This is a genomic window from Kitasatospora sp. NPDC089509, from assembly GCF_044749365.1.
Classification (GTDB): domain Bacteria; phylum Actinomycetota; class Actinomycetes; order Streptomycetales; family Streptomycetaceae; genus Kitasatospora.
The window spans coordinates 1-190834 of sequence record NZ_JBIVHS010000017.1 but is presented as its reverse complement, the minus strand read 5'-3'; the positions used below and the strand labels follow the sequence as shown (position 1 = coordinate 190834).

Below are 190834 nucleotides of genomic sequence, written 5' to 3'. Positions count from 1 at the left end.
ACGCCGGTTAACTTACCCACCCCGTAAGATACCCCACACTCCGCGGATGGTACTGCAGGGGGGACCCTGTGGGAGAGTAGGACGCCGCCGAACAATTATTCAAGGCCGCGGCCCCAGCGATTCGCGGGGGCCGCGGCCTTTTTGTGTTTTGCGAACTTGTACGAGGCCGGCAGGCCGGGACTTCCGCCCAGGCGCGGACGCTTCCGACATGCCGGACAATGGAGATGGTGCGCGGCCAGGAGGCCGGCGCCGATACCGCGTGACGGCACTGGTGTTGCTCGGTCCGCGGTGGAGCTGAAGCAGCAGAAGGAGTCACCAGGATGTCGAACCAGCCCGAGGGCCGTCCCGAGCGTCGATCGGACGACGGCCGAGGCTACGAGCCCCGGTCCCGTGGGGGCTGGTCCAACGACCGTGGCGGTTCCCGTCGTGACGATCGTGATGACCGTCCGCGTCGTGACGACCGTCCGTCCTACCGCGACCGTGACGACCGTGGCGGTGACCGCGGTGGTTTCCGTCGCGATGACCGTCCGCAGGGTGGTGGCTTCCGTCGGGACGACCGTCCCTCCGGTGGCTTCAACCGTGACGACCGCGGTGGCGACCGTGGCGGCTTCCGCCGTGACGACCGTGGCGGCGAGCGCGGTGGTTTCCGTCGCGATGACCGTCCGCAGGGTGGTGGCTTCCGTCGGGACGACCGTCCCTCCGGCGGGTTCAACCGCGACCGTGACGACCGTGGTGGCGACCGCGGTGGTTTCCGCCGTGACGACCGCCCGCAGGGCGGGTTCAACCGCGACCGCGACGACCGTGGCGGCTTCCGTCGCGATGACCGTCCGCAGGGTGGTGGCTTCCGTCGGGACGACCGTCCCTCCGGTGGCTTCAACCGCGATGACCGCGGTGGCGACCGTGGCGGCTTCCGCCGTGACGACCGTCCGCAGGGTGGCGGTTTCCGTCGGGACGACCGTCCCTCCGGCGGGTTCAACCGCGACCGTGACGACCGTGGCGGCTTCCGTCGCGACGACCGTCCGCAGGGCGGGTTCAACCGCGACCGCGACGACCGTGGCGGCTTCCGCCGTGACGACCGTCCGCAGGGTGGTGGCTTCCGTCGGGACGACCGTCCCTCCGGCGGCTTCAACCGCGATGACCGCGGTGGCGACCGTGGCGGCTTCCGCCGTGACGACCGCCCGCAGGGTGGCGGTTTCCGTCGGGACGACCGTCCCACCGGTGGCTTCAACCGTGACGACCGCGGTGGCGACCGCGGTGGCTTCCGCCGTGACGACCGTCCGCAGGGCGGGTTCAACCGCGACCGCGATGACCGCGGTGGCGACCGTGGCGGCTTCCGTCGCGATGACCGTCCGCAGGGTGGCGGTTTCCGTCGGGACGACCGTCCCTCCGGCGGCTTCAACCGCGACCGTGACGACCGCGGTGGCGACCGTGGCGGCTTCCGCCGCGATGACCGCCCGCAGGGCTTCAACCGCGACCGCGATGACCGCGGTGGCGACCGCGGTGGCTTCCGCCGTGACGACCGTCCCTCCGGCGGCTTCAACCGCGACCGCGGCGACCGCGGTGGCGACCGTGGCGGCTTCCGCCGCGATGACCGTCCGCAGGGCGGTGGCTTCCGCCGTGACGACCGTGGCGGCGAGCGCGGTGGCTTCCGTCGCGACGACCGTCCGTCGTACCGCGACCGTGACGACCGCGGCGGCGACCGTGGCCGTCGGGACTACGACGACCGCCGTGGCAACTACGAGCCCGTCAAGCGCCTGCCGATCCCGGAGGACGTCACCGGCTTCGAGCTGGACGCGGACGTGCGCCAGGAGCTCAAGAGCCTGCCCAAGACCCTCGCGGACGACGTCGCCCGCAACCTGGTGATGGTGGCCCGACTGCTCGACACCGAGCCGGAGGAGGCCTACCACTACTCGCGTGTCGCGCTGCGGCTGGCCTCCCGCGTGGCCGCCGTCCGCGAGGCGGCCGGCTTCGCCTCGTACATCACGCAGCGCTACTCCGAGGCGCTGACCGAGTTCCGTGCCGCCCGTCGGATGACCGGCCGTGCGGACCTGTGGCCCGTGATGGCCGACTGCGAGCGCGGTCTGGGCCGCCCGGAGCGGGCGCTGGCGATGGCCGGTGAGCCCGAGGTGAAGCAGCTGGACAAGGCCGGTCAGGTCGAGATGCGTCTGGTCGCGGCCGGTGCCCGTGGCGACATGGAGCAGTTCGACGCGGCCGTCGTCACCCTGCAGAGCCCGGAGCTGGCCTCCAGCGCCGTGCACCCGTGGACCGCGCGCCTGCGCTACGCCTACGCCGAGGCGCTGATCGCGGCCGGCCGTGGCGACGAGGCCCGTGACTGGTTCGCCAAGGCGGCCGAGGCCGACACCGACGGCACGACCAACGCCTCGGAGCGCCTGGCCGAGATCGACGGCGTGGAGTTCATCGACGTCCTCGACCCGGAGCTGGCCGAGGACGATGCCGAGCAGGACGAGGCCCCGGCGAAGAAGCGCGGCGCCGACAACTCCGAGGACCGCGTGATCTTCGAGGACGAGGAGGACGTCGAGGAGTACTACGACGAGGACGACCTCGAGATCGACGAGGAGTTCGACGGCGTGGTGCCCGAGCGTGCCGAGGCCCCCGAGGCCGGTCGCGCCGACGTGACCGAGAAGGCCGAGAAGGCCGACAAGGTCGAGGCCGAGGGCGACGCCCGCGGCTGAGCGTCCTGAAACGCCGTGAGGCCCTGCCGAACCCCTGAGGGGGTCTTCGGCAGGGCCTCACGGCGTCCGGGGCCCGACTACCCCAGCGGAAGGCTGCGCAGCACCAGACCGGTGGCCGGTTTCGGCCCGAACGAGGTGGACTTGCGCGGCATGGTGACGCCCTGTTCGGCCAGTCGGCGCACCACGCTCTCCCGGACCGGGTGCAGCAGGACGGCGGTGCCGCCGCTGCGGGCGGCCTCGCGCTCGGCGGCCACGGCGGTGTGCAGGTAGCCGATGTCGTCGGGGCCGTCGGGGACGTGCCAGGTGCGGTCCAGCAGGGTGGCGTGCAGCACGGTGGCGTCCAGGTGGCGCCACTCCTCGGGCCGGTCGTGCGGGACGGTCGCGTCCAGCAGGGCCTCGTCGGGCTCGCCGAGCAGCCAGAAGACGCCGTCGCCGCCGGTGAGGACGAAGCCGTTGCCGCCGTGCCGCTTCTGCTCGGCGAGGGCCTGGAGCGCGGCGGGCAGCGGGCCGGGGACCTCCTTGACCTTCCACTGGTCGCCGAGCTTCTCCAGCGCCTCGGCGACCGGCAGCCGGTACAGCACCCGGTGGATGGCCCGGACCCGCAGCGGGTAGCGGGCGGTGTCCACCAGCAGCACCATGCCGCGGTCCCACGGGCTGCGCGGCAGGTGGCGGTGTTCGCGCTGGAGCCGCAGGTACATCTCCCAGCGGTGGTGCCCGTCGGCGATCAGGGCCCGGCAGGTGGCCAGGTCGCGGCTGATCTCGGCGAGGTCGGCCGGGTCGGTGACGGCCCACAGCCGGTGGTGGGTGCCGTCGCTGGTGGCGGTGGAGAGCAGCGGCTCGGCCCGGACGGTCCGCTCGATGACGCCGGAGGCGCCGCCGTTGCCCCGGTAGGTGAGCAGCAGCGGTTCCAGGTTGGCCCGGGTGGTGCGCATCAGCCCGACCCGGTCGGCGACCGGCCGGGGCATCACGTCCTCGTGCGGGAGGACCACGCCGGCCTCGGGGCCGCTCACCGCGAGGGCGCCGATCAGCCCGCGCTGGAGCAGTTCGGGTGCGTCGGCGGTGCCGGGCACGCGCTGCTCGTAGACGTAGATCGCCGGCTCCGGGTCGGCGGCGAGGATGCCCTCGCGCTGCCAGGCGGTCAGCAGCCGGGCGGCGTGCCGGTACTTGGTGTCCCGGTCCGGGCGGTCGCCGGCGTCCTCGGGCTCGGGCCGGGGCAGGATCAGCCGGACCACGTTGTGCGGGTCGGCGGTCTCCAGGTCGAGCCGGCGTCCGGGGTCGACGACGTCGTAGGGCGGGGACATCACCGCGGCCAGTGCGCCGACCCGGTCGGGGACGTAGCGCAGGCCACGGAAGGGGGACAGGGACAGGCCTGCGGTGGCGACGTGTCCGGGATCACCGGGGCCGCCCACGGGAGTCTCGACTCCGTCTTCTGCACTGGGTGTGCTCATTCTGGGCATCGTAACCGGGTACGCGTTGTTGAGAGATCGGAATGCCCGTCCGAATATCGCCGGACGGGTGTGCGACCGAGGGCGAGGGACGGCATGGAGGACGGGCAGGAACGGCTGGACGGCGGTGCACCGGGTGGGCAGCTGCCCCCGGGGGCCGTCCCGGCCCAGGGGCGGCCCGGGGAGCCCACCGGGGACGTCTACGACTGGTTCCGCCGGGGTGCGCAGCTGCTCGCCCAGGGGCATCCGGCGGCGGCCGAACAACTGCTGGCCAGGGCGGCGGAGGCCGAGCCGCACTCGCGCAGCATCCGGGAGGCGCTGGCCCGGGCGCAGTTCGACGCCGGTTCGTACGCGGCGGCGCTGGAGAACTTCCGGGCCGTGGCGCTGGCCGACCCCTCGGACGACTACGCTCAGTTCGGGTGGGGCGTCGCGGCGGCCCGGCTGGGCGACTTCGAGACGTCCGCCGAACACCTGGCGCTGGCCGTGGCCATGCGGCCGGAGACCGACCACTACCGGGCGGCGCTGCGGCAGACCCGGGCGACCCTGGCGGCCCGGGCCGGGGCGTACGGCCCGCTGCTGCCGGGGGTGCCGGCCGGCCGGCAGGACCCGGACCGTGAACCGGGGACGGCCCTGCCGGGGCAGTGCGGGGGAGAGCCCGAGGGCGTCAACGACGACGTCTGAGCGGGCGGGCAAGGACGAGCAGACGGACCAGCAGTGAATGAGGTAGGGCACCCATGACCGACACGACCGCCCCCGCGCGACGGACCGCCCCCGGCGGCAGCGAGCGCCCGCTGACCGAGGCCTACGACACCGCACTGCTCGACCTGGACGGCGTGGTCTACGCCGGCCCGCACGCGATCGAGCACGCGGTGGACTCGCTGGCGGCGGCCCGTACCGCCGGGATGCGGCTCGCGTACGTGACCAACAACGCCTCCCGGCCGCCGCGGGTGGTCGCCGAGCACCTGACCGAGCTGGGCGTGCCCGCCGAGCCCGCGGACGTGATCAATTCGGCCCAGGCGGCCGCCCGGGTGGTCGCCGAGAAGGTGCCGGCCGGGGCGAAGGTGCTGGTCGTGGGCGGTCCGGGGCTGGAGGAGGCGCTGGCCGAGCGCGGGCTGGTCGCGGTCCGTTCGCTGGCCGAGGAGCCGCTCGCGGTGGTGCAGGGCTTCGACCCGTCGGTGGGCTGGCCGCAGCTGGCGGAGGCCGCGTACGCGGTGCGCGCCGGGCTGCCGTGGGTCGCCTCGAACACCGACATGACGGTTCCGACGGCGCGCGGCATCGCACCCGGCAACGGGACGCTGGTGGCGGCGGTGCGGGCGGCGGCCGGGGTGGAGCCGGAGGTGGCGGGGAAGCCGCTGCCGCCGATGCACCGGGAGACCGTGCTGCGGACCGGGGCCCGGCGGCCGCTGGTGGTCGGTGACCGGCTGGACACCGACATCGAGGGCGCGTTCAACGGCGGGGTGGACAGCCTGCTGGTGTTCACCGGCGTCACCACGCCGGCCCAGCTGCTGGCCGCGCCGGTCGAGCACCGGCCGACGTACCTGGCGGCCGATCTGCGCGGTCTGCTGGTCCCGCAGCCGGCGGTGACGGCGGTGGACGGCGGTTTCGGCTGCGGCGGCTGGACGGCCGTGGCGGAGGGCGGCGTGCTGCGGCTGGCCGGTGCCGGGGACCGCTGGGACGGCCTGCGGGCGCTGTGTGCGGCGGCCTGGACGGCGCTGGACGCGGACGGCGGCGCGGTGGACGGGCGGAAGGCGCTGGCCGAGCTCGGGTTCTGAGACGTCCGTCTCGGACGGACGTCCTGAGCGTCTGTCCTGGTCAGGCGTTCAGGACAGCCGTCCAGGACAGGCGTTCAGGACAGATGTTCAGGACAGCCGTCCGGAGCGGACGTGCGACCCGGCGTCAGAGCAGCGTGCGCAGCCGCATCAGGTCGCGGAAGCCGGCCTCCAGCCGGATCCGGCCGCCGGCCCAGGCGGCGGCGAAGTTGAGTCGGCCGCCGACCAGGGCGAGCAGGTCGTCGCTGGCCATGGTGAGCCGGATGGCCGCCTTCTCGGTGGGTTCGCCGGGGGTGGCGACGACGTCCTGGATCCGGCCGTCGCGCAGCTGTCCGGTGAAGGTCAGGTCGAGGTCGGTGATCCGGCAGCTGAGCGAGCGGTCGAGGGCGGCGGCCTTGCGGACGTCCCCGGTGGATTTCGCCATGTTCCGGCTGAGCTGCTCCAGTGCCTCGCGGCACTCCTCGGCGTTCGCCATGGCGCTCGCTCCATCCCCAGGTCACTACGGTGCGGACTGCCGGGCCACGGTACCTCAGGAGGGTTTTGGCGGTAGCGTCGTCAGTGGGGTGCCCGGATTCGCCCGGGTGCCGAGGGCCACGGAGCGAGGCGCGCGCAGGCGCGGAGGAGGCACCCGGATGCTGCCGAGGACGGTGCGGGGAGCGGTGGCGGCCGCCGCCGTGGTGGTCGAGGAGGTCGGCAAGCGGGTCGTCGACACGGCGGCCGCGATCCTGGAGAGGACCGGCGTCGACGTGGCCGAGGTCGAGCGTCGGCTGGGCGGGCAGTTCCCGCCGTCGGCGCAGACGCTGCAGACCCTGGCGGAGGAGGCGGTCACCGCCGGCCGGGCCGGGGTGGACCTGGCGGTCGGGGTGGCGCGCAACGAGGTGGAGAAGGCCTTCGAGAAGGTCGGCGACCAGGTGACCAAGGTCGGCGTGGTGCTGGCGTACCTGGAGAGCAAGCTGCGCGAGGTCGAGGAGGAGCCGGTCGTGGCGGGGTCCGCGGCGGAGCCGTACCCGGGGGAGGAGCCGGTGCCGGCGCCCCGGGCGGGTGACCTGTTCGGGCGCGGCTGGGAGTTCGAGGACGAGCGGGTGGCGGCCGAGCCGGTAGTGGCCGAGCGGGTGGAGGTGGACGAGCCGGTCGAGTTCGATCCGCCGGTGTCCCCGGTCTCCCCGGTACCGCCCGTGGCGGTGGTCGAGCCGGCCGTGAACGGGACGACGGCGAGGAAGAGCGCGCCGAGGAAGACCGCGCCGAAGAAGAGCGCGCCGAGGAAGAGCGTGCCGAAGAAGGCGGCCACCGACAAGGCGGGCACCGACAAGCCGGCCACCGAGAAGGCGACCGGCAAGAAGGCCGCCGCGAAGAAGACCACCGTCGCCAAGAAGTCGTCCGCGCGGAAGACCGCGCAGCGGAAGCCGAACGGTGCCGAGCCCACGGCGGCCGCCAAGCGCACCGCGACGAAGAAGACCACTGTCCGCAAGGCCACCAGCACCAGGGCCACCGCCACCGGGGAGCCCGATGTCCGGGACGAGTGAGCCGGGCCCGGCGCCGGCGGTGGAGCCGGTCGTGACCGTCGGGCGGGCCGAGCCGCTCGGCGTCGAACTGCTGCCCACCGGGCACCCGGAGGTGGACGCCGGGCTGGCTCGCCTGGAGGGTCTGGACGGGGTCCCGGCCGAAGCACACGTCGCGGTGTACGAAGATGTTCACCAGCGGCTCGCCGACACGCTGGCCGCGCTCGACCAGGAATGATCCGCAGGACCCGTAGGAGCTGAAACACCAGTGGCAGTGGCACGACGCCGACTCGACGCGGAGCTGGTCCGCCGCAAGCTGGCCCGGTCGCGTGAGCACGCGTCCGAGCTGATCGCAGCCGGCCGGGTGACGGTCGGCGGCACCACCGCGACCAAGCCGGCCACCCAGGTGGAGACCGCGGCGGCGGTCGTGGTGGCCAAGGACGACAACGACCCCGACTACGTCTCGCGCGGCGGGCACAAGCTCGCCGGGGCGTTCGCGGCCTTCGTGCCGCAGGGCCTGGTGGTCGAGGGCCGCCGGGCGCTGGACGCGGGCGCGTCCACTGGCGGGTTCACCGACGTGCTGCTGCGGTCCGGGGCCGCCCATGTGCTGGCGGTGGACGTCGGCTACGGGCAGCTCGCCTGGTCGCTGCAGAGCGACGAGCGGGTGACGGTGATGGACCGCACCAACGTGCGTGAGCTGACCCCGGAGGCGATCGGCGGCACCCTCGTCGACCTGGTGGTCGGCGACCTGTCGTTCATCTCGCTGGGCCTGGTGCTGCCGGCCCTGGCGGCCTGCGCGGCCGAGGACGCGGACCTGGTGCTGATGGTCAAGCCCCAGTTCGAGATCGGCAAGGAGCGCCTCGGCAGCGGCGGGGTGGTGCGCAGCCCGCAGCTGCGGGCCGAGATGGTGCGGCAGGTGGCCGGGCAGGCCTGGGAGCTCGGGCTGGGCGTGCGGGCGGTCACCGCGAGCCCGCTGCCGGGGCCGTCCGGGAACGTCGAGTACTTCCTCTGGATGCGCCGGGACGCCCCGCAGCTGGACCCCGCGGAGGCGGACCGGGCCGTGGCGGAAGGGCCCAGATAGGGTGCTCTGCGAGTGTCCGGCCCGTCATGCTGGACGGCGCGGACGCACCGGGCCAAGGGCGACCCGGCGGGCGTAGGGAGAGGGCAGCGGCATGAGCGATGAAGAACGTACGGTCTTCCTGATCGCGCACACCGGCCGGGAGACGGCGCTGCGCAGCGTCGAGAGCCTGGTGCACGGGCTGCTGAAGGCGGGGCTCCGGATCAGGCTGCTGGAGGCCGAGGCGGTGGACCTCGACCTGCCGGACGGGGTCGAGAAGGTGGCCGAGGGGCCCGGCGCGGCGGACGGCTGCGAGCTGATCCTGGTCGCCGGCGGCGACGGGACGCTGCTGCGCGGCGCGGAGCTGGCGCGCTCGCACGGGCTGCCGATGCTGGGGATCAACCTCGGCCGGGTCGGCTTCCTCGCCGAGGCCGAGCGGGACGACCTGGCCGTGGTGGTCGAGCGGGTGGTGGACGCCGACTACGAGGTCGAGGAGCGGATGACGATCGACGTCATCGTCCGGACCAACGGCGATGTGGTGCACCAGGACTGGGCGTTGAACGAGGCGTCGATCGAGAAGGCCTCCCGGGAACGGATGCTGGAGGTGGTGACCGAGGTGGACGGCCGTCCGGTCTCCAACTTCGGCTGCGACGGGGTGGTCTGCGCGACGCCGACCGGTTCGACCGCGTACGCCTTCTCGGGCGGTGGGCCGGTGGTGTGGCCGGAGGTGGAGGCGCTGTTGATGGTGCCGATCTCCGCGCACGCGCTGTTCGCCCGGCCGCTGGTGACCTCTCCGGACTCGGTGCTGGCCGTCGAGGTGCAGCCCAAGACCCCGCACGGGGTGCTCTGGTGCGACGGGCGGCGTTCGGTCGAACTGCCCGCCGGTGCACGGGTGGAGGTGCGCCGGGGGCAGACGCCGGTGCGGCTGGCGAGGCTGCACCGGGCGCCGTTCACCGACCGGCTGGTGGCCAAGTTCGCGCTCCCGGTGAAGGGTTGGCGCGGCCGCTCGAACACCGACTGCTGACGGTCCGTCAGGCGGTCCGTCGGTCGGGGCTGCTCAGACGGCCAGTGCCTGGCTCTCGTCGGCCGGGCCGAGCCGACCGCCCGCCGTCGCGCGGGCGGCCAGCTCGGCCAGCCGCTCGACGGCGGCGGGGACGGCCGCGGCGGGCACCGTGAGCGGTATCCGGATGTGGTGCTCGAAGGCGCCGTCCGAGCCGAACCGGTTGCCCGCGGCGATCCGGATCCCGGCGGGCTCCCCGGCCCGGGCCAGCGCCGCACCGGACAGTCCGCCGGTGGCGACCCAGAGCGCGAGGCCGCCGGGCGGCAGGGTGACCTGCCAGTCGGGCAGCCGTTGCGGTAGTGCGGCGGCGAAGGCGTGCGCGCAGGCCCGCAGTCGGTCCAGCTGGTGGGTGCGGACGGCCGGCAGCGGCTCGCCCAGCAGCTCGGCGGCGATCAGCTGGTCGAGCACCGGCGTGCCGACGTCGCTGTAGACCCGCTCGGTGGCCAGCCGCCGGACCAGCGCGGGCGCGGCCCGCACCCAGCCGATCCGCAGTCCGCCCCAGAACAGCTTGCCGGCCGAGCCGACCGTGACCACCTGGGCGGCCCGGTCCAGCGCCGCCACCGGGCGCGGCAGCGGCGTGGACTCCGGTACGCCCCAGCCGAGTTCGGCCGTGGTCTCGTCCACCACCAGGACGCTCCCGACGGCCCGGGCGGCGGCCAGCAGCCGGCGGCGCTGCTCCTCGTCGATCAGCGCGCCGGTCGGGTTGTGGAAGTCCGGGATGACGTACGCGACCTTGGGGGCGGCCCCGCGCAGCACCCGCTGCCACTCCTCCAGGTCCCAGACGGGCTGCGGGGCGTACGTGTACGGGACGGGCACCAGGCGGGCCCCGGTGAGGCGCAGTGCCTGGAGCGTGTGGGCGTAGCTGGGGGCCTCGACGGCGACCCGGTCGCCGCGGCCGACCAGCACCCGCTGGACCAGGTGGAGCCCGCCCATCGCGCCGGTGGTGATCAGGATCTGGTCGGGGGTGGTGGGCAGTCCGCGCTCGGTGTAGCGGCGGGCGACGGCCTCGCGCAGCACCGGGACGCCGGTGGGGTAGTGGCCGTGGCCGGCGGCGTAGTGCGGCAGCAGTTCGACGGCCCGGGCGGCGGCCCGGCCGAGCCAGGGCTGCGGGGCGGGCAGGGCGGCGACGCCGAGGTCCAGGATCCGGCCCTGTTCGTCCGGCGGGACGGGGTGCAGCGCGTCGCCCGGCGGCTGGGCGCCCTCGGGCAGCGCGGTCCAGCTGCCGGCGCCGCGGCGGCTGAGCAGGTAGCCGTCGCCGCGCAGGGTCTCGTAGGCGGTGGCGACGGTGGTGCGGCTGAGGTCCAGGGTGGTGGCGAGTTCGCGTTCGGCGGGGAGCCGGGCGCCGACCGGCAGGCGGCCCTCGGTGACCAGCAGCCGGATCTGCCCGGCCAGGGTGCGGTAGGCGGGCCGGCGGGTGGTGGCCGGTTCGGGGAGCCGGGCGGTGGCGAGCAGCCGGGCCAGTGCGGGCGGGGTGACGGTGGTGTGCCAGTCGGCCATGGCGCTGATGCGCCCTCCTCGCTTCGCTCGGCAGGCGCTTCGCGCAACCCGCACTTCCTTGACGGTGAGCTCGCTTCGCTCACTCAGCAGTCCACTTGCTCGGGATTGGCCCTGTCGGGGGCTCCATTGGCCCGCTCATCATGACAGTGCGGCCGTCGAGTCCGCCACCGCCGGGTCCGATCCAGCGGTGCAGCACCACCCGCAGGAGCACCAGTGGCCACCACGACCGCACCCACGACCGCCGCCGTCCCGTCCGCCGCCGGGCCCTCCGCCGTCGGGCCCCGGCCCGGCCTGGCCGTCCGGATCCTCGGCGACACCCACGCGCTGGGCCGCCGGCTCCCGCAGCTCGCCGTCGGCCTCGCCCTGTACGGGGCGAGCATGGCGCTGATGCTCCGCTCCGGCCTCGGCCTGGACCCCTGGGACGTCTTCCACCAGGGCCTGCAGCGGGTGTTCGGCCTCAGCGTGGGCGCCTGGGTGACCGTCTGCGGCGCCCTGGTCCTGCTGCTGTGGATCCCGCTGCGCCAGCGCCCCGGGGTCGGCACCGTCGCCAATGTGCTGGTGATCGGCGCGGCGATGGACCTCACCCTGCGGCTGGTCGACGGCCCGCACGGCCCGGTCGCGCGGATCGCGCTGATGGCCGCCGCGGTGCTGCTCAACGGTCTGGCCACCGGCCTCTACATCGGTGCCCGGCTCGGCCCCGGCCCGCGCGACGGCCTGATGACCGCCCTGCACCGGCGCACCGGGCGCTCGCTGCGGTTGATCCGCACCGGGATCGAGGTCACCGTACTGGCGGTCGGATTCGTGCTCGGCGGCACCGCCGGGGTCGGCACGGTGGTGTACGCGCTGGTCATCGGCCCGCTGGTACAGCTCTTCCTGCCCTGGTTCACCGTGCCCACCGCCGCCCAAACCTCCCGGAACGGATGAACTTGACGGCATCGAGTTGCCGCGCGCCGTTGCCGCTCGTCGCGCTCCGGGGGCGGAACCTCGTAAGGTCGTCTCCGTGTTGGACGAGATGCGGATACGGGATCTTGGGGTCATCGACGACGCGGTGGTCGAGCTCGCCCCCGGCTTCACCGCCGTGACCGGGGAGACCGGCGCCGGCAAGACCATGGTGGTGACCAGCCTCGGCCTGCTGCTCGGCGGACGCGCCGACCCCGGCCTGGTGCGCCACGGCGCCGGACGCGCCGTGGTGGAGGGCCGGCTGGAACTGCCCGCGGACTCCCCGGTGGCGGCCCGCGCGGCCGAGGCCGGGGCGGAACTGGACGACGGCGCCCTGCTGGTCAGCCGGACCGTCTCCGCCGAGGGCCGGTCCCGGGCGTACGTCGGCGGGCGGGCCGTCCCGGTCGGGCTGCTCACCGAGCTCGGCGAGGACCTGATCGCCGTGCACGGCCAGACCGACCAGCAGCGGCTGCTGCGCCCGGCCCGCCAGCGCGGCGCGCTGGACCGCTACGCGGGCGAGGCGGTGGCCGAGCCGCTGGCCCGCTACCGGGAGACCTACCGCGCCCTGCGCGAGGTCGCGGCCACCCTGGAGGAGCTGACCACCCGGGCCCGCGAGCGCGCCCAGGAGGCCGACCTGCTGCGCTTCGGCCTGGACGAGATCGCCGCCGCCGAGCCGGTGGCCGGGGAGGACGTCGAGCTGGCCGCCGAGGCCGAGCGGCTCGGGCACGCCGACGCGCTGTCCTCCGCGGCGACCCTCGCCCACGCGGCGCTGGCCGGCGACCCGGCCGACCCGGAGGCGCTGGACGCGGGCACCCTGCTCGCCCAGTCCCGGCGCGCCCTGGACGCGGTGCGCCACCACGACGAGCGCCTCGCCGCGCTCGCCGACCGGCTGAACGAGGTCGGCTACCTGCTGGCCGACGTCGCCGGGGACCTGGCCGGCTACGCCGACGACCTGGACGCCGACCCGGTCCGGCTGGCCGCCGTCGAGGACCGCCGGGCCGTGCTGGCCCAGCTGCTGCGCAAGTACGGCGGCGGGGAGAACACCCTCGCCGAGGTGATCGCCTGGGCCGAGGCCGGCTCCGCCCGGCTCGCCGAACTCGACGGCGACGACGACCGGATCGACCAGCTCGGCGCCCAGGAGACCGAACTGCGGGCCGAGTTGGCCGAGCTGGCGGCCGAGGTCTCGGCCGCCCGGCAGGCCGCCGCCGGGCGCTTCGCCGAGGCCGTCTCCGCCGAGCTCGCCGAACTCGCCATGCCGCACGCCCGGGTGACCTTCGCGATCAGCCGGGTCGACGACCTGGCCGGCATCGAGCTGGACGGCCGCACCGTCGGGTACGGGCCGCACGGCGTGGACGAGGTCGAGGTGCTGCTCGCCCCGCACCCGGGCGCCCAGCCGCGCCCGATCGCCAAGGGCGCCTCGGGCGGTGAGCTGTCCCGGGTGATGCTCGCCGTCGAGGTGGTCTTCGCGGGCGCCGACCCCGTCCCCACCTACCTGTTCGACGAGGTGGACGCGGGCGTCGGCGGCAAGGCCGCGGTCGAGATCGGTCGCCGACTGGCCAAACTGGCGGAATCCGCCCAGGTCGTGGTGGTCACCCACCTTCCGCAGGTCGCCGCGTTCGCGGACCGGCACCTGGTGGTGGAGAAGACCAACGACGGCACCGTGACCCGCTCGGGCGTCAAGGTGTTGAACGACGAGGAGCGGGTGCGCGAACTCTCCCGGATGCTGGCCGGCCTGGAGGACTCGGAGCTGGGCCGCGCCCACGCCGAGGAGCTGCTGGCCGCCGCCCGGGCCCCCCGCCACCGGTAGTCGGAACCGGCGGCCCTCCCCGGCAGGACGGCGACGCGCCCCCGTGGCGCCGACTGTCCAAGAGGGCCGCCGACCTGGCATGGTGGCCGCTGGACACTGGCTTTCCAGTCCCGAGCGCCGCCCGGCGGGCAATCCTCGCGAAGCGGTGCGCGAACCCGATCGAGTCGGATGCGAGACGACGTGGACCATTCCGCCGCCCGGGCCACCGCGGCCACCCCGGAACCGGGGCAGCTGCACGTGGTGCTCGTCCTGGCCGCCAGCACCGGCGGCATCGGTGCGCACGTGCGTTCGCTGGCCCAGGGCCTGGTCGCGCACGGGGTGACCGTCACGGTCTGCGCGCCGGCGGGTACGGACGCGCTGTTCGGCTTCTCCCGGACGGGCGCGCGGTTCCACACCGTCGACATCACCCCCACCGCGGGCGCCCGCAGCGACGCCACCGCGATCGGCGAGCTGCGCCGGGCCTTCACCGGCGCCGACGTGGTGCACGCCCACGGGCTGCGCGCCGGGCTGCTGTCCGACCTCGCGCTGCGCACCGCCGGCCGCTTCCCGGGCCTGCGCCCGGAGACCCCGCTGGTGGTCACCTCGCACCACGCGCTGCTGGCCACCGGGATGGAGCGGCGGCTGCAGCGGCTGATGGAGCGCCGGGTGGCGCGCGCCGCCGACCTGGTCCTCGGCGCCTCCTCCGACCTGGTCGCCCGGGCCCGTGAACTGGGCGCCACCGACGCCCGGTTGGGCCCGGTGGCGGCCCCGCCGATGCCCGAGGGCCGACTCGACCGCGGCGCGGCGCGGGCCGCGCTGCTCGGCGACGGCCCGGACCGCCCGCTGGTGCTGGCGGTCGGCCGGCTCGTCCCGCAGAAGGCCTTCGGGCTGCTGCTGGACGCCACCGCCGAGCTGTCCGGGCTGGACCCGGAGCCGCTGCTGCTGCTCGCCGGGGACGGTCCGGAGGCGGGCCCGCTGCGCGAGCGGGTGGCCGCCGAGAAGCTGCCGGCGCTCCTGCTCGGCTACCGCACCGACGTGCCCGACCTGCTGGCCGCCGCCGACCTGGTGGTGGTCTCCAGCCGCTGGGAGGCCCGCTCGCTGGTGGTGCAGGAGGCGATGCGGGCCGGCGTGCCGGTGGTCGCCACCGCCGTCGGCGGCATCCCTGAACTGGTCGGTGACGCCGCCGTGCTTGTGCCCTCCGGCGATCCGGCGGCGATCGGCCGCGCGGTGCGCGGGCTGCTCGCCGACCCGGCCCGCCGGGAGCGGCTGGCGGCGGCCGGCCGGCAGCAGGCCGAGACCTGGCCGGACGAGGCCGCCACCGTCGCCCAGGTGCTCAGCACCTACGACGAGTTGGTGCAGCGCGGTTAGGGCCTGACCGGCGGATCTTGCCGGACAGGCCCAGGCCCGGGCCCCGTCCCGGACCCTCTCCTAGACCGTCGCGCGCTCGGCCCGGTCGGCGGCGGGGCCGTCCGGCTGGGCCGACAGGTAGGCGGCGCCGCAGGCGGTCAGCCGCAGGGCGGTGTCGATCAGCGGGACGTGGCTGAAGGCCTGCGGGAAGTTGCCGACCTGGCGCTTGAGCCGCGGGTCCCACTCCTCGGCGAGCAGGCCGAGGTCGTTGCGCAGCGACAGCAGCCGGTCGAACAGCTCGCGGGCCTCCTGCACCCGGCCGATCATGGCGAGGTCGTCGGCCAGCCAGAACGAGCAGGCCAGGAAGGCGCCCTCGTGGCCGGACAGGCCGTCGACGTTGTTGCCGGACTCGTCGTGGGTCGGGTAGCGCAGCACGAAGCCGTCCTCGGTGGACAGTTCGCGCTGGATCGCCTCGATGGTGCCGATCACCCGCTTGTCGTCCGGCGGGAGGAAGCCGACCTGGGGGATGAGCAGCAGCGAGGCGTCCAGTTCCTTGCCGCCGTAGTACTGGGTGAAGGTGTTGCGCTCCGGGTCGTAGCCCTTCTCGCAGACGTCCCGGTGGATGGTCTCGCGCAGTTCGCGCCAGCGCTCCAGGTGGCCGCCGGAGGGGGCGTCCTCGGGGGTCTGCTCCAGCAGCTTGATGGTGCGGTCGACGGCGACCCAGGCCATCACCTTGGAGTGGACGAAGTGCCGGCGCGGGCCGCGGACCTCCCAGATACCCTCGTCCGGGTTCTGCCAGTGGTCCTCCAGGTACTCGATCAGCCGCAGCTGGAGGTGGTGGGCGTGGTCGTTGCGGACCAGGCCGGTCATGTGGGCCAGGTGCAGGGCCTCCACCACCTCGCCGTAGACGTCGAGTTGGAGCTGTCCGGCGGCGCCGTTGCCGACCCGGACGGGCAGCGAGCCCTCGTAGCCGGGCAGCCAGTCCAGCGAGGACTCGGTGAGCTCGCGCTCGCCCGCGATGCCGTACATGATCTGCAGGTTCTCCGGGTCGCCGGCGACCGCGCGCAGCAGCCACTCGCGCCAGGCCTTGGCCTCCTCGCGGTAGCCGGTGCGCAGCAGCGAGGAGAGGGTGATCGCGGCGTCGCGCAGCCAGGTGTAGCGGTAGTCCCAGTTGCGCTCGCCGCCGATGTCCTCCGGCAGGGAGGTGGTGGGGGCGGCGACGATGCCGCCGGTGGGGGCGTAGGTGAGGCCCTTGAGGGTGATCAGCGAGCGGATCACGGCCTCCCGGTAGGGGCCCTGGTAGGTGCACTGGTCGGCCCAGTCGTGCCAGAAGTCGGCGGTGGCGTCGAGCATCGCCTCGGCGTCCGGGACGTCCGGGGGCTCCAGGTGGGAGGCCTGCCAGGTGAGGGCGAAGGCGATCCGCTCGCCGGCCCGGACGGTGAAGTCGGCGTAGGTGGTGAGGTCGCGCCCGTAGGTCTCGGCCTCGCCGTCCAGCCAGACCGAGTCGGGCCCGGCGACGGCGACGGTGCGGTGGCCGCCGTCGGCCTGCTCGACCCGGTGCACCCAGGGGACGACCCGGCCGTACGAGAAGCGCATCCGCAGTGCCGAGCGCATCCGGACGGTCCCGGCCACGCCCTCGACGATCCGGATCACCTGGGGGACGGCGTCCCGGCCGGCCAGCGGGCGCGGCGGCATGAAGTCGATCACCCGGACGGTCCCGCCCTGGGCGTCCCACTCCTGCTCCAGGATCAGTGAGTCGCCCCGGTAGCGGCGCCGGTCGGCGGGCAGGGCGGGTGCGGCGGCGGTGGGCGGGGGGACGCGCAGGTCGGCGGTGTCGGCGAGGCGGGGCCGGCCGGCCGTGGCGGGCTCGGCGGTGGGGGAGGGGACCTCGGTCGCGACGGCCTCGGCCGGGCCGATCCGCCAGAAGCCGTGTTCATCGGTGCCCAGCAGGCCGGCGAACACCGCCGGCGAGTCGAAGCGGGGGAGGCAGAGCCAGTCCACCGCCCCGTCCCTGCTGACCAGGGCAGCGGTCTGCATGTCCCCGATGAGTGCGTAGTCCTCGATACGGCCGGCCACGTGGATCTCCAGTTCGCAATGTGGTCAGGGCATCGGCGAACCAGGGAGCGAGCGGTCTGCGGGGCCGGAGGTTCACCCCGGGACGTCCGGCCCGCCGGGGGGTGGTGGCGGGCCTTGCTGGAGTGTCCGCGTGGGGCTCTGTCGAGCCCCTGGGGGTGGGTGGGGAGGAGCTGTTTGACGGGGAGGTCCGGTCGCGCATCGGGGACCGGGAGTGTCCTGACGCTCCCACGCCCTCCGCGTGCTCGTGCTGTCGCGATGCGTCCGTGCAGCTTACGACGGACGAAAGGGGCGAAGCACGCGGACGCAGCCCCGTGTGGCGCCGCAATTCGGCGGAAATGCCGTGCATCGCGGGGACGCGGCGCAGGATGGTCCGGAAGGATCAGCTCCGGGTGGCCGTATCGGAGGGGTCGGTATGGCCCGGTCGGAGTACCCGGGCTGACCCGGTCCGGTGGGTGGTGCGACCGGTGTGACGCGTGCGGCGCATGATGCGCCGGTGGTGCGCCCGGCGCACGCTCCCCGGAGTGCCCTGCGCGGCCCGAAAGGCATCCGGCTCCGGTCACTGTTACCCTGGTATCCCGTGGACCGGCGGGATAAAACGCCCCGGACCAGCCGAACCGACGACCCCACGAGTGCCGAGCACCTGCCGGCCTCCCGTCGCCCGGCGACCCGAGAGCCTCCCGCCCACGTCACCTTCGACACGCGACCCACGGGAGCCCCCTCTTGGCACAGCCCCATTCCGGCAAGGCAGCGAACGGCCGCGCCGTGACGACCAAGCACCTCTTCGTCACCGGGGGTGTCGCCTCTTCGCTCGGCAAGGGGTTGACCGCCTCCAGCCTCGGCGCGCTGCTCAAGGCCCGCGGCCTGCGCGTGACGATGCAGAAGCTCGACCCCTACCTCAACGTGGACCCGGGCACCATGAACCCGTTCCAGCACGGTGAGGTGTTCGTCACGGACGACGGCGCCGAGACCGACCTGGACATCGGTCACTACGAGCGTTTCCTCGACACCAACCTGCACGGCTCGGCGAACGTCACCACCGGCCAGGTGTACTCGACGGTCATCGCCAAGGAGCGCCGCGGCGAGTACCTGGGCGACACCGTCCAGGTCATCCCGCACATCACCAACGAGATCAAGTCCCGGATCCGCCGGATGGCGACCGAGGACGTCGACGTGGTGATCACCGAGGTCGGCGGGACCGTCGGCGACATCGAGTCGCTGCCGTTCCTGGAGGCCGTCCGCCAGGTCCGCCACGAGGTCGGCCGGGACAACGTCTTCTTCGTGCACGTCTCCCTGCTGCCGTACATCGGCCCCTCGGGCGAGCTCAAGACCAAGCCCACCCAGCACTCCGTCGCCGCGCTGCGCAACATCGGCATCCAGCCCGACGCCATCGTGCTGCGCGCCGACCGCGAGGTCCCGCAGGCGATCAAGCGCAAGATCTCGATGATGTGCGACGTGGACGAGGAGGCCGTGGTCGCGGCCATCGACGCCAAGTCGATCTACGACATCCCCAAGGTGCTGCACGGCGAGGGCCTGGACGCCTACGTGGTGCGCCGCCTGGACCTGCCGTTCCGCGACGTGGACTGGACCACCTGGGACGACCTGCTGCGCCGCGTGCACGAGCCGCAGCACATCGTCAAGGTCGCCCTGGTCGGCAAGTACATCGACCTGCCCGACGCCTACCTGTCGGTGACCGAGGCGCTGCGCGCCGGCGGCTTCGCCAACAACGCCCGGGTCGAGATCAAGTGGGTCACCTCGGACGACTGCGAGACCCCCGAGGGCGCCCAGGCGCAGCTCGGCGACGTCGACGCGATCTGCATCCCCGGCGGGTTCGGTGACCGCGGCGTGAACGGCAAGGTCGGCGCCATCACTTACGCCCGCGAGAACAAGGTCCCGCTGCTGGGCCTGTGCCTGGGCCTGCAGTGCGTGGTCATCGAGGCCGCCCGCAACCTGGCCGGCCTGCCCGAGGCCAACTCCACCGAGTTCGACGCCGCGGCCAAGCACCCGGTCGTCTCGACCATGGCCGAGCAGCTGGCGATCGTCGACGGCAAGGGCGACCTGGGCGGCACCATGCGCCTGGGCCTCTACCCGGCCAAGCTCGCCGAGGGCTCGATCGTCCGCGAGGTCTACAGCGGCGAGCAGTACGTCGAGGAGCGCCACCGCCACCGCTACGAGGTCAACAACGCCTACCGCGCGGACCTGGAGAAGACCGGCCTGCAGTTCTCCGGCCTCTCGCCCAAGGGCGACCTGGTCGAGTACGTCGAGTACCCGCGCGAGGTGCACCCGTACCTGGTGGCCACCCAGGCCCACCCGGAGCTGAAGTCCCGCCCGACCCGCCCGCACCCGCTGTTCGCGGGCCTGGTCAAGGCCGCGATCGAGATCAAGACGGCCGCGTCCGAGTAGTCCCTGCCTCCTCGGCCCGGCCCGTTCACCGGACGGCGGCTCCGCGATTCCCGCGGGGCCGCCGTTCGGCGTTAGATTGTGTCGTACTGACGAAAAGGGGAGAGCGATGGACGAGCAGAGCGACCTGGCGATCGCCGACGCGGCCGAGGAGTGGGAGGTCCGGAGCAGCACGACGCCGTTCCAGGGCAGGGTCACCGGCGTGCGCAGCGAGGAGGTCCGGATGCCCGACGGCAGCTGGGCCCGGCGCGACTACCAGACCCACCCCGGCTCGGTCTCGGTGCTCGCCCTGGACGACAAGCAGCGGGTGCTGGTGCTGCGGCAGTACCGCCACCCCGTCCGCCAGCGGCTCTGGGAGCTGCCGGCCGGCCTGCTGGACGTGCCGGGCGAGAACCCCTGGCACGCCGCGCAGCGCGAGCTCTACGAGGAGGCGCACTGCAAGGCCGACACCTGGCGGATCCTCGCCGACTACTACACCTCCCCGGGCGGCACCGACGAGGCGCTGCGGATGTTCCTGGCCACCGACCTCTCGGACGCCGGGCGCGAGCGCTACCTCGCGGAGGGGGAGGAGCAGGAGATCGAGGTTGCCTGGGTGCCGGTGCCCGAGCTGATCCGGCTGATCCACGCCGGGCGGCTGCACAACCCGACCCTGATCACCGGCACCCTCGCCGTGCACGCCGCGTTGACCTCCCCGGAGGGTCCGGAGGGGCTGCGCCGCCCGGACGCGCCGTGGCCGGCCCGTCCCTTCGAGGCGTGACCCGGTTGATTCCTTGGGGTGATTTGCCGGTTCGTACGACCGGATGTCACCTCGGCTCAGCCGGACGGTCGAACTACGCTTCGCAGACAGGGCGTCCGTCGGTCGCCCGCTTTTGCGCCGGGCGCTGAGCGCGGGACGACGTCGGGAGTGGCACGGGTGGCGAGGAAGACGGCGACGATGGACCCCGGCCCCGACGCGCCCGCCGGCGCCGTCCCCGGGCTCGACCGCTTGCCCGCCGGGCCCGCGCTGTTCGCCGGCCGGCGTGCCGAGCTGGCCGCGCTGCGGGCCGGTGCCGCCCGCCGGGTGAACGGGCGCTGCCCGGTCCTGGTGCTGGCCGGGCGGCCCGGTTCGGGCCGCACCGCGCTGGCCGCCCGGTTCGCCCGGACCGTGGCCGCCGACTACCCCGACGGGGTGCTGTTCGCCCGGCTCTCCGCCCCCGACGGCGGCCGGGTGCCGCCCGGCCGGGCGGCCCGGCTGCTGTTGGAGCAGCTCGACCCGCAGGCCGCCGTGCCGCTGCCCGGGACGGTCGAGGACGGGCGCGACGAGCCGGGCGGCGTGGCACTGCGCGAGGCGCTGGCGGGGCGGCGGGTGCTGCTGGTGCTGGACGACGTGCGGGACGCCGGGCAGGTGTGGCCGCTGCTCGCCGACGAGCCCGGCTGCCTGGTGCTCGCGACCACGGCCGGGCCGCTCACCGGGATCGAGGACATCGACCCGGTGATCCTCGGCGGGCTGGACCGGCAGGCCTCCGGAGAACTGCTGGCCGACCTGGTGGGCGGCACCCGGATCTCCTGCGACCCGGTCGGCGGGGCCGACCTCGCCGAGGCCTGCGCCGCCCGGCCGGCCACGCTGCGACTGATGGCGGGCTGGCTGCGCGCCGACCCGAAGATCGCGGTCACGGACGCGGCGCGCGAGCTCAACCGGGTGGTGGGGGAGCAGTCGCCGGCCGCGGTCGACGACGGTGACGAGGGCGGCCCGGCCACCAAGGGCGGCAAGGGTGGCAAGGGCGCCAAGGGCGGCGGCAGGGCGGCGAAGGCCGGGAAGGGCGGGCGGCCGCCGGGCGCCGCGGGGGCCCCCGCGCAGAAGGAGGGCCCGCGGACGGCGGAGGACGGGGCCGCGGAGCCCGTGGCCGCACCCGAGCCGGCCGGCGACCCGTCGACCTGGGTCAAGCCGGGGCCCGAGCCGGCCGAGCCGGTGCCCGTCCCCGACAACGACCCGCTGCTGGGCGCCTTCACCCTGCTGTACCGGGGGCTGCCGGCCGCCCAGGCCCGGATGCTGCGCATCCTCACCCTGGCCCCGGCGCAGACCGCCGACCCGCGCACCGCCTCCGCCCTGGTCGGCTGCCCGGCGCCGGAGGCGGCCGCGACGCTGGCCGCGCTGGCCGAGCGGGAGCTGCTCGGGGTGGAGGCGCCGGCCGCCGACGGCACCGCGCGCTACCGGGTGCCGGGGCGGCTCTACCCCCGGCTGACCCGGCTGCGGGAGCAGGAGGACCGGCCGGCCGAGACCGAACTCGCCCGGGCCCGGCTGCTGGAACGGCTGGTCCGGCTCACCGAGTCGGCCCGCGCCCTGCTCGACCCGGCCGCCGGGCCGGGCCCCGAGCCGCTGCCGGCCGCGCTGCGGCTGGGCTCGGCCGAGCAGGCCCGGGACTGGCTGCTCGGCGAGCGGGAGCTGCTGCTCGGCGCGGTGGCCGACGCGATCGGCCAGGGCGACCTGGACGGCTCGGCCGGCCGGCTGGTCACCGCGCTGCTGCGGGCGCTGCCGCTGACCGGTGCGGCCGCCCCGGCCGACCTCTACCGGCTGCACGAGCTGGTGCTCACCGTCGCCGAGCGCAACGGCCGCCCCCGTCGGGCCTCGGCCGCCCTGCTCAACCTGGGCGACCTCCAGGTGGCGGCGGGCCGCTGGGAGCAGGCCGCCGCGCACTACCGGACGGCCCTGGAGCACGCCCGTGCGGTCGGCGACGAGCCGCTCTGCGCCCGGGCCCTGGAGGGCGCGGCGGGCTGCCACCGGGCGCTCGGCGACGCGGTGCGCGCCGCCGACTGGTACGGGCGGGCGCTCGGTCTGCGGCAGTCGCTGGGCGACCACGCGGCGGAGGCCCGGCTGCTGGCCCGGGTCGCCGAGGCGCACACCGCGCAGCGCCGTTTCGAGGAGGCCGACCGGGAGTACCGGGCCGCGCTGGCGGTGCTGCGGCGGATCGGCGACGAACGGGGCCGGGAGGCCGTCGGCACCGCCCTCGCGGACCTGCGGGAACGCGTCGACGGCGGGTGGTGAGGGCGGTTTCGGGGGTATCGTCGAAAGTGCCCGGTTACGACACCTATGACAGGTAAGTTCCCGCGGAAGCCTACGAACCTGCCAATGTGTCCGGCGAAATTATTCGATTTGGAAGGCTGACAGGCCGCCTGGGCTTCATTACACTCGAACTCAGTCGCGCAGCGATCCCCGGCCCCGGCATGTCCGGAGGCTTCCCCACGTGCGCGTCGCCCACCGGTCTTCTCCGGTCGGGACCCCCATGGCAAGAGGACGTGTTCAGTCGTGAAGGTCGGCATCCCCCGCGAGGTCAAGAACCACGAGTACCGCGTGGCCATCACGCCCGCCGGCGTGCATGAGCTGGTCCGCAACGGACACGAGGTCTACATCGAGGACAACGCCGGTCTCGGCTCCTCGATCCCCAACGAGGAGTACGTGGCCGCCGGCGCCACCATCCTCCCCACCGCCGACGAGGTGTGGGCCACCGCCGACCTGCTGCTCAAGGTCAAGGAGCCCATCGCCTCCGAGTACCACCGGCTGCGGAAGGACCAGACCCTCTTCACCTACCTGCACCTGGCGGCCGACCGGGCCGGCACCGACGCGCTGATCGCCTCGGGCACCACCGCCATCGCGTACGAGACCGTGCAGCTGGGCAACGGCGCGCTGCCGCTGCTCGCCCCGATGTCCGAGGTCGCGGGCCGGCTGGCCCCGCAGGTCGGCTCGTACCACCTGATGCGTCCGGCCGGCGGCCGCGGCGTGCTGCCCGGTGGCGTGCCCGGCACCCACCCGGCCAAGGCCGTCGTCATCGGCGGTGGCGTCTCCGGCTGGCACGCGGCCACCATCGCCATCGGCATGGGCTACGACGTGACCCTGCTGGACCGCGACATCAACAAGCTGCGCGAGGCCGACCGCATCTTCGGCACCAAGATCAAGGCCATCATGTCCAACTCCTTCGAGCTGGAGAAGGCCGTCCTGGAGGCCGACCTGGTCATCGGCGCCGTGCTGATCCCGGGCGCCAAGGCCCCGAAGCTGGTCACCAACGAGCTGGTCTCCCGGATGAAGCCGGGCTCCGTGCTGGTCGACATCGCCATCGACCAGGGCGGCTGCTTCGAGGACTCGCACGCGACCACGCACGACGACCCGACCTTCACGGTCCACAACTCGGTCTTCTACTGCGTGGCCAACATGCCGGGCGCCGTCCCGAACACCTCCACCTACGCGCTGACCAACGCCACCATGCCGTACGTGCTGGAGCTGGCCAACCGCGGTTGGAAGGAGGCGCTGCGCCGTGACGAGGCCCTCGCCAAGGGCCTGAACGTGCACGAGGGCCAGATCACCTTCCCGGCCGTCGCCGAGGCCTTCGGCCTGGAGTCGGTCACCGTGGAGAGCGTGCTCGCCTGAACTCCCTGACCGCACGGCGGTCGTTCGCCCCCGACCCGATCCGTTCGGGTCGGGGGCTTCGCCGTGCCCGTGAACGGTGGTCGGGGTGGTCCGGTCGCTCTGTCGTCAATTTCCGACGGTCGCCTCACTCGACCCCGGCCGTCCGCAGAAACGTTAGGGTCATGGGCCTGCTCATCCCTTGACAGGAGCCCGCCCGATAGTCGACACATCGTGCCCACTACCGTGGATTGTGTTGCTGCGAACGCCTTGAACGGCCTAGAGTCGCAAACCGTCGGCATGCTGCCACGCTGACGAATCGACATAGAGTCCTGGATGCCCAAGGAGGTAAGACGACTTGTGAATGAGTCGACAATTGCTCCCGGGGGTGGTCAGCCAGGACTGGCGGAGCTCACCGCCGGCCAGCCGAGTGAGGAGCCCGGGGCCCGGCAGCCCTCCGTGGGCTCGGCCGAGGTCGGCTCGGTCGCACTCCGTACCTTCGAAGCACGCCAGAACACAGCACAGGTGACCACGGTGACCGATCACGACGCCGATTTGGCGGCCTACGGCCTGGCCTACGGCGAGTTCGCCTACGGCGCCTACGACGACCCGGACGCCGAGTACGAGCCGGACCCGGAGTACGCCGCCACGCTGGCCCCCGACGCCGCGCGCCAGCGCCGCGAGCGGGTCGGCCCGACCGGCCGGCCGCTGCCGTACTTCCCGATCCCGGCGCCGGTCGCCGAGCACGGACCCGCCCAGATCATCGCCATGTGCAACCAGAAGGGCGGCGTCGGCAAGACCACGTCGACCATCAACCTGGGCGCGGCACTGGCCGAGTACGGCCGCCGGGTGCTGCTCGTCGACTTCGACCCGCAGGGCGCGCTCTCGGTCGGCCTCGGCGTCAACCCGATGGAGCTCGACGTCACCGTCTACAACCTGCTCATGGAGCGGGGACTGACGGCCGATGAGGTGCTGCTGAAGACGGCGGTCCCGGGCATGGACCTGCTGCCCTCCAACATCGACCTCTCGGCCGCCGAGGTGCAGCTGGTCAGCGAGGTGGCCCGGGAGTCCGCGCTGGCGCGCGCCCTGAAGCCGCTGCTGCCGGACTACGACTACGTCATCATCGACTGCCAGCCCTCGCTGGGCCTGCTGACGGTCAATGCGCTGACGGCCGCTCACAGCGTGATCGTCCCGCTGGAGTGCGAGTTCTTCGCGCTGCGCGGTGTCGCGCTGCTGACCGAGACCATCGAGAAGGTGTGCGAGCGGCTCAACCCCGAGCTGCGCCTGGACGGCATCCTCGCGACCATGTACGACTCGCGCACCGTGCACAGCCGTGAGGTGCTGGCGCGGGTCGTCGAGGCGTTCGGCGAGCACGTCTTCCACACCGTCATCGGGCGGACCGTGCGCTTCCCGGAGACCACCGTCGCCGGCGAGCCGATCACGACGTACGCGACCAACTCGGTCGGTGCCGCCGCCTACCGCCAGCTCGCCAGGGAGGTGCTCGACCGGTGCCGCCCCGCCGAGTGAGTCTCCCGGGTGCCGACGAGCTGTTCCGGACCACCGGCGGGATGGCGCTGTCGCCGTCCCTCGCGCCGCGTCCGGCCGCCGAGGCATCCAGACCGGAGACCGCGCGGACCGTCAACGGCACGGACGGCGCCGAGGGCGCCGAGGCCCCCCGGGGCGGCCAGGACGACCGGCAGGTGCCGCAGGAGCAGCAGTCCACCGCCGCGGTGCCCGCGCCCGCGCAGCCGCCCCTCCAGCGGGCGGCCGGGGCCCAGGGGGCCGCGCCGGGCGCCGCCCCGGCGGGCCGCACCCACACGGGGGCCGCCGAGGAGCAGGCCGGAGCCGCCGGGCGCGCCCGGCCGCGCGGCCGCGCGCCGCGCCGCCCGAGCGGGCGCGAGCGGCACGACGAGAAGATCACCGTGTACGTGTCCGCCGAGGAGCTCATGGACCTGGAGCACACCCGGCTGGTGCTGCGCGGTGAGCACGGCCTGGCCGTGGACCGCGGGCGGATCGTCCGGGAGGCCATCGCGGTCGTCCTGGCCGACCTGGAGCAGCGCGGTGAGGCCTCGATCCTGGTCCGGCGGCTGCGCGGCCGGTAGGACGGCCCCGCGGGGGCCGTGGCGGCCGGGGAGGCCGCTGCCGGGCTCCGGGGCGGGGAAGGGCCGGTTCCCGTCGGCCGGGGGGCCTTCCGGGGTGCCGGGGACGCCGGCCGGGCCGGGCGGCGTGTCGGCGGCCCCCGGACGGGACGGCCGGTGCGGGCGGGTGAAGATGGAACGTCATGCCGAGCACCGTGAAACCCGCCGCCAGCGCCGCGAAACCAGCCGTCAGCGCCGTGAACGCCCCCGTGAACGCCCCCGAGGAGGAGTCCCGGGGCGGCTTCCGGGTACGGCTGGACAACTTCGAAGGTCCCTTCGACCTGCTGCTCGGCCTGATCGCCAAGCACAAGCTGGACGTCACCGAAGTGGCGCTGGCCACCGTGACGGACGAGTTCCTGGCGCACATCCGGGCGATGGGCCCGGACTGGGACCTGGACGCGGCGACCGAGTTCCTGGTGGTGGCCGCCACCCTGCTCGACCTCAAGGCCGCCCGGCTGCTGCCGGTGGCGGAAGTGGAGGACGAGGCCGACCTGGCCCTGCTGGAGGCGCGTGACCTGCTGTTCGCGCGGTTGTTGCAGTACCGGGCCTACAAGCGGGCGGCGGCGCTGTTCGGCGAGCGCTGGGCGGCCGAGCTGCTGCGCCGGCCCCGGGCCGTCGGGCTGGAACCGCGGCACGCGGAGCTGCTGCCCGAGGTGGTCATCACCGTCGGGGCGGAGCGGCTGGCGCAGCTGGCGGCCAAGGCGATGGAGCCCAGGCCGAAACCGGTGGTGTACGTGGACCACATCCACACCCCGCCGGTGAGCGTGCGGGAGCAGGCCGCGCTGGTGGTCGGGCTGCTCGGCGGACTCGGCGAGGCCTCGTTCCAGCAGCTGGTCGCGGACGCGCCGGACACCCTGGTGGTGGTCGCCCGCTTCCTGGCGCTGCTGGAGCTGTACCGCGAGCGGGTGCTCGCCTTCGACCAGCCGGAGGCGCTCGGCGAGCTGCGGGTGCGCTGGGTGGCCGAGGAGGGCCGCGGCGCGGTCGAGGTGACGGACGAGTTCGACCGGCCGGCGGGAGAGACCGGGCGGCCCCAGGAGGAGGACGGGCGGCGATGAGTGGCGGGAACGACGGCGGGCGCCCGGTGCGGCGCCCGCTCGGGCTGCCGGGGCGGCCGCGGGCCGAGGAGTGGCTGGAGCCGGTCTTCGCGCTGCTGCCGGAGCCGGAGCCGGAGCCGGAGCCGGAGCAGGTGGCGGTGCCGGCGGTGCCGGAGCCGGGGGACGGCGGGCCGCGGGTGGTGCACCAGAAGTCGGCCCCGTCGACGTCCGGTGCGCCGGAGCCCGTCGGGCCGGGGCTGAAGGCCGAGCTGGAGGCGGTCCTGATGGTCGTCGACGAGCCGGTCGGCGAGGAGCGGCTGGCCGCGGTGCTGGAGCGGCCGCGGGCCGAGGTGGCCGGGGCGCTGCGCGAGCTGGCCGCCGAGTACGCCGCCCAGGGGCGCGGTTTCGACCTGCGGCTGGTGGCCGGCGGCTGGCGGTTCTACAGCCGGGAGACCTGCTCCGGGGCCGTCGACCGCTTCCTGCTGGACGGCCAGCAGGCCCGGCTGACCCAGGCCGCGCTGGAGACCCTGGCGGTGGTCGCCTACCGGCAGCCGGTGTCCAGATCGCGGGTCTCCGCCGTCCGCGGTGTGAACTGTGACGGCGTGATGCGTACCCTGGTACAGCGAGGACTGGTGGAAGAGGCCGGATCCGAGCCCGAAACAGGTGCGATCCTGTATCGGACGACGAACTACTTCCTGGAACGGATGGGGCTCCGCGGCTTGGACGAGCTGCCGGAGCTCGCTCCCTTCCTGCCCGAGGTCGACGACGTGGAAGCGGAGTCCCTGGAGGGCACGATGATCGCGGAGGCGGTCGCCGCCGCTGCCGCGCAGGCCGCGGACGGCAGTGGCGAGGCCGACCGGGCAACGCCCGATCGGTAGGGGGAGGTGAGGTCGGCCGAAACGACCGCACATCCCAGACGGAACGACGTACGGACACTTTGATGCGTAGCAGTGGCAACGGCAGGAACAGCAGCGGCGGCGGCAGCGGGCGCGGCGGACAGGGCGGGGGCCGGGGCGGCTCCTACGGCGGTTCGGGCTCCGGCTCGCGCGGCCGCTCGTACGGCGGCGGCAGCGGCAGCGGTGGCGGCCGTGGTGGTTCGTACGGCGGCGGTTCGGGCTCCGGCTCGCGCGGTGGTTCGTACGGCGGCGGCAGCGGCAGTGGCGGCGGTCGCGGTGGTTCGTACGGCGGCGGCAGCGGGAGCGGTGGCGGTCGCGGTGGTTCGTACGGCGGCGGTTCGGGCTCCGGCTCGCGCGGCGGCTCCTACGGGCGGGACGGCGGTTCGTACGGCCGTGACGGCGGCCGCCGGGACGACCGGCGCGACGACCGCCGCTTCCCGGACCGCCCGCTGCGGCCCGAGGAGCGCAAGTACGACCGCCCCGAGTTCGGCGGCGGTCCGAACGCCACCCCGGCCCGCGGCGGCTTCGCCGGTCGGCGCCCCGGCCCGGCCCCGCGTCCGCGCCGGGAGGGCCAGGGTGCCCCGGGCGACCCGCGCCGCCAGCCGCAGCGCTCGCGCGAGCTGCAGGCCAAGATCGAGGACGCCGTGCTGGCCCGGCACGACAAGCCGGCCGTCAAGCTGCCCAAGACCTTCGGCGAGCCCGAGGGCGAGCGCCTGCAGAAGGTGCTGGCCCGGGCCGGTGTCGGCAGCCGGCGCGCCTGCGAGGAGCTGATCGAGCAGGGTCGGGTCTCGGTCAACGGCAAGCAGGTCACCGAGCAGGGCAAGCGGGTCGACCCGGAGAAGGACGAGATCAAGGTGGACGGCCTGACCGTCGCCACCCAGTCCTACCTGTTCTTCGCGCTCAACAAGCCGGCCGGCGTGGTCTCCACCATGGAGGACCCGGACGGGCGCCAGTGCCTGGGCGACTACGTGACCAACCGGGAGACCCGGCTGTTCCACGTCGGTCGGCTGGACACCGAGACCGAGGGCATCATCCTGCTCACCAACCACGGCGAGCTGGCCCACCGCCTCACCCACCCCAAGTACGGCGTGACCAAGACCTACCTGGCCGCCATCCAGGGCCCGATCCCGCGGGACCTGGGCAAGCAGCTGGCCCAGGGCGTGGAGCTGGAGGACGGCTACGCGCGCGCTGACAGCTTCAAGGTGATCTCCAACGTCGGCAAGAACTACCTGGTCGAGGTGACCCTGCACGAGGGTCGCAAGCACATCGTCCGCCGGATGCTGTCCGAGGTCGGCTTCCCGGTCGAGAAGCTGGTGCGCACCCACTTCGGTCCGATCGCGCTCGGCGACCAGAAGTCCGGCTGGCTGCGCCGGCTGACCAACCCCGAGGTCGGCCAGCTGATGCGTGAGGTCGGCCTGTAGGACCCGGGTCCACACCGGTCGTTCGTCGGAGGGTCCCCCGCCCGTGGTGGCGGGGGACCCTTTCGCGTGGGTGTGAGCCGGGACGCAAGCGCTGGTCACGGCCTTGTCAGCGCCATGATCCGTGGCCGAGGATGGCCACCGGACCACCGCCCCGCCGGATGGCGGGACTGCGCCAGGACGGGCGCCGGAGTGGTGGTCCGCGGCGAACAGGGGGAGACGGCGTCGTGTCCGATGCAGCACTGGGGCGGTCCGCCGGACACGCGCTCGGCCCGTTGGGACTGGCCGAGCCGGACGGGCAGGTGTACGCGGCGCTGGTCGCCAGTCCGCAGTCCACCGCGCAGGAACTGGCGGAGAGCTGCGGCCTGACGTTCCAGCAGAGCGTGCGCGCGCTGGACCGGCTGGCGCAGCAGGGGATGGCGACCCGGGCGCCGGTGGACCGGGAGCGCTACCTGCCGGTCGCCCCGGACGTGGCGATCGGGACCCTGATCGGCCACCGGGAGTCCGAACTGCGGCACGCCCGGGCCGAGATGCACCGGCTGATGGACGCCTTCCGGGAGGCCTCGCGCTACACCGACCCGGCGCACTCGGTGGAGGTGCTGACCGGCGGCGAGGCGATCGCCCAGCGGCTGGAGCACATCACCGAGTCCAGCCAGTACCAGGTGCGCGGCTTCGACCGCCCGCCGTACATCCAGGACCCGGTGGCGGGGATGCCGCTGCAGCGGCGGCGGCTGCGGGAGGGGCTGAGGTTCCGGACCGTCTACGACCGGGAGGCGGTGGCCTGGCCCGGACGGCTGGAGAAGAACATCCTGGTCGGCGTGGCGGACGGCGAGGAGGCGCGGGTGAGGCCGACGCTGCCGATGAAGATGATCATCTCGGACGACCGGATGGCGATCATTCCGATCAGCGTCGGCGACAGCGTGCTGGACGCGGCCTACGTGATCCACCCCTCGGCGCTGCTCCAGGCGCTGGACACGCTGTTCGAGGCGGAGTGGGAACGGGCCGTGCAGCTGCAGGCCGCGATCGGCACCGGGGACGCGTCGCCGGAGCCGGAGGCCGACCACCGCAAGCTGCTCGGCCTGCTGGCGGCCGGGCTGACCGACGAGTCGATCGCCCGCTCGCTGGGCTGGAGTGCCCGGACCACCCAGCGGCGGCTGCAGGCCCTGATGCGCTCGTTGGGCGCCACCACCCGCTTCCAGGCCGGGATGGCGGCCCGGGAGCGGGGGTGGCTGTAGCGGAGGCGGCTGTAGCGGGGACGGCTGCGGCGCGGACGGCTGCGAGCGCTCGGCACCGGGGACGGTGCCGGGCGCTCAGCTCCAGGGGCTGAGTGAGACCCAGCGGCCGTCCGGGCCGCGCTCGACCTTCTCCAGGCCGACCACGGCGGTGCGGTTCAGCCGCCCGTAGATGTGCGGGAACAGCACGCCGGGGGTGGCGCCGGCCGGCGGGGCGCCGTGGGCGGCCTCCCACTTGACCATCGGCTCCACCAGTGACTCCTCGATCAGCAGCACCATCAGCGGGTCCGGGGTGTCGGCGAAGAAGGCGTTGGCCACCGCGAGCGCCGTCTGCTCGTCCGCGGAGCAGTGGATGAACCCGTCGGTGAGCAGCGACGCGGTGGCGTACGGGCGGCCCGGGTCGGCCAGCCAGTCGTCCAGGGGGGCGAGGTGGAGGATCATGTTCCTTTTGTACCCGCTTTCCGGTCCTGAGCGGTCGTCACGAGCCCTGCTGCGTCACAGCCCGGCCACCTTGGCCGAGGCGGCGACCTCGTACACCAGGGTGAGGCTGCGCCGGGCGCCCGGGCCGAGCGGCACGTCCCAGCGGACGATGCCCTCGGCGTCGAAGGAGTCCGGCGCCGGGGAGCACTGCTCCTTGCGCAGCCGCACCTCGACCGCCGCGACCTCGGAGACCGGCACCCGCTCGCGCACCGTGACCAGCTGCTCGTCGTGCTCCTCCGGGCCGGAGAAGCGGGACAGGTGCAGCCGGACGGTGCGGGTGGTGGTCTGCCGACCGCTCAGCGCGGCGGTGCTCCGCTGCTCCTCGGCCTCGCGGACCACCCGGTAGTCGTCCGTACTGCCGAAGGACAGCTCGGCGTCGGCGCCCGCCGCGGTGAACCGCAGCTCGCCGCGGCCGGTGAAGCCGCTGCCGCGCACCAGCTCGACCGGGCCGGCCAGCAGCGGGTGCCCGGCCGCGTTGCGGAACCGGACCACCCGGGTGACCAGCGGGGACAGCTCGGGGGCGCAGGCGTACTCGCTGCTCGCCGGGCCGGTGAAGGCGCCCAGCGGGACCCGGTGCGCCCGGCCGTCGGACGGGACGGTGGCCGGGACGGGGGCGGACAGCACCCGCACCTCGCCGCCGTCGTCCAGGCCGGGGACGGCGGCGTCCGGGCCGAGGGTGCCGATCCGCTCCTCGCGCAGCTCGACCTCGACCGTGCGGCGTTCCTCGTCGGTGCGCTCGCGCAGGGTCAGCCGGTCCTCGGTGAGCGCCGGCGGGTCGGTGGCGAGGGCCGAGCGGGCGGTGGAGAAGGTCAGCCGGGTGCCGGTCCAGTCCTCGCCGGTGCGCTGCCAGACCACCGCCTCGGACTCCAGCCGCAGGCTGCCGCCGTCCAGGACGGCGCGGTAGGAGGGGCGCCACAGGGCGCAGGGCACCAGGTGGTGGACGGTCAGGCCGACCGGGCCGGGCCGCTCGGCCTCGACCGTGAGCTCCAGGTGGGCGAGCAGCTCGGCGGGCTCCTCCTCGGCCCGGTCCAGGGCCAGCAGGGCCTGGGAGCGCTCCTGCTCCAGGCGGCGCAGCCGGGAGTGGGTGGTGCGCAGCTCCTCGCCGTGGCGCTCGCGTTCGGCGTCCACCCGGTCCAGCTCGCGGGCCCAGCGGGTGCGCTCGATCTCGCCGACGCCGGCGCCCTCGCCGACCTCGCGGAGCAGGTCCGCGGAGAGCTGGGCGAGCAGGGCGAGGCGGGCCTCCAGCCGGGCCCGGGTCTGCTCCGTCAGGCGCGACTCGACCTCCAGGCCGTGCAGCCGGTGGCGCAGCGCGGAGTCCTCCGGGCCGGGCGGCAGCGGGGCGCGCGGGGCCCAGGTGCGCACCAGCCGGGCCTCCAGCACCCGGGTGCCGGGGGCGGTGGCCTCGGCGCGCAGGGTGCGGTCGACGGCCAGGGCGGTGAGCGGACCGAGCCGCAGCCGCTGGACGCCCGCGGCGAGTTCGACGGTCACCGTGCGTTCGACGTGGGCGCGGTCCTCCAGGCAGGTGACGGCGGTGACGGGAAGGGGGAGGGTCGTATCGGTCATCTGTCAGTTCCTCCGGTTTCCGCCGACGATGGCCTTTCCGGCCGGGATCTTGATCTGGAAGCCGCCGTCCAGCTCGGCCCGGCCGCCCGGCGGCAGTTCGACCCGCCAGAGCCGGGTGCCGGCGGGGTGCTCCGGGTGGGCCGGGCCTCCCTGGTGGGTCGGGTCTCCAGGGCCTCCCGGGCCTCCCGGGCCTTCCGGGCCGGTGGTGGCGGGGGCGTGCCAGTCGGCGTGTTCCTCGATCCGGATCTCGGCGTCGGAGGCGACCGGCACGCGCTCGCGGACCTCGACCGTGACGGCGCGGCCGAGCCGGTTCGCCAACCGGACGTGCACCCGGTGGTCGAGCACGGTGCTGTTGCCCTTCAGCATGCCGGTGGTGGACTCCCGCAGCTCGGTGCGGCGCGCCACCTCGACGCTCTCGGTGACGCCGATGCCCAGGCTCCGGGTGCCGCCCGGGGCGAGCGTCGGCAGGGCCGCGGTGAGCAGGAACTCGTCGTCCACGGTGACCTCGACCGGGCCGGCCAGCACGGCGCGGTCGGTGCGGTTGGCGAGCACCAGGGTCGCGTACACCTTCTCCTCGACGGCGGGGACGGTGACGTACTCGGGGCTGACGGCGAGCGGGACCTCGTCCACCGTGACGGTGTGCCAGGTGCCGTCGGAGGGGACGTCGGCGCGGGCGGCGGCGTCGAAGCGGTGGTCGAAGGAGCCGGCCGACTCGCGGGGCGGGACGGCGTGGCGGGGGAGGGTGAGCCGGGCCAGGCGGGAGCCGTCGTCGCCGCCGGGCTGGAACCGCTGGTGTTCGTCGCGCTCGATCCGCTCGATCCGCTCGATCCGTTCGGGGCTGGGGCGCAGGGTGCCGCGGTAGCCGGTCGGGTCGTCGGGGCCGGCCAGCCGGAGGTCGGGGTAGTCGAGCAGGACGGCCTCGGGGACGGGGCCGGTGGTGGGCGGCGGGGGCGCGTGGTGGCTGCGGCGCAGGGCCCGGTGCGGCTCCTCCGGTGCGAAGCCGCCGAAGGCCTGCGGCATCGGGGCCGCCGCGGTGACGGGGGCCGGGGTGGGGGCGGGGGCGCCGGGCGCGAGGGGGGCGCCGTAGCCGGCGAAGCCGGGCGGCGGGGGTGTGGGGGACGGCCCGTGGGCGCCCGGTTCGACGCTCGGCTCGTGGAGGTCGAGCGTGCCGCCGCCGTACGGGCCGGCGGGCGGTGCCTCGTCCGGGAGGAACTCGGGGCGGGCGCCCCTCGCTCTGGCCGCGAGACGGTGCGGGGCCTTCGGTGCCGGGGGCGGGACGGCGGCGCCGACGGGTACCGGGTGCCCGGGGTGACGGGGGGCGGGGCGGTCGGCGGCGGCCGTGTCGTAGGCCGTGTCGTAGCCGGTGAAGAGGTCGGCCAGGCCGGCCGGGGGTTCGCGCCAGCCGGAGGGCGGCGGGGCGGGCTGGCTGCGGCCGATCCGCAGCGAGGCGAGCCGGGGCAGGTCGGTGCGGCGGTCGAGGTCGGCGGTGGACAGGGCGAGCCGTACGCCCGTCCAGTCCTCGCCGGTGTGCTGGGCGACGGCGGCGCGCAGGACCAGGTGGGCGGTGTCGGAGCCGGTGCGGTGGCTGAGGCGGTAGGTGGGCACCCAGCGGGCGGTGGGGACGCCGTACTCCAGCTCCAGCTCGACCTGTTCGGCCGGCTCGGCGTGGTCCTCGGTGTGGTCCTGGGCGCGGTCCCCGGTGTGGTTCTCGGTGTGGTCCTCGGTGGTCAGGGTGAGCAGGACGGTTTCGGTGGTCCCGACCGGCTCGGTCCGTCCGGCGGTGGACGCCCGGTCCAGCCGGTCGGCGGCCAACTCGCGCTCGTGGTCGGCGAGTTCGATCTCGCGGGTGAGCTGCTCGGCGCGCTCCTGGAGGCGGGACAGCCGTTCGTCGACGAAGTCGGCGAGCTCCAGCCAGGCGTCGGCCGGGGTGCGGCGCAGCGGCTCGTCCCGACGGCGCTGCGGTGGGACGGCACGCAGGGCGGCGGTCTCGGCGATCGCCGACCGGACCAGCCGGTGGCGTTCGTTCAGCGCGCCCTGGCGCTCCATGGCCTCCTCCAACTCCCTCCGCAGCTCCGGGAGTTCGTCGGGCTCATGGAGTTCGACCAGGGTTTCCAGGCGGGCTTCGACGACCGCCGTCCCGGTCGGCCCGGAGAGCACCCGGGCGCGCAGCGAGTCGGCGCGCAGGGAGTCGGGCAGGCCGGTCAGCCGCAGCCGTCCGTCGGGCGGGAGCGGCACGGTGGCCCGGCGCCGGCACACCGCGCCCTCGGCGTACACCACGACGGCGTCCAGGACCGACGGGTGGGCCGGTACGGCCGGTGGTTCGGTCGGCCCGGTGTGACCGTGGTGCCGGTCCGCCAGCTGATCGTCCATGCGCATCCCCTTCGTTCGCGTCCCGCTTGTTCGTGTCCGGCTTGTTCGCGTCCGGTGTGCCGCGGCTCGCCCCGCCGTCCGCCCGGGCGGCCAGTCTGCCCCGCCCGGGTGCGGGCGTCGCCGGATTTCCCGGGGCGCGGCGTGTGAACCACGGGCCGGGCGCGGCCCGTGCACTGTGGGGGACGGGAGGACGGGGTGCCGTGGTTGCCGGAGGGTGCCGGGCGGCCGGCCGGGGCCGGCGGGTGCCGGTGGGAGCAGCCGGGACGGCGGGGGCTGACGGGCTTGCCGGGGGCGGGGGTTTCGGGGGCCCGTCGGGTGGGAGGATGGGCGCGGGTGCTCCCGGTCGACTCCGGTACCCGTCGCGCTCCCGGCACCTGGCGCGGCACCGGCACCCGTCGAGCACCGCCAGCGGGACCCAGTGGGACCCGGTGGGACACCGTCCAGTCGAGAACCGTGATCGAGGAGAGCCACCCGTCATGCGCACTGCCGTCGTCGTCGGCACCGGACTGATCGGCACCTCCGCCGCCCTGGCCCTGGCGGCCCGCGGGCTGACCGTCCATCTGGAGGACGCGGACCCGGACGCCGCCCGCACCGCCGAGTCGCTCGGGGCCGGCATCACCGAACCGGCCGAGGGCCCGGTCGACCTGGCGATCATCGCCGTCCCGCCGGCCCTGGTCGGCAAGGTGCTCGCGGACTGCCAGCGCCGCAACCTGGCGCACTGGTACACCGACGTGGCCAGTGTGAAGTCCGGTCCGGGCAGCGAGATCGCCGCGCTCGGCCTGGACACCGTGCACTACATCGGCAGTCACCCGATGGCGGGCCGCGAGCGGTCCGGGCCGCTGGCCGCCCGCGCCGACCTGTTCGAGGGCCGTCCCTGGGTGCTCACCCCGACCGCCGACACCGACACCGACACCCTCAACGCCGCGCTGGAGCTGGTCGCGCTGTGCGGGGCGGTGCCGATCGTGATGGACGCGGCCGCGCACGACCGGGCCGTGGCCCTGGTCTCGCACGCCCCGCAGCTTGTCTCCTCACTGGTCGCCGCCCGGCTGGAGCACGCCGACGAGACGGCCATAAGGCTCTCCGGCCAGGGTGTGCGCGACGTGACCCGGATCGCCGCCTCCAACCCCGGGATGTGGGTCGACATCCTCTCCGCCAACGCGGGCGCGGTCGCCGACGTGCTGGAGGACGTCGCCAACGACCTCGGCGACACCGTCACCGCGCTGCGCGCCTTGGCCGCGGAGGGCGAGGGCGAGCGCCGCTCCGGCGCCAAGGGCATCGAGGCGGTGATGCGGCGTGGCAACACCGGCCAGGCCCGGATCCCCGGCAAGCACGGCGCCCCGCCGACCCGGTACGAGACGGTCGCGGTGGTGCTCGGCGACCAGCCGGGCGAGCTGGGCCGGCTGTTCGGGGAGGTCGGCGAGGCCGGGGTCAACATCGAGGACGTCCTGATCGAGCACTCGGACGGGCAGCAGGTCGGCTTCGTCCAGCTGTCGGTGGCGCCGATGTCGGTCAAGCGGCTCACGGCGGCGCTGCGCGCGAGCGGGTGGAGCGTCCGGGACTGATCGCCCGGCGTCGGGGATTCACCGCTCGTCGGGCGGTGCCGGAGGGGGAGTGGGCGTGATCATCGAGTTGCCGCTGGGGGAGACCCGGCGCGGGGTCGACGGTGAGCCGGTCGACCTCGGGAACGAGCGGTTCCTGCGGGCGGTGGTGGGCGGGGGGTTCCGGATCCGCCACCGCAGTGTGGCGGCGATGGTCGAGCGGCCACGGCCTGCCCGGCCGGACTTCGCCGGTGTCGGCGGTGTCGGCGGTGTCGATGATGCGGGCGGTGTCGGCGCGGACGTCGAGTCCGAGCCGACCTGCAGCCTGCTGCTGCGCGGCACCCACGCGGCCTTCGCCGACCACCTGCCGCTGAGCCTGTCGCCGGACGTGCTCTGGTACGCGGTCGTGCACGAGATCGCGGTGCACGTCCGGATGTACCCACCGCGCTACCGGGCGCTGTTCGGCGGGGCGGACCGGTCGCGGACGCTGGTGGTGCGGGACGACTCGCTGGCGGGACCGGACCCGACGGCTTCGGGGCCGGAGTGGGCGCCGGAGTGGGCTCCGGACTGGGCGCGGTCGATCCGGCTGGTCCGGGGGCCGCTGACGGCGGCGCTGGGCCCGGAGCCGGTCGAGCTGTTCCGGCCCTCGTTCTCGACCACCACGGCGGACGACGAGGCCTCGGTGCTGGTCACGCTGATGGACGTGGTCAGCCCGTACTACGACTTCCGCTGGGAGACCCGCTGCGGCATCCCGCGGGTGCGGCTGGAGGGCACGGCCGCGGACTGGGCGCTGCTGGCGGACCGGGTCGGCGCGCTGGCCGAGCGCTTCGACTGGCTGGCGCCCTGGTTCGCCGAGCTGCGCCCCGTGCTGGCGGAGATCGCGGCGACGGCGGCGGGCGGGCCGGTGGACGAACGCTTCTGGCGCTCGCTGTACAAGTGGGAGTCGGTGTCCGGCGGCCCCCGGGTGACCGGCTGGCTGACCGCCTTCTTCGCCCACACCCAGACCCCGGACGGCCCCCGGCTGCGGCAGACCTTCGGCTGGCGGGAGGCGGCGGAGTCGGCGTACCACCGGGACGCCTTCGCGGTGAACGACTTCCCCTCGCACCTTTCCGTGGTGCCCTTCGTGTGGGATCGTCTGGGCTTTGAGCGGTCGATGATCTTCGTCGCCGGGGTGCTCGGGATCGAACGGGACGGCGAGTTCCTGCGGCCCCGGCTCGGCCACGCGGTACTGGAGAACGGGGGTGGGCTGTGATCGTCGAGGTCGAGCTCGGGGACGGGCGGGAGCCGGGCGACGCGGCGGAGCTGGAGGTCGCCGGGAACGACGCCTTCCTGGCGGCGGTGGTCGGCGGGGAGTTCACCGTCCTCCACCGCAGTGCGGGGACGCTGCTGGTGGCCCCGAAGGAGTACGAGCCGCCGGTGGCGGAGGCGGAGCCGACCTGGAGCCTGCTGCTGCGCGCCGCGCACATCGCCTTCGCGCGGCACCTGCCGCTGAGCCTGTCGCCGGACGTGCTCTGGTACGCGGTCGTGCACGAGGTCGCGGTGCACGTACGGCTTGACGCGGAGCGGTACGAGGGGCTGTTCAGCGCCACCCCCGGGCGGAAGCGGACCATCCAGGTCAGGGACGACAGCCTGCTGAGCGCCGACGCGGACTGGGCGCGGTCGATCCGGCTGGTCCGCGAACCGCTGGCGAAGGAGATCGGGCCGGAGCTGGTGGAGCTGTTCCAGCCCGCGTTCTCGACCACCACGCCGGACGACGTGTCCTCGGTGCTGGTCGCGCTGATGGACGTGGTCAGCCCGTACTACGAATTCCTCTGGATCACGATGTGCGGCATCCCGCGGGTCCGACTGGAGGGCACGGCCGCGGACTGGGCGTTGCTGGCGGAGCGGGTCGGGGAACTGGCGGAGTGGTTCGAGCCGCTCGGGCCGTGGTTCGCCGCGCTGCGGACGGTGCTGGACGAGATCGCGGCGACGGCGGCGGGCGGGCCGGTGGACCAGGAGTTCTGGCGCTCGCTGTACAAGTGGGAGTCGGAGTCGGGCGGGGACTTCGTCTCCGGCTGGATCACCGCCTTCTTCGCCCACACCCAGACGCTCGCGGGGCCGGTGCCGCGGACGGACTTCCGGTGGCTGGACGGGCGGGCGCGGTTCACCGAGAACGCCTTCCCGTCGCACGTCTCCAAGGTTCCCTTCCAGTGGGAGACGGTCGGAGGGATTCGGTCGATGGCCTTCCTCGGCGGGGTGCTCGGGATCGAGCGGGACGGTGAGTACGTGCGGCCCCGGCTCGGGAACGCGGTGCTGGCGGTGGAGCGGGAGCCCGTGGGCCCGGAGGCCGAGCAGGCCGCACTGGCGGCGGAGCAACTGCCGCAGGGGTGGACGATCGAGCGGGTGCGGGAGGTCAGCGGGGCCGCGTGGGCCGAACTGGTGCCGACGGACGGCGTCACCGTCGCGAACGTGGCGGGCGAGCCCGTGGGCCCGGCCGTCGCACTCATCCGCTTCGGCCTCTTCTGCCTGGTCCGCTGCGCGGGCGACGACGACTGGTACTTCGGCCTGCGGCTGCGGGACGGCACGGTGCACTTGGAGGGCTCGCGCGGGCCGGACCTGGCGGGCGCATTGGCCGGGGCAGAGCACTGGTGACCCGGCCGGGGCGGGGTTCGGCGGCGGTCCATTAACCTTGAGGGAGACAATCCCCGGCCGTCCGCCCGCGCAGGCGTCCGGCTCCCATGCTCTCAGCATGCTCAGAGAGAGGTTCGCCCCCGTGGACACTGCCGACCGAGCGCACGCCCCGGTCGTCGTCGCCATCGACGGACCCTCCGGCTCCGGCAAGTCGACCGTCTCGCGGGCGGTCGCCGCCCGGCTGGGCCTGAGCTTCCTGGACACCGGCGCCATGTACCGGGCCATGACCTGGTGGATGCTGGCCAACGACGTGGACGTGGACGACCCGGAGGCGGTGGCCGTCGCGTGCGGCAAGCCCGTCATCGTGTCGGGTACGGACGCCGACGGGCCGACCATCACCGTGGACGGGCAGGACGTCTCCGGCCCGATCCGCGGTCCCGAGGTGACGGCGCAGGTCAGCGCCGTCTCCGCGGTGCCGGCGGTGCGGACCCGGCTGGTGGAGCTGCAGCGCGGCTGCGCCGAGGTCGCCGAGCGCGGCATCGTCGCCGAGGGCCGGGACATGGGGACCGTGGTGTTCCCGCGGGCCACCGTCAAGGTGTTCCTGACCGCCTCCGAGGCGGCCCGGGCCGAGCGCCGGGCGGCCGAGCTGCGGGCCAAGGGCGTGGACGAGGCGACCATCACCGCGATGGCCGCCGACCTCGCGCGCCGCGACGCCGCCGACTCCTCCCGGGAGACGGCGCCGCTGACCCAGGCCGCGGACGCGGTGCTGGTGGACACCAGTGAGCTCACCCTGGAGCAGGTGATCGACCGGATCACCGCCCTGGTGGAGGAGCGGGCCGGACTGTCCTCGGTCTGACCTTCCGGTCGGACCCTTCGGTCGGACCTTCTGGTTGGACCCTTCGGTCTGACCTTTCGGTCTGATCAACTGATCAACTGATCAATGCACGATCCGCAGGCCGTCGAGGCGTTGCGGAGGAAACCATCGCGCTGCCCCAGCGGGGCAGGTACGCACGGCACGCCCCTGGGAAGGGCCGGGCCGGGAAACGGAACAGACGAACATGACCGCAGAGCACTCCGCCACCGGCCCCGGTGAGCTGGACGCCGCAGACTACGCCGAGTACATGGCCCTCGCGGCCGAAGAGGGCTTCGACCTCGACGGCTTCGACGACGAGGACGGCGCCGCGCACGTCCGACTGCCGGTGCTGGCCGTCGTCGGCCGCCCGAACGTCGGCAAGTCGACCCTGGTGAACCGCATCATCGGCCGCCGTGAGGCCGTCGTCGAGGACAAGCCCGGCGTCACCCGCGACCGGGTCACCTACGAGGCCAGCTGGAACGGCCGCCGCTTCAAGGTCGTCGACACCGGCGGCTGGGAGATCGACGTCCTCGGCATCGACGCCATGGTCGCCGCCCAGGCCGAGCTGGGCATCGAGCAGGCCGACGCGGTGCTGTTCGTGGTGGACGCCAAGGTCGGTGCCACCGACACCGACGAGGCCCTGATCAAGCTCATCCGCCGGGCGGGCAAGCCGACCGTCCTGTGCGCCAACAAGGTCGACGGCCCGGCCACCGAGGCCGAGGCCGCCTACCTGTGGTCGCTGGGCCTGGGCGAGCCGTTCCCGGTCTCCGCCCTGCACGGCCGCGGCTCCGGCGACCTGCTGGACGCCGTCATGGACGCGCTGCCCGAGGCCCCGCCGCAGACCTTCGGCGACGCCGCCCCCGGCGGCCCGCGCCGGATCGCGCTGATCGGCCGACCCAACGTCGGCAAGTCCAGCCTGCTGAACAAGGTCGCCGGCGAGGAGCGGGTGGTCGTCAACGAGCTGGCCGGCACCACCCGTGACCCGGTCGACGAGATGATCGAACTCGGCGGCAAGACCTGGAAGTTCGTGGACACCGCCGGTATCCGCCGCCGCGTCCACCTGACCGCCGGCGCCGACTTCTACGCCTCGCTGCGCACCTCCGCCGCCCTGGAGAAGGCCGAGGTCGCGGTCGTCCTGGTCGACGCCAGCGAGACCCTCGCCGAGCAGGACACCCGGATCATCTCGATGGCCGTCGAGGCCGGGCGCGCCGTCGTCATCGCCTACAACAAGTGGGACCAGCTCGACGAGGAGCGCCGCTACTACCTGGAGCGCGAGATCGAGCGCGACCTCGTCCAGGTGCAGTGGGCCCCGCGCGTCAACGTCTCGGCCAAGACCGGCCGGCACATGGAGAAGCTCGTCCCGGCGATCGAGACCGCGCTGGCGGGCTGGGAGACCCGCGTCACCACCGCGCGCCTGAACGCCTTCCTCGGTGAGCTGGTCGCCGCCCACCCGCACCCGATCCGGGGCGGCAAGCAGCCGCGCATCCTGTTCGGCACCCAGGCGGGCATCCGGCCGCCGCGCTTCGTGCTGTTCGCCTCGGGCTTCCTGGAGGCGGGCTACCGGCGCTTCATCGAGCGTCGGCTGCGCGAGGAGTTCGGCTTCACGGGGACGCCGATCTCGATCTCGGTGCGGGTCCGGGAGAAGCGGAAGAGGAAGTAGTGGTCGCGGTCGCGATAGCGACAGGTGGGACCAGGTAGTACGAGCTGAGGGCTCCGTCACGGTGGTGGCGGGGCCCTCGGGCGTTTCCGGGGGCGTGGGGGTGGCGCATGTGGGTCAGTGGCTGCCGGTGCGGCCCGGGGGGAGCGAGAGCATCTGGCGGTGCCGGCCGCCGGTGGACGGCGGGGCGGTGGCGAGGCCGGTGGCGGTGCCCAGCACGGGGGACGGGGCCGGCGGCGGTGCGGGCACCGCGTGCGGGGCGGCGCCGAGGTAGCCGGCGGCGACCCAGCCCTGGCCGTTGGTGAACTGGGGGGAGGGGGGTGCGGCCTGGCCGTGGCCGTCGCTGGTGGCGGCGGTGGGCTCGGGGTGGCCGGTGTGGTGGGCGGCGGCGTGGTGTCCGGTGGTGTGGTGTCCGATGGTGTGATGGCCGGTGTGGTGACCGGGCGGGGAGTGCTGCGACTGCGCCGGCATGAACTGGGGGAGGCCGGAGGGCTGGCCCCCGTAGGAGTGGAAGGCCTGGTGCTGCGGTGGGTACTGGCGCTGCTCGCCGAGCAGGGGGTAGCCACCGAGGATGCCGTCGCGAACACCGTCCCGAAGGCCGTCGCGTACGCCGTCGCGGATCGCGAAGCCGGTGAACCTCAGGTCCTCCTCGCCCGAGCGGTCGCCGGGCAGGGCGCGGAACAGTCGTCGGTACTCGGAGTACAGCTCGTCGTAGATCGGGGTCGTCGAGTGCGGGTGCTCCGCGTCGTACGACGGGCGCATGCCCGGGATCGAGCGGGGGGCGGTGGCCGACCGTCCGGCGGGTGCGGAGACGTCGTAGCTGTACACGTAGGGGCCAACGAGTGAGAGGCGACGGGGATGCGGGGCGTTCGGGCGCGCAGGGCGCTCACGCGTGCGCGGTGCTCGGGCGCGGTGCTCGGGTGCGGTGCTCAGGGGAGTGAGGCTCCTCGGCGGTCGACGCGCGGGGCGGCCGCGCACCGGACGGTGGCCGCTGCCCGGGGCGACAGTGGCCACCGTCCGGTGCGCCGGGGCGGCGGATCAGGTGCCGGCCAGCGGGAGGGAGGCGGCGACGACCTGACCGAGTGCGACGGCCCGCTCCAGCGCCTGGCGCAGCAGGTCCTCGCGGGGCTGGCGGCCGACCATCCCGGCCGGGACCGCGTACATGGTCACCTCGGAGAGCTGGCTGGCCGCCATCCGCCAGGCGTCGGTGACCTGGAGCGGCTGGTGGGCCTGCCACCAGCCGGTGCTGCCGCCGACCGCGGCGGGCTGCAGGATCGCGTGCAGCTTGCCCATCGCGACCAGGACCGACCAGCCGGGCAGCTGCTCCGGCGTCTCGTCGAGGTCGGCGACCGGCTGGAAGCCGGCGTCCTGGAGCAGGTCGAGGAACTCGTCCTCGCCGGAGGTGCTGCCGGGGCGGCCGACCGGCCCGGTGGGCTCGACCACCAGGGAGGCGTGGCCGACCTTGCCGTGCAGGACGAGCCCACAGGTGATGCCGAGGATGGCGGCCTGGCCGGGGGCGGTGGGCTGGCCCGGCGCGTCGGCGGGGGAGGCCGGGGCGGGGAGGGTGAGGTTCGGGGCGGGAACGGTGGCGTCCGGGGCGGCGGGCCGGGTCTGGTTGATGCTGCGGACGGCGCCGACCAGCTGCTCCTCGGCGACCGGCACCACCTGGGACGGGATGCAGCGGGCGTGGGCGAAGGCCAGCACGGCGGTCTCGTCGCCGACGAACAGCACGGTGCTGGTGGGCTCCACGTGGGTGTCACCGGGGGTGCGGCAGGAGGTGCATTCGTAGCTGTCGGGGGCGCGGTCGCCGCCGAGCAGGCGGTCGGCCTCGTCGTCGCCGATCTCGGACCGGACCTCGTCGCTGACGTCGAGCATGCGCGGCACAGGGTCTCCTCGGATGGGTGCGGGTGGGTCATGGGGGCGGACTAGGGGAGGTCGGCATGCCCAACGGGCCCTTGTGTCAGGCGTCACGGGTGCCCGGCGAGGGTGACGGGAATTGCTCCGGATCCGACCGCGCAACGTGTTCTCGTGGTCGCAATCTGTCGATGTCGGTGCCGGGACTGCCGGATTGAAACTGTGGGGTGGGTCACGTCGCCGCGATGTTTGATCTAGGAATCGATGGTCAAATCAGACATTTCGGGCATGAATCCACGGCCATTACCGGCGGTAACCCGTCGCTGAGCTGGGCAGACCGGTGGAGTTTTGGTTTCACCGCCTACCGGCTCGTAGCTTCTGTGGCGGCGCAACGAGCGCCACCCGGGCTCACCCCCGACGCACCGCCCCTCGGCCCCGGCCGGACGCGGCAGGTGCCCGCCGACACGATCGCTCGAACAGGTCGTCGGCGAGCGGCTGGGTGGCCAGGGCGGCAAGCGGCACGTCCGACACGTGCACGGCCGTCCGACGGACGCGGCAAGCGAACGCGGCCCTCTTGAGGGTCTGGTTCCGCATGCCCGCCCGGGGCTGTCGAGAGGAACCCCATGACCTTCCGTAACGAGAACGCCGCTGCCACCACCACCGCCGCCACCAAGCGCAACCGCGTTCGGATGGCCGTCGTGGCGGGCGCCGCTGTCGCGGCCCTGCCGGTGGCCGGCCTCGTCACGGCCACCTCGGCCTCCGCTGCCCCGGTCTCCACCTGGGACTCCGTCGCCCAGTGCGAGAGCGGCGGCAACTGGGCCATCAACACCGGCAACGGTTTCTACGGCGGTCTGCAGTTCACCTCCAGCACCTGGGCCGCCTTCGGCGGCACCGCCTACGCCTCGCAGGCCAACCAGGCCACCAAGGCGCAGCAGATCGCCGTCGCCGAGAAGGTCCTCGCCTCCCAGGGCCCCGGCGCCTGGCCGGTCTGCTCCGTCAAGGCGGGCCTGACCAAGGGCGGCGCCCCGGCCGCCGTCGACACCTCGGCCGGCACCTCCGCCGCCAAGCCGGCGCAGACCCCCGCGCCGAAGACCGCCACCCCGAAGGCCGCCGCCCCCAAGGCCGCTGCCGCGCCGAAGGCTGACGCCGCGCCGAAGGCCGCTGCGCCCAAGGCCGACGCCGCGAAGCCCGACGCCGCGTCGAAGAAGGACGCCGCCAAGTCCTGGAACGGCGCCAAGTCCTGGACCGGCTCCAACGACGCCAAGCCGGCCAAGGGCAACTACACCGTCAAGTCCGGTGACACCCTGAGCTCCATCGCCGCCGCGCAGGGCCTGGACTGGCACGACCTGTACAAGAACAACGCCAAGGTCATCGGTGGCAACCCCGACCTGATCTTCCCGGGTCAGACCCTGAGCGTCTGAGCTCCTGCGTTCTTGAGCTCTTGAGCTCTTGAGCTCCTGAACAGCTGGGCGCCTGAGGCCCGATGAGCTGACCCCTGGTCGCTCGGGCCGGCGCCGCCGCTCCCCGGCCACGGCCGCTCCTCCGCCACGCGGGGGAGCGGCCGTCGGCGTTTCCGGTGTGTCGGGGGCGGAGCGGCCCGATAGGGACCCGGAGTCCCTAGGGTCGGCTGCCGTGCCGTACCCGTATGACGAGCGGACAGGTCGGGCCGTGGCCCGGGCGGGTGTGGCCGTGGCGGCGGCGGTACTGGCGGCGGCGGTGCCGGCCGTGGTCCCGGGAGGCGCGCGGGTCGGGGCGTCGGTGCGGGTCGCGGATCTCGTCTGGGACGAACTCGCCGACTGCGAGAGCGGCGGCGACTGGCGGGCCGACACCGGCAACGGCTACTACGGCGGCCTGCAGATCCACCCGACCACCTGGGCGGAGACCGGCGGCCTGCACTTCGCCGACCGGCCGGACCACGCGAGCCGGCGCGAGCAGACCACCGTCGGGGAGGAGATCCTGCGGCGGCAGGGCTGGGAGGCCTGGCCGTCCTGCGCCCGGGAGCTGGGGATGATCGGCCAAGACGCCGAGGACCGGCTCCCCGGCCCGTCGGCGGGGGCGGTGGGGGAGGGCGCGGTGCGGGAGGGCTTGGTGGAGGCGGGCTGGTGGGGGAGGGCGCGGTACGGGAGGGCTCGGTGCGGGAGGATGGTGGGGTGATCCAGGGCGAGCTGTTCGACGACCTGCCCGGGGACCGGTCCGGCCGCGCCCGGGTGCCGACCGAACCCGCTCCCGGCGCCGTCCTGCTGCCCGACTGGCTGGACCGGGCCGCGCAGCGGCGCCTGGTCGCGGCCTGCCGGGAGTGGGCCCTGCCCCCGGCCGGGCTGCACAGCGTGCGGATGCCCACCGGCGGGCTGATGTCGGTGCGGATGGTGAGCCTCGGCTGGCACTGGTACCCGTACGGCTACGCGCGGGTCGCCGAGGACGGCGCCCCCGTCAAGCCGTTCCCGCCGCTGCTCGGGGAGCTCGCCCGGCGGGCGGTGGCGGACGCCTACGGGGAGCACGCCGGGGGGATCGCGGGCGCGGTCGGCTACGAACCGGACACCGCGATCGTGAACCACTACCCCCACGGCGCGAAGATGGGCCTGCACCAGGACCGCGACGAGCGCGTGGACGCGCCGGTGGTCTCGCTCTCGTTGGGTGACGACTGCGTCTTCCGGCTCGGGAACACCGAGACCAGGACCCGGCCGTGGACCGACCTGGAACTGCACAGCGGGGACCTCCTGGTGTTCGGCGGGCCGTCCCGGTTCGCGTACCACGGGGTGGTGCGGACGCTGCCGGGGACGGCGGACCGGGCGTTCGAACCGGAGCTGGAGGGGCGGCTCAACATCACGGTGCGGCAGTCGGGGCTGGGGGCGTAGCGGGGGAGGGACGGTCGGCCCGGTGAGGGGGAGGGGCGGTCGGCCCGGTGAGCGGGAATGTCCCGGGTCGCCGGAGAATTCGAGTGAGCTGGAGAACTCGACCGAAATCACGAGAACTCGACCGGAACCACGAGAGGGAGGCGCGCCCATGGGTACCCCCGTCGACGACCTCGTCGATCTGCTCGACCTGGAGCAGATCGAACTGAACATCTTCCGCGGGCGCAGTCCCGAGGAGGCACTGCAGCGCACCTTCGGCGGCCAGGTCGCCGGACAGGCGCTGGTCGCGGCGGGGCGCACGGTCGAGGGCGAGCGCCCCGTCCACTCGCTGCACGCGTACTTCCTGCGCCCCGGCGTCCCCGGCCTGCCGATCGTCTACCAGGTCGACCGGATCCGCGACGGCCGTTCCTTCACCACCCGCCGGGTGCTCGCCATCCAGGGCGGCCGGTCGATCTTCTCGCTCACCGCCGACTTCCACAGACCGGAGGAGGGCAGCATCGAGCACCAGTACCCGATGCCGGAGGTCCCGGCGCCCGAGGAACTGCCCAGCGCGCTGGACGAGGTCGGCTCCCGGCTCGGCGAACTGCCCCCGTTCATCAGCCGCCGCCAGCCCTTCGACATCCGCTACGTCGAGCGGCTGCGCTGGCACAAGCACGAGCTGGTCGACGTCGAGGCGCGCAGCGGCGTGTGGCTGCGCACCAACGGTCCGCTGCCGGACGATCCGCTGATCCACGTCTGCGCGCTCACCTACGCCAGCGACATGACGCTGCTGGACGCCGTGCGCGCCCCCGTCGAGCCGCTGTGGGGCCGTCGGCACTTCGACATGGCCTCGCTCGACCACGCGATGTGGTTCCACCGGCCGTTCCGCGCCGACGACTGGCTGCTCTACCAGCAGGAGTCCCCGATCGCCCACGGCGCGCGCGGCCTGGCCCGCGGGCAGATCTACGACCGGAGCGGGCAGCTGGTGGTGTCGGTGGTGCAGGAGGGCCTCTTCCGCCCGCTGCAGGACTGACCACCGCGTCCCGGTTGCGGTCCCCGCTGCCGTGTGTTGCCGCCGCATTGCAGTCTCCTTACGGGGCGGCGGCTTGCCGGGGTCGGGGAATGATCCGTACCGACGGACGACGTTGTGCAGGATGACCGATACGGACGGCTCGAACGGCGGGCCGTCCGCGGGACCGGACCGGGAGGGTTGACCGATGACGGCGACGGCCGCGGAGGACTGGAAGCACTGGAGTGACGGGCGGGCGGCGTCGGTGAGCGCGCCGCACGGCCAGCTCGCACTCACCGGCACGCACTGGCTGGCGCCCGAGCCGGCCGAGGTCCCGGGCCTGCCCGGGCTCTGGTGGGCCGACGCCGAGGGCGTCCGGGTGCGGGCCGCCGCGGCCGACGGCATCACGGTCGACGGCGCCGACCGCGCCGACGGACCGGTGGACGGCGAGGTACTGCTGCGCCCGGACACCGATCCGGCCGCCGACACCGCCACCCAGGGCGAGCTGCTGCTCGTCCCGATCGAGCGGGAGGGCGAGCTCGCCCTGCGGGTCTTCGACCCGGCCGCGCCCCGCCGGGTCGGCTTCGCGGGCATCTCCGCGTACCCGTACGCGCCGGAGTGGGCGGTGCCCGCCGTCTACACCCCCTTCGAGGAGGAGGGGCAGTCGGTCGTCGTCCCGAACGCGGACGGCAAGGACCGCCCGCTGGCCGTCACCGGACGGATCGAGTTCACGGTGGCCGGCGAGCACCGCACCCTGACCGTCGGCCGTTCCGGCCGGCGCCTCACCGGTGTCATCGCGGACGCCACCAGCGGTGTCGACACCTACCGCTTCCGCTTCATCACCCTGCCCGCACCGGACGCGGACGGCCGGACGGTCCTCGACCTCAACCGGGCCTACCTGCCGCCCTGCGCCTTCGCGGACCACTTCATCTGCCCGTTCCCGCCGCCGGGCAACCGGCTGGACTTCGCGGTGGAGGCGGGCGAGAAGCAGGTGCTCACCCGGTAGTCGGCGGGGCGCGCCGCACCGGCTGTCGGGGGCGACTCCGGCGGTCGGTGCGGGGCGGTGCGGGGCGGGAGGGAGCCCCCCGGTGTCGGGAGCGGCGCGGGCCGGGGCAACCATGGACGGTTGTGACGACCAAGCAACCCCCTGATACCTCGACCGCCGCCGCCCCCACCGTGGTCCCCGCCGTGGTCCCAGCCGACGCGGACTCACCCGCCACCCCCTCCGAGACCCCGGACCCTCCCGGGACATCGGGCGGGATACCGGCCCTCCCCTGGTACCGCAGGGCCTTCGCCGACCTCAGCCCGCTGCGCGAGCACCCCGACTACCGCCGGGTCTGGTCCGGTCAGGCGGTGTCCTCGATCGGCCAGCAGATGACCGCCGTGGCCGTCTCCGTCCAGGTCTACGACCTGACCGGCTCCGCCTTCGCGACCGGCCTGGTGGGTCTGTTCTCCCTCGTCCCGCTGGTCGCCTTCGGCCTGTACGGCGGCGCCATCGCCGACACCGTGGACCGCCGCAAGCTCGGCCTGATCGGCTCGGCCGGCCTGGCCGCCGTCTCCGCCCTGCTCGCCGCCCAGGCCCTCGCCGGGTTCCACGCGGTCGCCGTCCTCTACGCCGCCGTCGCCGTCCAGGCGGGGTTCTTCGCGCTCAGCTCGCCCGCCCGCTCGGCGATGATCCCCCGACTGGTCCCCGCCCACCGGCTCCCGGCGGCGAACGCCCTGAACACCGTCAGCATGAACCTCGGCCTCACCGTCGGCCCGATGCTCGGCGGCGTCCTGATCGGCGCCTTCGGCGTCCAGTCCGCCTACCTGGTCGACACCGTCGCCTTCACCGCCACCCTGTACGCCATGTGGCGACTGCCCGCCATGCGGCCACTGGGCGAGCGCAAGGGCCGCGCCTCCGTCCTCGACGGCCTGCGCTTCCTGCGGGAGCAGCCCAACCTGCGCACCAGCTTCCTCGCCGACCTGGCCGCGATGATCTTCGGGATGCCCCGCGCCCTCTTCCCCGCGATCGCCGTCACCTTCTACGCCGGCGACGCCCGCACCGTCGGCCTGCTGGTCTCCGCCCCGGCCGTCGGCGCCCTGATCGGCGCGCTCTTCTCCGGCTGGGTCGGCCGGGTCCACCGCCAGGGCGTCGCGATCCTCGCCGCCGTCTCCGCCTGGGGCCTCGCCATCGCCGCCTTCGGCGCCCTCCACAACCTCTGGCTCGGCCTCCTGCTGCTCGCGGTGGCCGGCTGCGCGGACACCGTCAGCATGATCTTCCGCAACACGATGATGCAGGTCGCCGCCCCCGACGAGATGCGTGGCCGCCTCCAGGGGATCTTCATCGTCGTCGTGGCCGGCGGCCCCCGCCTCGGCGACTTCGAGTCCGGCGCCGTCGCCGCCCTCAGCAACCCCGCCACCTCCGTCATCACCGGCGGCCTCGCCTGCGTCGCCTGCGTCCTCCTCCTCGCCGCCCGCCGCCCCGCCTTCCTCCGCTACGACGCCCGCCACCCGACCCCCTGAACCCACCGACCCCACCCGCTCCCGGAATCTGGCAGCGAGCACCCCCCGACGTGCTGTATTGTTTTCCACGTCGCCGGGACAACCGGAGACAAGGTCGAAAAGCCAACCGGCAAAGCCCCCCAGGCCCCGCCGCACGGCACGAGACCACGGGACGTGGCGCAGCTTGGTAGCGCACTTGACTGGGGGTCAAGGGGTCGCAGGTTCAAATCCTGTCGTCCCGACATTGTGTCGGAAGGCCGTTGGCCGGGAGAAATCCCAGGTCAGCGGCCTTTTTGTTGATGGCCCGACAGGTGTTTCACGGCGTTGGAGCGGCCGGTCCGTGATCCTGCCAGGGACCAGCCGGGGACCAGGCAGTCGGCGGAGCCAGGAACCTGCCACGGCTTACCGCAGTCCTGAGAACGCGTGAGTACTAGGACCTCTCTTTCGGATCTTGCAGATGCAGCGCGCGGCGTTGGGCGCCTTGCGGGCGTGCCGCCGAAACTCCCTAGGCCACCACGGAAGCAGCCATCTAACTCCCGCATCAGTGGCGCCGAACAGCGACACATCAGCTGGACTTCTCCTCAGCAGCGACCGGGACCGTCCGGCGGGAGCCCCGCCGACGCACGCCCCAGGCCGCCAGCGCAGTGATCAGCGCCACCGCGAGTCCGCCGAGGAACTCCGGCACTGCGGCCACCAGCAGCTCCGGAACGCTGCCCAGATGGCTGGCGCATCCCTCGCCGATTGCCCGGGCTGCCTCGTTGATCTTTATTGCCATCGCAGTACGCCCCCACTGTTCGGAACACTTCACGGTCGCCGTCGACCGCGCAGCCAGCTTGCTCGGCGCGGACGGTGCCCCCAACCCGCGCTGGGACAGGCTGGGACACCCCGGGACCGCCCGGGGCATTCGCCCGCTGGCCGAAGGCCCGATCTGGGAGGATGGCGGGTGTCCCGGGCCACTCCCAGGGACGCGTCTGAGGCGCCCCGGGGCAGGAGTTCGAGGAAAACCAGCGATGAGTGCACCAACGGGAGACGAGGCCGATGCGGCGTTCGCACTCGGTGCCTTTCTTCGGACCCGGGCGCAGGAGGCGGGCCTGAGTGCGCGTGAGATCGCCTTCGCTTTCCAGCAGCGGGCGGACCAGGAGCAGGCGCAAATCGCGGCGGGGGCGGGCGGGTCGGCCGCCCCCGTGGGTGGGATGAGCTTCTCAAAGTCGCACCTCGACCGCCTTTTCAAGGGCGGCACCGCGCTGCCGTCGGTCCGGTTCCTCGGGGTCTTCCTGGAGATCACCAGCGCCGCCATCGGCCTGCCTCAGCATCGCCACCAGGCTCTGTGTCGGGAGGCGACGGAACTGCTGACCAAGGCCCGGCGGCTGAAGTCCCGCCCAGCTGCGTCGCCGCAGCCACAACCGGATCCGCCCACCACGGCGGCGGCCATCGCCACGCTGCAGGCGCAGCTCGACCTCGAACGGGCGCATCGCACCGGGGACCGCCTCCGCCGGGAGCTGAGCGACACCCAGGCGCTGATGGGCACGCTGCTGCAAATCATCGACACGCTGCGGGACATCATCACCGAGCTTGATCTCGACTTGTTCGGCGCACCACGCACCGCCGGGCGGGCAGTTCCGCACTCGCTGGCCGAGCGGCAGCGCACCGAGGCGGTCGAGTACAAGGCGGCGGCAGAGGCGGAGTTCGACCGGGTTGACCACCGGCGGCGGGTGCTGGAGCTGCTGTGGGACCAGGCGCAGGGCAGCTTGCGGCGGCTGGCCGCGCACACCGACGTCGGTCACCTGCGGCCGCTGCCCGACCCTCCGCCGCTGCCGACCCGGAGCGTCCTCTCTCATGGCCTCCACGCCGAGTCCGCGCTGGCGGACATCGCGACCGCCCTCGGCCGGGTCCAGGAGTACAACGACGCGGAAGAGCAGAAGATTGCCGAGCTGCGGCGCGCCCTCGCAGACGACGCGCCGCTGGCCCCCGACGACGAACTGTCGATCCTGGTGGCCGCCACCCGGCTGAGCGACCCGCTCGCCCGCAGCGCCGCCCTGCGGACCGTCTTGGCGAGCTGGGCCGACCACCCGAGCACCCACGACACCCTCCTGCGACTCGTCCATGACGACCAGTCGGCCATCCGCCACCGCGCGGCCTGGGGCCTGGCAGCCGCCTGGGCCGGGAACCCCAAGGCCCGGGACGCCGTCGCGGCTCTGGCCGGCGACCCCGAGCACCACGTCCGGCAAACGGCGGCGCTGGGGCTGGCGCACGGCTGGGCGGGCGACCACGCCGCGCGGGACGCGCTTGCCCGGCTCACCCAGCACGAGAATCCGGGAGTCCGGGAGACGGTGGTGCAGGCGCTGGTTCAGGGGTGGGCGGATGATCCTGTAGTCCGCGACTGCCTGATCACCCTGGTCGGCGACAGCGAGGTACCGGTCCGGGCGGTTGCCGCAGAGTTCCTTACTGAGGGCTGGCCCCACGACGGCGTCGCACTCGCCGCACGCCGCTCCCTCTGCGACGACCCTGCGGAGTCCATTCGCTGGATCGCCAAGCAGGGGCTCACACGCCAGGGCTACGCCTCGGCCACCTCGCCGGTGACGGCCAACCCCATCCTCCAGGCTGCCGAACTGCCACCTTCCTATAAGGAACTCGGCACCCTGCCGGTCGCCGCTGCGCTACGCCAGGGAATCAGCTTCCACGAGGGGATCACTGTGCTCGTGGGCGCCAACGCCAGCGGGAAAACTATCCTGCTGGAAGCCCTGGCCCTATCGATGAACTCAGTGCTTTCCGCTCGCCTGGTCGGGCAGCCGCGACCAGCGAGCCAGGACCTAGCGAAGCACCTCCGGATCACCTGGAACAGCCAACGGACTCCGTATAGTTGCTACTACCTCAATGACGACGCTGTCCAGGCTTTCGACAGCCGGGCCTCCGGGCTGGAGAACTGGCAGGCGTGCCTGCGCTCCCTGGTCGACTCGGACGGTGCGTCGAACAGGATTGTCCTAATCGACGAGCCCTTCGGATTCCTGCCTGCCGTGGCGGAACACAGGCTCTTCGACGCACTCTCGGAACTCGTCGACCAGGGCTTCCAGCTGATCGTCACCTCGGTGCGAACCACCTGGACCGCCCTCCCTGCGGCCCGGGTCATCAAGATCGACCGAAGCGCCCACCGCGCCGCATCCTTCGATCCAACGAAATTCCCTGACGGCCCGATGCTGTTGGTCTAGGCCGCTTCTTACTGATCAACGGATCGTTGATCCGGCTGTGCCGTTGACTTACGCGCAGTGGGCCTACTCGTGCGCTCTGTGGGACGGGCGGCTCGGGGGCCAGAGAAGGTCCCTGGCCGACTTCACACGAGGTCGCCGGCCTGCCAGCCCGGGGGGACCTTGGGCAGTCCGATCAGGGCGTCGATGTTCAGGTGCTCGGCGAGCAGGGCCTTGAGGTTGCGGCCGTCGATGAGGCGCAGGCGGCCGTTGCGGTGGGCGAAGTCGTAGCTGTCCTTGCCGAACCACGAGGTGGTGACGACGATGCCGTAGCCGGCGTCCTTGTCCTGGATGACCCCGGACATGGCGCGGACGGTGTTCACCGGGACGATGTTCTTGGAGCGCTTGGCCTGGATGGCGAAGATGGTGGACCCGGTTGGGTCGGTCAGTGTCGCGACGGCGTCCACGCCGTCGTCGCGGGAGCCCTGGGTGCGCCAGGTCTCGTAGCCCATGGCTTCGAAGAGTTCGCGGACCAGGCGTTCGAAGTCGTAGGGGTTCATCTGGAGCAGGTCGGGCCGGCTGTCCAGGGTGGCGACCACGGCGGTGTCGGTGGTGATGCGGTAGCGGGACAGGTCGGCCTCGACGATGGGTGTGACCGGTTCCAGGTCGTGGGGGTGCTTGGAGACGGTGGCACCGAGCCGGTGGAGGCACTGCTGCGGGTCGAGCCGGGGCTCGTCCAGGACCAGTTCGGCGAAGTCCTTGCGCTGGGCGACGACACTGACGACGCAGGCCCGGATCGCCTGACCGGTCGCCGTATCGGTGGCGTTGACACGGCCGTTGAGGATGACGGTCTCCACGAACGCGGCCGGTGTGGCGGAGAACGCCTCGTCCAGCGCGCGCAGTGCCAGGCGGGCCACCAGCCTGGCGTAGGCCTCGTTGAGCTCGGCCGGCTTGGCGGGCTGGGGGACGACCTGGGCGCGCTGTGCGACGTAGCGGTAAGAGGCCACCGCCGGGACGATCTCGTGGTTCGGCAGCTCGACGTCGACCAGGAGCTGCTGGGCCTCGGGGACGTAGACAGCCTGGGCCGCGGCCCGGCAGCCAGAGGGGACGGGGGAGCGCTGCAGCAGGTCCTCGATCAGCTCCGCGACACCCTGAGGGCCATCGTGGGCGAACGCTTCTTCGACGTGCGGGTGCCAGGCCTCCAGGCCCTCGGGGCGCAGCAGCAGGACCGATTCCAGCTCCTCGCGGCGCCGATTGCACTTGGCGGTGCCCTCCTCGGCCTGGGCCTTGAGCCGGGTCGTCTCGGCTTGCCGAGCTTGCCGTTGGGCTTCCTTCTCGGCCAGGGCGTCCGCGCGTTTCCTCGCCTCCTCCTCCCGGCGCCGGGCCGTCAGGCGCTTGGCCAACTCGGCTTCCACCCGGGCGGCTTCCTTGGCACGGGCGGCTTCCTCGCGCTGGAGGTGCTTCTCGCCGGCGGCCAGGAGCCGGGCGTGTTCGACGGCGGGGTCCACCTTCCGCTTCCTGGGACGGGGTTGAGCCGCCGGAGCGGCAGGCCGGCCGGCCGCCTGTTGGGCCCCGCCCTGTGCCTGCGCGGCTCGCGCCTGCTGCTTCAAGCGGTACGCCTCGGCAAGGATCTCCGCCACCGTCTTTCGGCGTGCCACCCGGTCCACCCCCTGGTCCACGACAGCGCGGCCCCACGCGGGGCCGCGCTGCCTGCGCGATATGCCAGCAGCACTACCCGGCTGGGGCCGCCGAGAATCAGCGGCTCCGAGCCGAGCAGGGGAGCGGAAGCCGGTACGGGGGCACAACGTGCCTCCGCCGCTGGGGAGATGAAGCGCTCACTCACGCGGGAGCGGAAAAGGGCCTGCGTCGTACATCTCGACCGGGTTGCACAGGTCGCGTACGGCCTCTAGCGGCGCGGCGATTCCAGATGCTCGGAGGCTGCCGTGGATGTTGCGCGCGGTCTGCTCGCGGAGCAGCAACCGGACCCAGGGCGGCGCGCTTTCTTCATCGTCTGCCACAGGCCACTTCTACAGCAGGGTGGTTGACGATGAACGTGACCTCGCAGAAGTCTGAACCAAGGGTGTGAGGGAGAAGGCGATCGCTGGATCACGCGACCTCCTGCCCGTCGTGCGCGCCTCCAGGCCTTGCCGACAGGGCCCGGTGGGCACACGCCACTCGGCACCCCCAGCTCCTGGGAGTGCCGGACGACCATCAGCCAAGATCCAAATAGAGCGTTAGTTGGTGACCAGCCGGAGCGCCGGGCGGATGGGGGCGCTCAACTCGCCTCCACCGTCGACTGGAGTGATGGGTACGAGGCCGAAGACGTAGTCGTTCAGCTCCTCATGGAAGATGTTCATCTGTGTGGCCACGTCGCTGGGCGACATGCTCAGAGGTGGCTTGCGCAAGGCGTCGAAGACCTTTGCGAGCAGTTGACTGCTCTCGCGGACCAACAATGAGCCGGGTTCGGATGTGCGGTACCCCATGCTTGCCAACTGCTTCATCGCCTGGTTGTAGCGCCACTCTGAGAGCAACTCGAGTTTGCGCAGGCGGTATGTCAGCGCCATTGCTGACACGCCCCAGCGGCGCTTGGCGCTGAGGATGCGCTCCACCGAGGCGTTGCCAAGCTTCTGGGTGGTGATGCCAGCTGCGGGCATCAGGAAAGCGGACGCGAAGTCGTTCGCCTCACCCTCGGAGTCCCGGCCGTGGGGGATGCGGTGCTCGCAGTGTAGGACGAGGTGGCCGAGCTCGTGGGCGGCGTCGAAGCGGCCCCGCTCGCCTGTCTTGCGGGTGTTCAGGAAGACGAACGGAGTGCCGGACTTGATGGTGGAGAAGGCATCCGCGTCCAGACAGTCCGGCGCCAGCGAGAACACCCGCACGCCGTTGGCCTCCATCAGGTGAACCAGGTTCGGTACTGGCGCCTCCCCCAGTCCCCAGAACGCTCTGAGCTGTTCGGCGGCTTCCTCCGCGTTCAGATGAGGGTAGGTTGGCAGATTGGGCTTCGGAAGCCTGAAACGTTCCTCCAGCCAGGTGTTCAGTGTGGTTGCCACGGCGCCCGAACTCAGGGCGCTGTCGCGCTCCAGGGCGCTCATCTTCGACGGTGCCCTGAAACTCACCATGTCGGGCAGCATCTCTCCGGGCGCGGGCGCTTCGAAGAACGACACCGGGTATCGCAGGGCCGTAGCGAGTGAGGAAAGCGACTCCTCCGACGGCAGCTTGCGGTTGTTCTCGAACGCCGTGATGCTTTGCGACGAGACTCCCGATTCCCGCGCCAGGGCCGCCAGCGTCATCCGCCGGCGCTTGCGCGCGAGAACCAGCCGTTCAGGGGTGAACACTTTCCTCAACTCCCATGTCGTACCAGGTGATGCCTTGTCAGCCCCCCAGCAGCTCTACGATGACCTCGGTGCCGCCGTTGTCGCCTTCGGGGGCGTCGAGCAGGTTGACATCCACGCCGATCTCTCCCAGGTCGGGCAGGTCCAGCGGGATCCGCTCCAGCCACTCGTCGACGAACTTGCCGTTCATCTTGATCGGCAGGGAGAGTTCAGCCAGGAGCCGGTCCTTCTCCCACTTGTAGAGCAGGCACCAGGTCGGAATCTCGTCGAGCTCCCGGCCATAGAGAACCGCGTCGCGCGACATGAATGCGAACTGCCCGTTGCGCTCCACGATCCGGGCCATCTTTGGCCCCTTCGGGTTCCTGGAGCGAACCTTCTTCTTCAGGTCACCGACTCCGCCAGCAGCACTGACTGCGGTGACCGCGTGGCTGCGGGACGGGTGGATCGTGCGCAGGATGCTGTCCCGCGTTGTGTAGTCCCACCCTTCCTTCGCCTTCTTCTCGCCGATGAAGCGGTTTGTGCGGCTCCAGAAGGTGGTGCCCCGCATCGCTGGCGCGTCGTAGTCGGTGCAGCGACGAACCTCGTCGCCGGCTGCATCGAGCGACTCGTGGAACAGGTCGATCGTGAAATCGAGCTGGGCGAGACGCTCCTCGCGCCAGTCGCCGCTGAGGTTCTGCAAGGACCCCTCCAGACAACCGTAGGTTTCATAAACCATACCTCAAATGAGGGACGATTTTTGAAACCCAGATCATCATCGCACACCAGTTCGCATCTGTCACGCTGGCACGACTGGTAATTGAAGGGCACAGGTGGCGGTTGACCTGGGGATCTTTTCGGCGTGTCGGCTGTCCCGTGTTTGTGGGTCGCCCGTTCGGATCTGGTGGAGCTTTGGGGTTCCACGTCCGCGAGCGCCCAACTCCGGGACTTGGTTGCTGGCGGGGCCGCACGAGAGCTCCCCTTGCTTCTGACTCGATTGCCACGGCTCGTGGGTCTCGCGGCAGATCCGCCCCGAACGGCCGCCCTTACGGCCGTTCACTGGACGAGGCGTAGATGACGCGCCGGAACCTCTGCTGACGCTGGACAGGCGGATGTTGCAACTTGCGTGGTGCTTCGGCCTGCTGACAGGTGCCTGCTGAGGGTCTGGCCGGCCTTCTCGATGGAGCTCTTGTCCGGGTGGAGGTATCGCTGGGTGGTGGTGATGTGGCCGTGTCCGGCGATCTTCTGGAGGACGTGGATGGGGACGCCGGCGTCGGCGAGCCAGGTGAGGCCGGTGTGCCGGAGGTCGTGTCGGCGCAGGTACTCGTAGCCGAGGCTGACGACGACTTCGTCCCAGTGGGTGGCGTCGCGCAGGATGGCGGTGGTGACGCGGCCGCCGCGTGGTCCGGTGAAGAGGCGCGCCATGGGGTCGTTTCCGACAACGTTCATGCGCCAGTTCACGAGGTCGCGGATCTCTTCGATGATGGGGACGGTGCGGCGCCGCTTGCCCTTGGTGCCTTTGTCGATGAGGCCGCCGGGGCCGGTGGTGGTCTGGCGGCACAGGTCCCAGGTCCAGTCGAAGCGGTTGATGTCCTTGACGCGGACGCCGGAGACCTCGCCGATACGGGCGGCGGTGCAGGCAGCGAAGCGGACGATGTCGCCCCAGCCGCGGTAGTGATTGTGGGAGCGCTCGACCAAGGCGTTGGCGAGTTCGTCGAGGGTGTCCCAGTCGGCGAGGGCGAGGGAGCGGGGGTCGTCGAGTTCGTCTTCGGCTTTCTTGTAGAGGCGTTGCCAGCCGCTCATGCGGGAGGGGTTGAAGTCGATGAGGCCGTCGCGGACGGCTTGCTCCATGATGCGCACGAGCGGGGCGAGGCTGTTCTTGACGGAGGAGATGCTGAGTCCTTCGGCGATCCAGGAGTGGAGGGCCCGGTCGGTGATGCCGTTGGTGATGCTGGTGACGGGTATGTGGCCGAGGACTGGGGTGACGCGCAGCTTCCAGCCGGCGGTGTAGGGGTCGAGGGTGGTGGTCTCCAGGCCGCGCATCGCCAGGTCCCAGTTCTCGTCGCCGTACTCGGCGAGGGTCATGGTGAGGGTCTTGGGGGTGATGCCACGTGCTGCGGCCCGCTGCATGCGGGCGATCCAGGCCTTGGCTTCCTCCTCTGTGGGGACGGAGGAGGAAGCCGACTTGCGGCCGCCGCCGTTGGGGTCCGTCCAGCGCACGCGGGCGCGGTAGCGGAACTGCGGGCGGCGGTCGGGGCGGTGCTCGATGTCGTCGGTGAGGTCGACACCCATGGGGATGAGCGGGGTGTGGTCGGGCATTCAGGCTGCCTCGGATGGGTCGGTGCGCTTCTGGGCGAGCCACAGCTGGGTGTCGGGGATGCTGTACAGGTAGAGCCTGGGCGCGATTTGGACGAAGGGCGGGCCCTGAGGGGGAGTGGCGGAGCGCCAGCGCCGCAGGGTCGAGGGGTCGACCTTCAACAGCAAGGCGAGTTCCTCGGTCGAGTACCAGCCGCTGTGCAGCAGGTCGAATTCCGGCGCCGGGTCGACCTCGTAGGTGGGGGCCGCGGCGACGGACGAGGTCGGAAGCGAAAGCCGGCTTGCGGTGGGAACGTGGGGTCGAATGCGCATGGTCTCCCTCTGATGGGGCGGTGGAGCCGCTCGGGCTCGGCTGGGCACGCCCACACTCACCTGTCCGCCTGGACGGGCGGAACAGGGCTTGGCGTGCTGAACGGGGCAGACCGTACGCACGGGTCGTTCTTCGAAGCGCGTCGAGCCTCTGCAGGCATGCCGGGTGGAAGGCGGCCTGACGTCTGCGACCGCTGACGAGGGCCTGCTGCCACGGGAGTCCGCGCAGGTCACGCCGGGCAGAGGGGGCGGTTTGTGGCGCTGGCAGCGAGGCAGGCCGTAAATGGCGTTCTTGCCTGGTGGGTCGCGGCCGGAGCACCACGGAGATGGCCCGGAGCACGCTGAATGTGACGGTAGACGCGGGACGGCAGCTACGGTCTGTGACGAATGTAAGGAGTCCGGGGCCGCTTTATCCCCACGCGGGGATGGAGCGGGGATAGCGCCCCCGAAGCGCCCCCTCCGGGCCCTTGCCACCCATGTCCGGGGCGGTCCAACAAGGTCCACGTTCGGACCGACTCCTCACTCCCCGTGTGCACCTGCGGTGTTGGCGGCCAGGAGCACTGCCTGCCCGTCGTGCACCAGCCAGCCGACCTGCTTGTCCTCCCCCAGTACGCGATCCACGGCATCGTCGGAGCCGGCCTGCGGACGGCAGTTACAAGCCCGGACCGCCACGCACCGGCGACCCTGATCCAGGCCAACTGTCAATGCTCCTGATCGCCCAGATCCGCGCCGGAAGCGGTGCGAGTTCGCGTGGCACGGCTACGGCGTCGCGCCACCGGCCGAAGAGCGGGGCGCCTGCCGGCGCCGCATCGCCGGGATCGGGAACAGGACGGATCGTCGCGTCCGAGAACACGAACCACCCCCACCCGCCGTCGGGGTCGGAGCTTCACATCACGTGGACCACCCAGAGCGGACTGCCTGGCGGCCGCCGCCAAATGGTCAGCATCGCCGGCTGCCAGCACCCCCGCCGCCGGATCTCGACCAGCCGCCATTGCCTGTGGTCGCGGCTGACTCCCGGCAGCGTCATCAGGGCTGCGGGGGCGACCGCGGCGTCACGTTGCTGCTCCCCGGTAGTTGGGGCAGGGAGCGCGTGGTCGACATAGGGCCATTATTCGATTACCTGTTCGACTGGCCAGCCGTCAAGAGATCTGAACTGGTGATTTCTGTAACGATATGATCTCGACTGATTTGGGTCCTCCGTTGGCGATTCGAGATATATGCAGGTCAGGGCCACGTAGATGCTTCAGGCGTCCTGGCGGTTGGGTAAAAGCGTGCCGGATTAGCGTCATGCTTCTATGGCAAGGTTGCTCTATGGTCGAGAGGAGGCGTAGATGAGCAAGCGACCTGGGCCCGGCGAGGTGATGCTTCGGTCTGAGCTTCACGAGGCGTACGGAGGCAACCGGCAGAGCGGGATTTCGATCGCTGCGCAGGCCGGCATGATCCACGTCTTCTCCGACCCTGCCCACATCGCGAAGTTCGGGATGCCGGACGGATTCGACGAGGCCGGCGTCTACCTCTACACCGGCATGGGCCGGAAGGGCGACCAGTCGCTCACTCAAGGCAATCGGGCCCTCCTGACGCACAAAGAGGCTGGCCGAGACGTCTTCGTGTGGCGGCGGGAGATGTCGAGCTCCGCTGCCTACCGGTGTCTTGGCCAGTTCGAGGTCGACCCGAAAGAGCCCTTCATCTCCGCGGACGCGCCCGATGACGATGGCTACCTTCGTACGGTGATCGTCTTCCGGTTGCGACCGGTGGGCGAGACGGCAGCGGGCGCCCCGGTTGCCGTGGTGACGCCACACCTGGACCCCTTGATCGTCGAAGAGGACTCGGCGATCGTGCGCCTGCTCCCCAGCGAGCGCGTTCACCGGTCCATCCAGATCGCCGAAGGAGAGCTGTCCGACCGGTACCGCGTACACCTTAAGGGCCTTGGTCATGAGGTACGGCGATACCAGATCCAGCCGCCCGGCGAAGTGCGGCTGTTCAGCACCGACCTCTATGACCGGACCGACAACGTGCTGATCGAGTGCAAGCCGAGCCCGACGCGGCAGGCCATGCGACTGGCGATCGGCCAGCTCCTCGACTTCCGTCGGTTCCTATCTCCCACACCGCGGCTCGCCGTCCTCACCGGGGCCAAGCCCCGCCAGGACCTCATCGACCTGTGCGGCTCGATCATGGTCGAGGTCATCTGGCTGGAGGAGGACGGCGCCTTCACCTCAAGCTTCGACTGAGGTCGGGGCGCTGGCCGTGCCTGGCCGAGCCCCGACCTCGTCGTAGAACGTCGCCCGCAGAGTTCATCAGGCGCTGCGGGCGATGACTGTCCTGCCCTCACGTGAACAGGAGCCCTTCCAGTATGGCTGAACCCCCGGATCAGCGGGACAACGCCGTTTCCACCACTGCGGCCGGACCGGGCGACAGCCCGGTGCGCGCCGGCGTGTACGGCGCCGCGCTTGCGGCCGGCGTACTTCTGGTGATCGTCGGCCACACCACACCGGTGGAGGCGAGCGGGTTCGTCACCCCGTTCCTCGTCTTCTTCGAACGCCGTCGAGCCTGAGCGCCGAGGGCCGGGGTCCCGTGGCGGACCCCGGCCCTCACCGGTGCTGCCTGCAGTCCGGATCGGGCGGTGCTGTACGTCTGCAAGGGTGCGCCTGCCCGTCGGTGCAGGGCATCGGGAAGGGCCTTCCGCCAGCTCTGACCGTCCGGGGTGGGCTGACGAAGGTGTGGCTGTGGAGTGAGTCGGGGCGAATTCGGGTCCGGCAGGCGCGGCGGTGAATTGTGAGGCGCTCACGCCATTTCGGGCGGATGGCGGCGCATATCACAGAAATCCTGAGCGGGGGCAGGAATCGGCATTTATTAAGCCGAAGGATGCATGGGAGTGACTCGACTGGACCTCAGTCGTTCTCAGGGAGAACGACGCTTGTCTGTCATTCCTTAAATCCGCTCGAATGACCCCAGCGGCCTGGGCAAAGTTTTGCCGGCCTCGTCCAGGCCGCCGGGGCATGAATGCACAGGTGAATCACATGAGTGACATCCCTGCACGTTGCCCGAACATCAATTCGGGCGAGCCGCAGTGTCCTGCGGCCCGTTCTTGGGAGTGCCCGCATGGGTGCACGCGTACGCCGGAGTCGCCCGAGCAGCTCGACCCGGCGCTAGCCGCCATGGTGGCCCACCTGGAACACGGGGCCTCCATGGAGGACGCAGCGACCGCTGCGGCCGCCCGCCTGGTCAGGCGCGACTGGCCGGTGATCAATACACGAATCGTGCGTCCGGTACGACGGGCCGTCGGCAAGGTCCTCCGCGCGACTGGCCTGCACCGGGTCGTGTCGGTGAAGCGCGGGCCAGCGCAGGCCGACGAGTCCGGGGTCGAGCGAGGCGGGACAGAAGGAGGAGAGACAGGTCGCCAATGCAAGTAGGTGGGCACTGTCTCTCCTCCTTGGTGAAGCGTGCGAGCCCGCTGCTGGTCGAGCAGCGGGCTTCATGCAGTAGCTGGCCACTCGATATCCATCGGGTGGCCAGGCCGTCGAAGGGGAACCATTTCTTACGCGGCGCCCTTCGACAAACGCAGCGCAGCATGCCGGTGTGAACAGGCGGAAAGTGGCGTTTCCCGCTACTGGCACCGGTTGGTCGTGGCTCGTTCGGACTAACTGCAACGCTACGAACCTGGAAACGGCGCTGCCTGCAGGCCAAAGAACTGTTCACTCGATAAGGTGACAGCTTATCGTACTTATTGGCATGTGGAGCTGGTTCCACTTTTGAAATTGATCGCCCCTGTCAATTAGTGATCACTATTGACAGGGGCGTCATGCCGCGAGTGCGCAGAATCATCAGGCATTTGCCGCCGCCCACAACTGCAGGATTCGTGTCAGGCTTTGGTGGCCCGGGCAGAGGGTGCCTCGACGGCGGCCAGCTTGAGGAGGAACCGCGGGGCGAGGCGGCGCAGCGTCTCGTGCCCGTCCGAGTCCGTTGCGGCGAGCACACTGTTGATCGCGTCGAAGGAGAAGACCAGCTCCAGCGCCGTCAGCGCCTGTTGGCCGGCGGTGGGGGAGGGCTCAGCCAGTCCCTTGATCAGGTACATCCTGCCGATGCCGAAGAGCTGGCCGAAGATCCATTCGAGGCATGCGTCGCCACCTGGTGGCTCAACCGACAGTTCGGCCTCGACAGCCTGGCAGAGTGCCTCAGCCCAGGCGGCCATCTCCCCAGCTGCAGCCCAGCCGGCCCGCAGCCGCTCCAGCGGTGCTTCCTGGGCCACCGAGGCGACGTGGTTCACGACGCTTTCGGAAGGTAGTCCCGGCAATCGGTGAGCCGGGGTGGTTCGGATGGCGGCAAGAGGGTCGAGGGGGTCGGTCTCCAGAAGGCGGGCGGTGTACTGCGGCACGTCTCGGCCCGCCTGGGCGCGGGCGACCCGCGCGATCACCTCCGGGGTTATCCCGTCGGCCCCGCCGACGGCCGCCGCCAGACCGTGGAACAGAACGCCGGTGTTGTCCAAGGGCTCGATGTCGGAGCGGTCCGGGTCGAAGCCGTCGGCGAACTTCCACAACTCGGCGACCGCGGGCAGCTGCCGCAGCTGCCTGTCGACCGCCCTGATCCGGCGGTTCACCCCGGACATCCGGCGCGCACTCCGCTGCGCGATCTCGTCGGCCCGGTCGCTCACCCACTCCTGGATGTCACCGGCCTCAGGCGCTGGTCCGGCCTGGTCGGTGATCCGTTCCGCAAGACGGACGACCTGCCGCGCGAACGCCTTGCGGACGGTCGCCTCCGGGACAGGAAGTCCGGCCCCGAAGGCGCCAAGCGCGAGGTGCAAGGGGTCGGCGCCGGGACGGCTGTGCTGGCCGAGCCACACGACGAGGTCCACCAGAACCGGGTCGGCTGTAGAAGCGCTTCCGCCGGCGGGGCGGCCTGGGCGGGTGCGGGCGTTGGCCGGCAGCAGCGGGTTGGGCTGGGCACGCCAGCGTTCGAGCTGGCGGCCGGACACCTTCGTGCCGCGCTCGGCGGCGAGCTGGAGCAGTAACTGGTCGGCCGCGCTGGGTGGGGTTCTCACCATGAGTTCACGCTACTGGCAGGGAAGTTGGGCGCGCCGTGGCCTCAGCTCGGCGCCACCCGATGCAGCTACGCGCTGAGGCAGAGGTAGAACCCCCCGAGGTCTCCCGGAATCCGCGGGCGGGGCACCTGGTCTGCTGGCTTCAGCGGCCCGCGCAGGGCGGCCGCGATCCCAAACGGACGAAACAAGGAGGCCCAATGATGGGCAAGTTGAAGGTCTCGCGCCAGGTCCCGATGGCAGGGGAAGACCAGCGCAGGGCGGCGGTCCGGCTCGGCCTTCGGCGGTTCTGGTGGGGTGTGCTGGGCGGTTCCGGCCACGCGCTGGGCAGCGCCGCCATCGTGTGGCTGGGGTGGTGGGTGCGCAGCAGGTAGTGGGCTGGAGCGAATCGTTCCGGCCCCATGGGATCCGGCCAGATGGCCGTTATGCCGCGTCGACCACGCCTGGAGGTTGCTCGCCGTCGGCAAGCGGCCCATGCACGGGTGAACTGGCATACGCACGTGGTTGGTTGTGAAATGCTTCGGCGATGACGCCCATGTCTGTGTCACAGTACGCCGCCCAACTTGTGGAGTACGAGATCGATCCCGAGGTGCTCTCGGGTCATCCCGCTGAGGACCAGGTCCGCGCGGTGCTGCTAAGCAAACTCCGCGCAGGCAGTACGGACCGCGAGTCCGAAGAAGTCGCCGACCTGGTGGCCTTGGTAGAGATGCTCGCGCTGTGGCGGTTGGGTCCCGCCGCTGAACAGCCTGGGATTCCAGGCACGGACCAGCTCTACGTGTTGTCGTTCGCCAGCGCGACGACGTCCTTCGTGAAGGTCGGGCGAACCTCCAGCTTTGCGACTCGGCTGCGCCAGCATCGCGCGATGGCAGAACGCGGCGACTACGTGCTGTTCGACGCCCGAGTCTCCGAGTTGGTCGCCGATGCCTACCCCTGGGAGCAGGCGGTGCTTAGAGAACTCCGCCGCCGGCACTCGGGCCAGAGAAAGGGCGAGTTCTTCTACAGCCTCGACTACGACGAAGCGTGCAGCGTTGTGGACCAGCAGCGAATACGGGTCATACCCCGCTCGGTCGGGCTCGCGGTGCCCAATGGCGGTCTGCGGCTGACGTGACCGGTGCGGAGCAAACCTCATGGGGCCGGAGCAGTTTGCTCCGGCCCCATGAGGTTTGGCCAGATGGCCATTGCGCTGCGACGATCGCTTTCCGGGGAGTGGCCGCCGCCGGTCTCGGGAGCGGTGGTGTGCAGCTGCGCCGCCTGCTCTAGGGCTTGCTCGAAGGCGGCCCGGACCACCTTCCCATCGGTGCCGCGGGCTACGACTTCGATGGGGCCGCGCAGGCCGTGGCGCAGCTGCACGGTGCTGACGGCGGCCTGGTCGGTGTACAGGTCGCCCTCGAACTCGAAGCAGGGCTGTTCGACGAGCGGGAGTTGGTAGATCACCGCGCCGGTGCGCCGGTCGACGCCGGCTGTGACGGAGTGAACTGTGCTGCTCAGGGCACAGGCCGGTGCGGTTGCGGGGAGTTGGCCGCGACCGTACGGGCGGCAGTGGCGTTGGGTCACGCCGAAGCTAGACGGGGTCCGCTGCGCGGCCGCCGACATGGACGGACGTGGACCGGGGCAGACGAGAAGAACACCGGTACGCCGACGCCGCACGGTCGTGTGCCTTGTTCGACGCGGTCGCGGACGGCCGGCCTGACCGGCGAGGAATCCCGCACCAAGGCCGCCATTCGCGGCTCGCATGGGCGCTGACCTGCACCGATGTGGCCTTCGGTGTACCGGCGCAGTTGGTGTGGCACGCACTGGAACTGCCCGCACCGGTCGTGGACGGCGGGACGGTAGGGCCCGGCGCGGGCCACAGTGCGGGCATGACGACGAGCCCTGTTCCCGCCCTTCCCGACCCGCAGGTCCAGCCGACGATGACCGTGCCCGAAGCTGGCCGCGTCCTCGGTCTTGAGCGCGCCGCAAGCTACAACGCCGCCCGGCGCGGCGACATCCCGACGATCGCCGTCGGCCGTCGCCTCCTGGTCCCGACCGCGAAGCTGCGTGTCCTGCTGGGCCTCGACCAGGCCGCCGACACCGCCGCCTGAGCGCTGGCCTCACCCTCGACCGCCATGCCGGACTGCGGACCCGGCACCCCACCTTGGTAGGAGAACACCGGCATGCCCTGGTTCGCCGTCGGCGACAGCACGGACGACCACCCCAAGATCCTCTCGGCGGGCAACGCGGCCGTTGGCCTGTGGGTGCGCTGCGGTGCCTACGCGAGCGCCCACCTGACCGACGGGGTGATCCCCGGGGCGGTCGCGGTGAAGAACGGCACCACCACGCAGATCGCCAAGCTGCTGGCCTCCGGGCTGTGGCACGAGGCCGGGCACGCGTGCGCGCGCTGTCCCCAGCCCCGGCGCGGCGACTACGTGATGCACGGCTACCTGGACGCGAACCCGAGCCGCCGCCAGGTCCAGGAGCGGCGTCGGCGCGCGGCGGAGAAGAAGCGCCAGCAGCGCAACCCGCCGCCGAACGGCGACGGCTCCGCCGACGATCCGGCACCAAACCGTGCCCCGTCCGGCGAGGACAGCCCAGGCCAGATGCCCGTGTCCCCCAGGGATACCTCGGGTCCTCGTACGCGCCCGGCCCCTCCCCGCCCCTCCCGCAGGGAGGGGGCTGGTGTGGGTGGGGAAGGTGCGGGTGGGTGGGAGCCGGCAGCGCGTCGGCACCCCTTGCCCGACGGCTTCTCGCCGGACGCTGCGGCGCTGGCGTGGGCGGCGGCCGACGGCCATCTGGACCGCCTCGGCGGCCCGGTCGGGCTGGCGGCCGTGACGGCGGCTTTTGCGGACTGGCACCACGGCCGTGGCACGCTCGGAGCAGACTGGCAAGCCCTGTGGTGCAAGTGGGTGCGCGAGCAGCGGGAGCAGCCCGGACGTCCTGCACCCGAGCGACCGGCCCGGCCCGGTCGCCGAACGGCAGCACGCCAAAGGCCAGATCCTGCGGCGCAGGTGAGCGTCGCGGACCGGTTCGCCTCGATCGAGACCACGATCGCCCGCGACCAGGAAGCCGCCCCTGTCGCCGAGCGGCCGCTGACGCTGGTTCCTGAGGTGCCGGGCGGTGTGGCCCGGCCGGCCAGTGCGGCATCGATGCCGGGACAACGGCCGCTGATGGCCGCGCTGCCCGGAGGACGCGCGGCGGACCCCGACCCAGGGGAGGTACTGGAAGCGATCGCCGACCACGGCCAGGCGCAGGCCGTTGCCCTGTTCGGCTGGCGGGCGGTGGCGGCCCTTCTTGTGGGCGACACGGCGGCGGCCGGAGAGGCGTGAGCGTGCTGCCGACGCGAGGCCTCGCGCGGTGCCGCCGGTGCGGGACGGCCGTGCACTGGACCATCACCGCCGCCGGCGCGCGGCTGGCCGTCGACGCGGCCCCGTGCGTGCTCGGCAACATCGCGGTCTACCGCGACGGCACCGGCACCATCCGCTCGCGCAGGCCGCACGCGGAATTGCCGTTGCTGCCGTACGAGCGGCTGCACCTGCCGCACGCGGCCTCCTGCATTGCGCGGCCCCAGGAGAGCAACCCATCGCGCCGTCGGGCGTCTTGATGGTGTGAGGACGAACCGGCCCGCCGGTGGAGTTGGCCAGTTGAGACCTGATCGACGGAGGAAGGGCGCGTGGCACAGGAGTACGAGACGGTACTGGCGGCGCTGCGCCGGTGGGGGAACGTCCGGTCGACCGAAGGTGGCTGGCTGGCCCGCTGCCCGGCGCACGACGACCGGCAGGGCTCCCTGCTGGTGCTGGCCGCCGGGGAAGGCCGGGTGGAACTGGACTGCCTGGCTGGCGGATGCGAGATGCAGGACGTCGCGGCGGCGCTGAGGCTGGGGCCGGAGTACGTCGTGGTAGCGCCGCCGGCCTTCGACGACGGCCCCGGCTGGATCTGGCCCGGCTATGTGCCATCGGCGGGCCTGAGTCTGATCGACGGCGAGGACGGCGTGAGCGCCATGGCGGTGGCCTTGGACGTCGCGGTGAGGGTGGCGGTGGCGGTGGCCCTGCCGGACGGGCAGCAGCCGCAGGAGGCGCGCACCGTGCTGGTGCTCGCATCGCCGCAGACGGCCGACCGGACGGCGGAGCTGCTGGCGGCCTACGGGCCGGGCAGCGAGCGGCTGGAAGTGGCGGCCGTTCTTGGCGGGCGAGGCGGCGGGCAGAGCGGGCTGCGCCTGCCCGGCGACGTCGACCGGATGGAGCGCTTTCTGCGGGAGCACCGGCCAGACCTCGTGGTGGTGGACCTGATGACGATCTGTCCGTACCGCGTGCCCGTCGAGAGCGCGGTGCGGGCACTCGCGGAACTCGCGCGCCGTGTCGACACGGCGGTCTTGGCGGTCCGGGACGCCTCGAAGCGCGCGGGCTGGTCGTCCTCACGGCGGGCGCGGGTGGCGTCCCGATCGGCCCATACGGCTGCGGTGCACATGGCTGTCCACGGCGCGGACGGGGCGATGGCGTTGGTGCCGGTGGCCAGCCACGGGTGGACGGTCATGGGCGGCTTGCAGTTCCACCAAGCGGGCCGCACCCGGCCCGTGGTGTGGAGCACCCGTTCCGCGCGCGGCCGGGATGAGGCGATGACCGGCGCGGACCTGGCGCGTCGGCGCCCGGCGAGCACCAGTGCTCACAGGCTCCTGAGCCGCATGCTGGAGGCCGGCCCGGTGCCGGCCCGGGACGTGCTGGCAGCGGCTGCGGCCGTCGGGCTGGCCCCGCGAACGGTGCAGCGGGCACGGCGTCAGCTCGGGGTGGTGGCGTCGAAGACGGGGAGCGGCTGGGTGCTGTCCCTGCCGGACCGGGGCTCCTCGGTCGGAGGAGCCCCGGTCTGCGATCAGTGACTCGGCTGGGGGGTACGCGGGGTGTTCGGGGCTGGAGAGGGGGCCGAGGTCGGGAACGGGGTGGTGCTGGTGGTCGGGGCGGGGGCTGTGACGGTCGGGGCGGTCACGATCTGCGTGGCCGTGATGGTGACGGTGACCGTCGGTGCGGGCTCGGTGATCGTGACCGGCGGGGCGGTGACGGTGACCGTGGCGGGCGTCTCGGGCAGGGTGACGGCGGCCGGGTTCGGGGCGTCGGCGGGGGCGGGGCAGAGCGCCGCCGGGGACAGGGCGGTCTGCGGGGCCACGGTGGGGGCCGCCGGGGCTGTGACGGGAAGGGGCTGTGACGGGGCGGGGCTGGCTGTCACGGTCGCCGGGCTGGCCGGGGCGGTGGTCGGGTGGGTGCTGATGACCATGCCGGTGGTGAAGGCAGTGGTGAGGGCGAAGGCGACTGCCGCGTGTCGGGCGGTGAAGGGGTTGGTCGGGGCCATGGTTGGTCTCCTTGAGGTTGGGGCCGGGGGTCGCGGTCCCCGGCTGGCGGTACCAGCCTCGCAGAGAAATTGACTCAGGTCTATAAAAGAGAGCAAGGTAAATTCTTTGCGGATCCCTCGGCGCGACACCCGGCCCCAGCTCCGGCACCGTGGCCTGCCGACCGGCACGGACAGGAGGGCCACGTGACCAAGCCGCTGCCCGCGGTGCCAGCGCCGCGCCCCGGCAGGCTCGGCCGTCGCCTCTACGGAGAACTCGCCGCCTCGGCGCCCGCGGTCCGCCGGCGCTTCTACGCCACCCTCGACACCGGCGACTGGGCGCAGGTCCTCGCCGCAGCAGACGCCGAGGCTGGCACCCCCTACGCCCTGTGGGCCGACGATCCGGTCGGATTCGTGGAGGACGTGCTCGGCGAATCCCAGTGGAGCCGCCAGCGGGACATCCTCGAAGCGCTGGTCGACAACCGCCGCGTCGCGGTGCCCTCGTGCTTCGGCTCCGGCAAGACTCACATTGCGGCGAGGGCCGCGACATGGTCCGCCGTCGTGCACCCGCCCGGCACCGCCCTCACGGTCACTACTGCCACCCGGGCACGCCAGGTCCAGCGCCAGATGTGGCCTCACATCCGCCAGATCGTTGCCCGGGCCGGCCTGCCCGGAGAAGTCGGCGTCGCCCAGTGGAAGATGCCCGACCGTCACGGCTCGGACGTCGTGGTCGCCTACGGCTTCAGCGCCCCGCCGCACGACGAGTCGGCCGTCCAGGGCATCCACGCGCCCCGCCTGATGGTCATCGTGGACGAAGCCGGCGGCATCGGCCGGATCATCGGCGCCGCGATGCGCGGCCTGCTCACCGGCGAGCACACCCGTGCCCTGTTGATCGGCAACCCGCCCACCGACGACGAAGGCAGCTGGTTCGAGCAGACCTGCGCCGACCCCGCAGTGCGGGTGTTGCCGATCAGCGTCTACGACACCCCTCTGCTGTCCGGCGAACGCACCCGCCGCTGCCGCGCCTGCCCGCCCCAGGCCCCCGCGCACCTGCTCGCCACCCACCTCGTGGACCCCCAGTGGGTGGACGAGGCCATCCGTGACCACGGAGACGACGCGCCCTTCGTCCAGGCGAAAGTGCACGCGAGGTTTCCCCGCGGTGGCCAGGCCCGCGCTATCCCCTCCTCCTGGATCGAGCGCGCCAGCGACAGCCCCGAACCGGACGGCCCGGACTACGTCGCCCTCAACGCCCTCGGTCTGGACGGCGAGACCAGCGCCCACCGGGTGCGGCGCGGAGCCTGGGTCAGGCTCGGAGTGGACGTCGCCGCCGACGGAGGAGACGAGTTCGCCATCGCCCGCTCCGTCGGCGACCTGATCGAACTGCGCCACGCCACCGCCGGGCAGGACAACGCGGACCCCGTAGTCGTCGCCGGAGTCGTGCTGCGGGAGATCAAGGCCGCCCAGGACCTCGCCTCCGCGCTCGGCAGCACAACCCCCGTGCGCGTCAAGATCGACGGCGTCGGCATCGGCTGGGGTGTCGCCGGCCTGCTGGACGCCTGGCGGCGCGAAGGCCTCCACCACGCGCAGATCGTCACCGTGCTCGCCAGCGAGGCCACAGGCCGGGACGACGAGGCCGCCACGCTGCGCCCCTCCAACAAGCGGGACGAGATGTGGCTGGCCATGCGATCGCTGCTGTCCCCCCATAGCCAGGGCTCGCTACGGCTGCGCGTCGACCGCCGCACCCAGGCCCAGCTATCCGCCCCGAAGCTGGAAACCAACTCGGGGGGCCGAACCGTCATCGAGTCCAAGAGGTCGATGCGGCGGCGCGGCGTCAGCTCGCCAGACCGCGGGGAGGCGGTCCTGCTGGCCCCCTACGAGCCGCACACCGGGCGGCGCCGCGTCCGCGTGATCGCCTGACCGGCGGGCAGGCTAAATCATGTCTACGACACCCGAAATATCTGGCAATCAGTCAGTAATGAGTGATCCAACTATTCCCGTTGACAGGGGAGATGAGTCGAGTTTTGATGGCTTGTCTTCGGGGGCGCGAACAGTCAGATCCTGCGGAGGGGGAGTCGCAGATTTGGCATGCGCGCGTTCCATGGAGCGTGGTGATTAAGCAGAGGGGGGACCATGCCATCACTGGAACGTCTCATCGAGATGGACGAATTCGGCCTGACGGAATTCCCAGGAACACAGCCGCGCACCCTGGAGCGCGCCATCACGGCCGTGTGGCCGGCCTGTCCCAACGACCGGGCCCGAGTACGCAACAGCCTCACGGAAACTCTCGCCATCGCCGACCTGGACGACTGGGCCCCGGTCGACACCGGCTTCGAACGTCTCGTAAGCCGCACCGCCGGCGCCGGCGCCGCAGCGCTGGCCATCGTCTCCACGACCGGCCACGTGCCCGCCGAACTCGTCAACGCCATGGCCCACCTGCGTGTGCCGCTGCTCACGATCCCCGCCCGTACCTCCTGGGTCGATGTCGCCGACGCGGTGACCCGCGAGCGGATGGACAGCCTGCGCCAGGCCATCGAGTGGCGCGACCGCCTGCTCGGACATGCGCGCGTCGCCTCCGACGCCCGGCACGCCGGCCGGATCGTGCGCTGGCTCGCCTCCGAGACCTCCGGCCGGGCCGTGCTGATCGGCCGGGACGGGGCGCTCATCGCCGCCGCCCCACAGCGTTCGGCCGACGGGCTCACCGCCGTCGCCGACAAGATCGCGCAGGTCGCCGTCGGCGCCCTCGAGTCGGCAGCCTTCGAGTACGACGGCCGCGAGATCCGCCTGGTCGCTGTCGGCAGCTCCCGGCCGCGTGCCGTTCTCGCCGTGGCCCGGCAAGCCCCCTTCGACCGCGGGCTCACCCAGATCACCAACCGGGCGGCCGACCTGATCTCCCTCCACCTCGCCGTGGAAGATGCCGACACCGCTGTCCACAACCACCAGGCCACGGCGATCGCGCTGCGCGTTGCGATCCTGCAGCTCCTGATGACCGGCGAGGTCTTCAAGGCCCAGCGGACCTCGGCCAGCCTCTACCCGGGGCTCCTCGACCGGGACACCGCCCGCGTCTACATCCTGGAAAGCCGCCCGCTTGAGCGCGCGCAGCTCGACGAGGAGTGCCGGCGTATCCTCGCTGGCCGCGCCATCGTGGTGCAGTGCCCGGTCTACGACGAGCACCTGATCATCGTCGCCCCTCGGTCGTGCCCCGCCGAAGCAGGCGACGACGAAGTAGGTGCCGCCCTGTGCCGTCTGGTCGCCGGCCAGCGCCACCGCTACCTAGGCGGGAGCTCCATCAAGCCCCTGACCGAGACGGGGCAGTCCTACCGGCACGCCCTGCGGGCCCTGGCCAACGCCAAGCTCGCCAGCGGCCGGTCCGCGCTCTACAACGAACAGGGCCGACTGCCCGAACTGCTCAACCAGCTTCACCCCGGCTGGGCCAGCGCGGTTCTGCACCCGCTTCTCGGGCAGCGAGCAGCGGACCGGGACGTGCTGATCCAGGCGCTCAACCTCACGCTCCAGTCGTCGGTGCGCGCGACTGCCGAACTCACCGGTGCCCACCGCAACACCGTTGCCAACCGCGTCCGGTCCGCGGCCGGCATCCTCGGGGTCGACCTCGACAGCCTTCGCGACAGGGCGCTCACCGCGGTTGCGCTGGAGGCCCTCATCGCGGACGGCCACGCTGGCGAGACTGCCCATGTCGGACCGGCTGACCTGCGGGAGTACCTGGCCAGCTCCGACGTACGGGCGTGGAGGGATGAGTTCCTGCGCCCGCTCTCGCAGGAGCTGGCGTGCACTCTCAAGGAGTGGGTGGTGGCCAACGGCGACACCGCCCGTACGGCCCAGGCGCTCGGCATCCACACGCAGACCGCCCGCAAGCGGCTGCGGCAGGCGACGAAGCACCTCCAGCGTGACCTACTCAATCAGTCCGCCGACGCCTACGACGTCGTGCTCGCGATCTCCAGCCGGTACAACCTCCCCCTGCCGCTGCCCTGTTCGTGAGTTTCGCACCCGGGCAGAATCTGCTACGCACAGCGATGCTGCGGGTACTGTTCGTGCCGATGTGCAACGGTGATAACCCAACTGTGCACTGAGGAGATTCCCTTCAACATCGATCACCAACTACGGTCGATCGTGGGGGGAAGCCCGAATCCGCAACTTCGAGAATGGAGGGGGCAGTTGCTTACTCTTGCCGTGCTGGGATCAAGCCAGCACGCAAATCAAACCGCGAACCGACTCTCAGCAGCGCGCTACCCAGTTCACACCTGGGGCATGAAGGGGGCCACCAACAGCCACACGCGCTGGACGGCGCACCCTACCCCGCGCGAGGCCGCTACAGGGGCAGGAATGCTCCTCACCTTCATCGAGGAACTCGATGAACTCCACGACGTGCTCACCCACCCGGCTGCCGGGGCACTCGAAGCCCTCGACGCCGGGGCATGGTGGCTCAACCTCTCTCCCATGTCCGCTGACGCCGATCGCGAACTGCGTGACTTGGCGCGTCTGAACAGCGTCCCCTACCAGCACACGCCGGTCTTCGGCGTGAACGGCAACCTGCTCGTCATCGGCCCCTCCAGCGACGACCGCTGCAGTCGCGCCGCCTGTGACACGATCCTGGGCACGATCGGCCCGGTGATCCCCAACGGTGCCGAGGCCGCGCACCTGGCCGCCATCGCCCTGCCTCGCGCGGCGGCAGCCGAGCCGGCACTCGCGGCCCTCGGCAGACAGATGTGGGACATAGAGGCATCCATGCTGGAAGACCACGGGCTCATCGCCTACTGACGACACCGCCCCTTCGAGTCATCTCGAAGGCCACCCGCGGACGATGCCGCGTGCGACGAACGAGCCGGGACCCCGCGCTACGGGCCCGGGCAGAACAGGACGCCGAACAACCGCTGCTTGCCAGCCGGCCCCACCCACAGGGCGCCCGCTGGCGAGGGGAGTGCAGCATGACCACCGACACGACCAAGGCCGACGATGCCACCGGCGCCGACATCCACGAGTGGGTGATCGCCGCGTACGTCCCTGTCGACACGCAGGGCGCCGCCTACGCCCGCCGCCGGGGGATCTACCGGGTTCCCGCCACGACCAAGATTCAGAGCGCGGACGTGATGTGCATCCGCTGCCGCCGGCACTACGACGAGGTCCACGACCGGCCCTGCGCCGGCGCCGACCCGATGCTCCATGGAGGCCCGATCGGCACCCGCAAGCGCCGTCCCGCACCCGAACACCGCCACCAGGCCGCCGCAGCGGACAACTTCCGCAAGCCGGACCCCGGCGAGCCGGGCACCAGGATGCGCCAGCAGCCACCGGGACGCTAGGCCACACGACGCCTAGCCTGCCTGCCGTGACCACACCCAGCAGGCATCAGCCCCATCTGACGGACGACGTCGCCCACCTGAGCTCCCGCCGGGTGCGCGACGTCGCCGCCGTCGTCCTGCTCGTACTCGGCGTCGTCGGCCTCAACACGGCCGCCTACACCGCCGACCCCCGTCTCGGCCTCGCCTGCACCAGCCTGCTCGCGCTCGCGGTCGCCGCCGTCCTCGGCCACCACACCGAGCAGTAGGAGGAACGGATGCCCCGCCGCTGGTTCCCCACCCTGCGCCGCCCCGCGCCGGCCATCAAGGCCGGACCGGAGTACAACATCGGCTGGACGCCCGCAGGCGTGGACCGGGCCCGCCCCTGGTCGGTCGAACGCGCGGTGCGCGACGGCATGGAACGGGCCGTATGGATCTACAAGGCGGTCGACACGATCTCCAACCACGCCGCGGACCGGCCGCTTCGGGTCCGCCCGCGCAGCGGCACCTCCGATGAGCCGCTGCCTCCCCACGACGTTCACCCGCTCTACCGCGCGATGAACATCAGGGCCAACCCGGCCGAGGGCGCGTGGACCTTCAAGAAGCGCGTCAGCATGCAGCTCCTGTTGTCCAAGCGCGGGGTGTTCCTCGAGCCGACGTTCTCACGTGGCGGCGACCTGCTGCGGATCGACCTGCTGCCCCCGGGCCGCACCAGGCCGGTACCGTCCACCGGTGCCGACGTGATCTCGCACTTCGAGACCGTCACGATCACCGGCGAGCTGCGCACCCTCGGCGTCGAGCAGGTGAGGTGGATCCGAACCCCCCACCCGCTTGACCCCTACTCCGGCATCACCCCGCTGGAGGCCGCCGGCCTGTCCGCCGACCTCGACTTCTTCACCCGCCACTACAACCTGTCGTTCGTCAACAACGACGCCAGGCCCGGCGGCGTGATCGGCATCGACGGCGACATGGACGGCGACGAACTGCGCCTTCTGCGCGCCCGGTTCGGCACCGGGCCATCCGCGGCCGGCGGCTGGACCGTGCTGAACGGCGGCAACGTCACCGTCACGGACACCTCCGTCACACCCCGGGACATGGCCTACGAGACCGTCGCCGCCCTCTCCAAGATCGAACTGCTCGCAGCGTTCGGCGTCCCGGAGTCCCAGCTGGGCAACGCCTCCGGCAGGACGTTCGACAACGCCCGCGCCGAGAAGACCACGTTCTGGGAGATCACCATGCCGCCGCACCTGCGGCTGATCGCCGACGCCTTCCAGGACGACGCCGGGGAAGACGCCGAGGTCTACTTCGACACCTCCGACATCGACGTGCTGCGGGAACCCCGCACCAAACGCCTGAGCGAAGCCCGGGAGGAAGTCGCCGCCGGCGTCCGCTCGATCCGCTCCTACGCCGAACTCGCCGGATACGCCGACGAGATCGACGACACCCCCGCCACCAGGGCCCTGTGGCTGCCCTCCGGCCGGACCTCCCTCCCCACCCGCACCGCAGACGCCCCGGCCCTCGACACGACCACGCCGTCGGCGCCGGCCGCGGGCAAGACCCTGACGCCCGCCTCCGGCCTCGCCCTGGACGACACCGCGGCCGACTCCCTCCGAGATCGCCTGGACGACGCCCTCCAGGCGCTCACCACCCGCTGGACGGAGCGTACTGTCGCCCGGCTCAACTCCCCCCGGCACCGCAAGGGCACCCGGCACTGGGACGACCGAGGCGACACCACCGCCCGCACCGGCCTCAAGGACCTGCCCGTCGACCAGGTGATCGACATCGCCACCTGGCAGCAGGAGGCCGCCCAGGCCCTCCAGCCCCTCATCGAACAAGCCGCCGCCACGGCCGCGACCGAACTGCACGCCGCCCTCGGCTCGACCAGCACCGCCACCATCGCTGTCTGGCCCACAATCGCACCGCTGCTCACCACATCGCTCGCCCAGCAGGCCCAGGCCCTCGCCGACGACGTCGCCGGCACCGACCGGGAGGGCAAGAGCCTCGCGGGCATCGTCGAGGCCACCCGCGCCTGGGGCCGCTCCCTCGCGAACTGGGCCAGTGCCAAGGCGAACCATCTCGCCACCGCCACGGTCGAAAGCGCCCGCGACCAAGCCGCCGCCGCCAGCCCTCGCACCGGCCTCGTCCGCCGCTGGGTCGCCCACGACGACGGCCGCACCCGACCCGATCACGAAGCGGCCGACGGTCAGACCCAGCCCTATGGCCAGCCCTTCGCCGTCGGCGAGGACCTGCTGCGCCACCCTGGCGACACCACCGCGCCGCCCCGACAGTCCGTCAACTGCCGCTGCCGCCTGGCCTGGCGACTCGACTACTGACCACCCGGCCGCACCCCCCGTGTGAGGATGAAGCATGACCACCGGAACACCGAGCGACCGCCAGCAGCTCAACGAGGACTGGCTGCGCAGCCGGCGCTGGGACATCCGCTACGCGAACGGCGAGCCCGTCACCACGCTCGACGGACTCGCCCAGGTGCTCCGCATCGACAGGCAGGAGGCCGCCCGCCGGGTCCTGGCCCAGCCGTTCGGCAAGGCGGCGCCCGAGGGGTTGCTCGAGGAAGCTGAGACGCTGGTGGCGAAGCAGGACTCGGTCTAACCGCCACGATCCTCGGCTACGTCAGCTTGTAGGCCATCTCTGCGAGTTCGAGTGCCTGGCGAAGCGTGCTCTCATCCGTGATCTGCACGCTCACCCGGTAGGCGCGATGGCCCTTGGGGACGATGTAGGCATCCGGCGCGAAGCTATGGAGGATCCCGGCGTCGCTGTCATAGTTGAGTCGCAGGTTGACCACGCCAGTGTCGGCGTAGACGTAGGCGAAGCCACCAAGCTGGCTGCCCTGCCGTCGCAGCCGCAGGTAGTCGCTGTAGTCGAGTGGCTCACCCTCCTGGTGCGTCTTCCGCTTGACCCCGTGCAGGGTTGCGTTGGGCCAAGAAGTCGTCCTCTTGAGGAACGAGATGAACTGCTCCGCAGCCGGATTCCGAGTCAGGAGCTTCTTCACCTCTGCCTGACCCTCAGCTGCGAGGCCAGGAATCGGCAGGGACTGCCAGCTGTTGTTGGCCGGCGCATCGTCCTCCACGGTGAGACGGCTGACGGGTGCCGGGCCCACCCCCATCGCAGCAATGAGCTGTTTTCCCACCTCGGATGCGTCCAGTTCGTCCGCAGTGCCCTCGACCTGGATGAACGTAACCTTCACTTCGACCCCTCCCTGAGTTGCATCTATACATTGACAGTAACATCAACTCTCGATGTATGGAATGTATTCTTGGGTTTCGGCTAAGCGCGCAGTTGGTGTTGATCACCGAGACCCCGATCTGAACGCGACGCAAGACCGCCCTCGTTGGCAGCCTCGGCAAGCAAGCCGCAGCTGAACCAGGGGGCACAGAGTGCTGGAACAGGTCCTTGTCGTGCGCCTGAAGCTTCGTGTCAAACAGCGTCTGTTCAACGAGAGCCTGCATCCGCGGGACGGCCGAGGCCGGTTCGCGCACGGCCCCGGCGCGGGGCTCACCCCGTTGCTGGAGCGCATCCGAGCGGCCGCAGGCCGGCCGTCCAGGGCGCCGCGCTCCGAACCTCGCTTCGACGAGGAGCAGCACGGCCTGGTCTTTCGCGACGGGCACAGCGAGCGCGTCGCCAAGGCGTACAAGGCCAACGTGGTGGAGGGGATCACCCGCGACGTGCGGGACATGCCGGACGAGACGCTGTTGCGGGAGCCCGACCGGGCCTGGCTCGACCAGGTGCGCTCGGGGAAGGTGCACGCGTACGAGGACCCGGCGGCTGGCATCGCCAACGCTGTCCAGCTGGGCGACTCCCCGGCGGACGCCTCCTGGGTGCACGTCGACGCCGACCGGGCACGCGACCTCTTGCGGCGCGACGCCGTCAACCAGGTGGTCGCCACCTGGGCGATGACGTCCAACGACGAAGACGCCGGAGCCCTCGCCCTCCAGGAGACAGCGCAGGACGCCTTCGGGCTGCACCCAGCCGCCGACTGGCCCAGCACCGACCAGATCGCGCGGGAGACCGCCGAACAGCGGGCCGCCCTTGGAACCGGCCACGCGGCGATGCTGGCGGCCATGTGGGAGCGCACCCAGAACCACCTGGCCGAAGCCCAGCTCGGTTCCCTGACCGTGTGGCGCGGTGTGGCCACCCCCGACGGGCGGCCACCCGCAGGCTGGACGGCCGCCGGCAGTACCCTCTCCGACCCGCCGCTGCGCCCTCTCTCTGCGTTCTCCCTCGACCCGGACGTGGCCCACGGCTTCGCCACGGACGAGGGGCCCGGCTTCGTGATGAGCGCGATCGTGCCCGCCGAGCGGGTGATCGCGACGCCGGCCACGGGGCTCGGCTGCCTGGACGAGTCGGAGGTCGTCATCCTGGCCGGCCCCGGCACCTGGCACTGGCAGACCGGGGAGTAACCCTGTACCGCTCGGCGCGACACCACCCCGCGGCCGGTGCCACGCTGCCGCCGTCCTGATCCCCGGCGGAAGGCGGTGCGGTGCACGACCTCCCTGCCGTCACCCTGCGGCTGCGCCGCAAGAACCGGCTCTGGGACGAAGCCCGGCACGCGCGCGACCTCCAAGGCCGCTTCGCCCACCACCCGGGCGCTGGCCGCGTCGGCCTCCCAGGCACCCTCGCGGACGACCACGCCGTAAGCCAGGACGACCTGCTCGGGAAACGGGGAAGGTCCCCCGGCAAAGTCAAGGCCGCCATGTGCGACTCGCTCGCCCGGCGGATGGACAGCATCCCCGACGAGCAGCTGCTGGACGAGCGCCAACGCGACCGCCTCGCCCGGGTACGCTCCGGACACCTCGCCGCGTACCGCCCGGAGTCCGGGGCCAACGGCTACGCCGACTACGTCGAACAAGCCGACCTCGACAGCGGCGCCCGCCGCGAGCCCTGGGGCTATGTGAGGATGAACGCCGAGGAGTACCGGGACTTCGCGCGCGCCGAGGCCGTCTCCTCCCACGTCGCCGGATGGGCGGCGACCTCCAACGACCACGACCCTGACGCCCTCACCCTCCAGGAGAGCGCCCGCCAAGCCTTTCACCTCACCGACACCATGGCCTGGGAGCACGGGGACGCCGACCTCGACGCCGAAACCGCCCAGGCCCTGGCCGACGACGGGCCCGTGCTGCACGCCTTCCTCACCGCCATGTGGGAGAGCACCCAGGCGCACTTCGCCGGCCTCGGCGTAACCCACGTCACCGTCCACCGGGGCTTCACCGGAGGCTACGACGACACCTGCGTCAGCGGCCTCGACAGCCCGGGCACGGTCACTGACCTGCCCCTGCGCCCGCTGTCGTCCTTCACCACCGAAGAACACGTCGCCGCCGACTTCGCCACGCACGGCGGCGAGGTCCCCGTCGGCTACACAATCAGCGGCGACGTGCCGGTCACCCGTATCCTGGCCGTGCCCGGGACCGGCATCGGCTGCCTGGACGAATCCGAGATCGTCATCCTCGTGGGCCCCGGCGACTGGCACGTCCAGCAGGTTCACGCCGAGACCGACGGCGACAACTGGTACGACGAGTAGAACGAGACCCAAGCCCGCCGCCCGCCTACCGTGACCGCCACCAACCCAGCGAACCGGGAGCGACACGGTGGCACCGACCCCCAGCAGCACGCTGGACCACAAGCAGGCGACCCTCGGCGTCCTGGAGACCGACGACGACCAGGGCACCTTCACCACCCTCGTGTCGATCACCGGGCTCCGCGACCACGACGGCGACGTGATCGAGCCCGGCGCCTACACCCGCACCCTCACGCAGATCACGCCGAAGGGCGTCTGGTCGCACGACTGGAACGTGTGGACCGCCCGCACCGAGCACACCGAGGAGCTGCTCCCCGGCGACCCGCGGCTGCCCGCCACCTTGCCGACCGGGCAGCCCTGGCCCGCCGAGGCCGGCGCGCTCCTCGTCAAGGGCCGCTGCAACCTTGCGACCCAGGCCGGGAAGGACATGTACGCCAACCTGCTGTTCTTCGGCGACCAGGTGCAGTGGTCGATCGGCTACCAGGTCCGAACGGCCAAACGCGCCAGAGGAGTTCGCCTCATCACCGACCTCGACCTGTACGAGTACAGCCCGGTGCTGTTCGGCGCGAACCCCTATACCTCGACCCTCGACCTCAAACAGCTCAAGGCCCGGGGGCTCCTGACCGACACCCAAGTAGAACTAGCGCCGCTGGCCGGCACACTGGAGGAGCGGATCGACGCCATCGCCTCCGCCGTGGAGCAGCGCCTGCGTCCCACCGAAGGCGACCGCCTCGACGGCACAGTGCAGATCATCGGCACCTACCCAGATCGGGTCATCGCCACCATCTGGAAGTACACCCAGGACGGCTTCGGCTCGACCAGCTGGGAAGTCCCCTACACGCTCTCCGGCGATGGCGCCCCAACCATCGGCCAGCCCGCCCCCGTGCGCCTGGTCCTCGACGTCGAAGCAACCGGTCCCGACGCGGCGCTGGCGGCCCTCACACCCGACGTCGAGCGGGTGGCCTCCCAGATGAAGACCCTCGCGGACCTCCAGCGTAAAGCGGGGCGGGTCCTCTCCGGGGAGAACGCCGACCGCCTCGCCCTCGCCGTTCAGCACCTGGTCGCCGTGCTCACCGCCGCCGGCATCGACTGGCAGCCACCCGAGCCTCCGGCCGACGAGAGCAAGACCCTGGCCACGGCGGTGATCGAGCCAGGCGAGATCAGCGCGGCGCTCTCCCTGTTCGCGGACGCGCGGACCGGCACCAGCACCAGCCACGTGCAGGAACCCGGTTTGTGATCGCCAGCGCGTGCCGTAGAGTCAGGGGCACCGACGCGGGGTGGAGCAGCTCGGTAGCTCGCTGGGCTCATAACCCAGAGGTCGCAGGTTCAAATCCTGTCCCCGCTACCACGTACGTCGAAGGGGCGGACACGCAGCGCGTGTCCGCCCCTTCGACGTCCCAGTCGTTGGTCAGACCGTCCTCACGGCGTCCAGGCGCCGTCGCACCTCGGCTTCTCCGAGCGTCGCCGCCACCAGGTGCAGAGCGGGGCTGCGGGTCGATCCGGTGAGTAGCACGCGGATGGCCTGCGACGCCTCCTTGATCGAGCCCACGTACTTGTCGGGGTTCTGCTTGTAAGTCCTGGCGCTGTCGGCGAAGTTCAGCTCAGCGGAGACGGCACGGATCTGGTTGAACCAGGCGTCGCCGTCCTCGATGGCCTGGTAGCGGTCGAGCAGACGCCGGCTGAGTTCCTGGACCACGTCCGGGGCCAGGCCACCGAACCGCGGGTCGGCGGGGTCGGCGACGGGGACGAAGAGCTGCTGGAAGAAGAAGCCGTAGTGGGTACGGAAGTTGCTCCACATGCGGAGGTCCTTGCGCGGGTTGTCGAAGCCGTCGCGCTCCACAGCGATGGCCCGCAGAGCCAGACCCTCCTCGGCCTGCAACACCTCGGCGAGCGGCAGGTCGTAGGCCTTCGCCCACTCCTTGACGCGCTCCAGGACGGTGGTGCCGGGCAGGGTTGCCACGTGGTTGGCGCAGATGTCCTCCAGCTTCGCGAGGTCGACCAGTGCGCCGGTCACGCCGCACTCCTCCAGGCGCACGGGTTCGCGCAGGGCCTGGTCGAGGGGCATCTCAGCGAGCCGGCCGTTGGCCAGGCCGCGCAGGTAGTACAGGACGGCCTCGGTCGGGTAGCCAGCCTGGGCGTAGAACTCGACGTCGGCCTCGGGATCCTTGCGCTTGCTGAGCTTGCGGCGGGTTTTGCCCTCCTGCTTCATCAACGGGGCGATGTGGGCGTAGGGGATGCGGGGGAACCCGAGGGCGTCGAAGAGCTGGTGGTGGACCGGGACGGAGGACAGCCACTCGTCACCGCGGATCACGACGGTGACGCCCATCAGGTGATCGTCCACGGCGTGGGCGAGGTGGTAGGTGGGCAGGCGCAGCGGCCTGTCGGAGGTCTTGAGGATGACGGTGTCGGCGCGGTTGTCGTCCATCTCGATGCTGCCGCGGATACGGTCGGTGAAGACGATACGGCCCGCGTCAGTGCCGGGGGAGCGGAACCGCACGACGTACGGGACACTGGCGGCGAGCTGGTCGCGGACCGCGTCGTCGTCGGCGTCACGCCAGGGCGCCCACTGGCCGTAGTAGCCGCTCGGCAGCTTCTTGGCGAGCTGGTCGGCGCGCAGCGCCTCGAGTTCGTCCTTCGTGGCGAAGCACGGGTAGGCGCGGCCCTGGCGCATGAGTTCGCGGACGTAGGTCTGGTAGATGCGGGCGCGCCGGGACTGGGTGTAGGGCCCGTAGAGGCCGGTGGCGTCGGTCTCGTCGGAGGCGACGTCGAAGTGGCGGAAGGCGCGGTCGAAGCGGTCGACGGCGCCTTCGACTTCGCGGGCCTGATCGGTGTCCTCGATGCGCACGAAGTACAGGCCGCCGCTCTGGTGGGCGATGGCCGAGTCGATCGCGGCGACGTGGATGCCGCCGATGTGCGCGTGACCGGTCGGGGACGGACAGAACCGGGTGACCTCGGCACCGGCGGGCATCTGGCGGGCGGGGTACTGCTGCTCCCAGTGGGCCGGCGCGGGCAGGTCCGGGTCGAAGAGCGCGTCGATCTCGCTGGGGTTGAGCACGGGGGTCCTCCGGGTGCGGTGTTTGCTCGCCGTGACGGCGGCCTGGCGGTTCGGTCGGTACCGGCGGGCCGGGCCGCTGGCCCGCATGGTACGCGAGCGAGCGGCCCGGCCTGCCCTAACGCCTGCTGGCCGGACGGGAGTTCGACGAGTGAAGGCTCGTCACATCCGAGGGCTGGGTGAGGGGGGTTTCCGCGCCGTGGACGTCCAGGTGGGCCGTGGCGGTCTCCACCCAGTACCGGGGCCCGGGGCATCCTTCCTGGACGCCGTAGACGGCCGCCGCGCTGCGTCCTCGGAGCCGCAGGAAGTGCGCGAGGGCCTGGCTCATGGGCTGGGAGGCGCCGTTGACGAGCGGGAAAGCGCAGGCCCGGCGCGCCAGGTCGGTGAGCGTCTCGCCGAGTACCGGATCGGCGGCGGTCGCCCGGGCGGGCGGAACGGGTATGCCGGGGTGCAGCTGGTGGGCGATGTTGAGCGCGGCCAGGGCAACGACGTGCCTGCGGGCAGGACGGCGTCGGTGCCGGGCGGCGGGCAGCTGCGGGCGCTCCAGGGCGGGCGGCGCCGAGGGGCTGCTCACGGTCACGGACGGCCGGTGCGGGGGACGTGGAGCGGCCTGGTCGAGCCACGCGGTCAGGGCGGCGGGGCGGATCCACTCCTCGCTGTGCCAGAGCGGGTGGTCGGGGTGTTCGGTATCGGACGGCAGACGCAGCCCGATGCGCTGCGCGGTGGTCGAGCCGAGCAGGTCCAGCAGGTCACCGTGCTCGTCGGTGCGTACGGCGTGGAGGATCGTGCCGTCGGCGCTGCCGATCTTCGGGTGGAGCGCGATCTGCGGGTCCAGCCAGGCCAAGGCCGCCTGCCGTAGAAGCCACTTCGGCTGGAAGCCGACGACCGAGGGTTGGAGGGCTGCGCGGTGCAGCGCGAGGGCGGGGGCGATGATCTGGGCGTCCACGAGGGGGCTGAGGACGGCTATGCCCGGGGCCTGCGTGCTGGCGGGCTCCCACTCCGGGACGGCCGCCGCTCGGCGCGCCGAGCCCAGCGCGGACCATGTCCAGCCCTGGAGCCATCGCTCGCGGTCCGCATGCAGGGCTTTGGCCCGGGCGGAGGCGACCTGTTCGGTGAGCGCGTCACCGAGCAGCGTGTCGAGGGCGGTGGCTGTGTGGCCGGGTGCCGGGGCGTGTCCGCGAAGGTGGCGCAGGGTGCGGTGTGCGCGCAGGAGCGGTTCCACGCCGCGCTGCTGGGTTCGCAGCGCGTGGTGGCCGAGCGCGGCCGGCAGGGCGCGCGGGTGGCGGGCGAGGAGGTCGACCAGGAGCTCGTCACGTTCGGCGAAGACCTCGTCGCCGCCGTCGCCGGTGGCGATGGCGTCGCAGTCGAAGTCGGTGTGGGCGACGGCGAGGATCTCCTCGAAGGCGGCCGCGAAGGGTGAGCCGGTGGGCAGGGCGGTCACGGCGTTGACGTCGCGCAGGGAGGCGACCAGGCCGGGCTTGGCGGGGAGGTCGACCGGCTCGCTCGTGGCCCCGTACTGGCGCAGGAACCGGGCGCGCAGCCGCTCTTCGGCCGGCGTTCCGAGGCCGCTGCCGACGTTGAGCAGCACCACGCGGTCGGGGGCGCGGCGCAGCAGGGCGGCTGCGATGAGGGTGGAGTCCAGGCCGCCGCTGAACAGGCAGGCCACACGGCGATGCCGGGTGAGGATACGGTCGGCGAGGTCATCGAGGCGGTCGCGCAGCTGGACGGTGCTGGTCCCCAGCGCCTGGGAGGCATGCTCGGGGTTGCGGTGCGGCGTCCAGATCGCCTCGGCGCGGATCGTTCGGTCGGGCCGGATCACGGCGGCGTGGCCGGGTTGCAGGGTGAGGATGCCCCGGTAGAGGGAGGGCAGAAGACCGCGGGTCCAGCGGGCGCCGGTCAGGAACGCGGCGGCGCCGTCCGGGTCGGGTGTGCGGGCGCCGACGGCCCAGGCGAGGGTGCGTAGGTCGGAGGAGAGCAGCAGGCTGGCGCCGTCCCAGGCCAGGTGGATCTCGGCGCGCCAGACGGGGGGCAGCTCGATGCGCAGCTCGCGGGTGGTGGCGATGAGCACGATCGGGGTGCTGTCGAGGGCGGCCTGCCAGGCGGAGTCGGACCAGTAGGCGACGGTGGGGCCGTCGTGGTGGCGGGCGGCGAGGTCGGCGTTGAGGAGCAGCGGGGCGGTTTCGTCGGCGTGACCCGTGGTGAGCAGGTCGTTCCAGCCGGCCGTGCGGGCCGCGGTGGAGGCGCTGTCGGGCGCCCAGACGGCTCGGAGCGTCATGTCGAAGGTCCTTCCGGACGGGCGTTGCGGTGGACGATGTCGGCCACGCTCGGGTGCTGGAGCAGCGTGGTGTGGTGGGCGTCGAGGACGTGGACGGCGTGGCCGTGCTGGGCGAGGGCGGCCCAGCCCCACGAGGGGTCGTCGACGGGGGCGGGCAGCACGCCCACGAGCAGGTCGTCGTACTCGGGCTCGGCGGCGCGCACCACCACGATGCGGCCCGGATAGGGACGGGGCCGGTAGCGCTCGGCGGCCGCAAGGCGGTGCCGGTAGCCGACGGCGAGGCGTGTGGCCAGGTCGGTGGTGAAGGCCCTGGGCACGATCTGCTGGGCGCGCAGCTCGTCCAGCAGGTGGGCCAAGGCCTGCTCGGGAGGGTCGTGGCGTAGGTGATCGGGGTCGATGGCGAGGCGCCGACCGGCTTCGCGGGCGCGGTGGCTGGTGATGGCAGCCACGATCTCGGCGGCGGGGACCTGGGCGATGCTGCGGGGGCCAGGGCCTGCGGGCGCGGGCATGTCGAGGACGACCACGGTCGGGGCGTGCCCAGTGGTGTCGTGCACGAGTTGTGCGACGGCCAGGGCCAGATGGCTGCCGAAGGAGAAGCCGAGGACGACGTCGGGGCTCGGCGCGCTGGCGGAGAGCCGCTCGTGGTGGTGGCGTGCCAGGTCCTCGATCGGGATCTCACCGGTGACGTCGGCCAGAGGCGGGCCGGTCAGCGCGTGGACGTGGTGGCTGCCGCCGAGCCGGTCGGCCAGGGCGGCGAAGACGTCGGCGGATCCGCTGATCGGATGCATGCACCACAGCGTCGACCGGCCGCCCTCGCCCCAGCTTCGGACCGCTGCGGTGCGCGGCCGCTGGCCGGTGGCCGGGGTCGCGTCGATCGCGGCGGCGAGGCCGCGGACAGAGGAGGCGGCGAAGTACAGCTCGGTGGGCAGGACGCGGCCGGTCTGAGCGCCGACCCGGGCGAGGACGTCGATCGCGGTGAGGGAGTCGGCGCCGCGCGCGGCAAGGTCGTCGTCCGGGCCCAGGCCGGGGTCGGCCAGGCCGCTGCGCCACGCATCCAGCAGGGTCGTGAGCAGGTCGCTGCGGGGCCCGGTGGCCGGCACCGGTGGCTCGGTGGAGTGGGTGGTGCTCAACGGGGCCCGCACGTAACGCTCGTAGCGGCCGGAGAAGCTCTCTCCCATGGCGACGAGGATGTGGCCGCTCTGATCGGACAGCAGCAGGCGGGTCAGGGCCTGCTCGGCTTCCCGGGGAGTCAGGCCATCCTGGACCATGCGCTGCTCGTGGGCCGAGGCGGTGGCGTCCTGGTGCTGCCAGGCGTCCCAGCCGATGCTGAGCCAGCGGGTGCGGGCGTGCTCGGCGTGCAGGGCGTAGCTGTCGGTCGCCGCCGAGGCCGCGCTGTAGGCCGGCAGTCCGATCGCGCCGAGCACCCCGGCGAGGGAGGACATCAGCACGACGCGCCGCACGTTGTGGCTGGCGGCTGCGGCGCGCAGCGTCGCGGCGGCGTCGATTTTGAGGACGAAGTGCTGCTCGTCGTCCCACAGCGGCAGGTGGGTGCTGTCCTGGTAGGCGGCCTCGCCGGAGATCCCAGCAGCCATGACGACCCGGTCGATCCGGCCCAGCTCGCGGGTGACCTGCGCGATGAGGGCCGTGAGGGCGAGAGGGTCGGCGGCGTCACACTCCCGCACGACGATGCGGGCCGGCAGCGCGGCGAGGTCGTCGGCTAGGCGGTGGGCGTTGTGCAGGCCGAGGCCGGGGCGGGCCGCGAGCACCAGCGTGCCGCCGGTGGCGGCGAGGACGCGGGCGGCGACGGTGCCGATCTGCCCGACACCCACGACGACCGACACACCGCCGACCGGGTTCGGCTCGGGTTCGGGCACGCGCGTGTAGGTGGGGCTCCACCAACGTCGGCCGCGCAGGGCGAGCACGGGCTCGGCGGCCCAGTCCACGCTGCGGCGCACCGCTTCGGCCAGCGCCCAGGGCTGAGTGCCGTCCAGATCGAGGGTGCGGGCGCGGACCGCAGGCACGTCCATCGACAGCGCCCGGGCCAGGCCCGTGAGCGTGGCCGCCCGGGGGTCGCCGCCCTCGGTGCCGAGCACCGGGTGCGCCCGCCGGGTCAGCAGCACGACATCCACGCCGCAGGCGGACGACCAGCCCGCGGTACTGGCGGCCACCGCCGCCAGCGCGTCGTACGCGCGCCGCGCGGGCTGGGAGCCGGCGCCAAGCGCGTACCCGCACACCACCAGGGTCCTGCCGGGCTGTTCCTCGGCGAGGCCGTTCGGTGCCCATGTCACCGGGGTGCCCTCGGGGACCGTCGTGGACAGCAGGTCGAACAGCCTGCGGCCCGTGTGGTCCTGCTCGGCCATCAGGACGACGCGCGCCCAGCTGGGGGCCTCGGCGCCGGGGTGCCCAGCCCACTGGCTCCAGCTGCTGCACCGGAACTCCACCTGGTCTCGGGCGGGCTCGGCCGTGCTGATGCTCTCGGCGGTGACAGGGTCAGGCCAGATTCGGCGAGGCCGGTAGCCCGCGTCCCGGAGCGTTGCCGGGCACGGTTCGGGAGCGCTGCCCGACGGCGGGGGCTCCTCCAGGACGATGTGGGCATTGGTGCCGCCGACACCGAAGCTGCTCACCCCCGCCCGGCGCACCCCTTCGGCTGACGCCCAGGGCTCGGGACGGGTCAGAACCCGCAGGGGTGCGGCGCCGGAGGTCAGGGCGGGGGAGGGCGTGGTGTGGTTGACCGTGCCCAGCAGCACGGCGTGGTGCAGGGCCAGGCTGGCACGGATCAGCCCGATCACGCCGGCCGCGATGTCCAGGTGCCCGACCGCGCCCTTCGCGGACCCCAGCGTCACGCCACCCGGATCGGGGTGGGAAGCGAACACCTCCGCGAGCGCCTGGAGTTCGACCTGATCGCCGAGAGCGGTCCCGGTGCCGTGCGTCTCGACGTAGCCGATCTGCCCGCCGTCGAGGCCCGCGCGGGCCAGCGCCGCACGGATCACCTCCGCCTGTCCGCTCCCGCTCGGCGCGGTGAACCCGTTCGAACGCCCGCCGTCGTTGGTGACGGCCGAGCCGCGGATCACCGCGTAGATGCGCGCCCCGTCGGCCACGGCGTCCTCCAGGCGGCGCAGCGCCACCAGGGCCGCGCCGTCGCCCATCACCGTGCCGTCGGCGGCGGCGTCGAAGGGCCGGCAGACGCCGGAGGCGCTGTGGATCGACGCGCTCTCGTACTGCCAGCCCGGGGATTGGGGCAAGACGATGGACGCTCCGCCGGCCAGCGCCTGGTCGGCCTCGCGCAGCAGCAGGGCCTGACAGGCCAGGTGGACCGCCACCAGGGAGGACGAACAGGCGGTCTGCACGGCAACGCACGGTCCCCGCAGTCCGAGCCGGTAGGCGAGCCTGGTGGCGGCGAAGTCCTGGGCGGTGCCGGCCTCGAACTCCAGAGCGCTGACCGGGCCGGAGCGGGCCAGCAGGTCGCGGTAGCCGCTGTGGTTGGTGCCGCAGAACACCGCGGTCCGCTCGCGGACGGCGGTGTTCTGCGGGCGGCCGGCGTCCGCGTCGGCCAAGGCCTTCCAGGCGCACTCCAGTAGGAGGCGCTGCTGCGGGTCGCAGGTCAGGGCTTCGCGCGGCGACATGCCGAAGAACGCGGGGTCGAAGAGGTCGACGTCGTCCAGCTGTCCCCGGGCGTAGAGGTGGGGGCCGTCCGTGGAGCGGGTGACGCTGGCGCGGTGGGCGAGGACGTTGTCCCACAGCTCCTGGACGGTGTCGGCGCCGGGCACGCGGGCGGCCATACCGACGACCGCGACCGCGTCCTCGGGAAGCGGCGTCATGACCGGCCCTCCGCCCCGTTGCGGCGTCGGCGTAGGACGCCCCGCGCCGCGTTGCGCAGTGAGCCGTGGTCGTGCTGAGCGGGCGTCTCGTCCGTCCGGCCGTCGACGTGGGCGGCGAGCGCGCGCACGCTCGGGTGGTCCAGGCAGTCGGCCGCCGAGACGTTGATGCCCAGCTCGCCCAGGCGAACCACCCACGTGAGCAGATCGAGCGAGGTCCCGCCCGCGTCCGCGAACCGCTTATCGGGGCCGGTCGGCGGGCAGCCCAGCGCCCCCTGCCACGCCTGGGCGACGGCGCGCTGCGTCGCCGTCGCCCAGACCGTGTCCGGCACGTCGGGCCCAGCGGCGGGCAGGAGATCGGCCAGGAGGTGCCGGTCGACCTTGCCGTGCGCGGTCGCCGGAAGCGCGTACAGGGGCACGACGTGGTGCGGGACGAGGTGCGCGGGCACGCGCCCCGCCAGCCAGGTCCGCACCCTGGCATCGAAGCCGGCCAGGTCCGCTCCGGTCGCGGGGACCACGAACGCCACCAGGCGCGCCCCCTCACCGGCCGTGCTGGGAACGGCCACGGCCGCCGCTTCGGCCACAGCCTCGCTCGCCACCAGGTGGCGTTCCAACTCGGTCAGGTCCACACGCACACCGCCGACCTTGACCTGCGCGTCCATGCGGCCCAGCACCCGCAGCTGCCCCGACGAGTCCAGCACGCCCAGGTCACCGGTGCGGTAGTACCGTCCGGAGGCCAGCGGACCCGTGCCCGGCACCTCCACGAACCGGGCGGCCGTCGCGTCGGGGGAGTCGAGGTAGCCGTCGGCCAGGCTCTCGCCGCCGATCCACACCTCCCCGACCTCTCCCGCACCGAGCGGTCCGCCGTCCTCACCGACCACCTGCACGGTGCTGTTGCCCAGCGCGGTACCGACCGTGTCGGTGGCCACCGGCTCCCGCGGGTCGAAGATCCGCAGGGTCGAGGTGATACCGGCCTCCGTCACCCCGTAGACATGCGCCAGCGGCAGACCCCGCTCCAAGGACTCCTCGATCAGCGCGGGCGGCGCCTGCTCGCCTCCCATGAGCAGCAGCCGCAGCGACCCCGGGAGCGGCCCGGGGCTGGAGCGCAGATGCCGCACGAGTAACTGCCAGTAGACGGTGGTCAGTTCCGCGACGGTGACGCCCCGCAGCTCCATTTCGCACAGCAACTGGGCGGGGTCATCAGGCTGCGCCCCGGTCAGAACCGCGGTGCCGCCCGCGCACCACACGGGCAGCAGCTCCTCGAACACCACATCGAAGGACGGCGGCGCCACCTGGAGGAATCGGTCCTCCGCGCCCAGGCCGATGGCGGAGCCGAACGCCCGGCAGTAGGCACCCAGCGCCCGGTGGGAGAGCACGACCGGCTTGGGCCGCCCGGTCGACCCGGAGGTGTGCATGACGTAGGCCGCGCCCGGCACGGTCCGGGCCCCCGAGGACGGTGGTTCCAGAAGGCGGACAGCGCCCGGCGCTTCGCCATCCACCAGGACGCCGGCCACACCGGCCCGCTCGCAGACCTCCCGCGTCCACGCCGGCGGGGCGGCGGCGTTGAGCGGCACCGCGACCGCGCCGGCCAGCCACACTGCCAGCAGGCTGCGGCAGAACGCGTGCCGGTCCGAGGTCTTGATGCCCACCAGGACGCCGGGCGCGATGCCGGTGGCACGCAGCCGCGCCGCCGTGGACTCGGCCTGCCGGTGCATCTCGGCGAAGGTGTGGATCCCGGTCACCGGGCTGTCGATCGCCACACCACCGGGGTTGGCGGCCACGCTGCGCCGCCACATGTCCGGGAAGCTGTCGTCGTGGTTCACTCGGCCTCCTCGGCCATGGTGTCCAGCAGGTGGGAGAGGGCGTCCAGGCCGGCTGCGAGGTCAGCGGTCGTACCGCCGAAGCCGAGCCGCACACGGCCGGGCACGCCGAAGGCTTCGCCGGGTACGAGCAGCACCCGGTACTCGCGCATCAGCCGCTCGCACAGCGCCATCGTGTCCGGGACGCGGGTGAGGTGCGGGAAGACGACGACGCCCGCCCCCGCGGTGGCGGACACTGCGTCTGGGCGCACGGACAGCCACTCGCGCACGAGGCGCCTGTTGGCGGCCGCGGTCGCCATGCGTGGACCGATCAGGTGCTCGGCCCCGTTCAGCGCCCGCTGCGCGACCCACTCGACCATCGGCGAGAGCGCGAGGGTGGTGTAGTCGCGTACCCCCACGGCGGCGTGCACGATCTCCGGGGCCGCGATGCCCCAGCCCACCCGTAGCCCCGGTAGACCGAACGCCTTCGACATGGTCCCGAAGCACAGGGCCCGCTCGTAGTGCGTCGGGGCCGGCAGCGCCGGTGCGTCGAACACCAAGTCCTCGAACGCACCGTCCCACAGCAGGTAGCAGCCGTGCTGCTCCACGATCGAGACGAGGTCGGTCAGCTCCGCCGAGGTGAGGGTGGCGCCGGTGGGGTTGTGCGGGAAGTTCACGATCACCGCCCGCGTGCTGCTGGTGACAAGGCGCCGCAACTCCTCAAGGTTCGGGCGGAACCCGTTCTGCGGCCGCAGCCGCCACCGGCGCACCCGGCAGCCGCGCGCCCGCACCGGAGCGAGCAGCGAGTGGTACGCCGGCTCCACGATGACCACCTCGTCCCCCGGCTCCAGCAGGGCCGCCAGGAACAGCAGCTGGGCCTCCGTCGAGCCGTTGCCCACCAGCACCCGCCCGGGGTCGCCGAGGCCGTAGCGCGCGGCGATCAGTGCCCGCAGCTCGTCGCCGCCAGCGGACTGCGAGTCCCGCAGGGACACCGCGGCCAGCTCCTCCATGTCGAAGCCGAGCAGGCCTCGAAGATCCGCCACCGTGTAGGGCTCGACACCGCTGGAGCTGATGTCGATGTCAGCCTCGTGGTACCGATCGCGCAGGAAGTCCTCCAAGAGGGCGCGCTCTACCAGCGGTCGCATCAGCCCACCACCTGGGCGAGCAGGCTCGGGCGGGCGGCGCGGGACTTGCGCAGGTCCCGGGTGACCAGCACGCGCTTGAGCCAGCGGTCCGTGCCGTCGTAGCGGGCCTCGAACGGCACCCGGCCGTGGACGGCCCGGAAGTTGTCGACGATCAGGATGTCGCCCGGCTCCAGCACGACGTTGCGCAGCCGACGGTCGATCTCGCGCGTCAGGCGCTCCAGCGCGGCCAGCGCCTCGGTGTCGGACGGGTCGATCGTCCCCCAGAACGAGCGGTCCGCCCGCAGGTAACCGCCCTCCAGCAGCGCGACCGCCGGCGGAGCGGCGAACATCGCCTCGATCCCCTCAAAATCGGCTCCGCCGGAGGCCGAGTTGTTCGACGCCAGGTGCGAGTTGTCCGGCAGGATGCGGAACCTGGGCTCGCCCAGAACCCGCCGGTCCGCCGCGCTCAACCGCAGGTCGTCCACGACGGCGACGGTCGTAGCGGTGGCGGTGGGGTTGCGCACGCACGCCAGGGCGAGCCAGTCGGGGCGCAGCGGGTGAAACGCATCCTCGGTGTGCCAGTCGAGCAGGACATCGGCCGCCGTCCCGAGCTGCTGGCCCTCGTTCTCCTTGATCGGCAGGACGTCGTGGATCACCCTGCCGTCCTGCTGCGTGGCCCAGCCGAACGCGTCGCCGAGCAGCCCCGCGTAGAGCACGAGCGTCAGGTCCAGCGCCAGCGTCGGGGAGGGGTCGGGCAACGTGTTCCAGTGCGCGGGGGTGGGGCCGGCCTCGGCGTCATCGACGTGGTGGCCGTGGATCACGGTGTAGCCGGGCTCGCGGCGCCGCAGTTCGTTCAGGTGCTCCTGGACCCGGTGCGGCAGCGCCCGGGCGAGCACCGGGGCGTGCTCCAGCAGCTCGGGGTCCTCCGCGCTGCCGTACTGGTCGCTCAGGGCCGCGACCAGCGAGGAGGTCTCCTCGCGCTCGGAATCGGTCAGGGACAGGTCCATGCGTGGCTCCTTCGGGTCTTCGCGCCCACAGCCGCTCGGCAGGGGCCGGCGGCCGGGAAAGGGGGTTGCAGTGCGGCGTCGGCCGGCGCCTTCGGATTGCGGGCAGGGGCCGTGCAGATGGGTCTCGGGCTGAACGAGATCGACTGGACCGGCGAGAGGACCGGGCTTAGGCCGAGGTGGAGAGGCGCGCATCCGGGCTGCTGTGCACGGGATCGCGGCAGGGCGCGACGCCATAAGGAGTGACCTTTCGCTCACTCCTCGTTGTCGCCCCCACAGCATGCCCCTGCGAAAGCCAGTTGGGCAATATGCCCATCTGAGATTGCCTCAGATCCGTTGCCCCGCAGTGGCGCACCCGCCAGACTGTGATCCATGGCGAAGAGGCCCCCAGCACCCCAGTCCGTTTACCGGCGTCAACTGGCGCCCCGGCTCAAGGCGTTACGCGAAGCCACCCCCGGAATGACCCTGACCGCGGTTGCCGAAGCCGTGGAGATCACGCAGGGCAGCCTCAGCCGTATCGAGACCGGCCAGCGCGGCACAACGCCCGTCCTCGTCAAGGCGCTCCTCGACCACTACGGCGTCACCGACCCCGAGGTCCGCGAAGACCTGCTGGACCTGGTGCGCGCCGACATCGCTCAGCGCAACTCGTGGTGGCGCAAGTACTCGGCTCTGATGGCCCCGACCCAGTACTCGGGCTACGTCGCCCTGGAGTCCAGCGCCTCCAGCCTCCACTCCTACGAGGCCCAGATCATCCCGGGGCTGCTGCAGACCAGGGACTACGCCCGCGCCGTCATCAGTGCCATGCGGGTCGACCTCGACGCCAAGAGCATCGAAGACCTCGTAGAGGTCCGCATGCGGCGCCAAGACCTGCTCACCTCGGACGAGCCCCCGAAGCTATGGGCCGTGATCGACGAGGCGGCAATCCGCCGCCTGCGCGGCACACCGGCGATCCTGGAGGGCCAGCTTCGTCACCTGCTGGACATGTCGCTGCGGCCGAACATCGTGATCCAGCTTCTCCCGTTCAGCATCGGTCTCCACCCCGCCGGTTACGGCCACTTCATGCGGATGGGCTTCCCCAGTCCGGCCGAAGATGTCGTCTGGGTGGAGAACCTGACCGTATCCGCGTGCCTCTCGGCGGCCGAGGACGTGGAACGCTACGACGAGGTCTTCGACCACCTGCGGGCCCGAGCCCTCGGCCCGCCGGAGACTCGCACCCGAATCACCGAAATGATCAAGGAGTTCCGTCCCAGTGACCAGCGCGAAGCCTGACCCTGCCGACCTCGACTTCTCCGACGTGACGTGGGAGAAGAGCCCTTACAGCGGCGGCAACAACAACTGCGTGGAGTTCGGAGACCTCGGAGATCATGTCGCAGTCCGCGACTCGCAGCGGACCGGACAGACTCCGCTCGTCTTCACCCGCGATGAGATCCGCGCCATGATCCTCGGCGCGAAGGCCGGCCACTTCGACCACCTCGCCTGATCCTGCCGACTGCTCCAGCAGGGCCGACCCCAGACGAAATGGGGTCGGCCTCGGGCCATCCTCCCAGACCGTGCAACCGCGACGCGTCGGGCACACGAGCCCCATCGACAGGTTCACCGCCCGGCGGGCCCGGTGAGAGCATCACCGCCTCGCCAGAACACCAACTGCCTTGTTGATGATGGGATCCCAGGCCCGCCCCGCAGCAGCGGCGGCGATCATCGCGTGCGAGATGCCGAGCCGCTCGGCAAGGTCCGTCGGCGAGTAGTTGCCACGCCCCAACTCATGGTTGCGGTAGGCAGCCCGAGTGATCGCCCCAAGGTCGGCCGTAGCCCACGTAGTCAACGCCCGGTAGCCCTCCCGGACCCAGAACTGCGTCTCGATGGCCCGGACCCCAGGCGGCAGGTTGGCATCGCCCCCGGTAGACCACTCAGCTGGGGCGATCAGGTGGGCGGCCGTGTGCACCTCGGCGTCCTGTACGCCGAGGTGCACACGCACAGTCGGGGGCAGGGCCATGCGTGCCAGCGCGGTCATCCAGCCCTCCGTAGCCAGGGCGAGGCAGCCCCATTGCCCGCGCGCGCGGGCCAGCGGCCACAAGCGCCAAGCTGCGTACTGGTGCAGCCACTCTTGAACCTGCGTGCAGGTGGGCGAAGGCCCGTACAGCTCGACTCGGGAGGACGTGCTGATTCGCAGCGCCCACCCGTCGGAGGCCCGGACTACCCGCAACTCCTCTCCGTCGACGGTCAGGAGCGGGTTCACGCCCTGGCTGGCTTCGGCGAGCTGGCCCGAAGGGGCCTCCAAGGGTGGGAGTTGGGGTCGTGGGAAGGGGTACATGAATCTCCAGCGCACAGGCCGGCGGATCACCGGCTGCCCGGCCCTCTGCCGGACAGCGCCACACTCACCTGCACCGCACCGGGATGGGCACAGCCAAATGCACTGTCATGTTGGCGACTTGGTGACGCCGGTCGGTGCGTCCCGCAGCGCTGGAGCGAGCCGTGATCCTCGACGCGACACTAGCGATCAGCTCTTCCTACGGTGTGCCGATCGCCGTGGCGATCCGGTGCTGACCGGTCGCACGGCTGGACCTCTTCCGTCCCGCGCTGGCGGGGTGGCCCGGCACCATCCCAAGGAGCGCCACACCGTGCCTACCACCATCGACAAGAGCCGGCTCAAGGAGCTGAACAGCGCGCTGCGCGCCAAGGCCGCCGACCTCGACACCATCAGCGCGTCCTTCGCCGTCGAGGACGGCGGAGTGACCGTCTCGGCGGAGAAGGCTGCCGCCTTCCGCAAGGCCCTTGGGGAGGCGCAGGAGATCAAGCAGCTCATCACCGACCTGGAAGGCGCGGTGACCGTCCACGCCTTCCTCAACGAGCCCACCTCGCAGCCCTTCGCCCCGCAGGACGCCGCTCTCGCGGCCCACCTGGCCAACCAAGGGAAGTCCCTCGGCCAGCAGTTCCTCGACAGCGAGGAGTTCAAGGGCCTCAAGGTCGCGGGCTTCCGAGGATCCTTCGACCAGATGGTGACCATCGACGGCAGCGCCCTGGACCAGCTCGGCCGAAAGGACGTGTTCAGCCGGAGCGCCGGCACCTCCGGCGTCCTCGGCTTCGGCACCCCCGAACACCTGGACATCGTGCCGCGCGCCGTACGGCCCGGCCGCATCCGGGACCTGTTCCCCTCCCAGACCACCACCGCGAACCTGCTCTACGGGGTGCGCGTCACCGGCTTTACCAACGCGGCGGCGATCGTGCCCGAGCGGGCCATGGAGGTGCCGCCCGGCGGCACGGCCGCCGTCGAGGTGTACGCGCGCGCTCCCCAGTCGAACCTGACCTTCAAGACCGTCACCTACCCGGTCGCAGAGATCGCGCACACCATCCCGGTCCACAAGAACACGCTCGCCGACGAGCCGCGGCTGCGCGACATCATCGACAGCGAACTCGTCGACGGCGTCAAGATGACTGAGGACAACGAGATCCTCTATGGCGCGGGCGGCGACGAGAAGATCACCGGCATCGTCAACACCCAGGGCGTGCAGACCTACGCCCAGGCCGACACCGACAAGCAGAGCGCGGCGATCCGGCGAGCGGCCACCCGCGCCGTGCTCGCCTACTACCCGCCGAGCGGCATCGTCCTCCACCCCTTCGACTTCGAGGACCTGGAACTGGAGACCGACCTCCAGGGCGCGTACCGGGTCGCCGTCAACGTCGCCATCGGCGCGCAGAAGATCGTCTGGCGGCTCGCCGTGGTGGACTCCATGGCGATCACCCAGGGCAAGTTCCTCGTCGGATCCTTCGGCCTGGGCGCCCGCTTGTACGACCGTGAGCAGGTCTCGGTCCAGGTATCGACCGAGAACCGCGACAACTTCGAGCGCGGCGTCGTCACGATGCGCGGCTCCGAGCGCATCGGCCTCGAGGTGCCGCGCCCCGAGAGCTTCGTCTACGGCACTCTCAAGGCCCACTGATGGCTGCCAGCGAGCCGGCCGAGCCCGCCACCACGCCCCCGACGGAAGCCTCCGACACAGGCGGCCCGGAACTGGAGACCCCGCCCGCCGAGCTTTCGGCGGCAGCGCCGCTCGACCCGCCGCCCAGCCCTACGGCCGCACCGCAGCCGCACCAGGCGGAGCCGACGACCCCGGGGATCACCGCTCACCAGCCCCTGGCCTCCGGGCACGTCGACCTGGTGGACGAGGACGGCAACCCGCTGACCCACGACCTGGAGCAGCTGTTCGACCTCACCCACCCCGAGCAGACCGTCGTCTTCCCCCGGCTGCGGATCTACCAGAGCCGGACCTACCCCGGCACCCACCGGACCGTCACGCAACTGCTCTACGTGCCGACGCAGGCGATCCCCCGAGACGAGTTCGAGGGCCTGCGGCTGGCACTCAGCGGGGAGTAGCCGCCGCAACAATCCACGGAGCCCGCCCCTGCCACCGGGGCGGGCTTCCCGGCGTTCTCCCGGAGGAAGAGCGGGAGCGCAACCACGGTCAGGGCTGCGGGTGGAGCCGGCGGCTGGAAGGATCAGCCGCATGAGGATTCTCGTCCTGGGTGGCGGCTGGTTCCTGGGGCCAGCCGTCGTGGCCGGCGCGGTGGCACGCGACTGGGAAGTCACCACCTTCACACGTGGCCGCTCTGGACGCGTTACGCCCGGAGCAACCGCAGTCCACGGTGATCGAGAACGGCCCGGCGACCTCGCCCGGCTGGCCGAGGAACACGGGCCCTGGGACGCTGTGATCGACACGTCCGCCTCGGCACTCAGCTCACGCGACGTCCTCGCCGGCGCCCGCGCCTTGGAACCGGTCGCCAACCGATACGTGTACGTGTCCACGGTGGCGGTGTACGAGGGCTGGCCCACCGCCCCCCTGAGCCCCGACTCGGCGGTGTGGGAGGGCTTGGCGGGCACGGACCAGGAACTTGAGCAGCCACCCGCGGGGGCGTCGGGCATCAACCCCGTCTACGGTCGGCGGAAGGCTGCCACCGAACGCGCGGTGGTCGACACGTTCGGGCTCGCCCGGACGAGCCTCCTGCGGCCAGGTGTGCTGCTCGGGCCCGGGGAGTACGTCGGGCGGTTGCCGTGGTGGCTGGACAGGGCCAGGCGGGGCGGGCGAATCCTGGCGCCTGGGGACCCGTCGCGGAGCATCCAGCCGGTCGACGTCCGGGACGGCGCTGTCTTCGCGCTCGACCAAGCACTACGTGTCGGCCACCAGGTCCACAACCTCGCCGCGCCGACCGGACGGGAGACGATGGGCGGTCTCCTCCAGGCGTGCGTAGACACCACTGGAAGCAACGGAACGCTGGTGTGGGTGCAGGACGACGTCCTGCTCCGCCACGGGCTGCGGCAGTGGACCGAGCTGCCGCTGTGGTGGCCCCACCCGGGTACGTCCGCCATCGACACATCTTCGGCGTCACAGGCTGGCTTCGTCAGCCGGCCTCTGACGGAGACGGTGACCGACACCTGGGCCTGGCTGAGGGACGGGAACAGGCCGGTGCCGCACAGACGCTGGGCGAAGCACGGACTTGACCCGGAGAAGGAATCAGCCGTCCTGGCGGGTATGAGCTACTGATCCAGGCGAGGTTTTGCCGGGCCTCGCCTTTGCTGGTGCCCGCCACGCGGTCAGGCTGGAGCTTCCCCTGTGGCCTCATCCTCTGGCGAGGCTCCCGAGCCCCCATCAACCCACGTGGTGCCGGGGGCGAGGTCGTCTCCTGTCCGCGCCTTGTACTCCGCTCTCTTCTCTTCGCTGGCGTTCCGGCCTGGCGCAAGCCTCCGCAGGTGCGGGGTTGGGGACTGCCGAGGCTCACCCGTGCCCCCACGGCCGGAGACCGGTTCGGAATGCGCGGCTTCGTCGGGCTCGTACCTATCGGCGTCGTGCGCTTCTAGCAGATAGGCGATCACGACCAGGGCCGCGCCCAAGGTGACACCGCCGATGACGTCGATCTTCGGTTTGTGCTTCTGGTACCACTTCTTCGCCGTCTGGACGCTGGAGGTGGGCTCGCCGTCCTCGGAAGGCGTGGAGTGGTTCACGGGCACACATCTATCGGACCCATCCCCTGCCTGTCAGGCGATCAGCCGACTTCGCCCAACCAAGTTCAGGAACTGCTGGTCCCGCCGAGAGCAAGCCGCGCCGTCCCGGCTCCCAGGACCTGCGGGGGCGCAACGACGGTGAAGTCCTCGATCTGCTCCGCAAGATCCTGGGCGAGTTGGGCGTCGCGGAAGGCTGACGTTGCCAGCGCGGCCTGGATCGTATGGACCCTTGCTGTGAGTCCGGCCCCGCGCCACTCGCGGGGAATGCCGAGCACCGGGCTGAGAGCGTCAGCGGCCCCGTCCAGGTCGCCGCGCATCAGCAGGGCGGCGGTCAGATCGGCTCGGGCCTGCGGTGCCACGACGAGCGGGCTGGAACCGGTCGAGCGGGCCGCGATCAGCTCCAGCGACCGGCGGGCGGATGCCTCGGCTCCCGGGCCGTCGTGGAGCAGCAGCAGGGTGGAGCTGTTGCTCATGGCAACCCGCTCCAGGTCGAAGTCGAACTCGCCCCCGATGGCATGGAGATCGTCTTCGAACTGGCCCCGTTCGGCGAGGCTCTCCGCGATAGCCGACTGCGCGTTCTCGACCAGACCGCGGTGGGCGTAGGCGCGGGCCGCGATCGCCGCCAGCCGGGCCTTGCCCGTGGCGCCCACGCCGGGGAACGACCTCGCTTCCTCGATCTTGCGGACCGCTTGGGCGGGCTTGCCCGTCCAGTAGTACAGCACCGCCAAGTAGCCGTGCGCGTAGGCCTGAAGGGGCCCGTCCTCCGCGACCTGTCCATACAGCGCAGCTGCTCGGGCCAGCTCGAACGCGTGGGGTATCGCGCCGAGGTCGAAGGCGCACGCGGACAGAAGAGCGCTCGACTGGCCGGCCACGAGGTACAGGCGCCGGCACTGCGAGGGCACCTGGGTGCGGTCCAGCAGCACCTTTGAGACGCCGAGTACCTCCTTCGCCTCCGCGAAGACCACGTGCGGTGGCTTCGTGCTGGTGTCCTGGACCAGGCTCACGAGATCGTCTTCGAGCTGGTCGAGAGTGAGGTCGGGCAGCAACTGGGCGGCCGCATCCGAGGCATGGGCGCTGGCGTCTCGTGCAGTCATGGAGAGGTCACTTTCATCGAGCACTGGAGCAGAGGCCCGCAGCACCTGGGCCTGCTCGCCGGTGTAGGGCGCGAAGAGCTCGTCCACGGTCCTGCCGAAGAGCCCCTTGAGGACTGCGGGCGCCGGGTGGTGAGGCCGGACAACGCGCCCGGAGCGCCACCGCGCGAAGGTCTTCTCCGTCAGGTCGATATTCCTGAAAGAGGGATCGCGGGTCTTCTCGTGGAGGTGGGCGGCAACCTGCCGGTACTCGGACAGGAACTCGCGAAAGTCCATGCCGGACTGGCTGATTAAGGCGTCGAGCAGGTTCATCACGGTCCCTTCGTCGCAGCCCGTGCGAACCGCGTCGTTCTCTGCCTACCACCGCAAGCCTGGAGATCACACGGGCAGGGGCGAAGTGTCCGCGAACTGTCCATGGTTTGTCCCTCGGCTCGCCCGAATGGGGAGCAAGTGTCCTTGTCTCGGCAGTAGTTATGTCCGCCGGCCCGGTCCAGTGTTGATCACCGCAAGCGAACCAAGAACGGGGCGCCCAGGTGCTCCTGCTGACGGGAGCGATGCACATGGTGGCCGTCGAGCACCCGACCGCACGCCGCTGGAAGGGGCGCTACAGGGCGCACGTCGACCTGGTCCCGATGGTGCGTCACCGTGTGCGGGCGGAGCTGGGGAAATGGGGGTGGGACGTGAAAGGCGACCGCGCGGGTGACGTGCTGCTCATCCTCACGGAGCTGCTGACGAACGCCATCCGGCACGGAAGCGGCCCGGGCGACGTCGTCGTGGTGCGGGTCGATGAGCAGGGCGGCATCTGCCAGGTCGAGGTCGAGGACTCCCGGCCCGACCGGCTGCTGCCCGACGACTTCATGGCCTGCGGGGAACACGGCCGCGGGCTGATCCTCGTCGACGACCTGGCTCTCGCCGTGGGAGTGGCGGCGACGGCCACCACGAAGAAGGTATGGGCGAGCGTTCTCGCCGACGACAAGCCAGGAGCCACGCGGTGAAACTCAGCAAGCTTGCCCAGGTCTTCGGCTGGCAGCCCGCGACCGGCCACCGGCGCAGGACCGCGCCGAACCGGTCGAAGCTCGCCGTCCAGCAGCACCACGCGACCGACCAGGATGTCTTCGCCCGGACCCGCCCCTGGGCGCCACCCGAGCCGTACTGGTGCACGATGACCGCCTACTACCGGTTCGGACAACCGATCACGCTCTGGAGCGGCGGGACGGGCAGTGTTCGCTTGGCAGTCAGGGCTCTGCGCGACCGAGTCGACGCCCTCGCTGCCGAACTTCGACTTCCCGAGGACGATGATCAGCTGCTGTCGCTGGACGTGCCGTCCGCCGAGGGCCGGGCCGCCGACGATCTCACCAAGGGCCGGTCTCACGCCATCGCGATCACCTACGGCGACGTCGTCTACATCATCAGCGCCACCCCGACCCTGCACTCCGCCACCGGGCCCCGCCCTCCCCAGTCTGCTCTGCTCGGTCTGACGGGAATGACGCCATGACGTACAAGCGACCCGGCCGACTCCGACAGGTCCCGAACTTCAACCTCGGTGCGAACTGGCTCGCCTCCGCCAACCAGCACCCTGCTGGGGCGATCAGCCAGTGGCGTGCCGGCCAGCTCGCCGCCGTCGAGACCGGCCACCTCTTCAACGTCGTCCGAGTCGACGGCGTGCAACGAGGCCGGGCCGCGCTCGCGGACCTGTACCAGGCGGACGTGCCGGTCGGCCCGGTCCTGCACAACCACGCCGACCAGTGCATCGAGTTCCTGGTGACGACGCGGGTGGCCAGCGCCTGGGCCATGCCGCACACGCACCTGGTCGGGCGCCCCGCGGACGGAGACCCGCCCCTGACCGTCGCGATGCCGGCCCCCGGCATGCAGAGACTTTCCGGCCGCACCTGGCTGGTCCTCCCGGACGGCGAACGAAGACCGACCGATCTCGGCGACCTGGCAGTGGCCCTGCGACGTGCCGACGCCCGCCTGCGCCACGAAACCCCCTGACCCCGCTACGTCCAGCTGCTCAGGCGTAGCGGGCCTGGCCCGGCCGGTTGACTTCCAGCAGCCCGGCGGGGCCACCACGGATCGGCGACGGCCGATCCCATGCTGATCGTCCCCAGGCGCGGGCGCGCGCAAGGTGGTGCCGCTGCGCCCCCTGGGGACGGTCAGCGCCAGCCCGCCAGCGAGCGAGCGCGAAGACCTGAACGGCGGCGGGCGCGAGCGGCCCACCCCGATACACCCGTCCGCCGCGCACCAGCCGAAGCCGTCCTCCAGCCCAACGGCCGATTCCTTCCCGGCACTGGCGAGTCTCCCGCCGACGTCCCAGGACCTTGCGTCGCCACTGGTCCTGGAGCGGGTGGACCACATACGTCGGCAGGCCCAACACGCCGCCTGCCGCAGCTCACCGGGGCCGCGCCCCGATGAGCGACACCGCGCCCGCGCGCGGGCGCACCCCTGCGCGACCCATGGCGGCCTCCGGGTTAGGGCCGTGATCCACCAACTGTCGACCTCAAAGGAGGAGTTCAACCATGCGCGAACCGTCGATTGAGGAACTTGCCTTCCTCAGCAACACGCGCGCCGCAGCGCTCACCCAGTCCGACGGCACGATGACCTGGCTGTGCCTGCCGGGCTTCGCCTCGCCCGCCGTCTTCGCGAACCTCCTCGGCACTTCCTCGAATGGCTTCTGGCGCCTCGGCCCCGCCCCGTACACCACCACGTCGCTCGAGAGCCGGCGCCGCTACATCGGAGACAGCCTCGCGGTCGAGTACACCTGGGACACTGGCAGCGGCGTGCTGGAGGTGACCGACTTCCTGCCTGCCCCGGACGCCACCGGGTACGCGCCCGCGACGGTCGTACGCGTGGCCACGTGCCGCAGCGGCGTGGTCCGCCTGGCCTCCTCGTTCCGGCCCCGACCCGGCTACGGCTCCCTCACGCCCACGATGCGGTACATCGGCCACGGCACACCCAGGCTGCGCGTGACGGGCGGCGACGAAACCTACTGGCTGGACGCGCCCCGGCACACCGTGAAGCCCGACGGCAGCGCCTCCTGCGACGTGCCGTTGAAGGCCGGGCAGAGCCTGGTCTTCGCACTGACATTTACGCGCACCGGCACCCCGGCGCCCGACCAACTGGCGGGCACCACCGTGCTGGAGGAAACCCAGCGGTACTGGACGCGCTGGGCGTCCACCTGCACCTACACCGGCGCGCACCGGGAGGCCGTCCTCCGGTCCGCGCTCACTCTCAAAGGGCTGTGCGACCTCGATGGCGCTGCCATCGCGGCCCCGACCACCTCGCTGCCCGCGCCCGTCGGAGGTGTACGCAACTGGGACTACCGCTACACCTGGCCGCGCGACACCGCGTGGATGATGCAGGCGCTGCTGTCGCTGGGGTACACCGAGGAGCCCACCGCCTACCGGGCCTGGCTGACCACCCACGTCGACCCCGACGCCCTGCGCCCCCTGTACGGCCTCGGCGGCGGCCCGGTGCCGGCCGAAGAGCCGCAACCCCATCTGCGGGGCTACCGCAACTCCAAGCCGGTCCGGATCGGCAACGCCGCCACCGAGCAACACCAGCTGGACGTGTACGGCGAACTGGCCGACCTGCTCGCGCAGATGGACGACGCGGGAATCCCGCCCTGCCCCGCCGCCGACGACCTGCTGCTCGGCCTCGCCCTCAAAGCCGAGCAGCTGTGGGAGCAGCCCGACGACGGAATGTGGGAGAGCAGGGGCACCCCGCGCCGGTACGTCTCCTCCCTGGTGTGGGCCTGGGTAGCCCTCGACCGCGCAGCGAGTGTGCTGGGACGCCACGGCGCCGCCGACCAGAAGACTTTGCTACGGCTGGCCGCGACCGCCGAGACCATCCACGCCGAGGTGTGCGCCCGGGGCTACGACGAGGAGCGCAACACCTTCACCCAGTACCTCGACGGCCGGGACCTGGACGCCTCCCTTCTGCACATCGTCCGAGTCGGGTTCCTTCCGCCGGACGACAAGAGGGTGATCGGCACCATCGAGGCGATCGAACGTGAACTCGGCGCCGGAGGCGGCATGCTCCTGCGCTACCCGACCCGCCCGGACGCGGCCGACAACGTGGACGGGCTGTCCGGCCACGAGGGAGCGTTCCTCGCCACCGCATTCTGGATGGTCGAAGCCCTCGCGCAGATCGGCAGGAACGCCGACGCAGGAGAGCTGTTCGACCGACTGCTCGCAGTGCGCAGCGACCTCGGCCTCCTCGCCGAGCAGTACGACCCCGCCGAGGGCACCCACCTCGGCAACTACCCGCAGGGCCTGTCGCACGACGGCCTGATCCGGGCCGCCCTGGCCATCGCCGCCGCGAGCACAGGCCCCGCCGCCGACGGGCAGGCCGCGCTCGCCGCCGCAGAAAGGTAGGGCCACGGCGCTGCCGCGCGCTTTCCGGCGGCGGGTCCGCCACCTCCACGGACCGCCGCCCCACGGCCGGCCCTCGCGCTGCTGCGCCGACCGATCGGCGAGCAGCGCCTTCCGAACCTCCGGACGCCAGCCCGCCCGACATCCTCTGCGGCAGCCTGCCGTCTCCATCGACCCAGCCACAGTGCCGACTAACTATCCCTACGAGGAACGCAGTTCATGACGATCACCGACACCATTGACCGCCTGCCCCCGCGAGAGCGGCGGCTACTCGCCCAGATCGCCGACCTTCCCGCACCAGACCTGGACGTCTACGCCGTCGCCACCGCCACCGAGACACCCACCAGCCAGACCAGGCAGTTGCTCGGGGAACTCACGGTCAAGAACCTGCTGGAGAACACCGGAGACGTCGCAACCCGCGGCCCGGTGTACACGATCCGGCCCGATGTGGCCGGCTACGCCCTCGAACTCGCTGACGGACCTGCCGCCCGTACGGCTGTCCTCCAGCGATACCTGGACTACCTGATCACCACCGCCTACGAAGCCGGTCTGATCCTCACCCCTCATCACCGCGTGCTGAGGCGCACCAGGAGCTCCGAGCCCGCCGAGCCCGTCCGGTTCGCCGTTGGCCATGTGGCCCTCGCCTGGCTGGAATCGATGGCTGATGCGCTGCTCCCGGCGATCATCGTCGCCACTCGACACGGTGACTACCAAGCCGCGACCTGCGTGACCCACGCGGCACGACCCCTGTTCCTCTACACCCGCCGCTACGAACTGTGGATTCCGACCCACCGCCAAGGCCTCGCCGCCGCCGAGCGCTGGGGTGACACCTTGGCCATCCGCGAAATGCTGAGTGCGCTCGCCACAGGCTTGCGCGGCACCGGCGAGTACGACGAAGCGATCTCCTGCCTCCAACGCGCCCGTTCCCTCGCGGAAGGCGACCTCGAGGGAACCGCCAAGTGCAGCAGCGGCATCGGAGCGTGCCTGCACGCCGATGCGCGCTACGTAGAGGCCATACCGCAGCTGACTGCGGCTGCCACCCGCTACGAGCGGCTCGGCCACGCACGCGGCCAGGCCCTCGCCTTGATCCTCATCGGGTCGGCGCACGCGAGGCAAGGTCACCCCGCCACCGGTGTACCGGTACTCCATGAGGCCTGCACACTCCTCTCTGGCCTGACCGATCCGGACCCGCTCAACATCACCCGGGCGCTGGCCTACCTCGGTGAGGCCCACTCGCTGGCAGGCGCCCACGATCTGGCCGCCAGCGTGCTCGTGAAGGCCCTGGAACGGTTCCGCTCCCACCACGTGCCCCACTGGACCGCGCACACCATGGAGTTCCTAGGCCAAGCCGCCCTGCGCGCTGGCCAACGCCACGCCGCCAAGGACTGGTACGCCACCAGCCTCGCCCAGTACACCGATCTCGCCAGCAGCCACGACGCCGATCGTCTCCAGCGCCGCATCAAGGCCGTCAGCCACCAGTGACCGGGAAGACCGTCCTGCGGTTCCGCCCCGTCTCGCTCGTTCCCAGCACCACCGCCACGGCCGCTGCACCGCAGGAGCTGCTGCCGCGTACCAACCGCCCAACCACCGAAAGATCCACGATGTTCACCATCCACAACGACGCCGACGCTACTGCCGACGACCAGCGCCGATACGAACGGCTGATGGAAGCCGCCATCCCGCTGGCAGCCGACCTCTCGCAGCTGCCGCTTCCCACCCACATCACCGTGCGAATAGCGACCCCGGAGCAGTTCGTCGACTGGCAGACCGAGCACAACCAGCTGATGGTCGACCGGGGCATTGAATCCCTCGAACTGGGCCGCGTGAAGAGCCGGTTGATCAGGACGACGACGATGCTGGCGATCAAGACCAAGGCCAAGGCCATGGCAGAGAAGTTCGCCCCCACCGTCCAGGGCGCCATCATCTACCGCGCCGGCGCCCCGACCCTGGTGGTCATGCCCACCGCTCATGCGGAGTCCCGCGGCACTGACCGCCTTCTGACGTGCTGCCTGGCCCACGAGGTCGTCCACCTTGGGCAGTTCGAGCTCAACCCGGCGCTCCCTTACGCCATGGTGCGCCTCGGCCTCCAGGACCAGCAGGCAGGCCGGCCCCGCGATGAATACCGCTTCCCGTCTGCCGTTCTGGAGGGTCACGCCGGATGGGTCCAGGCAAGGGCATCCGAGAGGCTGTGCGGCATCGCCACCCGCGGGCGCCTGGACGACGAGCCCGAGCCGACCGAGCTCTTCACCCGGCTCGTCGCCGAGTCCCCCCGGACGGACGCTTACGAGCTCGGCGAGACGTTCGTCGCGGCCGTCTACGCCTACGGCGGGTACCCCGCGATCGAGCGCCTCCTCAAGGACGAGGAATGGATGCCGACCAACCGGGAGATCCAGGACCCGACCCTGTGGCTGGAACGCCGCCAGGACGCCTGAGTGCCAGCCTGCCAGGGGGAGCGGGTGAGCACCGGCGGCTGCTCGTGAGAAACCTGCCGTGATCCCGGCGGCGCGCTAGGACACCCGGGACGACACAAGAACGGACGCCACCTACCGTCCCTCCTCGCCACCCAGGAGCGAGGAGGACGACGGTGGAGTTGATCGTGACAGCCGAGGACGTCGCCCGCCGCCTCGGGTACCCCACCCCCCTCGGCGACCCGGTGCGGCAGCGCATCGAGATCGCCGTCGAGGACGCCCAGGACACGCTCGTCGGGCATCTTGGCCGGCCGCTGCTCCCCGCGCAGTACACCCAGAGCGGCGTCCGTGCCGGGACGGACGGCTGGGTGCTCGCCCATGGCCCCCTCATCGCGGTGATCTCCGCCGTCCTGGACACGGGCACGACATCGGGCCCCTTCGGCGCCCCCACGTACACCGTCACCTACACCGCCGGCATCGACGCCCGCGCGGACCCGCAGACCGCCCCGCTGCGCCTGTGGGTCCGCGCGACGGCGTGCCACCACCCGCTGCTGGCGGACGCGCCCGCGCGCCAGCGCCGCATCGCCTCCGCCTCCGTGGAGGGCCAGTCGGTTACCTACGACACCGCGTCCGAGCCGCCGGTGGTGCTCGCGCCGCCGGACCTTGCCACGACCGACCGGTGGAGGCTTCGCGGCCGCAGGGTCTACCAGGCCGCGACGAGGCCGAACCCGCCCGGGCTCACGGTGCCCGGACACCTCGGCCCGGGCAGGTTGCGATGACGGTCCTACTGGCTGACCGGCAGCTCGGGGTCCGTACCCGAGGCGTGCCGGTCCTGGACGCACACGGCGCGGAGATGACGGGACCGCTCGGCCCGCTGCGCGGACCTTGGCCGGGCAGGGCCGTGCCGCAGCCCGACGGCACATGGCACCTGGCCCTGGACGCACAGGCCGGCACCCTGCTGGTCGGCGACATCGTGGTGGAGCCAGCCGTCGGAGCAGAATGGACGGTCCTGGCCGCTGACCAGCTGGCGAGCACCGTCGACCCGGCGCTGGCCTACGTGCGGGTCAGGGCCCGCTCCCGGACGGCGAACGGCACCCGGCCCGAAGGGCACCCGTGATGGCGCGCCTCGAACTGCCCTCGGACGTCGCTCGCCGCCTGGCGCCGCTGATGCTGCGGCACACCCAGCGTCTGACCGAGGAGGTCGCCGAGGAAGCCCGGAGGCGAGCCCCAGCGGCCAAGACCTGGCACACCCAGGAAGACGGGCATGCCCGGCCCAGCCACCAGGCCGCCGACGGCCAGACCGTACCCGTCCCGCTTCCCTTCTCCGTCGGAAACACCACGCTCTCCGAACCCCGCGACCCCGAAGGCCCGGCCGAGGAGACCGCCGGGTGCCGGTGCACGGTCACCGAGGACCCGGAAGCCGTCGCCGCGACGATCTCGGCAGGCAAGGCCGCCATCGACGGCACGCATACCCGGGCGGAAGTCACCTGTGACTTCCCGCGCGCCGCCGAAGCGGAGTACGCGCACGGCGACGGCACGCACTTCATGAGCGGCGCCGCCTCCCAGGTCGCCGCCCGGCACCGCTGACCCGCTCACCGTGCACTGGCCGGCACCGGGGCCCGGAGCGGCGGGGCGGACGGTAGCGGTCTCGCCCTGCTTTCCTTCGCCGGTCACCGACCACCGTACGAAGGAGCCGACATGCCCCAGCCCGACCACGTCCGGATCGTCCTCGCCCACCACCTCACCCGGGACGGCGAGCAGCTGCTGCCCGGCGACGAGATCGAGATCCCGCACAACGAGGCCCAGCAACTGATCGGCGCCGGGTACGTCGCCGACGTGGACCCCGCCGACTCGGCCGCGGTCTCCAAGGCCCTGACGTTCACGGGCGAGAGCAAGCCGGCCGTGGCCATGGCGCCGGCGAACAAGGCGGCAGGGCAGGCGAGTGGGTGACCTGACGGCTCTCGACCCCGAGGAACTGGTTGTCGCCTGGCTGTCCGGGCATGCCGAGCTGACGAAGGCGCTCGGCGGGCCCGGACGGGTCGGGGCCCGCAACGGCCCGCCCTACCCCCGCATCCGCGTCACGCAAGTTCCCGGGGGATCTGTCCCGGGCTGGCGCTGGACCGCGACCTTCCATCTCCAGGTCGAAGGGCTTGGCGACCTGGACCGGTCGACTCCCCGCCCGCTGCTGCGCCGGGCTTTCGCCACCGCGATCAAGGCGCTGCACGAGCTGGCCGAGCAGGCGGCCGTCCCAGGACGGCCGGTGGTGACGGCGGTGCGGGCGCTGTCGGCCGGAGGGTGGCTGCCGGAGCCGACCGGCCAGGCCAGGTACGTCGCGGTGCTTGCCGTCACCGTGCACCCGCCGACCGCGTGATCGGGGACATTGCGCGAGTTGTGCGACAGCCCCACGCGCGGTGCCGGCGCGACGCTACTGCTTGGCGAGGCCTACGGTCCGGCTCGGCCCTGGCGCCCACGTCTAGGAGGATCGGTGCCCGCGGAGAGCATGTTCGTTGCCCAGATGGCCCGTCTGTACCTGGCCGTGCCGGGTACGGTCGCGCCCACGGACCCGGTGGCGGCGATGCCGACCGGATGGAAGGAAGCCGGCCTGTTCAAGCCGGGCAGCCTGGAGTGGAACACCGACCCGAAGTTCGAGGACCTCAAGAGCCATCAGCTGAGGTACGCGGCCCGCACCATCCAGACCGAGGACGCCGCGTCCATCAAGGTCGAGCTCCAGGAGTGGAACGCGGCCAACATCGTCGCGGTGTACGGCGGTGGCGAGGTCACGAGCGTCACCCAGAGTGGCAAGACGTTCTACCGCTACAGCCCCCCGAAGGTGGGCGGCCGCCGGCAGTTCGCGGCGGTGGTCGAGCTGATCGACGGCGCGAAGCACTACCGCCGGGTCGTGCCGCTGTGCGACCAGGTCGCGTCGGTGAACCAGAAGTACCCCAACGACGCGGAGTCCACGCTGCCGCTGGAGTTGAAGGTGGTCGGCGGGTCCGCCGGCGACCCGTGGTACGACCTGACCGACGACCCCGGATTCGCGCCCGCCGCGCCCTGAAATCCAGCTCACAGTAGGCACATTGAGGCTGTGCCCATGCGCAGCCGGTGCGCCTACTGTGGATCACGTCGGGCAGCCCTCACCCCCCTGGGGCTGCCCGACCCCCGCGATGCCCCGGCTACCCCTTCGGTCGGGGCATCGCCATGCTCACATCGGGGGTGGCGGCGCCGCGCGCAGGCACACTGGTGGGCCCTCGATGACAGATGGCGCTGGGCTTTCGAAGCCAGGCAGCGGGAGGTCATCGAAGAGGGACGGCCCGCTCGTTGACCGAGGTGTCAGCCCCTGCTCGAAGCCAGGCAGGTCATCCCAGAAGGATGACGTGGTGCTTTTCGGTACTGACGCAGCTAAGCCGGGCGGTTTCGCCCGGTCTTCATCATCGGCCTGCATCCACAGTTGACTGAGCGTCAGCGCGTAGGAGTCGATCTGGTCGTGTGGCAGACCCTTGATTCGACTGAGGAGCTCGACCACGAGGGCATCTACCAGGCTGGCCATCGGTAGCCGCGAGTGGGTGAAGGCGTTGTAGATGGTCGTCCTGCTCGCGTCGGGCACGCTATGTGTCGCCAGAGCCTTCGCCATCGCTCCGACGGACGGGGAGTTCGCGCGCCTGTGTAGGTCATGGAGCCAGTCGTTCAACTCCTTGTGCGGTCCCTCGGGAAGATCTGGCCGCTTGAGTCGTCCAGCACGTCCCATGGCCGCCCCCACCACCGTTCACAACCGTTCAACTGTGTTCCACCGTCTCTAACGTTAGCAACTTGCAGTCAGACTCGGTCGCCGATGTTCTTGTCTGTTCGGCGAGTTGGAATGGGTATCCACCGTGGTTCTTCCCTGAGAGGAAGGACACGTGCATGGCTGGAAAGCAGCTCCGAACGATCCGCCGGCTTGGCCAGGCGGCTCTGTTTCAAGCTCTGCGTGGGGCGGCGTACGCGACCGGTGGTGGACTTGTCACCTGGCTGATCCACCGCCAGTAGCGGCCAGACGACCGCGGTCCTGGCGGCCCGGCGCGACGCTAACTGCCTTCGACTCCTACGGTCTGCGGCGTTCCGTTGCCGACAGACCGAGGAGCCGACATGGTCGGGATCGACCTGGATGCCGCCCGTGAGCGCCGTCTGGCCGCTGCTGCCGAGAAGGCCCGCGCCGCCAAGGCCGAGTACACCGTCGGCGAGGAGCCGCTGATCTTCGGCGGCACCACCGTGGCGGTGCTGCCGGCTGAGCTGCCGCTTGCGGTGTGGGAGCCGCTGGTCGGCATCCCGTATCTGCCGTTGCTGCTGCGTTCCCTTGTGGAGGCCGCGCAGGCGCAGGGCGACCAGCAGAGCGAGGCCGCGAGCCTGATCGTGGACGTGCTCGGCTCGGAGCCGACGCTGCCGTCAGACCTGCTCGCGGCGGCCGCGGAGATGGGTCGACGTCTGCTCGGGGAAGACGGGTACGCCCGGCTGATGGAGCAGCGTCCCAGCCACCCGGACATCTTCGAGCTGATGCGTGCCGTCTGGGCGAAGTACTTCCCGGGCGGTGTGGGCCTGGGGGAACTCATGGGGCCGTCCGAGTCGCTTTCGAGCGCTGGGACGACCTCGAAGCCGATCTCCAGCGCTTCTACGGCCTCGACGCCCGACGTGTCTGGCGACGGCCCGGTGACGCGGGGTTCGTCGGCACCCGACGCCTCCTGACCCTGATGCGGGGGCTGCCCGCCGATGCCCTGCTGCGCCGGGACGGGGCGGAGATCGGCGCGGACCGCTGGGGGCTGACGCAGGAGTTGCTGGCTCAGCTGGTCGAGCTGGTGTCGGTGCTGGCAGCGGATCACCGGCTGCGCCGACCGGTGGAGCTTCCGCGTCCAGCCCACCTGGGCACCGGCCGCGCCCAGGGGCAGGGCGGGCAGGGCATGGCCCGTGCGGTTGCCGTGCTGCGCCGCAGTGGGAAGGCGCGTCGTGGCTGAGGAGATCGACTCCGGCCGCCTCGTCGTCGAGGTCGTCGCCGACTCGTCGGGGTTCGCGACGGATGCGAAGGCCCGCGTCGACGCGGCAGTGCGCAACCTGCGGGCCAAGGTCCGGCTGGACCCGGACGCCTCCGGGCTGCGGGAACGAGTCGACGCCGCCGCGCAGGCCACCCGCGCCCGCATCAAGGTCGCGCTCGACATCGACACGGCCGGGCTGCGCCAGCGCGTGCAGGCCGTGACCACCGCCGCCCGCGCCCGCATCAAGGTCGCCGTCGACGCCGACACCTCCGGCCTAGCGGAGAAGGTGCGGGAGGCGACCGCCCGCGCCGCGTACGTGCGCGTTGGTGTCGGCCTGGACACCGGCAACCTGCGTCAGCGCGTCCGCATCGCCGCCGAGGCCGCGGCCGCCACGGTCAAGGTCGACCTCGACGTGGAGACGGCCGGACTGCGCGCCCGTGTCAAGGAGGCGCTGGCCGGCCTGTCGGTGCGCGTGCGGGTCGACATCGACACCGCCGCCGCGACCACCCGCCTGGCGGCGTTCCGCACGCTGGCGTCCCGGCCGGTCGACGTCCCGCTCAACGCCCGAGGCTCGGCCAGCGGCGGCGAGTCCGGGGGGCTGCTCCAGGCCGCCGAGGGCCTCGGGTCCACCGTCGCCGGGCTGGTCCGCCTGCCCGCGATGGCCTCCGGGGCGCTGGCGCTGGGCCAGGCTCTCACCCAGGTCGCCGCCGGCCTGTTCGCAATGGGCGCGGCAGCCGCGCCCGCGGTCGGACTGCTCGGCGCCCTCCCCGGGGCGGCGGGGGCCGCCGCTCAGGGCGTGGGCACCTTGCTGGCCGCGTTCTCGGGCATCGGCGCTGCCGTCAAGGCGCTCGGCCAGGCGGACAAGCAGTCCGCCGGGGCGGCCAGCGCCTCCGCGCAGGCCCGGCAGGCCGCCGCCGACCGGGTGGCGGACGCGCAGCGCCGTCTCGGCACCGCCCAGCGCGACAGCGACGAGCAGGCCCTTCGAGGCGCCGAGCAGGTCGCGCAGTCCCGGCGCCGGCTGGCCGACGTCCAGGAGCGGGCGGCGGCGCAGGTCACGGCCGCCGACCGGCAGCTGGCGGCTGCGGAGGTGACGGTCACCCGCGCGCATCAGGCCGCCGCGCAGGCGCAGCAGGCGCTCAACGACGCCCGGCAGGCCGCGCAGCGCACCCTGGAGGACCTGAACCGGGACGCGGCCCGAGGGCCGCTGGAGGAGCAGAAAGCGCTGCTCTCTCTGGAGCAGGCCCGCTACCGGCTCAACCAGGTCAACGTCTCCCCGTTCTCGTCGGAGACGGACCGGCGTGAGGCCCAGATCTCTTACCAGGAGGCGGTCAACCAGCTAGAGGACGTTCGCACCCGCAACAAGCGGCTTGCCGAGGACGTCAAGAAGGCCAACCAGCAGGGCGTCGAGGGCAGCGACCAGGTCGCCTCCGCCAAGGAACAGCTGGTCCGCGCCCAGGAAGCTGAGCAGGACGCGGTCCGGGGCGTCCAGGAAGCCGAGCAGCAGGCCGCCCGCGCCCGTGTCGCGACGGTGCGCGAGATCCAGGACGCGCACAACGCTCTCGACAAGTCCGTTCGCGAAGCGGAGCGCCAGCAGAAACGTTCCGCCGAGCAGGTGGCGGACGCCCAGCGGGACGTCGCCCGCGCCGTACGGGATCAGACGCAAGCGCTGACCTCCGCCGCCGGCGCCGCCAACGCCGCCGAGGAAGCACTCAATGCCCTCTCCCCGGCCGGGCAGCGCTTCGCCCGGTTCATCTCCGGCACGGTGCAGCCCGCCCTGCGCGGCCTGCGGGACACCGCACAGGAAGCGCTGCTGCCCCCGCTGGAAAGGGGCATCGGCCGGGCCCTGAGCCTGCTGCCGATCTTCAACCGGGCTATCGGCGACACCGGGCAGGTGCTCGGCCAGGCCGCCGAGCGCGGCGCGGAGATGGCCACCTCCGGGCCATGGCGGGCGGACCTGGCGCAGGTCGCCTCGACCAACACGCGGGTCATCGGATCGCTGGCCAACGCCGGCCTGAGCGCGGCCGACAGCCTGCGCAACATCACGGTCGCCGCCGCGCCGCTGCTGGAGCGCCTCGCCAACGGCACCGAACGCGGCCTCGCGCTGGCGGCCGCGTTCATCCAGGCCCGCCGCGACGGCGGCCAGCTCAGCGCGTACTTCCAGCGAGCCGGCGACACCGGCGCGCAGCTGTGGGGCATCCTGCGGGACATCGGCCTCGGCGTCCTCAACATCGGGCGCGCCGCAGCCCCCGCCGGACAGCAGCTCCTCAACTCCCTCGCCAACGCCGCAAGTGCCTTCCGCACACTCACCGGCGAAGGCGAGACGCAGGCCAAGCTCGCCGGGTACTTCGCCAACACCGTCCCCGTCCTCCAGGAGGTCGGACGGCTGGTCCTCGCCGTTGGCACCGCCTGGTTCAACTTCACCAACAACCCGGCACTCGCGCTGCTGATCGCCCGGCTGCGCACCGAAGTGCTGCCCGCGGTCATGCAACTGGCCGGATCCCTCGGCAACGGCCAGCTGTGGGACCAGCTGCTCGGGTTGCTCAACTCCATCGTCGGCATCGCCGCCCAACTCGGCGGCCTCGGCAACACCCTGTCCGGGTTCCTGTTCGTCATCCAGGCCGTCGCCTCCGCCGTGCAGGTGCTGCTGTCGATCCCCGGCATGGCGCCGTTCGTGTCCGCGCTGCTGACGATGGCCGGCGTCGCGGGCGGCATCATGTTCGTCGCCAACGCGATCGGCGCCGTGCGAGGCGCTCTGACCTTGCTGTCCGCCAACCCGGTCATGCTGATCGTGGCAGCCGCCGCCGCTCTCGTCCTCGGCCTCGTGACGGCCTACCAGAAGGTCGACTGGTTCCGTAACGCCGTCAACGGCGCGTTCAGCGGCCTCTACGATGGCGTGCGCTACGCCCTCGACAGCATGGTGTCCTTCGCGGCCTGGTCCTGGGGCAAGCTGTCGGGGATCTTCGCCCCACCCATCCGCTTCCTGGTCAACACCGTGTACGACGGCGGTATCCGCAAGGCGTGGAACTGGATCGCGGACAGCTTCGGCCTCGGCAAACTGCCCTCGTTCACCGTCGGCTTCGCCCGCGGAGGTGTCGTGCCCGGCTATGCGCCCGGCCGCGACACCGTGCCCGCGATGCTCTCCCCCGGGGAAGGCGTACTGGTGCCGCAGGCCGTGCGTCAGCTCGGCGGAGAAGGCGGCATCAGCGCCCTCAACGACGCGGCCCGAGCTGGCCGCCTCGCCGACGCCGGCGCGCCCGTACAGGGCTTCTTCCTCGGAGGCTTCGTCGACGGCGCGGTCGACAAGCTGCGCGGCTGGGCTGCGGGCGCCCTCGGCAAGGCGCTCAACCCGGTGAGGGGCTGGTTCAACTGGATGCCCGACAACACCTGGGGCCACATGCTGCGCGGCATGGTCAACCGGGCCGTCGACGGGGTGCTGGCCTTCGTCCGCGGCTACGCCACTGGGGGAGTGGTACCCGGCTACGCGCCCGGCCAGGACACCGCCCTGGCCCGGCTCAGCCCCGGCGAAGGCGTCCTGATTCCGCAGGCCGTGCGCGGCCTCGGCGGCGGCGCAGCCGTCAGCGCGATCAACGCCGCCCGCGGGCAACTCGCCGACGGCGGGCCCGGCGAACGCATCGGAACCGTCATCTCGCCCGGCGCGATCGTGCAGTACATCACCAACCCACTGCCCGAGACCCCGGGAGAGACCGTCAACAACCGGTTGCGGGCCCTCGCCAGCTTCGGCCTGTTCGACAAGGAGGGAGTCTGATGGCCCGCGAGCGTTGGCTGGTGGACGGCTACGACCTCACCGACGGCCTGGTGCGCGACGTCGAGTACCGGGCCGGTCTGACCGGTACCCCCGCTGTGGTCGGGGCGAACGCCATCGTGCCCAACCGCATCGGGGAGCTGTGGCGGCCCAAGCACCACGGCCCCGGCAAGTTCACCCTCGCCCTGTGGTTGTCCCCCGCCACGGGTGGCTGGCAGGACGTTGAAGCAGCGTGGGAGGACCTGCTGCGTGCCGTCGCTCGCCCGCACCGGATGCTCACCTTCGAGCGTTACACCGCCGCCGGCCAGGCGCGCCGCTGCGAGGGCGAGGTGCTCTCCGCACTCACCCCGACACCGCTGGGCCAGAGCGGCATGCGCATCAGCCTGGAGGTCAACGTGCCCGCCGGATACTGGGTGTCCGCCGACACCAGCACCCAGGCGACCCCTCCTGGCCAAGCAGTCCCGCAGGACCTGCCGCTGACCGCGTTCTCCGACGCCACCGCGCCCATGGAACAGCTCGCCTATCTGATCACCGGGCCGATCACCGCCCCGACCGTCACCGACACCACCGACGGGCCCGGCCGAGACGGCGACTCCTTCACCTACACCGGGCAGATCGGCGCCGGGCAGACCCTCACCGTCGACGCCGCCACCTGGCAGCTGACCGGCGGGGGTGGCCTCGTCCCCGACCCCGGGCGGCTGACCAACACCGGGCCTGCCTTCCTTCGCTTGGCCCCCGGCCGTCCCCACCAGGCGCCAAGCGTGCGCCTGACCGGCACCAACACCGGACCCACCACCCAGCTCGCTGTCACCGGCCGACGCGCCTACCTCACCTGACCGGAGAACCATCGTGGCCGTCCACCTGCGCGTCTCCAGTCCGAGCGGCACCCTGCTTGGGCTGCTGCCCTACCCCGCCGACCTCAGGACACAAGCCGAGCACAACGGCCCAGGCGCACTGACCTTCACCTACCCGCGCAATGCCCCGGGCGCCGGCCTGCTGACCGGAGACGACCCGCGGATCTCCCTCGTCATCGACGGCGTCGAGCAGCCCGAGCGGTACCTGCTGGAAGACGACGGCGACGACCCAGCCGACGGCGCGGGCGAAGCCCGACCGGTCCAGGTCGGCTGCCGCGGCGCCCTCGCCCTGCTGGAACGCGCCGTGATCTACCCGGTCGGACACACCCCCGGCAAGGCCGTGCAGGGCCTCGACGCCCACTTCCCGTTCGTCAACGCCACCCCCGGGGCCGTCCTTGCCACCCTCCTGCAACGCGCCCAGGCCCGCGGAGCCCTGCCCGAAGTCAGCTGGGACTTCACCACCGCCACCGACAGCGCCGGACGGCCCTGGCCGACCACGTACACCGTCCAGTACGACGCCGGCGGGGACCTGCTCAAGACCGTCACCTCGATCACCAGCGCAGGGTGGGCCGACGTGCGGATGGAGGGCTACCGGCTGCGCGCCTACGTGCCCGACACCGTGTGCGCCACCGACCACCCCGGCACCGTGCTGTACCTGGGCCGAGACGTCCTCAAAGGCCCCCGGCAGCGCTCCCGCCGCTCGGTGCGCTCCCACCTGCTCGCCTCCGGCGACTCCGGCAACCTCGCCGAAGTCGCTAACCCGACCGCGGCCGCCCGCTACGGACGCCGGGAGGCCTTCGACGGCCGGGGCGGCATCACCGACGCCACCACCCTCGCCGAACTCGCCCGCGTCACCCTCGGCAGCATGGGCGCCGCCTCCGAGGGCTTCACCATCGAACTCGACCCAGCCGCCACCCAGCACCGGCCCGGTATCGACTACCGGGCCGGGGACTACATCCGCTACGACCAGCGGCGCACCGGCCCGACCACGCTGGAGCCGCTGCGGGTGCGCACCATCGCCACCACGTACGACGACGCCGGCCAGCCCAGCAGCAGCCTGGAGCTCAACGACCTGTTCGTTGAGCAGCGCATCCGGGTACAGCGGCAGCTGGAGGCCCTCACCAACGGCTCGGCGACCGCCTCCCGCACGCCGCTGCCGCCACTCGGCGACCGCAACGACACCGTCGCCCCCAAGGCCCCGGACGCGGTGTCGCTCGGATCCTGGGCCTACCTGGACCGGGACGGACTGCAGCATGCCGCACTGGCGGTGTCGTGGCCAGCGGTGACACAGAACGCCGACGGCACCGTCTACGACGACGCCGGCAACTACTACGTCTCCTACCTGCTGCCCGGGCTGCGGATCGCCGGGAAGGACCCGCAGTGGTCCCCGGAGCAGGCCGTTCACGGCACCATCGCCCACTACGACCAGCTCCCGGCCGGGCAGCGCGTCCAGGCCCGGGTGCGCACCGTGGACGCCTCCGGTAACTCCTCCACCTGGCGGTTGTCCGAGGAGATCATCCTCGCCAGCGACACCACGCCGCCGCCGGTGCCGTCGAAGCCGGTTGTCACCTCCCTGATCGGCGCGCTTCGGGCCGTATGGGACGGGCGCGGGGCGCAGGGCGAGGAGATGCCCGCAGACTTCGCCGAGCTGGAGGTCCACGCGTCCACGGCGGCCGGGTTCACCCCCAGCGCGGCGACGATCGTCGACCGGCTCGCCGGAGCGGCGGGCGCCCCGATCACCGGCCTGTCCTACGGCACTACCTACTACGTCAAGTTCGTCGCCCGAGACCGAGCGGGCAACGCCTCGCAGGCCTCCGCCGAGGCCTCCGCTGCTCCGACCGTCGTCATCAGGTCTGACCTCGCCGACCAGATCATCGGGACCGCCCAGCTCGCTGACGCCACGATCATCGGCGCGAAGATCGCGCTCGCTACCATCCAGGATGCCAACATCGGCACCGTCTCCGCGGGCAAACTGACCGTCGGCAAGCTCAACGCGGACATCACGGTGTCCGCGCGCATCAAGACCGCTGACACCGGCGCGCGGGTCGAGCTCAACTCCGCCGGCATCGAGGCGTGGAACGCCAACGGGGTGAGGACCGTCTCCGTCTCCGCTACCACCGGCGACGTGAGGATCGTCGGCGGCCTCTCCAGCGGAACGACCGGGCAGCGCATCGAGATCAATCCCGGCGGAGGCCTCCCCGAGATCCGCTTCTTCCCCACCAACGGCAACAACTACGCCTTCATCAACGCGGTCGGCGGGAACAACGGTGCGGCGTACATCGGACTGAACAGCGGCACCTTCCAGCACAACGGGCAGTCGACGGCCTACAGGCTCTATCTGACCGACTACATCTCGGCGTTCGAAACCATCCGCACCGACACCCAGCGGCCCTGGGGCGGCACCGTCCGGATGAACGCGAACGACGGCGCCGCGCTCGCCTACATGGTCGAGGACACCGTGAAGGGCTACGTGGCCGCCAACCAGGGAGGCGTCCAGATCGGCCGGAACAACGACAAGGGCGGCACCACCGAACTGTGGATCGACGCCACGAGCCTCCAGTACAAGGGCACCTTCCCGAACTACTGGTACGCCGAGCCGGACCGCGGGCTGTTCACCGGCAGGGTGGAACAGCGCAACTGGATCTCGATGTCACTCGTCTACGGACCGACGATGCAGTCCGAGATGGTGCCAATCGTCACCCTGTGGGACTGGCAAGCCGTACGGGCCTGGCAGGTCACCGCTTCCTCCACCACCGGCTTCACCACCACCCTCTACTCCGCCAGCGCCGACGGCTCCATCAACTTCTGGTGCTTCCGCATCTGACACGAAAGGGCGTCCACCATGCCCGAGCAGTACCGCGTACTCGACGCGGCCCGGATCAACGTGGGGCCGACGCCGTGCTGGGCCGTGCGCCAGCAACGGCCAGACGGAGACCACCACATCACCGTCTTCCCGGTCTCCTCACTTGAGTGGCGAGCCGCCGAGTACAACATCGACCACACCACCCCAGAGGGCATCGACACCATTCTCGACATGCTGCTCCACGAGCCCTGGATCCCGGACCCGCGCAAGAACCAGCACGCCGATCCGGCAGCCGCGCAAGGCCTCACTGCCCCCGCCACCGAGGCTGCCCCTGGCCTTGAAGCCTGGGAGCCGGCGCCCGTCAACCTGCTCACCGCGCCGGACCGGGCCACCGCCCGCCAGGCCCACCTCGAACGGATCGCCCACGCCAAGCGGACCCGCGTCACCGTGACGGCCGGACCGGCCCCAGGCACGCGACGTTCGGCAGCAGCGAAAGCCGCGCCGGACCCGCTCGACGCAATCCGCCGCCACCACGGCATCACCTCCGAAGGCGTGGCCGCGAAGACGGAGATCGTGGAACAGGCCCGCCAGCGCCTCGCCCTGCCCCAACAACCCGCCGAGAACGCGGAAACCCGCGTCAGCCTGGACAGCTTCACCACCTCGGTGTGGGACGCGGCAATACGCCGACGCGACGAGGCGCAACACAACGGGCAGGACACGGCATGACCGACAGTCCCACCCCCGAACAGGTCGATCGCCTGCTCAGCACCGCAGACCGGCGCCGGCTCACCCCGTCCGAAGCCGCTCTGCTTCGAATCGGCGTCCAGCACCTGCGGACGGCGGCCGCCCGTGCCACGCCGGCCACCAGCGACACCACCAACCCGACAACGTGAACGGAGCCACCGCCCCCATGGAGCACAACGCCGAGTCCATCACCGTAGACGCCGAGCCGTACATCGCCCGTTTGAGCGCCCAGATGGCCGAGGCCTGGGGCCAGACGCAGGCGCAACTCGCCCTTGCCCGCGAGGAGATCGCCGTACGTGCTGCGCGAGAAGCCGACCTGGAGCAGCGGATCGCCAAGCTCGAGGCCACCATCGCCGAACTGCGCGGCACCTCGACGCGACCGTAGGCACCGCTTCGCCCTACCGTCCCCCGCTGTGGAACGGGACCCGGACGATCAGCAGCAGCCCGCTGGTCGGCGACACCGACGGAGGACCAGATGGAGCGAGATCACCGGATGGAAGTCGATCCGGGACCTGGTCCTGTTCCTGCTCGGAGCAGCGGTGATCGTGCGGGAGGCCTGGACGCCACCGGCCGACCCGAGCGTGATCATCACGGGCCTGACCCTCGCGGGGTTGCCCGCCGCGCTGTCAAGGGACGAACGGCCGCCGCGCGAGTAGCCCCGGACGCCGGCCTTCTGGCCCGGTACCGGTTCACCGTCGGCTACCTGGCCGCCGCCAGCGTCGCGTTCGCCGCTACCTGGCCGCTCTGAGCGCCAAGCCCGCCCATCACCAGCACCAGGAGACGACCGTGAACATCCTGAACGACACCGAGGCGTGGGGCCTGCTGCTCGGCGCCGTCACGCCCTGGGCGACCGCGCTCGTCCAGCAGCCGCACTGGACCAAGCCGGTCCGCGCCGTCGTTGGGGCTGCGGCCTCCGCCGTCGTCGGCATCCTCACCGTCCTCGCCCGCGGGGACATCGCCCACGCGCAGACCGCCCTGACCACCGTCGCCCTCGCCGTCGTGGCCTCCAAGACGTTCTACGACGGCCTGTGGCAGCACGCCGGCGCCGGAGCACTGGAGCGCGCGACCGCCCCCGACCGCCGGGCCGGTTGGTAGCCGACCCTGTGTCTGCGGCCGGCGCTACCCTAGAGTGATGATGTGGCCGCCGGGCCGACCGGCCGTGTGCTCTGGCAACAAGCCCTTCGGGGCTGTCTCCTATCAAGGGGAGCACGCGAACCCGGGCGGCTTCGCAACCCGCGGGCCCGGCGGCCACACTTCCTAATCTCCCTTCTCCGCAGCCGATTTGGCCACGTGGTGGGTGTTCCCACGCTGGCCGGGCTGACGGGAGGGTTAAGGCAGGCAGCCACACCGGGCCTGCGAACCCCGGTGCCGCCACGGAGACAAGGAAGGCACCCTGAGGTGACAGCACCAGCTCAGCACGTACCCCCCGCCTTGACCGAGCAGGTCACCCCGCTGACGGACAACCGCGCGGAGATGACCATCGAGACGGCCGACCAGGTCCTGGAGATCACCGGCGCGCAGCGGTTCTGGACTAAGGCCCAGCGGGCCGCCCTCGCTGCCATCGGCCTCGCCCAGGCCCCGACGCACGACCTCGTCGCGTTCTTCCACATCTGCAAGTCCACCGGCTTGGACCCCTTCCGCCGCGAGATCTACTACATCCAGCGCAAGCGCAAGGTGGGCAAGCAGGAGGAGCTGTACTACACCGCTCAGACCGGCATCGATGGGTTCCGGCACATCGGGCAGCGCACCGGCCGGTTCATCCGGCGCGTCGGCCCGTTCTGGACCGGACCCGAAGACGACCCGAAGTGGTGGATCCTGGGCGAGGACGGCATCAACCGCCGCCGCTGGGTCGACGTATGGCTCCACGACAGCCCGCCCGCCGCCGCGATGTGCCGGATCGAACACCGCAGCATCGCCGGAGACGAGACGGTCACCCAAGCGGTCGCCCTCTTCTCCGAGTTCGCCGTCGGCCGGGACGAGTGGCAGGACGACCCGCGCACGGGCAAAGGCGTCAAGACGGGACGGCGCATCCTGTCGGGCCTGTGGCCGGCCATGGGCGCCCACATGATCGGCAAGGTGGCCGAAGCGCAGGCCTGGCGCATCGCCTTCCCCCGTGAGCTGGTGAACATCTACGAGCACACGGAGATGGAGCAGGCTGACGCCGCTCAGCGTGAGCTGGAGCGCGAGACGGCGGCAGCGCGCCGACGCGACGCCCGGTCCCAGGACCAAGCCAGCGACGTCATCCCCGGCACGGTGGTCAGTGCCTCCACCGCCGAGACGACCGACGGAGACACCGGGCAGGGCGCGCCTGAGAGGGGGGCGGACGCGACCTCGGCGGAACCGGCCGACGACGCCCCCACCGCCGACGAGTTGCGCCAGGAGCTGCGCGCCTACGCCTCCGCGATGGGCAGCACCGTCACGAAGATCACCGACCGGTGGCGGAAGGCGACCGGCATCGGCGTCAACAAGGCGAACGCGGCGCAGCTCACCGGCTTGCTCGGCGAACTGCGCCCCTACGTCGTGTCCGCACTGGGATCCCACCCTGAGGCGGCCGAGCACGTCGAGGCCGGCGGCCTGCTGATCCGGCTCAACACCGACGCCACCGCGTGGAGGCGAGAGGACGCCCGCGAGGACTAGCCCGCGTCCCTGCCCACCCACCCCCAGGGCCGCGCCCTGGCCGCGCGGCCCTGGGTCCTGCCCACACGGACAGCTCATGCAACCCCTCATCGAGCAAGCCCGCACGATCGCCCGCGCCCGTCTCATCGGGCCCAGCCCTCTCCCGTGCCGCTGCGGCGCTCCCCGTCACACGCACCGGGGACAGAAACGCTCCGGCGGCCACCCCTCCACCAACTGCGCCCGCTACCACCGCGACCCCGCCGACGTCCTGCTCGAACGGGCCCAGACGGCAGCCCACGCCCGCCTCGGCGACGACCTCGCAGCGTCCGAGCGCACCGGCCGCCGTCGCCGCCCTCGCCGCCCCAAGAAGCCCGGCCAGTGGTCGATCGGCGCATCCGACACCAGCTCCTGCCGCCGCGCGATCTGGTACCGGGAGAATCCGCCCCCCGGCTACGCCCCGGCTCCTGTCGACCGGCGCGCGGCCCGCGCCGGAACCCTGATCCACGACTCGGTGTCCCGCCGCCGGCGCGCCCTGTACCCGTGGCGGCTGTACGAGCAGTCCGTCACCCTGCCTGGCCTGGACCGGCCGAGCCGCTACGACGAGTACGACCCGGTCACCGGTGTCCTGTACGACTACAAGACCGCCGGGGACTGGAAGTGGGGGCTGGTCGGCAACGATGGCCCGCCCGAGACCGAGTGGGACCAGACGCAGCTGTACGGCCTCGCACTGAACCTCGCTGGCGACGTGGTGACCGAGGTGAGGATCATCTACTTCGAGCGCAAGAGCGGCGAGGACGAGGAGTTCACCCGCCCGTTCGACGAGCAGGCCGCCCGGCGGGCACTCGGCCGGTTGACCGCGATCGCCACGGCCCTCGACCTGGGCACCGCCCCGCCCCGGGACCGGTCCGGGCCGAGCACCGACGTGATCTGCCGCCGCTTCTGCCCGGCCCGCATCCACTGCTGGAGCATGGCTGAGGCCCAGGCCGCCGGCCGCTCCCCGGAGTCGTACACCCTCGTCACCGACAAGGCCGACATCGAATGGGCCCTCGGCGAGTACGACCGGCACCGCGCCGCGAAGTCCACCGCCGAGAAGGCGCAGAACGTCGCCAAGGCGCTGCTGGACGGGGTTCCACCCGACACCTACGGCGAGTACGAGTACGTGCGCACCGCCGGGCGACTCAAGGACCCCGAACCGGACCATCAAGCACGCGTCCGGCAGCTCGAAGCGTTCTGGGACAGCCCTCTGAACGAGCGACCGGCACTGCACGAACTCGACTACCCGACCAAGCGGTCCCGCACCTCCGGCAACACCCAGGTCCGCCGAGTGCGCGCCTCCAAGCGCGGAGCCCCGCCGGTACGTGGAAGCCAGTAAGACCGCCAAATCCTGCACGCGTCGCATCCCTGGCCAGGCGCTCCCCGCCCGCGCCTGGCCAGGCCGACCCGGGACGCTGAAACGGCCCCGGTGTCCTTCCCCTGATCTAACATCCGCCCACCGCAGGCAAGTTGAGAGGAACACCGTGACCAGCCCGTACGACCCCGTGTCCGACGTGCCTCGCTCGCCCTGGTTCACCGAGCGGCCGTCCGCCCCCCAACCCGCCGCAGCCCCCGCGCCAGCGCGCCCCGCCGGGGACGCCGGCACACCGATCTACGAGCAGCTGGTCGCCGACTTCGGAGACCCGTTCAGCCTGATCGGCCCCATCCACGCCAGGTACCCGCACCGGCCTCTCGCTGGCCCGGCCAGGGACTGAACCCCCACCCCAGCATCGGAAGTTGCTCGACGCGACCTAAGAGGCGACGGCGGCCTAGGTTCCCCGCCCATGGCAGCAGCTCCCCGCTACATCGACTACATGCCGCTGGACGAGATCCGGCCCGCCGCCCGAAACCCGAAGGGGCACGACGACGACGGGCTGGATCGCTCCGTCGAGCAGTTCGACTTCACCGAGCCCGGCCTGCTGGATGAACGCACCGACCGGCTGGTAGCCGGCCACGGCCGCTACGAGACCCTCGCGCGCCGTCGCGACGCGGGCAAGAGCGCCCCGGAGGGCGTAGTCGTCACCGCCGACGGCACATGGACCGTCCCCGTCGTACGGGGATGGGCCTCCCGCGACGACGCCCACGCCGAGGCCTACCTGATCGCCTCCAACCACCTGACCACCGTCGGCGGCTGGGACGGCGAGGGCCTGGCCGCGATGCTGTCCGACCTGGAACAGGTCGACCCGGCGCTGTTCGCCGCCACCGGATTCGACCACACCCAGATCGACGCCATGCTCGCCGACCTCACCCCGGGCGGCCAGGCCGACGAAGCGGAGGACGCGGACAGCGACGGCTCTGCCGAGCCCGAGCAGCTCACCCGCGGCGACCTCCTGGCCCTGGCCGGCGTCACCGTCGGGGAGCCCGAGCACCAGGTCGAGACAGGGCAGGTGTGGGAGCTCGGCGACCACCGCCTCGTCGTCGCCGAGGTCTTCGACGGATGGCCGCTGTGGACCCCGCTTCTCATCGAGAACAGCCTCTTCCTGCCCTACCCCACCCCGCTCGCCCCGTTCGCGGACCGGGCCGCCGGCCGGCGCCTGGTAATGGTGCAGCCCGAGCGCTACCTGGCCGGTCACCTCCTGGACAAATGGGCGCGAATCAGCGGCGAGGCGCCCACGCTCCGGGAGGAGTCGTGACGACCGTCCTGCCGACCGCCGGGGGAAGCTTCGACCAGTCGGAGCGGCCCATCTACTTCACCGCGGGCGGAGGCGAGTTCAACGCGGGCCCGCACGTGCTGACGGCGGTCAACGAGCTGATGGGCGATGCTGAGGAACGGCGGCTGCGCGACCTGCTGGACGCCGGCTGCCGGGTGCTGCTGGACAGCGGCATCTTCTGGCTCACCAACCGGCACAGCCGGGCCCACAGCGTCTCGATGGACGAGGCCCTGGCGCTCCCCCCGGAACAGATCGACGGGTTCGAGGAACTGCGCGAGCGGTACATCTACCTGGCCCGCACCTACGGCGACTGGCTGTGGGGCTACATCGAGCTGGACCAGGGCGGCCTGCTGCACAAGCGGGCACAGCGCGCGGCCCTCCACGACCTCGGCCTGACACCGATCCCGGTCTACCACCCGCTGGTGGACGGCTGGGACTACTTCGATGAGCTGGCCGAAGGATACGACCGGATGTGCGTGGGCAACATCGTCCAGGCTTCGGGCCCGGTACGGCTTCGGCTGCTGCACACGATCTGGGAGCGCCGCCAGAGGTACCCGCACCTGTGGATTCACGCGCTCGGCCTTACCGCCAACGAGTGGTGCCTGCCGCTGGCCCCGGACTCCTGCGACTCCTCGTCCTGGCTGGCGCCGCTGCGCTGGAACCACCAGCGAGTCGAGACCGCACTGCTGCGCCGCGTCGGCAACCTGCCCGCCGGCTTCCGCTACGCCCCCGGCGACAGCGACTCCTACCAAGCCGCCGCCCGGCTGTGCGCGGACGCCGCGACGGCGCTGGGCACCTGCTGGAGGCACGCCGCCCACCGCATCCAGGAGCTGACCACCACCCCTGCCAGCACCGCACTGGAAGGGGCACAGCGATGAACCCGGTGAAGCGCACCGGCGGCGGCACGTTCGACCCGGCCGACCGGCACCTGTACTTCGCCGCCGGCGACTCCGAGCACTACCCCCACCACGTGCTGCTCGCCACCAACGACCTGCTGACCGCCGGCCACGAGCGGAGGCTGCTCAAGCTGCTGGACGCCGGGCACCGCGTCCTGCTCGACTCGGGGATCTTCTGGCTGACCAACCAGTACAAGCGGGCCCACCCCGGCGTCTCCATGGACGAGGCCCTGCGCTTGGCCCCGGAGGAGATCGACGGCTTCGATGACCTGTACGCCCGCTACGTCGAACTGGTGCAGCGCCACGGCGACCGGCTGTGGGGCTACATCGAGCTGGACCAGGGCGGCCGGGACAACAAGATCCGCACCCGCGCCCGCCTCGAGGGCGAAGGCCTCACGCCGATCCCCGTCTACCACCCGCTGGTGGACGGCTGGGACTACTTCGACGAGCTTGCGCAGCACTACGACCGGATCTGCTTCGGCAACGTTGTCCAAGCACCGGCGCCGGTGCGGCTGCGCCTGCTGCACACCCTGTGGGAACGGCATCGCCAGTACCCCGACCTGTGGGTGCACGTCCTTGGCCTGACGGTCAACGAATGGTGCCTGGCCGTTCCGCCGGACTCCTGCGACTCCTCCACCTGGCTCGGCCCGCTGCGGTGGCCGGACGTACGGGTCGACTCCGCCCTGCTGCGCAAGGTGGGCGTGATCGACCGCGGCTTCGCGTACGACCTCGACCAGCCGGCCCATCCCACCCGTGGCCGCACCGCCTGCTGCCTGATGTGCGCCCAGACCGTCGACGCCACCACCACGGTGTGGCGCCTCGTCCGCACCACCCGCGACGAGCTGCTCGGCCAGCCGTCCTACCCGTCCCTCAGCGAACCGGAGACACGATCCTCGTGAAGTCAACCGCCAACGTCTGGACCAAAGTCCAGCTGCCCGGATTCCACCACTGGCCCGCCGCGCCCGAGCACCGCTCCTACCTGCGGGCCCGCCACCGGCACCTGTTCCACATCACGGTCAGCGTCGCCGTCGCCCACGACGACCGCGACACCGAGTTCCACGACCTCGGCGACCTGATCCGCGCCTGGTGGGGCCCGGGCGCCCGCGAATGCGGGCCCGCCTCCTGCGAGACCCTGGCCCGGACCCTCGCCGAGCACCTGAGCAGCATCGGCGTGAGGGTGACGACGACCGCGGTGTCCGAGGACGGCGAGGCCGGCGCCGTCGTGCACCTGGTCGACGCGGGGGAGCAGCAGTGAACCACGCCGTTACCGTCCGCCACGACTTCCAGACGGCACACCGGCTGCCGCACCTCACCGGGAAGTGCGAGAACCTGCACGGCCACTCCTGGTGGGCCGAGGTCACCGTCTCCGCCCCCGAACTCGCGGCCGGCACCGTCGTGGAGTTCGGCGCGTTCAAGCGAGCCCTGAGGGAGTGGATCGACACCTTCCTCGACCACGGCACCATGCTCGGAGCCGCCGACACCCTCGTCCCGGTCCTCGCGGGCGAGGGCAGCAAGCTGTTCCGCTTCGGCGCCAAGGACCCCACCGAGCAGGAGCAGCACGCCGCCGACCTCGGCTGGCCGAGCGTGGAGGCCGTCGCCGAACTCCTCGGCCGGGTCGCGACACAGGCCCTGCACACGCTGCCGCGCGCCGCCGGCGCGTACGTCTCCCACGTCGGCGTCTCCGAGACCGCCGTCAACGCCGCCTCCTGGACGGCAGCCCCGTGAGCGCCCTCGTCGTGCCGGACGCCGGCCTGCCCGTCGCAGAGACCTTCGGGCCCACCATCCAGGGAGAGGGGCCGACCGCCGGCCAGTCGGCTAAGTTCCTGCGCCTGGGCGGCTGCAACCTGGCCTGCGACTGGTGCGACACCCCGTACACCTGGGACGCCAAGCGGTACGACCTGCGCCAGGAGATCTCCCGCGTCCCCGTGGTCGAACTCGCCGATTGGGCGGCCGAGCACCCGCACGCGATCATCGTCATCACCGGCGGCGAACCGCTGCTGCACCAGCGCACCGACGCCTGGCGCTCGCTGATGGCCGTCCTGCGGTACACCACCCGCCGCGTCGAGATCGAGACCAACGGCACCCTGGCGCCGAAGCCCGTCAGCCTCGGCGTGCCACGGCTGACCTTCAACGTCAGCCCGAAGCTGGCGAACTCCGGCATGCCGGAGGAACGGCGGATCAAGCCGGACGCGCTGGAGGCCTTCACCAGCCTCGCCCACAAGAGCCGCGCCCGGTTCAAGTTCGTCGCCTCCGGCCCGGACGACCTTGAGGAGATCGCCGACCTGGTCGACCGCTTCCACATCCCCCCGCACGCGACCTGGGTGATGCCCGAAGGGACGACGGCCGAGCGCACCATCGACGTTGCCCGGGACCTGGCCGAAGACGTCATCGCCCGCACCTGGAACCTGACGATGCGGCAGCACGTGCTGCTGTGGCCTGGAGAACGCAACCGATGACCGCCCCCGCTAACACCGTCGACCTGGACGGCGCGGCCGAGCACGCCGCAGGCCTGCTCGCCGCCCTCGGCATCCCTTGCGACACCGAGTCCACCGCGGCCACCCCGCGCCGCATGGCCAAGGCCCTCGCCGAGCTAACCGCCGGCGTGCGCCTGGACCCGGCCCGGCACCTTGCCGTCACCTTCCCCCCGGAGGGCGAACGAGCAGGACTGATCGCTGCCGTCGACGTGCCGTTCACGGCCCTCTGCGAGCACCACGTGCTGGCGTTCACGGGCCGGGCCACCGTCGCCTACCTGCCGACCCCGGGAGCCCGCATCGTCGGCCTGTCGAAACTCGCCCGCCTGATCCAGGAGTTCGCGGCCCGCCCACAGGTCCAGGAGCGGCTTGGCCAGCAGGTTGTGGACGCCCTCGGAACGCACCTCGACACCCAGGGCGCGGCCTGCCTGATCCGCTCCCAGCACGCCTGCATGACCTTGCGCGGTGCCCGCGCGCACGGCGCAGCGATGGCCACCAGCCACCTGACCGGCGCGCTCCACGCAGACCCCGTCCGCCGGTCCGAAGTGCTCGCGCTCATGCCGTCATCAGCCTGACAGCGCTGCGAAGTTGTGCCCAAGAGGGCTGGCCGCGCGGGAGGATGGCAGGGCCAGGCCGGGGCCGCGAACCCTGGCCGCCCACCACCAAGGAGACACGAACGATGCTGCTCAGGGTTCCCCTGGATCTGCCTGCCAACGCACTGCGGGCCGGCGACCTGCGAGCCTTCCTGGGGGTGCTGCCCGACGACATGCTGGTCGTCGCCGACTGCTCCGGCCCGGAAGACCCGCACCTGACCACCGTGGGGTGGCCGCTGAAGGCGCCGGTGCTCGACGAGTCCGGCCGCCGCGTGCCGGTGGTCGCTCTCCCGCAGGTCTACGCCGGAGACGACCAGGCCATGACGGTCTCCCTGCTGTACCGGCTCATCGCGGACCTGCCCGAGGAAGCGCTGGTCGTCACGGTCTGGGAGACGAACGACGGCCCTCGACAAACGACCGTTGGCACACCGGAGTTCGGCGGCCTCGTCAACGAGGTGACAGGGACAACGGTGCGGGTGGTTGTGCTGCCCGGCGTGCTGAGCGGCGCGACCGGCACGGCGTACGACGAGATCGTCTACAACCTCGGCTGGGAGTAGCCCAGGAGCCCGAAGGCCCGGCGGGGGCACCCAGTAAATTTACTGGGTGCCCCCGCCGGGCCTACTCGTCTCCTCCGAGGAGGAAGCCGTCGAACACTGGGCGGCGTCCGGCCGCGACGCCGACTACCGGCGACAGAGCAGCGACCACAGGACCGGGCCGGTGAGCCCGATGAGTGCCGAGGTGGCTGTCGGCCATCCGACCTGGCTGTGCAGGCTGGCGGTCGTCAGCGCGCCGTGACCGCAGACCGCGAGGTCGCGCCAGGTCACCGGCCGGTCCGCCGCTGTCGGCGAAGCGGACCCTTTGAACTGTGCCATGATGGGTATGTTCCCTTTCTGCTAAATGAGGGCAGCAATGCGGAGCGAGCGGGTCACCCTGTGACGAGGGTGACCCGCACCGCGCCCCGATACTAGGTACATGGCTGACGTCTCGCCAAATCACGAAAGTCTCCTCACGAATCGTTCCAGCTGAGGGGTATGTAGGCGCAATGCGCCTACCGTTCCAGAGGACCCACGCTTCCAGGCTGGGTGACACACTTGCTGGTCTAGGTTGCACGGCTTGTGCTCCCGCCGCCGAGGCCCAGTCGGGCCCGTTAATACAGGTGAGCAGGCTTTGGGGTCGCGGGAGGGCTGGATGTAATGAAAGTCGGCAAAAGCTCCCCTGGGGTTAGTCTCCGTAATGGAATGGCGGCAATAGTGCTTTGCGTGGAGGTGCTATCAATGGGCGGCATGGATTGGCTCCTGGTTCACTGAACGTTTTTTATGCCATTCGCCCCGGAGTGAATAAGTTGGCACCGTAATGCATTTGGTAAATGAAAGCGGATGCAAGGTCGTTTGCTGCCTGGCATTGCTAATGCCCTAAGCGCCTAACCTCCGGCGCCAGCGGGTGGGGTTCCCGGAGGGTGTCGACAAGCCGTTGACCTGGGGTTCGACGTACTTTCGGCTTTGTGAGTAGTCGCCGCGGTCGCCGCCCCGCCCTCGATCCGGAGGTGGAGAAGCGGCTCCTGGATGCCGTGCGGGCGGGCGTTCCGGTCAGCGACGCGGCGCCGATGGCCGGCATTCACCCCAGCACCGTGTACCGGTGGCTGGAGCGCGGGGAACAGGAGCAGCAGCGCCGGGAGGCCGGCCTGCGGGCCCGGGCTGGCGAGCAGCCGTTCTGCGAGTTCCGCGACAGGTTCACACGCGCGCGCAGCGAGGGCAAGGCGCAGCTGGTGCTGCTCGTGCGGAAGGCGGCGAGTGGCGGCCACGTGGTGCGAGAGCGCACCCGGACGGTACGCGACCCGGAGACCGGCGAGCGGGTCGTGCAGGTCGAGCGGGACTTCGCCCAACCGGACTGGCGGGCAGCTCAGTTCCTGCTCGCGTGCCTGGCGCCGGAGACGTTCGGCCGGGCGGCGCAGGCCAGGATCGAGCTCGCGCCGGCGGGCGGGGGCGAGCTGCCGGCGGCCACGGCGGACCAGGGTGTCGGAGTCGAGCGGCTGGCGGCCCGGCTGGCCAAGATCCGGGAGGACTTGGCGGCGGAGCTGGAGGAAGACGCCTCGGTGGTCGATGCGGAGCTGGTGGACGGCTCGGAGGGCTGAGGTGGCGGTTCGCCCGGGGCGGGGCGGCCAGGATCCCGCGCTGATCAGCCGGATGTCCGTAGAGCCCAAAATCGATCAACTCCGGTGCCAGATAGCGCTGTTGTCCGGCGCGTGCCCATTGGTGAGTGTGGGCGCAGTTGGGTCGAAGGGGCCCAAAGGGGACAGAGGAGCCTGCATGGCGAGCAAGGATGTCGAGCTCGGTCGCGCCACGGCCGTGGTTGCTGAACAGGTTGTCGCCGAACTGACGGCCGCCGACCGGTTGTTGAACAAGGTCGGCCTCGGAGATCTACCGGACCATGCGATCAACGGAGGCGCCCTGGTCGGCGCTCTCGCGCCGGGTCTGCTGAGTGCGTCCGAGGTGCGGCAGATGACCACCCTGGCCGCGTTGTGGAGGTTGTGGGCGAAGGGGAAGAACGTCGCTGCGATGCACCCCGACATGGCCTCGGAGCTGGCGACGTACAAGCTCGGCACGCTGCCGGGGCAGCTGTTCCGGAACCTGGCCCGGCACCCCAACCTGATGGTGGTCTTCGCCGAGCCGCCCACCGTCGAGCTCAGCGTGGGGGACGGCGGCGCCGGGCAGTTGCTCGCGATCCTCTTCTGCGGGCGCACCAACCCGCGCAAGCTGCTGTGCCTGACCAGCGACGACCGGATGGACGAGGTAGCCGTCACGGTGATCGCCGAACCGCGAGCCGAGGACGGCTCCGCGCTGCCCCGGCTGCCCGGCGCGACGGCTGCTGTGCTGGAGTTCGCCCACCTGTCGATCCCAGCCAGGGACGGCGACCGGTTCACCGTCGAGGACCTGGCGAATCGGCTCGCCCACAAGAGCGGGCAGGAGGAGCCGACGAACGCGCAGCGTGAGATCGTGAAGCGGATGCTGCAGATCGCCGTCTACCTCTGCTCCTCGGCGGCGGACCTGGCCACCCCGACCGCCCTGCGTGGGAAGGCCGCCAAACCCGGTAAGCAGCAGCGGCGGTGGAACAAGCCGGACGCCTTCCTCCGCCTCGGCTGGCGGCTGGGCCCGCGCCTCAAGGCGGCGCGGGCGCGCGTCCAGGACGCGCGCCGCAGCGCTAGCCAAGGGGACGGCAGCGGATCAGCCGGGGGCTGGAGGCAGTACCCCCACCAGCGGAGCGGGCACATCAAGACCATCTGGTACGGGCCCGGGCGCAGCCTCGCCGACTCGCGGCTGATCGAGCCGTACTGGGTGTCGGAGGACCTGCTCAACGCGGACGGTGAAGCGCCCGAAGGCATCATCCGGCCTGTCAGGTAAGGCTGTTGTCCGCTCCCAGCGCGGGTGGGGAGGGTGGAAGGGTCCGCCAGCACGAAGGGCCCGCTCCCGCCCCGTGCGGGGCACGCGGCTCCAGGTTCATCCGAGGGCCGGAACTGTCCGGGCCCCGGCGCCGGCGGACCCGCCGTTGCCGCGCCTCGCCGCGACCGGGGCCCCTGGAGGACACGATGCCCAACCCAACCCTGCCCGACCTTCCGCCCGGGCTCGCGGAGCGACCACGCGACCCGCGGCGAGGCCTGCCGATCCCCGTCGTCAACGAGCGCCCCGACGGCACCCCGGACTTCGTCGTCCTCAACGGCGAGAAGGCCCTGAGGATGGCCAGCCTGCACCGATGCTCGCTGTGCGGACTTCCGCTCGGGGGCCCGGCCGCGTTCCTCGGTGGCCCGGTATCGGCGAAGACCGGTCACTACTCCGACCCGCCGATGCACGAGGCCTGCGCGGAGGCCGCGCTCACGCTGTGCCCGCACATCGCCCGGCCCCACGCTCGCCGAGCGAGTGAGCGGCAGCTCCCGGACGACGTGACCGTGCCGGTCGGGTTCACGCTGGAGCGGCCCGAGGAATGGGTGATGGTCATCGCGACCGCCTACTACGTGGGGATCGCACCAGCCGAGGACGGCGGCGCGGTCCCGCTGTTCGTCGTAGACCAACGGGATCGCGAGCGCCGATTCGGCTACGCCGACGGAGTGTTGACCGAGCACCACGTGAACTGACGGCGCGACCTTAAGGATTGGCCCGGCCTAGCGTCCCGGCACACCAACCACCCGACCTGGGGAGGAATCCGTGCCGATCACCAACCGGGCCGACCGCGAGCGGGAGGTGAGCCGATGAAGCTCGTCTCCCGCTCCGAGTGGGGCGCGGCCGCGCCCACCGGCTCCTACACCCGCATCAGCTCCACGCGCGGCGTCAAGATCCATTACGAGGGCTCGGCTGTCCCCGGCAGCCTGCTGGGCGACCACGGTCAGTGCGCCGGCCACGTGCGCGACATCCAGCGGTCCCACATGAACAACCGGAGCGAGGGCTGGCTCGACATCGCCTACTCGTTCGTGGTGTGCCCCCACGGGTACGTGTTCGAGGGGCGCGGCCTGAACAGGAAGAACGGAGCGAACGGCAACTCCTCGCTCAACGCCGGCCACTACGCAGTGTGCGCGATGGTCGGCACCGAGGGGATCACCTCGCCGACGGACGCGATGCTCCACGGCCTGGTCGACGCCATCGAGTACTGCCAGACGCAGGGCAGCGCCGGCGGCGAGGTCCGCGGCCACAGGGACGGCTACGCCACCGACTGCCCGGGAGACGAGCTCTACGCCTGGGTGCAGCGCGGCACGCCCAGGCCCGGCGGCGGAGGCGGGGATACGCCGGCACCCGAGCCCTCAGGCGACAGCGCCGGCGTCTACACCGTCCAAGGCGGCGACACCCTCAGCGCCATCGCCGGGCGTTTCGAGACCAGCGTGGCGCAGCTCGCGGCAATCAACGGCATCGCCAACCCGGACCTGATCCAGGCCGGCCAGCAGCTCCAGATCCCAGCCCCTCCGTTCCCGGGGCGCGAGCACTTCCTGCTGGGCGCGCACAGCTCCTACGCGCAGCAGCTGCAGACCTGGCTCCAGGCAGGCGACTGGGGGCCGCCCTACCGGGTCGGACCGAGTGAGGACATGGAGCAGCTGGACCTCCAGAAGGTGCAGGCGCTCCAGGAGTACTACGTGGGCGACCTCGGGCCGGCGGACGGGCTGACCGGGCCGCTGACGTGGCTGTACGCCTTCCAGGCGGCTCACGGGCTGCGTGGACGGTAGGGGTCAACTCCCGCTCGGGGTAGGCGCTTTGAGTGCCCACCCCGAACAGAAAGCTACCTAGGTAGTGTTATTTGACTCAGGTCTGTTTTGTGCGAGGCTGGTCCTGCCAGCCGGGGACCGCGAACCCCCGGCCCGACGAAGGAGATAGCCCGATGACCGACACCACCCCCGCCGAGGCCCCCGCCCAGGATGGAGCCCGCAGCACCCGCCGGGCGGTCACCCTGCGCCTGGACCTGCGGACCCTGGCGGCCCTCGGCCTGGCCGGGGCCGGGTTCATCACCGGCACCCTGGTGATGAGCCGCCCGGCGGCCACCCCGGCCCCCGGCGCCCAGCCCGCGTTGACCCCGGTCGTGCCGAGCCTGACGGCCGCCCCGGCTCAGCTGGGCACCGGGACGCCGACCGCCCCCGCCCTGCCGACCCTGATCCCGGCGCTGTCGACCCTGGCCACGGCGATGGAGACCACCCCGGCCGCGCTGACCGTCCCGGTGGCCTCCCAGCTGAGCCCGGCCCCGGCCCTGCCGTCGCAGCCCGGCGAGCAGAACACCCCGACCCCCGTCCCGACCGTGACCGTCACGGTCACCCACGTGCAGACGGCCCCGACGGGCGGAGCCCCGTCCCCGACCGGCGGCCCGAGTGCCTGCGCCCCCAACCCGTCCCCGTCCCCGACCGGCGACGTCAGCCCGACCCCCGGACCGACCCCGACCCCGACACCGACCCCGACCGGCGCTCCGGTCACGCCCGTTCGGCCGACCTCCAGCCGCTGACCACCTGACCGGCCCCGCCCCGGCGGGGCCGGTCAGCCCCGCCCGAAAGGACACCGCCCATGCGCGGCACCGCCCTGCTCGTCGGCTCCCTCCTGGCCGGACTGGTGCTCGGAAGCATCAGCGGCGCCGCCGTGGCCCGCAGCGCCGACGGCCCCACCCCGGCCCCGGTCGTCATCACCTCCCAGCCCGCCAACCCCGACTGCCCCGCCCCGGCCAAGCCCGCCGCAGGCTCGCCGCAGCCTTCCCCGGGCCCGACTCCGGCGCCCACGCCCCGATCCGCGTAGGCGCCCCGTATGCCCCCGGGTCGGGCGACGTGACCGCATACCGTCCCCGGCCCGGGTCCACCACCGAACCCAGGAGCCATACCCATGACCGTCAACAAGCGCGTCCTCATCGACCGCCTCGCCCCCGCGCTCGGCGGCCGCCGGCCCGCCGCCCGCGCCGTCGAGGCGGTCCTCGACGCCATCGTGCGCGCCGTCGTCGAAGGCGAGCGCGTGTCCGTGACCGGCTTCGGCACCTTCCAGGCCGTCGAGGTCGCGAGCCGCACCGCCCGCAATCCCCAGACCGGCGCCAGGGTCACCGTCGTGGCCTGCCGAATCCCGCGCTTCCGCGCCCACGAGCGCTTCCGCGACTTCGCCGACGGCCGCCGCGAGCTCCCGCAGGAGGGCAGCGCGACGCGCAAGGACCCCAAGGGCACGTACGCCCCGAAGGCAGACGTGGCGTGAGCGCCCTCGCGGCCCGACTCGCCTCCCTGATGGCCCAGTTCGAGCCTGAGCCCCCCACCCCGTACGTCCTGCTCCGCGACGTTGACGTGTCCGGCATCTCCGGTACGGGTGTGGTGGCGGAGGGCGCGATCTTCTCGGCCGCCGCCGGCTCCACGGGGGTCACCCGTTGGCGCGGCGAGCGGGGCTCCACCGTCGCCTGGGACCACGCCCGGGACATCGAGCCGATCCACGGCCACGGCGGCGCGACCCGCGTCGTCCTGCTGCCGGTGCCGGCCATGCTCGCCGCGCTCGCTTCCATCGTCGAACTCGGGAGGCAAGGAGGAGGCGACGACTGGGCGCGGGGCTGGAACGAGGCGCTGGGCGCTGTCCACGGCCTGGTCGAACGGGCCCTTGATCCGCATCTGCCCAGTGCCCCGCGACGGGGCGAATCGAGCGGGAGAGCCAAAGAGAACACTGGGAAGTAAAGTTGATCTAAGTCAATTTGTGATGGAGGCTGGTCTCATCGCTTGGGGGTGAACCCTTGCGCCAAGCAGAGGAGTTGATGTGGTAGTGGTTAACCACGAAGCGGTCCTGCGTGCTCTCCAGCCGCTCCCCGGGGGCGTGGTCGCCGGGCGGCGCCAGGTCCGACGGGGTGGGGCACTGGTCGCCATCGCCTCCCTTGAGCCGAGCCGCTTCTCCGATGAGTGGGAAGGGGTCCGCATTCGCATCGTCAGCCGGTCGGCCGGTGAACTCGACGGCAACGTCTTCCTGTTCGCCGAGTACGACGTCCTGCCTGCTGGGGGCGGCGGCCGGATAGCCGTCGGCAACGCCCCGGGGGGCAAGGGGTGCAGCCCCTTGCGGGGGGCGCGACTGGCCGAGGCGGTCGGGCGATACGTCGCCGCCTTCTAGTGCCCGGAGGGGGTCGGTCCGCCGCCGCGCCGGACCGGCCCCCTCCGGCGCGGCGATGCCGAGTGAACGCAATGACCTAAGTCAGTTTTATTGACCCAAGTCTCTTTGTGCGAGAGGCTGGTACCGCCAGCCGGGGACCGCGAACCCCCAGCCCGACCTAGGAGAGACCAACGATGGCTTTCAGCAACGGAATCCACCCGCCCCTGGAGAACGGAACGGCCGTGGAGTACCTCGGGCAGGTGGAGTCCCTGCACCACCGGATGCTCACCGCCCGACGCGGCACCAGCACCTGCGACACCTACACCGACGAGACCGGCGCGCGGCAACACCTGTACGACCTGCTCGACGGCGACGACCTGGTGCTGAGCCACGTGCACCCGAACGACCTCCTGGACTGGACCCCGCCGACGGACGAGAACGGGCAGCTGCTCGACCCCTTCTCTCCGGAGCGCGGCTAGCCCGAAGGGCCGGGCGGCAGGGCCCGCCCCGCCGCCCGGCTCGCTGCGCCCGCCGACCCCGTCACCAGGCCAGGAGCACGCCAGTGGAACCGACCAGGGCCACCTACCACGGCAGCAAGACCGAACTGCACGGCCGCATCTTCACCGTCACCACCAACGAGGACTGCGCCGGCCACCCCGGTGGACCCTTCGGGGAACTTGAGGAGTGCATCGTCCTCCTCGCCCCAGACGGAAGCGGCCTCCAGCATGTCCACCCCCGCAGCTTCACCATCCTCGCCCCCGACGGGGACCCGCTCAACCGCGACGCCAAGGACGGCGACTGGACACGGATACCCCGCCTCGGTGAAGTCCGCTTCGCCTATGCAGAGCCCACCTCCAGCCCGTGGGCACTGTGGGTCCACTACTACGCCTTCACCGGCCGCTGGATCATCCTGTCCGAGCGCGTACACCGCGATGAGCACACCGCCAAGCGCTCCCGCTACAGCTCCCCTCGGGACGTCCTCACCTGGCGGATCCGCGTAGCCATCGATGACCTCGCCGCCGACCGCAACCACGCCATCACCGACGCCTACGAGCGCTGCGCCCACCGCCTGGAACGGCGCATGCAGGAACTCGAACTCGACCTGCCCGCTGCGTCGCGCGCCGGCCACCCTGCCGCACCCCACTGAGAGGACCCATGCGCGTCTTCACCGCCACCACCTACCTGGACGACGGCAAGGCCGTCACCCCGGTCAGCATCGCCCTCCTGTGCGAGGACGGTGCCTCCTACTACGCCATCGATGGCTCAATCGGGCGCGTCAGCCTCGACCCCACCCAGACGATCGGACCCGGCCTCGCCCACCTGCCGTGGCACGACGGCCACCTCGACCGCCGCGACCCGAACGTGTGCGGCCGCGACCGGCTCGCCTGCGAGCTCCACTGGTTTCTCAAGGACACCCCCAGCCCCGAACTGTGGTCGTGGCGAGGGGACACCGACCACCTTGTCCTCGCGCGAATGTGCCACCGCCTGGGCACGCGACCCACCGGAGTACCGGACTGGGTGGGCAGCCTGCGCCAGGAAGCCCACCGCCTCGCCCTACCCATGCGGGACCTGCCCCGGTGGCCGCGTCGCGCGGACCACCCCATGGAGACCTCCCGCCACTTCCAGCGCATCGCCCGCTGCCTGGACGCCGCAGCAGCCACCGACCCCCTAGAGGTCGACACCGCGCGCCGGGGCGGGGCCTGGTGAACCTCCCCAACCACGCCACCCTGATCGGCAGCCTGCTGCAAGACCCGGAGCTGTACCAGCCGCCCAGCTGGGGCATCGCCAAGGCGACGTTCACCCTCCTGCAGCGCCCGCGGCTCGCCGAGCCCGGCCAGCCGCGCGACCCGCAGGCCAGGGAGCTGACCGTGCGCTGCGTCGCCTGGCGGGACCTCGCCCACAGGACGGCACAGACCCTGCGGGCGAACGACCGGGTCATCGTGGTCGGACAGCTCACCCAGCGCGTGCACCAGCCGCCCGGCGAGAACGCCCGCCTGCTGGTCGAGCTGACCGTCGAGGCGATCGGCACCCTGCTGTAGACCGTGCCCGCGCCCTGCCGTCCAGGGCGCGGGCACGCCGCGCTGTTCGCCAGCCCCGGCAGCCCCTGGTAGACATAGACGATCCCCGGCCCCGGCCGGACCGCAGCACGAAGGAGAGCACCGATGAGCGGCAAGGAGCCGGCCGCGACGCCGAAGCGCAGCAAGACACGCCGTACGGCGGCGAGCCCCGGCGAGCGACTCGCCGCCGCCGCCCAGGAGCTCCGAGCCGCGCTGGCGGCCGCCGAGGAAGCCGGCCTGGAGCCGATGGACCTCCTCGATCAGCTGCGTGAACCGCTCGCGGTGGTCGACGACACTGCCACCAAGATGCGCGAGATGCGCCTCGCAGGTGTTCTCGCCGCCTACCCCGACCGGGCCGTGCCGGTCTACCGCATCTCCGACGCCTCCGGGCTGTCCGCCGCCCTCGTCACCCGGTACGCCAAGCAGGCCGGACTGGACCTTCGCAACCGCCGGGTCATCAAAGACTAGTGGCACTGCCCAGATCGTTGGCCTGGCTATGTCGAGGGTGACGTGCGGCAGGATTCGGGTGTGATCAATGTCGAGGAGTTCCGACGCGTCCTGTCCGGTCCGGTGGATGGGGAAGTTCCGCAGTCGCTGATCAGTCGGATTACTTTCGCTGCGGAGAACCCTGGTGCGGTGATCTCGCGTGCCCGTGAGGTCATGGTGTCTGTCTTCGAGGGCGGTCGGGCTCCATGGCCGGAGCTGGAGAGCTGGAGGGCTGCTCTGCCTCTTTGGTTCGCCGAAGCGTGTGCTCCTGAGCGGTCACCTGAGCAGGCTCAACTTGAGCTGGCGGCCTGGCGTCGTCTCACACAGGCAGAGCGGGCTGCATGCGAACCGGCGTGGACGCTGTCAGGGTGGGTGCACTGGTTCGACCCGAACGGCGCTGGGCCGGAGCGGGGATGGACCTGGTGGCATGCGGGGGCTGCGGGAGAGACCGGCTGGATTGATGTCGCTGTCGAGGATGTCCCGTTCACGTCAGGCGCGCTGCTGTGGCTGATCGCAGCCGCTGGAGGGCGGGAGGTTGACTCGGATTGATGCCTAGCGTCTTGTCACGCAGCCTTGGCCGGGTAATCGGTCCAGGTGCGGATGGGTGAGTCGGGGGCGAAGTTGGTCTTCGGTTCGGCGCGTGCGTTGTGCCAGCGGATGTAGGCGCCGATGGCGGCGTTCTGCTCGTCGTGGCTGTGGTGGTCGGTGCCGTTGAGCGCGAAGTAGCGAAGCGCCGCGAACTCGGCCTCGATCCAGTTCAGCCATGAGCCGTAGGTGGGCAGGAAGACCAACTCGACCTGGTTGACCGCCGCCCAGGCCCGCACGTTGGGGTGCTTGTGCGGGGAGAAGTTGTCCAGCACGACGTACAGCTTCTCCCCGGGCCAGCGGGCGCGCAGGGTCTTGAGCAGGCCGAGGAACTCGAGCCAGCGCTTTCGCTTGCGGATCCGGTAGTAGATCTTGCCGGTGGCCAGGTCGAGGGCAGCGAGCATGTGCATCACGCCGTCGAAGCGGTTGTAGGTGGGCCCGCAGCCGACGCGGCGAACGCACGGGGCGCCACGCTTTGCCCTTGCGCGGCTGGAGGTTGAGCGGTCCGAACTCATCGACGCAGACCACCCGGCCGTCGGCGGGCGGCGCGTCGTAAAGCTCCAGGACGCGGTGCATCTTGGCGATGAACGCCGGGTCCGTGGAGGACTTCCACGTCGTTGTCGTCTGCCAGGAGACCTTGCCCTCACGCAGGATCCGGCGCAGGGTCTCCCTGCTGACCGCGGTGACGACCCTGTGCTTGACCAGGTGCTCGGCGAGCTTGGTCAGGCTCCAGGTGGAGAACGCGGCGATGCCCCAGTCGGCGGGGGACGTCCGGGCGATCAGGCAGATGCGCTCACGCACCTGGTCACTGATCGTCTTCGGGCGTCCCCCGCTCCATTTTGGGTCCAGCGCGTCGAACCCCCGCTCGTTGAAGGCGTGGATGACATCGCGCACGTAGTCCTCGCCGACCCGCAGCAGCGAGGTGATGTTCTTCACCGGCTGGCCCTGCGCGGACATCAGCACCACGATCGCCCGCCGCAGCCGGACCGGATCCTTCGAGGTCCGGCCGATCCGTTGAAGCCGCCGGCCCTCCTCCATGCTCACCGGCCGGACGAACACTCCCGGACGACGCCCCACGACCACCTCCAAGATCAGATCCCGGAGACAGCCTGACGGACTACCAGCAGCCGATCAACTTCCCGGTCGACCTATCGAGCCGAGCCACTAGCTGTTCCTGCCAAGGCCAGCGCATTGAGCGACGGGTTCGAGAGTTCGACGCCGACGCCGCAGCCAGAAACCTTCAGGTTGTCCGTGGGCAGGGAGCGAGTGAAAGTCGGCTGCGATCACAGCCCTACGGCGTGCAGCCGGGTATATCGCGTTCCCCTCCCAAGTACGTTGACCGCTCCTCGGGCGAGAATGTGATACCGGCAGCCTTGCAGATCATGTCGATCTCGGTCTCCGGATCGGAGTAGAACCAAAACCGCACTGTGCCGTCGGCGTTGGGAGTCGCCAGGGTGTGTCCGTTGGGGCTGAGCGCCTTGAGTAGCAGATCCGCGCCCCCGTACGGGACGGGAAACGTAGTTGTGGCCCGCCTGCTCCCGGTGGTCGTGTCCCACAGGTTCACCAGGCCGAGGTGGCTGGCCGTGGTGAGGGTGTGTCCGTCGGGGCTGAAGAGAATCGCGCGCGCGGTATCCTCAGACATGGAGATGGTGGTTTGGGTTCTCCCGGTTGCTGTGTCCCACAACCGCACGGTGTAATCCTCGCTAGCCGTGGCGAGGGTGCGTCCGTCGGGGCTGAAGATCGCCTTGATCAGCGGTTGGGTGTGCCCCTTGAGAGTGGCTCGGACCGTGGCAGTTGCTGTGTCCCACAGCTGAACCTCCCCTTGGCCGTAGGTGGAGAGGGTCGTGGCGAGGGTGCGCCCGTCGGGGCTGAACACCACGGGTTTCACGGAGTCCCTCCAATCATCTGTGACGGTGAGCGTGTTTCGGATCGCACCGGTGGCTGAGTCCCACAAACGCACCGAACCGCCTCGTTCGCCAGTGGCGAGGGTATGTCCGTCCGGGCTGAATGCCACCGATTCCGCCTCTCCATTCACGTTGTGCTCGGAAGCGAGGGTGAGGGTGGTTCGGAGGGTGCCAGCAGCCGTGTCCCACAGTCGCACCGCATGGTCGCCGCTGGAGACCGCCAAAGTGCCTCCGTCTGGGCTGAAGGCCACGGCGTAAACAGGGATGGAATTGCTGCTGAGGGTGGTTCGGAGGGCGCCAGTAGCCGCGTCCCAGAGTCGCACGGCGTAGCCGGCACTGACGGTAACCAGAGCCACCCCGTCCGGACTGAACTCCTCGAAGTAGACGTGGCCGGCCTCTCCGATCGGGTCGCCCCGGATGGGACTGGTCCCCGTGGCGGCGATGGCCGTGTCCCACAACCGTACGGTCTTGTCCATGCTGCCGCTGGCGAGGGTGTGTCCGTCCGGACTGAACGCGACCGAGTAGACGTACCCGAAGTGGCCGGGGAGCGTGGTGCGGGTGGAACCAGTGGCCCGGTCCCATAGCCGGACGGTTCCGTCGTTGCTGGCCGTAGCCAGCGTCCGGCCATCGGGGCTGAACGCCACCGAGTTCACGGCATCGCCATGGCCGGCGAGGGTGCTCCGTATGGCGCCGGTGGCTGCGTCCCACAGCCGCGCCGTTCCGTCTTTGCTGGCCGTCGCCAGTGTCCGCCCGTCCGGGCTGAACACCAGCGAGTTCACGGCCGCCGTGTGGCCGGTGAGGGTGGTCCGGACGGTACCGGTGGTCCGGTCCCACAAGAGCACGTGGCCGTCCTTCACACCAGTGGCCAGTGTATGTCCGTCTGGGCTGAACGCCACGGAACACATGTCCGATGAGCCGCTGGTGACCTTGCCGGAGCCAGTGGTGAAGACGGCCTGGGCGCTGCCGGTGGTCGCGTCCCACAGTCGCACGGCGGTTCCGCCGTTGTCAGCGGCAGCTACCGTCCGTCCGTCCGGACTGAACACCACCGAGTAAGTGCAATGGGATCCGATCGTGATGGTGGCTTGGGCGATGGCGGTGGTCGAATCCCGCAAACGTATTGTGCCGTCCCTGCTCGCGGTGGCCAGGGTCCGTCCGTCCGGGCTGAACGCCACCGAGGTCAGGTCGTAAGTGTCTTCATCCGGCTTGCTCTTGTTCTCGTCGGTGAGGGTGGCTTTGGTGCTCCCAGTGACCGGATCCCACAACCGGACAGTTCGGTCACCACTGGCGCTGGCCAGGGTCCGTCCATCTGGACTGAACGCTACCGAGTGAACGAAGCGGGTATGGCCGACGAGGAGATGGCGCAGCGGAAGTGCAGCAGCAGTGTTGAGGCTGACGGTCGCTTCCGTGGTCGGGCTGACGCGGTAAGCGGCGACAGCGAGGAGGGATGCTACGTCGGGGTTGGTGCCGATGAGGCTCGCCGATTGGGCTGCGAATTGCCGGGACAGGGCCGTCTTCCTCTCGGTGACTGCCGTCTGCCGTTCCTTGTCGGCCCTCTCCTGCTCAGTAGTGGCCGCCTGCCGTTGCCAGAAGGCCAATCCGGAGGCGATCAGGGCGAGGGCGAGGGCGGTGGCCAGGACCTGGTTGAGGCGGCGGCTGCGGCGGGTGGCGGCCTGCTGGCGGTGGCGTCCGGCTGTGAGGAAGTCGGCGATGCCGGTGGGGAGTCGTCGGCGGGTGGACCAGTCGGTGCCTTCGGCGAGGAGGGTTCCGGTGGGCAGGTCCTGGGGGTCATTGCCGTCATTCCAGCGGGCGTGCTGGGCTCGGGCGCGGTGGAGCCAGCCGTGGAAGCGGAGGTCCTGTTCGACCCATTCACGCAGGGTGGTCCAGTCGCGGATGAGCGCGTCGTGGACCAGCTCTGCCACCGCGGTCCCCTCCGAGCCGTCCGGTTGTGCATTCTCGTGTATCCGGTCGGTGGTGACGATGCGGTGCCGGGAGAGTAGGGCCAGGACCTCGTCGACAGCTCGCGCCGCGTCGGGGTCGTCGTCGGCCGCCAGTTCGCGCAGTTCGGCGAGCGGCAACTGCTGGCGCGCGGCCGGAATGTTCAGGGAGGCGTCAGCGGGCCGGACCAGGGCGGTGAGGATTCTGCGGGCGATGTTCCGCTGATTCTGGTCGAGTTCGCTCAGGGCGGTGTCGCACCAGTCGGTGAGGGCGCCGGTGACGGCGCCGATGCGGCGGTAGGCGTCGTGGGTGAGGCGGCCGTCGTACTCCAGGCGGCGTTCCCACAGGCGGGTGAGGGCGACTTCGAGCAGGGGCAGCACGGTGACAGGCGCGCCGCCGGTGCCGCCGGTGCTGGGGTTCAGCTCCAGGACGTCGGCGATGATCTGCTCTGCGAGGCCCGCCTCGAAGTGCGTGTCCAGGTCGTGGGCGGGGCCGGTGACGATCGCGTCCAGCTCCGCGGCGGTGAGCGCGGAGGGGATGTTGAGGACGCCCCCGGTCCGCTGGGCGGTGTCCAGCAGGTCCGGGGCGAGCGCGGACAGGCGGGAGTAGAAGTCGTCGCGCATCACGAGGACCACGCAGAGCGGGGCGTCGGAGCGGATTGCGGCGGTGATCCGGGCGATCACCTCGAGAGCCTGTGGGCCGGCGGAGGGGGCAAGGAGCTCCTCGAACTGGTCGACAATCAGCACCTCCCGGCGCCCGGGGGCCGCCCCGGCGACGCCGCTGGTGTCCGCCCCGGCGCTCTCTCCCGCGGCCCCGAGCAGGCCCGCCTGTGCGAGGGCGGTCGGCAGGTCCGGGCCCGGCCGCACCACCACCGGCCGCCAGCGGTCACTGCCCGGCAGCCGCCCCTGCGCCAGCGCGGGCAGTACTCCGGCCTGGACCAGGGAGGACTTCCCCGAGCCGGACGGGCCAAGGAGCACCACGACCCGCCGCCCGCCCGCGAGCCCTTCCAGGACCTGGCGGACCGCCTCCTTGCGGCCCTTGAACCAGCGGGCGTGCTCGGCGGTGAACGGCTCCAGCGCGCGGTAGGGCGACACGTCGTGCTCGTCGAGGGCGGGCCAGACCTCGCGCAGGACGGCGGTTGGGGTGGCGTAGGCGATGCCCAGACCCCGGTCGTGGCCGTCCGGGGCGGTGATTGCGGTGAGCATCCCCACGACCAGGCCCGTCGTCTCGTCGAGCACCGGCCCGCCGCTGAACCCGGTGGTGAGGTCGTTTGCGCCGGTCAGTTGCAGCAGATCACCAACACTGTCGCCCGCCGGCAGTAGCCCGCCAGCCTTGGCGAACCCGAAGTGACCTCCACGCGGAGCCTGTTGTGGGAACCCGAAGGACAGCACTCGATGCCCGCCGCATCCCGCCGCTGACCCCAGGGGCAGTGGGTCGATGTCCGGCAGTGGGTGCGAGAGCCGAACCAGGGCGATGTCCTGCTCCTGCGGGTCGCGCCACGCCCTGTCCAGGACGAAACCAGTGGTCCTCGGCGTACCAGGTGCGCGGGGGAAGACCAAGCCCACCTCCGCGCCGGGGCCGTAGCCACCATCCTCCATAACGTGCGCGCAGGTAACCAGCAGGTCCGCGGCGACCAGGAAGCCTGCCCCCACCACAGCCCCGGCCCCGTCTCGGATCTGGGCGACAGCCGTAGCGAAACCCGTTGCAGTTCCACTGCCGGGGTCGGTGCGCTCAGCCTTCACCTCATCAATCCGGCGGGTCGCTGGTTACTGCGGTGGCGGTGTCATTGCGCCATACCACCTTCACCGTCAGGTGGCAGTTGGCCGCCGTCTTGGTGATCACCACCCCGGCCTCGGTGGCGAGATCCACCCCGAACTCGACCTCCACCTCCGCTGGCCCAGCCTCACGTAGCCGCCCTAATACGGTCCGTGCCAGATCTGTGACCGGTCCTAGGGCGGTGTTCAACCCCACTGGGAGGTCGCGGATCGCCTCGCCGATCCGCCCCGCCTTCACCGGGCCAGCCCCGCCATCCGCAGCCTCGACGAGAATCGATCCCCCATCGCCTAGCGGTACCCGCGCCAATTGCTGCCCCATGCGGTCCTCCTGTGCTGCCGCCCCGTGGCGACTACACCGGCACAGTAGCCGCACAGATGCACCAGTGTGAGGCGAACTACCCAACCAGGTGGGGAGATTGCTCCATTGTTCGAGGCATCCGGGTGGCTTGTTGTCTCTCCTGTGGCCTGTGGGTCCGAGGCTCAGTTTGACGCGGGGAGCGCTACTGGGTGTCCGCTGGCTGGCGTAGAGGTGCCCGAGTTTCATGCTTCGAGGGTGTGCCCAAGGTCGCCTGCCCACCAATAGACTTAGGTCAAGAAAGTGGACGAAAGTCAGCTTGGTTGCCAGTCCGGACCGCGAATCCGGGCAGACCTCACAGGAGAACCTCATGCGTGACAGCGACGTCATCACCGGCCGGGCCGACCTCGGCGCCATCGACAACACCACCGGCGAGGCGGCCTTCTACTCCCACCGCGAGCCCGCCTGGCACGGCCTCGGCACCGTCACCGAGGAGGCCAAGACCAGCGACGAGGTGATCGGCCTCGCCAAGTTGGACTGGGAGGTCGAGAAGCTGCCGCTCCTGCCGATGAACAAGGGCAAGCTCGGAAAGAAGATCCCCGGCCGCTTCGGCACCTTCCGCTCTGACACCGGCGACTGGGTCGGCGGCCTGGTCGGCAAGACGTGGACCCCGATCCAGAACCGCGAGGCGTTCGCCTTCCTGGACGAGCTGGTCGGCGGCGGCCACGTCACCTACGAGACCGCCGGTGCGCTCGACGGCGGCCGGGTCGTCTTCATGTCGGTCAAGTCCCCGAGCATCACGCTCGACCCCGAGGGCGCGGCTGACCGGATCGACCTGTACACCCTGTTCGCCAACTCGCACGACGGCCGGTCCGCCGCCGTCGCCGTCGAGACCCCGGTGCGGGCGGTGTGCACCAACACCCTCGACATGGCCGTCAGTGAGGCTCAGCGGGTCTGGAAGGTCCGCCACACCTTCGACGCCCTCTCCCAGCTGGAAGAGGCCCGGCGCACCCTCGGCTTCACCGAGCACTACGCCGCCGCCCTGGAAGCCGAGGCCGCCGCCCTGTACCAGCAGGCGATGACCAACCAGGAGTTCGACAAGCTGATCACCCGGCTGTTTGGGGCCCCGAGTAAGGACGCGCGCAAGCACATCGTCGCTGCCTACCAGGAGCGCCGCGACCGGTTGCACCACCTGTTCGCCGAGGCCGACACCCAGAACAACATCCGGGGGACCCGGTGGGCTGCCCTCCAGGCTGTCGTGGAGTTCGAGGACTACTTCCGGACCGTCAAGGCCCCCGAGGCCCTGACCGAGCAGGAGCACCGCGCCCGCCTTGCGATGACCACCCTGCTGCACGACCAGAAGAACCCGACCAAGGACGCGGCGAAGGCCCTGCTGCTCGCGGCGTGACCCGGCGGCCGGGGGCCTGCGGGCCCCGGCCGACCACCGGTCGCCCCACGTCACCCCGGCCGCGCCGCCCGCCGGCGCGGCTCCACACCCTGGAACGAGGACCCGCCATGTCCGACAGCAACAACAGCCCGTTCATCCTCGAGGTGGCAGACCTGGCCGACTTCGTGGCCGGTGCGCTCGGGCGCGAACCGGCCGGGAAGATCGTCGTCGCCGAGTTCGGCGAGCCCTTGCGGGTGCTCCTCGCGGACATCCCGGAGCAGCCGAGCCGTTCATCCTCCTTCGCCCGGGCGTTCATCGGCGACGTCGCCGGGCTGTCGCCCGCCGGCCGCGGGCAGCGCGACGTCGCACTGCTCCTCTACGCCCGTGACGGCCACGGCATTGAGGATGTCCACTCCTACAACGCCGTGTGGCTCAACCTCCGCGTCGTATGCGAGCGATACGGCCTGAACGTCGTTGAGAGCCAGTTCATCACCCCCACCCACTGGTGGGCCCTGCCGTCCATCGGCGTATTCGGCCCGGGAAGTCCCCGCGCCGCCGCGCGGCCGACGGCCGACAGGAGCACTGAGGGCGGTCCGACGGGTGCCGCCAGCGTGGTCGCCGAGGCTGTGCGCGCCTTCGCCCGTGAGCTGGTTGCCGGCCACGAGGTCGTCAGGCGGAGCCTCAAGCCGCTGCTCACCGCCGTGCTGACCGGCCGCCGCGACGTCGAGGGCCTGACTGATACGGAGGCGGCGAAGCTGCTCCACGCCGTCCAGAACGGGGACTTCCAGCACACCGCCTCGACGTACTGCGAACCCGACGAGGTGAAGCGGGCGGTGCCGTTGTGGTCGCGCGTCGCCCGCCTGTGCGTTGGCCCCTACCGCCACCTGGCCGCCGCGCCGCTCACCCTGCTCGGCACGGCGCTGCTGCTCGACGGCGACGTGCCGGCGGCCGGAGGAGCGGCACTCCTCGCTCTGGAGGCCAAGCCGGGGGACGGGTCGGCGCAGGAGCTGATGGGGCTCATCTCCCTCGCCGAGCTCGATCGGGTCGTCCGCGCGCAGGTCGGTGTGGCGGAGGCGCTGAGGGCCGCCCTTCGGGAGGGCCGCGAGGGATAGTCGGACGTCCGGGTGCCCGTCCCGGTGGGGGCGGGCACCCGGGCCCGGCCCCGACTGCGCCCAAAACCAGGGGACTTGGGGTGTGCCCAACATGCACGCCCTCAAATAGACTTTAGTCAAGAAAGAGAACGCAAGTCCTCTTCTGTTGCCGCTCCGGACCGCGAATCCGGACCAACCCTGATAGGGACCCATGACCGACAAGCTGCTCCTGCTGGACGGCCCCGAAGGCCTCGTTCACCTGCTGCCGTTCCTCTTCGAGTACCACCCCGAGAACAGCGTGGTGCTGGCCGGCATCACCCCGGCCGGTGAACCGCTCGGCTTCCTCCGGACCGACCTGCCTGCCGACCCCGGCCTCTGGCCGTCCCTGGCCGAAGAACTGCTCGACGCCCACCGGGACGAGGCCGCGTCGTTCGGGTACCCGACCCACCGGCTCGTCGCCTACATCTGCCCCGACCCGGACGACCCCAACTACGGGCCGCGCTCCCGCCTCACCCACCAGCCCATCGCCGACTGCTTCCGCGACGCCTGCCGCCGTCAGGGCCTGGTCCTCGGCGAGGCCGTCTATGTGACCCGCACCCACTACTGGCCGATGCTGACGACCGCTCCCAGCGGCGGGCACCCCATCCCCGAGCCGCCCGCCGAACTCGACCCGACGGGCCTGCCGCGCAGCAGCGACGTCCTCAAGTCCCTCGCCCCCGTCACCGGGGCGCAGGCCGCCGCCATGGCCGCCACCCTCGACAGCGCCGTCCGCACCCTGCACGCTGAGATCCGCTCCGACGGCCACCAGAGCGTCGTCGACAACGCGATGGACCTGGTGGCCACCACCGTCGCCGAACTCGCCGCCGGGGCCCGGCAGGCCAAGGAAACCCCCGACGACCTCGCGGCCCGACTGCTGCTCGCCCTCCAGTACGACGACGTGCGCAACACCGCGCTCGTTCACTGCGAGGACCACGAGCTCCCGGCCGCGAACGAGCTGTGGCTCGCCCTGGCCCACCGCTGTCCCGCCGCCTACGCCGACCACGCGGCCGTGCCGCTCGCCCTGCACGCGTTCACCGCGTGGGCACTCGGCGACGACGCCAGGTCCCGGCTCGCCCTCCAGGCCGCCGAGGCGTGCATGCCGGACCAGGACCTGACCCGCATCCTCCTCGGCATGTTCAACGACGGCGCGGCCTTCGAGCACCTGCGCGCACACCTGCGCGAGCACCGCGCCGCCTGGGGCATCCCCGTCGCGGACTGACCGCCCCCTGGGCAGGGGCCGCGAGCCGAGCGGCCCCTGCCCACTCCCATCGACCTCGAACGGAGAGATCCCCTTGAACAACAGCACGGTGCCTGCCTTCGACGTCCGCAGCCCCGCCCAGGCCGTCGAGGCGCTGCCCTACCTCCTGAGCTACCAGCCCGACGGCCCCGACGGTATGGTGTTCGTCCTCGCCCACGACACCCTGCACAACCTCCCCCTGTTCAGCCAGAAGTTCGACCTGCCCGGAGACGAGGACAACCCGAACGAGGCTGCGCACCACATGATGCACAGCACGCTGCACCGCCTGGAGAAGTTCGCCACCGGCCCGGCCGACATCCTGCTGTACGTGTGCGCGGGCCAGCAGGACGCGGGCGACGGCTACGCCGCGATGACCCAGTACCGGGTGCTGGCAGACGCACTCCTGCTGTCGGCCGAGGCCCACGGCATCGACACCCTCGCCGCCCTGTTCGTCACGCCCACCCACTGGTGGGTGTACCACCACGACAACCCCAACTACCGACACGAAGGCATGCCCGTGGACGGCCCGGACAACCCGGGCGTGGTCACCATGAACGCCCGCGCCGTCGGCATTCCGACACCGCCCAGCCAGGCGGCCATCGCCGCCGCCTTCGAACCCGTCACGGGTGAAGAGGCAGAGAACCACCGTGCTGCGATCCTGCGCGCCGTCGGCGAGCGGGCCCACCGTGTTCAGGACAGCAGCTTCGACGCCGAGACCGAGCGGCTCACGGCGATCCTCGACCGCCTGCTGCTTGACGGGGGAGACGGCACCCCCCTGGAGAGCCTCACCCCGGACGAGACGGCCGAGCTGATCGTTGGGCTGCGGCACCGGCCCCTGCGGGACGTCGCGCTGGAATACATCGAACCGGACGAGCTGCCGCGTGCCCGGGAGCTGTGGCCACTGCTGGTCCGCCGCTGCGCCAGCGCCACCACGACGTTCGTCGCCGCTCCCCTGACCCTCACCGCGTTCACCGCCGCCGTGGCCGGGGAGTTCCCGGCCGCACTCATCGCCCTCGAACGGGCGCGAACCGCCGACCCGCGCTACCTTCTGGCCCAGCTGTTCAAGGAGCAGATCCTGATGACGGGCTCCGTGGACACCCTCCTTGACACGGTCCGGGAGGAACGCGCAGAGCGCCTTCGCGGCCGCGACAGCTGACCGCCCGGCCGGGGTGGGCACCGAGCCCACCCCGGCCCGCGCAGCCCTTCAACCGACAGCAGGGGGAACACCATGAACGCCAGCCGACCGCAGCACAGGCCCGACGACGACCCGGTGCCGGCCGTCGCCGACCCCGCCACCGGGGAAGTACGAGTCCTCGCCAGCCTGTGCGACACCTGCATCTACCGCCCCGGCAACCTGATGCACCTCGCCCCCCGGCCGCGTACGGCAACTCGCCGCCGAGGCCCTCGCCGCCAACGGGCACATCGTCTGCCACTCGACCCTGCCCGCCCTTGCCCCGCCCGGCACGAAGGGCGCGATCTGCAAGGGCTTCGTCAACGCCCACGGCAACGCGATCTACGCCCTGCGCATCGGCTCCGCCTTCGGCCGCATCGTGGAGGTGCCGCCGCCAGCCAAGCGGACGTAAATCAGACGCGCTTCCCGGTGGCCGTGCGCAACCGCGTTACACCTGGGGATCGTTCGGGAGTCCGATCTCCTGAGAGTGAGTACAGGCAAGCCAATCACTCGATACGGTGGCGTTCCGTAGCGGAACGGATACTGAGCCCGGGGGCCAGTGTGAAGCCCAGCAGCATCACGTTCGGGAAGTTCATCGCGCTGCGCCGCACGGCGAAGGGCTGGACGCAGCTGCGCCTGGCCCACGAGCTGAACCGCAGCGAGGACTGGATGTCCCAGGTCGAACGCGACATCCAAGGAGTCAAGGACCTGGCGCTGCTGCGGTGCCTCGCCGAGGTGTTGGCCAGCGACCTCGGCGAGCTGATGACGCTGCCTCAGCCTGCTGCCGATCGGCCAAGATCCCGCGCCCGGAAGTCGGCCTCGGCTACGCTGGCGAACACTTCCGCCGCCGAGGAGGACGATGTGCGACGCCGCCCGTTCCTGACCCTGGCCACTGCCGCCCTCTTCGCCGCTGCCGCCGGCCAGGAGGCCGCGCACGCCGAGGAGAAGGCCCCGCTGGGCGGGCTGGAGGACCTCCTGCTGTACGGCGCGAACCGAATCCCGGCGCCCCGCAGTGAGCCGACCCATGAGTCGATCTCCGCTGCACTCCTGACGTCGCGTCGCCAGTTCAAAGCGGCCCAGTACGACGAGCTCGCCGAAGCGCTGCCGAGCCGGATCGCCGCAGCCCAGATGGTCGGCAGCGCCGAGGAGTGCGCCCGCAACGTCGCCCAGCTCTACAACCTCGCGGTCCGCCTGTGCATCAAGATCGGCGACAACAACCTGGTGGCGATCACCGCCGACCGCGCGCTCACCGCCGCGCGGGCCGGCGGCGACCCCCTTGTGGTCGCCGAGGCCCAGAGGATGGTCTCCAGTGCCTGGCGCCGCCAAGGCAGCCTGGCCCGCGCAACGGACATCGTCGTGGTCGCCGCCGAGGACCTGCTCGCCGACAACACGGTGCCCGAAACCGCCCGCCTGGCCCTGCGCGCAGACCTGTACGCCACCGCGGCCTACACCGCCGCGAAGTCCGGCGACCGCGGCTACGCACACGCCCTGATCCGGGAAGCCGCGGACAGCGCCGCGGCCGCCGGCCGAACCTCCGGACTGGTGGACGGCATCCAGGGCGTCGCCCTGCACGAGCTGTCCGTGCACTACGAGCTCGGCGACTCCGGAAAGGCGATCGAACTGGCCTCCACGATCGACCCGGCCGCCCTGCCGACCGCGGAGCGGCAGGCGAGGTTCTTCACCGATGTCGCCCGAGCGTTCGACCAGTGGGGCAAGCCCGAACAGTGCTTCAAAGCCCTGCTGGCGGCCGAGGAAGCCGCCCCGCAGGAGATCCACCGAGGCGCCGTCCGAGGCCTGGCCGACGGCCTGCTGCGGCACGACCGAAAGCTGCCCGGCGTCCGGGACTTCGCCGCGCGAGCGGGTGTCCAGATCGTCTGACCCGTAGCTGCACTACGGCCCGTAGCCCGACTACGGATTGGACCCCCGGCCCGGCAGTTCACTGGGAACGTCCGCACCTCCCACCCGCTGCCGAAGGCCTCCCATGCCCAAGCACAGCACCCCCCTGAACGCTGCCTCCGCCAGGCATGCCGCCGCGCCGCTGGGCCGGTTCGACGCTCTCCTCACGGGCCTGTGGGCCGCCCTGCACCTGCCGGTCGTCGTGCTGCTCGCCTTCGCCGTTGGCCACCAGCCCGGTGCCGGCGCCCAGGCGCCCGCGGTCGCCGTCGAGCCCGACCGGATCACTCCCTAGGAGCGCGCAGTGTCCCGCCTTACCCTGGCCTCCCTCACCTCCCTGCGCCTTGGCGGCCCCATCGGCGACACCCAGACCATCGCCGACCCCAGCGACTGGCCGGACTTTGTCCGCACCATCAAGAGGCAGGGCCAGGAAGCCCCCCTGGCTCTCGGCCACGGAAGCAACGTCATCGCCTCCGACGCCGGACACCCCGGCACCGTCGCCGTCATCAACACCCATGGCATCGCCGCAAAACGTCTGGACGACACCACGGTCGCCGTCACGGTGAACGCCGGCCACCCCTTCACTGACCTGACCACCTGGGCCGTCGCCGAACACCTCGCCGGAATCGAGTACCTGGTCGGCATACCCGGCACCGTCGGCGCCGCCCCCGTGCAGAACACCGGAGCGTACGGGCAACGGATCTCCGACACCCTGCACCACCTGCGTGCCTGGGACTGGCACGCCAGCCGCATGCGCACACTCCCCGCCCAGCAATGCCGCCTCGGACACCGCCGCAGCCGCTTCAAGCGGGAACCCGGCCGCTGGACGATCCTGTCCGCGACCCTCCACCTCACCCGCACCGACACCGCCGCACCAGCCACCTGCCGGCGCCTCGCCGACGCACTCCAAGTCCGGCTCGGCACCCGGCCCCCGCTCAGCGAGACCACCGCAGCCGTCCTCGCCGACCGCCACCGGCGCGGGCTGCTCCCCGACCCGGACGGGCCCGACGCCCGGCAGATCGGATCCGCCTTCCTCGACCCGGCCGTCACACCCGGGCAAGCCGCCCGCTGGTCCGCCGCCGGATGCCCCGTCTACACCGACACCGCAGGCCGCTGGCGAGTAAGCGCCGGCTGGCTGCTCGAACTCGTCGGCTGCCACCCCGGCCGCAAGGTCGCCGACGGCATCCACTGCTCGGACCGGCGCACCCTAGCCATCGCGGCCCGCGGCGAAACCACTGCCGCCGCGTTCGCCCAGGTTCTCGCTGACCTCGCGGCGCAGGTAGGCGCCAATACCGGGATCAAGCTGAGCCCCGAGCCCGCCCGCATCGGCCAGTGGCCTACGTGAATCCCGCGCCCAAGGGCGCAGGGTTGCGGCAGCCGGGAGCTGTGGTCTGGCAGCCATCCCCGGACTGTGCCGTCGTCGGTGCCGCTGGCAGCATTGCCGAGGATCTGCGAGGTGCAATGCTGGCGAGTCGCCGAGCTCTACCAGGGCCGGACGGCGAGCGTCGCTGCTGCGGTACCCGACGCGGGCGCGCTGAGGTGAACGCTCGCAGGCGGCTCGGCCTTCCCGTGCCCGCTCGGCCGTGGATAGCCCTCAGCGGGGGCCTCGCTTCTTCGGGGGGTGAGGACTGGAAACGTGGGGGGAGGCCGCTTGGAGCCTGACCTTGATCCAGCGAGTGGGAGCGGCACTGGCGAGTAGTGGTGTCGGGGTGGACTGTGTGGTGTCGGGCGGTGCGATTTGCGAGTCCGAAGAGAGGAGGAGCAGTAGGTCGGTGATGGATTCGACTAGGCCAAGCCACGCCTCCTGCCGGCCCAGGCCACATAGAAGGGTGTCGACGGCATCGGTGACGGCCTGGGTGGCGACGGGAGTCCGCCACCGTCTCACTGTGGAGATCGCGAATTCTTGTGCGGTCTCGATGGCGTCCGCGGTGCCGCAGGTGCGGTGCACGGCGAGCTTGGGGCTGGCCGGGCCCAGCGCCGGGTCGTAAGAGAAGCGAGGGGCGTCGGGCCCGGTCGACACGGTCCTCCTGAGCGCATGCGGCAGTGGCTGTCTGCCAGACCTTTCCCGTCTTCTGCTGTCCGCAACCGGCCTGACGGGAGCACCGTGATGCGGATCGAAGGCACCCGTTTGGAGGACACCGCGTTCGAATTTCCTGTCGCTACCATTCCCATGGTCGCTCGCATGCAATTGCAAATGGGATTGCACGGGTCGCTTTGTTCGCATTTTCGTGCGATGAAAGGGGAGAGGTCGAATGGATTTTGCAATTCCGGCAAACGGGGTCAGTGCGGGATCGCTGGCAGTGGCGTGGGAGAAGAGCCCGTACAGCTTCTCGGATGGCAACTGCGTGGAGGTGGCAGGTCTGCCGGACGGCGTCGTTGCCTTCCGCAACTCGCGTGATCCGCACGGGCCGGCGCTGATCTTCACGCATGGCGAGGGCGAGGCGTTCGCGAAGGCTGTAGCGGACGGAGCGTTCGACCACCTGTTCTTCGGCTGATTCGTGTGAGTCAATGGGATCTATAGAACGGCGGGTATGCGGGACGGGCGTCGTGGGATAGTAATTCCTGAACCCGCGCCGTCAGGAGTCCTGCATGCCCGCTGACCCCGTCCGTCCTGCGCTGAGCGAGCCGGAAGGTGGTGGCACGCGCAGGCTTCCGCCCAACGGGGGGCCGGCCGTTGCTGCGAGAGTGCTCGGCGCGGCGCTGAGGGACCTGCGGGTGGAGCGTCGGATGCGCCTATCCGATGTGGCCCCGCAGATCCGCGCATCGGTGTCGAAGCTGAGTCGGATGGAGCGTGGCGAGAGTGCGCCATCCGCGCGCGATGTCTGTGACTTGATCAATTTCTACGGTGTCAGCAGCGAGGACCGCGCGAACGTGGAGACCTTGCTGGACCGCGTGGCGGCGGGGCCATTCGCAGCTGAGTACGCGGACATCACGCCAGGGTGGTTCCGACGGATGATCGGTCTGGAGGTCGAAGCAGCGCAGGCGGAGTACTGGGAAGGCGTCGTGGTTCCGGGGCCGCTGCAGACGCGCGACTACGCGTGGGCCATCATCCAAGCGGGTCACCACCGGGCGCCATTGCGAGAGATCGAGCGCCGGGTACAGCAGCGGATGGACCGCGCGCAGTTGGTCCACGACAATCCTGGCCGTAGGGTGGTGGCGTTGCTGGATGAGAGCGTGCTGCACCGCAACATCGGCGGCCCGCAGGTCATGATTGAGCAGCTCGAGCACCTGACGGTGCTAGGCGAGCGGGAAAACGTCTATGTCCGTATCCTGCCGTTCGCGGCGGACTTCACTCCGCCGCCAATGGCCTTCGCCCGCCTCGGATTCGAGTACTTGGGGCCCGGCGACATAGTCTACGTGGAGGGGCCGGGGGCCGGCGCGACCTACCTGAGCAAGCGGCACGAGGTGGACCACTACCGGGACCTGCTACGGACGCTGATGGGGCATGCGGCCGACCGTGAGGAAGGACTGGTCCTGATCAACAAGGCGATCGATGTTCACCGGGGACGGCTGCGGGGACCTAGCCTCGCGGGTTAGTGTGCCCGTGCGATGCCGCCGAACTCCTCCCACTCGATCTCTGGGCTCCGGATGCCCCTCTTGGCTGGGCGCCATTGGGACACCTCGACTACGCCAGGCTCCAGGATCTCCATGTCGTCGAAGTAGGAGATCACTTCGGATGCTGTACGCACCTCGCCCCACCTGTTGCTGGTGAGCTCGGCCATAAGTGTCGTGATGCGCTCCCGAACTTCTTGATTGGGGCTGACGAGCTGGGAGATGGCCATGTAGGCAGGCTGGTTGGCGGGCAGGAATCGGCGTACCCGGCGGACCACCTCAGCAGGCGGGACCGGATTGGTCTCCGGGATGCAGTGCAGCACACTGACGAAGAGTGCCGCGGTGGGGACATCGGATTTAACCAGCCGCTCGACCGCAGAGCTGGAGAAGATCGTGGCGGTGTCGCGCATGTCAGCCCAGACAATCGCGGTGTTGTCGTTCTCGGCGAGCAGGGCCCGGCCGGTGTGGAGCACCATCGGATCGTTGTCGACGTAGACGACCCGGCAGGTCCTGTCGATTCCCTGGGCGACCTGGTGCACGTTGCGCTGCGTGGGCAGTCCCGAGCCGAAGTCGATGAACTGCCTGACTCCGTAGTCCCTGACGAGTACCTCGACGACCCGCATCAGGAACGCCCGGTTGATCAACGCGACGGTCCGGCTGTTCGGCGCTACCTGCAGTAACCGATCCACGCCTTCACGATCGGACTCGAAGTGTTCGTGCCCACCGAGTAGGAGATCGTACATGCGGGCGACGCTGGGCTGATTCGGGTCGAACGTGGTGGGAGGACCGATTTCCGCATCCGACTGCACGCGACCACCCCTGATTGAATCCTCTTGATCGAAGACTCCATGCTAGAGCCGAGTATGACGACGCGCCAGACACGGCCGAGGCTCGTAGGGCTGAACCTGGCGGGCATTTCTGGCGCAGCTGAGCGAAGGGGTGGCGCGAGTGCGAAAACTCGCGCCACCCCTTCGCGCCGGTGCCGCCGGTCAGGCGGGCCTCACGCCCCCGTCGAACGGAAGGCGAGTTGTTCCCCGGCCGCCTTGGGTAGGCTTCTCTCAGCCGCAAGGACCAGGCCCGCAGCCGTCGACGGCTCGACGCCCATCAGATCCGCCGTCTCGGTCAACTGCATCCCCAACTGGTAATGGAGCACGGCGGCATCAGCTGCGGCACTCGGCAGAAGGCGGTGCAAAGCATCCGCCTCCCACAGGCCGTGAGGCCCGTCGCAGCGCGCCGAGACCTCCTCGCGGACCAGCGCCCACGCGGCAGCCGACAGATTCTGCTCCCGCACGAGGCGGGGCCAGTCCGCCGCAAGCCTCACCATGACACAGTCAACAACCTGCTGGGCAACGGACGTTCGCCCTATCCGGGACGCCGCATACCTCCAGTACGGACTTCGGTGGCGCAGGACGAACGCGTTCAGAGCCTTGTCACTCCCAGTCACAATTCGGCTCCCTCTCCGGCACCGCGGCGCGCTCGAAGCCTCCGGCCGGACCGAAGCCCCCGTGCACCAACTCCACCAATACCGCGTAGTGCAATTGCTCCCAGCACGGGCGGAGATCCGCAGGACGCCCTCCCAGCGCTGTGGCCAAGGCGCTCACCACCGGCCAGTCCGGGACCGTCTCGAACCCCAGGACCGATCGCACCAGGTTCTCCGTTAGCCCCGGCGCTCGGGCGCACACCCTCTCCACCGGCAGTTCGCCGGCCGCAAGGTGCAGGCCATGCAGCGCCCACAGCATCCGGTCGGCGGCGACCGCCAGCGACACCCGACCCGGCAGCACGATGCCCTGGGCCAGCTCCCACAGCATCCGCACTGACCGAGGATCGCCCCCGAACACCTCCACGAGCGTCTGCAAGATCAGCCACGTCGGCACCCGGTCCCCGGCGAGGATCCTTGACACGTACGACGCAGAGCACCCTGCCTTCTCCGCCGCGGCCTGCAGGCTCACCCCGCTCCTCGCCTGCAACATGGTCAGCGCCGCCGCCAGGCGGTCCGCGTACCGTAAGCCCGGGGACCGAGCGGCTACCTCCCCCGGGGCAGGAGAGTTCCCGGTGGCATCGGCCGGCGTCCCTCGGCTCCGCCGGCGAACCAGTTGCTGCTCCACCTGCTGTGGGGCCCAACGGCGCCGAGCCGAGTCCGCCTCAACTCCCAGTGCTAATCCGATTTCTGCCCACGACGCCCCGCTTTTGTACGCATCGTGCACGACCGCAGCGGCATAGTGGTCAACCTCGCCGCGAAGCTCCCGCGCACGTGCCACCAGCACAACCAGCGGTGCTTGACGGGACTGTGCATCCAACAACCTGCCGGCGGCCGCGTGGACGTCTTCAGCGACTAACTGCCCCCATCCACCGGCATCCTGGACCGTTCGCTGTATAGCGGCCCGTCCCTTGTCGCGCATCCGCTGTGCCTGCTTCTGACACTTCGTCGTGTGGTACTGCTTCGGCCGCCCTGCGCGCACCGGCCGCTGGAACGTGCTCCCGCACGACTCCAGCGCGCACGTCACGGTCACCCATGCCGTCATCCCTGGTTGTCCTTTTCTCCCTCATCCGGCGGCATTTCCACCCACAATGGCGGACCGCATCGGCGGTCCACCCAGCGCGCCCGGAAGGGGTGCGCCCGAGCATCCGGGTGCACCCCTTCCGGGATGACGCCTACTGCAGACGCAGGCGCCGGTAGTGGAATCGGGCCTGACCGGCGGTGGTGATCAGTGCGCTGACTCCGGCCAGCAGCCACCACGGCACCGTGCTGGCACATGCCACAGGCACGGTGACGGCCGCGACCACCGCGCCAAGGGAGACGGATACGTCCCAGTAAACGAACCCGCGCAGCAGCTGCGGGTGGCTGGTAGGTTCGGTGGCGATCACGGGCCGGCTACCAGGCAGCCCCGTGAGGGCGTAGTTGTGCACACGCACTCCTCGCTCAGAGCCCCGGCCAGCGGTGTGGAGACCAAGGCCGGGGCAGTTCCTTTTGCTAGTGCCGAGAACCGTACCGCTAACTCGTCAAGCTCGAAGACCACTTGCATCGAAGAGGCATTCTCGGCCAATCGTCGGGGCCGGTGGGAATGGCAATCCTGACGAGGCCCCGTCATATTCAGGGATGCTGGTCGTGGCGGTGGTGTACGCAGGGACCACCGACAGGCGGCCACATAATGGCCTACCGGTGCGCAGAATCGATCAGGGGAGTGCGGACCTGTGTCGAGGATTGTCATTCGAGGCCTGGAACTTGACCTTCCGTTCAGTCGGCCAGTGCGATATTGACGACCCTTTGCAATCTCTCCGGTTGCAGATGCAAATGACCGGAGCAATGAATTCCGGAATCGAGAGTGGCGCACATCACACGACCTGGAGGGGGCGTGAGGGGGACAGGGCAGGTGGCCAGCCTAAGCGGGCGCCGGATTGGTCCGGACCGTTTGCTTCGCGCGGCTGACAAGCGGGCAAGGGTCGCAGTCAGGCACCGGGGGCTGACCGGAGCATCGGCGCTCAGGTGCCTCGTGAGGCGAGCCGCCGGCTTGCAGTCGTCGAATGGAACCGGCTCTCGGCCTGCTAGGTGAGACGAGCGCGCCGCCCGCTCCGGCCAGCTTCCCGGAGAGCCTGTCGGCAGAACTCGGGCTGGCGGCCGCCCGCAGGCGCCACGCGTCCGCCCGCACGGTCCCGGCGGGTACCTGGCCGCCTCCTACGCCTTTGCCGCCGACCGCATCCGCAGAACGCCAGCTGGTGCGGCGGTCCTGCATCACCCTGTCGCAAGGCACTCCGGCCGACGGCTACGGATATACGTCTTGGGGCCGTCGGCGTTGCGCCGACGGCCCCAAGGCAGAACTACTGGGAAGCTGACCGACTACTCTGCGCCTCCCAGATGGAGGGTGCCGCCGTCGGGAAGGCTGTGAATCCTCTGGGCGATCGGGCCCCTGATCCGCATCGCCTCGCCCGCCTCCCGGACCACGACGTTCTCGAAGGAGTAGTCGCCGCCGGCAACGAAGAACTGGAGCGGCACCAGGCGCTGGTCGGGAGCGAGGGCACCATTCTGCTTCTGGAACTCGTAGGCGAAGGACGCGGTGGCGTTCACGTCCGGGTCGCTCAGCAGCCACGCGGCCCAGTCGTGCAGGCTATCCCCGAGGTCCTCCGCTTCCGCGGTCTCGGGGTCGAAAGCAACAACTCGCTCTCCACCGACGATCGCGAACTGGGTGCCGAACAGGTCCTGACCGAAGCAGAAAACGTCGTCGGCCAGGCCTTCGTACGTGCTCTTCCACAGCTCGTCCGAGTTCCAGGACAGGAGGTCGGGCCCCAGACCTTCCTCGCCGACCCGGAAGACCTGGACACCAGCGTTGAAGGCGAAGAAGCCGTTCACCCGGCCGAGCAGGACCCCGAGCTCGTGCAGCGGCCCGGCCTCGCGGCCGAAGTCGAGCTCAATAGCCGGGCCCATCGGGCCGCGGGCACGACCGATCAACTGGTCCAGTGCGCTGTCGGACATCCGTTTCACTCCGCTGTTTGTGCTTCTGGGCCGATCGGCCTGGTGAGGTAATGGTCGCGCACCTTATCGGTGACGACCAAACGAAGGGTCGGCTGGAGGACGGGCGCATCCGGGAGGGCGTCCCACTTGGCAAAGGGCCACCAGCGGCTGTGCGCAGCCAGCAGCATCCGCTCGCCGTGCTCGATCTCGCCATGGGTCGCGTACCAGCCGGCCATCCACAGACAGATGGAGTACTGCTCGGGCTCCGCCCTCGTGTCGGTGAGCAGTTGGTGCGCCCTCGCAAAGTCGTTGGTCTCACACAGCGCCTCCCACACCAGTCGCCGCTGCTTCCCGTCGAGTTCGTGGTAGCTCCGGTCAAGGAGCCCGGCCCCGATGACACCGTCCGGCGGCCGAACCGGGCCGCCCCAGTCACTGTGACAAGGGAGAAGAAGCTCCGCGCCCTGCCGGGGCAGTTCCTGGGAACTCCACTCAAGGTCTCTCCTCAGGTGGCGGCCGTCCGGGATGCGCTCAACGCACGCGGCTAGTCGTGGTGCTGCCGGCACATCCGCGTAGAGCTGGCCCGCGAGAAGCGCTGACCGGAAGGGGACGGATTGATCGCAGAGCTCTCCTCCGAGTGGGCCATCGCTCTCGATTAGTGCCTGGGTCAGGTCAGCGGCCTGTATGAACTCCCCTGTCCAGAAGAGAACCTGCACCGCTGCAGCCGCGGCCTCCCATACCGGACCCCGGGCGCCGCCCTTCTTGGACGCGATCTCCAGCAGATCCGGAAGGTCAGCGAGGAAGTTTCCCTTCCTCGAATCAGAAATAATCTTCTCGCTCTTATTCACGGCCACCTCCAGTGTTCATCTAGATCACTTTTATTCTTACGCGAGTTCCATCTTTCAACAGCTGTAGCGCGTTCCCCATTGTAGAGCCTGAGCCGCCGTTATCAGGACCGTCGATGTGCTTCACGCTAGCACCGGTGCCACCTTCTTTGAACATGGCCGGCGGATATTCGTCGCGCTGAGTACCGCGATTGGTTCGAATTCCGCGCAGCGAGTCTTTTCGATTCTGCTTGGCGTTTGGCCGGTCGATCGTCATGACAGAAGGCAGCGGCGGGCCGGAGGTGTATGAAGCCCCCCGCCAGATCATGCCCTTCTGGGCTTCTGCGATGTGTTTTGCGGACTCCGGATACTTAGAGCTGTCAATCAGGTACTCGACATCGAAGTCGCCCTTCACGCTGACCGCCGAGGCGAGTTTGGTCCTCGCATCGTGCTGCTCCTTGAGTCGGAGCTGCGAGCCCTCACCACCCTTGCCGGGATTCTTGGCGATCTTCTCGGCCAGCTCTATGATGCTGCGCTTGTGCGCCGCATCGGCCGCGGCCACATTCTTCGCCACCTGCTTAGCGCCATGGGCGGCGTGGTGGTACATGTCGCTGACTGCCGCTGTCGCCTCCTTGCTGATCGTGGTGCCGATTTTCTTGGCGGCGTCTTCCAGTGCCTTCGTGATCGGGTGGTGGCTCAACCGAAACTCACCGCAGCCGTCGCCGTCGTGAAGTCCTTGGCGTGACCTCTAACTGCATCCCCGTGGCCCATCAACTTGTCGGCCAGGGCCATGAGTTCGAGGGGGTTGATAGAGAATCCTTCGCCGGTATCACCAACCAGATCGCCGTCTGCTCCGGCCAGTGCCTTTTTCACGCCAGCGAAGACCATGCCCTTGACGGCCTTCTCCACTTCTTTCTGGAGCGGCTCCGTGGCCTTGGTGATGAGGATCGCGATGATCTGCTCCTCGGCCTCCTTGATCATCTTGCTGACAACCCGTCGGGTTGCCGCTACGGCAGCCGCATCGACGGCTGTGGCAAGGCCGAGCGTCGCGACAGCCGCGACCGCTCCAGCCACTGCCTCGGCAGCGAGCACGCCGAGTTCTGCGATCACGGCGAGCTTCATCGCAACAACAGCATCCGCGGCGACGTCAAGGGCAGTCGCCGATCCGTTGCACACGGCGACCAACTCATGCAGGTGGCTCTGGGTCATCTTTGACCAGCGGGCGACCATATGCTCATACGACTTGGCCTGGTAGTGCTGCGCCATGTCCTGGAGGGTGGCGGTTGCCGCGGCATGCGTGTGGTCGATGTTGGACGCGAACTTCCGGACATGGCCGGCGAACTCCCGTACCTTGTCCTCGTTGACGCTGGGCCACGGCAGCCCTAGCAGGTCCATGACCCATACCAGCTCGCCCGGCAACTCGATAGCCATACTTCCCCCCTGAGAGCGACGCGCACGCACGATCATGCCATGCTCACGCTGCGCTAACGGCGTGGTGGGCTTGTCCACAGTGCGGCGAGAAGCGCAACCGGCTTCGACGAAGCCGCGGATGAGGACCCCGCATCAGGGGCTAGCGGGCTGTCGTCGCCTGACAGGTGCATGGGCTGCGAGTGTAGTTTGACGCGAGCCGGAGCCAACTCGATTGTCTGGCTCGGATACCCGGGTGGGAGTTCCAGTATCCATGGCGGGCGCATGCTAGGGCGGCGCTCGGACGAGGTCGTGCGTGGAGGCGTGGCCATGGCCCTGTTGGTGTGCCGGAATACGCTGGGCGGTCATGGACTGGCTGGAGCGGGTGGCGAAGTTGAGACGGTGGACGAGCAACGACGTTCGGGCGCCGCACAAACCGCTGTTGCTGCTGTGCGCGTTGGGCAGCTTCCAGCGCGATGCCGACGGCGAGCTGCGGTACAGCGTGGTCGAGGGGGAGTTGAAGCGGCTGCTCGAAGAGTACGGGCCGTCCCATCCGACCACCCCCGCGTACCCGTTCCACCACCTGGTCGGTGACGGCGTGTGGGAGGTCAGGACCGACCAGGGGCCCGGGAGCCCTGGAAGCGGCGTGCGGGTCCTGCGTTCCAGTGGCGCGACCGGCAGGCTCATACCCGAGTTGCGAACGGCTCTGATGAAGGAGCCGGGGCTCCTGGGCCGTCTGGTGCGGGTGGTCCTGGACTTCCACTTCCCGCCGTCACTGCACACCGACCCGTGTGAAGCCGTCGGTCTCGACCTGGACCTGGCCGAGACCGAGGGTGTGACCGGAACCCTGGGCGGAACGCAGCGGGTGACACGACGGCAGCGGGACCGGAGAATGCGTGAACTCGTCCTGACCGCCTACGAGCTCCAGTGTGCCTTTTGCGGCTACGACGGGATGCTGGGCGCGAGCACGGTCGGCCTGGAAGCAGCGCATCTGCGCTGGTGGTCCCACGACGGGCCGGACGAGGTCGACAACGGCCTCTGCCTGTGCTCCCTACACCACAAGCTCTTCGACAAGGGCGTCCTGGGTCTGGGGGAGAGGCGCCGCATACTCGTCTCACAGCGCTTCGTCGGACGCAGCGAGGCCAGCAGGCAGCATGTGCTCACGTTGGCCGGACGGCAGGTCATCGGCCCACAGGCGGGGACTTCGTCGGTCGCGGGCCGACACCGGCAGTGGCACGCCGAGTAGGTCTTCCGGGGCGAGCCCAGGGATCCCCTGACCCCGGCGCATGCTGGTTGAGAGAGGCTGCCTGTTCGTTGATCAGTCGGTGTCTACCGCGCGCTGTCCAACTCCGGTCTACGCGGCTTGCTCCCGGCCGTGCGGACCGGACGGCACCAGTCAAGTGGAACGCGGACGGCGGAGCAGCCCCGTCTCCGCGGGGAGGAGCACCCGTGCCGATCCGTCAGCCGGTACTCGGTCGGAGCAGCCCCGTCTGCGCGGGGAGGAGGACTCCACCAAGTACATGCCGTCGGCGAGTTCCGGAGCAGCCCCGTCTTTGCGGGGAGGAGGGCCCGCTCACCGGCTACCGGTGGACCGTCCGCGGAGCAGCCCCGTCTGCGCGGGGAGAAGAGGGCCAGCGGCACCAGGTACTCCATGCCCCCGGGAGCAGCCCCGTCTGCGCGGGGGGAGGAGATCATGCCGAGCGCGGCGACGAACGCGCCGGCCGGAGCAGCCCCGTCTGCGCGGGGAGGAGCCCGCCGCCGTTCTCCTGAGCGCGCTCCTGCTCGGAGCAGCCCCGTCTGCGCGGGGAGGAGAGGAGGTGTCGGACGAGGGCGAGCCGTGGTGCGCGACCGGAGCAGCCCCGTCTGTGCGGGAAGGACCTCAGCAAGCTGACCCGCGGCTTCGCCGAGTACGGAACAACCCCGGCTGTGCAGGGACGAGATCGGGTCGTCGACGATCGTAAGGTGCGAGTCCGGAGCAGCCCCGTGTGCGCGGGGAAGACTCGATGATCATCCGGGCGTCCGCGAGGTCGTTCGGAACAGCCCCGGGTGTGCGGGGAGGAGTTCCGGCAGAGCAGTGACGCCCTGGCGGGCTTTGGAGCAGCCCCGGCTGCGCTTCGCGGGGAGGAGCGGATCGCCGTCAAGTACGCGCTCAGGGTGGCCGGAGCAGCCCCGTCTGCGCGGGGAGGAGCGGGTGGTGAGGGTGGCCCGGGCGGCGTCGCCCGGAGCAGCCCCGTCTGCGCGGGGAGGAGCCGGGGGGTCAACCCGGGGCGCTTTTTCCCGGGGAGCAGCCCCGTCTGCGCGGGGAGGAGCAGATCCGAGAGGCGATTCAGCTCAGCAACATCGGAGCAGCCCCGTCTGCGCGGGGAGGAGCCGGGGCAACTCGGTGCGATGGTGGCAGCAGCCGGAGCAGCCCCGTCTGCGCGGGGAGGAGTTCCCGGCCAGGGCCCGCAAGGCTCGCGAGTCCGGAGCAGCCCCGTCTGCGCGGGGAGGAGTTAACCCGTGCCTCGTCCCACTTGTCGTCGGGCGGAGCAGCCCCGTCTGCGCGGGGAGGAGATCATAAAGCCGATGGCCGACGGGGCCAGGGACGGAGCAGCCCCGTCTGCGCGGGGAGGAGGCTTCGCGACCTGCGGCGTTGAGGCGACTTTGCTGTTTCTTTGCCTTGTCAAGGAGCTGTCCCCCACAGGATAGGCGTGCGCTGCCCGATGCGGTGGCGATGAAAACGGTTTGGCATCTTCCTGGCTGGATGACGAATCATCAAAAATCTATTCTGACGGCGCTTGTCAGTGTCCCGGTCTACGATCCGCCGCGTGGACGTTGACCGTGCGGCGTTGCCGGAACATCAACTGTGCAGTGGCCTTGATTGTGCGTTGTGGGGGAAGTCGGAGGGCTTGCCGTCCGGGGTGGTGTATCCGCTGATTGGCCATCTGCTGGATGTCGCGGCGGTGGCTTGGTGGGTCTGGGAGCTTCACCTGGTGGGTCTCCAGCGCCGTGTCCTGGTTGCGGGCATGGGGCTGGACCCGGACAGTGCTTCGGACGGCGAACGCGCTCGGGCGTTGCTGGCGTGCTGGGCCGGCTGGCATGACGTGGGGAAGATCGGCGGCTTCCAGCGCAAGGACGCTGAGGCGTACGGACTCCTCTGCGGCTACGACCCGTTCGATGCCGGTGTCGTGTCGTCGCACGGCCACGTGACCCATCTCTTCCTCGCGCACGCGTTGCCCGCTCTCGGCTACGACGCCGAGGGCGATGGGCTGGCGCTGGCGTCGCCGGCCCGTCGGGTGGCGCAGATGCTCGCGGGGCACCACGGCCGGTATCCCGCCCCGCCTTCGCGGCGGGCGCTGCGCTCGGAGGCGATCCGGGGCAGGGAACTGGGCGCAGGGGAGTGGGAGAGGCAGCGCCAGATGCATCTTGCGGCGGTGGCCGATGCGCTGGGTGGCCCGGTCGCGCCGCCGGTGTTGTCGGTCGAGGCGGCGGTGCTGGCGACGGAGGTGGTGGTGCTCTCCGACTGGCTGGCCTCCCAGGAGCACTACGTCGAAGCCCAGTTGCACGCGATGAGGTCCGCCGGGGGTGACCCCTTGGAAGGGCATTGGGAGCGTGCGCTGGAAGCCGCGCCCGCGCTGATCGGGGATGCCGGTCTGCTGGTGCCGCAGTGGAAGGAAACCCCGCTCGCGTGACGTTCCGGGACTGGTTCGACTTCGACCCCAACCCGATGCAGGCCTCACTTCTCGACGGCCTCCCCCGCTGCGCCGCGCCCGGCGCGGCGGGGTTGTTGATCATCATGTCGGAGACCGGCAGCGGCAAGACCGAAGGCGGCCTGTGGGGAGCGAGGTGGCTGGGCGGGCCCGGCATCGGAGTCCATGTCGCGCTGCCGACCATGGCCACCACGGACGCCTCTCACCGGCGGGTCGAGAACTGGGCGGGGCGGGCCCTCGCGGTTGCCTCCCCGGTCACGCTGGCGCACAGCCAGGCCGGCTGGAACCGCGACACCTCGCGCGTGCTGACCCACGAGAGCGGCCTGGACACCTCGCCCTCCGGGTGGCTGGAGGAACGCGGCAGGGCGGTGCTGGCGGGGATCAGCGTCTCGACGATCGACCAGGTCCTCGCCGCGGTCCTGAGGGTGCGCCACAACGCGCTTCGGCTGGGCGGGCTGACCCGCAAGGTTCTGCTCGTGGACGAGTGCCACGCCTACGACCCGTACATGCAGTCGCTGCTGCGCCGGGCCCTGGCCTGGTGGGGCGCCATGAGGGTGCCGGTGGTGCTGATGTCGGCGACCGTGCCTGCTTCGGTGGCGCGTTCGCTCGCCGCCGCCTATCTCTCCGGGTCGGCCCCGGGTGCTCCGGTGCCCGAGGTCGAGCCGGTGTACCCGGGCTGGCTGTACGTGGACGGGACGACGGGCAAGCCGACGCAGTCCGGGCGCATCTCCACCAGCCGGCCCCGCACGCTGGACGTCGACCTGGTGGAGCTCCACGGTTCGAACAAGCCGAGACAGGACGGCGGCGAGCCGGCGGCGGACGAGGCCCGCGCCCGGTTCGTCGCCGGCCTGATGCGCGAACAGGGCGGTGACTTCTGCACGTTGGTGGTGTGCAACACGGTTCGGTCCGCCCAGTACACCGTCACCGTCCTGGACCGGCTGCTCGACCAGGACGTGGAGGTCTTCCTGGTCCACGCCCGCTACCGGGTCCTCGACCGGCGTGGCCGCACGCTTCGCGTCGAGGAGGCCTTCGGCAAGCGGCGCGACAAACGGCCCCGGCGTGCGGTACTGGTCAGCACCCAGGTCTGCGAGCAGTCGCTGGATCTGAGCCTGGACCACGTGGTGAGCGACGTCGCACCGATCGCCCAACTCATCCAGCGCGCCGGCCGCGGACTTCGCCACCACGACGGTGACGACGTGCGCGTGCCGGTGACCGTCCTGGTGCCCTACGGCGCGGACGGGGAGCCGGACGACGGCCGGTGGAAGAGCGTCTACGGCCGGGCCCTGATGCGCTCCACCCGTGAACTCCTCACCGCCCACGGGCCGATCGCCGTCCCCGGCGATGTCCAGACGCTCGTGGACGCGGTCTGCGCGGGCTGGGACACGGACATGCCGGACCGGGACATCCGCGCCCACCTCGCGGGCGAGCAGGCGATGGAGAACGCCGCGAAGCCCGTCATGATCCCCCATCCGCGAGACGTGGTCGACCTGTTCGACCTCACCGACCTGTCGACGACCGAAGAGCAGGCCGCGACCCGCTACAACCTCGACAGCGTCACCGTCCTGCCCGTCTGGGCGCAGCCCGACGGGGGCCTGAGCTTGGAGAAGGACGGCAGCCTCACGCTCCCCGAACGCCGACATGCCGACCTGCGCCCGATCCGCGAACGCCTGCTGTCCGTGCGGCGCGAGCCCTGGCAGCGTGCCCTGCCGACCCTGGCCGAACGACTGCCTACCTGGGCGGCCGACCGCAGGCTCAAAGACGTCATTATCATCGAACACCCTTGCGGGCAAAGGGAATTGTCAGTGGGAGGGTTCACAGTGTCCTATGACAGCCGCTTGGGCCTCATCGTCCAGGCGCCCGTTGCCCAGGAGTAGAAACGTGAACGCCCCACCCGACTTCGACCTCGCCCATCAACCCTGGATCGACTGCCTGTACACCGACGGCGTCGTACGCCCCGTCGGATTCCAGCACGCGATCCTGGACGCGCACCGGATCGTCGACCTCGCCCTGCCCTATCCGGCGGCCTACGGCGCGCTCTACCGGCTGCTCGCCGCCATGGCCTACCGCATCACCGGCCTCGACCGGCTGCAGGACGCCGAGAACGCCGAAGGCTGGCACCGGCGCCGCAATCGCCAGTTCGGCACACCCTTCGACCCCGACAGCACCAGGGAGTACTTCGCGCAGCGCCACGACCGCTTCGGGCTCTACCACCCCGTCTGGCCCTTCCTCCAGGACCCGCGCGTCGCCGCAGACTGCAAGGACACCTCCGGCATCAACAAACTGGTCATCGGGGGAGCGTCCGGCAGTGCCCGGCCGTGGTTCGGCGGCAAGCACGGCGACCGCTCCCAGCGGCCTCTCCCGTCGGCGCAGGCCGCCCTGCACCTGGTGATGTGGGCCTATTACGGCTCCGGCGGCACGGTGACCACCCGCTCCCACGGCGCGGTCACCACCCAGACCGGCTGCCAGGCCGCCCCGGCCCGCGGCACCGTCGGCTACCACCCCCTCGGCACCACCCTGCACACCACACTCCTCGCCCACCTCACCCCACCCGCCACGTCCGAGGCCGGCGCCCGCCCCGACGAGGCGATCTGGGAACGCGGCCAACACCCCGACCCCACCCAACCCGCCCCCGAGCCCAGCGGCCCGCTCTCCCTGCTGGCCGGCCGCATGCGCCACGCCATCCTGCTCATCCCCGGCCCCGACGCACAGTGGGCCACTGATTGCACCATCACCTGGGGAGCCCGCAACCCGCCCAAGGCGACCGGCGGCGAGAAGACCGAGTACGTCGAGGCCCACCCCGACCCCTACCTGTCCTACCGGCGATCACCGAAGACCCAGCGCCCCGGCGCCGCCGTGGAGGCCGACGGAGGCCGGCACCTGTTCCGCGACCTCGACGTCCTCCTCAGCGACCCCGACAACCGCCCCGCCACCAGGCACGGTGCCCCCACCCGCCCGCTCGTATTGGCCGGCTGCGACAAACTGCCCGACCACGTCCTGGACACCCTGCGCCTGCGCGTCGTCGGCGCCCAACAGGACCGCGCCCAGAACAGGGACAGCCAGTGGTGGACCACCACCACACCCCCGCTCCTCGCCCATAGTGCCCAGCACGACCCGGACACCGCCGAACTCGTCGAGGACGCCGTCAAGGAAGCGGACACCGCCGCCTGGCGACTCGACCTCGCCCTCGCCGCCGCGTTCGACGACCGCCCCAAGGATAAGACCGACACCGCCAACCGCAAGGCCCGCGCCGCCGTCCAGTACTGGCCCCGCGCGGACACCGCCTTCTGGCACCTCTACAACACCGGCCAACTCGCCCGCGCCCAGGCCCGCATGCGCCACGCCGCCCTCGACGCCTTCGACCACCTCACCACCGCCCTGGCGCGCAGCCCCTCCTCGACCCGCCGAGTCGCCCAGGCCCGCGCGCTGCTCCCCCTGCCCCGCAAGGAATCCGCCCCGTGACCGACCTCACCACCAGTGCGCCGGACGCGCCGCACACCCACGCCCGCCGCTTCGTCGAGCGCATCGACACCCACCTGCGCGCCAACGGCGCCGCCCGGCGCGCCCTGGCCACCGGCCTGCGCCCGTGGAACGGCGAGCCCCAAGGCGCCATGCACCCCTACGTCGCAACCTGGCTGCCCGGCGGCCTGCACCCGCAACGCGAACGCGCCTACTACACCGTCGCCGCGCTGATGACCACCACCAGCCGCGCAGGCATCGGCACCGGCGTCAGCATCGGCGACGCACTCGCACGCGCCTCCCGCACCGTGTCCGCCACCACCACGGAGTCCTCCCTGCGGCGCCTGACCACCTACACCACCGCCGGCCCCTACACCCACCTGCGCGGCGCCGTCCGCCTGACCGACGCCGGCGGCGCCTTCCTGGACTGGGAACGCCTGCTGCGCGAACTCGACTCCTGGTACTTCACCGGCCGCCGCACCTGCACCCAGTGGCAACAGGACTACTACCGCACCACCCAGCCCCGCCCCACCACCACGAACGACAGCGAGTGAGCCATGACCACCACCATCCCCGCCACCTTCCTGGACCTGCACATCATCCAGACCATCCCCCTCTCGGCCCTCAACCGTGACGGAGACGGGAACCCCAAGTCCGTGGTCATCGGCGGCGTCACCCGCGCGAGGCTCAGCCCCCAGGCCGTCAAGCGCCCCGTACGCCTGCACATCGAGAAGGCCCTCCCCGAGGAAGCCGCCGTCCGCACCCGCCGACTCGTCCACGAGATCCGCGACACTCTGCTGCGCGAGCACTGGACGCCCGAGACGCCCGGCAAGCCGACCCCGGAAGAGGCGGAGCTCGCGACCTTCGCCGCCCTGGACGTCTTCGCCGCCGCCTCCGGCGGCATGAAGGTCGGCAGCGTCGAGGAAGCCGCCGAAGGCGCCAAGACCAAGGACTCCCTTGCGACCGCCGCCCTCATCTACACCCCCGCCAGCACCGCCGCCCGCCTCGCCAACGTCGCAGCCAGCCTGAGGGACGCGTACGAGAGCGCCCTCAAGGAGGCCTCCGCCAACGGCGGAAAGCCGAAGGCCCGCGGCAAGGCCAGGAAGGACGAGCCCACCACGCTCGCCGACCCCAAGGACATGAAGGGCTGGCTCGCCGAAGCGAACGGCTCCATCGCACTCCTCGGCCGCACCCTCATGGAGGTCGACGGCGCCGAACGCGATGCCTGCGTCCAGGTGTCCTCCGCGTTCACCACCCACGAAGCCGTCATCGAAGTCGACTTCTTCGTCGCGGTCGACGACTACGCCGCCGCCACCCCCGGCATCCCCGACGTCGGACAGATGGGCGACAGCCAGCACACCGCCGGCACCTTCTACCGCTACGCCACCATCAACCTCCAGGCCCTCATCACCGCCAACAACGGCGACACCGACCTCTCCCGCCGCCTCACCCGCGCCTTCATCGACGGCTTCATCAACACCCTGCCCGACTCCGGCCAGACCAACGCCGCCGCCTGGACCCTGCCCGACCTCGTCCACCTCGCCGCCCGCAGCGACCGGCCAGTCAACCTCTCCACTGCCTTCGACAAGCCCATCCGCGGCGGCCACACCGGCCACGCCACCCCCTCCACCGAGCGCCTGGCCGCATACGCCGCCACCATCCAGCGCCTCACCGCCGGCCGCGGCCTCGTCCACGCGGTCCACGCCCACACCGGCACCGAGGAGCTGCCCGGCCTCGGCCAGGCCGTCGACAGCTACGAGCAGGCCACCGACACCATCCTTGACGCCGCCTTCGGAACCCAGCAGTGACCGACCACGTCCTCGTCCTGCGCCTGGCCGCGTCCATGCAGTCCTGGGGCGTACGCGCGGCCTTCCCCGAATACCGCGACAGCACCGACCACCCCACCCGCTCCGGCGTCCTGGGCCTGCTCGCCTGCGCCCTCGGCCACCCCCGCGGAGCCGAACCCGGCGAGCTCGCCCAGCTCGACCTCGTCGTCCGCATCGACAAGCCGGGCACACCCATGGAGGACTTCCACACCATCGGCGGCCAGTCCACCACCGAGGTCGTCCCCTCCGCCGACGGCGGCAGACGCCGAGGCGCCGTCCTCACCCGCCGCGCCTACCTCGCCGACGCCGCCTTCACCGTCATCCTCACCGGCCCCATCGCCCTCCTGCACAAGGCCAGCGACGCCCTCGACCGGCCCACCTACACGCCCTTCCTCGGCCGACGCGCCTGCCCGCCGGCCGCCCCCTACAACCTCGGCATCCACCCCGGCGGCGCCAGCACGGCACTCGCCACCACACCGCTGGACCGCAACGCCCCTGCCGGCACGACCACGGTCACCGTCGACACCGTCACCACCGTCGCCCACGACGACCCGGCCGCGACCCACGCCCTCAACGACAACCCCCACGGCCGGCGCCGATTCAGCCAACGCACCCTCGCCCGCTCCGCGTTGACCCTCCCCGCCGACCTCTGCCTGGGCAACGACGCCGGGGAGCGCTACGAACGACTCCACAACTACCGCTACAGCCAGACCGACTAGCCAGCAGCTCCCCGCACGCCGGGGCTGTTCCGGAGTACCCATGACCAGCGCCTACCTCACCGAAATCCGCCTCAACACCCGATCCCGCGACGTCCAAGCCGACCTCAGGAACGGCGGCTACGGCTTCCACCACCGCACCGCACGCCTCACCGACACCGACGCCGCCGGCTCCCGCCTCCTGTGGCGACTCGACACCTTCAACAACGGCTTGCGGCTACTCGTCCAGACCACCGACAAACCGGACCCCACCACGCTCCCCGACCAGTACGGCCACACCCGAACTCTCCCGCTCGACAAGCATTTCGACCGCCTCACCGCCGGGCAGAGGGTCCGCTACCGCCTCGCCGGCAACTCCGTCCGCTTCGCCTTCGACGAGATCACCGGCCTGCCCCTGCCCAACCGCATCCCCTGCAAGGGCGACGAGATCACCACCTGGTGGACCCGCCGCGCCCCCGACGCCGGACTCGACGTCGACACCACGGCCACCTTCCAACTCCCCACCGTTACCGGCACCCGCGAACGCAAACCCGGCTTCCGCCTCGTCCTCACCCGCTACGACGGAACCGCCACCATCACCAACGCCGACACCCTCCGCACCGCCATGCTCACCGGCATCGGCCGCGGCAAAGCCTTCGGCGCAGGCCTCCTCACCATCGCCGCTACGCTGTAACCCGGGTCGCCATAAGCTCCTTGACAACAGCAAAGAACCCGCAAAGCCACCGAAACGCCGCAGGTCAGAAAGCGTCCTCCCCGCGCAGCCGGGGCTGTTCCGTCCTGATGAGCATCCGCACCCTGTTCGGCCGCGTCCTCCCCGCGCAGCCGGGGCTGTTCCGTAATCCAGAAAAACCGAACCTGAATCCGAAACGTCCTCCCCGCGCAGCCGGGGCTGTTCCGCCCGAGTGGGTGGTCGAGTACCTCCGGCGCGAGTCCTCCCCGCGCAGCCGGGGCTGTTCCGAACAGCCACGTCGTGATGTTCAGCAGGGCCTTGTCCTCCCCGCGCAGCCGGGGCTGTTCCGTAGGCGACTGTGCGGGGCCGGCCACGGTGGGCGTCCTCCCCGCGCAGCCGGGGCTGTTCCGCTCACCCTCGACGCCCCGATGCTGGGCGTGGAGTCCTCCCCGCGCAGGTGGGGCTGTTCCGGCCGCCCGGGTCTACGAGCTCCGCACCATGACGTCCTCCCCGCGCAGCCGGGGCTGCTCCGAACCTTCCGGTCACCCGAGCGCCAGTGGCTATGTCCTCCCCGCGCAGCCGGGGCTGCTCCGGTGTCCACGTCGGCGTCTCCGCCGAGGATTACGTCTTCCCCGCGTAGCCGGGGTTGTTCCGACGAACACCTGCGGGCCCGTCGCCGCGCTGATGTCCTCCCCACGCAGCCGGGGCTGTTCCGGAGCTGACGCACGCCTAGCCGGCCAGTGAGCGGTCCTCCCCGCGCAGACGGGGCTGCCCCGGCGTCCGGGGACGCGGTCCGGAACCCCCGACGCTCTTCCCGCACAGCCGGGGCTGCTCCGGGGACGGCGTGGGAGTCGGCGGTTCGGGACTCATCTCCTCCCCGCGCGGCCGGGGCTGTTCCGCAGTCCGTCCGGCTGTTCTTGCCGCGCGCCGAGTCCTCCCCGCGCGGCCGGGGCTGTTCCGAAGGCGAAGCCGGCCCCTCCCATCGATCTCCAGTCATCCCCGCGCAGCCGGGGCTGCTCCGATCTGGGTGATGATCGAGGCGTTTCGGTCGATCTTCTCCCCGCACGGTCGGGGCTGCTCCGGGCTACGTCCGAGAAAGAGGAGAATGTGTCCCCCAGCGGACGGGGCTGCTCCGAGTTTCCTACCGCAAGCCCGTGTCCTCCCTGCGCAGACGGGGCTGCTCCGAGGCTGACTTCGCCGCCGTACATGTGCCCTCGGTCCTCCCCGCGCAGCCGGGGCTGTTTTGAACCGCGATGGAAAGCTGACCCCTCTGCCGGTCTTCCCCGCACAGCTGGCGTTGTTCCGATCATCAAGGTCCTCGTCGACACCGCCGGCCGAGGGTCTTCCCCGCGGAGCCGGGGCTGTTCCGAACCGTTCTGCCTGGGCGAGATCGCGTTCGGGGTCCTCCCCGCGCAGCCGGGGCTGTTCCGTCGACGTAGATCAGGCCGCCGGTCTGGTTCTCATCCTCCCCGCGCAGCCGGGGCTGCTCCCTTGCCGAAGGTGAAGTAGGGGCCGCTGGTGAGCTCCTCCCCGCGCAGCCGAGGCTGCCCCGGCCTCCGGGATGTTGCCCTCGGTGAACCACTGGTCCTCCCCGCGTAGATGGGGCTGTTCCGGTTTCCTCAGCGGGGCCACCGGCTTTCAGTTGCTCCTCCCCACACAGGCGGGGCTGATCCGCCGTTCGTGGTCCTCGTTTCACCCGTTGCCGACAGCGGAGAGGGCGCTTGAGATGGTCCTCCCCTCACAGTCGGGGCTGCTCCGTCGGTGCCACGCCGGAGGACCGTACGCGCTTGTCCTCCCTGCGCAGCCGGGGCTGGGGGGCGTTGTTGGAGTGCCGTGCCTGGCCATTTTCTTTGCGCAGACGGAACTGCTCCGTTGGCTAAGGCCGTTGGAATGAGCCACAAGGAGGGGAAGATTTGGGGACTTGCCAGGGACCACGTGTCGATCACTATGGTCTCTGAGGCGTCTCTCGGTGAACGAACAGCGCGGGCTGTCCACCGTCTGACGTGCAGCGATGGGTATCGCCGGGCGACTGGGGGTCAAGGGGTCGCAGGTTCAAATCCTGTCGTCCCGACAGTGATGTCGGTTGTGAGAGCGGGTATTTGGGAAACCAGGTGCCCGCTCTTGCTGGTTTTCGGGGCTTGTTTTTGGTCCCGGGTGGTCCCAAGGTGGTCCCCAGGTTTGGCCACGGGTGCGTCGCCACCCGTTGCTCCAGCGGCTGGTATGCGGATTGTTCTTTGATCTCAAGGTGAAGTGCGAGACCTCCTTGCTGTTTTGCTGGAGCGAGGCGTGGTGGCGCACTTGACCTTCGGTCAAGTGCGCCGGGCGTCGGTCAAGTGGGTCAAACTGGTTTATATCGCGGTATTTTTTAAGGCCTTTCTGATGCCTGCTGCTTGCTGTGGAGTGACTCAGGCCGCCTCGAAGCGGCTTGGCGGCGGCCTTTTCGAGGCGGTGGCGGTCACGGTGTGCTACCAGCGGCGGGTGATCTGGCCGTCGCATTGGAGCTTCTCGAGGTGATGAGTGAGGGCTTGGCCGGCTTCCAGGATCCGGAGCACGTCAGGGTGGAAGCAGCGCTGGGTGGTGGTGATGAGTCGGTGTCCCGCGATTTCCATGAGGATGTGCGGTAGGAATCCGGCGTCGGCCATCCAAGTGAGCCCGGTGTAGCGCAGATCGTGGCGTCGTAGGTGCTCGTAGCCGAGGTCGCTGGTGACCTCGTCCCAGTGGGTGGCGTCGCTTAGGACGGCGGTGCTGATGCGACCGCCGCGCGGGCCGGTGTAGAGGCGGGCGTCGGGGTCGCCACGGGTGGCCTGCAGTCGGCGGGCGATGAGCGGACGCGGCGGCTCGATGATCGGGATGAAGCAAGCGATCCGGCCTTTGGTGTGCGTGTCGACCAGACCGCCGGGTGCGGGGGTGGTCTGTCGGCGGCAGGTCAGGAGCCACTTGTCGGTGTCGACGTCGCGGGCCCGAACTCCAGACACTTCTCCGATGCGGGTGGCGGTGCAAGCGCTGTGGACGACGAGGTCGCCCCAGCCGCGGTAGCGGTTGTAGGAGGCGTCGATCAGGGCGTCGGCGAGTCCGATAAGGGCGTCCCAGCCGCGCAGTGCGAGGGTGCGGGGGTCTCGCAATTCGTCCTCGGCCTGCTGGAACTGGTGCTGCCAGCCGGTGATGCGGGCGGGATTGCGATCGAGGACGCCATCCACGATGGCCTGCTCGAAAGTGCGGGAGAGCATGGCGAGGGTGTTCTTGATGGTGGAGCGGCTGCAGCCGTCGGCGATCCAGCCGCGGACTGCAGCGGTGATGAGACTGGTGGCGATCAGGCGCAGGGGGAGGTGCCCGAGCGCGGGCTCGATCCGCAGGTGCCAACCAGCAAGGTAGGGGACGTGCGTGGTGGCTTCCAGGCCGGCCAGGATGGTCGAGAGGCGGAGGTTGACGTAGTCATTCAGCGGCATGGAGGCCAGGGACGGGAGGGCGGGGCTGCCAGTGGCATCAGCCAGGATGGTCAGCCATTGGGTGACCAGTGTCGGGTCGAGCCCATTGTGGACGGCCCCGCCAGGAACCTGGCCCAGGCAAGCGTCTGGGCTGGGGGACCTGGGCGGTCGGCGCGCGGCGGCCGGTGAGCGGCGAAGCGCGGTATTGCGAGCGTGGGGCGCTTGGCGGAGCCGGAAGGTTGGCGGCGGTGATCTCGCTGAACGGATCCGGGGTGGCTGATTCCCAGGGGTACGCGGCGCCGCTGTCCAATCACTCACGCACCTGCTCGACCAGGGCGTCGAGTTCGGCCTCCTCTGTCTTCGCCGGGTGGACGTGCGGTCCGGAGCCGTGCAGGGCAGAGCTGTATCCGATCAGGGTGTCGTGCCCCCCACTGTCGGCCAGTTCGGCGTAGGGGCGGCCGGGCAGGAGTCCCGTCGTCCAGCTCAGGATTTCCTGGGTGGAACGGTGTTTCTTGCGCAGCTTGGTCGAACGGCCGGCGACGTTGATGCCGAGGGACTTCAGTGACACCCGGTTGTCGTAGATCCGCTGGTGCGGGTCGCCTGCGATGAACAGGTCATCGGGGCGCCGCGGGACGGCCGCTCGGAGCATCCGCCACTGGGCGGGGTGGAGGTCCAGGGCGTCGTCGATGACGACGTGCTGGTAGCACGGCCCCTGCGTGGTCAGCAGGTTGGTGGCCTCCACGCAGGTGCCGAGGTAGGTGCGTAGCCCGTCCTCAGCCAGGCGCCGGGTGAACTCCTCCACGGTCCGCCACACCAGCGGCCGGGCGGAGGGCGGCAGCGTGCTGCCGCGGCCCCGGCGTTCGCAGCGTTCGTACTCCTCCCGGCTGCGGATGTCCTGGGCGAGGACGACGTACTTGTACTCCTGGGCCAGGAACTGCGGGGTAGCGGTGAAGCCGGTGGCTGCTGCGGCCCGTTTCCACCGGGCCGTCTCCTCGAACCCGGTGAGCGGCCAACGTGAGGTGTTGACCACGCGCCCGGCGAAGGCGTCGACGGTCACTACGTCCACCCGGTCGCGCAGGTCGGGGTCGTCGACGAGCAGGGAGAGTCCTTCGTTCAGGGAGTCCATGAGGGCGTTGGTGAAGGTGGTGAGCAGGATGCGGTCGCCGTCGCGCAGGTGCCGCACCCGGTGGAGGGCGACGACGGACTTTCCGGTTCCGGGCCCGCCGGTCACCTGCGCGGGGCCGGAGTACGACGGGCGTGGGTGGTCGCGTCGATGCCGAGAGCGGCCATCTCCCCGTTGGAGACCTTGGCGAAGAGCCGCTGCTCCTCCGCGGGCGCGATGCGCTGGTAGGTGGGGGTCAGCTCCTCCAGGGTGGCGATCTCACGGCGCTCCACGGCGCCGGTGACGGCGTTGATGGTCGCTTTCTGCTTTACCGCCCACTCGGTGGCGTCGTCGTGCGGGCCGACCCGGAGCAACACGAAGGTGTCCCCGGTCTCGGGTGCGAGGACCACGCCGCGGTATCCCTGGGGGATCCGGATGGTCCGGATCTGCCGGTCCCTGGCGCCCTTCAGGGATTCCAGCTTCAGGCCCGGGGCCTTGAAGAGTTGGTCGAGGGTGAGCCGCTCGAACTTCTCCAGGCGTCGAACACGCCGTTCCTGACGTGCTTCTCGAGCTTCTCCAGCTGCTGACAGAAGGCCTGTCGAGGGCGAGGCGCGGCATGATGGGATTCTAGGCCGCCGCGGTCCGGCAGCAAGGCCACGATCGTCCGTTCATCGGTTGTCGACCGAGCTTCTGCCGTTCACTCGTTGTCGAGTTCGCGGCGGAGCATGGCCAGGACCTCCGCGGCCTCGGTGGCGACGTCGTGGCGCAGGCCGTGGACGAGCAGGACGTCCTCGTACAGGGCCGCTAGACATGCCCGGGCCTTCTCCGGGCTGCCCTGACTGAGCAACAGCATGCGGATGTCACGGCGCAGTTCCACAGTCGCGTCGCTGACGTCGCTCTCGACGGCCCGTTCCACTTCGAGGACCGCCCGCAGCTCCCCAACGCTTCGGTCACCTTGCCGAGTTCGCCGTGGCAGCGGGCGGCCTGGGCGCGGCAGTCGCGGGCGGCCTCACTGGTCGGCCCGTTGATGCGGCCGTACGCCTCGGTCAGCGCCTCGAACTCGGGCAGCGCCGCCCGATGGTCGCCCGCCAGCTGCCGGCTGACCGCCCGGCGGCGCAACCGGAGGACGGCCTCCCAGGGCTCGCGCCAGCGGCTCGATCATCTCGCCCGCGACCTAGGCAGCCTGCGTGTAGCGCTCCTCCTCCACGAGGGCGATGTAGTGCTCGTCGACCTCCCGCAGCTGCTCCCGCTCGGACGGCGACACCACGTAGCCGTCGACCTGGCCGGGTGCCGCCGCGTCCGGGGCGACACGGAGACGGCCCTCGGTCCGAGCGCGGGGTGCGTAGGGGCGGCAGTAGAGTCAGGTCGGTCCGGCGCTCCGGGCGGCCCGGCCTCCTCGAGGGCGGAGGACTCCCCCGGCACGGGCGGGAAGGGCATCAGCCGCTCGTACACCTCCTGCACGTCCACCGGCCGGTTCTCCGGGGTCTTGCGGAGCAGGTGTAGAACCAGCGCCTCCAACTCCTCCGGCACGTCGGCGCGCAGGCCTCGCAGCGGAGTGGGCGCGGTCCGGACGTGCTGGTCCATCAGCTCGAAGTCACTGTGCGAACTGAACAGCGGCTTGCCGCAGAGGAGTTCGTGGAGTACGCAGCCGATGGCGTAGAGGTCGGTGCGCGGGGTGACCCGGGTACCACGCACCTGCTCGGGTGACATGTACGGGTGCGTCGGTCTGCAGGATCGCCGCGACCCCGAAGTCGAGGACCTTCACCGTGCCATCCCGTGCGACCTGGATGTTGGGCGGCTTGAGGTCGCGGTGCACCACGGGCAGGTCGTGCGCGTAGGACAGCACGGTGGCGACCTGTGTGGCCATCGCCACCGCCCAGCTGACGGGAAGGGGCCGCTCCTCATGCACGTACCGGGTGAGGGGGACGTCCTCCACCAGCTCCATGACCAGGAACAGGTGCTCGTAGGTGCTGTCGAGGACGGCGTCGTACACCTGCGGCACGCCCGGGTGCTGGATGCGGGCGGTGATCCGTGCTTCGCGGCGGAAGCGTCTTTCGAGCTCCTCGGCCAGTCGGGGCGTGGCGGCGACGGCCTGTGGCCGGATCCGCTTCACAGCGACCGGTCGGTCCAGTACGGCGTCGTAGCCCCGCCACACATCGCCCATGCCGCCGTTGCCGAGGTGCTCCAGCAACTGGTAGCGGCCCGCGATCGGTTTGTCCGGTACCTGTCCCCGCCCCGCGTCCCGCACTTGCGCTCGCTCTTCTCTCTGAGCCATGTCCGTCGCAGTGAGTTTCTCCGGAAGAGATCACTGCGTCCAGCCGACGGCCGAGAGGAAGCCGCGGACGGCGCGTATTGCGCCACTCCGAGTACTGGACCGGTCCCCACGCGGGCTCAGCCTTCTCGGCGTCACCAAGTGAGCTGTCGTGCCGCAGTTCGCGCCACGGCACGTGCGTGCTCACTCCTGTTCGGTCTGCTCATCGTGCAGTGCTCGTGCAAGATCGGAAAGAGTGTCGTCCGTACCGTCCAGCGTCCACCGTGCTGGCCCTTGCACTGCCACGGGGGCTTCCTGCCAGCCGGCGAGTTCGTAAAGGTTGAGGACCAGTCGGGTCGGCGAATACGCCTTCCCGTCGACCGCCCATACGAGGCACCGTGTGCGGTCGTTCACCCAGGATGCTTCACCGCGTCGTGGGTCCTCCGCGAGCCAGGGGGTGAGTGCCTCGATCTCGGGCTTGTTCCACAAACGTAGCCGGACAGGCGTCCCGTTCTTGATCCTTCCGTTGTCCACGAGGGTCGGCACGGCGTTGGGCCTACGTGGCCTGCGCTTGCTCTCCTTGGTGGCCTTGTAGATCGCCGGCAGGTCGGGGATGACTCCCTCGCGTTCGGCGTCGCGCAGCACCAGTTCCGCAAGCCGCTTGCAGCGCCCGGCGTCAGTCAGTGTCCCACTTAGGAAGGAGGTGGGTCCGTACTCGGCGTCGATGTGGTGGATCAACCAGGACAGGACCCGATTGGTGAGTGCAGGTACCTCCTTCAGTGCCGTGTTCCAGTCGAAATCCGGATCGTCGATGCGATCCTGATCGAGAAGCTGAAAGACCAGATGGGTGAGGAGCAGGTCGCCCCGCTGACTCACGTCGACGGCGCGCTTCTGGAACCGCTTCCGTTCCTCGTTGAGAGCAGTACCCACGGCGCGGTGCACCAGCACCGAGCGCCAGATCTGGAAGGCGCTGGGGCGCTCTCCGAAGAGGCGGGGATATGCGCCTCTGCTGCCACGTTCCCATAGGAGGTCCGTGTCCCGCTTTGCACGCACGGCGAGCTCGGTGTTGCGATGCGCACAAGCCAGGGCAATGGCGGCGTGCACGACCGAACAACCCTCGTCCGGCGCCGGGTCGGGCTCACCGCGCTTGAACACGTAGGACTTCTGAAGCGACAGCATGAAGTCTTCGCGGATCATCGCCTGTACCTCGTCCAAGGCGATGAAGTCGCGCTGCTCCACGTGGTTCTGCGTATTGGTCGTCTCCGTGATGCGCCGTGCGAGGTCCGGCACGTCCTTGTCGACAACGATCACCTTGACCGTGACCTCGGCGTCCTCTACCGCTTGGTGGGACGCTTCCATCGCGCGATGTGCCGCCGCGACGGTTTGTGCGCCGTTCACGACGCTGACGCCCGAGGCATGCAAGTGCACTGGCTCGTCCGGACGGCGGCGTCCTGGCCACTCCTCTTCGAGGCGATCGCACAGCACTGTCACCCCGTTGTTGAAGAGCCAGAAGTTCTCCGGCTCATTCATCAGAGTGTTCAACATTCCGGAGTTGACTCGCGTAGTACCGAGGGACTGGCGCAAGTTCTGCTCGTACAACCGGCTTTCATGCGCCTGGTACCACTCAGCCACATTGCTGGCCGGAACCGTGCCCTGGTAAGCGGTGAGTGGTGTGTTCCGCCGGAGCCAGTTCGTCATCCGCACGGTCACCCGCACAGGCTCAGGCGCGAGATCGCCACGGATCTGTCGGAGGAGGTCCGCAGCGTGGACTACGCGGTACTCAAGAACCGGTCCGAGGCCGTTGAACTCGTTCCGAGCGTCTTCGAGAACGTTGACGACTTCCGTGCTGAGGGTCCCCACACCCATGACAGCGATCACCAGAGTCACCTTCAGCCGGGCGTCGTGCATCGCTGCGTTGACACGAGCGGCGATCGGTTCCAGGCGGTCGTTGAATCGGTCGAAACTTCGCTGCTCGATGAGGCGGAGACCAGCGATGAGCTTGTGGGCCGCGTTGGTGTCGAGCTTGCCCTTGCCCTCGTCACTCCACTTGGCTTGAACGAGCCAGACTTCCTGTGTGCTCTCGGTGACCGCTACGCCGTCGATGCCTTGATCGTCTTCGCCATCGATGACGGAGGCGCCAGCGGTCGCGTGATCGCAGCCGGTCACTTCGCGCACGGCAGCCGCCGTCAACGCACGGGAGAGGAAACGCTGTTCGTAACCCTGCTGGTCGTAGCCTTTCAGGTCCTCGTCGTAGATGAGCCCCTCGTACTGCTGCAGAAGCGCGGCGCGGATCTGGTGGATGCGGATAGGAGCGGTTGCGGCCCTGCGTTCTGCTTCTTCCAACTTCTCCCCCAGCGCTGTGACCTGCGTTTCCTGACGCAGTCTAGGTCTTTCCCGACGGTCCCCAGGCGAAGTTGGTGGATGTTGAAGTGCTCCAGGAGGGGTGGAGACCCACCGATCATCAGATGCGGCATGGTCGGCGGACCCGGCCATGCCCGTCAGGCGAGGCTGCGGTCCGACACCGATGATGCCGGACCGCAACTCGTCAGAAGTCGTCCAGCCCCTCCTCGCGGCGGATCACCCGCCAGGCGGCGCGGCGCGTACTGCGGTCGAGGTTGGACTTGAAGTCCCGCCTGCGCCCTATCGGGGGGCCGATGGCACGTCGCGGGCGTCGACCCCGGGGGCGGCCGGGGCGAGGTTCCAGGCGATCACCCGGACGGGGTGGATGCGGATCAGCTCGCCGCTGAAGTACGGGTTCGGCGGCGTCTCGTCGTACCGGGCCTCGGAGTGGCCGCGGATCTCGATGCCCCGGCCGCGGAAGGGGGAGGTGGTGCTGCTCTCCGGCGCGTGGTCGTCGACGACGAAGGAGACCAACGGGTTGGCCGCCACGTTGCGGGACTTCCGGCTGGCGGCGAGTTTGAGGCCGCCGATGTCGACGGTGCCGGTGGCCGGGTCGAGGGAGAAGCTGACCGGCCGGTTCTGCGGCTCGCCGGAGGGGCCGACGGTGGCCAGTCGGCCGTGTCCCTGGGCGGCCAGGTAGCACAGTTCGATCTCGCTGGACGGATTGGTCGTCATCACGGCGTCCGATTGTCGGTTTCGGTGGCGGACCGGGTGGTTGCGGTGGGTTCGGCGCCGACGTGTGCCTGGTCGCCGAGGCGGCGGATGAGCCGGCGCAGCTGCTCGCCGTAGTGGCGCTCGAACTCGGGGTCGTCCGGGGCGTGGCCGCTGATCTCGCGGGCGGCCTGCGGGAGCATCACGGGGGCCAGGATCATGCCCATGACGGCGAGTCGGACGAACCCCGGGTCGAGCTCGGCGGCGATCTCACCGCGGGCCTGGGCCTGGCGCAGGTTGGCCAGGTCCTGGGTGAGGGTGGCGTCGTCGTGGACCTCGTCGGCGGCCGAGCCGTCGCCGGTCAGGCCGCGCCAGACCATCAGCCGGGCCGGCCTCGGGTCCGCGAGCCCCGCGTGGAGGTAGCGGGCGGCGACCTCCTCCAGGGGCAGGTCGGGATCGGCGAAGACCGCCTCGCTCTCCGTCCAGCTGCGCTGCAGCTCGCGGTAGAGCCCCTCCTTCCCCCCGAAGTAGTAGTTGATCAGCTGCTTGTTGACGCCCGCGTTGGTCGCGATGTCCTGGACGCGGGCGCCGGCGAAGCCCTTGGTGGCGAACTCGTCGAGCGCGGCGCTCAGCAGGGCCTGGCGGGAGCGGTCGGCGTCCCGTCGGCGCTCCTCGGGGGTGGGGGACCGTCGGGGATGTCGCCGCTTGCTCTCCACGTCGGTCGATGGCTCGGTCATGGCGGCAGTCTACACCGGCATCACCTCGATGTATGACTGCATCATCTGGTTGGACGAGTTAGTCATCCAATTGGTTGACAGAAGCGAACCATCGGTTGAGAGTGCTTCCGTGAAAGCATCCAAGAACGCCTCAGCGCCCGTGGTGGAGAATCCGGGACTGACGCCGGAGACCCGGCGGGTAGTCGTCGTCGTGCTGGTCGGCGCCGTCCTGGCCTTCCTCGACGCCACGATCGTCAACGTCGCCCTCAAGTCCCTCGCGACTGCGCTGGACTCGTCACTGGACGCCGTCCAGTGGGTGGTCACCGCCTATCTGCTGGCCCAGGCCGCCGTCCTGCCGGTGACCGGGTGGGCCGCCCGCCGGGTCGGAGCCCGGCGCCTGTACATCGCCTCGCTGCTGCTCTTCACGCTGGCCTCGATCGTCTGCGGCCTGGTCGACGACGTCGGCGCGCTGATCGCGGCCCGGGCCGTCCAGGGCATCGGCGGCGGCATGATGATCCCCGCCGGTCAGATGATCCTGGTGCGCACCGCCGGTCAGGCGGGCCTGGCCCGGGTCATGGGCGCGGTGGGCATCCCGATGGTGCTGACCCCGGTCATCGGGCCCACCGTCGGCGGCCTGCTGGTCGACCACGCGGGCTGGCAGTGGATCTTCCTGATCAACGCGCCGCTCGGCGCGGTCGGGCTGTTCCTGGCCGCCCGGCTGCTCCCGCCGGACCCGGCGGGCGAGGAGGCCGGGCCGCTCGACCTGCCCGGGCTGCTCCTGGTCGGCCTCGGCATGGTCGGGATCACCTACGGCCTGTCGGAGGCCGGGAGCGCCGGCCTGACCTCGGTCGAGGTCCTGGTCCCGCTGCTGGTCGGCCTGGTGCTCACCGGCGGGTTCGTGCTGCGCTCGCTGCGAGTGCCGCACCCGCTGCTGGACATGAGGCTCTACCGCAGCCAGTTGTTCGGCTCGGCCTCGGTCGTCACCTTCATGTTCGGTGCGGCCACCTACGGCGGCATGATCCTGATGCCGCTCTTCTACCAGGTGGTCAAGCACGAGGACGCCTCGCACACCGGCCTGCTGCTCGCACCGCAGGGCCTCGGCGCGGCGGTCGCGATGGGCATGTCCAGCCGGCTGTTCGAGAAGATCGGCAGCGTCACCTGCGTGATCGGCGCGGCGGTCAGCGTGGTGGCGACCCTGCCCTTCGTGCTGATCTCCGACGGCACCTCGTACTGGCTGCTCGGAGTGGCGATGGTGGTCCGCGGCCTCGGCATCGGACTGTCCGTGATGCCCGCGATGACCGCGGCCTTCCGCGCCATCGACCCGGCGAAGATCAACGACGCCACCCCGCAGCTCAACGTGATGCAGCGGATCGGCGGCTCGGTGGGCACCGCGGTGTTCGTGGTCGTGCTGCAGCGGCGACTCTCCGGCGAGACCCGGCCGGCCGCGCAGGCGAGCGCCTTCGGTGACACCTTCTGGTGGGTCTTCGGCACCGCGGTGCCGGCCGTGCTGCCGACCCTGCTGATGGCGGCCGTCGAGCGCCGCCACCGGCAGGACCGGCCGCCCGGCGAACCCTCGTCCCGAGCACTCGTGGACGAGGGCGAGCCGGTCTGAACCACCCGTCAGGCGCGTTCCGGGGACGGGCCCCGCCGTTTCCCGGTGCGCGGCCGGACAATCTACGGCCGGGGGCCTTGAGGGAAAAGGCTTCGCGCTGTGGCGAAGGTCATCGTGCCGGTGGCCGGACGCGGTGGTCAGGGCCGCGTCCGCCGGGCTGATCGACCACGTGGGGTGACCTGCCGGTCTGTCCGGGGGTGTGCACGGAATTGACATTCCCCTTGCATTCCCCGGGAATTCGTAAGGAATCGACCGGGAAAGATTGACCCGTATCTCACGCGATCGCCCTTGAATTCCGGATGCGAGGTGAAGAAACTCAATACCGGTCTCCGAGGAACTGCGCTCAGGGCGCGGTGGCGCCGGTGGCGGTGCCGGGTCGAGGCGGGGAGAGGGAGCGTATGAGCGCATTGTCCGGGCGGACCGCATGGGTGACGGGCGCCAGCCGGGGAATCGGACGGGCCGTCGCGCGGCGAACGGCCCGCAGCGGAGCACCGGCCGCGGTCCACTGCGCCTGGGGCGCCCAGGAGGCCCGGGAGACCGTCGAGTTGATCGGGAAGGACGGCGGCCGGGCGTTCGCCGTCCAGGCCGAATTCGGAGTTCCCGACATCCTGGTGAACGGTGCCGGGATCGCCGGGGCCTTCGTCGACGCCACCGGCGGAACCCTGCGCGGCTGAGCCCGAGCGGAGGCGGAGGCCGTCATGGACATCAGAGAGACCGGAATCCCGGGCGCGTTCGTCGTGACGCCCGAACAACTGCCGGACGAGCGCGGGAACTTCTACGAGGCGATGCACTCGGACCGGTTCGCCGGGGCGCTCGGCCGGCCCTTCGAACCGAGGCGGATCAACTTCGCGGTGTCGCGCCGCAACACCCTGCGCGGCCTGCACAGCGTGGCCGGTCCGCAGGGGCAGGACACGTTCGTCACCTGCGTGCGCGGGGCACTGCGCGCCTTCCTGGCCGACCTGCGGCTGGGGTCACCGGCCTTCGGGCTCGTGGTGGGACACGAACTGGACGCCGACTCCGGGGTGTCGGTGTTCGTGCCGGAAGGGGTCGCCCACGGGTTGCTGACCCTCACCGACGAGGCCTGCGTCTGTTACGTGCTCTCCACGGCGCACGGGACGGGCACCCAGGTGGACATCGACCCGCTGGACCCGGTGCTGGCGATCGACTGGGGCTTCACCGAGCCACCGCTGATGTCCGCCGGGGACTCCGGGGCGATGAGCCTGCGCGAGGCCGTCGCGAGCAGGGTCCTGACCTCGTGGTGACCCGCGGCCGTCGGACGCCGCGGACCGGTGCCGCGAACCGCCGAACACACCCGGACCGGCCGAAGTCCTGCCCGGACTGAACGATCTGACGAGGCGTCACCGTACTTATTGGGCTCGTGCGAAACCGGGACCGTCGGGTCCGGAACAGAGGAGAGACATGCGCTGGGAGAACGTCAACATCAGCTCCGCCGCCGCCTGGCTGGGCAGGTTCGAGGATGTCAGAACCGCCGTGGAGCAGGGCCGTTACGGCGCCGAGGTGGCCGAGGCGGAAGGCTACCTCGGGGTACGGGTCACCGACACCGGGTCCCCCGCGGACATGGCGGTGACCGCCGGCCGTACCGCGCTCTCCCGGGTCCCGGACCAGATACCGCACGTCGAACTGCTGATGCACGCGAGCTTCGGCTTCCAGGGCATCGACTACTGGAGCCCGGCTGCCTACATCGAGCAGCGGACCGTCGGCGGGTCGGCCTCGGCCATGGAGGTCAAGCAGGCCTCCACCGGCGGCCTGGCCGCCCTGCACCTCGCCGCGGCCCATGTCACCGCGGGCTCGCCGACCTCGTCGGTCCTGGTCACCACGGCCGACGCCTACCGCCTGCCGGTCTTCGAGCGCTACGGATCGGACGACGGGGTGCTGCGGGCCGACGGCGCCAGCGCCCTGGTGGTCACCCGTCAGGAGGGCGTGGCCCGGGTCCTGTCCACCGTGCTCTGCGGAGACACCACCCACGAGGGGATCCACCGCGGCGACGAGCAGTGGAGCGACGTGGCCGGCAGCAGCGGCTGGCCGGTGGACGTGCGCCAGCGCAAGCAGCAGTACTTCGACCGCACCGGGCTGGCCGGCCGGGACGTCGGCATGACGCTGATCCAGGGCGCCCAGAAGGCACTGCACCAGGCCCTGGACGAGGCCGGCACGCGGCCGGACGAGATCGCCCGGTTCGTCTTCCCCAACCTCGGCCTCCCGGCGCAGCGGATGATGTACCAGTGGGAGGCCAACGGGATCGACGAGTCCCGCACCACCTGGGGCTGGGGGCGCGGGGTGGGACACATCGCGGCCGGCGACCAGGCCGCGGGCCTGGCCCACCTGCTGGAGACCCGCGCCGTGCGGGTCGGTGACCGGGTCGTCCTCTGCGGCACGGGCAGCGGATTCAGTTTCGCCGCCGCGGTGCTGGAGATCACCGCCGTCCCGGACTGGTCCGTCAGCTCGGACTGATCCGCCGGCGTGGCCCGACCCGGGCGGCGCCACCCACCTTCAGCAGAACCGGTACGCCCCGACGGGGCGCACCGGTTCTGCTGTTCTTCCCGCACCCGAGAAGGAGAACAGGCCCGGAGGAAGCAGGGTTCGGGTCAAGGCGGGGCAGGGCGGGTCAGTGCGGGGAGAGGACCAGCCGGCGGGCGTTGTTGTGGTAGCCGAGGCGCGTGAAGGCGGCCGCCATGGGGGTGTTGGTGAGGTCGGTGTCGGCCAGGATGCGGGTGGGGGTGTCGGTGGCGGCGGGGTCGGCGGCGAGGACGCGGGTGATCTCGCCGAGGATGTCGTCGGCGTAGTGGCGGCCGCGGTGCTCCGGGAGGACGCCGAGGTAGCCGACCACGGGGGCGCTGTGGTTGCGGGAGGGGATGCCGAAGCCGACCGGTTCGCCGTCGGGGGTGCGGGCCACCCGCCACCAGGAGCGGTCGCCGCGCATGGTGTCGCGGTAGAAGGCGACGTCGGCGCGGGCCTGGGCCTCGGCGCCGAGCCGCTCGGACTCCTTGCGGGTGTCGGCGTCCAGGGTGTCGACCAGGGCGCGGCGGAACAGGTCGACGAAGACCTCGTCGTCGGGCTCGGGCTGGAGGAGGAGGCGGCCGGACGGCTCCGGGAGGCCGGCCTCGGGCGTCCACTCGAAGCGCAGGCGTTCCAGGCTCACCGGCAGGCCGGCCCGGCGGGCCGCGTCCTGGCGCCAGGCCACCGCCGCGACCGTCTCGGGGCGGTCGCGCCAGTCGCCGGGCAGGGACAGGTGGTACTCGGGGGCGGCGTCCGCGCCGGCCGCGGCGTAGTCGGCGTGGGCGGCGGTGAGCACGGCCGCGGCCAGCTCGGTGCGGTCGGCGGCGGAGCGCACCGAGTCGTGGACGAAGACGCCGTCGAGGGCGGAGGGCAGGGCGTCGGCCGGGTCGCCCCACCAGACGGCGAGGGCGAGCGGGGTGCCGTCGGCGGCCTCCTGTGCGATCCAGGTCCACGCGGGGCGGTACTGGCCGTCGGCGAGCCGGGACCGGTAGGTGTCGGCGGTCAGGGCCGCGCCGGGGTCGGGGGCGATCAGCGGGAGGACGCGGTCGAGCTCGGACGCGGTGGTCGGACGGGTGATCATATGGGCTCCGGATCGGTGGAGTTGGCGGAAATCCTGGTCGATGGCGTTCTATCGCACACGATCGGGTCGGCCGGTGGCAAGGGCTCGACGGTGTGACGGCGTCCGAGCAGGCCGACGACGGCGAGGAACAGGCCGGTGAGGCAGAGCAGCAGGGCGCTGCCGCGGTCCCGGGCGGTGCCGAGCAGCCGGCCGACGGTGGAGCCGAGCGGGCCGTCGGGGGCGACCAGCGGTTCGCAGACCCGGGAGGCGAGCGGCCCGGCCAGCAGGTAGCCGAGCAGGGTGCCGCCCTGGGTGAACATCCGGCGCAGGGCGAACACCCGGCCCTGGGCCTCGGGGGCGACCGCGGCCTGCCAGAGCACCTGGGCGCAGCTCGACACCACCGGGAGGCCCAGGAAGAAGGTGAAGGCGGCCGCCGCCAGTGCGGCCGGCCGGGGGTGGAGGCCCGCGGCCAGGACCGCGACGCCGCTGAGGACGGTGGCCCCGGTGACCCAGGCCAGCGGGCGGCGCGGACCGGACCAGATCGACATGGCGACGCTGCCGAACGCCAGGCCCAGACCGCCGGAGGTGCTGACCATGGCGACGGCGGCGTTCTGCTCGGAGGCAGGCGTGCCGGACAGCACCAGGGGGAGCAGCAGGGCGGTGGCGGCGGCCTCGGCCCCGTTGAGCACGGTGACCACCCGGAGCAGGTGCCGTAGGCCGGGTTGGCCGGTGAGGACCCGGCGGCCCTCGGCCAACTCGGCGCGCCAGCCCAGGCGTTCACCGGGACGGTCGGTCTCCCGGCGCGGTCGGCCGGGCGGTTCGGGGAAGCGGGCGACCAGCAGGGTGAGCAGGCCCAGCGCGAAGGAGACCACGTCGACTACCAGGACGGCGCGCAGTCCGCCCGCGCCGAGCAGGACGGCGGCGAGCATCGGGCCGAGCAACTGGGCGGCGGCCAGGGCGGTCTGGGTCATCGCGCCGGCCCGGCCGCGCTGTTCGGGCCGGACCATGCCGGTGACGGCGGCGGCGAGTGCGGGCCACTGGAAGGCGGCGCACAGGGACTCCACGACGGTGGTGGCGTACACCTGCCAGACGGCCAGGTGGCCGGTCAGCTCGGCGGCGGTCAGTGCGACGGCGGTGAGCATGGCCGCGGTGTCCGCGCAGAGCAGGACGGTGCGGCGGCGGTGCCGGTCGACGAGGACGCCGGCGGCGGGGGCGGCCAGCATGCCGGGGGCGAAGCCCAGCAGCAGGCCGGTGGCGAACTGGGTGACGGAGCCGGTCTGTTGGTAGATCCACAGGCCGAGGGCGAAGCCGGAGATGCCGGAGCCGAGGGCGGTGAGCAGGCGTCCGGCCCAGACGATCAGGAAGGTGGTCACGGCGCCTCCGGAGGGGGTGGGAGAGGGGTGGTTGGCAGGTGCATGGCATGGCTCCGGTGGCGGCGAGGTGATGGCGGGGCGGCGGCGAGGGGCGGCGGCTGCCGGGGTGGGGGGGGCGGGGGGGGGCCCCCCCCCCCCCGGGGGCCGGGCCCCCCCCGGGGGGGGGCCCGCCCGGGCCCCACAAGTGCCCCGCCCCCGGCGGGGGGGAGAGGCGGTG

Annotated in this window: 171 protein-coding genes, 2 tRNA genes, 4 pseudogenes and 2 CRISPR repeat arrays; of the genes and pseudogenes, 126 read left to right on the top strand and 51 right to left on the bottom strand. The window is 71.4% G+C overall.

Annotation, left to right across the window (positions count from 1 at the left end; translation table 11 throughout):
• Positions 1-443: 443 nt before the first annotated feature.
• Positions 444-1526 (top strand): annotated as a pseudogene (locus ACIP4P_RS30165) (hypothetical protein); the annotation flags it as partial.
• A 273-nt stretch (positions 1527-1799) separates the two neighbouring features.
• A complete protein-coding gene (locus ACIP4P_RS30160) occupies positions 1800-2693 on the top strand; it encodes a tetratricopeptide repeat protein (protein ID WP_400923837.1) in 894 nt (297 codons plus the stop codon).
• Between the two features lie 77 nt (positions 2694-2770).
• Here ACIP4P_RS30160 and ACIP4P_RS30155 read toward each other — a convergent pair whose 3' ends face one another.
• A complete protein-coding gene (locus ACIP4P_RS30155; protein WP_400923823.1) occupies positions 2771-4141 on the bottom strand; it encodes a DUF1015 family protein in 1371 nt (456 codons plus the stop codon).
• 93 nt (positions 4142-4234) lie between these two features.
• Between ACIP4P_RS30155 and ACIP4P_RS30150 the strand changes: the two genes are divergently transcribed.
• Positions 4235-4819 carry a tetratricopeptide repeat protein gene (locus ACIP4P_RS30150; RefSeq protein ID WP_400923821.1) on the top strand — a complete coding sequence of 195 codons (585 nt, stop codon included), beginning with the start codon at positions 4235-4237 and terminating at the stop codon, positions 4817-4819.
• 53 nt (positions 4820-4872) lie between these two features.
• Entirely contained in the window at positions 4873-5910 is a 1038-nt protein-coding gene (locus ACIP4P_RS30145; RefSeq protein ID WP_400923819.1) for an HAD-IIA family hydrolase, read from the top strand.
• Positions 5911-6034: 124 nt separating this feature from the next.
• Here the strand turns inward: ACIP4P_RS30145 and ACIP4P_RS30140 are convergent, their stop codons facing one another.
• The gene (locus ACIP4P_RS30140; RefSeq protein ID WP_350516317.1) at positions 6035-6382 is read right to left on the bottom strand and encodes an SCP2 sterol-binding domain-containing protein; all 348 of its coding nucleotides are present in this window, start codon (positions 6380-6382) and stop codon (positions 6035-6037) included.
• Between the two features lie 157 nt (positions 6383-6539).
• Between ACIP4P_RS30140 and ACIP4P_RS30135 the strand changes: the two genes are divergently transcribed.
• The 4 genes from ACIP4P_RS30135 (at position 6540) to ACIP4P_RS30120 (ending at position 9487) form a co-directional block, all read left to right on the top strand.
• The gene (locus ACIP4P_RS30135; RefSeq protein ID WP_400923816.1) at positions 6540-7430 is read left to right on the top strand and encodes a hypothetical protein; all 891 of its coding nucleotides are present in this window, start codon (positions 6540-6542) and stop codon (positions 7428-7430) included.
• Positions 7414-7644: a hypothetical protein gene (locus tag ACIP4P_RS30130; RefSeq protein ID WP_400923814.1), complete on the top strand. Its 231-nt coding sequence runs from the start codon at positions 7414-7416 to the stop codon at positions 7642-7644. The genes ACIP4P_RS30135 and ACIP4P_RS30130 overlap by 17 nt, the downstream gene beginning before the upstream one ends.
• A gap of 36 nt (positions 7645-7680) precedes the next feature.
• Positions 7681-8487 (top strand): TlyA family RNA methyltransferase, encoded by an 807-nt coding sequence (locus tag ACIP4P_RS30125; protein ID WP_350516329.1) that lies wholly within the window; start codon positions 7681-7683, stop codon positions 8485-8487.
• 91 nt (positions 8488-8578) lie between these two features.
• Positions 8579-9487 (top strand): NAD kinase, encoded by a 909-nt coding sequence (locus ACIP4P_RS30120; RefSeq protein ID WP_350516314.1) that lies wholly within the window; start codon positions 8579-8581, stop codon positions 9485-9487.
• A gap of 33 nt (positions 9488-9520) precedes the next feature.
• Here the strand turns inward: ACIP4P_RS30120 and ACIP4P_RS30115 are convergent, their stop codons facing one another.
• Positions 9521-11020, bottom strand: coding sequence for a PLP-dependent aminotransferase family protein (locus tag ACIP4P_RS30115; RefSeq protein WP_400923811.1), 1500 nt, complete (start codon positions 11018-11020; stop codon positions 9521-9523).
• A gap of 291 nt (positions 11021-11311) precedes the next feature.
• Between ACIP4P_RS30115 and ACIP4P_RS30110 the strand changes: the two genes are divergently transcribed.
• The 3 genes from ACIP4P_RS30110 (at position 11312) to ACIP4P_RS30100 (ending at position 15113) form a co-directional block, all read left to right on the top strand.
• Entirely contained in the window at positions 11312-11944 is a 633-nt protein-coding gene (locus tag ACIP4P_RS30110; protein WP_400923834.1) for a YitT family protein, read from the top strand.
• Between the two features lie 88 nt (positions 11945-12032).
• Positions 12033-13766: a DNA repair protein RecN gene (recN, locus tag ACIP4P_RS30105; RefSeq protein ID WP_350516327.1), complete on the top strand. Its 1734-nt coding sequence runs from the start codon at positions 12033-12035 to the stop codon at positions 13764-13766.
• Between the two features lie 168 nt (positions 13767-13934).
• A complete protein-coding gene (locus tag ACIP4P_RS30100) occupies positions 13935-15113 on the top strand; it encodes a glycosyltransferase family 4 protein (RefSeq protein WP_400923809.1) in 1179 nt (392 codons plus the stop codon).
• Between the two features lie 60 nt (positions 15114-15173).
• Here ACIP4P_RS30100 and ACIP4P_RS30095 read toward each other — a convergent pair whose 3' ends face one another.
• Positions 15174-17168, bottom strand: a complete 1995-nt coding sequence (locus tag ACIP4P_RS30095) for a glycoside hydrolase family 15 protein (RefSeq protein WP_400923807.1) — start codon at positions 17166-17168, stop codon at positions 15174-15176.
• 720 nt (positions 17169-17888) lie between these two features.
• Between ACIP4P_RS30095 and ACIP4P_RS30090 the strand changes: the two genes are divergently transcribed.
• From ACIP4P_RS30090 to ACIP4P_RS30045, 10 genes are all read left to right on the top strand, one after another.
• Entirely contained in the window at positions 17889-19568 is a 1680-nt protein-coding gene (locus ACIP4P_RS30090) for a CTP synthase (protein WP_400923805.1), read from the top strand.
• Between the two features lie 106 nt (positions 19569-19674).
• Positions 19675-20322, top strand: coding sequence for an NUDIX domain-containing protein (locus ACIP4P_RS30085; RefSeq protein ID WP_400923803.1), 648 nt, complete (start codon positions 19675-19677; stop codon positions 20320-20322).
• Positions 20323-20478: 156 nt separating this feature from the next.
• The gene (locus ACIP4P_RS30080) at positions 20479-22587 is read left to right on the top strand and encodes a tetratricopeptide repeat protein (RefSeq protein WP_400923801.1); all 2109 of its coding nucleotides are present in this window, start codon (positions 20479-20481) and stop codon (positions 22585-22587) included.
• Between the two features lie 261 nt (positions 22588-22848).
• Complete coding sequence (ald, locus tag ACIP4P_RS30075; RefSeq protein WP_400923799.1) at positions 22849-23964, top strand: alanine dehydrogenase; 1116 nt, start codon at positions 22849-22851, stop codon at positions 23962-23964.
• A gap of 435 nt (positions 23965-24399) precedes the next feature.
• Positions 24400-25467 (top strand): ParA family protein, encoded by a 1068-nt coding sequence (locus ACIP4P_RS30070; protein WP_030245868.1) that lies wholly within the window; start codon positions 24400-24402, stop codon positions 25465-25467.
• A gap of 41 nt (positions 25468-25508) precedes the next feature.
• A complete protein-coding gene (locus tag ACIP4P_RS30065) occupies positions 25509-26042 on the top strand; it encodes a hypothetical protein (protein ID WP_400923832.1) in 534 nt (177 codons plus the stop codon).
• A gap of 179 nt (positions 26043-26221) precedes the next feature.
• Positions 26222-27133, top strand: coding sequence for a segregation and condensation protein A (locus ACIP4P_RS30060; protein ID WP_400923797.1), 912 nt, complete (start codon positions 26222-26224; stop codon positions 27131-27133).
• Positions 27134-27396: 263 nt separating this feature from the next.
• Entirely contained in the window at positions 27397-27990 is a 594-nt protein-coding gene (locus ACIP4P_RS30055; protein WP_350516326.1) for an SMC-Scp complex subunit ScpB, read from the top strand.
• Between the two features lie 62 nt (positions 27991-28052).
• Positions 28053-29429 (top strand): pseudouridine synthase, encoded by a 1377-nt coding sequence (locus ACIP4P_RS30050; protein WP_400923795.1) that lies wholly within the window; start codon positions 28053-28055, stop codon positions 29427-29429.
• A 224-nt stretch (positions 29430-29653) separates the two neighbouring features.
• Entirely contained in the window at positions 29654-30661 is a 1008-nt protein-coding gene (locus ACIP4P_RS30045; RefSeq protein WP_350516303.1) for a helix-turn-helix domain-containing protein, read from the top strand.
• 75 nt (positions 30662-30736) lie between these two features.
• On the opposite strand, the gene ACIP4P_RS30040 is transcribed toward ACIP4P_RS30045, so the two are convergent.
• From ACIP4P_RS30040 to ACIP4P_RS30030, 3 genes are read right to left on the bottom strand one after another with little or no spacing between them, the layout of a single operon-like run.
• Complete coding sequence (locus ACIP4P_RS30040) at positions 30737-31099, bottom strand: DUF952 domain-containing protein (protein WP_350516302.1); 363 nt, start codon at positions 31097-31099, stop codon at positions 30737-30739.
• Positions 31100-31153: 54 nt separating this feature from the next.
• Positions 31154-32701, bottom strand: a complete 1548-nt coding sequence (locus ACIP4P_RS30035) for a DUF4139 domain-containing protein (protein WP_400923792.1) — start codon at positions 32699-32701, stop codon at positions 31154-31156.
• Between the two features lie 3 nt (positions 32702-32704).
• Positions 32705-35071, bottom strand: coding sequence for a DUF4139 domain-containing protein (locus tag ACIP4P_RS30030; protein ID WP_400923790.1), 2367 nt, complete (start codon positions 35069-35071; stop codon positions 32705-32707).
• Between the two features lie 476 nt (positions 35072-35547).
• On the opposite strand from ACIP4P_RS30030, the gene ACIP4P_RS30025 reads away from it, so the two are divergent.
• The 5 genes from ACIP4P_RS30025 to der all read left to right on the top strand — a co-directional run bounded on the left by ACIP4P_RS30025 (position 35548) and on the right by der (position 41732).
• The gene (locus ACIP4P_RS30025; RefSeq protein ID WP_400923788.1) at positions 35548-36633 is read left to right on the top strand and encodes a prephenate dehydrogenase; all 1086 of its coding nucleotides are present in this window, start codon (positions 35548-35550) and stop codon (positions 36631-36633) included.
• Positions 36634-36688: 55 nt separating this feature from the next.
• Positions 36689-37861, top strand: a complete 1173-nt coding sequence (locus ACIP4P_RS30020; RefSeq protein ID WP_400923786.1) for a DUF4419 domain-containing protein — start codon at positions 36689-36691, stop codon at positions 37859-37861.
• On the top strand, positions 37858-39240 hold the full coding sequence (locus ACIP4P_RS30015; RefSeq protein WP_400923784.1) for a DUF4419 domain-containing protein: 1383 nt from the start codon (positions 37858-37860) through the stop codon (positions 39238-39240). Before ACIP4P_RS30020 ends, ACIP4P_RS30015 begins: the two co-directional genes overlap by 4 nt.
• A 121-nt stretch (positions 39241-39361) precedes the next feature.
• On the top strand, positions 39362-40075 hold the full coding sequence (gene cmk, locus ACIP4P_RS30010; RefSeq protein ID WP_350516296.1) for a (d)CMP kinase: 714 nt from the start codon (positions 39362-39364) through the stop codon (positions 40073-40075).
• 202 nt (positions 40076-40277) lie between these two features.
• A complete protein-coding gene (gene der / locus ACIP4P_RS30005; RefSeq protein WP_400923781.1) occupies positions 40278-41732 on the top strand; it encodes a ribosome biogenesis GTPase Der in 1455 nt (484 codons plus the stop codon).
• A 114-nt stretch (positions 41733-41846) separates the two neighbouring features.
• Here the strand turns inward: der and ACIP4P_RS30000 are convergent, their stop codons facing one another.
• Complete coding sequence (locus tag ACIP4P_RS30000) at positions 41847-42557, bottom strand: hypothetical protein (protein ID WP_400923839.1); 711 nt, start codon at positions 42555-42557, stop codon at positions 41847-41849.
• A 210-nt stretch (positions 42558-42767) separates the two neighbouring features.
• Positions 42768-43613, bottom strand: a complete 846-nt coding sequence (locus ACIP4P_RS29995) for a hypothetical protein (protein WP_400923779.1) — start codon at positions 43611-43613, stop codon at positions 42768-42770.
• A gap of 593 nt (positions 43614-44206) precedes the next feature.
• Here ACIP4P_RS29995 and ACIP4P_RS29990 point away from each other — a divergent pair.
• The 7 genes from ACIP4P_RS29990 (at position 44207) to ACIP4P_RS29960 (ending at position 50149) form a co-directional block, all read left to right on the top strand.
• On the top strand, positions 44207-45004 hold the full coding sequence (locus tag ACIP4P_RS29990; RefSeq protein WP_350516293.1) for a transglycosylase family protein: 798 nt from the start codon (positions 44207-44209) through the stop codon (positions 45002-45004).
• 211 nt (positions 45005-45215) lie between these two features.
• Positions 45216-45737, top strand: a complete 522-nt coding sequence (locus ACIP4P_RS29985) for a transglycosylase family protein (RefSeq protein ID WP_400923776.1) — start codon at positions 45216-45218, stop codon at positions 45735-45737.
• Between the two features lie 23 nt (positions 45738-45760).
• Positions 45761-46438, top strand: coding sequence for an alpha-ketoglutarate-dependent dioxygenase AlkB family protein (locus tag ACIP4P_RS29980; RefSeq protein WP_400923829.1), 678 nt, complete (start codon positions 45761-45763; stop codon positions 46436-46438).
• Between the two features lie 148 nt (positions 46439-46586).
• Positions 46587-47447 (top strand): acyl-CoA thioesterase II, encoded by an 861-nt coding sequence (gene tesB / locus ACIP4P_RS29975; RefSeq protein WP_350516292.1) that lies wholly within the window; start codon positions 46587-46589, stop codon positions 47445-47447.
• A 184-nt stretch (positions 47448-47631) separates the two neighbouring features.
• Entirely contained in the window at positions 47632-48429 is a 798-nt protein-coding gene (locus tag ACIP4P_RS29970; RefSeq protein ID WP_400923774.1) for a DUF1684 domain-containing protein, read from the top strand.
• 254 nt (positions 48430-48683) lie between these two features.
• Positions 48684-49928, top strand: a complete 1245-nt coding sequence (locus ACIP4P_RS29965; protein ID WP_400923827.1) for an MFS transporter — start codon at positions 48684-48686, stop codon at positions 49926-49928.
• 147 nt (positions 49929-50075) lie between these two features.
• Positions 50076-50149: transfer RNA gene (locus tag ACIP4P_RS29960), tRNA-Pro, on the top strand.
• Between the two features lie 323 nt (positions 50150-50472).
• Here ACIP4P_RS29960 and ACIP4P_RS29955 read toward each other — a convergent pair.
• Positions 50473-50682 carry a hypothetical protein gene (locus ACIP4P_RS29955; RefSeq protein ID WP_400923772.1) on the bottom strand — a complete coding sequence of 70 codons (210 nt, stop codon included), beginning with the start codon at positions 50680-50682 and terminating at the stop codon, positions 50473-50475.
• 235 nt (positions 50683-50917) lie between these two features.
• Between ACIP4P_RS29955 and ACIP4P_RS29950 the strand changes: the two genes are divergently transcribed.
• The gene (locus ACIP4P_RS29950) at positions 50918-53113 is read left to right on the top strand and encodes a HEAT repeat domain-containing protein (RefSeq protein WP_400923770.1); all 2196 of its coding nucleotides are present in this window, start codon (positions 50918-50920) and stop codon (positions 53111-53113) included.
• Between the two features lie 122 nt (positions 53114-53235).
• On the opposite strand, the gene ACIP4P_RS29945 is transcribed toward ACIP4P_RS29950, so the two are convergent.
• The 5 genes from ACIP4P_RS29945 to ACIP4P_RS29925 all read right to left on the bottom strand — a co-directional run bounded on the left by ACIP4P_RS29945 (position 53236) and on the right by ACIP4P_RS29925 (position 59022).
• Entirely contained in the window at positions 53236-54597 is a 1362-nt protein-coding gene (locus ACIP4P_RS29945; RefSeq protein WP_400923768.1) for a restriction endonuclease, read from the bottom strand.
• 726 nt (positions 54598-55323) lie between these two features.
• Positions 55324-56421 carry a helix-turn-helix domain-containing protein gene (locus tag ACIP4P_RS29940; RefSeq protein WP_400923766.1) on the bottom strand — a complete coding sequence of 366 codons (1098 nt, stop codon included), beginning with the start codon at positions 56419-56421 and terminating at the stop codon, positions 55324-55326.
• 37 nt (positions 56422-56458) lie between these two features.
• Positions 56459-57097, bottom strand: coding sequence for a hypothetical protein (locus tag ACIP4P_RS29935; RefSeq protein WP_400923764.1), 639 nt, complete (start codon positions 57095-57097; stop codon positions 56459-56461).
• Between the two features lie 353 nt (positions 57098-57450).
• Positions 57451-58713: a tyrosine-type recombinase/integrase gene (locus tag ACIP4P_RS29930; RefSeq protein WP_400923762.1), complete on the bottom strand. Its 1263-nt coding sequence runs from the start codon at positions 58711-58713 to the stop codon at positions 57451-57453.
• Entirely contained in the window at positions 58714-59022 is a 309-nt protein-coding gene (locus ACIP4P_RS29925; RefSeq protein WP_400923760.1) for a helix-turn-helix domain-containing protein, read from the bottom strand.
• 1328 nt (positions 59023-60350) lie between these two features.
• Here ACIP4P_RS29925 and ACIP4P_RS29920 point away from each other — a divergent pair.
• Both ACIP4P_RS29920 and ACIP4P_RS29915 read left to right on the top strand, forming a co-directional pair.
• Entirely contained in the window at positions 60351-61247 is an 897-nt protein-coding gene (locus ACIP4P_RS29920; RefSeq protein WP_400923758.1) for a restriction endonuclease, read from the top strand.
• A gap of 122 nt (positions 61248-61369) precedes the next feature.
• Positions 61370-61570, top strand: coding sequence for a hypothetical protein (locus tag ACIP4P_RS29915; RefSeq protein ID WP_400923756.1), 201 nt, complete (start codon positions 61370-61372; stop codon positions 61568-61570).
• A gap of 1308 nt (positions 61571-62878) precedes the next feature.
• Here ACIP4P_RS29915 and ACIP4P_RS29910 read toward each other — a convergent pair.
• Positions 62879-64057 (bottom strand): hypothetical protein, encoded by a 1179-nt coding sequence (locus tag ACIP4P_RS29910; RefSeq protein WP_400923754.1) that lies wholly within the window; start codon positions 64055-64057, stop codon positions 62879-62881.
• A 197-nt stretch (positions 64058-64254) separates the two neighbouring features.
• Between ACIP4P_RS29910 and ACIP4P_RS29905 the strand changes: the two genes are divergently transcribed.
• Both ACIP4P_RS29905 and ACIP4P_RS29900 read left to right on the top strand, forming a co-directional pair.
• Positions 64255-64425 (top strand): hypothetical protein, encoded by a 171-nt coding sequence (locus tag ACIP4P_RS29905; protein WP_400923752.1) that lies wholly within the window; start codon positions 64255-64257, stop codon positions 64423-64425.
• 191 nt (positions 64426-64616) lie between these two features.
• The gene (locus ACIP4P_RS29900) at positions 64617-65159 is read left to right on the top strand and encodes a GIY-YIG nuclease family protein (protein ID WP_400923750.1); all 543 of its coding nucleotides are present in this window, start codon (positions 64617-64619) and stop codon (positions 65157-65159) included.
• Positions 65160-65176: 17 nt separating this feature from the next.
• Here the strand turns inward: ACIP4P_RS29900 and ACIP4P_RS29895 are convergent, their stop codons facing one another.
• A complete protein-coding gene (locus ACIP4P_RS29895) occupies positions 65177-65485 on the bottom strand; it encodes a hypothetical protein (protein ID WP_400923747.1) in 309 nt (102 codons plus the stop codon).
• A 224-nt stretch (positions 65486-65709) separates the two neighbouring features.
• Between ACIP4P_RS29895 and ACIP4P_RS29890 the strand changes: the two genes are divergently transcribed.
• The 4 genes from ACIP4P_RS29890 (at position 65710) to ACIP4P_RS29875 (ending at position 68897) form a co-directional block, all read left to right on the top strand.
• Complete coding sequence (locus ACIP4P_RS29890) at positions 65710-66132, top strand: helix-turn-helix domain-containing protein (protein ID WP_400923745.1); 423 nt, start codon at positions 65710-65712, stop codon at positions 66130-66132.
• 72 nt (positions 66133-66204) lie between these two features.
• The gene (locus tag ACIP4P_RS29885; protein WP_400923743.1) at positions 66205-67353 is read left to right on the top strand and encodes a hypothetical protein; all 1149 of its coding nucleotides are present in this window, start codon (positions 66205-66207) and stop codon (positions 67351-67353) included.
• Positions 67354-67403: 50 nt separating this feature from the next.
• Positions 67404-67628 carry a hypothetical protein gene (locus ACIP4P_RS29880; protein ID WP_400923741.1) on the top strand — a complete coding sequence of 75 codons (225 nt, stop codon included), beginning with the start codon at positions 67404-67406 and terminating at the stop codon, positions 67626-67628.
• A gap of 69 nt (positions 67629-67697) precedes the next feature.
• The gene (locus tag ACIP4P_RS29875; RefSeq protein ID WP_400923739.1) at positions 67698-68897 is read left to right on the top strand and encodes an AAA family ATPase; all 1200 of its coding nucleotides are present in this window, start codon (positions 67698-67700) and stop codon (positions 68895-68897) included.
• On the opposite strand, the gene ACIP4P_RS29870 is transcribed toward ACIP4P_RS29875, so the two are convergent.
• Positions 68891-69364, bottom strand: coding sequence for a hypothetical protein (locus ACIP4P_RS29870; RefSeq protein ID WP_400923737.1), 474 nt, complete (start codon positions 69362-69364; stop codon positions 68891-68893). The two genes, ACIP4P_RS29875 and ACIP4P_RS29870, sit on opposite strands and share 7 nt — an antisense overlap.
• 183 nt (positions 69365-69547) lie before the next feature.
• Here ACIP4P_RS29870 and ACIP4P_RS29865 point away from each other — a divergent pair, with 183 nt between their 5' ends.
• From ACIP4P_RS29865 to ACIP4P_RS29835, 7 genes are all read left to right on the top strand, one after another.
• The gene (locus ACIP4P_RS29865; RefSeq protein ID WP_400923735.1) at positions 69548-71257 is read left to right on the top strand and encodes a DEAD/DEAH box helicase family protein; all 1710 of its coding nucleotides are present in this window, start codon (positions 69548-69550) and stop codon (positions 71255-71257) included.
• A 213-nt stretch (positions 71258-71470) separates the two neighbouring features.
• Positions 71471-73333 carry a helix-turn-helix domain-containing protein gene (locus ACIP4P_RS29860; RefSeq protein ID WP_400923733.1) on the top strand — a complete coding sequence of 621 codons (1863 nt, stop codon included), beginning with the start codon at positions 71471-71473 and terminating at the stop codon, positions 73331-73333.
• Positions 73334-73678: 345 nt separating this feature from the next.
• Positions 73679-74113 (top strand): hypothetical protein, encoded by a 435-nt coding sequence (locus ACIP4P_RS29855; RefSeq protein ID WP_400923731.1) that lies wholly within the window; start codon positions 73679-73681, stop codon positions 74111-74113.
• 167 nt (positions 74114-74280) lie between these two features.
• Positions 74281-74652, top strand: a complete 372-nt coding sequence (locus ACIP4P_RS29850) for a hypothetical protein (protein ID WP_400923729.1) — start codon at positions 74281-74283, stop codon at positions 74650-74652.
• 26 nt (positions 74653-74678) lie between these two features.
• Positions 74679-74897 carry a hypothetical protein gene (locus tag ACIP4P_RS29845; protein WP_400923727.1) on the top strand — a complete coding sequence of 73 codons (219 nt, stop codon included), beginning with the start codon at positions 74679-74681 and terminating at the stop codon, positions 74895-74897.
• Positions 74898-74906: 9 nt separating this feature from the next.
• Positions 74907-76961 carry a phage portal protein gene (locus ACIP4P_RS29840; protein WP_400923725.1) on the top strand — a complete coding sequence of 685 codons (2055 nt, stop codon included), beginning with the start codon at positions 74907-74909 and terminating at the stop codon, positions 76959-76961.
• Between the two features lie 34 nt (positions 76962-76995).
• Positions 76996-77238 carry a hypothetical protein gene (locus ACIP4P_RS29835; protein ID WP_400923723.1) on the top strand — a complete coding sequence of 81 codons (243 nt, stop codon included), beginning with the start codon at positions 76996-76998 and terminating at the stop codon, positions 77236-77238.
• A gap of 16 nt (positions 77239-77254) precedes the next feature.
• Here the strand turns inward: ACIP4P_RS29835 and ACIP4P_RS29830 are convergent, their stop codons facing one another.
• Complete coding sequence (locus ACIP4P_RS29830) at positions 77255-77833, bottom strand: hypothetical protein (protein ID WP_400923721.1); 579 nt, start codon at positions 77831-77833, stop codon at positions 77255-77257.
• Positions 77834-78044: 211 nt separating this feature from the next.
• Here ACIP4P_RS29830 and ACIP4P_RS29825 point away from each other — a divergent pair, with 211 nt between their 5' ends.
• The 4 genes from ACIP4P_RS29825 (at position 78045) to ACIP4P_RS29810 (ending at position 81509) form a co-directional block, all read left to right on the top strand.
• On the top strand, positions 78045-79046 hold the full coding sequence (locus ACIP4P_RS29825) for a hypothetical protein (protein WP_400923719.1): 1002 nt from the start codon (positions 78045-78047) through the stop codon (positions 79044-79046).
• An 80-nt stretch (positions 79047-79126) separates the two neighbouring features.
• Positions 79127-80164 carry a hypothetical protein gene (locus tag ACIP4P_RS29820; protein ID WP_400923717.1) on the top strand — a complete coding sequence of 346 codons (1038 nt, stop codon included), beginning with the start codon at positions 79127-79129 and terminating at the stop codon, positions 80162-80164.
• A gap of 67 nt (positions 80165-80231) precedes the next feature.
• Positions 80232-81398: an HK97 family phage prohead protease gene (locus tag ACIP4P_RS29815; RefSeq protein WP_400923715.1), complete on the top strand. Its 1167-nt coding sequence runs from the start codon at positions 80232-80234 to the stop codon at positions 81396-81398.
• Between the two features lie 34 nt (positions 81399-81432).
• Positions 81433-81509, top strand: a tRNA-Met gene (locus ACIP4P_RS29810).
• Positions 81510-81569: 60 nt separating this feature from the next.
• On the opposite strand, the gene ACIP4P_RS29805 is transcribed toward ACIP4P_RS29810, so the two are convergent.
• The 6 genes from ACIP4P_RS29805 to gntD all read right to left on the bottom strand — a co-directional run bounded on the left by ACIP4P_RS29805 (position 81570) and on the right by gntD (position 93233).
• Positions 81570-83216 carry a glutamate--tRNA ligase gene (locus tag ACIP4P_RS29805; protein ID WP_400923713.1) on the bottom strand — a complete coding sequence of 549 codons (1647 nt, stop codon included), beginning with the start codon at positions 83214-83216 and terminating at the stop codon, positions 81570-81572.
• A 115-nt stretch (positions 83217-83331) separates the two neighbouring features.
• Positions 83332-85488 (bottom strand): asparagine synthase-related protein, encoded by a 2157-nt coding sequence (locus ACIP4P_RS29800; RefSeq protein WP_400923711.1) that lies wholly within the window; start codon positions 85486-85488, stop codon positions 83332-83334.
• Positions 85485-89306: an SDR family NAD(P)-dependent oxidoreductase gene (locus ACIP4P_RS29795; protein WP_400923709.1), complete on the bottom strand. Its 3822-nt coding sequence runs from the start codon at positions 89304-89306 to the stop codon at positions 85485-85487. Before ACIP4P_RS29795 ends, ACIP4P_RS29800 begins: the two co-directional genes overlap by 4 nt.
• Positions 89303-91126: an AMP-binding protein gene (locus ACIP4P_RS29790; RefSeq protein ID WP_400923707.1), complete on the bottom strand. Its 1824-nt coding sequence runs from the start codon at positions 91124-91126 to the stop codon at positions 89303-89305. Before ACIP4P_RS29790 ends, ACIP4P_RS29795 begins: the two co-directional genes overlap by 4 nt.
• The gene (vioD, locus tag ACIP4P_RS29785; protein WP_400923705.1) at positions 91123-92247 is read right to left on the bottom strand and encodes a capreomycidine synthase; all 1125 of its coding nucleotides are present in this window, start codon (positions 92245-92247) and stop codon (positions 91123-91125) included. The genes ACIP4P_RS29790 and vioD overlap by 4 nt, the downstream gene beginning before the upstream one ends.
• Complete coding sequence (gene gntD, locus ACIP4P_RS29780) at positions 92247-93233, bottom strand: guanitoxin biosynthesis L-enduracididine beta-hydroxylase GntD (protein ID WP_400923703.1); 987 nt, start codon at positions 93231-93233, stop codon at positions 92247-92249. Before gntD ends, vioD begins: the two co-directional genes overlap by 1 nt.
• A 369-nt stretch (positions 93234-93602) precedes the next feature.
• On the opposite strand from gntD, the gene ACIP4P_RS29775 reads away from it, so the two are divergent.
• Complete coding sequence (locus ACIP4P_RS29775; RefSeq protein ID WP_400923701.1) at positions 93603-94499, top strand: helix-turn-helix domain-containing protein; 897 nt, start codon at positions 93603-93605, stop codon at positions 94497-94499.
• A complete protein-coding gene (locus ACIP4P_RS29770; RefSeq protein WP_400923699.1) occupies positions 94480-94710 on the top strand; it encodes a DUF397 domain-containing protein in 231 nt (76 codons plus the stop codon). The genes ACIP4P_RS29775 and ACIP4P_RS29770 overlap by 20 nt, the downstream gene beginning before the upstream one ends.
• A gap of 141 nt (positions 94711-94851) precedes the next feature.
• Here the strand turns inward: ACIP4P_RS29770 and ACIP4P_RS29765 are convergent, their stop codons facing one another.
• Positions 94852-95241, bottom strand: coding sequence for a hypothetical protein (locus ACIP4P_RS29765; RefSeq protein WP_400923697.1), 390 nt, complete (start codon positions 95239-95241; stop codon positions 94852-94854).
• Between the two features lie 607 nt (positions 95242-95848).
• Between ACIP4P_RS29765 and ACIP4P_RS29760 the strand changes: the two genes are divergently transcribed.
• The 3 genes from ACIP4P_RS29760 (at position 95849) to ACIP4P_RS29750 (ending at position 98764) form a co-directional block, all read left to right on the top strand.
• On the top strand, positions 95849-97165 hold the full coding sequence (locus ACIP4P_RS29760; protein WP_400923695.1) for a phage major capsid protein: 1317 nt from the start codon (positions 95849-95851) through the stop codon (positions 97163-97165).
• Positions 97165-97599, top strand: coding sequence for a hypothetical protein (locus ACIP4P_RS29755; RefSeq protein ID WP_400923693.1), 435 nt, complete (start codon positions 97165-97167; stop codon positions 97597-97599). Before ACIP4P_RS29760 ends, ACIP4P_RS29755 begins: the two co-directional genes overlap by 1 nt.
• A gap of 130 nt (positions 97600-97729) precedes the next feature.
• Positions 97730-98764 (top strand): NAD-dependent epimerase/dehydratase family protein, encoded by a 1035-nt coding sequence (locus tag ACIP4P_RS29750; RefSeq protein WP_400923691.1) that lies wholly within the window; start codon positions 97730-97732, stop codon positions 98762-98764.
• Positions 98765-98814: 50 nt separating this feature from the next.
• Here the strand turns inward: ACIP4P_RS29750 and ACIP4P_RS29745 are convergent, their stop codons facing one another.
• Together ACIP4P_RS29745 and ACIP4P_RS29740 are read right to left on the bottom strand one after the other, a co-directional pair.
• Positions 98815-99222 carry a hypothetical protein gene (locus tag ACIP4P_RS29745; protein ID WP_400923689.1) on the bottom strand — a complete coding sequence of 136 codons (408 nt, stop codon included), beginning with the start codon at positions 99220-99222 and terminating at the stop codon, positions 98815-98817.
• Between the two features lie 65 nt (positions 99223-99287).
• Positions 99288-100625 carry a hypothetical protein gene (locus tag ACIP4P_RS29740; RefSeq protein ID WP_400923687.1) on the bottom strand — a complete coding sequence of 446 codons (1338 nt, stop codon included), beginning with the start codon at positions 100623-100625 and terminating at the stop codon, positions 99288-99290.
• A 221-nt stretch (positions 100626-100846) separates the two neighbouring features.
• Here ACIP4P_RS29740 and ACIP4P_RS29735 point away from each other — a divergent pair, with 221 nt between their 5' ends.
• From ACIP4P_RS29735 to ACIP4P_RS29680, 12 genes are all read left to right on the top strand, one after another.
• Positions 100847-101308: an ATP-binding protein gene (locus ACIP4P_RS29735; RefSeq protein WP_400923685.1), complete on the top strand. Its 462-nt coding sequence runs from the start codon at positions 100847-100849 to the stop codon at positions 101306-101308.
• Positions 101305-101808, top strand: a complete 504-nt coding sequence (locus ACIP4P_RS29730; RefSeq protein ID WP_400923683.1) for a hypothetical protein — start codon at positions 101305-101307, stop codon at positions 101806-101808. The genes ACIP4P_RS29735 and ACIP4P_RS29730 overlap by 4 nt, the downstream gene beginning before the upstream one ends.
• Positions 101805-102305 carry a hypothetical protein gene (locus ACIP4P_RS29725; RefSeq protein WP_400923681.1) on the top strand — a complete coding sequence of 167 codons (501 nt, stop codon included), beginning with the start codon at positions 101805-101807 and terminating at the stop codon, positions 102303-102305. The genes ACIP4P_RS29730 and ACIP4P_RS29725 overlap by 4 nt, the downstream gene beginning before the upstream one ends.
• A 524-nt stretch (positions 102306-102829) precedes the next feature.
• Entirely contained in the window at positions 102830-104686 is a 1857-nt protein-coding gene (locus ACIP4P_RS29720) for a glycoside hydrolase family 15 protein (protein WP_400923679.1), read from the top strand.
• 216 nt (positions 104687-104902) lie between these two features.
• A complete protein-coding gene (locus ACIP4P_RS29715) occupies positions 104903-106165 on the top strand; it encodes a tetratricopeptide repeat protein (protein WP_400923677.1) in 1263 nt (420 codons plus the stop codon).
• Between the two features lie 119 nt (positions 106166-106284).
• Positions 106285-107115, top strand: coding sequence for a hypothetical protein (locus ACIP4P_RS29710; RefSeq protein ID WP_400923675.1), 831 nt, complete (start codon positions 106285-106287; stop codon positions 107113-107115).
• A 152-nt stretch (positions 107116-107267) separates the two neighbouring features.
• On the top strand, positions 107268-107870 hold the full coding sequence (locus ACIP4P_RS29705; protein WP_400923673.1) for a hypothetical protein: 603 nt from the start codon (positions 107268-107270) through the stop codon (positions 107868-107870).
• A 74-nt stretch (positions 107871-107944) separates the two neighbouring features.
• On the top strand, positions 107945-108208 hold the full coding sequence (locus ACIP4P_RS29700; protein WP_400923671.1) for a hypothetical protein: 264 nt from the start codon (positions 107945-107947) through the stop codon (positions 108206-108208).
• The gene (locus ACIP4P_RS29695; RefSeq protein ID WP_400923669.1) at positions 108208-108678 is read left to right on the top strand and encodes a hypothetical protein; all 471 of its coding nucleotides are present in this window, start codon (positions 108208-108210) and stop codon (positions 108676-108678) included. The genes ACIP4P_RS29700 and ACIP4P_RS29695 overlap by 1 nt, the downstream gene beginning before the upstream one ends.
• Positions 108679-108789: 111 nt before the next feature.
• A complete protein-coding gene (locus ACIP4P_RS29690; RefSeq protein WP_400923667.1) occupies positions 108790-109041 on the top strand; it encodes a hypothetical protein in 252 nt (83 codons plus the stop codon).
• Positions 109034-109462, top strand: a complete 429-nt coding sequence (locus ACIP4P_RS29685) for a hypothetical protein (RefSeq protein WP_400923665.1) — start codon at positions 109034-109036, stop codon at positions 109460-109462. Before ACIP4P_RS29690 ends, ACIP4P_RS29685 begins: the two co-directional genes overlap by 8 nt.
• A gap of 114 nt (positions 109463-109576) precedes the next feature.
• Complete coding sequence (locus tag ACIP4P_RS29680) at positions 109577-110146, top strand: hypothetical protein (RefSeq protein WP_400923663.1); 570 nt, start codon at positions 109577-109579, stop codon at positions 110144-110146.
• Between the two features lie 147 nt (positions 110147-110293).
• Here ACIP4P_RS29680 and ACIP4P_RS29675 read toward each other — a convergent pair whose 3' ends face one another.
• The gene (locus tag ACIP4P_RS29675; RefSeq protein WP_400923661.1) at positions 110294-110722 is read right to left on the bottom strand and encodes a hypothetical protein; all 429 of its coding nucleotides are present in this window, start codon (positions 110720-110722) and stop codon (positions 110294-110296) included.
• 491 nt (positions 110723-111213) lie between these two features.
• On the opposite strand from ACIP4P_RS29675, the gene ACIP4P_RS29670 reads away from it, so the two are divergent.
• The 20 genes from ACIP4P_RS29670 (at position 111214) to ACIP4P_RS29575 (ending at position 130072) form a co-directional block, all read left to right on the top strand.
• Positions 111214-111807: a hypothetical protein gene (locus tag ACIP4P_RS29670; RefSeq protein WP_400923659.1), complete on the top strand. Its 594-nt coding sequence runs from the start codon at positions 111214-111216 to the stop codon at positions 111805-111807.
• A gap of 5 nt (positions 111808-111812) precedes the next feature.
• Positions 111813-112073, top strand: a complete 261-nt coding sequence (locus ACIP4P_RS29665) for a hypothetical protein (protein ID WP_400923657.1) — start codon at positions 111813-111815, stop codon at positions 112071-112073.
• On the top strand, positions 112066-115857 hold the full coding sequence (locus tag ACIP4P_RS29660) for a hypothetical protein (RefSeq protein ID WP_400923655.1): 3792 nt from the start codon (positions 112066-112068) through the stop codon (positions 115855-115857). The genes ACIP4P_RS29665 and ACIP4P_RS29660 overlap by 8 nt, the downstream gene beginning before the upstream one ends.
• Complete coding sequence (locus tag ACIP4P_RS29655) at positions 115857-116690, top strand: hypothetical protein (protein WP_400923653.1); 834 nt, start codon at positions 115857-115859, stop codon at positions 116688-116690. The genes ACIP4P_RS29660 and ACIP4P_RS29655 overlap by 1 nt, the downstream gene beginning before the upstream one ends.
• A 13-nt stretch (positions 116691-116703) precedes the next feature.
• The gene (locus ACIP4P_RS29650; RefSeq protein WP_400923651.1) at positions 116704-119532 is read left to right on the top strand and encodes a hypothetical protein; all 2829 of its coding nucleotides are present in this window, start codon (positions 116704-116706) and stop codon (positions 119530-119532) included.
• An 18-nt stretch (positions 119533-119550) separates the two neighbouring features.
• Positions 119551-120237, top strand: coding sequence for a hypothetical protein (locus tag ACIP4P_RS29645; RefSeq protein ID WP_400923649.1), 687 nt, complete (start codon positions 119551-119553; stop codon positions 120235-120237).
• Positions 120234-120404, top strand: coding sequence for a hypothetical protein (locus tag ACIP4P_RS29640; RefSeq protein WP_400923647.1), 171 nt, complete (start codon positions 120234-120236; stop codon positions 120402-120404). The genes ACIP4P_RS29645 and ACIP4P_RS29640 overlap by 4 nt, the downstream gene beginning before the upstream one ends.
• Positions 120405-120421: 17 nt before the next feature.
• Positions 120422-120640 carry a hypothetical protein gene (locus tag ACIP4P_RS29635; protein WP_400923645.1) on the top strand — a complete coding sequence of 73 codons (219 nt, stop codon included), beginning with the start codon at positions 120422-120424 and terminating at the stop codon, positions 120638-120640.
• 28 nt (positions 120641-120668) lie between these two features.
• Positions 120669-120911 (top strand): hypothetical protein, encoded by a 243-nt coding sequence (locus ACIP4P_RS29630; RefSeq protein WP_400923643.1) that lies wholly within the window; start codon positions 120669-120671, stop codon positions 120909-120911.
• 130 nt (positions 120912-121041) lie between these two features.
• Positions 121042-121350: a hypothetical protein gene (locus ACIP4P_RS29625; RefSeq protein WP_400923642.1), complete on the top strand. Its 309-nt coding sequence runs from the start codon at positions 121042-121044 to the stop codon at positions 121348-121350.
• A gap of 336 nt (positions 121351-121686) precedes the next feature.
• Positions 121687-122892, top strand: a complete 1206-nt coding sequence (locus ACIP4P_RS29620) for a recombinase RecT (protein WP_400923640.1) — start codon at positions 121687-121689, stop codon at positions 122890-122892.
• A gap of 76 nt (positions 122893-122968) precedes the next feature.
• Positions 122969-124243 carry a hypothetical protein gene (locus ACIP4P_RS29615; RefSeq protein WP_400923638.1) on the top strand — a complete coding sequence of 425 codons (1275 nt, stop codon included), beginning with the start codon at positions 122969-122971 and terminating at the stop codon, positions 124241-124243.
• A 445-nt stretch (positions 124244-124688) separates the two neighbouring features.
• Positions 124689-125537 (top strand): hypothetical protein, encoded by an 849-nt coding sequence (locus tag ACIP4P_RS29610; protein WP_400923636.1) that lies wholly within the window; start codon positions 124689-124691, stop codon positions 125535-125537.
• The gene (locus ACIP4P_RS29605) at positions 125534-126433 is read left to right on the top strand and encodes a hypothetical protein (RefSeq protein ID WP_400923634.1); all 900 of its coding nucleotides are present in this window, start codon (positions 125534-125536) and stop codon (positions 126431-126433) included. Before ACIP4P_RS29610 ends, ACIP4P_RS29605 begins: the two co-directional genes overlap by 4 nt.
• Positions 126430-127350 (top strand): hypothetical protein, encoded by a 921-nt coding sequence (locus ACIP4P_RS29600; RefSeq protein WP_400923632.1) that lies wholly within the window; start codon positions 126430-126432, stop codon positions 127348-127350. Before ACIP4P_RS29605 ends, ACIP4P_RS29600 begins: the two co-directional genes overlap by 4 nt.
• A complete protein-coding gene (locus tag ACIP4P_RS29595; RefSeq protein WP_400923630.1) occupies positions 127347-127706 on the top strand; it encodes a hypothetical protein in 360 nt (119 codons plus the stop codon). The genes ACIP4P_RS29600 and ACIP4P_RS29595 overlap by 4 nt, the downstream gene beginning before the upstream one ends.
• Positions 127703-128176 (top strand): 6-pyruvoyl trahydropterin synthase family protein, encoded by a 474-nt coding sequence (locus tag ACIP4P_RS29590; RefSeq protein WP_400923628.1) that lies wholly within the window; start codon positions 127703-127705, stop codon positions 128174-128176. Before ACIP4P_RS29595 ends, ACIP4P_RS29590 begins: the two co-directional genes overlap by 4 nt.
• Complete coding sequence (locus tag ACIP4P_RS29585) at positions 128173-128907, top strand: 7-carboxy-7-deazaguanine synthase QueE (RefSeq protein ID WP_400923626.1); 735 nt, start codon at positions 128173-128175, stop codon at positions 128905-128907. The genes ACIP4P_RS29590 and ACIP4P_RS29585 overlap by 4 nt, the downstream gene beginning before the upstream one ends.
• Positions 128904-129497, top strand: coding sequence for a GTP cyclohydrolase I (gene folE, locus ACIP4P_RS29580; protein ID WP_400923624.1), 594 nt, complete (start codon positions 128904-128906; stop codon positions 129495-129497). The genes ACIP4P_RS29585 and folE overlap by 4 nt, the downstream gene beginning before the upstream one ends.
• Positions 129498-129601: 104 nt before the next feature.
• Positions 129602-130072: a hypothetical protein gene (locus ACIP4P_RS29575; protein WP_400923622.1), complete on the top strand. Its 471-nt coding sequence runs from the start codon at positions 129602-129604 to the stop codon at positions 130070-130072.
• Between the two features lie 123 nt (positions 130073-130195).
• Here ACIP4P_RS29575 and ACIP4P_RS29570 read toward each other — a convergent pair whose 3' ends face one another.
• Positions 130196-130387 carry a hypothetical protein gene (locus ACIP4P_RS29570; protein WP_400923620.1) on the bottom strand — a complete coding sequence of 64 codons (192 nt, stop codon included), beginning with the start codon at positions 130385-130387 and terminating at the stop codon, positions 130196-130198.
• Positions 130388-131016: 629 nt separating this feature from the next.
• Here ACIP4P_RS29570 and ACIP4P_RS29565 point away from each other — a divergent pair.
• The 15 genes from ACIP4P_RS29565 (at position 131017) to ACIP4P_RS29495 (ending at position 140166) form a co-directional block, all read left to right on the top strand.
• Complete coding sequence (locus tag ACIP4P_RS29565) at positions 131017-131646, top strand: hypothetical protein (protein ID WP_400923618.1); 630 nt, start codon at positions 131017-131019, stop codon at positions 131644-131646.
• 175 nt (positions 131647-131821) lie between these two features.
• Complete coding sequence (locus ACIP4P_RS29560; RefSeq protein WP_400923616.1) at positions 131822-132913, top strand: hypothetical protein; 1092 nt, start codon at positions 131822-131824, stop codon at positions 132911-132913.
• 185 nt (positions 132914-133098) lie between these two features.
• Entirely contained in the window at positions 133099-133641 is a 543-nt protein-coding gene (locus tag ACIP4P_RS29555; RefSeq protein WP_400923614.1) for a hypothetical protein, read from the top strand.
• 114 nt (positions 133642-133755) lie between these two features.
• Positions 133756-134718, top strand: a complete 963-nt coding sequence (locus tag ACIP4P_RS29550; RefSeq protein WP_400923612.1) for a LysM peptidoglycan-binding domain-containing protein — start codon at positions 133756-133758, stop codon at positions 134716-134718.
• A gap of 152 nt (positions 134719-134870) precedes the next feature.
• Positions 134871-135482: a hypothetical protein gene (locus ACIP4P_RS29545; protein ID WP_400923610.1), complete on the top strand. Its 612-nt coding sequence runs from the start codon at positions 134871-134873 to the stop codon at positions 135480-135482.
• 59 nt (positions 135483-135541) lie between these two features.
• The gene (locus ACIP4P_RS29540) at positions 135542-135766 is read left to right on the top strand and encodes a hypothetical protein (protein ID WP_400923608.1); all 225 of its coding nucleotides are present in this window, start codon (positions 135542-135544) and stop codon (positions 135764-135766) included.
• A gap of 84 nt (positions 135767-135850) precedes the next feature.
• Complete coding sequence (locus ACIP4P_RS29535) at positions 135851-136207, top strand: HU family DNA-binding protein (protein ID WP_400923606.1); 357 nt, start codon at positions 135851-135853, stop codon at positions 136205-136207.
• Positions 136204-136671, top strand: coding sequence for a hypothetical protein (locus ACIP4P_RS29530; RefSeq protein WP_400923604.1), 468 nt, complete (start codon positions 136204-136206; stop codon positions 136669-136671). The genes ACIP4P_RS29535 and ACIP4P_RS29530 overlap by 4 nt, the downstream gene beginning before the upstream one ends.
• A gap of 85 nt (positions 136672-136756) precedes the next feature.
• On the top strand, positions 136757-137095 hold the full coding sequence (locus tag ACIP4P_RS29525) for a hypothetical protein (protein WP_400923602.1): 339 nt from the start codon (positions 136757-136759) through the stop codon (positions 137093-137095).
• Positions 137096-137268: 173 nt separating this feature from the next.
• Positions 137269-137553, top strand: coding sequence for a hypothetical protein (locus ACIP4P_RS29520; protein WP_400923600.1), 285 nt, complete (start codon positions 137269-137271; stop codon positions 137551-137553).
• 83 nt (positions 137554-137636) lie between these two features.
• On the top strand, positions 137637-138221 hold the full coding sequence (locus ACIP4P_RS29515; RefSeq protein WP_400923598.1) for a hypothetical protein: 585 nt from the start codon (positions 137637-137639) through the stop codon (positions 138219-138221).
• Between the two features lie 8 nt (positions 138222-138229).
• On the top strand, positions 138230-138781 hold the full coding sequence (locus tag ACIP4P_RS29510) for a hypothetical protein (protein ID WP_400923596.1): 552 nt from the start codon (positions 138230-138232) through the stop codon (positions 138779-138781).
• Positions 138778-139113, top strand: a complete 336-nt coding sequence (locus tag ACIP4P_RS29505; protein ID WP_400923594.1) for a single-stranded DNA-binding protein — start codon at positions 138778-138780, stop codon at positions 139111-139113. Before ACIP4P_RS29510 ends, ACIP4P_RS29505 begins: the two co-directional genes overlap by 4 nt.
• Positions 139114-139236: 123 nt before the next feature.
• On the top strand, positions 139237-139599 hold the full coding sequence (locus ACIP4P_RS29500; protein WP_400923592.1) for a hypothetical protein: 363 nt from the start codon (positions 139237-139239) through the stop codon (positions 139597-139599).
• Between the two features lie 60 nt (positions 139600-139659).
• The gene (locus tag ACIP4P_RS29495; protein ID WP_400923590.1) at positions 139660-140166 is read left to right on the top strand and encodes a hypothetical protein; all 507 of its coding nucleotides are present in this window, start codon (positions 139660-139662) and stop codon (positions 140164-140166) included.
• Positions 140167-140180: 14 nt separating this feature from the next.
• Here ACIP4P_RS29495 and ACIP4P_RS29490 read toward each other — a convergent pair whose 3' ends face one another.
• The 4 genes and pseudogenes from ACIP4P_RS29490 to ACIP4P_RS29475 all read right to left on the bottom strand — a co-directional run bounded on the left by ACIP4P_RS29490 (position 140181) and on the right by ACIP4P_RS29475 (position 146135).
• Positions 140181-140717, bottom strand: coding sequence for a transposase (locus ACIP4P_RS29490; protein WP_400923588.1), 537 nt, complete (start codon positions 140715-140717; stop codon positions 140181-140183).
• Positions 140707-141159, bottom strand: a pseudogene (locus ACIP4P_RS29485) (helix-turn-helix domain-containing protein); the annotation flags it as partial. The pseudogene ACIP4P_RS29485 and the gene ACIP4P_RS29490, both read right to left, overlap by 11 nt.
• 334 nt (positions 141160-141493) lie before the next feature.
• Entirely contained in the window at positions 141494-145783 is a 4290-nt protein-coding gene (locus tag ACIP4P_RS29480) for a trypsin-like peptidase domain-containing protein (protein ID WP_400923586.1), read from the bottom strand.
• A gap of 4 nt (positions 145784-145787) precedes the next feature.
• The gene (locus tag ACIP4P_RS29475) at positions 145788-146135 is read right to left on the bottom strand and encodes a CU044_2847 family protein (protein ID WP_400923584.1); all 348 of its coding nucleotides are present in this window, start codon (positions 146133-146135) and stop codon (positions 145788-145790) included.
• A gap of 346 nt (positions 146136-146481) precedes the next feature.
• Here ACIP4P_RS29475 and ACIP4P_RS29470 point away from each other — a divergent pair, with 346 nt between their 5' ends.
• The 9 genes from ACIP4P_RS29470 (at position 146482) to ACIP4P_RS29430 (ending at position 156466) form a co-directional block, all read left to right on the top strand.
• Positions 146482-147519, top strand: a complete 1038-nt coding sequence (locus ACIP4P_RS29470; RefSeq protein ID WP_400923582.1) for a DUF932 domain-containing protein — start codon at positions 146482-146484, stop codon at positions 147517-147519.
• Between the two features lie 107 nt (positions 147520-147626).
• Positions 147627-148610, top strand: coding sequence for a DUF4192 family protein (locus ACIP4P_RS29465; protein WP_400923580.1), 984 nt, complete (start codon positions 147627-147629; stop codon positions 148608-148610).
• Positions 148611-148800: 190 nt separating this feature from the next.
• On the top strand, positions 148801-149847 hold the full coding sequence (locus ACIP4P_RS29460) for a DUF4192 domain-containing protein (RefSeq protein ID WP_400923578.1): 1047 nt from the start codon (positions 148801-148803) through the stop codon (positions 149845-149847).
• Between the two features lie 73 nt (positions 149848-149920).
• The gene (locus ACIP4P_RS29455; protein ID WP_400923576.1) at positions 149921-151021 is read left to right on the top strand and encodes a DUF4192 domain-containing protein; all 1101 of its coding nucleotides are present in this window, start codon (positions 149921-149923) and stop codon (positions 151019-151021) included.
• Positions 151022-151597: 576 nt separating this feature from the next.
• The gene (locus ACIP4P_RS29450) at positions 151598-152914 is read left to right on the top strand and encodes a helix-turn-helix domain-containing protein (RefSeq protein WP_400923574.1); all 1317 of its coding nucleotides are present in this window, start codon (positions 151598-151600) and stop codon (positions 152912-152914) included.
• Positions 152915-153017: 103 nt separating this feature from the next.
• Entirely contained in the window at positions 153018-153224 is a 207-nt protein-coding gene (locus ACIP4P_RS29445; RefSeq protein ID WP_400923572.1) for a hypothetical protein, read from the top strand.
• 9 nt (positions 153225-153233) lie between these two features.
• Positions 153234-154274, top strand: a complete 1041-nt coding sequence (locus tag ACIP4P_RS29440) for a UDP-N-acetylmuramate dehydrogenase (RefSeq protein WP_400923570.1) — start codon at positions 153234-153236, stop codon at positions 154272-154274.
• A gap of 907 nt (positions 154275-155181) precedes the next feature.
• Positions 155182-155424 (top strand): DUF397 domain-containing protein, encoded by a 243-nt coding sequence (locus ACIP4P_RS29435; protein ID WP_400923568.1) that lies wholly within the window; start codon positions 155182-155184, stop codon positions 155422-155424.
• Between the two features lie 94 nt (positions 155425-155518).
• Entirely contained in the window at positions 155519-156466 is a 948-nt protein-coding gene (locus tag ACIP4P_RS29430) for a helix-turn-helix domain-containing protein (protein WP_400923566.1), read from the top strand.
• Here the strand turns inward: ACIP4P_RS29430 and ACIP4P_RS29425 are convergent.
• The 8 genes from ACIP4P_RS29425 to ACIP4P_RS29390 form a co-directional block, all read right to left on the bottom strand.
• On the bottom strand, positions 156463-157290 hold the full coding sequence (locus tag ACIP4P_RS29425) for an SAM-dependent methyltransferase (RefSeq protein ID WP_400923564.1): 828 nt from the start codon (positions 157288-157290) through the stop codon (positions 156463-156465). The two genes, ACIP4P_RS29430 and ACIP4P_RS29425, sit on opposite strands and share 4 nt — an antisense overlap.
• Before the next feature lie 191 nt (positions 157291-157481).
• Positions 157482-157805 carry a hypothetical protein gene (locus ACIP4P_RS29420; protein ID WP_400923562.1) on the bottom strand — a complete coding sequence of 108 codons (324 nt, stop codon included), beginning with the start codon at positions 157803-157805 and terminating at the stop codon, positions 157482-157484.
• A gap of 106 nt (positions 157806-157911) precedes the next feature.
• Entirely contained in the window at positions 157912-158880 is a 969-nt protein-coding gene (locus ACIP4P_RS29415) for a helix-turn-helix domain-containing protein (protein WP_400923825.1), read from the bottom strand.
• Positions 158881-159133: 253 nt separating this feature from the next.
• On the bottom strand, positions 159134-159388 hold the full coding sequence (locus ACIP4P_RS29410) for a hypothetical protein (RefSeq protein ID WP_400923560.1): 255 nt from the start codon (positions 159386-159388) through the stop codon (positions 159134-159136).
• Between the two features lie 928 nt (positions 159389-160316).
• Positions 160317-160949: an SMI1/KNR4 family protein gene (locus ACIP4P_RS29405; RefSeq protein WP_400923558.1), complete on the bottom strand. Its 633-nt coding sequence runs from the start codon at positions 160947-160949 to the stop codon at positions 160317-160319.
• Between the two features lie 5 nt (positions 160950-160954).
• Positions 160955-161773 carry a hypothetical protein gene (locus ACIP4P_RS29400; RefSeq protein ID WP_400923556.1) on the bottom strand — a complete coding sequence of 273 codons (819 nt, stop codon included), beginning with the start codon at positions 161771-161773 and terminating at the stop codon, positions 160955-160957.
• 19 nt (positions 161774-161792) lie between these two features.
• Positions 161793-162449: a hypothetical protein gene (locus tag ACIP4P_RS29395; RefSeq protein ID WP_400923554.1), complete on the bottom strand. Its 657-nt coding sequence runs from the start codon at positions 162447-162449 to the stop codon at positions 161793-161795.
• A complete protein-coding gene (locus ACIP4P_RS29390; protein ID WP_400923552.1) occupies positions 162446-163180 on the bottom strand; it encodes a hypothetical protein in 735 nt (244 codons plus the stop codon). Before ACIP4P_RS29390 ends, ACIP4P_RS29395 begins: the two co-directional genes overlap by 4 nt.
• A 343-nt stretch (positions 163181-163523) precedes the next feature.
• On the opposite strand from ACIP4P_RS29390, the gene ACIP4P_RS29385 reads away from it, so the two are divergent.
• The 8 genes from ACIP4P_RS29385 to ACIP4P_RS29350 all read left to right on the top strand — a co-directional run bounded on the left by ACIP4P_RS29385 (position 163524) and on the right by ACIP4P_RS29350 (position 173516).
• Entirely contained in the window at positions 163524-164402 is an 879-nt protein-coding gene (locus tag ACIP4P_RS29385) for a phosphorothioated DNA-binding restriction endonuclease (protein ID WP_400923550.1), read from the top strand.
• Between the two features lie 169 nt (positions 164403-164571).
• Positions 164572-165770: direct repeats of the CRISPR family, unit length 16 nt; unit sequence CGGAGCAGCCCCGTCT.
• 193 nt (positions 165771-165963) lie between these two features.
• Positions 165964-166827 carry a CRISPR-associated endonuclease Cas3'' gene (locus ACIP4P_RS29380; protein WP_400923548.1) on the top strand — a complete coding sequence of 288 codons (864 nt, stop codon included), beginning with the start codon at positions 165964-165966 and terminating at the stop codon, positions 166825-166827.
• Positions 166824-168719 (top strand): helicase-related protein, encoded by a 1896-nt coding sequence (locus ACIP4P_RS29375; protein WP_400923546.1) that lies wholly within the window; start codon positions 166824-166826, stop codon positions 168717-168719. Before ACIP4P_RS29380 ends, ACIP4P_RS29375 begins: the two co-directional genes overlap by 4 nt.
• Positions 168720-168723: 4 nt before the next feature.
• The gene (gene casA, locus ACIP4P_RS29370; protein WP_400923544.1) at positions 168724-170304 is read left to right on the top strand and encodes a type I-E CRISPR-associated protein Cse1/CasA; all 1581 of its coding nucleotides are present in this window, start codon (positions 168724-168726) and stop codon (positions 170302-170304) included.
• Entirely contained in the window at positions 170301-170855 is a 555-nt protein-coding gene (casB, locus tag ACIP4P_RS29365; RefSeq protein WP_400923542.1) for a type I-E CRISPR-associated protein Cse2/CasB, read from the top strand. Before casA ends, casB begins: the two co-directional genes overlap by 4 nt.
• A 3-nt stretch (positions 170856-170858) precedes the next feature.
• Positions 170859-172109 (top strand): type I-E CRISPR-associated protein Cas7/Cse4/CasC, encoded by a 1251-nt coding sequence (gene cas7e, locus ACIP4P_RS29360; protein WP_400923540.1) that lies wholly within the window; start codon positions 170859-170861, stop codon positions 172107-172109.
• Entirely contained in the window at positions 172106-172846 is a 741-nt protein-coding gene (gene cas5e / locus ACIP4P_RS29355; protein WP_400923538.1) for a type I-E CRISPR-associated protein Cas5/CasD, read from the top strand. Before cas7e ends, cas5e begins: the two co-directional genes overlap by 4 nt.
• A gap of 40 nt (positions 172847-172886) precedes the next feature.
• Positions 172887-173516 carry a type I-E CRISPR-associated protein Cas6/Cse3/CasE gene (locus ACIP4P_RS29350; RefSeq protein ID WP_400923536.1) on the top strand — a complete coding sequence of 210 codons (630 nt, stop codon included), beginning with the start codon at positions 172887-172889 and terminating at the stop codon, positions 173514-173516.
• Between the two features lie 73 nt (positions 173517-173589).
• Positions 173590-175331: a CRISPR direct-repeat array (repeat unit 29 nt; unit sequence GTCCTCCCCGCGCAGCCGGGGCTGTTCCG).
• 647 nt (positions 175332-175978) lie between these two features.
• Here the strand turns inward: ACIP4P_RS29350 and ACIP4P_RS29345 are convergent.
• From ACIP4P_RS29345 to ACIP4P_RS29315, 7 genes and pseudogenes are all read right to left on the bottom strand, one after another.
• Complete coding sequence (locus tag ACIP4P_RS29345) at positions 175979-176959, bottom strand: tyrosine-type recombinase/integrase (protein WP_400923534.1); 981 nt, start codon at positions 176957-176959, stop codon at positions 175979-175981.
• A gap of 295 nt (positions 176960-177254) precedes the next feature.
• A pseudogene (locus ACIP4P_RS29340) lies at positions 177255-178658 on the bottom strand (UvrD-helicase domain-containing protein); the annotation flags it as partial.
• Between the two features lie 79 nt (positions 178659-178737).
• Complete coding sequence (locus tag ACIP4P_RS29335) at positions 178738-178956, bottom strand: hypothetical protein (RefSeq protein WP_400923531.1); 219 nt, start codon at positions 178954-178956, stop codon at positions 178738-178740.
• A 608-nt stretch (positions 178957-179564) separates the two neighbouring features.
• A pseudogene (locus ACIP4P_RS29330) lies at positions 179565-180204 on the bottom strand (serine/threonine-protein kinase); the annotation flags it as partial.
• A gap of 291 nt (positions 180205-180495) precedes the next feature.
• Positions 180496-182634, bottom strand: coding sequence for an AIPR family protein (locus tag ACIP4P_RS29325; protein WP_400923528.1), 2139 nt, complete (start codon positions 182632-182634; stop codon positions 180496-180498).
• A gap of 297 nt (positions 182635-182931) precedes the next feature.
• A complete protein-coding gene (locus tag ACIP4P_RS29320; RefSeq protein WP_400923526.1) occupies positions 182932-183366 on the bottom strand; it encodes a PPOX class F420-dependent oxidoreductase in 435 nt (144 codons plus the stop codon).
• The gene (locus ACIP4P_RS29315) at positions 183366-184079 is read right to left on the bottom strand and encodes a TetR family transcriptional regulator (RefSeq protein WP_400923524.1); all 714 of its coding nucleotides are present in this window, start codon (positions 184077-184079) and stop codon (positions 183366-183368) included. The genes ACIP4P_RS29320 and ACIP4P_RS29315 overlap by 1 nt, the downstream gene beginning before the upstream one ends.
• A 109-nt stretch (positions 184080-184188) precedes the next feature.
• On the opposite strand from ACIP4P_RS29315, the gene ACIP4P_RS29310 reads away from it, so the two are divergent.
• The 4 genes from ACIP4P_RS29310 (at position 184189) to ACIP4P_RS29295 (ending at position 188139) form a co-directional block, all read left to right on the top strand.
• Entirely contained in the window at positions 184189-185670 is a 1482-nt protein-coding gene (locus ACIP4P_RS29310; RefSeq protein WP_400923522.1) for an MDR family MFS transporter, read from the top strand.
• A 398-nt stretch (positions 185671-186068) separates the two neighbouring features.
• Complete coding sequence (locus ACIP4P_RS29305) at positions 186069-186344, top strand: SDR family NAD(P)-dependent oxidoreductase (protein WP_400923520.1); 276 nt, start codon at positions 186069-186071, stop codon at positions 186342-186344.
• A gap of 24 nt (positions 186345-186368) precedes the next feature.
• Positions 186369-186932 (top strand): dTDP-4-dehydrorhamnose 3,5-epimerase family protein, encoded by a 564-nt coding sequence (locus tag ACIP4P_RS29300; RefSeq protein WP_400923518.1) that lies wholly within the window; start codon positions 186369-186371, stop codon positions 186930-186932.
• 157 nt (positions 186933-187089) lie between these two features.
• Positions 187090-188139 carry a ketoacyl-ACP synthase III family protein gene (locus ACIP4P_RS29295; protein WP_400923516.1) on the top strand — a complete coding sequence of 350 codons (1050 nt, stop codon included), beginning with the start codon at positions 187090-187092 and terminating at the stop codon, positions 188137-188139.
• Positions 188140-188293: 154 nt separating this feature from the next.
• Here the strand turns inward: ACIP4P_RS29295 and ACIP4P_RS29290 are convergent, their stop codons facing one another.
• Both ACIP4P_RS29290 and ACIP4P_RS29285 read right to left on the bottom strand, forming a co-directional pair.
• Positions 188294-189265, bottom strand: coding sequence for a GNAT family N-acetyltransferase (locus ACIP4P_RS29290; RefSeq protein ID WP_400923514.1), 972 nt, complete (start codon positions 189263-189265; stop codon positions 188294-188296).
• Entirely contained in the window at positions 189262-190617 is a 1356-nt protein-coding gene (locus ACIP4P_RS29285) for an MFS transporter (protein ID WP_400923512.1), read from the bottom strand. The genes ACIP4P_RS29290 and ACIP4P_RS29285 overlap by 4 nt, the downstream gene beginning before the upstream one ends.
• Positions 190618-190834: the final 217 nt, after the last annotated feature.

Bases quoted from the DNA above. Each gene is read 5' to 3' on its own strand.
- ACIP4P_RS30135 (WP_400923816.1), top strand. From the start codon at position 6,540: ATGCTGCCGAGGACGGTGCGGGGAGCGGTGGCGGCCGCCGCCGTGGTG.
- ACIP4P_RS29535 (WP_400923606.1), top strand. From the start codon at position 135,851: ATGACCGTCAACAAGCGCGTCCTCATCGACCGCCTCGCCCCCGCGCTC.
- ACIP4P_RS30030 (WP_400923790.1), bottom strand. From the start codon at position 35,071: ATGGACGATCAGCTGGCGGACCGGCACCACGGTCACACCGGGCCGACC.
- recN (WP_350516327.1), top strand. From the start codon at position 12,033: ATGCGGATACGGGATCTTGGGGTCATCGACGACGCGGTGGTCGAGCTC.
- ACIP4P_RS29555 (WP_400923614.1), top strand. From the start codon at position 133,099: ATGCCCAACCCAACCCTGCCCGACCTTCCGCCCGGGCTCGCGGAGCGA.
- ACIP4P_RS29445 (WP_400923572.1), top strand. From the start codon at position 153,018: ATGCCCAAGCACAGCACCCCCCTGAACGCTGCCTCCGCCAGGCATGCC.
- ACIP4P_RS29910 (WP_400923754.1), bottom strand. From the start codon at position 64,057: ATGGTGAGAACCCCACCCAGCGCGGCCGACCAGTTACTGCTCCAGCTC.
- ACIP4P_RS29855 (WP_400923731.1), top strand. From the start codon at position 73,679: ATGCTCCTCACCTTCATCGAGGAACTCGATGAACTCCACGACGTGCTC.
- ACIP4P_RS29915 (WP_400923756.1), top strand. From the start codon at position 61,370: ATGGCTGAACCCCCGGATCAGCGGGACAACGCCGTTTCCACCACTGCG.
- cas7e (WP_400923540.1), top strand. From the start codon at position 170,859: ATGACCACCACCATCCCCGCCACCTTCCTGGACCTGCACATCATCCAG.
- ACIP4P_RS29550 (WP_400923612.1), top strand. From the start codon at position 133,756: ATGAAGCTCGTCTCCCGCTCCGAGTGGGGCGCGGCCGCGCCCACCGGC.
- ACIP4P_RS30065 (WP_400923832.1), top strand. From the start codon at position 25,509: ATGGCGCTGTCGCCGTCCCTCGCGCCGCGTCCGGCCGCCGAGGCATCC.
- ACIP4P_RS29295 (WP_400923516.1), top strand. From the start codon at position 187,090: ATGCGCTGGGAGAACGTCAACATCAGCTCCGCCGCCGCCTGGCTGGGC.
- tesB (WP_350516292.1), top strand. From the start codon at position 46,587: ATGGGTACCCCCGTCGACGACCTCGTCGATCTGCTCGACCTGGAGCAG.
- ACIP4P_RS29345 (WP_400923534.1), bottom strand. From the start codon at position 176,959: ATGCCGCTGAATGACTACGTCAACCTCCGCCTCTCGACCATCCTGGCC.
- ACIP4P_RS29990 (WP_350516293.1), top strand. From the start codon at position 44,207: ATGACCTTCCGTAACGAGAACGCCGCTGCCACCACCACCGCCGCCACC.
- ACIP4P_RS29930 (WP_400923762.1), bottom strand. From the start codon at position 58,713: ATGCCCGACCACACCCCGCTCATCCCCATGGGTGTCGACCTCACCGAC.
- ACIP4P_RS30155 (WP_400923823.1), bottom strand. From the start codon at position 4,141: ATGAGCACACCCAGTGCAGAAGACGGAGTCGAGACTCCCGTGGGCGGC.
- ACIP4P_RS29655 (WP_400923653.1), top strand. From the start codon at position 115,857: ATGGCCCGCGAGCGTTGGCTGGTGGACGGCTACGACCTCACCGACGGC.
- ACIP4P_RS30120 (WP_350516314.1), top strand. From the start codon at position 8,579: ATGAGCGATGAAGAACGTACGGTCTTCCTGATCGCGCACACCGGCCGG.
- ACIP4P_RS29675 (WP_400923661.1), bottom strand. From the start codon at position 110,722: ATGGCGAAGGCTCTGGCGACACATAGCGTGCCCGACGCGAGCAGGACG.
- ACIP4P_RS29560 (WP_400923616.1), top strand. From the start codon at position 131,822: ATGGCGAGCAAGGATGTCGAGCTCGGTCGCGCCACGGCCGTGGTTGCT.
- ACIP4P_RS29490 (WP_400923588.1), bottom strand. From the start codon at position 140,717: ATGAGTTCGGACCGCTCAACCTCCAGCCGCGCAAGGGCAAAGCGTGGC.
- ACIP4P_RS29720 (WP_400923679.1), top strand. From the start codon at position 102,830: ATGCGCGAACCGTCGATTGAGGAACTTGCCTTCCTCAGCAACACGCGC.
- ACIP4P_RS29350 (WP_400923536.1), top strand. From the start codon at position 172,887: ATGACCAGCGCCTACCTCACCGAAATCCGCCTCAACACCCGATCCCGC.
- ACIP4P_RS29885 (WP_400923743.1), top strand. From the start codon at position 66,205: ATGCCCTGGTTCGCCGTCGGCGACAGCACGGACGACCACCCCAAGATC.
- ACIP4P_RS29600 (WP_400923632.1), top strand. From the start codon at position 126,430: ATGAACCCGGTGAAGCGCACCGGCGGCGGCACGTTCGACCCGGCCGAC.
- ACIP4P_RS29700 (WP_400923671.1), top strand. From the start codon at position 107,945: ATGACGGGACCGCTCGGCCCGCTGCGCGGACCTTGGCCGGGCAGGGCC.
- ACIP4P_RS29475 (WP_400923584.1), bottom strand. From the start codon at position 146,135: ATGGGGCAGCAATTGGCGCGGGTACCGCTAGGCGATGGGGGATCGATT.
- ACIP4P_RS30100 (WP_400923809.1), top strand. From the start codon at position 13,935: ATGCGAGACGACGTGGACCATTCCGCCGCCCGGGCCACCGCGGCCACC.
- ACIP4P_RS29695 (WP_400923669.1), top strand. From the start codon at position 108,208: ATGGCGCGCCTCGAACTGCCCTCGGACGTCGCTCGCCGCCTGGCGCCG.
- ACIP4P_RS29305 (WP_400923520.1), top strand. From the start codon at position 186,069: ATGAGCGCATTGTCCGGGCGGACCGCATGGGTGACGGGCGCCAGCCGG.
- ACIP4P_RS30050 (WP_400923795.1), top strand. From the start codon at position 28,053: ATGCGTAGCAGTGGCAACGGCAGGAACAGCAGCGGCGGCGGCAGCGGG.
- ACIP4P_RS30025 (WP_400923788.1), top strand. From the start codon at position 35,548: ATGCGCACTGCCGTCGTCGTCGGCACCGGACTGATCGGCACCTCCGCC.
- ACIP4P_RS30040 (WP_350516302.1), bottom strand. From the start codon at position 31,099: ATGATCCTCCACCTCGCCCCCCTGGACGACTGGCTGGCCGACCCGGGC.
- ACIP4P_RS29645 (WP_400923649.1), top strand. From the start codon at position 119,551: ATGCCCGAGCAGTACCGCGTACTCGACGCGGCCCGGATCAACGTGGGG.
- ACIP4P_RS29520 (WP_400923600.1), top strand. From the start codon at position 137,269: ATGGCTTTCAGCAACGGAATCCACCCGCCCCTGGAGAACGGAACGGCC.
- ACIP4P_RS29615 (WP_400923638.1), top strand. From the start codon at position 122,969: ATGCAACCCCTCATCGAGCAAGCCCGCACGATCGCCCGCGCCCGTCTC.
- ACIP4P_RS29640 (WP_400923647.1), top strand. From the start codon at position 120,234: ATGACCGACAGTCCCACCCCCGAACAGGTCGATCGCCTGCTCAGCACC.
- ACIP4P_RS29850 (WP_400923729.1), top strand. From the start codon at position 74,281: ATGACCACCGACACGACCAAGGCCGACGATGCCACCGGCGCCGACATC.
- ACIP4P_RS29420 (WP_400923562.1), bottom strand. From the start codon at position 157,805: ATGGTGAGGCTTGCGGCGGACTGGCCCCGCCTCGTGCGGGAGCAGAAT.
- ACIP4P_RS29460 (WP_400923578.1), top strand. From the start codon at position 148,801: ATGACCGACAAGCTGCTCCTGCTGGACGGCCCCGAAGGCCTCGTTCAC.
- ACIP4P_RS29415 (WP_400923825.1), bottom strand. From the start codon at position 158,880: ATGCGCGACAAGGGACGGGCCGCTATACAGCGAACGGTCCAGGATGCC.
- ACIP4P_RS30130 (WP_400923814.1), top strand. From the start codon at position 7,414: ATGTCCGGGACGAGTGAGCCGGGCCCGGCGCCGGCGGTGGAGCCGGTC.
- ACIP4P_RS29860 (WP_400923733.1), top strand. From the start codon at position 71,471: ATGCCATCACTGGAACGTCTCATCGAGATGGACGAATTCGGCCTGACG.
- ACIP4P_RS29715 (WP_400923677.1), top strand. From the start codon at position 104,903: ATGACGATCACCGACACCATTGACCGCCTGCCCCCGCGAGAGCGGCGG.
- ACIP4P_RS30140 (WP_350516317.1), bottom strand. From the start codon at position 6,382: ATGGCGAACGCCGAGGAGTGCCGCGAGGCACTGGAGCAGCTCAGCCGG.
- ACIP4P_RS29300 (WP_400923518.1), top strand. From the start codon at position 186,369: ATGGACATCAGAGAGACCGGAATCCCGGGCGCGTTCGTCGTGACGCCC.
- ACIP4P_RS29925 (WP_400923760.1), bottom strand. From the start codon at position 59,022: ATGCGCATTCGACCCCACGTTCCCACCGCAAGCCGGCTTTCGCTTCCG.
- ACIP4P_RS29610 (WP_400923636.1), top strand. From the start codon at position 124,689: ATGGCAGCAGCTCCCCGCTACATCGACTACATGCCGCTGGACGAGATC.
- gntD (WP_400923703.1), bottom strand. From the start codon at position 93,233: ATGGACCTGTCCCTGACCGATTCCGAGCGCGAGGAGACCTCCTCGCTG.
- ACIP4P_RS29575 (WP_400923622.1), top strand. From the start codon at position 129,602: ATGCTGCTCAGGGTTCCCCTGGATCTGCCTGCCAACGCACTGCGGGCC.
- ACIP4P_RS29690 (WP_400923667.1), top strand. From the start codon at position 108,790: ATGCCCCAGCCCGACCACGTCCGGATCGTCCTCGCCCACCACCTCACC.
- ACIP4P_RS29750 (WP_400923691.1), top strand. From the start codon at position 97,730: ATGAGGATTCTCGTCCTGGGTGGCGGCTGGTTCCTGGGGCCAGCCGTC.
- ACIP4P_RS29800 (WP_400923711.1), bottom strand. From the start codon at position 85,488: ATGACGCTCCGAGCCGTCTGGGCGCCCGACAGCGCCTCCACCGCGGCC.
- ACIP4P_RS29950 (WP_400923770.1), top strand. From the start codon at position 50,918: ATGAGTGCACCAACGGGAGACGAGGCCGATGCGGCGTTCGCACTCGGT.
- ACIP4P_RS29740 (WP_400923687.1), bottom strand. From the start codon at position 100,625: ATGAACCTGCTCGACGCCTTAATCAGCCAGTCCGGCATGGACTTTCGC.
- vioD (WP_400923705.1), bottom strand. From the start codon at position 92,247: ATGCGACCGCTGGTAGAGCGCGCCCTCTTGGAGGACTTCCTGCGCGAT.
- ACIP4P_RS29665 (WP_400923657.1), top strand. From the start codon at position 111,813: ATGCGGGGGCTGCCCGCCGATGCCCTGCTGCGCCGGGACGGGGCGGAG.
- ACIP4P_RS29390 (WP_400923552.1), bottom strand. From the start codon at position 163,180: ATGGCTATCGAGTTGCCGGGCGAGCTGGTATGGGTCATGGACCTGCTA.
- ACIP4P_RS29570 (WP_400923620.1), bottom strand. From the start codon at position 130,387: ATGGCACAGTTCAAAGGGTCCGCTTCGCCGACAGCGGCGGACCGGCCG.
- ACIP4P_RS29795 (WP_400923709.1), bottom strand. From the start codon at position 89,306: ATGACGCCGCTTCCCGAGGACGCGGTCGCGGTCGTCGGTATGGCCGCC.
- ACIP4P_RS29970 (WP_400923774.1), top strand. From the start codon at position 47,632: ATGACGGCGACGGCCGCGGAGGACTGGAAGCACTGGAGTGACGGGCGG.
- ACIP4P_RS29315 (WP_400923524.1), bottom strand. From the start codon at position 184,079: ATGACCGAGCCATCGACCGACGTGGAGAGCAAGCGGCGACATCCCCGA.
- ACIP4P_RS30145 (WP_400923819.1), top strand. From the start codon at position 4,873: ATGACCGACACGACCGCCCCCGCGCGACGGACCGCCCCCGGCGGCAGC.
- ACIP4P_RS29385 (WP_400923550.1), top strand. From the start codon at position 163,524: ATGGACTGGCTGGAGCGGGTGGCGAAGTTGAGACGGTGGACGAGCAAC.
- ACIP4P_RS29870 (WP_400923737.1), bottom strand. From the start codon at position 69,364: ATGGCCCCGACCAACCCCTTCACCGCCCGACACGCGGCAGTCGCCTTC.
- ACIP4P_RS29635 (WP_400923645.1), top strand. From the start codon at position 120,422: ATGGAGCACAACGCCGAGTCCATCACCGTAGACGCCGAGCCGTACATC.
- ACIP4P_RS29540 (WP_400923608.1), top strand. From the start codon at position 135,542: ATGCGCGGCACCGCCCTGCTCGTCGGCTCCCTCCTGGCCGGACTGGTG.
- ACIP4P_RS30115 (WP_400923811.1), bottom strand. From the start codon at position 11,020: ATGGCCGACTGGCACACCACCGTCACCCCGCCCGCACTGGCCCGGCTG.
- ACIP4P_RS30055 (WP_350516326.1), top strand. From the start codon at position 27,397: ATGGTCGTCGACGAGCCGGTCGGCGAGGAGCGGCTGGCCGCGGTGCTG.
- der (WP_400923781.1), top strand. From the start codon at position 40,278: ATGACCGCAGAGCACTCCGCCACCGGCCCCGGTGAGCTGGACGCCGCA.
- ACIP4P_RS29510 (WP_400923596.1), top strand. From the start codon at position 138,230: ATGCGCGTCTTCACCGCCACCACCTACCTGGACGACGGCAAGGCCGTC.
- ACIP4P_RS29430 (WP_400923566.1), top strand. From the start codon at position 155,519: ATGCCCGCTGACCCCGTCCGTCCTGCGCTGAGCGAGCCGGAAGGTGGT.
- ACIP4P_RS29765 (WP_400923697.1), bottom strand. From the start codon at position 95,241: ATGACCGCGCTGGCACGCATGGCCCTGCCCCCGACTGTGCGTGTGCAC.
- ACIP4P_RS29775 (WP_400923701.1), top strand. From the start codon at position 93,603: ATGGCGAAGAGGCCCCCAGCACCCCAGTCCGTTTACCGGCGTCAACTG.
- ACIP4P_RS29835 (WP_400923723.1), top strand. From the start codon at position 76,996: ATGACCACCGGAACACCGAGCGACCGCCAGCAGCTCAACGAGGACTGG.
- ACIP4P_RS29840 (WP_400923725.1), top strand. From the start codon at position 74,907: ATGCCCCGCCGCTGGTTCCCCACCCTGCGCCGCCCCGCGCCGGCCATC.
- ACIP4P_RS29905 (WP_400923752.1), top strand. From the start codon at position 64,255: ATGGGCAAGTTGAAGGTCTCGCGCCAGGTCCCGATGGCAGGGGAAGAC.
- ACIP4P_RS30085 (WP_400923803.1), top strand. From the start codon at position 19,675: ATGGACGAGCAGAGCGACCTGGCGATCGCCGACGCGGCCGAGGAGTGG.
- folE (WP_400923624.1), top strand. From the start codon at position 128,904: ATGACCGCCCCCGCTAACACCGTCGACCTGGACGGCGCGGCCGAGCAC.
- ACIP4P_RS30060 (WP_400923797.1), top strand. From the start codon at position 26,222: ATGCCGAGCACCGTGAAACCCGCCGCCAGCGCCGCGAAACCAGCCGTC.
- ACIP4P_RS29435 (WP_400923568.1), top strand. From the start codon at position 155,182: ATGGATTTTGCAATTCCGGCAAACGGGGTCAGTGCGGGATCGCTGGCA.
- ACIP4P_RS29500 (WP_400923592.1), top strand. From the start codon at position 139,237: ATGAGCGGCAAGGAGCCGGCCGCGACGCCGAAGCGCAGCAAGACACGC.
- ACIP4P_RS29725 (WP_400923681.1), top strand. From the start codon at position 101,805: ATGACGTACAAGCGACCCGGCCGACTCCGACAGGTCCCGAACTTCAAC.
- ACIP4P_RS29470 (WP_400923582.1), top strand. From the start codon at position 146,482: ATGCGTGACAGCGACGTCATCACCGGCCGGGCCGACCTCGGCGCCATC.
- ACIP4P_RS29710 (WP_400923675.1), top strand. From the start codon at position 106,285: ATGTTCACCATCCACAACGACGCCGACGCTACTGCCGACGACCAGCGC.
- ACIP4P_RS29920 (WP_400923758.1), top strand. From the start codon at position 60,351: ATGAGCAAGCGACCTGGGCCCGGCGAGGTGATGCTTCGGTCTGAGCTT.
- ACIP4P_RS29465 (WP_400923580.1), top strand. From the start codon at position 147,627: ATGTCCGACAGCAACAACAGCCCGTTCATCCTCGAGGTGGCAGACCTG.
- ACIP4P_RS30035 (WP_400923792.1), bottom strand. From the start codon at position 32,701: ATGACCGATACGACCCTCCCCCTTCCCGTCACCGCCGTCACCTGCCTG.
- ACIP4P_RS29545 (WP_400923610.1), top strand. From the start codon at position 134,871: ATGACCGACACCACCCCCGCCGAGGCCCCCGCCCAGGATGGAGCCCGC.
- ACIP4P_RS29955 (WP_400923772.1), bottom strand. From the start codon at position 50,682: ATGGCAATAAAGATCAACGAGGCAGCCCGGGCAATCGGCGAGGGATGC.
- ACIP4P_RS29290 (WP_400923514.1), bottom strand. From the start codon at position 189,265: ATGATCACCCGTCCGACCACCGCGTCCGAGCTCGACCGCGTCCTCCCG.
- ACIP4P_RS29670 (WP_400923659.1), top strand. From the start codon at position 111,214: ATGGTCGGGATCGACCTGGATGCCGCCCGTGAGCGCCGTCTGGCCGCT.
- ACIP4P_RS29755 (WP_400923693.1), top strand. From the start codon at position 97,165: ATGGCTGCCAGCGAGCCGGCCGAGCCCGCCACCACGCCCCCGACGGAA.
- ACIP4P_RS29405 (WP_400923558.1), bottom strand. From the start codon at position 160,949: ATGTCCGACAGCGCACTGGACCAGTTGATCGGTCGTGCCCGCGGCCCG.
- ACIP4P_RS30150 (WP_400923821.1), top strand. From the start codon at position 4,235: ATGGAGGACGGGCAGGAACGGCTGGACGGCGGTGCACCGGGTGGGCAG.
- ACIP4P_RS29320 (WP_400923526.1), bottom strand. From the start codon at position 183,366: ATGACGACCAATCCGTCCAGCGAGATCGAACTGTGCTACCTGGCCGCC.